We start from the raw sequence: 228,776 nt of genomic DNA on the forward strand, positions 1-228,776 counted from the left end.
GCCGCTGCTGGGATGGGAACTGCTGCCGGCACGGACGGCGAACACACCGCCGCGGGTGCCTCGGCCAAGGCGGTCGACGGGGATTACGCGGGCCCGCCGCCACCTGTGGGCGCAGTCCGGGTCCGCCTGGAGTCGCGCCATGGCTGGGCAGACCTTCGCGGCGCTACGGCCTGCGAGGCGCTGACGGAAGAAGAGGCGGCACGTATCCACGCACGCCTGGGCCCTGACCCGCTGCGTAACTCACGGGGTGATGCGGGGCAATTTGCCGCCAACCTGCAGAAGCGTAAGCCGTCCATAGCAGCCCTTCTGATGGACCAGAAAATCATTGCCGGTGTGGGGAACGTCTACCGGGCAGAAGTCCTTTTCAGGGAACGGCTCAACCCCTACCTCCCGGGCGGATCGCTGAGTGATCGCGACGCCCGCAAGGTGTGGCGCGACGTCGTGCGCGTCATGAACGACGGCGTGGTGGACGGCAAAATCATCACCACTCCGGCGAAATACTGGACGCGACGCAACGGGAAAACAGGACGCCTTCGCGCCGCGGACGGGACAGTGTCGCTGCCCAAAAAGACATCGACGATCCCCGTTCGGGCAGACGCCCACTACGTGTACAAGCGGGAAGGACTACCTTGCCGGGTCTGTGGCACAGTCATCCTGATGGCGGATCTGGTGGGGCGGAAACTCTACTGGTGCCCATCCTGCCAACAGGCTTAGTCGCTCGATCCCCTGATACCTGCACCGGAAGCACTGCCCTCCGCGGTGGGGTCCATGAACTCGCAGACGCACGAAAGGCCCCTCTGGTGAGGGGCCCTTCGGTGTTATGGAGGGGACGACGGGAATCGAACCCGCGTAATCAGTTTGGAAGACTGAGGCTTTACCATTAAGCTACGTCCCCGGGATCTCCACAATCGCTGCACTCATAGCTGCACCGCACGGTGGATTCTTTCCGGTCTGGCTGTTCAAGCCGGGTATAACTAAACCTAATGAATGCCCTGCATGTCAAATGTGCAAAGTGGAGCAAAAAACCCGTAGACTCGTCTGTGCACTAACGGGGTGTAGCTCAGCTTGGCTAGAGCACCTGCTTTGGGAGCAGGAAGTCGCAGGTTCAAATCCTGTCACCCCGACCCTCTCTGCCCGGTCCTTCGGGGCCGGGCAGAAATGTTTGTATCAACCAACACCAAGTTCAGGAGTACTTAGACTGTGAAGAGCGCTGTCGAGAACCTCACCCCCACACGGGTCAAGCTCAATGTTGAGGTCCCCTTTGAGGAATTGAAGCCCAGCATCGATGAGGCATACAAGACTGTTGCTTCGCAGATCCAGGTCCCGGGCTTCCGCAAGGGTAAAGTCCCCTCCCAGCTGATCGATCAGCGCGTAGGTCGTGGCTACGTCCTTGAGACTGCAATCAACGAAGGCCTCAATGGCTGGTACCAGTCGGCAGTCCAGGAAACTGGAATCCGTCCCCTGAGCCGTCCCGAGGTCGAGATCACCGAAGTTCCGGACGCCAAGACCAACGACGGCGAACTGAAGTTCCATGCCGAGGTTGACATCCGTCCCGAGGTTGAACTGCCGGATTACGCTGGTATCAAGGTTGAGGTTGCTGCTGTCGAGGCAGACGACGCCGACATCGAGAAGTCACTCGACGAACTCCGCGGCCGCTTCGGCACGCTGAAGTCCGAAGACCGCCCCGCGGCAAACGACGACTTCCTGACCATCGACATCACCGCCACCATTGACGGTGCCGAGGTTGACTCCGCAGCTGGCCTGTCTTATCAGGTTGGCACGGGCACCATGCTCGAAGGCCTCGACGAGGCCGTCACGGGCCTCTCTGCCGACGAAGAAGCAATCTTCGACACAACCCTGGTTGGCGGCGACCACGCTGGCGAGGCCGCCCAGGTCAAGGTCACCGTCAAGTCCGTGAAGGTCCGGGAACTCCCCGAAGCCAACGACGACTTTGCCCAGCTCGCCTCCGAGTTCGACACGATGGAAGAACTTCGTGCCGACCTCGCCAAGCAGGCATCGGATTCCAAGGTTGTCGAGCAGGGCGTCGACGCCCGGGACAAGGTCCTTGACAAGCTTGTTGAGATGATTCCCGTTCCCGTCCCCGATTCCGTTGTCGAAGAGCAGCTTGAGGCTCACTTCAAAGAAGGCAACGGACACGGCGACGGCGAACACGATACCGAGGAGCACCGTGAGGAAGTGCGCACCAATACGGCGCGGGCTTTCCAGAACGAAGTCATCCTCGATGCAATTGCCGAAAAGGAAGAAGTCAACGTCAGCCAGAACGAGCTGATTGACTACATCGTCACCACTGCCAGCCAGTACGGTATGGACCCGAACCAGTTCGCCCAGATCATCGATCAGAGCGGCCAGGTTCCCATGATGGTCTCCGAGGTTCGTCGTCGTAAGGCCCTGGCAGTCGTCCTGGGCCAGGCAGAGGTCACCGACTCCGAAGGCAAGGCCGTTGACCTCAGCGACTTTGTACGCCCCGGAGACGAAGAGGCAACTGCCCCCGAAGCCGCAGATGCGGATTCAGCTGAGGACGAGGTTGTCGAAGGCACAGTCGTCAAAGACAAGGCCTGAGGCCAATAGTTCGCTCGCTCCGCATCACTGAGTGATGCAACAGCAGCCCCCTGATCATCGGATCGGGGGGCTGTTGGCGTTAACCGCAAGGCCGGCCAAGTAATGCACGCCACTGCTGCGCGGCGTGCATCGTGCGCCGTCAGCGAACAGCCCAAGATGTGCGAACAAAACCCACCGTTAAACGGTTAGTGTCCAAGTAGTGAAGTTCAGTGATGACACCGTCACCAGCGAGAGGTTAGTACACATGTCACAGCACGCAGAGACACCACGGATGGCCACAGTAGATCCGGCCGCCCAGGACAGCTACATCTACAACCGGCTCCTGAAAGAGCGCATCATCTGGCTCGGCTCCGAGGTCCGCGATGACAACGCCAACGCCATTTGCTCACAGCTGCTCCTGCTCTCCGCTGAGAACCCGGAGAAGGACATCTTCCTGTACATCAACTCACCTGGCGGGTCAGTCACGGCTGGCATGGCAATCTACGACACCATGCAGTTCATCCCGAACGATGTTGTCACCGTCGCAACCGGACTGGCAGCATCCATGGGCCAGTTCCTTCTCTCCTCCGGGGCCAAGGGCAAGCGTTATGCAACCCCCAATGCGCGTGTCCTGATGCACCAGCCTTCCGGCGGAATCGGCGGAACCGCCTCGGACATCAAGATCCAGGCCGAACTGATCCTGCACATGAAAAAAGTCATGGCTGAGCTGACGGCGGAACAGACGGGCCAGACCGTCGAGACAATCCTTCGGGATAACGACCGTGACAAGTGGTTCACGGCCACGGAGGCCCTGGAATATGGGTTCTTTGACAAGATCGCCGCACAGGCCAATGCCGTTGCCGGTGGCGGCGGAACGTCCAACAGCACCTCGGACCAGGACGACTCCTAGCGCGCGGCGCAGGTTTCAGTCCCCTCCACACTTAGATCAGGAGCAATAACATGACTTACAACTTCGGATGGTCAGCTGGCAACCTGCCTACCAGCCGCTACGTCCTGCCCCAGTTCGAGGAGCGTACTCCCTACGGCTTCAAACGCCAGGATCCGTACACCAAGCTCTTCGAGGACCGGATCATCTTCCTCGGCGTTCAGGTGGACGATGCCTCTGCAGATGACGTTATGGCCCAGCTGCTCGTGCTCGAGTCCAGCGACCCGGACCGAGACATCACGCTGTACATCAACTCTCCGGGTGGTTCGTTCACCGCCATGACGGCGATTTACGACACCATGCAGTACATCCGTCCGGAAATCCAGACTGTCTGCTTGGGCCAGGCCGCGTCCGCTGCTGCGGTCCTCCTGGCCGCCGGTACGCCGGGCAAGCGCCTAGCCCTGCCGAATGCCCGTGTGTTGATCCACCAGCCCGCCCTCTCAGGCGGACAGGGCGGACAGGCCTCTGATCTGGAGATCCAGGCAGCAGAGGTCATGCGCATGCGTGAATGGCTTGAGAACACGCTGGCATTCCACTCCGGCCGCACCTCTGAGCAGGTCAACAATGACATTGAACGCGACAAGATCCTGACCGCTGCAGAGGCGCACGAATATGGCCTGATCGACCAGGTCCTGGAAACCCGCAAAATCAAGCCGCAGGCAATTACTCGCTGATGATCTCGGTAGCGTAACGAACGCCGGTATGGTCCGTTTCTCTTGGACCGTACCGGCGTTTGGCTTCCACGCAATGGCCACAGTGTGACCTAGAGTGGAGGTACTGGAGTAGGCCCTGTTGGCCTGGTACACCGGACTGGCAAGTAAATGAGGATGCGGCTCACTCTCCGCAGAACATAACTAAGGGGTTTGCACATGGCTCGGATAGGCGAGAGCACTGATCTGCTGAAGTGCTCTTTCTGCGGAAAGAGCCAGAAGCAGGTCCGCAAGCTCATAGCCGGTCCTGGCGTCTACATCTGTGACGAGTGCATTGAACTCTGCAACGAGATCATCGAGGAAGAGTTGGCGGAGGTAGCGGACCTCGGCAGCTTTGAACTCCCGAAACCCCGCGAGATTTTCGACTTCCTCCAGGAATATGTCATCGGTCAGGAACCTGCGAAAAGGTCACTTGCTGTTGCCGTATATAACCATTACAAACGGATTCAGGCAGGGCAGTCACCCAAGACCAGCACACTGGCTGACGGGGGCCATCATGACGACGTCGAAATCGCGAAGTCCAACATCCTCCTGATCGGTCCCACTGGATGTGGCAAGACCTATCTGGCACAGACACTGGCCCGTCGGTTGAATGTGCCTTTCGCAGTTGCCGACGCTACGGCACTGACGGAGGCAGGGTATGTGGGCGAGGATGTCGAAAACATCCTGCTCAAGCTGATCCAGGCCGCTGACTACGACGTCAAGAAGGCGGAACAGGGCATCATCTACATTGATGAGATCGACAAGATCTCCCGCAAGAGTGAGAACCCGTCAATTACGCGGGACGTTTCTGGTGAAGGTGTACAACAGGCCCTCCTGAAGATTCTCGAAGGGACAGTTGCTTCAGTACCCCCGCAGGGCGGCAGGAAGCACCCCCATCAGGAGTTCATCCAGATCGACACCACCAACGTCCTGTTCATCGTTGCTGGCGCCTTCGCTGGTCTTGAGGAGATCATCGGATCCCGTTCTGGCCGGAAGGGAATTGGCTTCGGTGCTCCGCTGAATGAAGCCAGCAACAGCACAGATACCTACGGCGAGGTCATGCCTGAAGACCTGTTGAAGTTCGGCCTGATCCCCGAATTTATTGGCCGGCTACCCGTCATCACCACTGTCTCCAACCTGGACCAGGATGCGTTGATGCAGATATTGTCCAAGCCGCGTAACGCCCTGGTCAAGCAGTATCAGAAGATGTTCTCCATTGATGGAGTCGACCTTGAGTTTGAGAAGGGCGCTCTTGAAGCCATCGCAGACCAGGCGCTGGAACGAGGAACAGGAGCCCGTGGCCTGCGAGCAATCCTCGAGGAGGTTCTGCTGCCCGTCATGTTTGATCTGCCCAGCCGGGAGGACATTGCATCAGTTGTTATCACAGCTGATGTTGTCCTCAACAAAGCGGAACCGACACTCGTTGCGCACGAATCTCCTGCCAAGCGCCGCAAATCAGCCTGACCGGTCAGCCGCTGTAGTCGGTTGGACCCTATTACTTTTCTGACGAAACCAACATAAGCGAAAAGGACTTTGCCATGACTGAAACAGCAGCCAACCGCGCCGACTTCTGGTTTGACCCCCTCTGCCCCTTCGCCTGGATCACTTCCCGCTGGATCGGTGAGGTGGAGAAGGTCCGCGACATTACCGTTGACTGGCACGTGATGAGCCTGGCAGTCCTCAACGAGGGTCGCGACCTTGATCCCGCCTACCAGGAGATGATGCAGAAAGCCTGGGGCCCCGTGCGGGTGGTTATTGCCGCAAGCCAGGCCCACGGCAACGATGTCATCAAGCCCCTCTACGATTCCATGGGGACCCAGATTCACGACGGCGGCGAGAAGGATTTTGGTGTTGTCATCGCCAAGGCGCTTGAGGAGGCAGGCCTTCCCGCCGAGCTTGCTGAGGCTGCTTCCACTGACAAGTACGACACTGCACTGCGTGCCAGCCACGAAGAAGGAATCTCCCTGGTGGGCGAGGACGTTGGAACGCCTGTCGTGGCCATCAATGGCACGGCATTTTTTGGTCCTGTCCTGACCCGCATTCCCCGCGGTGAGGATGCTGGCAAGATCTGGGACGGGTCGGTGGCCTTGGCGTCCTACCCGCACTTCTTCGAGCTCAAGCGCAGCCGGACCGAAAGCCCCGAATTCAGCTAATCCGGCGCTGGGACAAAAGGACCCCGGTGCGCTGCCTAGGCAGCGCACCGGGGTCCTTTTGCGTCCGGTGGGGGTGTGTGGCTAGCTGGCAGGAACCTGGTCAGCGGCAGCAAGCGATACGGCACTGACCACGAGATCGCCCTCACCAACCACCAGGGTAATTTCCCGGGCATTCGATGCAGCCTTGAGATCGACGATGCCTGCGTTGAGCTGAGCCGTGAGGAACTCTGACGCAGTGATTGTCGCCGAGAGCACTTCAGTGCGCTGTTTTACCTTCGCCTCAGACTTGGCTTTGCGGACGCCGCTGAGCGCTTGTCCCACTGTTGCCAACATGGTGGTGTCGCCGTCTGCGATGTCTACCGCCGTGGGCCATTCCACCTGGTGCACCGAGCCATGGCGCCACCATCCCCAGACCTCTTCGGTGGCAAAGGGCAGGAACGGGGCAAAGAGGCGCAACAGCGTGTCGAGGCTTGTGGCCAGGGCTGCAAGGACAGATGCCTGTTCCGTGTCCCCAGCAGCTCCGTAGGCACGATCCTTGATCAGCTCGACGTAATCATCGGTGAATTCCCAGAAGAAGGACTCCGTAATCTGCAGCGCCTTAGCATAATCGTAGGCCGCAAAGGCCGTGGTGGACTGGTCCACCACCTCGGACAGCTGGGCAAGGACGGCGCGGTCCAGAGCGTTGGTCAGTACCGACCTGTCGCTACCGACCACGTTGTCCTCCGTGGCACCAAGGTTGAGGACAAACTTGGAGGCATTCAGAAGCTTGATGGCCAAGCGGCGGCCAATCTTCATCTGGGCTATCTCGTAGGCGGTGTCTGCTCCGAGCTTGGCAGAGGCTGCCCAGTAGCGGACGGCATCCGAGCCGTATTCGTTAAGGACATCGGTGGGAACCACCACGTTGCCCTTCGACTTGGACATCTTCTTGCGGTCAGGATCCAGGATCCAGCCGGAGAGGGCTGCGTGCTTCCACGGTGCCACGTCCTGAAGGGCATCGGCCCGCACTGCGGAGGAGAAGAGCCAGGTGCGGATGATGTCGTGGCCCTGGGGACGCAGGTCAAAGGGAAAGACCTTCGCGAACAGCTCGGGTTTACGGCTCCAGCCGCCTACAATCTGTGGCGTGAGGGACGATGTCGCCCAGGTGTCCAGGACATCGGGATCGCCGGTAAAGCCACCAGGTACATCACGCTGTGACTCTGAGTATCCCGGGGCGGCGTCGGCTGCGGGATCCACAGGCAGCTGCTCATCGGCGGGCAGTACGGGTGCGTCGTAGTCAGGGTTACCATCGGTATCGAGGGGGTACCAGACGGGGATGGGCACGCCAAAGAAGCGCTGGCGGGATACCAGCCAGTCTCCGTTGAGTCCCGCGATCCAGTTTTCGTACCGTGAGCGCATGAAGGCGGGGTGGAACTCGATGTCCTTGCCCCGGCCGATCAGGCGTTCGCGGCGTTCTTCATCGCGCCCACCGTTGCGGATGTACCACTGCCGGCTGGTGACCACTTCAAGTGGCTTGTCGCCCTTTTCGAAGAAGTTCACGGGGTGCATGATCTTCTTTGGTTCCCCGTCGAGGAGGTCCTGTGCCGCCAGCAGCTCGACCACGGCTTCCTTGGCGCTGAAGACAGTTTTGCCGGACAGGGTCGCAAACGCTGCGCGGCCCTCGTCGCTGGTGATCCAGTCAGGGGTTTCCCCGATGATGCGGCCATCCCGGCCCACAATGGCGCGGGTGGGTAGCTGCAGTTCCCGCCACCACGTTACGTCGGTGAGGTCGCCGAAGGTACAGACCATGGCGGCACCCGAACCCTTGTCCGGCTTGGCCAGTGGATGTGCGTAGACCGTGACCTGCACACCGAACACGGGGGACGTGACGGTTTTTCCGAACAGCGGCTTGTAGCGTTCGTCGTCAGGGTTTGCCACCACGGCTGCGCAGGCAGCGAGAAGTTCGGGGCGGGTGGTCTCGATGTAGATTTTCTCGCCGTCTTCGGTAAAGAACGGGTAACGATAATAGGCGCCAGCCACTTCGCGATCTTCGAGTTCCGCCTGGGCAACTGCGGTACGGAACGTTACGTCCCAGAGCGTGGGTGCTTCTGCCATATAGGCGTCCCCGGCGGTGAGGTTGGCGAGGAAGGCACGCTGTGACACGGCGCGGGAGGTGTCGTCGATGGTGCGGTACGTCAGGCTCCAGTCAACGGAGAGGCCGAGGGTCTGGAAAAGGTTCTCAAAAACCTTTTCGTCCTCGACGGCAAGTTCCTCGCAGAGTTCAATGAAATTCCGCCGTGACACGACATCGAAGTCGCGCTGGTTCTTGGCGGGGGAGGCCGGCGGGCGGTAATCGGCGTTATACCGAACGGTGGGGTCGCAGCGGACGCCGTAGTAGTTCTGGACCCTGCGCTCGGTGGGCAACCCGTTGTCGTCCCAGCCCATGGGGTAGAAGACGTTCTTGCCGCTCATGCGCTGGTGACGTGCGAGGACGTCCGTCTGAGTGTAGGAGAACATGTGTCCTACGTGCAGGGAACCGGATGCGGTGGGCGGCGGGGTATCGATCGAGTAGACCTGCTCCCGGGTGGTGTCCGGGTTGAAGGCGTAGGTTCCTTCGGAGCTCCAACGCTCGGTGAGTTTTGCCTCCAGCCCTTCAAGGGCCGGCTTGTCCGGAACGTTGATCGGAGCGGGGTTGATAGGGGCGGTGGAGGGCGTGTCTGTACCCTGATGTGTTTCAGCCATAGAGCAATTCTTCCATGCTGGGCCGAAGTGCGGTTTTTCCGCGGAATTACCGGGGAGTTCCAGGCACTCACTGCACGGCATCGAGAAGTCCCGAGACAGCACACAGCTCCATGAGAGCGGCCTGAGAATGAGGTTTCTATCGGGTAACGCTCGCCATTTTTTGGGTTCCGTGGCTCGAAGGCACGCTCTGATGCGGGTAACCTTACCTGTGACTACCATCACCTTTGATCGGAGCCACACCCCATCATGAGTACTTACCTAGCATTGCCAGCCGAAGGCGCAGCCGAGAAAGTGGGCTGGTTGGCCGCTATCGAGAAGTCAATCGATTCGGTTTTCCAGCCCGTCACGGAGGTTTTCTCCAATATCGTTTTTGTTCCCATCACCATTGGGGACATCAGCTTCCCGGCGGTGGTGCTGTGGCTCATCGCAGCGGGCGTCATCTTCACCTTCTACTTTGGCTTCATCCAGGTCCGCGGCTTCAAAACCGGGCTTGACGTGATCCGCGGACGCTATTCCGCTAAATCTGATCCGGGCGAAGTGACGCACTTCCAGGCCCTCACCTCCGCACTCTCAGGCACAGTTGGCCTCGGTAACATTGCCGGTGTTGGTGCTGCCATGGCACTGGGTGGTCCTGGCGCGACGTTCTGGATGGTGCTGGCTGGACTGCTGGGCATGGCCACCAAGTTTGCCGAATGTACCCTTGGGGTCAAGTACCGCGAGGTGCACCCGGATGGTTCGGTCACCGGCGGACCCTTCAAGTACCTGCCGATCGCCTTCCGCAAGTTCGGCAAGATCCCGGCCAAGACATTGACCGGGATTTTTGCTGTCGCCATCCTGTTCTTCGGTATCGCCGGAGGCAACATGTTCCAGGCAAACCAGACCTTCGCGCAGATCCAGAACGTGACCGGCGGAGACGACGGCTTCCTGGGCAGCGCAGGCGCAGCACTGATCTTCGGAATTGTCCTTGCTGCCCTGGTTGCGGCAGTGATCCTCGGTGGTATCAAGTCCATCGGCGCCACCACCAGCAAGCTCGTTCCTTCCATGGGCCTCGTCTACGTCCTGGCCTGCCTGTTTGTGATTTTCGCCAACCTTGATCACGTCCCCGCAGCCTTCGGGTCCATCTTCACCGGCGCCTTCAACCCCCAGGGCATGGCGGGCGGCTTTGTGGGCGTCATGATCGTTGGTTTCCAACGTGCAGCATTCTCCAACGAGGCCGGTCTTGGCTCGTCGTCGATTGCGCACTCTGCCGTGAAGACCAGGCGCCCCGTCAGCGAGGGCTTTGTGGCAATGTTCGAGCCCCTCGTTGATACGGTCCTGATCTGCACCATGACTGCGCTGGCTATCATCATTGCTGGCGCACCCAGCTTCCAGGCCGGCATGGACCAGGTCCAGGCGGGGGACGGTGCACCCGACGGTGTCATCCTGACCTCTGATGCTTTCGCTACTGTCCTGCCATGGTTCCCCGTGGTCCTTGCCGTGGCAGTATCGCTCTTTGCCTTCTCCACCTTGATCACCTGGTCCTATTACGGACTCAAGGCCTGGGAGTATCTCTTTGGCCGGAGCAAGGCCTCCGAGATTTCCTACAAGTGCGTGTTCCTCTTCTTCACGGTTGTGGGTACCGTCCTGACCTTCACGCAGGTCCTGAACTTTGCCGACGCTGCACTGTTTGTCTGCGCCTTCGTGAACCTGTTGGGCGTCTATCTGCTGTTGCCGGTGATCAAGAAGGAAATGAAGAAGTACCTGGCGGACAGGAAGAGCGGCCAGCTGGAAATTCTCGGTCTCGAAGACGAAGAAATGGAATCCAGCACCCGCTCCTGATCCACTAGTGTGGTCCCATGACTGCGGATCACCACACGAATACAGCACTGGTTACCGGTGCCAGTACCGGTATTGGCGAGGCCACCGTGCACGCCTTGCGCACCGAAGGGTGGCAGGTGTACGCGGTGGCTCGCCGCGCTGACCGGCTGAAAGCGTTGGCGGAGGCGACAGGTGCCGTGGCGCTTCCTGCGGATATCACAGCTGACGACGACGTTGCCCGGGTTCTGGCCACTGTCACCTCCGGTGGCGGCATCACCACGCTGGTCAATATTGCTGGCGGTGCCCGCGGGGCTGACCGGATTGGCGAGGCAGACACCGATGACTGGGAGTGGATGTTCCAGGCAAATGTCATGGGCACCCTGAAACTGACCCGGGCGTTCCTGCCCATGCTGCGTGCCAGCGGAACGGGCACCGTCCTGAATCTGACCTCCACAGCAGGGATCACTGCCTATGAAGGTGGGGGCGGTTATAACGCGGCAAAATTTGCCCAGCACGCCATGACAGGTGCCCTCCGCCTCGAGGAAGCCGAACATAACGTACGCGTGATCGAGGTGGCACCAGGGCTGGTGCAGACAGAGGAATTTGCCCTCAACCGGCTTGGTGGGGATGCCGGTGCTGCGGCAAAGGTCTACCAGGGAGTCGAGAACCCCCTTACTGCCGCTGACGTTGCGGATGTTGTCCGATATGCCGTCAGCGTCCCGCACCATGTGAACCTGGACCAGATTGTGGTCCGCCCCGTTGCGCAGGCTGCCAACCACAAGCTGATCCGCAAGGCCTGATCACCCAGCGAGGGGGACCCGGGTTAGTTCATCCCAGGTGAAGTGGCCTTGCTCCGGATCCTGGTGGACTGCCAGAAGCACAAGTTCGCTGATGGCAAGGGCTGGCAACGGTTCTCCCGCCACAGCATCGACCGCCTGTTGCACTGCTTCTGTACTGCCATCCGCCAGGCCGTATCCCAGGCTGATATGCGGTCGTGCTGGAGCGTCCGGCAGGGGGACCCCTGCTGAAAGGCTTTCCTTAGCAGCTGTCCTCACACCCTCAAGCATGCGGGTCCACCCAGCAGTGCCGGCACAGCTGGATCCCAACGCGAAGTCCTCTGCTACCGGTTCGCCTAGCTGGACCGCGAACGGCGCTGTCCGTGCCGCGAGATCCTGAAGCTTGGCGACGAACCTGTCGAGCTGTTCGGACGCGACCTCATCCCGGGACAGGCCAAACTGCTGGACCGTGGCGTGCAAAAACTCCGGTGGCTGGGTTGAACAGTAGCCAACGCCATGTAGGGCAACCTGCCGTTCCATGAGCGCGGAGACCAGGGCCGGTTCGGGCAACACGTAAATGTGGAGCCTGTTGCGGAGGGAGGGCCAGAGAGTGTTCGTTTCGCCAAAAAACCTTTTCATGCGCCTAGGCTAGGCGCACGCGGTAAACACCGGATGAATCGCTCTTGACCGGCAGTGGTGGCTTGTGCCAGGTCGGGGAACGCTCCCTGAAACTGCTGCCTGCACGTCCGCGGAGTTACCCGGGAAGTGTCAGTTCGGCCACAACGCCCGCGTGGTCAGTGCCAGGGATGACCACGGTGCGGAATGCCGAAATGCCGATGGTTGGACTGACCAGGATGTGATCCAATGCCGCGAAGGCAGGAAGGGCGCTGTTGTGTGGCCAGGTGGGAGACAGCCCTTGCCCGGTAGCGGCGGCGGCATCCGTGAACCCGGCGGCCACCAGCGCGCGGAACTCTGGGTGGTCAAGGGTGGCGTTGAAGTCACCGAGCAGGATCGTGGCGGCAGCACTGCCTGTTTGGTCGGCAAGCTGGGCCAATTCGGTGCGCCAGAAAGGTGTATGTCCGGGACGGGGAGAATCGACGTGGACCGCAGTGACGGCCAGCGTCGGGCCTTGGTCTACGGAGAGCAGTGCCCGGCTCTGGTTGAAGACACTCCCCGGGACCTTGCCCTGTGCTTCCAGCGGAAACCGCGAGAATACTCCACTGCCCGTATCTGCCCAGTCCACGTCGGTGACGCTATAGGGAAGAAGATCGCTGAGTCCTCCTGCTTCAAGGGCTTCGAGGCTGAGCGGCCCTAGTTCCGGAAGGGCAAGAAGGTCCACGTTGTTGTCCGTAACGGCGGCCGTGATGGCCGGAACATCCCAGCCACCACTGCCCACGTTGAGTGCCATGACGCTCAGCGAACGCGGAGTGGGCGGCTCAGTGGCCCCATCATTTTTGCGCGGGTCGGCAATAATTCTGGGCGCAAGCAACAGCGACTGTGCCGCCAGGACCGCGATGGTGACCCCCAGGATGACTGTGCTGGCAACCGTGCTGCCGGCCCGGCGTCGCACTTTCCTGAAAGCCAGCACTGCGGCAACCAGGGCCAAGACGGTCAGGGGGAACGTGAGGGGGTAGCCCGAGAGTAGCTGCACCCAGGGCGTTCCGATGTTCCACGGACGGCTACTGAGGGCTGTCAGTCCGGCGGAAGGCAGGATAAGGACGACGGCGGCTACTGCCCACCAGCTGATCTGTAGCCGCCGGTTCTGCTTCTGGTGGACACCATGGGCACCGTCCCGCGGGTCACCGTGGGAGGCGGACGTCGGCTTACTGGCCTGGGGCGAAGACATGGTCCATTATCGGGCCAGGGTGGCCTTCTGCAGCTCACGGCACGTCACCGGATGCAGGGGTGCCGCCCGCGGTCCGCTGTCCAGCGCAGACCTACGCGCTGGACAGCGGCTCGCCGACGCTCCCGAATGGCGGAGCGCAGCTGCCCAGGCGTAGGATGGTCAAGGCGTTGACCCGGCTATCACCGGCGAGCTTCCGGAAGAACGCGTAACCAGCCACAGCGGCCGGTCATGTCACTAGAACCGGACGGGTAAGCCCGTCACAGCAGCAATGAGTGGCCTTCCTGGTTCACGTTTTCGTTCCGGCGGAATACGCGGGCAAGGTGGCAAGTGAGGTGGTACCGCGGTGCCGGCCCGTTGATTTTTACGGGGCACGCCGTCCTTACATCCTGATCGGAACGCGCGGCAGCACCAGCTGTCCCGTTCACCAGCTCAACCCAGGATGATGAGATGACCTCTTACCCCAAGGCCTCCACCGCTCCGTCCGGCGCACCCGCCGGCGTGTCCGCCTCCGTGAAGTTCCCGGAGATCGAAGAGCGGATCCTCAAATACTGGGACCAGGATGGCACGTTCCAGGCCAGCATCGACCAGCGCGATGCCGATCTGCCCGGCGGAACCCCCGGTAGCAACGAATTCGTCTTTTACGACGGCCCGCCATTCGCCAATGGGCTGCCACACTACGGCCACCTCCTGACCGGCTACGCCAAGGACCTGGTGGGCCGCTACCAGACACAGCGGGGCAAACGCGTGGAGCGCCGCTTCGGTTGGGACACCCACGGACTGCCCGCTGAACTCGAAGCCATGAAGCAGCTGGGCATGACGGACAAGACCCAGATCGAGGCGATGGGGATCGACAAGTTCAACGACGCCTGCCGTGCCTCCGTGATGAAGTACGCCGACGAGTGGCAGAGCTACGTCACCCGCCAGGCGCGCTGGGTGGACTTCGAGAATGACTACAAGACCCTGAACGTCGAGTACATGGAATCAGTGCTGTGGGCGTTCAAGCAGCTCCACACCAAGGGCCTCACCTACAACGGCTACCGTGTCCTGCCGTATTGCTGGAAAGACGAGACCCCGCTCTCCAACCACGAACTCCGCATGGATGACGACGTCTACAAGGACCGTCAGGACCAGACTGTCACCGTCACGTTCCCCATCACGGCAGGGGAGTCAGCACTCTCCAGGGAGCTCGCCGGAGTCCAAGCCCTCGCCTGGACCACCACGCCCTGGACGCTGCCTACCAACGCAGCGCTCGCCGTCGGGCCCTCGATCACCTACGTGGTGGTACCTGCCGGGCCGCACGGCATCAAGGCCGGTGCGCCGACGGCGCCTGTGGCGGGCAGTTTCCTGCTGGCTGCTGACCTGCTGGGCAACTACGCCAAGGACCTGGGGTACGACGACGCCGCTGCCGCGCAGGCCGCGATCACCGCCACACACGTGGGTGCCGACCTGGCCGGACTCGCGTACCAGCCGCTCTGGCACGATTTTGCCGATAATGAAAAATACGGCATGGAGAACGCCTGGCGTTTCCTGGTGGCCGACTACGTCACCACCACCGACGGAACAGGCATTGTCCACCAGGCGCCCGCCTACGGTGAGGATGACCAGAAAGTCTGTGAAGAAGCCGGGATCCCCGTGGTCCTCTCCGTGGATGAGGGCGCAAAGTTCCTGCCGCTCTTTGCCGGGGGAGACCTCAATGACATTGTGGGCCTGCAGGTTTTCGAAGCCAACAAGCCCATCACCCAGGTGTTGCGGGCCCAGGGTCGTCTGGTTCGCCAGGCTAGCTATGTGCACAGCTACCCGCACTGCTGGCGCTGCCGTAACCCGCTGATCTACCGGGCCGTCTCATCCTGGTATGTCCAGGTGACAGCCTTCAAGGACCGGATGCTGGAGCTGAACCAGGACATCAACTGGATCCCCGGCAACGTCAAGGACGGTCAGTTTGGCAAGTGGTTGGCCAATGCCCGTGACTGGTCCATCAGCCGGAACCGCTACTGGGGCAGCCCGATTCCCGTGTGGCAGTCCACAGACCCCGAGTATCCCCGGACAGATGTCTACGGCTCCCTGGCCGAGATTGAGGCGGATTTTGGCCGCCTGCCACTGAACAAGGAAGGCCAGGTTGACCTGCACCGGCCCTTTATTGATGAGCTGACACGGCCCAACCCGGACGATCCGCGCAGCCCTGAGGAAGGCCAGTCCCTCATGCGCCGCGTGGAGGACGTCCTTGATGTCTGGTTCGACTCTGGTTCCATGCCCTACGGCCAGGTGCACTACCCATTCGAGAATGAAGCCTGGTTCGATTCGCACAACCCAGCGGATTTCATCGTGGAGTACATCGGCCAGACCCGGGGCTGGTTCTACATGCTGCACATCCTCTCGACGGCCCTCTTTGACCGGCCAGCCTTCCGTAATGTCATCAGCCACGGTATTGTGCTCGGCTCCGACGGACAGAAGATGTCCAAGTCCCTGCGCAACTATCCGGATGTGTCCGAGGTCCTGGACCGTGATGGGTCCGACGCCATGCGCTGGTTCCTGATGTCCAGCCCCATCCTTCGTGGCGGCAACCTGGTGGTCACCGAACAGGGGATCCGCGACGGCGTCCGCCAGGTCATCCTGCCGCTGTGGAACGTCTACAGTTTCTTTACCCTCTACACCAACGCTGCCAACGGCGGTGCAGGGTACGACGCCAAGCTCCGCTACGACGGCTACACCGACACCATGGACCAGTACCTCCTGGCCAATACGGGTGACCTGGTCCGGGCCATGACCACCCACCTTGACGAGTACGACATCTCGGGCGCATGCGATGACCTGCGCAGCTACCTGGACATGCTTACCAACTGGTACGTCAGGCGCAGCCGCCAGCGCTTCTTCGACGAAAGCACCGACGCCTTCGACGCCCTTCATACGGCGCTTGAAACCGTCTGCAGGGTTTCTGCATCCCTGCTGCCGCTAATCTCCGAGGAAATCTGGCGTGGACTCACCGGTGGCCGCTCGGTACACCTGGCTGACTGGCCCGAAGCGTCGCTGTTCCCCGCCAACCCAGCACTTGTGGAGGCCATGGACAAAGTCCAGCAGATCTGTTCCACCGGGTCCTCACTGCGGAAGGCCGCCAACCTTCGGGTGCGCCTGCCGTTGAAGGAGCTCACTGTTGTGGCACCCGGTGCTGATTCGCTGTCCGGTTTTGCTGGTGTCGTCGCTGATGAACTGAACCTGCGTTCAGTGCGCCTGCTCGACGCTGCCACCGCCTCTCCAGAAGAATTTGGCATCACCCAAAAGCTCGTGGTCAACGCCCGTGCCGCTGGTCCGCGGCTGGGCAAGAATGTCCAGCAGGCCATCAGGGGCGCCAAGTCCGGTGACTGGTCAGTGGACGATGCCGGGGTGGTCACAGCAGGGTCCCTGGCATTGGAACCTGCTGAATACACCCTTGAGACAGTGGTGGCAGAGGCCGACGGCGAGGCCGCTGCACGGTCTGCCGTGGCGGTCCTTCCAGGTGGTGGTTTTGTGGTGCTGAACACGGAAGTCACTCCCGAACTGGAAGCCGAAGGATTGGCCCGGGACATGGTCCGTACCATCCAGCAGGCGCGCAAAGATGCCGGACTGAACGTCAGTGACCGGATCCGCACCTCGGTCACAGCAGCCCAGAACGTGGTGGATGCCCTGGCCGAAAACGCCCAGCTGGTCAAGACCGAGACATTAACCGCTGACCTGTCAGCGGTCCTCGGAGACGTCCCGGAACCTGTTGTCGTTGTCGAAAAATTGGAGTCCTGAAACGCCATGAGTGATGAATTCTCTGTCGAGAGCGTCTACGCCGAACTGCTGGGACGGGCTCCAGAAAACAAGATGGAACCGCGGCTTGCGCCCCTGTTCCGTGCCATGGATGTCTTGGGTGAACCCAACAGGGCGTTCCCGATCATCCACGTCACAGGGACCAATGGAAAAACGTCGACGGCCCGCATGATTGAAGCCGGGCTGCGTGCCCATGGCCTCAGTACGGGCAGGTACACGAGCCCACACCTGTCCAAGGTGACGGAGCGCATCAGCATCGATGGCGCGCCGGTCCCGGATGAGACGTTTGTCCGGATTTGGGATGAGATCCGGCCGTATCTGGCCATTGTGGATGGTGAACTGGAAGCCGATGGCGAACCGCGCCTGACGTACTTTGAATGCCTGACCATCCTTGCGTTCGCCGTTTTTGCCGACCAGCCGGTCAACGTTGCAGTCATCGAAGTGGGCCTGGGCGGGATCACCGATGCGACAAACGTCGGTGATGGCCTGGTCTCTGTCATTACGCCAATCTCCCTTGACCACACGGACCTCCTGGGCGAGACCACGGAGGAGATCGCCTACGAAAAGGCTGGCATCATCAAGCCGGGCGGATTCCTGGTTAGCGCAGCACAACCCACCGATGCGGCGCAGGTGCTCCTTGAGAAGGCCCGCGACGTTGACGTTCCTTTCCGTTTTGAAGGGGTCGAGTTTGGCGTCGAGTCCCGGACGGTTGCCGTGGGCGGCCAAGTCATCAGCATCCAGGGCCTGGCTGGCCGGTACCAGGACCTGATGGTTCCCCTGCATGGAGCCCACCAGGCGCAGAACGCCGCCGTGGCAATCGCTGCACTTGAAGCGTTTTTCGGGGGAGAGAAGGAACTTGACTTCGACCTCCTGCAGGAAGCTTTTGCAGCAGTGACGTCTCCGGGACGCCTTGAGGTTCTCCGGACAGCACCCACAGTGCTGGTAGACGCTGCACACAATCCGGAGGGAATCCGGGTGTCCGCCGAAGCCATTGATGAAGCCTTCAGTTTCAGCACCCTGGTTCCCGTGGTGGGAATCCTGCGGGAGAAGGATGCCGCGGAAATCCTGGTCCAGCTCCGGGACTCATTGGGTAAGCTGGCCAGCGAATTCTGCTTCACCCAGTCCACGTCCCCCCGGGCCATTCCGGCTGCAGAGCTTGCCGAACTGGCACTGGAGCTCGGTTTTGCGGAGGACAGTATCCACAGCACGGACAAACTTGACGACGCCCTGGAATGGGCCGTGGAACGGGCCGAGGCGAATAATGACCTTGCCGGCGGTGTCTTGGTGACGGGTTCCATCACCCTGGTGGCCGAAGCCCGTATCCTGCTGGGTAAGACGGAGGAGTAGACATGGCTCGTTTGACCAAGGCGCAGCGGGAATGGCGTCCAGGAATGCCGAAGAAGCGCCGTTCCACCAAAGTCATGTTCGCCTCCACCGTGCTGCTGCTGGAAGCGTTCGTGGCAATCTTCGCGACACTAGCCGTGTTTGGGTTGCGCAGGAACGACTTTCCGCCGGTCCTGATCTTTGGGATCGGCCTGCTGCTCGCGGCAGCCCTGGTTTTCAACTGCGCGGTTCTGACGAAACCGTGGGGCATCGCCATGGGCTGGATCATGCAGGTCCTCCTGATCCTGACCGGGATCCTGGAACCAACAATGTTCGGCGTCGGCATCCTATTTGCCCTCTCCTGGTGGTACGGCTTGCGGACAGGTATCCGCATTGACCGTGAAAGCAGGGAACGTGAACGCGAGCAGGCCCAGTGGGAAGCGGCCCACCCGGATGGCCCGGCCGCTGAATCACCGTAGACTTTTATCCGAACCCGCACCCTATGTATTGGAGCAACCGTGAGCACTGAGCGCACTCTTGTCTTGATCAAGCCCGACGGCGTTGCCCGTCACCTCACCGGCGCGATCGTGGCCCGTATCGAAGCCAAGGGATACACCCTGGTCGAGCTGAAGAAGGTTGAGGCCTCCCGCGAACTGCTGGAGCAGCACTACGAGGAACACGTAGGCAAACCCTTCTACGAACCACTTGTTGAGTTCATGCTCAGTGGCCCAGTCGTCGCAGCCATCTTTGAAGGCCACCGCGTCATTGAAGGCTTCCGCTCCCTGGCCGGAACCACTGATCCCACCACGGCGGCACCCGGCACCATCCGTGGTGACTTTGGCCGCGACTGGGGCCTGGCAGTCCAGCAGAACCTGGTCCACGGTTCGGACTCAGTCGAGTCCGCCGAGCGTGAGATCAACATCTGGTTCTGATACCACACCAAAAAGCAGCCCCCGTTCCACCGGAACGGGGGCTGCTTTTTTTGGTAGTGCCCGACCGCTGGTGGGCTCAGTAGGTGGAGCCGACAAACACATGCAGGAAGGCAAAGAAGATGGTGACGGCGACAGCCACGTAGAGCAGTGCCGTGATAATCCAGCCTGAATCACCAAGGATCCGGCGGAGCGTGGGTGGTGTAGGAATGACGCCGTGGACCACGTTGCGTAGGGTCAGCCACACAAACAGGGGAATCATTGCAGCCCAGACCACCATGCAGAGGGGGCACAGGATGTTGATGCTGTACAGCGCCTGTGACCACAGCCAGACGGCGAAGGCAAAACCAAGCGTGACGCCGGCCTGCAGCCCTACCCAGTACCAGCGGGCAAACTTTGCACCGGACAGCAGGGCCATGCCGGCTGTGATGATGATGGCAAAGGCCACAATTCCGATGAACATGTTGGGGAACCCAAACAGCGAGCTCTGCGGGGTCTTCATGACCTCACCGCAGGAGATCCAGGGGTTCACGTCGCAGATGGTGGTGTGGTTGGGGTCTTCAAGGACTGCAAGCTTCTCAATGACGAGGGTCCACGCGGCCAGCCACCCCACGGCGCCGGTAATGACCATCAGCCATCCCATGCCGCGCTGCCCGGTGATTGCGGGTGCGCCTTCGGGCCGGTCCTTGTGGTGTTCGACGGCGGAGGCGTTGTCTGTCCGCTCGTCGGGGAACGTCTTGCTCATGGAAATGGCGTCCTTCGTAGTCGGTGGCCAGGTGTCTGTGGCGGCAAAGCTTGTCCTGGCCTGATTCTAACTCTGCTGACTGGGTATATCGCCCAGACACTACTGCCAGCAACGCCTGTCCGGCTCTCGCAGTGTGCCGCAGGGGTTCAGGTATCCAGGCAATCACGGGGGAGGGGCGCCGTGATTGCAGCGTCAACGGTGAAAAATCGGCAGCCTCCCCGGCCGTGGTGCAACGGTGTGAGAGAATGATCCTGGCTGGAAGCCGCCCCACATGCGGCCTCCGGTCCGGTGACTAGTCGCAAAGACCGCCAATGATGTGCGAGGCAGGCCGTGGATTTCTTCCAGGCATCCCGCAAAGCCATTGGAAGGCACCTGGTTGTGACCGGCTGATGCCGGTGGAACAACGGGTTCCTGACATAGCCGCTGGCCCCCACGGGCTGCCGCACCCCACAGCCGGTGCGAACCTGGGGGTATTCATATGACTTCTGTCATCGCCTGCGGGTGATGGCAAATATTTGCCCTCACGGTGCCGGATGTGGCGGTACATCAGGGGCAGGAGTGTTGCCGCACATGGACAATGACCAGGTAGTAGCAGTTAACGACGGCGAATCTACGGATGCCGCCACGGAACCGCCCAAGAAGGCGCCCCGTACCCGCCGGAAGGCAGCGCCGAAGGTTCCCACGGCAGATGTCGACGGAGCCGCAGCCGCTGTGGCGTCCGATGCCGATGCGGCAGACCAGCCGGCCCTTCCGGTGGAGGACGCAGCCGCCAACGCGACGAAGAAGCCGGTCCGTCGGTCTCGCGCACGCGCCAAAAGTGAGGCCGCGGACCCGGCGGAAGCAACGCTCCCCGTTTTTGCTACCGATACTGATGCTGCCAGCCCGGCTCCCGGCGTTGCCGGGGAAATCACTGACCAGGCTCCGGCCGTCGATGCACCCGAGAAGCCCGTCCGGCGTCGGAGGGTTGCAACCCGCAAGGCGGCGGCTCCCGCAGTGACTGAGCCCGCGGAAGAAGCATCAGTGGACCTCTCAGTTGCCGGTGCCGACGTTAAGGTCACGCCGGATGCTTCCCTTCCCGCCGAGTCCGCTGCTTCTGAAATCGCTGCGGACAAGCCCACCAAGACGCGGACCCGCGCCCCTCGCGGGGCGGCCCGCAAGGGTTCCCCAAAAACTGCAGCGCCAGCGACAGTGATGGCAGGCGAGGACGAGCCGGCCGGGGCACACGCCGTGTCCGCGCCTACCGCCTCACCTACTGCGGCCCAGGCCGGGGATGTAGCCAGGCCTGCCACGGAAACTGAAGCCCCAGCCGTCGAAGATTCCAGCGCTATCGCCTCTCTCTTCATGGAGCCCAGCAGCAGTCCGTCGCTGCTCTTCCAGGCACCGGACCTGAGTACTGTCGTTCGCCCGGCTACCGCTGCCACCGCGCCCGCCACCGATTCCTCGCCCGAGGATGAGGACGATGATGACGAGGGGGACGACGCCAATCGTCGTCGTCGTCGCAGCCGAGGCCGCAGGAGCCGGACCCGCCAGGACCGCGAGCCGGCAACTGGCGACGTCACCGAGGCCACAGCCGCCGCGGATGCTGAGGATCAGGACGAAGATTCCAGCGAGGCCGCAGAGGATGGCGTGACGTCACGGCGTCGGCGTCGTCGTCGCCGCGGCGAGCAGGATCTCGAACTGACCGGTGGGGACGACGACGATCCGCCCAACACAGTTACTCGCGTCAGGGCCCCCCGCGCAGCGGCAGAGCCCGTGGTCAACAACCGCGTGACATCCCTCAAGGGCTCCACGCGACTGGAAGCCAAGAAGCAGCGCCGCCGTGAGTCCCGCGACACCGGCCGCCGCCGCACAGTCATTACCGAAGCCGAGTTCCTGGCCCGCCGCGAGTCTGTGGATCGCCAGATGATTGTCCGGCAGCGCGACGACAGAATTCAGATTGGAGTCCTGGAGGACGGCGTGCTGGCCGAGCACTTTGTCTCCAAGACCCAGCAGGACTCCTTGATTGGCAATGTCTACCTTGGCAAGGTCCAGAACGTGCTTCCCTCCATGGAAGCTGCATTTGTGGACATTGGACGTGGCCGTAATGCCGTGCTCTACGCCGGTGAAGTCAACTGGGAGTCGGTGAAGCTCGAGGGCAAGCAGCGTCGGATTGAAAATGCGCTCAAGTCCGGGGACACAGTCCTCGTCCAGGTCACCAAGGATCCAGTGGGCCACAAGGGTGCGCGCCTGACCAGCCAGATCTCCCTGCCGGGCCGGTACCTCGTGTACGTGCCTGGTGGTTCCATGACCGGCATCTCACGCAAGCTTCCCGACGTCGAACGTAACCGGCTCAAGCGGATCCTCAAGGACCGGCTGCCGGAAAACGCCGGCGTTATTGTTCGCACGGCGGCCGAGGGTGCCTCCGAGGAGGAACTCACCCACGACATCAACCGCTTGCGCGCCCAGTGGGAAGGGATTGAAAGCCAGTCCACTTCCACGAAGATCCTCTCCCCGGAACTGCTGTACGGCGAACCTGACCTCACCATCAAGGTGGTCCGTGACGTCTTCAACGAGGACTTCTCCAAACTGATCGTCTCTGGAGAAGAGGCTTGGGACACCATCGAGGCCTACGTTACCTACGTCGCTCCTGACCTAGTGGGCCGGCTTGAGAAGTGGACCAAAGACACTGACATCTTCGCGTCATGGCGCATTGATGAGCAGATTCACAAGGCTTTGGACCGCAAGGTCTACCTTCCTTCCGGCGGCTCGCTGGTGATTGACCGGACAGAAGCCATGACGGTGGTGGACGTCAACACGGGCAAGTTCACCGGTAGCGGCGGCAACCTCGAGGAAACCGTCACCAAGAACAACCTTGAAGCGGCAGAAGAAGTTGTCCGCCAGCTGCGCCTGCGCGACATCGGCGGCATTATTGTCATCGACTTCATTGACATGGTCCTGGAATCGAACCGTGACCTGGTGCTGCGCCGCATGGTGGAGTGCCTGGGCCGGGACCGGACCAAGCACCAGGTTGCCGAGGTCACCTCCCTTGGCCTGGTTCAGATGACCCGCAAACGGATGGGCACCGGGCTGCTGGAAGTCTTTGGCGAGCAGTGCGATGCCTGTGCAGGCCGCGGTGTTGTCACTCATGACGAGCCGGTGGAACACCGCCGTGCCAACACAGTTGCTGCCGACCACCATGTCCAGCGGGCCGACGCGCACCGCTCCGAACAACGGTCTGAAACGAATCGGTCTGAAGCGAATCGCGCGGACGTCCACCGTTCGGAAGTACCGCGGACCGAGACGCCGCGGAGCGACGCCCAGCAGTCGCCGCGCAATGACCGCAAGCGGCGTCGTGGACGTGGCAATACCCCGCAGGATGCTGGTAGCGGATCAGGCCAGGCGGAGTCCAACGTTCCTGTAACCAACGATGCCGAGCGTCACGCCAAGGCTGAGGCGACGCGTGCTGCGCTGGCCACGATTGCCGCCGCCGCCCAGGCGGCACACCTGCACGACGACGAGGTCCAGCACGCTGCAGCTGCCGTCATCGCTGGACTCCCGGAGGTGGCTGTTGAAGTCTCGGCGCCCGCCCCTGCGCAAGCAGAGCCTGCGGCAGCGTCACATGCGGCCGAGGTTCCGGCACCACCGACACCCACCGATGAAGCACCAGCGGAGAACCGAAGCCGGGAAAGCCGTTCACGGCGCGGCTCGCGCCGGGCCTCGGCACCGGTTTCCAGCCCTGAGGCTGACGCTGGCCGTGCAGGAGCGGTACTGACGTTTGGCGGAGAGCAGGTTGTCCTGCCCTTCGTGGAGCATGGTGGACTGGAAGAAGCTACACCGGCGCTGACCCTGGACAGCCTGGCCGAGGCTTTCTCCCACTTGGGTGGATCGGATTCAGAGGCAACGCCCGAAGTAGTTGTCCACGAAGCTGAGACCCCGGAGGATGCCATTTCCGAGACGGTCACTGTAGCAGAATCCGCCGAGGTTGCACCCTCGGGCCGGAGGCCGCGCAGGCACCGCAGCGCCAGCCGTGCACAGGGCGCCGCGAACGAGACACGCGTTGAGAAAAACACTGCTGGACAGGTTCAGGCCGGTGAGCACACGCACCAGGCCAAGGTTCCGACTGCGGCAGCGACAAAACCAGCAGCCTCCGCTCCGGTGATTCTCGGTGTTGGAGTTCCCGCCTCGGAACTCTAGCCACCCAGCGCCACCACGACTGATGCCCTGTCGCATGGATTTTTCCGTGCGGGAGGGCATCAGTCTTTGGTGCTGGAAGGTCTAGGCTGGTTCCAGACACGGGGTGCCGCGCAGAGAGCCGGCTGAGATCAACACCCGTTGAACCTGTCCGGTTAGCACCGGCGAAGGGATGTCCACGTGAACTTACCGTCAGTCGTGCCACAGTCGAGTACCCGCAAGGATCTGAACGCTACGGTTTCTGCCACCGCAGGAGGTTCCGCCTCGACAGCAGCGGAATCAACTGCCGTCCCATCTGGTGTGCTTCCCTCGCGGGCCGTGCCGCGGATCCTGGCCATTGCTGGCTCGGATCCATCCGGCGGTGCTGGAATCCAGGCCGACCTGAAGAGCATTGCAGCCCTTGGTGGCTACGGGATGGCCGCCATTACAGCGCTGACGGCGCAGAACACCATGGGAGTGAGCTCCATCCACATCCCGCCCGCTGAATTCCTGACCGCGCAGCTGGTTGCCATCAGCACTGACATCGTTATTGATGCTGTTAAGATCGGCATGCTGGGGGACCGGTCAGCCTTGTCCGCAGTTCGCGCCTGGCTCGAAGAGACCCGGCCCGGACTGGTGGTTCTCGATCCAGTCATGGTGGCTACCAGCGGCGACCGGCTCCTGCAGGAGTGCGCTGCCGAGGATCTTCGTGCACTCCTCCCCTTGGCGGACCTGGTCACGCCTAACCTGGCTGAGCTCGCGTTGCTGCTCGGGGAAGCGGAAACCCCGCGCTGGCCTGTTGCCCTTGACCAGGCGGTCAGACTGGCCGCTGTCTCAGGTACAACTGTGCTTGTTAAGGGCGGCCACCTGACCGGGCTGGAGTGCCCCGACGCGCTGGTAACCCCGGACGGTGAGGTCCTGGAGATCCAGGGCCGTCGCGTGGACACCCGCAACAGTCATGGCACCGGCTGCTCCCTTTCTTCAGCGATGGCCACAGTCCGTGCACAGGGCGGCAGCTGGGAGGATGCCCTGCGCAGGGTAAAGACCTGGTTGGCTGGTGCACTGGACAGTGCGGATTCCCTGGCTGTGGGTTCCGGAAATGGACCCATCAACCACTTCCACCATCAACAGCCTGCTGCTGCTGACGCTGCAACCATCGTTGCGGCCGCCCTCAGCAGCGATGTGCTCCCGTGGATTACCGCCATCCGCGAACTCGACTTCATCAAGTCACTGTCCGCAGGAACCCTGTCCGAACAACAGTTTGGCTATTACCTGGCTCAGGATGCCATCTACCTCAGCAGCTACGCACGGGTCCTGGCCAAGGCCAGCGCGCTGGCGCCATCCGAGGCCGAGCAGCTGTTCTGGGCCCGGGCTTCCCAGAACTGCCTCCAGGTGGAGTCGGAACTGCACCGCTGCTGGCTAGGCGCCAGATCAGGTGCGGATGTTCCGGGGCCTGTCACCAAATCCTATGTGGACCATTTACTGGCGGCATCAAGCCAGGGAACCTACGCAGTTCTGGTGGCCGCTGTGCTGCCGTGCTTTTGGCTCTATGCAGAAGTCGGTGCAGCACTGCATCGCGAATTTACCGACGCAGGATCGCCCTCCACCCACCCCTATGCAGGCTGGCTTCGCACGTATGCGGACGAGGCCTTTGCCGCTGACACCCGAACCGCAATTACGTACGCGACAGCCGCTGGAGCTGCAGGGTCAGATCTGGAACGTGCAGCCATGCGCAGTGCATTCCGGTACTCGTGCCAGTTCGAAGTTGAATTTTTCGACGCGCCGCGCGTGTTTGCCTGAAGAAGTCCTGGCCCATTACCGCTAGTATGGTGGGGCACGGTTCCGGCAGATGCGGTGGAAGCCCTTGTGGCTGCTATCACAGACACGCCCGTGGAACCAGCCTCATTTGCGGCCGAAGGCAAAATTAGCGTATTCTAGATCTTCGGTGCTTACGCCAACACTTGGGTCATGACTCTTGAAACCAGCCGTCAGGCGGGTGAACGGAGCGGCTCACGGAACCCCTCGGGGAGTCCACGGCGTTGAGGCACAGCGAGAACCGACCATTTCCGGATTCGGGTTCCGCACGCAAATTTAGTAATAAACGTCGAGAGAAGTGAGTTCCCAAGTGGTGTACGCGATTGTCCGCGCAGGCGGCCGCCAAGAGAAGGTTTCCGTTGGAGACTTCGTTACCATGAACCGCGTCACCGGTGGAGCCGGCAGCACAATTGAGCTGCCTGCACTCCTCCTGGTTGATGGTGAGAAGATCACCACCGCCGCTGCTGACCTGGCCAAGGTAACTGTTACGGCTGAGATCCTCGAAGACCTCCGTGGTCCGAAGATCGTCATCCAGAAGTTCAAGAACAAGACCGGTTACAAGAAGCGTCAGGGTCACCGTCAGGAATTGACCAAGGTCAAGATCACTGGCATCAAGTAACCTCGGTTACTGTTCAGGCTTTCAACAGATTCCCCAGAACTTAAAGGCAGGCATTTTCAATGGCACATAAAAAAGGCGCGAGTTCCACTCGCAACGGTCGTGACTCCAACGCCCAGTACCTCGGCGTGAAGCGCTTCGGTGGCCAGGTTGTCTCGGCAGGCGAAATCATCGTTCGCCAGCGTGGCACCCATTTCCACCCGGGTGCAGGCGTCGGTCGCGGTGGCGACGACACCCTGTTCGCACTGACCCCGGGAGCCGTTGAATTCGGTACCCGCCGCGGTCGCCGCGTTGTGAACATCGTTACTGCTGCAGCTGCAGAGTAACACCAAGATTTGAACCGGTGGAGCGGGCCAACTGGCCCGCTCCACTATTCTTTTAACCGCAACACCATAAGCCTGGCGCATACGCGCAATGGGCAACAGCACTGAGGAGATCCACGTGGCCAGCTTTATAGACCGGGTAGTACTGCACGTATCCGGCGGTACCGGCGGCCACGGTTGTGTTTCCGTTCACCGCGAGAAGTTCAAGCCCCTGGGCGGTCCTGACGGCGGTAACGGCGGCAACGGCGGGGATGTCATCCTCCGAGTAGATTCCCAGACCACCACGCTCCTGGACTACCACCACGCCCCGCACCGTCACGCCACCAACGGCGGACCCGGAATGGGCGACTGGCGTGGCGGCAAGAATGGCGAGACGTTGATCCTTCCCGTGCCGGAAGGAACAGTTGTCAAACTCAAGGACGGTACAGTCCTGGCTGACCTGGTGGGCGAGGGCACCGAGTACATTGCGGCAGCTGGGGGAATTGGTGGACTTGGTAACGCGTCCCTTTCTTCTCAGAAGCGCCGTGCCCCAGGATTTGCTCTCCTTGGCATCGAAGGGACGTCCAGCGACGTCGTCCTCGAGCTGAAGTCAATCGCTGACATTGCCCTGGTGGGATTCCCTTCAGCTGGCAAGTCCAGCCTTGTGGCAGCAATGTCTGCGGCCCGGCCCAAGATTGCGGACTACCCTTTCACCACCCTGATCCCCAACCTGGGAGTTGTTCAGGCAGGCGATGTCCGGTTCACTATTGCGGACGTTCCCGGACTGATCGAGGGGGCCAGCGAGGGCAAGGGACTGGGCCATAATTTCCTCCGCCACGTGGAGCGTTGTGCTGCACTGGTCCACGTTCTGGACTGCGGAACCCTCGAAGCAGACAGGGACCCCCTAGCGGACCTGGCCATCATTGAGGCCGAGTTGGAGAAATACTCGGTGGACATGAGCTACGCGGGTGCTGACGGCGAGGTTGTGCCGCTGAATCACCGACCGCGCCTGATCGCCCTGAACAAGGTTGATCTGCCTGACGGCAAAGACATGGCGAGCTTTGTCCGCCCGGACCTCGAAGCCCGCGGCTACCGTGTCTTTGAAGTCTCGGCCACGAGCCATGAGGGGCTACGCCAACTGGGGTTTGCCATGGGTGAGATTGTCCAGGCGGCACGGGACACACTCGCTGCCGCACCGCCCAAGGTCCAGCCTCCTGTCCTGCGCCCGCGTGCAGTCAACGAAAAGGGCTTTACCATCCGGCGTGAGGAAAAGAACCTGGAACCGCTGTTCCGGATCCTTGGCGAGAAGCCCGTGCGCTGGGTCAAGCAGACAGACTTCACCAACGAGGAAGCTATTGGCTACCTTGCAGACCGCCTCGCCAAGCTTGGTGTGGAGAATGAACTGTTCAAACAGGGTGCCACCCCCGGCGTCATGGTGGTCATCGGCGAGGATGACGGTGTCGTCTTCGACTGGGAACCGACCATGATGGCCGGCGCAGAGCTGCTTGCTGCGCCCCGCGGTACGGATGTGCGCTTTGCCGATATCGGTGACCGCCCCACTCGCGGGCAGAAGCGCGACGAGCAGCAGGAGCGCAAGGACGCCCGGGCTGCTGCCCGCGCCGAGCTCGAAGCAGAGCGAAAAGCTGGAATCTGGACCGAATCAGTCACAAGCCGGCGCGTCGCAAAACCTTTGAAGGAAAGCGCGCTGGATACCGAGAATGAGGAGTGAACCTGCGCATATGAGCGATAATTCCACAGTTGTCATTGAGGAACCCAACATCAACGACCGGACGAGGTTGGCCAGAGCGCGCCGGATCGTCGTCAAGGTAGGATCGTCGTCCCTCACCAGCATCAAAGGTGGAATATCCGAGGAAGCGCTGATTGAGCTTGCCAATACGCTGGCGGCAAAAAGCGCTACGGGTACGGAGATTATCCTCGTGTCCTCCGGGGCTATCTCAGCAGGTCTCTCGCCTCTGGGGTTGGACAAGCGACCCCGCGACCTCGCTACCCAGCAGGCAGCAGCCAGCGTAGGGCAGGGCCTGCTTATGGCGCGGTACACACATGCCTTCGGCGAGCACGGGATTACTGTGAGCCAAGTGTTGCTGACAGCCGATGACCTCATGCGTCGCAGCCACCACATGAATGCCTTCCGTGCCCTCAACCGGCTCCTGAATCTTGGTGTGATCCCCGTGGTCAACGAAAACGATACTGTTGCGACGCACAAGATCCGGTTTGGCGACAACGACAGGTTGTCCGCGCTCGTGGCGCACCTCGTCAGGGCCGACGCACTGTTGTTGCTCTCCGACGTCGACTCCATCTATGACGGTCCGCCCGCCAAGGGCGCCAAGCGCATTCCGCAGGTGGACGGTCCCGAGGACCTTGAAGGTGTCACAATTGGCTCGCCAGGCAAGGCGGGCGTGGGTACCGGTGGCATGCAGACAAAAGTTGAGGCTGCCACAATGGCTGCCGATTCCGGCATCCCAGCGCTGGTCACATCCACGGCGAACGCTGCCGCTGCACTGGCGGGAGAGAACGTGGGCACCTGGTTCACTGTCAACAGCGGGCGCAAGTCCGTCCGCATGATGTGGCTGGCGCATCTCGCCCACGTGGAGGGCAAGCTGATTCTTGATCCAGGTGCCGTAACGGCGGTCCGCGACAACCGCAACTCCCTGCTTCCCGCTGGGATCACAGCCGTTGAGGGTACCTTCGAATCGGGTGACGCAGTGGAGATGCTTGCCCCGGACGGCACTGTCATTGCCCGTGGCCTCGTGAACTACTCCTCCGACGAACTTCCGCAGATGCTGGGTCGTTCCACGGTGGAACTGGGGGAGTCGCTGGGCAGATCGTTCGCACGGGAAGTCATTCACATCGATGACCTGGTTCTGGTCTGAGAGGGCTGTTCCCCTAGACTGAAGTGATGACTGAGTCACTGATTTCCCCTTCCGCAGCGAACTCCATCAACTCAACCACGGCGCCAGCCACCGCTGCTCCTGCGTCTTTTTCGCCCGCTGAGGTGGAGGCGGCCGTCTACGCGATTGCCGACCGCTCCCGCGCAGCAGCCCGCCCCATGTCCCGTGCCAACCGTGCGCTGAAGGACAGTGGGCTGCGCGCGATCTCCACGGCGCTCGTGGACCAGGCAGACGCGATCCTTGCAGCCAACGCGCAGGATGTCAGCGCAGGCCAGGCGAACGGTACCTCCGCAGCGCTGCTGGACCGGCTCACACTTAGTACAGCACGCATCGAGGGCCTGGCCGCGGCGTTGGAGAACCTGGCGGGACTGCCCGACCCGGTTGGGACTGTGGTCCGCGGCCAGACGCTTCCCAACGGGCTGCGGCTGCGCCAGGTCAATGTCCCCATGGGCGTTATTGCTGCAATCTATGAGGCCCGCCCCAATGTGACTGTTGATATTGCAGGCCTTGCCCTCAAAAGCGGGAACGCAGTCATTCTCCGCGGCGGCAGCGCAGCTGCCCACACCAACGAAAAGCTGGTGGAGATCCTGCGCGCTGCACTTGAATCAGTGGGCCTGCCAGCAGATGCCGTGCAGAGCGTGGACCAGTACGGGCGAGCTGGCGCGAACGTCCTCATGCAGGCCCGCGGCAAAGTGGATGTCCTGATTCCACGAGGTGGCCGCGAGCTGATCCAGACAGTAGTCACCACCTCCAAGGTTCCTGTCATCGAGACCGGTGAGGGAAATGTCCATATTTTTGTTGATGAGTCAGCAGACGCGCAGATGGCGGTGGACATCCTCCTGAACGCCAAAACCCATCGCCCCAGCGTATGCAACACCGTCGAAACGCTTCTGGTGCACTCCGGCTCCACCGCCCTGCCCGCCATGGCAGCGGCGCTGCGGGCGGCTGGGGTGACCCTGCACGTGGATGATCGAATCCGCGCTGCCCTCCCATCCGAGGTCGTGAGCGTTCCAGCGACGGACACCGACTGGGAAACCGAATACATGGACCTTGACCTGGCAGTCGCCATGGTGGACTCCCTTGATGAGGCAGTGCAGCACATCCGCACCTGGACCACGGGCCATACCGAGGCAATCATCACCAACGACCTCGCAAATGCCGAAAAGTTCATTGCAGAGATCGATTCTGCCGCCGTTATTGTCAACGCCTCCACACGTTTCACTGACGGTGGAGAGTTGGGTCTCGGTGCTGAGGTGGGGATCTCCACCCAGAAGCTCCACGCCCGGGGCCCCATGGGGTTGACGGAACTCACCACTACCAAATGGATCGTCCAGGGTGAAGGCCAGATTCGGCCCTAGCAACGCTGTAACATGGAGTAGACGTCCGACTTCGGTGGAATAACCCGCCGTCACAATCCTTTGAGCTTTAGGGGAGAACATGCTGCTTGCGCAGATCGCCACAACCATTTCTGCAGCGGGGGAGGAACACGAAGAACTCGCACCGCTCTGGACAGAGCCGTGGGTCTTCGGTGTTGTCATGTTCGGTATCCTGATGGTCCTGCTGCTCATTACGTTCTCCTACAGCAACCTTGGAAACCGCCACACCGCTACCCAGGAGCACGCTGATCCCCACCGGCAGCACCCCAACAAGCACGACACCGGACACTGAACACGACAGCAGTGTTTCCCCCCGCCCGGCGAGAGGGGCGGTTACGCCTCGGCGTGATGGGTGGAACGTTTGACCCGATCCATCACGGCCACCTCGTAGCCGCCAGTGAAGTTGCTGCCAAGTTCGACCTGGATGAAGTTGTCTTTGTTCCTACCGGCGAACCGTGGCAAAAGTCCCACAAACATGTCAGTGAGGCGGAGCACCGCTATCTGATGACAGTGGTTGCTACCGCGTCCAACCCGCGGTTTACCGTCAGTCGGGTGGATGTGGACCGTCCTGGGCCTACGTATACCATTGATACCCTGCGGGACTTGAGGACACAGCGTCCGGATGCCGACCTGTTCTTTATTACGGGAGCGGACGCACTAGCGCAGATCCTCTCCTGGAAAGACATCGATGAACTCTGGTCCCTGGCACATTTTGTCGGTGTAACCCGGCCCGGGCACGTCCTTGACCGGATGGGGCGCACGGACGTCAGCCTGCTTGAGGTCCCGGCAATGTCCATTTCGTCAACGGACTGCCGGGCCAGGGTGGTCGCCGGGAATCCCGTCTGGTACCTCGTGCCCGACGGGGTGGTCCAGTACATCGCCAAATACGGGCTCTACGCCTCACCATCCGCGAAATTAGAACCAGCCAGCATCTAGTGAGAGATTAATGAGTCAGGATCCGTCACCGCTCCTCAGCCGCCGTGAACTGCGGCAGGCACGAGCCGCCGCTTCTGGCGAGCCCAATTTTGACGGTGTACCCCCTGAGCCGGTACTCACCGAACGTGGGGTACGCGATGGGTCGGCCCCCGTTTATCCCACGTCCGCACCTCCGGCGCCCGTTCCGACCGGGCCGCAGGCCAGCACCGAGGCAGAGGGCGCCGACACCCCCGTCCGGGCCGCTGCACCCCGTGCCCGCCGTGCAGCGGATGCCCCGGTGGACTCGCCAGTGATTGTGGAGCGCTCTTCCCAGGTTCGCGCCCGGAACCGGGCCGAACTGCGGGCCACCAAGGAACGCACGGCGCGGGACACCGTTGCCGACGACGCCAACCCGCCGACGCGACGCCAGTTGCGTTTGCGCCAACTCCAGGAACAGGGTGGCGCAGCAGGCGCGGCAGTGGCCCCAGAAGGTAAGGGCAACAACGAAGGCAAGGTCAGCGCCCAGCCGACACCAACTCCACGGCCGTCTACTCCAGGACCGACACCACCCGGTGAGTTGAGCGTCGAGCAGGCACTGGCCGCCCGCGCACAGATAGCCGACGATGCGCAGAAGCAGGTTGAGGCACTTGCAGGTAAGCAGGACGCCGATCCCACTGCCGTGGATCCTGAGATTCTTGCTCAGCAGGTAGCGTTGGCTGAACGAGCAGCCGTCCTCAACCGGCGTGCGCAGGCCAAGCAGAAACTTTCCGGCAAGCCCCTCCCGCCACGCCCCACACAGGATCCCTCGGCCGTCAGCAACCTGGCCATGGTGACCCCCCTTGAGTTCGAACAGGTTCCCGGGATCGACAGGCCGGTGATGAAGCGCCCCGCTACGTCCCATGTGCCAGTTGTTACCACGCCGGGTCCGCGCATCAAGCCCGTGACTGGCCGCTCCAGGGTCATCGCCAGGGCAGAGGCCGCGGCCCGTGCCGCGGGTGTCACGCCCGAGTCCAGGCTTGGCGCCACATCCACTTCAGCAGTCGAACCGGATCCCCAGGGTGTTGATAGTGCTGCGGGGCCCCAAGGCAGTGCCAGCGATTCCGCAGACCTTCCACCCGTTGCGGCGAGATCGGCCTACGGCCTTGATCCCCTTGACGTTGTGACAGCTGGCCTGGGCAGGGCGCGGCGCATGCGTGTCCTGCAGTTCACCGTACTGGGCGTTGGCGGACTTGCCATCCTCCTCGGCATCATTTTCATGACTGGCGCGTGACCAAAAGTCATAACCGCCAACACCCTGATTCACTCATTTTTCATCACCCACTAGGAGTCCCGTGACCGCCTCAGATTCATCCGTAACAACCGCCCGCCAAGCGGCAGCCGCCGCGGCGGACAAGCTTGCCCACGATATTGTGGGCCTGGACGTCAGCGAACGCATGGCTTTGGCCGATATCTTCCTGATCGCCTCCGCAGAGAGCGAACGCCAGGTCAATGCCATTGTGGACGGCATCGAAGCGGCGCTAGCCAGCCACGACCGACGGCCCGTTCGCCGTGAAGGCCGCTCCGGAGGGCGTTGGGTACTCCTTGACTACTCGGACATCATCATCCATGTCCAGCACGAGGAGGACCGCGTGTTTTACGCCCTAGAGCGCCTCTGGAAGGATTGCCCGGTGGTGGATCTTGAACTTGGCGATGACCCCTCAGCCAAAAAAGCCGTTCCTTCTGCCGGTACCGACGCTGAGAATGACGCGCAGCCCGCAGAACAGGCCTGAATCAACGCCTGATCGGAGGCCGCGCGTTCTTCCCCAAAGGCCTCCACGGTCCGATTTGGAGATTGCGAAAAACCTGTTCTAAGATATTCGAGTTGCTTCGAAGAAATCCGAAGTACCGGCCCGTTATTCCAGCCTACGGCAGGAATCCCGGGAGTATCCGGGGCTGTGGCGCAGCTGGTAGCGCACCTGCATGGCATGCAGGGGGTCAGGGGTTCGAGTCCCCTCAGCTCCACTGGATAGTCCGCTTGCATCAGAGGATGCAGGCGGATTTTTTCAGTTAATCCGGCAACTTGGGCAGGCCTCCCGGTGATTAGGTGGACAGTAGATTCTCTATTACGCTTATTACGTTCCTCATCACGGCGACATGCTGGCGGGTTGAACGGATTATGGGGCTGTGGCGCAGCTGGTAGCGCACCTGCATGGCATGCAGGGGGTCAGGGGTTCGAGTCCCCTCAGCTCCACCATAAAGAATGAAGGCCCCGACCTCAGGTCGGGGCCTTCATGTGTTAAACGGTCGATGGGGATTCAGGCCGAGAGGATGCGGTGCTTCTGAAGCTCAAACTCCGCGTCGGTGAGCACTCCGGCCGCCTTAAGCTCGCCGAGTTTGGTGAGCATCTCAAGGGTTGCCGAGAAGTCGGTAGGAGCAGCCGCGGGCTGAGCGGGTGCTGCTGCGGCCGGGGCGGCAGGCGCCTGAGCTACAGGGGGTGCGGGGGGCGCGGGCGTTTCCTGCGCAGCCCATTTGCTGCGTTGGCGGTTCTGAACCCGGCCATGAACTGAACTGGCCACTGCCACCCGTGCTGCTGTCTTAAAAAGTCCCATGAGTGTCCTTAGCTGGCGTTATCGGCGAGATTGATGGCTTCAAGGAGGTCCTCGGGGAGTATGGGGCCACCTGCCACCAAGGAAGCTCCGGAGTTTTCCCACGCGGCGATGACAGGAAGCAGTGTCAATTCCTCGTAGACCAAAATGGCAGCGACACTGTCGGCGCTGATGGACGACGCAACCTCAGTGATGTCCAACGAGGACACAATTCCTGAGGAGGCACCGTCGAACTCGGTCATGTCCACGGGACTGCCATCTCCGACGGTGACATCATGTGCCGGAATGACCCGCACGGAGCCGTCGGCTGCTTTGGCAACGAACTCCAGGTCCAGGACCTGGATGAAGTGGGCATCGGCCAAGGCAAGAAGGAGCTGGAATCCCTTGCCGGAGACAACGCCTCCTGGAAACTCCACAATCTAGTAATCAACGGGACCCAGGCGGTCAAAAGAAACGGGTGTTTCGGTCATCACTTCTCCTTTTTTAGACACCGTATCCCAGGGCGGGCACCTGCGGGAGTCCCGGAGCCGCTTGAGTCGAAGAAAGAACGGCCTATGACATCTCCCACAAAACGGCGGGCTTACTCAGGCCGCGCGCCGCCGTCGTGCCTGCCGCCAATGCCGCCAGGCTCCTGTGCCCCACAGGGCCCAGGCAACCAATACTGGCTGGAAGACGAGCCGGAGGGCGCGGCTCGAATCCGAATTCAGGCCGAATGAATCGGTTGCTGTGACGAGCTGGGAAATGTTGCCCGGAAAAACGGCCACGAAGAAGGCTGCCACAACCCAGCCCAGCAAAACCCGGTGCTTACGGACCAACAGCAGAGACAGGCCCAGGACGATCTCTACGATCCCTGACGCCACCACCACAAAGTCCTGGTCCAGTGGAATCCATTGCGGTACCTGCGCATAGAATGCTTCGCGGGCGAAGGTCAGGTGACCCAGGCCCGCAAATGCCAGGAAAAAGCCCAGGGCAAGCCGCCCGGCAGTGCGCAGGACTCGCATCCAGGCTGGCTGGTGGGGAAGGTCATGCTCGGGTGTTGCTGATAAAACCATGGGGCAGGGGCTCCTGTGCGGTTCTCGGATGGGACGTGCCTGATCTGGCAGCTTAGCAAGAGCCACGCGATGCCACCGGTACGATGGAGGCGTGAATCAGAGCCTTCCTCCCTGCCCGGCGTGCAGCAGCGAATACACCTATGAGTTGGGCGAGCTTCTGGTTTGTCCTGAGTGCGCCCATGAATGGGAACCCGCTGAAGCCGAGGTCGAAAGCGCGGAGCGCGTGATCAAGGATTCGGTCGGAAACGTGCTTTCTGATGGTGACACCGTCACGATCATCAAGGACCTCAAAATCAAAGGCAGTTCCGCAGTGATCAAGGTTGGCACAAAAGTCCGGGGCATCCGCCTGGCGGATGGTGTGGGTGACCACGATATTGAGGCGAAAGTTGATGGCGTGGGGCCCATGCAGCTGAAATCCTCAGTGGTCAGGAAGGCCTGACTGAGCCGCGCCGACGTCGCGGTGATTGGAGCCGGCCAAGCCGGGCTTGCCGCGGCATATCATCTGCAGCGACGTGGATTCAGCCCTGCCCGCGCGGAGACGGCCGCCGGACGGGACAGTGCTGTGGCATGCCGCGACAGCGTCCCCGGATCCCAAGTGGCACCTACGTGATGTTCGACGCCGGAACAGGTCCTGGCGGCGCCTGGCGGCACCGCTGGAAGTCGCTCACCATGGCCACTGTCAACGGCATCAGCGAACTTCCTGGTGCCGCTGTCCCCGCCAGCGATCCGGACGCGCCCAGTTCGGAGTTCCTCAGCGCGTATTTCGCTGACTACGAGAAAGCCCAGCGCCTCTCAGTCCAGCGACCCGTCAAGGTTCGCTCAGTACGCTTCACCGAGAATCATCCGCAAGGTCTCCTGTCTGTGGAAACGTCGGCCGGACCATGGCAGGTCAGGGCCATCATTAACGCCACGGGAACCTGGACACGTCCCTTCTGGCCTCTTTATCCTGGGCGGGAGGACTTTACGGGCCGGCAGTTGCATGTCGCAGACTACGTTTCGGCAGAGGAATTTCGGGGACAGCACGTAGCAGTAGTAGGCGGCGGGATCTCGGCCGTCGGCCTCCTCGCGGAAATTTCCCTACTGACTCGAACCAGCTGGTTCACCAGGCGGCCACCAGACTGGCGCGAGACTGCGTTCGACGCCAGCGCTGCCCACGAGGCCGTAGCCAAAGTTGAGGACCGGGTCCGGCGGGGGCTGCCGCCGCAGAGCGTTGTTTCTGCCACGGGCCTCATCAAAACACCTGTCCTGGCTGCTGCGGAGTCCCGAGGCGCCCTGGAGCGCCTTCCCATGTTCACCGAGATGCTGCCCACGGGCGTCCGGCTCGCAGACGGCGGCTTTCTTGGTGTGGACGTTATCCTGTGGGCCACTGGTTTCCGGGCGGAACTTGAGCACTTGGCGCCACTGCACCTGCGCGGGCCCGGCGGCGGAATCGCCATGGCGGGAACCCAGGTATCAGCAGATCCGCGGATCCACCTGGTGGGTTACGGGGCGTCGTCGTCCACGATCGGTGCCAACCGTGCGGGCCGTACCGCCGTCCGCGAGATCCTGACACTTCTTCAACCCACCCTTGGGAGCAGCGCGTGACCAGCACCACTCATGACAGCTTTTTTGGCGGGCTTCGACGCCACCCGGATGTAGAAGCGCCCAACCTGCAGGCCTGGGACGCCACGGACCGGCTGCTGCTGGACTGGTGGCAGCACGAAGGTGCCCCCGGAACCCGGCTGGTGGTGGTGGGGGACCGCTACGGCGCCTTGGCAGTAGGGGCGCGGCTGCTCGGTGCTGCGGATGTCCGGGTTCATCAGGACCTCATCACCGGTGAGAGGGCCCTGCGGAACAACGCCGCCGCAGCTGGTGTCTCCACGGGCATCACGCAGCTTCCGCTGGGTGCGCAGTTGCTGGCTGGAGCCGACGTCGTACTGCTCCAGCTGCCGAAAACGCTTGCGGAACTGGAGGAGATCGTTGATGCTGTGGCGCGCTACGCCGCAGAGGGCGCCATTCTCGTTGCCGGCGGCCGGATCAAGCACATGACGCTGGCCATGAACGGTATTCTGGGACAGTCCTTCGATACCGTTCAGCCGCAACGGGCGAGGCAGAAATCACGGCTCCTCGTGGCCCGGGGACTACAGCGTCCCACCGATGTGCCACCGTATCCGCGTGTGGAGCACCAGCGAGACCTTGACCTGGAGATTGCGGCGCACGGTGCGGTTTTTGCCGGCACCAAACTCGATATCGGCACCCGGTTCCTGCTGACGTTCATGGAGGAGATGCCACGGGTGGGGCATGCTGTCGACCTGGGCTGCGGTACCGGAATCCTGGCTGCCATGTACGCCAGAAGCAGTCCACGGTCCCTGGTGACGGCAAGCGACAGGTCAGCAGCGGCTGTGGCCTCGGCGGCCGCAACCGCCGCTGCCAACAGACTTGCGGACCAGATCCACTGCCTGCAGGACGATGCGCTGGAGTCGCTTGAGCCTGCCAGCGTGGACCTGGTGCTACTCAACCCGCCTTTTCATCTGGAGTCTTCCGTGCATGCTGGGGCCGGACTGAAGATGTTTGATGCGGCGGCCAGGATCCTGCGACCCGGCGGGCAGTTGTGGACCGTATATAACAGCCACCTCACCTACCTGCCGGCCCTGAACAAGGTGGTGGGGGCTACTAAAGTCAAGGGTCGCAACCCCAAGTTCACGGTGGCGCTCAGCGTGCGTCGAGACGATTCCTGAGATTGATCCGCGGCACCGATTGGACGCCACACCCGAGGGTGGCGCTGAGCCCCAACTCCCGCCCCACCGGGTAACGTACGAGTCAGACCAAAGTGGTTTTTCGCCGCTTGTTTCCATTGATGAACCAGCCCTAGGGGAGAACTTGTCCGAGACCCGCCAGGCCGCGCCGCGGCGCGGAACCAACCTTCCTAGGATGGGGGACTTCAACCTCACGGTGATCGTTGATGCCATCCGGCGTTCCAGCGGAGGTCTCAGCAGGGTGGAACTCTCAGGTATCGTCGGCCTGTCCCCACAAACGGTGTCAAATATCTCCCGTCGCCTGCTGGACCAGAAACTGATAGTTGAAGCGGGCAAGGAAGGGCACGGTCCAGGTAAGCCTCGGACCATCCTGAGGCTGAACCCCCAGGGAATGTACGCAGTAGGGGTGCACCTGGATCCGGCGCTGACAACGTTTGTGCTCCTCGACCTGGTGGGCGCAGTGGTTGCGCAGGCCAGGATCAGGACGCCGGGCGTCAACGATCCCGCCTCCGTCATGTCCACTATTGCTGAGCAGATCGAGAGCCTGATCGCAGGAGCCGGGGTGGACCGGAGCAGGATCGCAGGACTTGGGGTCGCTGCCCCGGGACCCATCGATCTGGCACGGGGCAGTGTCGTAGATCCGCCCCTGCTCGCCGGCTGGGACCGGGTAGAGCTCCGCGAAGCACTCTCTGCCGCCACCGGCTTCACTGTCCTGGTCGACAAGGACGTCACAAGTGCCGCTGTGGCCGAGACCTGGGCTGGTGGCCCCAGCGGAGCCGGCAGCTTCATCTTCATGTACATGGGAACGGGAATAGGCTGCGGCCTGGTACTGAACGACGAAGTGGTCCGTGGAACATCAGGGAATGCCGGCGAGATTGGGCACATCATGGTGGATCCAGACGGCCCCGCCTGCGACTGTGGACGCCGCGGGTGCGTCAAATCCTCCTGCATCCCGCAGGTCCTTGTTGCTGAAGCAGTGCGCGGCGGGATCCTGGACGCAGGCCCGGCTGGCAATCTCGCCGAACGCTTTGGCGCACTCTGCGACAAGGCCGACGACGGCGATGCTGCAGCGGCAGCCATCCTGGACCGCGCTGCGGTACTGGTAGCCCGGGCGGCTTCTGTCGTGGCCAACGGACTTGACGTTGAGCGGGTCGTTTTTGGCGGCCCCTTCTGGTCCAGGCTTTCCGAGCGATACCTGGCGGTAGTCCCGGACCTGATCAACCAGGACAGTGCAGCACGGCTGATTCATTCCATCGAAGTGGTCGGCACGGGAGTCGGCGAAGATGTGGGAGCCATCGGTGCTGCTTGCCTGGTCCTTGAACACATGCTGGCCCCACGCGCCCAGCGCCTCCTGCTCGACGCCTGAGGTCACCTGCCAGAGCCCTGCAATGGGGACTACTCCCCATTGCACGGCTAGCCCTGTCGCGATTGGATGGGGGATCGGGTCTTTGCCAGGCTAGCCTTTGTCGGGGCAGAATCCGTCAGGGTCACCCACAGGGGCAACACGTTTTTGAAGCCCGTCCGCAGTAGACGTGCGCCGGATCGGCAGCGGAGCCGCTGCTCAAACGAATATTCAGGAGAGCCACCAGGGTGCAGCAGGGACAGTGCGCAGGTATTGAGCCGGCCGAGCTCGCCAGGGCCACGCAGTTCATCCACAACGTGGGGCAGAGCTTTGATGCCAAGGTGGTGGGCCAGGCACGATTGCGCGAATCGCTCCTGATCGCCCTGCTCACCAGCGGCCATCTCCTGCTGGAGAGTGTCCCAGGGTTGGCAAAGACCACTGCTGCCCAAACGCTTGCCGAGTCCATCAGCGCCGACTTCCGGCGTATCCAGTGCACTCCTGACCTGCTGCCCAGCGACATTGTGGGAACGCAGATCTACGACGCCGCCAAAGGCACCTTCGAGACCCAGCTTGGACCCGTGCACGCGAACATTGTCCTGCTGGATGAGATCAACAGGTCCAGTGCTAAAACGCAAAGTGCCATGCTCGAGGCCATGCAGGAGCGCCAGACGTCCATTGGTGGCCAGGAATTCCGGCTTCCCTCGCCTTTCCTGGTCCTGGCAACACAGAACCCCATCGAGCAGGAGGGCACCTACCAGCTGCCTGAAGCGCAGATGGACCGCTTTATGCTCAAGGACGTGCTGGACTATCCGAGCCCCACAGAAGAGGCGGAAATCATCCGCCGGATCGACGCCGGTGTTTTTACGCGCGAACACAAACCACCGGCAGCTGCATCCCTTGACGCCGTCAGGGAAACCCAGCGCCTGGTCCAGCAGATCTACATCGACCCGGCCATCATCACCTACATTGTGGGCCTGGTCTATGTGACCCGGAACGCAGCCCAGTACATTGACCAGCGGCTGGCCGGTTTTATCGAGTTCGGCGCCAGCCCACGGGCAAGTATCGCGTTCAGCCAGGCAGCGAGGGCCCGGGCCCTGCTGCATGGCCGGGACCACGTCATTCCAGAAGACGTCAAGGAATTGGCTCACCGGGTGCTGCGTCACCGGTTGATCCTGGGTTTCGATGCCGTGGCGGAGCAGGTGCCTGTAGAAACGATCATTGACGCGATCCTGGCCGCCGTACAGACCCCCTGACATGGCCATGACGTCACTGGTGCACCACGTCCGGTCCAAAATGTTCATTCTCGCCCACCGCAGGGCGCGGGGCATGTTGGACGGCGAGTACGGATCTGTTTTTAAGGGACGAAGTCTCGACTTTGACGACCTTCGCGCGTACGTGCCCGGTGATGAGGTCCGTGACATCGACTGGAAGGCCTCCGCCCGCCATGGATCCCCCCTCATCCGCCGCTATATCGCCGTCCGCCAACACCACGTCCTCCTGGTCGCGGATACAGGGCGGAACATGGCAGCTGAGTCGCTCTCCGGTGAGCTCAAGAAGGATATTGCCGTCATGGCACTCGGTGTTATTGGTTCCCTGGCCCTGGGCCATGGTGATCCTGTGGGGCTTGTCCACGGCCATGCCGGTGGAACAGCTGCCCTTCCTGCCGCCTCGGGTGATGCCGCACTGGAGCGGCTCCTGCGGACGGTCGACGCCGTCGGAGCAGGGAGCGCCGCCAGCGCACCGGAGGAGCAGCTTGAGTATGTGGCCCGCACGTATCGCCGCAGAATGCTCCTTTTTGTTGTGGCGGACGAATCTGTGCCTACGGAGCGGACCGAGCGACTGCTTCGACGGCTCCGGGCCCAGCACGAAATCCTCTGGCTGACCATCCTGGACGCTGACCTCACCGAACTGGTACAGCGCGGCCGTCGTCGCCCGGATATCCAGCCACGTCCGCTGCGCGATATTGAACGGCACACCGCTGTGATCGGTCCGGTGGCGGCATCTGCGCGCGTGCTGGCAGCCTACGAACTGGCCCGCACCGAGCGTGATGCAGCACGGTCCGCCATGCTGCGCAGGGCAGGGATCACTGAGGGCAGGGTAGGTTCTGCCGACGGAGTGGTCTCGGCCATCTTTGCGCTACTGGAAAGGCACCGCCGTGGTGGATGAGCAAGGGTTTTATGGACCGCTGAGCTACAGCCCCTGGTGGTTGTGGGCTGGAATTCTTTTGACGGCGCTGGCAGGAGCCTGGCTGATCGGCGTCCTGGTTGCGACCAGAAAGAAACGTCCGGGCGGGAACACTCCAACACGGCCCCTGGTTGTGCCCACGGACTTGAAGGAGCAGTACCTTTCCCGGATCGCTTCCGTCCAGGACGCCGTCCACGCCGGGACTCTCGCCCAACGCACAGCGCATCAGGAACTGAGCTTGATTGTGCGGGGGTTCATCCGGGACGCCACCGGCCTGGACGCCACCCGGATGACGCTGGCGGAACTTCGGGCTGGGGCGCAGCCGGACGTGGCGGACGCCATCGGGCAGATATATCCCGGCGAGTTCGCGGCCGTGCCGCTGGTTTCGGTGGGTGTTTCCGCTGCAGCCGCCCGGACGGTAGTGCAGTCATGGAACTGATGCTGTGGTGGATCATTCCGTGTGGACTGGGTGGTGGAGCGCTGTTTATCTGGCGGGTCCTGCGCAACGAATCCAGGGTATCCGGGAGCCGATCCGTGGCTCACACGGACAGGCTGACGTCCCTCCCGGAGTACCGTTCTGCGCTTCGGCGGCACCTGCGCCTCCTGGTGGCCATGGTGGGGGCCTCGGTTGTGGTGGTCCTCGGGGCCCTGACGGCGGGTGCCAGGCCCGTGACGGCGGAAGTGGTCATTCCAGAACAGCACAGCCGGGACATCATGCTCTGCCTGGACACGTCTGCGTCGATGAGTAGTGCCGATGCGGCAGTCGTGGACGTCTTTGGCGAGTTGGTGACCCGTTTCGACGGCGAGCGCATTGGTTTGATGATGTTCGATTCATCAGCGGCCCAGGTATTTCCCCTGACGGATGACTACGTGTTGGTCCGCGAAGAATTGACACGTGCCAAGGGCATTTTCGACGGCAGCCTGGATGAGCAGGGATTCTTCGCCGGTACGGGCATCGCACCGGGATCTTCACTGATTGGCGACGGACTGGCATCCTGTACCCAGGGTTTTCCTGGCCCGGATGATGGCACGCGGTCCCGATCAGTTGTCCTGGCCACTGACAACTTTGTTTCGGGCGAGCCGCTGTTCACCCTGGCGGAAGCGGCATCGCTTGCGCGAGACAAGGGCGCAACCGTGTATGCGCTGAACCCGGGCGATTTTGACTATGGCGACGCCCCGGACCAGCCGGGCGCCACCCTCCGGGATGCAGCGGAGTCCACTGGCGGGGCCTATTATTCGGTGGACAGTACCGAGTCCGTAGCCGGAATCGTCCGCTCGGTCCAGGAAACGGAGGTGGCAGCCATGACGGGGGCTCCCCAGCGGATTGTCACTGACCAGGCAGCCTGGCCACTGGCGATTGCCCTTCTGGCCGTGCTGGTTCTCCTGGGTATCGCGTGGCGGGTGGAGAGATGACATTCCTTCCCGTGATTCCGTGGTGGATCATCCTGCCGCTTTGGGTGCTAGTAGCAGGTGCCATTGGCTGGCGGGTCCTGGGGCGACGCTCCGGAGAGCCAGGCAGGCGTGACTGGTTGTTCCGTGGACTCCTTGTTGCGCTGGTGTTCGTGGCAGCACTGCGCCCTGGCATCGATGCTGGTGGCTCCGCGACGGCACAGCCCGCCGACGTCGACGTTTTTCTTGCTGTTGATACCACCAGCAGCATGTCAGCTGAGGACTACGGCGATGGCGAACCTCGGTTGTTAGGTGTGCGCAGCGACATCTCATCCGTGACTGAACAACTTGCTGGTGCACGGTTTTCGCTGCTCACGTTCGCGGCGGAGGCGACAGTAAGGATTCCGCTGACCACCGATACCGGTGCCCTCGCCACGGCAGCGGAGGTCCTGTCACCCGAGATTACCGACTACGCCCGGGGGAGCAGTATCACGGCTGCCGGCCCACTGCTGGATCAGCGCCTCCGGGCAGCCAGGGATCAGCACCCCGAGAGGCTCCGGTTTGTGTTTTACCTTGGTGACGGAGAGCAGACCAGTGACGCGGTCGCTGGGTCTTTCCGTGTCGACAGGTCACTGGTGGACGGTGGTGCGGTGCTGGGGTACGGAACGGCCGACGGCGGCAGGATGCTGGAGTATGCGGGTGGGGCCCGCGATTCATTGGGTGGGGACTACATCCAGGACCGTCGTGGAGACGGTGCCACTGATGCGCTATCAAAGATCAACGAGGGTGCGCTGCGCGCCATTGCCGAAAATCTTGGTGTTCCCTACGTCCACAGGTCCGCCGGGGACTCCACTGACGCCTTGCTGCGGAATGCGCAGCCATCCGGCATGGCCACTGGTACTGCACGGCAAGCTGGTGGCGGCGGGGTTCCCGCGCGGACGGAACTTGCCTGGCTCTTCGCGCTTGCGGCCTTCGGTGTGGGGCTCAGGGAAGTTACCCTGTCCGCGCGTCGACTCCAGGACACAGTGCTACCCCCACTGGGCGGCCCACGATGAAAGCGCTGCCCACCCAACGCCGCCTCCGCTGGTCCAGGCGTCGGTTGCTGCTCCTCTCAGTCCTTCCGCTGGTGCTGATACTCCTGGTGGCAGCGAAATTCATAAGTGTCGGCATCCTCGCCGACGCCGCCGTCTCAGCGTTCGACCAGCGCGACTCAACAGGTGTTGCCGCTGCCGCCCTGGGCCTGCAGGTCGCAAACGGTGTGGAGCCGTACAAGGCGGTATTTGCCGAGGGCGATGCCCTGGTAGTGGCAGGTGATGCTGCCGCGGCACGTGGGCGGTTCGAGCACGCCCTGGATCTGGGTGCCGGTAATGATGAGTGCAAAGTCCGCGTCAACCTGGTTCTTACCATCGAACAGCTCGGCAGCGCGGCTGCCGAGCCCGCTGCTGGGCGGGCCCTCTTGGGGGAGGCGCTCGCCGTCGTCGGCCAGTCACCCCAGGATTGCTTTAGCAACCCCGGCAATGGATCCGGCCGCAACGATGCGGGCGAAGGAGGCCGCCTTCAGGAAGCCCGCGATCGGCTTACCAAGGCCCTCGGCGACCTGGACGAGACCGGACCCAGCGGAGGGGATGACCAGGAGATGCAGGGGGAGGAGCAGGCAGACCCCGCCCGTGACTCTGCGTTGGAACAACTCCAGCAGAACGCCCGGGATGCTGCTCGTGACCGGGTGGAGAGCGAGGCGCGGAACAACTACCTCGATGAGTCGGGTAGTGGTCCCGGAGTCGACCGTCCCTGGTAGAAGGGCCTGTTCCAGCGGTGGTGATGGCCTCAAGGGGCGACTAACGGCGTATGACAAAATTTCCGTGACAAGACTCGGGAGGCTCGCTAGATGGGGACGAGAACACCAATGACGCCAGGCGACAGCATCAAACGCGGACGCTGGGCAGTGTGGCTGACCCATCCGAGCGCACTCCTGCTGACAACTTGTTTTTTCGTCCACGGCCTGTTCCTGTACGACTCGCTGCCAGGGGTGCTTGCTACACACTGGGGAGCAGACGGTTCCCCCGATGGCTGGAGCGACAAGTCCTTTGGCTCTGTTTTCATGCTGCCTCTGGTATCCGCAGGATTAACGGTTTTCCTGGCCCTGATCAGTGCTTTGGTGGTGAAACCGATCCCCGTGAAGAAAACCGCCAGTGAGTGGGAGCTGTACCGCCGGGAGGGAATGCTCCGCGGAACAATTGCTGCGCTGGGTTTCTGCAGCCTTATCTTTTCGCTGCTGTTTGGTGGTATCAGTGCCCTATCCTGGACGCAGCCCGACGTACTGCCAGCATGGCCCATCCTGATTGGCGTCAGCGTAGTGCTTCTGGCCGTTGGTGTTGCCTACGCTGGGGGCCAGCGGTGGTCCCGGAAGGCTGCAGCCAGGGCGGAGGTGGCCCCCACTCCCGAAGAACGGGCCGAGGACCATTTATGGGTTGCCGGAATCCTCTACAACAACCCTCAGGATCCTCACATTATGGTGCCCAAACGGGAGGGAACCGGGTATGGGCTCACAGTCAATATCGGAAACCGAAAGGGTCGCTACGGGGCAATCCTTTTCTTGGCTCTGGTCCTCCTGGCGCCGGTGGGTCTCGCTGGGCTCGCTATCCTGCGAGGCTGAGGGTTCCCGCGCGGGTCTTGCGGTGGTCAGGGATAGTTGAATTGAGGTGGCCAGCTTCAAGGTACCCTCGCACAGGGCCAACGTACCTTTCGCGCCAACGTACCTTTGCGGCAATGCGTTTGCTGCAGCATGGTATGGGCAGGACGCACGTGGGACGGTAGTCCTGGATCTGGCCACAGGCCACAGGCCGGAACTCAAGCACCTTTTTGGGCAGGAGTCCGCCCGAGATGCCGGTGCGGGTACAGCACTGTGCCTATGGGCTGAAATACACGGGGCACAGTTAGGTTTCGACATGCTCTATCTTCGCGTTGGCATCGATATTCAAACGGCCCGGCGACGCGATGACATGCCGCGCGCTATAGCCGGGGGGAGCTCCCACTGTGCTCTCTCGCCACTGTGTTGGAGGCTCTGTCCGCAGACGTCTCAAGGGAGGTGCGCCGTCGTAATTTCGTCTGGCAGTCCAAGTAAGATTTCACCAGCACGCGCGCATTGTTCCAGGGCTGCGGCAGGGGCTATGAGCTACCCGCATTCCTCTAGGTCCGGGACTCGTGGTGAACTGGTTTCCGCCGTGCCGGGGCATCATCGGATCAAGATCGACGGCGAGATGCTGGTGGGTACCGAGATAGTCCACGACCCGTCCGTGTTCAAGAACCATCGTTGCATCGAAGCGGCGCGGACGGCGCCCGAGAGTGTACTGGCGCACAAACGTGATGGTTTCCCGTCCGAATGGATCTCGAGATTGTCGGCTCGAATCTATAGTCCGCCACGTGCAGGACGGCATGGGTCAGATTGACGAACCAGATATGGACTAGGCGTCCATATAATGCTTTAATGGACGCAGCGTTCACATTGGCGCTCTTCTTTGGAAGGACTGAACTAATGAGCATTGTTTCCAACACGGACCGTGTCGCATTGGTGACGGGCGGTTCGGGCGGCATCGGCGAGGCCGTGGTCACGCGTTTGGTCGCTGACGGCTTCGCGATCGGTGTGCACTACGCCGGTAATAAGGACAGGGCGGATGCCCTCGTGTCCATGATCGTCAATAATGGCGGGAAGGCGATCGCCGTAAACGGTGATGTCGCCGACGAGCACGCCATGGCGGTCGCGTTCGATGCTGTCGAGGCTGCGTTTGGCGGGATCGACGTGGTTGTGAACACCGCGGGCATGATGATCCTCTCCCCGATCGCAGCGCTGGACCTCGACGACCTGGATCGGATGCACCGCACCAACATCCGCGGCACCTTCGTCGTTGACCAGCAGGCGGCACGACGCGTCCGGTCCGGCGGCGCGATCATCAACTTCTCAACCACGGTCACCCGTACCTCTTTCCCGACGTACGGTGCTTATGTTGCGAGCAAGGCCGCCGTCGAAGGGCTCACGCTGATCCTCGCCAGAGAACTCCGCGGGAAAGACATCACGGTCAACGCCGTCGCCCCTGGCCCCACCGCGACGGCACTCTTCCTCAATGGTAAGGACGACGAGACGATCGCGACCCTGTCGAAAGGTGCCCCGTTGGAGCGGCTTGGTCAGCCCGATGACATTGCCGAGACGGTCGCCTTCCTCGCAGGGCCGGGCCGTTGGATCAATGGGCAGGTTATCTACGCCAACGGTGGCCTAGCCTAACCAGCATCCCAGCATCGTTACCTTGCGCTTTGAACGGAAGGAAGTAACACGATGAGCAGCATTGTCGTCATCACCGGTGCCTCGAGCGGGTTCGGGGCCCTCACCGCACGCGCCCCGGCGAAGACCGGTTACACCGTCTACGCCGGCATGCGAGAACCTTTTGGCCGTGACGCCACGAAGGTGCAGGCCGCAGCTGAGTTCTCCGCAGAACACGACGTCGATCCTCGCGCCATCGAGATGGACGTCAACGACCAGGACTCCAATGACACCGCGATCGCCAGCGTTGAAGCCGAGCGTGGACGTATCGACGTCCTAATCCACAACGCCGGCCACATGGCCGTCGGTCCCACCGATGCCTTCGCCCCGAAACAGTTCACGGCGCTCTACGACATCAATATCTTCTCCACCCAGCGACTTCACCGCATCGCCAGGGCCGCTTTGGACTCGAAGAGGTCTCTCGCGTTGCCGACCGCGTCCGAACGGAGTTCTTGGCCCGCACGGACCTCGCGGACCTTCGTGCTAACACCCGATGACCCTCACCCGGGAGGTGGTATCGTCGACGCGACGGCTCACCTTCCCGTCAGCCGCCTTTCCTGCCCCGACGATCCCCAAAAACACACCTCATGAGCATCTCCGACACCTCTCCCGCATCGACCACCGCTGAACGCATCGATACCGAAGGGCAACGCCGCGGCCGCGGCCGCCGGCCCGCTGAAGAAGTCCGTGCGGATGTTCTCCGGACCGTGGCCCGACTGCTCCTCACCGACGGCCTCACCGGATTCACAATCGAACGAGTGGCGCGGGAATCGAGCGTAAGTAAAACCACCATCTACAAGTGGTGGCCCTCCCGCGGTGCGCTTGCTCTGGACGGTTACTTCCACGCCGTCGAGCCAGCTCTCGCCTTTCATGACACCGCCGATATTCGCACTGACCTCACCTCGCAGCTCCGGGCTTTCGGGCACCTCATCGCCGACACCCCCGCCGGCCGAATCCTCGCCGAGCTGATTGGCGCGGCGCAAACCGACCCCGATCTCGCAGCGGCGTACCGGGCACTCTACTCCGCGGAACGCCGCAACCTCGCGGTCACCCGCTTGCGTCGCGCCCAAGCAGACGGACAACTCCGCCAAAACGTCGATCCGCAAGTAGTCGTCGACCAGCTCTGGGGCGCCGTCTACCACCGCCTCCTCGTCCCCGACGAACCCATCACACCTGCCTTCATCACCGCGCTCCTAGACAACCTCCTCATCGGCATCCTCACCCCCCAAACCGACGCCTAGACAACCTCCTCATCGGCATCCTCACCCCCCAAACCGACGCCTAGACAACCTCGCTTCAGAAGCCGCCAAACGTCATCAACGACAAGGACACTCCACCAGAACTGGTAGCCCAAGAGCGGTCAACCGCAACCGTAACCACGGGGAGAGGCTTTGGTGTTCACATGGTTCTTAGTCCATTTCCACACCCCTCACGTCCAGGCCCGCAGATATGGTGCTCCTTGGCTCCGGTCCTCCGAGAGGTCGAAATGGGCCAAAAAGCAGTCCGATAAACCGGCCATAAAGCGGTGCTACTCCCAAACCGGGATCGTCCTTATTGGCAGTGTCGTGACGATCGATCTGGTCTGTCAGAACTCGACGTTGAAATCAGAAAATATCAGAACCAGATCCGCAACGGTTTTGATTTGCGTCAGGGGAGTGGGTTGGGCCTCAGGTATCTGATGACGGTGATTGTGGTGCCTCGTACCCCTATGCGATGCAATACACCTACACCAGGTCGTATCGCACGCGGCCGACGTCACAGTGCGGCAAGGCGGGACCCATCCTGACTTGGCTGTCTGAGGAGTACGGCCTTGGACGCGGGCATGGCCATGGTTCATGTCATCAGAAAGGGCGACAGCACTGGTAGCAGACATGTCGGCAAAGACCGCACCCACAATGACCCGAAGGACCACCCCTGGCTTGATGGTGGAGCCATCAAGCCAGAGGGCTACCAAGTGGCCGCGGCTCAGGCCGGGCACATTAGGTCCAAGTGATTCGGGCAAGGAACACCTCGCGCCGGTGACGGCAGGACCAAGGCTGCATGAATCGTTCAACTGCAGCTTTTCAAGACACCACCGAACGTTCCTGGAGGCAGAGAAATCCGGGGTTGTGGTTACTCAAGAATCCATCTCACGACGAATAATTTCAGGTAGTTAGAGTTCAGGACTTTCTCAGGCGAATGGGCGTACAGCTGCTGGTTGAGCCCACGATGGTGATCGCATCCAACATCATCGCGAAATCGTGCCGGGCTTGGATGATGCAGTGGTCCCCTTGATGGGTAGGTTCCAGACGCATGGTGAGAGGGTAGGGCAGTCACAGCAACGAATAGCCAGACTTCACTCATGCTTCGCGCGGGGGCGACCACGATCGGTCACTTTGTAAGGTTTGCCGTCTTGGTCATATGTGGTCCAGTCTCCTACCGGCTCGCCTGCCTCGAAATGCCCGGACCGCTTCAGGGTCCCATCGATCCTGTACCACTCCCAGTAGCCGATCGGGTGCCCGTTCTCGATCCGCCCCTTCGACCACCGGGTAGTCCCGTTCGCGTGGTACTTGATGGTGTAATCGTCGATTATCTCGGACTTCTTCGCGTGTGCAGCCATGGACAAATTTTACGTCGCGGGTGATTTTTCAATATCTACGTTCCATCCGGCGCGGCATCAGTATCGGTCTGGCCAGTGCGAATCCGTGGCGCCCATCTTTGCTGAGACCGGCATCTGCCAGGGCTCTCTATATCGGTGGAAACACCAGGCTCTCGCGGATGCCGGCATCAGGGACGGGGCGCCTAACCCGGATGCCGGTGATCTCGTTTCGGGTACCAAGAGAATCTGTCAGCTTGAGGAAGAACTGGCGATGGTCAAGGCCGCCAGCGCATTGTTGGACCATACAACCGTGCCAGCCAAGTTGCCCACAACTATGTTCGCCCGTTCCGAAAACGACAATGCTCCGGGCCCCATCAGCAGCTCCTCTAGTCAACCAACGTGCTGCTTCGAGGGGATGACGTCGCCACCGTTCCTAATGCCAAACCGTGAGGTCCCGCCCCGATTCTCCCCAGACCCAGCAACCCGCTCACGTGAGCTCTCGGGACCTGCACCACTGGTTTGATTTCAGCTGCGGCCGGGATCGGATATGCTAGTCAGAGCGTAGGGGAGTATCCCGCAGCGCTGAATCCGTCAACACGTGGGGCAATGGAGCCCCGCCGGGTTCAGTGTACGGCTGTCAGTCAGCCGGTGGAGAGACTTGCGGCGATAGCCGCTACCCTCCTACCGAAAGACAGAACCATGACTGTTTTACCCCTGATTTGGGGCATTACCATTGTGGCCATTTTGGGCCTTTTGGCCTTTGACTACTTTTTCCACATCCGCAAGGCGCACATTCCCACGTTGAAGGAAGCGGCAATTTGGTCCTCCATCTATGTGGGCCTGGCCGTTGTCTTCGGCATTGTTGTCTGGGTCTTCGGCGACGCCACGATGGGCAAAGAGTACTTTGCAGGGTACGTCACTGAGAAGGCCCTGAGCGTTGACAACCTCTTCGTTTTCCTGGTCATTATGGCGAGCTTCAAGGTGCCGCGTGAGGACCAACAGAAAGTCCTCCTGTTTGGCATTGTCTTTGCCTTGATTGCCCGCACAGGCTTCATTTTTGCCGGGGCGGCGTTGATCAACACCTGGTCCTGGATGTTTTACATTTTCGGCATCATATTGCTCATCACGGCCGGGAACCTGCTCAAGGGCGAGGACGGCGGGGATGATGGTGCGGACAACTTCATCATCAAGCTGGCCAAGCGTTTTTTCAACACCTCGGAGCACTATGACGGCGACAAGCTGGTCACCAGGATTGATGGCAAGAAGGTCCTGACCCCGATGCTGCTGGTCATGGTGGCCATTGGCGGCACTGACTTGTTGTTCGCACTGGATTCCATTCCGGCGATCTTTGGCCTGACGCAGAATGTTTACATTGTCTTCACTGCCACCGCGTTCTCGTTGATGGGCCTGCGTCAGCTGTACTTCTTGCTCGATGGCCTGCTGGACCGGTTGATTTACCTGTCCTACGGCCTGGCAGCGATCTTGGCGTTCATTGGTGTGAAGCTTGTGCTGCACGCGCTGCATGAGAACAACCTTCCGTTCATCAACGGCGGCGAACACGTGCCCGTCTTTGAGATCTCCACGGAGATCTCTCTGACCGTCATCATCGGTGTCCTGGCAGTCACCGTCATTGCCTCTCTGGTGAGCAAGTCCGGCAAGGCGCAGACGGTGTTGAACAACGCGCGCCGCCACGCCGGCAGCTATCTGGAACTTGAGTACACGGCCGATCCGGCTGAGCGTGAGCGCGTCTACCACCTGCTCATGGAGGAGGAAAAGGCCGTCGCTGCCATGGAGACAAAGTACCGGGACAAGCACCCGGAGTCCGAGGAAATCCTGAAGCAGATCGCACAGGCGCACCAGGCTCACAAGGACCACCTCAGCGCATAGCGCCCAGCGGGTTCCCGTGCCAAACATGAGAATGGCCCTCCCAACTAGGAGAGGGCCATTCTTGTCCCTGGCTACGGTGCCAGAGGGCACGTCGCTCTGGTGCGCCAAGCTTGCTCTTGGACCCAGAACGGTCAGTGATCGCAACGTAGGGTTATGACACCTTTAGATGGCCCCGGTAGGACGGCTTTATCTGGCCCCACGTCATGACTCGCCGGGCTCGTTGTGACTCTTATGTGTGGCCCCACCGGCACCGTTGATCGCATCAGTTGATGAATGCGACCGAAGGCTGGTTCGGATGGAGTCAAGAGTGGAGCTTGTCGCGGTGATCCGCAGAGACCCCCGTGTTGAGGGCCTCTCAGGTCGCGCGCTGGCGGTCAGGCACGGGGTTCGCAGAAGAACTGTGCGGCAGGCTCTTGCCGTCGGAGCCGCCTGAACGTAAGTCCCGGCAGGGCGTGTCCCGGAGGCTCGAGTCATTCAAGCTGGCGATCGCCGCGATGCTCGTCGAGGACACGACGGCGCCGCGGCCACAAGGACCCGAGCGCCTCAGCATCACCGCGCCACCACAGCGAACCAACTCGAAAGTCTTCAAGGCGATCCTTCACCGATCAGGATCCGAGGCCGATCGGGTCGGCGAAGACCCTCCACCCCACGGAGCTCTTCTATTGAAACTATGCGCTATCGCGAGCCAATCCTCATGACGGTCTGTGACACGGTTGTTTGGACCCACCGGCGGGTTGAGCCTTAGGGTCGGAAGCAGAATCAAGAGTTCCGACGCAAAGCCCTGGCTCGTCGGACGGCAACCCCCGCGCTGTAGTGGGGTGCCCCAGATGAGGATTCGGCCCGGCGCCGACGGCGAGGGCAAGTACGGCGCTCCCTCATGGCAGTGCCCCGACCCGGAGGTTCTTCTATGTCCGCTTCCCCCCGACAGATCCGCTTCAACGCGTTCGACATGAACTGTGTGGGCCACCAGTCGCCCGGTCTGTGGCGCCACCCGGACGATCAGTCCTGGCGCTACAAGGACCTCCGCTACTGGGCCGACCTCGCGCAAACTCTGGAGAAGGGCCTGTTCGACGGCATCTTCATCGCTGACGTGCTCGGCACCTACGACGTCTACGGGGGCTCCAACGAAGCCACCCTCCGGCAGGGCACGCAGACCCCGGTGAATGATCCGTTCCTACTGGTGAGCGCCATGGCGCTGGTGACGAAGCACCTAGGGTTCGGTGTCACCGCCGGCACCGCCTACGAGCACCCGTATCCCTTCGCGCGTCGGCTCTCCACGCTGGACCACCTGACCGAGGGGCGGGTCGGCTGGAACGTGGTGACCGGCTACCTGCCCTCCGCCGCACGCAACATGGGTCAGGCGGATCAGCTCGAGCACGACGCGCGCTACGACCACGCGGATGAGTACCTCGAGGTCCTCTACAAGCTGCTCGAGGGTTCCTGGGAGGATGACGCCGTGGTCCGCGACCGCGAGACCGGCGTCTTCACCGACCCCGCGAAGGTCCACGCCATCGACCACGACGGTACGTACTTCAAGGTGCCGGGGATCCATCTCAGCGAACCATCACCGCAGCGGACACCGGTGATTTTCCAAGCCGGTGCGTCCTCCCGTGGGATCGCCTTCGCTGCCGGGAACGCGGAGGCGGTCTTCGTGGGAGCGCCCACGAAGGAGATCCTCAAGGACCTGGTGGGCAGGATCCGTGACGCGGTAGAAGCCGAGGGCCGGGACCGCTATTCGGTGCGGATCTACACGCTTCTCACAGTGATCACCGACGAGACCGAGGAGAAGGCGCACGCCAAGCACGCCGACTATCAGAAGTACGTCAGCTACGAGGGCGCCCTGGTGCTCGTCTCGGGGTGGCTCGGGGTGGATCTCTCCGTCTACGACCCAGACGAGCCGCTCGGCAACGTCAAGTCCAACGCCATCCAGTCGGCGGTCGCGAACTTCCAGAAGGTGAACGACGACGGGTCGCCGTGGACGGTGCGGGATATTGCCGAGTCCGCGGGGATCGGCGGGCTCGGTCCGCGCATCGTGGGGTCCGGTGCGCAGGTGGCCGATGAACTCCAGGCGTGGGTCGAGGAGACCGACGTGGACGGCTTCAATCTCGCGTACGCAATTACCCCGGGTTCGTTCGAGGACGTCATTGAATACGTGGTTCCCGAACTGCAGCGCCGCGGCGCCTACCCAACGGAGTACGTGGAGGGCACCCTCCGCAACAAGCTGTTTGGCAGGGGTGACCGCCTGCCTGAGGAGCACCGCGGCGCAAGCTTCCGCCTCCAGCACATCAGCCCCTGACCGGGGCGGGCGGATGACCCCGCCTGATTCGAATGAGCAGAGAACGACGACGGCGCCAGGGATGTCCCGGGCGCCGTCGTCGTTTGCTCCGATGCGCAGTTTTAGGCAGTATCAGACGCCGCCGGTCATGCTTGTTCCCGGCGCATCCCCTGCGCGCCACACGAACTGAGGTACCGTTCCATTGATCTCCCGGTCACCCACGACGCGCGCCTTGTAGATCACGGGATTGTGGGAGGATACGGTGCGGGCGTTGCGCCAGTGCCGGTCGAGTTGGAGGCCACTGCGGGTCGACGACGCCCCCAAGGCGTTGAAGAGCAGGGACGCTGCGCGCTGCACCTGCTCCGTCACTACGATCTGTGCCTGTGAGGAGGCGAACTCGACCGCTATCGCGGCCTCGTCCGCCTCCCCGGGTAGAAGCCCGAGGTGTGCCTCGTAAGCCTCCTGCAACAGCTCGGCTACCCTCAGCACTGCAGCCTCGGACGCGAAGGCAAGCGCCGAGACTTCCCCCACAACCTGCTGCACCTGGATGTCCTCGCTGGGTCTGGTGCCGTTGCCGTGGCTGAAGGTGCGGGTCCTGCCGCGCACCGCCGAGGCCACGTCCTGGACGGCTGCGCGGGCGATTCCGGCGAGGGTCGCCACATGGATCAGCTGGTACACCCCGGTGTCGTAGGGTGGGTGCTCGGTCTGCGTGATGACGTCGGTCCCGGGTACGTGGACGTCGCGAAACACGGTGGTGCCACTGGCGGTGAGTCGCTGCCCGAAGCCGTCCCAGTCGTCGATCACCTCGACGCCCGGGGCATCCCGCCGCACGATGGCGATCACGTCCCCGCCGTCATCGGTGCGCGCACCGGTCTGGATCCAGTCGGCGTAAAGGCTTCCCGTGGTGTAGAACTTGGTGCCGTTGACGCGGTAGCCGTCGCCGTCAGGAGTGATGGCGGTGCTCACCCCACCCACGGGCACCGGCCCCGTTTCGGTCCAGGCGTTGCCGAGCACGGCACCGTCGGCGACTCGCCGCAGCCACTCGGTGTCGTTGGCGTAGAGGCGGTCCTCCACGAAGGCGATATGGCTGCGCAGGGCCTGGGCGAGGTTGGATTCAGCTGCGGCGAGCTCGACGAGTAGGCGGAAGAAGTCCTGCGCCGAAACCCCGGAGCCCCCGAGTTCAGCGGGCACGCGCAGGCTGGTGAAGCCAGCGTCCGCGAGTTGCCGAACCTCGGAGTGCAGGAGGATGCGCTCGGTCTCGCGCTGCGCTGCACCGGCTGCGAACCGCTGGAACAGGGGGCGGAAGCGTGCGGCGAGCTGGGTGTAGGGGGTGGGCTCGGTGATGGTGTGGGCGGTCATTGGTGGACTCCTTCGAGCGGGAGGAAGGCGGTACTCACTGCGTGCCGCCGGTCAGGGCAGTGCTGGTTGCACGGGTGGGCAGGGACGGGACGGCGGCTAACAGGTTGCGCGTGTAGTCTGCCGTGGGCGCGGTGAAGAGGGATTGGGCGGTTCCGGATTCGACCACACGGCCGTCCTTGAGGACCAGAACGTCATCGCTCACGTGGTGGATCACGCCGAGGTCATGGCTGATGAATAGGTAGCTCAGCCCCAGCTGCTCCTGCAGGTCCGCGAGGAGATCCAGGACCTGCGCCTGGATGGACACATCGAGTGCGGAGACGGGTTCATCGAGGAGGAGGACCTTCGGGTGCAGTGCCAGCGCGCGGGCAATCGCCAAGCGCTGTCGCTGCCCGCCGGAGAGAGTGAGCGGCCGGCGCTCTATCAGGTCGAGGGGCAGGCCCACCTGACCGAGCAGCTCGGCGGCTCGTTCTTTGCGGTCAGCGGGCGTTCCCACGGATCCCGCATCCAGGGCATCGGTGATGACCCGTCCCACGCTGAAACGCGGATCGAAGGAGCTCAGAGGGTCCTGGTTGACGAGCTGGATGTCCGGGCGGTGCGGCCGGCGGATCTGCTCGGAGACAGTCCCGGTGCCGTCCGGTTGTCCCACCCAGGGCAGGCCGCCGAGAGTTACGGTGCCGGAATCGGGTTCCGTGAGCCCGAGGGCTATCCGGGCGGTGGTCGATTTCCCGGATCCCGATTCGCCGACGATACCCAGCGTCTTCCCCGCGGGCAGGGTGAAGGAGACGTTGTCCACGACGGTGCGTACGGTTCCGCCGGCGGACGGGTACGTCTTTACCAGGTTGCGTGCGTCGAGGGCGGGGGCTTCTGTCGAAACGGCCGAGATGCGGAGCGGCCGTGTTGGCACGATGACCCGCCGCCCAGCGGACAGGCGGGTACCCTTGCCCGTCGCAGAGGGGATGGCATCGATCAGCTGCCGCGTGTAGTCGTGACGCGGGTTGCTGAGTACCTCGGAGGCGCGGCCGGTTTCCACGATGCGTCCGTGCTGCATGACGGCGATCTCGTCGGCGAGATGGCTGACCACCGCGAGGTCGTGCGAGATGAAGATCAGGCCGCGTCCCTGCTCCTTGAGGCTGCCAAGCAGCTCCAGGATCTGTGCCTGCACCGTGGCGTCGAGTGCCGTGGTGGGCTCGTCGGCGATTACGAGCCGCGGGTTGAGTACCGTGGCCTGGGCTATGAGCGCACGCTGCCGGAGCCCGCCGGACAGTTCACCGGAGCGCTGTCCGGCGCGAACTTCGGGGTCCGGGATGCCGGCGTCGCGGAGAGCTGCATGGACCCGTTCCGTCCGCTCGGCCTTCCCCCGGACGCCGTGGGCGCGCAGTGCCTCGTCGATCTCTTGCCCCACGGTGCGTAGTGGATCCAGGGACACGAGGGCGTCCTGCAGTACGTAACCGATGTCCTTGCCGCGCAACCCCCTCCACTGCCGTTCGGACAGCCGGGTTGCGTCATGGCCGAGCACGTCCAGCTGGTCGGCGGTCACGTGTGCGTTGGAGGCGTTAAGCCCTACGAGAGTGCGGGCGGTGACGGTCTTGCCGGAGCCGGACTCACCTACGAGGGCAAGCGCCCTGCCCGGAACGAGGGCTAGGGACACGTCCTTCACCACGTCCATCGTGCCGCGCGGCGTGGTGAATGAAACGTTTAGTGTGTCGATGGATAGGAGCGGCTGCTGCTCAGTGATGCCCGCTCGTCGTGTCAGCTTTTCGCTCATGGTCAGACCTCTGCTTCGAGTCGGCGCTGCAGGTGGTGGCCCACCACGGTGGTGGTCAGTGCGGCGAGGGTGATGAAGATGCCAGGGAAGGCTGCGATCCACCAGGCCACCTGGAGGTAGTTGCGGCCGTCGGCGAGCATGGCGCCCCATTCGGCAGCGGGCGGCTGGGCACCGAGGCCGAGAAAGCTGAGTGAGGACGCCCATACAATCGCCTGCCCAATGCCCAGCGTGACGAGCACGAAGAGTGGCCGTGCCACGTTCGGGACGATCGTGTGCCACAGGATGTGCGATTTCGACCGGCCGAGGGAGAGTGCCGTTTCCACGTAGGGTGCGGCGATGACCTGTAGGGTCTGGGTACGGAGCATCCTCGCGTAACCCGGTGCCGAACCCACCCCGACGGCGATGGCCGCAGTGACGACGCCTGTCCCGGACACCGCGATGACGATCAGCGCGAGCAGCAGGCCGGGAAAGGCGAAGAGGATCTCCACGAAGCGGCAGATCGCGGAGTCCAGCCACTTGCCGGACACGCCGGCAGTGATGCCGAGCGCGCCGCCGAGCAACAGGCCGATTGCCGTGGCCGCGAGTCCGAGGAGCAGGGACTGGCCGGTGCCGGCGACCACCCGCGAGAAGACGTCCCGCCCGTTCTGGTCGGTGCCGAACAGGTGTACTCCGCTCGGGGACTCGAAGGCGTTCGCTGGGTCGATCTCGAAGGGATCCTGGCGCAGGAAGACGGAAGGGGCGACGGCGGCCAGCACCAGGAACGCGAGCAACGCAGCAGCGATCCAGACGCCGATCGGCGTGCCGCGAACGAATCGGAAGGTACGGGACTGCGGCTTGGCCGGTGTCGGAACGCCGGAGCGGTCCTCCTCCGCCGTCGTGGGGTCGAGGATGAGGCTCATGCTGCTGATCCCTTCGGATTGGTACGCGGATCGACGACGCGGTAGAGGACATCCACCACGAGGTTCACGAGGATGTAGACCGCGGCGATGATGAACACCACGGCGAGGGTGACGGGGAGGTCCCGGTTGGTAATCGCGTCCACGAGGCTCCGCCCGAGGCCCGGCCGGGCGAAGATGATCTCCGCGACCACGGCTGAACTCACCAGGGAGCCGACCGCCCAGGCCGAGAGCGTGAGACCCGGCAGAATTGCGTGCCGGAGGGCGTGCGTGATGCGGACCAAGGTGTCACTCAGACCGCGGGCCCGGGCGCTGAGGATGAAGGGCTGGGCGAGGACCTCCTCGAAGGACGAGCGCGTCACCTGCGCGATGAAGCCCGCCAGGGGGATCGCGAGGGATAGCGCCGGGAGGACGAGCGAGCGGAAACCGTCATTGCCGGCAACCGGGAACCAGCCGAGGGTGACGGCGAAGACGACGGCCAGCATGATGCCCACCCAGAACTGCGGGAGCGAGGCGAAGAACACTTCGATACCCCGGCCCACGCCGTCGAGCACACGCCCACGGCCAACCGTGAGGATCGTGAAGGCCAGCGCGATGATCCATGCGAAGACCAGGGCGAGTCCCGCGAGCTGGAGGGTTGGCAGGATCTGCGGACCAATGATCTCCAGGACCGGAACCTTGAAGATGTAGGACACCCCGAAGTCCCCGCGCAGGAGCCCGCCGAGGTAGCTGAGGTACTGGACGAGGACCGGCTGGTCCAGCCCGTACTCGGCCCGCACCGCGGCAACCGTCTCGGGTGACGGTGAGGAGCCCGCGCCGCCGAGAATCGCCGTGACCGGATCCCCGGGCGTCAGACGGAGGACAAAGAACGTGAGGGTAACGGCCGCCCAGAGGACGAAGATGCTGCCGGCGGTTCGCTGTGCGATAACCCTGCCGGCGGTGCCGGCCGTCGCGGTAGTGCGCGGTGCTGCGCTGAGGGAATCGAGTGACTTGGTACTCATGGAAGATCGACCACCGTGACGTCGTAGAGATAGGGAAGGGAGAGGCTCGGTTCGAGGGCGAGGTCCCCGTAGCGGTCGCTGCGGAGCGCCACTTGGCTGGCCTGGTTGTACAGCGGGAGCTGCAGGGCGTTGTCGCTGATGATCTGCTGCGCCTGGTAGTAGAGGTCCTCGCGCTCGGCGGGATCGTCCGTGGCGAGGGCGTCGTTGAGGATACTGTCGAGCTGCGGGTTCCGGAAGCCCGAACCGTTCGGTACGAAGCCAGCAGATTCCGTGTACTCGGAGGAGAAGACGATCCGTAGGACGTCCGCCGTGTTCGTGTTCCAGTAGTCGGCGCGGAGGTCGTATGCGAAGTTGTTCCCCAGCTCGCTGACCGTCGCGTAGTCACCGTTCTCGATCAGTACCTCGAACCCGGCCTTCTTCGCCGTGGCCTGGATCTGCGTGACCAGGGCCTGGTGAGCGGTTGGCCAGGACCCCGGTGTGTAGGGGAAGTGGACGGTGAGGCGCTGGCCATCCTTCACCCGGTAGCCCTCGCCGTCGCGTTCGGTCCAGCCGGCCTCGTCGAGGAGCCGTGCGGCCTCGTCGGGATCCGGATCGTAGACGTTCTCGAAATCGGGCGAGTAGAAGCCCGTTGTCGAACTCAGCGGTCCGCCAGCGCGTGTCACCGTGCCGAAGTAGACGCTGTCGATCCCGGCCTCGACGTAGGCTCTGTGCAAAAAGGCCTTGCGGACGGCGAGGTCATCAAACGGTGCGCGCGTCGAGTTCAGGATGAGGTTGGTGGGGTTGCCCGGCCGGTCCTGCAGGATGAGTTCCACATTCTGGTCGGCCTCGGCCTCCCCGAAGTGGACGGATGGCATCAGGTCCAGGGCGTCCACCTGGCCGGCACGGAGAAGCCCATAGCGTGTGGAATCCTCGGGGACTATCCGCCACTCGATCTTCTCGATGTGCGCCGGCCCCTGGTGCTTCGCGTAGGGAGGGGCGGAGTTGTAGTCCTCGTTGCGGACGAGGCTGACACGCGTCTGCGGGACGTAGTCCACGATCTTGAAGGGACCGGTACCCACGGGGGAGTTGCAGTTCTCCGCCTGCGGACGCTTCAGCGCCTCCGGCGATTCGATCCCAAGGAACGGCTGGGCGAGGACTTCCAGGAACGCCGCGTACGGCCGGTTGAGGGTGACGACAGCCGTGGTCTCGTCGACGATCTCGGTACCCACGTAGGGCTTGAGGTAGCCGCCTGCCGTGCCGGACTGCGTGTCCGGATCGACCATGTGGTCGAGGTTTGCCCTCACCGCCTCGGCAGTGAGCTTGGTGCCGTCCGTGAACCAGACATCGTCGCGCATGGTGAAGGTGTAGGTCAGGCCGTCCGACGAGACGGACCAATCCGTGGCCAACCAGGGCTGGATGCCTCCCTCACTGTCCTGTGACACGAGGGAGTCGAGGTAGTTCGCGGCAATAGACGCCTGCGGCATATCACCGTTCACGTGGGGGTCAAGGCAGGAGATCTCCTTCCCCGTCGCGAAGACGAAGGTGCCGTCCTCGCTGGCTGCGGCCGTTCCGCCACACCCCGAGAGGGTTGCTGCGAGGCCTGCTGCTCCGAGCAGGGCGAGAATGCGGGTGGTGCGGGCATGGTTTGTCGACACGCGGGGCTCCTGAATCATCGCCCGATGGAGGGCAAACAGGACAGCCAGCGATCACCACCGCACGTGCGGAAGCACGGCGAGGAAGACCAACGAAAGCGTGTAGCTTCTCCATCGGTCCTGGCGGTAGCACCGTTCCCCATAGCTACATAGGGAGGGTTGCTGCGGCGTCATCGATCCAGGTCTCTCGGCCGCTCGGGATGGTTATGAGATAAGTGAAGCGCAGCCAGCAGTGGAGTGCCAATGGTCCGCGTCATAATCGGACATGTGCTCCGCCGGCACGTTGCAGTCCGATGGGCGTGTATCCGGTGTGACCGTAGAGCTGCCTGGCACAGGCATCGGCTAAGCCTTTGGAGATGATCTGCTCACCGACCGCGACCTGGGTGGGGTCCCAGGTGATCCCTCCGGGTGCATATCAAAGGTTGTGGTTCAGTTCGTGAACTGCAGCGGCTTCGATCCGGTTGAGGTTCTCCTGTGTCGGCCACAGAGTCAGCGAGATATAGCCTGTGGCGCTGCCGTTGCCGCTGAATCCTCGGAGTACTCGTGGTTCGGGTTCCCGAGCATGATCAGGACTTTGATGTCCGGGATGTCGATGCCGGCCGTTGCGGCGAGTTGGTGCTTTGCCGCTGTTGAGAGTGCAGTTTCTACCCGTTCCCAGGCATCGGCGTTATGGAGAAGGTTTAGTCCCTGCTGTGTCTCTTCATGTGGTAGGTCTAGGGAGAACCCGAAACTCATCGAGTGCATCATCAGCAGGTCGATCTCGCCCGGGAAGTATCTGAACATTCCTTCCAAGGGAGTCAGTGCGCTGCGGAGAGTTTGAGTGCGTTCGGCTTCATGAGCCTTCGGTACGGCTTCGAGCCCATTCTTCGTGTCCACAATCGAAAGAGTCATGGAATGGACCGTAGAGCCTGACGTGACGTAAGGGTCAAGCCTTTGTTTGCAACCGTAAGCCAGCTCTTCACTGGCTGCTGGGCAGGCTCAATAGAGTGGAACGCATGGGTCTTGAATGGGAACAAGTTGTTTTTGATGCGGTACGGCCGGTCGAGCTCGGAGGCTGGTGGGCCAACGCTTTGGGTTGGGTTGTGGTCTTGGAATCTGATGATGAGTTCGAAATTCGTTCTGCACCGAGCCAGTTGCCTGGGTTGGTCTTCGTACCGGTGGCAGATTCAAAGGTAACGAAGAATCGTCTTCACCTCGATTTTCGTCCGGACGATCCTGTGGCCGAGGTCGAGCGGTTGCTCGCTCTAGGTTCCCGCAGGGTTGATGTTGGTCAGGGTGAGCAGCCCTGGACTGTACTTGCGGATCCGGAAGGAAACGAGTTCTGCATTCTTGGAGCCCGAAAGCAGATCACGTTCGATAGTTGAACGTTCGGACGGCTCCTAGTACGCGCCTACCACCGGAGAGTGCACGCAGGTTCGGAACCAGGTAATCCTGCAGGTCACACGCTTCCGCAAACCTGCCCGACGTAAAACCTGGTGAAGATACCTGCGCTGCAAGGGAAGATATTGCTCAAGCCTAAGAAAGTGAGACGCCGCACCGGGCTGTGGCGTCGGCTGCGTTCCGTACCATCTGCTGTAGATGTGTTGCATCGCATGAGCTTCGATGCACTTAGGTCATGCGACACTAGGCTTCTGTGGTCGGAGCGTTCATGTCCCCCATAGGGAGCGTAGACGGGCGGCGCAGTTGTCACTGACGTGTCAGGACTGAGACTCTGATGTACATGCGTCATTATCTGATCGTCATCATGAGCGTCCTTGCCGTACTCGCAGCCAACGTTGTCTTGGACGTTTGTACTGACGTCCCGATGCTCATTCGGTGGGCTTTTTCGATTGGGGTTGGGCTGTTCGTCACTGCGGTGTTGAATCGGTTTTCCCAACGTCGCCATGCGCGAAACAGGCCCAATGAAGTGAGTGGCCTGTAGGATTTTTCTCCACCGGTCGAGTGAACTGCTTTGGTAAATACAGGCAGCGAAATTCACCCGCGGGTCTAGTGAAGCAACTTTTGATGTCCTTTTGAGGCTGGTTTTTGTCGATAAGGAGGTCACTTGTGATTCTTTCGAAGGTTCGCGATCCCCGCTTTATTACACTCCGTCGGCCAGAGACCCTGACAGATTCTGATCACCGCATCCTTACTCTTTGGGCAGCCTTATGCGTAGGGCGTGTTCTTGATCTCTTCTAGTCCGCACGGCCAAGGGATCTACGACCGCGTCAGGCAGTGGAGGGTTCCCGCGCTTGGGTGTGGGTGGCGGGGTGAAAATGATGGAGACCCGTGCTTGGGGTGGCCGCGTATGCGATCAAGGCCGTGCGAGCTGCAGCCCCGAAGGCCAGGATGTTGCTGCCGGGCTACGGGAGTGTCAATGGCAGCGCGATCGGCTCCCGGAGGGTATTCGCGAGCTTGTCCTTGATGACCAGCGGTTACGCAATGACATTTGCTGGTCGGTTTTTAGCCTTGGCAAGTTTGCCGGTGAAACGCACACGTATTCCTTGTGAGAATTTCTCACTGAGTCAGATGACGTCAGCTACGGCTGGTCGAGTGGTTCACGAAATTCGCCCCAGCCGAAGTGGCTTTCAGCGATGAAGTCTTGCAGGTCGCTTTGTACGAAGCGGGTAAGGGTGCTCGTGCCGTTGTCGAGTGGGAGACTGCCGGATCCACCGGTTTCGCTGAGCACTTCCCACCTGATCCAGGCTTCATTCGATGCAATGAGAGCACCGTCCGGAATCTCGATTCCGTTAGGGTAATCAGCGACTTTCTCGATTCGCCATACCAAGGTTTGAAGCTCCATTTCAGTAAGTACTGCCTCAAATGCGGGTTTGAGAAGAAGTTTCATGTCTCTGACATACATCAGCCCGGCCATGTGTTCACAATAGTGGAGCCCTGCCAGGCGTGGATCGGCCGAACCCTCGTCGGACACTGAGCACCGCAGATTAGTCGACAGTGTCGGCGTCTTTTGGTTGTCGTGTTTGCCAGGGTAGCCAGTGCCCATCTGTGGGCAGCATCGTGTGCGCCAATCTCACGCGTTCATTGGGTAGGTCCTTCGTCCGGCTGCGACCAGATATCATCCCGACTCCCGGTTCATCGAGTTTGTACTCTATCCAGTCCCGTGGCCAGGGATCGAATCGCTCGACATAGCCTCCTGATACAACGGTGCGCACTGCCCATTCAAGTTCGCTGGCCAAGTTGGTGGGATCGTCATCACAGGCATCGCAGCCGCACACGGGAAAATGGAAGTCGTGGAGTAAACCGGCGTGAAGGTACACGCCAGGGAACTCGGTCAGAACAAATGTCAGCGGTGCCGTCGCCGGGTCATGAGGAACGACCCGTACGGCTCGAACAACATCATCTGGCACATGGAGGAGATCATCAGCGACCACCGTGTCCTGCTCAACGCTCACCTTGAAGGTGTCCTGCAGCCATTCGATGAGGGCATCGGCGACCGTGTGCAGGGGTTTGAAACGCTGCAGATTGCTCACTCGGGAATACGCGGAGCTGGGCGCTGGCTCCTCGTTCCATCTATTGCCGTAGTCGATACCTTGGCCTTGTTCATCGCGGTAGACCTCAGTCGGGAGAGTGGGGCGCCTATAGTCGTTCATGCCTCCACGGTAGCGCCCAGCGTTCTGGTCATCGAGAGTCTACGGAGAGTGCAAGGGTCCCGCAGAGGAATTGCCAAGATGCCCCACTTCAACGCACGGTCTGGCCCATATCCTTCGGAAAGCGAACCGCCATCCCGTGCTGTAGTGCCTGTTGCAAGTGCCTGTTGCATGCGGTCCAACGAGGTCTAGCTGTATTGCACCGCCTGGGATTCAAGTCATGGGGGTTCTGCGACACTCTTCTTCCGCGATCACAGCGTTCATGTGTCCGAGGGCCATTCGCTAGGGGGCGCGACTGCGTCTTGTCTCGCAGCGGGTGCTGTGAAGGAGCGACTCAAGAAGTTCTCGTTTCAGCCGTTTTATGAGTGCCTTTTCTAGGCGGGAAGAAGGGATGACGGTAGTGGGGGGGGGGGGGGGGGCAAAGGATGGGTGAAGCGGTAGTTTTCGCTGTTGTGGGAGCGGTTTGGCTGATTTTAGGAGAGCTATTGCTCGTCGGCAGGCACAGATTACTAGGGACCTTACTGGAGGCGGGGAGGTTCCCGATGGTCGGGTGAAGGGATTGGAGCAGTTGGGACTAGCATTCTGCGTCCTTTTGCTTGCGGCGGCAGGAACCATATTTTTTTGTTGCTCTGCCGGCCAGGTTGCCACTTCCACAATCCTCTTTCGACTCGTGCGTTAGGTCGCGCATTTTGACTGTCATGATGTCCGCTCCTCGCATGGACTCACCAAGGTTTGCTGCCCTACACGGTGTCAAATATCATCTCGATCTCTAGGAAAGCGAGACTCGCTGCCGTGCCGTGACGCCGGTTCCGCGCGATACGACTAGCTGTAGCCGTGGTGCATCGCATGTGTTTCGAGGGGCTTAGGTTACGAGACATCCAACCAAAACCCGGGGCAGACCCGGTTAGGATCGGTCATATGTCTAAGCGGTCTAAGTCTCAACTAGCTCGACGCAATCAGCGTCGCGCGTCACCCTCGGTGGCATCTACCAAAGCTGTGAAGCGTGAGCCGTTGCGTTTGCGCACGAAGGTTTTCTGGATTATTTCCGCAGCCATTTACGTGGCATCAATACTGGTGCCTGCAATTTTGGGTTTCGGGACGTGGATGGTGGTGGACATCATTTTGGTGCCGATCCTGGCTCTCATTGCTTTCGCCGTGATACTGGGGGATCAGACACCTGACGGCAGTGTTCTCAGCGGAGGGGTTGACTCTTACAGCGGCGGAGGAGACTACTGACCAGTTGGACACCACCGTTGCGTGCAGGATCCGGCCGTTGGCACGACATGCAACAAGTGTGGCTCCGTCTCTTAGTCTGCATCTGATAGACGATCTGTGAACGTGCGCTCTGGGGTTCGATCCACTGGTGGTTGGCGTCGGCTGCATGAGAGACCTATGTGCCCAAGATGAGTGTGGTGAGCGACTTTGGTTGGCTGATGAAGGGTGAATGGCCCGAGTTCACACTGACCGCGTTAGTGCATCTGCGGGCCATACGCTCCTGAAGGACAGGGCTAAGCGCTTTGTCCTGTTTACAGTGAACGTAGGTGCTCTCGATGGTTTCCCAAGCAGTGCGGGTGGGTACCCCGCGGCCATGACCAGGTTGTTGAGACACGAGGAGGGATGTAGCCCATGCGCTGTCGGCGTCAGAGCAATCGTCGTATAAAACCTTACGGGCCCGTGCCGGATAAATACTCGTCGACCCATCCTCGTTATGCCGGACGGCGTCGTTGACCAGTGCCGATGGCCCGCCCAACGTCGCGCCGCTCTCACCGCCTGCCGGTACGAATGCCGCAACATATAAGAGGTGTCTGACCCGTTCCAGCCCTGTGATGACTGATCCGCCGTACGAATGGCCAAGGACAACTGGCGCGACCTGACAGTTATCGACGATCTCCTGTACGACTGCAGTGTCCGCAGCTAACGAGCCTCTGTGCAGAAGAGGAACATGGACACTGACGCCTTGGCGGCGTAGATCGTCCGCTAATCGGTCGAAGTGGGCCGGCTGATGCCATAATCCATGAACGAGTACGACGTCGGTCGGTTGATTCATTCTGCCAGCATACGTTTGGAGATGCAGCTTTCGGTGAGCATGAGAACCCAAAGGTTGGTCACTGACCCGTACTTACAGGCAGCAATGTTGCGCCTGTAAGTCGGTGGCCGAGTGCGCAGCCAGGCTAGAGTCCTCCCTGGGCGTCGCCGCTAGCCCCTCTACTCAGGGTTACGCCGCACGATGATATGTGCGGTGAAGCTGCCCTAACCGTTGCAGTCCAGGTTGTCTCGAAACCCTAGAAAAGTGAGATGCCGTGCCGTGTTGCGATGCAAGGTGTGTGCTAGACAACGAGACGTATCTGTATTGCTTCGCATGCATTTTGAGCCACTTGGGTTATGAGACGCCTTCTGTTTGCTACCGGAGCGTTTATGAACCCTGGTGGGACCATGCTGTGGCACTCACTGTTGTGAATTCACGTTGGTTTGTCGTGGTCAGAGTTAGTGTTGCCGGGGTGTCCACCCTGTTGGCAGCATGCCTGTGATTTTTCCGCGTTCGGAATCGACCTCTGCGGACCAGCCTTGGGCGGAGAGTGGATCGCCGAAGGCTCCCCGCGCCAATCGCAGTCCGAGATCTGGGTGGGTGATCCCGGGTCCGCCGCCACGACGCGTGGATGCTCGCACGCTCCAGTGTTTGTCAGCGAATCCTCCTCCGCGGAAGGCACGGTAATCTCCGTAGCGGGCCGGATCGAGTAGATCCCAGCACCATTCCCAGACATTCCCAAGAGTGTCGTGGAGTCCGAAGTCGTTGGCTTGTTTTAGGCCTACTTCTTTTGTGGTCTCTAACTTGTCATTCGCTGTCCAGGCAATGGCATCGAGGGCGCCGTAGTGCGGTCCAGCCGTGCCAGCACGGCATGCATATTCCCACTCAGCCTCGGTCGCCAAACGGTACCCAGGGGCGCCTGTCCGCCAGGTTACTTCACCCTCTTCGAAAGTGTACGTAGGGGCAAGACCCTCGGCTATTGATGCTGCGTTGCAAAAATTGATGGCTTGAACCCAACTAATTTCCGCTAGCGGTAGTTGGGAACCAGGTCTGTCACTGCCCATCACCTGCGCGTACTGGGCCGTAGTGACCGGGACTGCCCCAATTTCGAATGGTTCCAGATCAACGGTCCAACGGCGCTGACGCCGCGCATCGTGCAATTCCACGTGCCCGGCCGGTAGCAGACGAAGGTCAAAAAGAGACACCCCAAAATCATCCCACGCAGTCCCGCAAGCGGTTGCTTTGCCGGGCACAAGACCACGGAACTGCTGCTTGTACATCAATCGCCGCGCGGCCTACTTTGAACTGAGCACCGCGGGATCGGGGTAGCCTTCTGGCTATGCGGCTACTCGAGACCACTTGCATCAGGCGGCCGTCTTATTGGGGGATGACGTCCTCGCGCAAAATGGAATAGAGCATGGAGTCCCGACGGACGCCCCGTTCCAGTCGATGGGAGCGAAGCCGTCCCTCCAGGGAGAAGCCGCTCTTCTCCAGGACGCGAATTGAGCCAATGTTGCCCGGGTGGCAGGTGGCGCTGATGCGCTCGAGGTGGAGCGTGTTGAAACCAAATTCAAGTAGCTGATTGACGGCTTCTGTGGCGTACCCGTTTCCCCAGTAGGCGCGGTGGAGCGTATACCCAAGTTCTCCGTTGCGGTCGTGGGAATCGGTGGTCCACACGGCCACCGATCCAATGAGCCTTCCATCCAAGACGGCGGCGAGTGAGTATGCTGACCGATCCGCGTCCAAGTGTGCTCGGGCGGCATTATCGATGAATGCCGTCGTCTGTTCCAGAGTGTTTGGGCCCCAGGTCGACCAGCGGGTGACTTCGGGATCTGAGGTGTAGTCGTGGACGTCTGCGATGTCTGCTGTTTTGAAGTCTCGGAAGCTTAGCCGAGGCCCGCGTGGATAGGACGTTGAAAGACTCACGATTCACCTTTTCAGTCGGTTGCCAAGCTACAAGCCTAATGACTTAGTAGGTTGCCATTGATGCATGACAGATGGCGCGACGCCGTTATACGGACTGTTCCCCCTCCAATCCGTTGGAGCGTTCCGTAAGACGGACCCTCAATGTACGTGGGTGGAGAACGGCTGGTGCGGCCGCCCCATTCCTAGTTCTGCACGTACGTATATCCCGTACGGTGACATGCTCGGTGGTGGTGCCTTATCAGGGATGGTCAAAAACGACCGTTAGCGACTTTCGCGCGGTGCAAAATTCCTCGCGGATGAGTTTCGACCTACTTTCGGTCGAAATCGAGACACTAGCCGTGATGTCATTTTTCGAAGTCGTCTGCACGGGACGCTGAATGGAACGGGTTTTAACCACACAGCAAATCCCCCGTACACGAGCAGGCTGAGAACCATGCGTTCGCATACGATCGTGTGATGGCTATCCTTATCGCTCCGAACACGACATATCACTCTTCCTGGTTGGAGGGATCTGTCGAATTTGATGGAGCCCACAGGGACGGTGGGGGAGGTGAAGGCTGGTCGCTTCAGGACCTCAGGGATGTTGGCTCGTTTCGGCGCTTCGTGGACGCACTCGTCAGCGATGCGTTGCCAGAGACCCCGCGGAAGACCGGATATGTGCCGTGCACGTATTTGTGGATTGTGGACGGGGACACGTTCCTTGGCTCTCTGGCCATTCGACATGAGCTGAACGATTTCCTCCTCAACGAAGGTGGACACATCGGATACAGTGTGCGGCCGTCTGCGCGTCGGCGCGGTCACGCCGTCAAGGCGTTGAGTGATGCTCTGCCAATGGCCCGCGAGCTGGGAATCTCGCGAGTGTTGGTTACGTGCAACGAAGATAACGCGGGCTCGCGGGCGACGATCGAAAAGAACGGCGGAATGTACGAGGACAGTCGAGGCGGAAAACGCCGCTACTGGTTCGACGCCCTCTAACCTTTGTGGGTCCTTGTCCAGGGAAAGGTTCCACGCCGGCGAGTGTCGACATTCTCGAGTGTCGTCGCCAAGTGAACCCTAAAACAGCATCCTTCACCGGATGTGCGCCGAGGTGGAGGCATCCAACTTCACTCGAACGCCATTGTCAGTTCCGCCAGGGATTCAATGCGCATGTCAGCCAGTTCGACCTCCGGGCGCTGTGCATGGAGATATCCCCACGGGCCACGACGAACAAAGGCAGTCCGCATGCCGGCCTTGCGGGCAGGCAGGACATCGTTATCGATGCGATCGCCGACATACAGGATCTGCCCGGGATCAAGCTGCGCGGTGTCGATGATTCGGGAAAAGAACTCTGCAGAAGGCTTCGCCGCACCCCACGCAGCAGAGGAAGCGATGAAGTCTGCATTGAAACCGGCCTCGCGTAACTGGGCCTCGACACCAGCTGGCTGGTTCCCGGCTATACCAACCGACAGTCCCGCGTGCCGAGCAGCGCGCAGACAAGCAAGCGCATCGGGGTAGAGGTCCGCTCGCTCGATGAGTGGAGGCACGACCGGAGGCTCGACCCCCAGCAGATCCCATACACGTCGGTGGTCCTCGTCGCGGCCGATGAGTGCACCGAGAAGCGCCATCAACGTGAACGGCGTTACTCCCGCGCGCTCTGCCTGGGCTTTCCACGCGCGGGTTTCATCGACCAAAGTTTCTCCGACATCGAACACCACAGCGCGGACTCCAGCTGGCATACGGGTTGTCGTCATGGCGTAATTCTTTCACTACTCCAGAGCCGTCCGATGGCCGGTCCTCCAGCGACGGCAACGGGTCTACACACACACTTCAGTCTTCCAGGAGCGCGGGCTTACAGGCCTGTGGATTCCCGTAAGACCCACCCGTAAAACTGCCCGGTGAAGGTGCGGCGGTTTCTGCCGGTCGACGCAATAGATGCCTGCCCTATGCGCAATGGTCAAAAACGACCGTTTGATACGTAGCCGGGATCGTCTTCAGCGGCAGTGTTGTGGAGGTCTACACGGTCTGTCAGAACTCGACGTCGAAATCAGAAAAGGTCAGAACCAGATCGGCACCGTTTTTGACTGGCGTCGGGGGAGCAGGTTGGGCCGTGATTATCTGATGGTGCCTCGTATCCTATTAGTTTCGAGGTACTTAGGTTATGCGACATCTGACCACCCAGGGAGTGCTAGATACGTGCCCGTTAGCCGATCCTTCGTCTGATGCTCGCGATATTCTGCTTACTCGCTGGCTACTAGCTCGATCTCGAAGCCGTCTGAGTTGAAGAGGTAAGCGGCATAGTGATCAGGGCCACCAGCGTGCGGGTACCTGTCCTGGAACAGCGGCATCCATCCGTAACGAGCGCTTTCCACGACAAGCACATCTACCTCTTTTTGGCTTCCGGCGTGGAACGCCAGGTGGTTGAGGCCTGGTGCTGTGCGCTCGTGTTGCCGGCCGCTCAAAGCCGGTGACTGTTCAGCCACTATGTAAGTCTGGTCAAGTCGCCAGCTGATTCCTGAATCCCAGCTTTGGTAGGTGGAGTATCCCAACCGGGGAAGAATCCAACCCCATTCCTGCTTGGCACGGTCTATGTCAGGGACCCACACCTCGATGTGGTGCAGGGATCCGGTGGGAGGGGTTTTCATAGTGGGAGTCTTCCATGCTCTACGACGACTCTCGGGTGACCGATCCCTTAGCTGATCAGTGACATAGACGTGGATCGGACGCGATCCAAACGCGCGCCGAAACCTGTCGGTACATTAGCTGGCAATTCATTGATGGGAAACCAGCGGACATCTTCGCTCTCATCACTCACTTCGATCTCGACGTCCGGGGTGATGACCGCAGTGAATCCCACATCCCAATGGGCCTCGCAGGAGAATCCGGCATGCAGATCGTGTCGATCAAGATCCACGATCGCGGTTGAAAGTAGAACAAGCTCGCCGATTCCCGACTCCTCACGAGCTTCCCTCTGCGCTGCTTCCGCTACTGACGCGTCCGTCGCCTCGATGTGACCGCCGAACTGAACCCAGAACTGCCCCTTGCGATGAAAGCACAGCAGGACGCGATCGAATTCAGGGGAAAAGACGAAGCACGAACCTGTGACATGCTCCGGGCCGCCATCTCGACGCAATGCCGCGTCCCCGGCAAAATTCACGAACCGCAGATACGCGTCTCGCTGTTCTGATTCGGGAAGTTCTCCCAGGGCAGTAAGCAGATTATCAAGAGGCATCTTGCCATCTTGCCGCACGCAACGAACAACTCAACGAATCGACAGAAGGGGGCTGTGTCCGCCGTCTGTTCGCACCCGTAAGCCCGTGTCCGAGTGCGCAGCCAGGCAAGCTTCCTCCCTCGGCGCCGTTAATAGCCCCCGTACGCACGTATACCCCGCACGATCATACGTAGGTGAAGGTTCCCTAACCGACGCCGTCCAGCCCACCTCGAAACCCTAGGAAAGCGAGGTGTCTCGCCGTTTAAGGCCCGGCGTGCGAACCAGCCTGATCGGTTGTAGCTGTGTTTTATCGTATGTGTTTCGAGGCGCTTAGGTTATGAAACATCGTGATTCCGTGGTCGGGGCGTTCATCTACTCGGTTGGGAACGTCCTGCGGGACTCTGCGGGAGCGCCTGGGCTGCACAAATGTCAATACTTGTTTGTACAAGCCCGGTGCGTCTGCATGTGGAACTCTCACCGGAGAGTTGAAACCATGTCGGGACGGATGGTTCTCGGTGAGGTGAAATCTGAGTTGTCCACGACGATCGTGGCACGTTCCCAAGGTCTTGCAGCATCTAAGTAGAGGCGCTGTCCTCCGATGTACCGGTGCATCGTTGGGTGTTCCGGGTCGGGGTTGCTGCCGTTTCGTACTGCCATTCGTGCAGCGGTTACGGTGAAAGGAACGTGCAGGAATACCGATGCATCCCAGTAGGCGGTGACTTCATCGCGGTGCAGGAACATACCTTCTACAACGACCAGCGCATCTGATGGGGCGCGAACGACTTCGGCTTGGTTCATTTGGTCGGTTACTGAGTCATAGGATGCCGGCGAGTACCAGCCGTCCCCTTGTGGGCCGAGTGGAGCGAGCACCTGATCGTTTAGGGCCGCGTAGTTGTAGGTGTTCTCCCAGAATCCTTTGGGTGAATTGCGTCCCTTGGCATGCCTGACGGGGGAGGGATTGAGGAAGTCGTCGGCGTGGATGAGGATCACGGGTCGATTCTGGATCTCGGATGCCAGGTTTTCGGCGAAGGATGTCTTGCCACTTCCGTCCACGCCGTCGACTGCTACTAACCGGCGCCCTGGACCGACGGTGCTGAGAATTTCAGTGGCAAGTAATCGCATGAACTGCTTCATATCCCCATTTTCCTGTAAGTAGTCCCTATCCAGCGTCCTCAAGCGAATCCTTCACCGGGCGCACTCGTCAGGCGACGCGCCGTTCAAGGCGTGAGTCGGAAATCAAGAGGTCCAAACCATGATGGCCCACACTGGAACAGAGGAATGCCAAATAGTTGGGGGCGAAGACAAATTGACGACCGTTGATGCCGACCAGAGGGGCGCTAGCAATTGGGCCGGCGTGGCGCACCCCTACTCAGAGAGTTTCGCGCACCTGTGCGCTGCGGCGATTGTGCCGTTGCTCGACGCGGCAGAGGCGGTATTGGGGGAGTTCGCGGGTTGTCGTGTGGCGGATGTTGGATGTGGACCTGGGAACCTGACGGGCCTAGCCTCAAGTCGGGGGGCAGAGGCAACGGGCATCGACCCTGACGCCGAGATGCTCGCCTTAGCCCGTACAACGGCTCCTCAGGCACAGCTGCTCTTAGGCGGGTTGCCGAACTTACCACTCGCCCCAGATGCTTTTGATGCAGTGCTGGCAAACTTCGTCGTCAATCACGTCGGCGACCCTCGTGCCGCTGTTGCTGACCTCAAACGGGTCTGTCGGCCGGGCGGGGTCGTCGCTGTGACGATATGGCCCTCTGAACTCTCTGCCATAAATAGGCTCTGGTCAGAGGTAGCGCAAGCCAGCGGGGTCGCAGCCCCAAGCCAGCAAAGACTGCCAGCAGATAAAGACTTCGACCGTACCGAGCAGGGATTGAATGAACTGCTGGTGGGTGCAGGTCTGAACGAGGTGCAAACGAAGACTCTCTCCTGGGATTTCGCTATCGAGGCTGAAGACTTGTGGGCTGGACCGGCCGGCGGCGTGGGAGAAATCGGCAAAATCGTAACCAGCCAGTTGCCGATGATGCAGTCCACAATGCGGCACGAATACTTGCGCCTTGTCGCGCCCCTAACTAGCGGTGGAAAAGTGGTTTTACCGGCCGTTGCTCTGCTCGGGATTGGGCAGGCACCCTGCAATTAGCCACCTCGTGGCGTCCCGCAAAGGATCGGCTTACGGACACGGTCCTGAAGCTCTGACAAACTGGCCGCATGACCACGATCTTCACGCACAAGCCGACAATCGAGGGCCAGCGCGTCAAACTTCGACCGATTTAGGCTCAGGATGCACCTACGGTGCATCGGATGCTCCAGGACGCCGAAGCTGCAATTCTGACTGGATCAGTGCACTCCAGCAGCCAGACAACGCTGCCTTGGACTGTTGATGACCTCCGCGAGACGTACGAACGCTGGAGCTCCGCTGATGACCGTCTAGTCCTCGCCGTGATCGATAAGGCGACGAACGCGATGGTTGGAGAAGTCGTGCTCAACGACTGGAACGAGTTGAACCGCTCCTGCGGCTTCCGCACTTTCCTTGGCGCCGAAGGCCGCGGCCGAGGACTTGGCAGCGAGGCTACCGAGCTGATTGTCCGGCACGGCCTACACAAGCTGGGTCTTCACCGAATAGCTCTTGAGGTTTACGCCTTCAACCCACGCGCCCGTCATGTCTATGAAAAAGTAGGATTTCGCTACGAAGGAACGGGCCGGGACGCACTGTGGTTCGACGAGCAATGGATTGACGTCCACTACATGTCGATCCTCGAAACCGACGCACCACTGAGTCAGTAGAGTATCCCTCACCGGGCATCTCCGCGGATGGCGAGAATTGCTCCGTGGGGTCGCTGCCCGGTGGTTGTCCTTGCGTGAGTCTCGAGGATATCGAAGCCCGCGGCTACCAGCTCGTCGCAGAGATCACTTACCGGCCATCGATATGCCGGGACGACCGCATGATCAAACTTCTCGATGGCGTGATTCTCGAAGAAGCCAATCAGCAGGGCGCCGCCAGGGCTGAGGACTCGATGGAACTCCAAGAGAGGAGTGTGGATCGTGTCTGGCTCATGGTGGATCAGTGAGTACCAGGCGAGCACTCCACCAATTGTCCCGGTGTCGACGTCGAGATTGTCGAGGCTGCTTGTCCGGAACGGAATACCGGGATAAGTATCGCGGGCGTGCGCAATGAACTCCGGAACCAGATCCACTCCGAGGGCAGGGACTCCGGCTTCATTGAGGAAGTTCGTCCATTGACCTGGACCGCAGCCGGCGTCGATGACCGCACCATCAATGCCGTTCGCCCAGGTCGCCACCAGGTGACGATCTGAAGGGTGCACCGCACCGAATGAAGCGAAGCGTTCGACGTATTCGACCGCTCTGCGCGAATACGCATCGCTGACAGCGTTGATCATGCGTTCGAGTCTAGGCAAGGTACGGACAGGTGCCTGGTTGCGGATTCTCGAGCTGGCGGTCTCCGACGTTTTTATAGTTGCATGCTGAGTACTGTCCGGACGGGAATGTTCCCGCCTCGATCATCAGCGACGTGGTGCATTCCGATTTTCTCAGCTACCCGTTCAGAAGCCCGGTTTTCCGGATGGATGATGGCTATCAGCTCGGCGACGTCAACGTGTTCTCGGGCGTAGTCGCGACAAGCAGCGGCTGCTTCTGTCGCAAACCCTTGGCCCTGCAGGTCGGAGCGCACATGGTACCCAACCTCAAGCTTCGGCGTCCCGTTTACCTGCTGCCAAGTCAGACCGCAGTCACCAACGAACTTTGCTTCCCGTGTCTCGACAACCCACAGGCCGTACCCGTGTTCCGCGTAATTCTCCAGGTTCCACTGAATCCACCTTGCGGCCTCCTCCCGGGACTTGGGGGCAGGGTAGAAACGCATTACCTCTGGGTCTCCAAGCAGCGCCGTCATGTTTAGGACATCAGCTTCGGTCATTTCACGGAACTGCAATCGATCGGTCGGTTGTGGCGTTGGCATCCGGTTACTTTACTTCGAGTACGCAGCTAAGGCCCGCAAGCCGATCGGTCTGCGGGCAGGAGTGGTCGAGTATGGAAAACTCCCAATGTGACCACGCCTCCCACGGGATCCCTGCACCACATCGAGGTGTGGGTCCCTGACATAGACCGTGCCAAGCAGGAATGGGGTTGGATTCTTCCCCGGTTGGGATACTCCACCTACCAAAGCTGGGATTCAGGAATCAGCTGGCGACTTGACCAGACGTACATAGTGGCTGAAAAGTCACCGGCTTTGAGCGGCCGGCAACACGAGCGCACAGCACCAGGCCTCAACCACCTGGCGTTCCACGCCGGAAGCCCCAAAGACGTCGATACGCTTCTCGCGGAAAGCGCTCCTCACGGATGGATGCCGCTGTTCCAGGACAAATACCCGCACGCTGGTGGCCCTGATCACTATGCCGCCTACCTCTTCAACTCAGACGGCTTCGAGATCGAGCTAGTAGTCAGCGAGTAAGCAGAATATCGCGAGCGTCAGACGAAGGATCGGCTAACGTAGCCACTCCAATGACTCAGCTGCGTGTTTGGATGAAGGATGACCACCATCAAAGTAGTGAGGGCCGAAGACCTGCCACTCAATGAAGTCCTTGAGTTGTACCGTGCAGTGGAATGGCTTGCCTACACGAAGGATCCTGACAATCTAGGACGAGCATTGGAAGGTTCTTCCACCCTCGTGGCCGCTAACGAAAGCCAGACGTTGGTTGGGCTAGCACGGGTCATTTCCGATGGTGCTTCAATTTGCTACCTCCAGGACATCCTCGTTCGACCGTCCCATCAAGGACGAGGTATTGGACGAGCCCTCGCTGAACGGGCGCTCAAACAATACCCGCATGTGCGTCAGAAAGTCCTAATCACCGACAACGAACCGAAGCAGAAAGCGTTCTATGAATCGCTCGGCTACTCCCAGACAGAGGAGTTCCAAGGAGGATCCGTCAGAGCTTTCATCCGATTCGACTGAGGACCTACGTCCGCTAAAGGAAGGGCTACCGGGCATGTTTGTGAGCCCGCGTTGATGGCAGACGGGTAACTACCTGCAGTTAACTTCCCCGATACAAAGAACAGCTACCTTGTCCCTTATGACGCTGATCATTCAACTTGCAGACTTCGAGGATCCCGCACTGAGGACCTTCCTGGAAGAGCACCTTGTCGATATGGCACCATGCTCACCTTTGGAGTCTCAGCACGCGTTGGACCTCACTGCACTGCAGCAGCCCACCGTTCGACTCTGGGTAGCTTGGAAGGAACAACGGATAGCGGGTACCTGCGCATTGGCGGCACTGACGCCTGACCATGAAGAGCTCAAAAGCATGCGGACCGACCCGGACTTCCGTGGTCAGGGGGTCGCTTCGGAGTTACTGCGTCATGTGCTGGCCAACGCCAAAATTCGCAAGGTAGCGCGCATATCCCTTGAGACCGGATCCATGGAGTTCTTTGCACCCGCACGGGCACTGTACAAGAGAAATGGGTTCGGTCAATGTCAGCCCTTCGGGTCCTACATTCAGGATCCTTACAGCATCTACATGACTCGTACCCTTCAACTGAGCTAACTCTAGGATGGGTCGCAATGTTACCGATTGAAGATAACGGCGCCCATCATGACAGGAGCCTCCGAAAGGGACGTCCCGTATGAAGGTCTTCCGCTGGCCTTCGTTAGGTCCTTTGACGCGTCGTCCTGATTCCGGCCGTTGGGCATAGCGTCGATTCCCGTTTGATCTGCTCTAAAAACAGACTGGCGAAGGCACCCTAGGCTCCACACGCCGAGTTGTCTCGTATCCCTAGGAAAGCGAGATGGCTCGCTGTGACTGTTAGCCCGGAATGGCGGTTGGGTCGCAGCTTGAAATGGCGGTTTTGCCGTTCCGAATTGGGAACCCTGACTGGGGCGGAAAATGGCTGACCGTCCCTCCTAGTGGGAACAGGGTAGCCAATGGCACGAGGTGGCTATCATCGGTGACATGTATGAACCTTGGAGCAAGGGAACCGTGAAGACCTGGAACAGCGAAGAAGGGTGGGGATCCATCCAAATTGAAGGTGTGGCCGCAGAATGCTTCGCCCATTTTTCTTGAGTCGTCCAGAGGACGAATGAGTTTTTTGAGCTTGTCCCAGGCGAAGCCGTAAAGCTCACCTGGCACGAGGCGCAGCAGGATGAATTTTTCATCGTTGCAGTCCGTGTCGAGCGTTCTTAGCCGAAGCCTCGGCGGCACGATCCGTAGGGGATCCCCTAACGAACCATGTGGACGCCGTCAGTGCTCGTAAGTCCCTTGGTCGTGGTCTTCGTGTACCGTCATGGAATCGATAGCGTAGGGGCAGCGACATGACATGTTTTCCATTTCCGATTGTTACCGCCGTGGTCGGCGCAGCACTGCTGCTGGGCGGCTGCTCCGGCTAAGCCGGGCCAAAAGCCTTGGACCGTGCCGCGAGGCCGGAAGACAAGCTGCCGCCAGGCATCACCTTCCAACAGGATGTGAATGCGGCAGTTAAGGGCACGCCGTCTTCGATATGCCGACGCAGGATCTACCAGCGCACCAACGCTGTCTGGTCAGGCATGGAGGCAGTGTTACCGGTGAGGGTTGCAGACGAGTGTGGACATTCTGTGCAGATGGCTCCGGAAAACTGCATGTGGCGGTCCGGACCTCGTGTCGAAAATGACCGTTTGATACGTAGCCGGGATCGTCTTCAGTGGCAGTGGAGGTCTACACGGTCTGTCAGAACTCGACGTCGAAATCAGAAAACGTCAGAACCAGATCGGCACCGTTTTTGACTGGCGTCGGGGGAGCAGGTTGGGCCGTGATTATCTGATGGTGCCTCGTATCCTATGGGATACGAGACAACCTGGACTGCAACGGTTGAGGCGCCTTCACCGCACATGTCATCGTTCGGGGTAACCGCGCATAGAAGGACTAGCAACGGCACCGAAGTAAAAAGCTCGCCTGGCTGCGCACTCGGCTACCGGTTTACAGGCGCTGTTGAAGTGCGCGATCGTTTTCAGTTACGAACCACGAAGCGTTATCGGAAGAAGCTCCAAAAATGCAGCCCCCTGCACGCGCTGAGTGCGTGACGCTTGAGAATTCAGATCGGTGCACCATGCGGGATAGACACGGAGACCGCGCTTGCCGGGATGCAGGTCGGAGCTGACGTATCCGAGCAAGATCAGGTCCGCCGTGGGGAATTGGAAGACCCCGAAACGTTCGTGTTCTTCGACGAAGACGAGCAGTCCAGACATCGACTCGTCAGCTGTGAAGGGCCTGGTCGATCCGTCTTCGCCGCGCTTCCAGACCGTGACGAAGGCGCCGGGCTTCGTCGGTGTGATCCGGGCGGTGCGGATCCGCCACTCCTCCGTTCCGATGCGTGCTACCCCAGATTCGTAGTCGCTGTTCTGTTCTTCAACATGAATAACATGCTGTGCATCAACAGGCGCAGGCGCAAGGTCGATGAAACGCTTGAATGCGTGGAAATTCACTCTCAAACTGTATTCGCTCAAGAGTGCTCATACCCAGCAGTCTGCAATTACAACGGCCGTCCCGGTGGGGGTCCTTTACCGGGTCCTTGAACGGGACATCCCCAATCAGCACGTCAGGTCGTTGGCCGGGCGGCAGTGAAGGAGAATCAGTGCATGATCAGCACAGCAAAGGATGAGGGTTTCGTGGTTCGAGCGGGGGGTCATTCACGAATTCAGATCCTCCGGTTGTTGCGCAGTGCGGACGTAATGCTCAATGTCCATGCCGAGACGCTGCTCGCTCACCCCGTTTTCGACAACCCAGAGCGTCAAAACTTACGAATCGTAGAGCGAACGGTAGAAGAGCTCGGCTTCGAGCACGGCGCGGTTCAGTCCCGGGTCTTCAGCGCTGCACGGAACCGGGGCCTCGCCCTCTGTCCATTGGTGGCTGGCCCTTACCTCCGAATGGCGATGATAGACCAGTCGAACGCGCCGGACTCCGTTTTGTCGGCAGGTCGCGCGCCTACCGGAGCCATCCATGTCGCTTCCGAGCCGCTAAGCGAGGACGTCGAGTACCCCAAGGGTTTCTACCTCCGGGTCGTGGACGGGCAGGCATGGCTGAGGGGATACCGGTGCGATGACACGCATGTGTGGGCGCCGGACCATCGGCTCGCATTCCTATCGCCAGGTCGCTAATGAGACGCGCGCTCATTATCTGACTTTTTGAGTTGGAGACAGTCAAGCCCAGCTTGCTCCACGTTCTTCCGCCGTGAGCTCTCCTTGGCCCGTACGATCGTGGAATGAGTCGAGTCGTTTTCATGTGCGGCCCAGCCGGCGCAGGTAAGTCCACGTTCGCTCGGCAGCTGGAGGCTGATGGAATGACTCGGCTCTCTGTCGACAAGGCTGCTTGGCAGATGGGACTGCGCACAATGCCCCTCGGGTTGGAAGATCAACGCCAAATTGATGCAGAACTCCGGGTACGCCTGCTCGCCCTTGTCGAGTCAGGTGAAGATGTGGTCCTCGACTTCTCGTTCTGGTCGCTAAGCATGCGTGAGGAGTACTGTCGTATGCTCAGACCACTAGGAGTCGAGCCAGAGCCCATCTATTTGGCTACGCCTCGAGACGAAGTCTTGGCCCGCGTTCGTGCCCGGAGGGCGCACCATCCGGACGACTTCAGCTTGAGCGAGGAACTGGCCGCCGAGTACTTCGACCACTTAGAGGTTCCGACTACGGACGAAGGCCCACTGAGGGTCATCGCCGGCCCGTAGAGGGTTAATGGCAACCTGCTAAGTCATAGGCTTGAAGCTTGGCAACCGGCTGAAAGGTGAATAGTGAGTATTCCACCGAGCTATCCACGCGGCCCTCGACTGAGCTTCCGAGACTTCACCACCGCGGACATCGCAGACGTCCACGACTACACCTCAGATCCCGAAGTCACCCGCTGGTCGACCTGGGGCCCGAACACACTGGAACAGACGACGGCGTTCATCGACGCTGCCGCCCGGGCGCACTTGGAAGCAGATCGGTCCGCGTACTCGCTCGCTGCGGTCCTGAAAGGAAAGGCCATCGGCTCGGTGGCCGTGTGGACCACCGATCCTCACGACCGCAACGGAGAACTTGGGTACACGTTCCACCGCGCCTACTGGGGAAACGGGTACGCCACAGAAGCCGTTAGTCAGCTACTCGAATTTGGTTTCAAAACACTCCAGCTCGAACGCATCAGCGCCACCTGCCATCCGGGCAACATTGGCTCAATTCGTGTCCTGGAGAAGAGCGGCTTCTCCCTGGAGGGACGGCTTCGTTCCCACCGGCTGGTACATGGAGTCCGCCGGGACTCCCTGCTGTATTCCATTTTGCGCGAAAAACATCCTGGCGCGGTGCCGCCCCGTTGACACGGTGGCCCCCGTTAGCATGCGGGACGGTTTGCTATCTTTGAGCGATGGTCACCGTGCATTACCCCAAGCCGCTTCAGAGTGGGGATCGAATTGAGATCCCCGCCCCATCCATGGGTGTCCCCGACTCCCTTCACGAACGGTTGCACGCCGGCACCAACGCGCTGAAGCGCCAGGGCTTCGACCCCCATCTGCGTCCCCATGCCACTATCGGCGGCCTTATGCCTGCTACCGCACAGGAGCGCGCGGAAGACCTGGAAGCAGCTTTCGCAGGAGCTGGTGCGGTGCTGCCGCCTTGGGGTGGAAAATTCGCAATCGAGCTCATCGAATACCTCGACTGGGATGCCATCGCTGAGGCGGAAACGTGGTTTGTCGGCTGGTCGGACATCTCAACCCTGCTGATGCCGCTCACCGTTCTCACCGGAGTAGCCACGCTTCAGGGGGCGAACTTGATGGATGAGCCCTGGGAGCTGCCAACACAGTTCCAACGCTGGACACAGGTCGCCGGCCTGACGGAGGGCGATTCGTTCACGCAGCATTCGGCTCCCCAACGTCGCTCACGCCCCTGGGTCGACTGGAACGACGAACCTCTTGACCGAGAGTCCGCCTACGAAACCCCAACACAGTGGCGATCGCTTGATGGTCGGCCTGTCAGTATGCGGGGCCGACTGATCGGTGGCTGCCTGGAAACTGTCTCCCTCTTGGCTGGCTCACGGTTTGGGGACGTTCCCGGGTTCGCTCGGCGCCACGCACCAGAGGGTGTGATCGTTTACCTCGAGTCGGCCGGCTCTGATGCACCGTCCGTGCTCCGAATGCTTTGGTCCTTGCGGCTGGCAGGCTGGTTCCAGCACGCCTCCGGCGTCCTCATCGGTCGCAGCAGCGCAGCCCAGACCAGCGGGGTGAGCCAGGCAGAAACCGTGGACCGCGCCCTCGGAGACCTCGGCATACCAGTCATTTATGACTTCGACATCGGACACCAACCCCCACAGATGCCGCTGGTTAATGGCGCCCTCGCGGACATCAAACTCAACGACGGCCACGGCACGATCATCCAGCACCTTTCAAGCTAACGACGTCCCGGAAGTCGATCGGACTCCCGGCGGCAGGGGTGACATTCAGCGCTGCGAGAATGCCGCCATTTATCGCTGCGATTCACACGAGATCGCCTCGGTTTCGACCGAAAGTAGGTCAAAACTCAACCGCGAGACGTTTTACGCAGCAAGAAAGTCGATAACGGTCATTCTTGACTGATTCCAATAACCACGTTCAACAGTGCAGGTGGCGCGACTTCTCCTACGCCGTTCGCTAAGGTGTCGAATATGGGTCCGGCAGCCGTGCGAATTGTGAAGGCAGTAGCGTTGCCTCTCCTGGTCCGGGCTGTTTTCAATGGTGCCCTGCTGGGCGCGTGTATCAGCGCGGGCATCTCAGCATTTTCGACCGTTCAGGCAGCTTTGTATCCGGAGCAGTTTGGGCTCTGGGGCATGAGCGGTGGCCAGATATTCTTCATGGCCGTCCTTGGGCTCGTTATCGGAGCCGTTGCCGGGCTGGCAACGGGTTCCGGTTCGGTAGCGGCGCTGTGGATTGACGCCAGTACCTCCTTATCAGTCGTGCTGCCAGGCGCCCTCACCGCTGGATTGGGAGCAGCCGCGGTGACGGCCGTTTACACCGTCGTCGCCTTCCATGCCCTGGGAGAAACCGCCTTGGCGCTGGCAGGATTCGGAGCCGGCCTCGCCACAGTCTCCGGGCTGCTCGCGGCATTTCATACTCGACGGCTTATCCGCCGCTACCATTCCACCGGCCAAAAGCAGGCCAACTGAACGTTCCCAACCGGGCAGATGAACTTTCTCACCGCGAAAGGACGGTGTCGCAAAACCTACATGCCTCAAAAACATACGAAACAACACAGCCGCAGCCGGTTTGTGAGGCGTTAAGAATAGGAGACAGCTAGTTAGGTTTTCGACCTTCGGTCGTGGTAGATATTTGATCGAAAAATCTGCCACTGCTGTGGCTGGTGAGTAGCCCAGTTGCGCCTCGACTCAGTCGACGGAAGTTGGGCTCCGATGACGTCACGCGCCTGGTCGACGGTGGCCAGCTCCGCACTGCCAAATTGCGTCTCAAGGTCTGGGCTTTGACGATATGCAGCCCACAGCGCGGGCGCGTCTTCAAGCGTCCAAGGGCGAAGTCCGACGGTCATGGCTCTTATCGTGCCCGAGTAAGGGCTGGCGCCACGAATTGGCCCCACCGCAGACCGGCGGAATCAAGCTGTTACTGCAACAGAATTCCTTGGATCAATTCGATCGGTTTTTTGACTCTAGTCTCTTGCGTAGCCGGTCGTTAAGTTCATGGGCTCCCCAGGCCAGATTCGTCGCGCTATGAATACTTAGGTCGGTTCCTTTAGGGAAGTACTGGCGCAGCCGTGGTTCACTGCGTGCGGTCTGGTCCAGAGCCCGTCTGTGCGTCAGGGGATTGAGGCGTTTACCAGAGCCTGGCTATGTTGGTGTCTGGGCGAGGTGAAGATGTCTCGTGTTTCCGCTACCTCGTATTGCTCATCACACATGGTTCATGTCCCCGGCGCATACACCGGGTATGCGCGGTGCTCAGAGCATTGTGGCTGAAAAATTCGGTGTCCGGCAGCTGCGGTCTGTCAGCTTCCCCGTGCCCGGCCCACCTCTCTAACCTATGGGGTACGGGCGAGGCGTGCGGAGTCAAGGATGGATCGTGCGCGGTCGTCAGATACATGGTCCGCGACATTGAGCCAGACCGTGATGGGTGGTGCCCCGATCAGGGGCACGAACACGATACCGGGGTGAATTCCCCTTGTGCGTGCGATGTCCGGGACGACCCCAACCCCCCGGTCGGAGGCTACGGTTTCGATCCATTCGTCGTAGCTCTGTGTCTCCACGATCTCAGGTGTGATGTCGGGCCAGAGGCCCGGTGTCGTCGTCCCGTTGATGATGTTGATTACCAGGGGTCGCCGCGGCACGTCCTCCCAAAGTACGGGATTGCCGACCGCCAAAGGCGATCGATGCGAACACACCAGCACACGGGGCTCTTGAAAGAGCTTGATGGTTCGTGGTTTGTCGAGGAGTTCCCGCGGCACCGGGGACCTCAACACGGCGGCATCGACGTCTCCGCGCACTAGGGGCTGCACTGGTGCGTCCACCCGACTGAAGGAAACCCCGAGGCCGGCGTTCTCCTGCAGATACCGGGCCATCTCCTGCGCCCAGGGGGTAGGGAGGAGCCAGCTAAAGCCCAGAGTGACGGTGGTATTTCCTCGCGCTGCAGCGACGCCTCGGTCGAGGCTGGCCAGCGTCGACTTGGCGTGGTCCAGGAACAGGGTTCCCGGTTCGGTGAGCTCGAAGCTTTTTGACGTCCGACGGATCAGCTGGACCCCCAGGATGGACTCGAGTTGCTGCACTGTCCGGGACAGGGCCGGCTGGGTGATCAGCAGTCTCAGCGCCGCGTAGGTGAAGGACTCTTCCTCTGCCACAGCCACGAAGGCCCTTAGGTGCCGCACTTCCACGTCCATGCTTCCCAAGCATAGACACTCGCTGATCGGTATTTTTCCGTACCGATAGCCGCAGCTGCGGTGGATAAGCAGGCCCGGCGCGGACGGGTGCCCAGCCGAGCCATGGAAAGAAAGCGCCAGGACGTGAGTGCTGCCGGTGTTGGTGTGCCGCGGATCGCAGGGATGGCTGCGGCCGGTTTTGCAGTAGCCATGGGACTTGGCCGGTTCTCTTTTACCCCGATCCTGCCCCTGATGATCGGACAGGCAGGCTTGTCCTCAGATGCGGGGGCGCTTCTGGCGACCGCGAACTATCTTGGCTATTTGGTCGGGCCGGTCCTGGCCTTGATTTTTCCCCGGCTGGTCTCTTCCTGGGTCCTCCACCGCTGGAGTTTGGTGCTCGTCGTGGTTTCCTTGCTCGGAATGAGCTTCACCATAGACGAACTCATCCGGCTGGGCCTGCGGTTCTTGGCGGGCGCTGCCAGCGCCCTGCTGTTCGTGGTGATTGCTAGTAGCGCCGCCATGAAAACAAGCCCTTTGCCACAGACCCTTTCAGCTATGCGTGTCACGCATAGCTGATACCCGAGGAGTATTTTTTTGGTGCACCTGCTGCCGCCTAGCATTGATGCAATCCCTAGGCCGAGGCTCGATCCAGGTTCTTGAGCCTAAACGTCAACCTCCCTCCGGGATTCCACTAGCGTAAATTAGTCAAGCAAAGGGCGAGGCGCACATGACTGACCACAACGCATCCGCTGAACATTCGGGCGCCAGCAGCTCCAGCACGTTGGAAGCATCCGGCCTTCTGGCCAGCCTTGGGGCTGTCATTCCGCTGGTCGCCGCGCCTATGGCAGGAGGCCCCAGCACCCCGGCTCTCGTCCTAGCAGCCGCCGAAACAGGAGGACTAGGTCTGCTCGCCGGCGGATACAAAACGCCCGAACAACTCGCCCAACAGATAGCCGAGGTGCGCGCCAGGATCTCCACTTTCGGGGTCAACCTGTTCGGTGTGAACATCTTCGCGCCCAACTCCGTGCCAATCGATAAGGACGCCTTCATCGAATACACCGAATCGCTCCGCGAATTAGCGGCCACATACGACCTGTCCCTAGAAGAAGTAGATGCCCTGGAGGACGACGACGAGTGGGAGGCCAAGATGGACATGCTGGTCAATGATCCCGTACCCGTGGTCAGCTTCACCTTCGGTCTTCCCCCCGCCGAGGCTGTCCACCGGCTGCGGAAGGCCGGGTCGCTGGTGTTCCAAACAGTGACCAACCCGAACGAGGCGCAACAGGCTGCGGCGCTTGGCGTCGACGGCTTGGTGGTCCAGTCGTACAAGGCCGGCGGGCACTCCGGTACCTTGACCCCGGCCACACCGGTCGAGCAGATACCCCTGGCCGAGTTGCTCGACCGTGTCCGATCATCGGTCCGACTGCCGCTCTGGGCCGCAGGCGGCATTTCTACACCGACAGCCGTCAGGGACGCACTGGCCCACGGCGCCGAGGCCGCCGTCATCGGAAGCGTGCTCCTGCGCAGCCCCGAGAGCGGAGCCTCAAAAACCTATAAAGAAGCGCTGGCAGACACTAACCGCACCGAAACCGTTGTCACCACGGCGTTTTCAGGCCGTCCCGCGAGGGCGCTGCGCAACGCCTTCGTGGACCGGTTCCACGGTCTCGCGCCAAGTGGGTACCCGGCCATCCACCACTTGACTAGCCCTATCCGTAAAGCCGCTGCAGCAGCCAACGATCCGGAGAGCATCAATATTTGGGCCGGCGCAGGCTACCGCGATGCCACCGAAGAACCAGCGGCCGATATTCTGCGCCGCCTCGCGGGACCCTGCTAACCGGAGAGCAACTACTCGCAAAAGGATTAAGTGCCTCTAAAAGCATGGGTTTCGAGGCACTGAGATTATGAGAGGCCTTGTTTCTGCCGTCGGAGCGTCTGTGGGTTCGGTGGAGCCAGTCGCATCACTTGATGGCGTGTTTTTCCAAGAAGTTCACGCCCTCGGGGTGGGTCGGTTGCTAGGCGGGGTGCCCCAGAACATGCCTTGGTGGCTGATCCTCTAAAACAGAGAGTTTTGGCGTGGTCAGTGGTAGAGGCTAGAGAGGAGGGTGATGATGTCCTGTAATTGTGTGGGTGGGTCAGTTTTGATCCATGCGGCGTAAACGGGTACTGGTGTTGTGTCGCGGACGGCTCGGTAGGTCAGGCCCTGTCGGCGGTATTGGTGTGCTGTTGATTCTGCGGTGATTCCACGGGCTTTGCCGCTGCTGATAACGGTGAGCCAGTCATCGACGTCGTCTGTAGGGATTGTCTGGTGTGGTTGGCCGCCGTCGGGCCAGAGGTTGAGTTGGGTGCTACCGGTGCGGTGGTCGATTGCAAGGGGAGACGTCGCTATTTGGGAGAGGCTTACCGTGCGTTTGGTGGCAAGCGGGTCATCGACGGACATTGCGCAGTAGCGTTTCTCTACACCGATCAAAACAAGTTCAAGGCTGGTCGCTTCCGGTATGCGGCGTAGGATCGCGAGGTCACTTTTGCCTTCGACCAATCCTGCCGTGGGTGTGTTCGTCCGGGTCAAGTGCAGTTCGTGGTCGGGGAGGCCCGCAGTCCACCGGCGTTGGAATTCTGGGGTGTGCTTACCCAGGGCAGACCACGCGTACCCTATTCGAATTGTGCTTACGCCGGCCAATGCTTCGTGGCGAAGATCGGCAACGATGGCGAGTGCGCGGCGGGCGTGCCGGATCACCCGCTCACCTGCCGGGGTCAGCTCCACACGGCGAGTTGTCCGGTGCAGGAGTCGCTTCCCAAGGACGGACTCCAGTGTGGCTATGTTGCGCGAGACAGTGGTCTGGGTGATACCCAGTTCGATACCGGCATCGGTAAAAGTACCCGTATCAATGACACTGACGAGGGATCGTAGGTGACGCAGTTCGATATCCACCCCCTCAGGATACTCATGCGTGTGAAGTATCAATAGAGTCACTCATGCATTATGCGCAGGTAGTTGTTAGCTTGCAGACTTCCACCATGATGAAGATGAATAAGGTAGTTAGTGGAAGAACTGCCGGAATAGCGACCGCATTGGGTGGGGCATTCTCAAATCAGCTGGGAGCTGCCAGCGGGTCATTGGCCTTCCCAGTCATCGGTCCAGTAGGTGTAGTCGCGGTTCGCCAGATAGTCGCCGCACTGATCCTGCTACCAGTGGTGAGGCCCCGTATCTGGAGCCTAACCCGCGCTCAGTGGTGGCCGGTCTTACTCTTGGCCCTGGTTTTCGGGACCATGAATCTCACCCTGTACCTAGCCATCGAACGCATTGGTCTTGGATTGGCTGTGACCTTGGAGTTCTGCGGACCACTAGCGATCGCTCTGCTGAGTTTCAGGAGCAGGACCAGTGTGTTCTGCGCGCTCATTGCAGGGGTCGGCGTGGTCACTATCACCCGGCCTCAACCCACGACTGATTATCTGGGTGTTGCGCTCGGTCTCATCGCTGCTTGTAGCTGGGCCGCGTACATCTTGCTCAACAGAACCATAGGCTCTCGCATCCCCGGAGTTCAGGGAACCGCAACCGCCACGGGAGTCTCAGCAGTCCTCTTTCTACCCATAGGTGCGTGGATACTCATCACCACGCGCCCGGATGCTTTTACCATTCTTTACGCTGTCAGTGCCGGCGTCTTGGCCTCTGCTATTCCGTTCGTTGTGGACCTGATTTCCCTGCGGCGGATTCCCACAAATCTCTTCGGTATCCTCATGAGTGTTAATCCTGTGTTGGCAGCTCTCGTCGGAGCAGTGTTGCTTGAGGAAGACCTTGGCACCATCGAATGGGTTGGTATAGCACTTATCGTCACGGCGAACGTGGCCGCGCTGCTTCTACCAATCCGCAGATCACGAGCGACAACGGCCGGAACGGAAAAGTGGTTCTGGAAACCAGGGCAGTAACCTGCCCCCTCCCGTAGTGGTACCAGCAAGAGAACGGTTCGCTAAGTCCAGGTCTTGACCTCCAAGAAGCCGCCGCTCCAATCCGTTGGGTTCCGAGGGCGCCAGCCGCTTCGCATAGTCGGTCTCGTATTGCATGGGTTTCGAGGCGATTAGGTTATGAGACTTCCTGGTTCCATGGTCGGGGAGTCTTTGAATGTGATTCGGCAACTGTGTGAGGTCCTGGCGTGCTTGCTTTGCTTGAGGCGTGGAATTGTTTTTCTGTTTTCGGGCGGGCTTAGGTGAACTTGCCGAAGGGTCCGGCTTGGTCGGAGGGGATCTGCTCCCGTCTGGTTGTGATTGAGATGGCCAGAAATACGATTCCGGTCATCAGTACGAGAAGAGCAATCCCAAGGAGCCCTTGATCGCCTCCGGTCGGTGGGCAGCCGGCAGGGCTGTCGTCGATTCCGGGGCAGGTCCTCCACGGTTGAAGAACCAGCACGAACCCGCCTGCTAATCCCACGAGTGTGAGGATGGTTCCTAACACGGCATAAAAGCTCTTTTTGGACGGACTCATGGTTCATCCAAACACGGGGACATTGTCGTCTACATCCGCCCGTGGGTTGAGTGTTCAGGTGGAGGTCTGGTTCTCATCGCGTCGAAGGCGTTGTTCTTCGAGTAGGGCAAGGGATTTTTCGCGCGCGTTACGGATCCGTTGTAAGGCTCCAACCATGCTGATGCTTGCGAACAGGACAATGAGGGTCAGGGCAAGGAGTCACCAGGTGATATCCATGGGTTTACTCTGTCAGATGTCGCAATGCGCCTTCTTCTCCGAGATGGCGCGATCTCTTTGGTAGGGGGCGGCGAGGTAGGTTCTTAGGCCTTGGTCACCACTGCCGAAGGCCGTGATCGACGAGTGCGCTTGGACCCAGCAAGGGTTCTAGCCGATAACGGCAAGACCTTTACTGGTGGTTATTTTTTGACCGCGTACCAACGCTTGGGTAGCGATTGAAGGCCCCGGTATGCAAGAACGCTCGCGAGGGATAGGAAGATGACGCCAGAAACGTAGTCAAACCACTCTGAGGCACCTCCCAAGGTGAGGATTGAAAACATTAGTACGATGGTGGCCCCACACAGGAGCAGGCCACCGGTTACCTTTGGGGGTACTTCGGTCCCAGCATGATCAGAATGTGTCATGTTCCAAACCTAATACCCGCACTGCTCAGAGAGTCCCCAAACTGCCGACGTTACTTGTCGAGGCAACGAATCCGTCTGTCTCGTATCTTGGATTTAAGAAGGATTGCCGGTAAGGATCACTCTTCTTCGGGAAAGAAATATGTCTACTATCCGCTTCTCGAAGACTACGGCGATGTTGACGGCCACAGGCGCGGGAGGCTGATGAAGACCATTGTTGCTCCTGGCCCTTGATATCCGCGATATCAGGTTCAGAATCGGGGTTGGGGGACCTTTGGAACGAAGAGATGGCACTTCGCCTGGAAAGATTCACGAGCGTTGGGCGCCCACAGGTTTGGTGTTACTGAGTCGCCACCTAAACCATTATTCGTCCCGATTGCCGGCTATGTGCTCAATTTAGGTCCTCGCAAAGAGGGCTAGGACTGCAAAGTATCAACAGTCTCGTATCCCTAAGAGAGCGAGACGTATCCCATGCAAGGCCCAGCGCGCGAACCAGCCTGATCGGTTGTAGCTGTGTTTTATCCTATGCGATGCAACACAGCTACTGCAACCGATCAGGCTGGTTCGCGCGCCGGGCCGTACACGGCGAAACACTTCGCTTTCCTAGAGATACGAGACGGCTTGGTGTGTAGCGTTTGGGGCGCCTTCATTTGGCATTAAGTCGGGCGGGGCATACGGGAATGTGTTGTCTGCGGAACCATGCCGTTTCGCAAATTTTCGATTTCGTCACCGCACACTTCGGTGGAGGACCGGCTTACGGGCAGATTCATAGCGGCCCTACATTGTCGGGCACGATAGGAACTATGACCGTAGAACTTCGCCCCTGGACGCTTGAGGACGCACCTGCGCTGTGGGATGCATATCGGCATAACCCGGACCTGAAGACGCAATTTGGCAGTGCGGACCTAGCCACGGTCGACCAGGCACGTGACTACATCGGCGCTCAACTTCCGTTGAAAGAGTCAAGGCGTAACTGGGCTATCACGATCGATGGTGCCGCCGTAGGCAATGTAGGGCTATCAGCCATTGACCGGCGCCACGGAACTGCTTGGACGTACTACTGGCTCACCTCTGCGGCCCGTGGCCGCGGCTATGCAGTGCGAGCCTTATCAACGATCGCCGCAGCAGCATTCGAAGATGGACTTTTCCGCCTCGAGCTAGGGCACCGAGTCAACAATCTAGCTTCGTGCAAGGTCGCCACCAATGCCGGATTCATCCCCGAAGGTATCGAGCGCCAGAAGCTGCTGTACGGTGCTGAACGCTTCGACGTCGAGACCCACGCGCGGCTGCGTACGGATTCAAACCCAGATCTCTCGATGCTCCCGTTATCCCGGTAAAGAATCCTTCAACGGATGTTCCATGAGCGAATGGATCAGAGGCTCAGCGCGGACAGCACTCTGGTGCGAAGCAGTTGGTATTCGCTGACGTACGCTCGTGGTCCTTCTGCTGATCGGACGACGACGCGGGGCTCCCCAATGATGCGGTGACTTTTGAATTGCTCTCGGGTGAGGTCGATCTCGAAGCCACCGGAGAACCGGTTCCAGTACTGGACTTCGTCCCCCTCGTTGCCGCCGCTGACTTCTGCGATGAGGAGATCACCACCGAGCAGGTCTTGAACGATGAGAGCTGTGGGTCCACACTGGCCGTGTGCCGCATTGTCGGGGTGCCACTTCGTGAGGCTCTTGGCGTCGAGACAAGTCGTATCTGCACTCCAAGACAGGCGGAATGCTCGCTCGAGCTCAAGCAATGTGTGAGTCATGGCGACAGCGTAGCAAGGGACCTACTGAACGGTGACGGATCCCTTGGCGGACACTCTTTTGGGGTTTTGGCTGCCAGGTAGAGTCTGACCAAGACGTCTGTCCGCTCACTGGGGGAAACATGAAGATCGGTGTCCTTGCAATAGCTGCGTGGATTGTCACCGGGCTGATCGTGCTACTTGGAGTCAGCGCCGGCGCGACCATCTGGTTCTATATGGAGCCCGTCGTTGATTCGGTGCCTGATCCGGCAAGCTACGGTATGGCCGTAGGCGCCGGCTTTTTGGCTTTGTTCCTTAGTTTGGCCGTTAGCCTGAGCCTGACTGTATACGCAGCTCGGTGCCGGACCACTGGGCGGGCCACCTGATCTGAAATCGAGCACTGTCCGGTAAAGGATCCACCTACGGACGGGCAAAAAGTCTTCGCCACCTTATTCCACTGCTGAAAGCGTTGCCCAAGCGACATCGATGACGCATAGCTCATCACCAGTCTCACGGAAGAAGAGATCGCCCGGGAAAGTGGTGCCCGACGATGCACCCTCGGGTAAGCCCTCCAGGTTGATGCTCCACTGCGGATTAAGCGCTGCTTGGTCCTTCCAATACTTGCCGGAAAACTTCTCCGGCTCACCAGCAGACAGCGAAGACCAGTCGCTAGGGTTGCCAAAATCTGCAGTGGAATCAGCGCAAACAAGGTCCGACGTTTCGCCCGCAGCCAAGTCGGCAATGAGCTTCTCCGTTGCTTCAATTACTTTGGCGCCGTTACTTCCCCATATCAATGAGTCGACAGAGCAACCGGCTAATAGCGCAGCCAAAGCTCCCCCAGATAATCCGCAAACCACTTTTTGCCTCAGTGCCATCTCCCAAACCTAGGGCACGCATGAGCAAAAGACGACCCCGCTATGTGCTGCTCCTGGCCGGGCGAGGCAAGGGCTGGGTCTACGAGAAGCGGCAAAGCAGACAAACAATTGCGCGCCCGGTACAGGATCCCCTATCGAACACCTAGGCGTCCGCCGAACCGCCAGCTACCGGGCGGGTAGGACGTGGTGCTACGTTTGACCGCAGTGACATTCTTACTTTCTCTGTGACCCAGAGTCGATGCAGCGGTTCCCGTTCGCTTCCCTTGGAAGCGGTGATCCCGTGTGCCCTCCAGGGGGACTCCCTCGCGAGTCCCCCTGGCACCCGGCCCCTCACCGAACTCATCCAGAGAAGATCACATGCCCTTCATTTCGAGCGACTCCGCCGCGCCCTCCACACCTGCCCTTGACCGAGAATCACTGCGCCCTGATTGCGCCAACTGCTTCGCGCTCTGCTGCACCGCACTCGGCTTTTCCCGCACCACGGACTTCGCCATCGACAAGCCAGCAGGAAGTCCCTGCCAGAACCTTGCCTCCGACTTCTCCTGCACCATCCACGACAGCCTGCGCCCGCGAGGCTTCCGAGGATGCACTGTCTTCGACTGCTTCGGAGCCGGCCAAAACGTCTCACAGAACCTCTTCCAAGGAATAAGCTGGAAAGCGGATCCAGTAACAGCGAAAGACATGTTCTCGTCTTTCAAGGTCGTCCGGCAACTCCACGAAATGCTCTGGTACCTGGCAGAAGCTACCAGCAGGACCTTCGACCCGGACACCTCGCACCAGGTCAACGAGCTCAGAATGACAATCGAAAATACGATAGCCGAAACGCAGCAGGTCCTCTCCCTGAACCTCGGCGACATGCACGCTCGGGTTCGGTCCGTACTAATGGACGTCAGCGAAGAAGTGAGGTCCTCATACCTTGCAACTGGTGATGATCACCTAGATGCTGCGCTTGTCCCTGGAGCAGACCTCATGGGCAAGAATATGAAGTCCAGGTCGCTGTGTGGGGCAGACCTTCGAGGTGCCTATCTCATCGCCGCGGACCTGCGAGACTGCGACCTCTCAGGCGCAGACCTCCTCGGCGCTGACCTCAGAGATACCCGTCTCGAAGGAGCCGATCTTTCCAGAACTCTCTATCTGACACAGGCGCAACTCAACGCCGCCCAGGGCGACGCCCACACGTACCTACCCCCGGATCTCAGCAGTCCTACTCATTGGCCCAACAACAGCTGAAGACGACACAACGGTGCCCGCTGGCCGGCAACTACACATCAGTTGCCCGCCAGTCGGCACCTAAAACCTCCGGCGGAAAGTGTCCGGTAGCCGATCAGCTAAACGGCACCTATCTCGCACCCCCGGGTGGTTAGGTGTCTCGTAACCTAAGTGCCTCGAAACACATGGGTTTCGAGGCACTTAGGTTTGAGACACCACGCTTTCGCGGTCGGAACTTTTGTGGCACTGATCGAGGTGGCTGTTTCAATGATCGATTTTGTTGAATATGGCGGTAACCGCTTCGGCTATGTCCCTTGGCCGGGGGCAGACATCAACACCGCCGTTGTCCAGATAGTGTGCAGCGCGGTCTTTTTGATGCCCGCAGCAATCATCACAGTCAAGAGGCTGATCTATCACAACGCCCGCCAAGCCTAAAAGGCTTCTATCTGTCCCCATGGCGCTGGTGTTAGCTGGGATGTCGTTGCCCGGTGCCTTGCGAGCGGTCTTTTGGTGAGAACTGCGGCCGCTGCCGAGAAACGGATGGCGATGACCTGGGGTAGGGAAGTCTCGCCCTCGACAACAATGATTCCAAAGGATCTTTTCCCGGCCGCTGGGTCGTCCAGCGGCCGGTAACTGCAGGGCTTAGCAACTTCGGCCATGCTTTAGGCATGCGTTCTATTGAGTTGGTGGAAGCGGTCTGGTGGCCATTTCCTACTTCAGGGCTGAAGACTCTCGCGTCTCATAGCTGAGGCTGTTGAGCTCCTCGTCCAACTCGTTCACCTGGATAAGGTATCCATCAGGATCTTTGACGGTGAAATATCGGCCGAAGGTTTCGTCCATGATCTCTGATGGCGTGTAGCCCGCCTCTTCGAGCCGCTTAGTAGTGAGTTCCAGTTTTTCGTCGCTGGTAAATTGCAGCGCCACGGCTCCAGCGTCTGCGTGAGTTGTGGCCGTTTCGGCGATGTGCAGTCCTAACTGGCTCCCGCCCCCACGCATGTCGGCCCAGGTGCCGCTTGTAGCTGCAGCATTTTCCAGCAGTCCGAGTGCGGAATAAAACCTATTCGCGAGCTCGATGTCCCGCACGAAACGGATTGGTGTGACTTTCATTTGCTTGATTCTTCCTTGTTTAGAGACGCAGTCAGCGCTTCTTCTACGAACGATGACAGCGACAATCCGCGCTCGATAGCGGCGTGCTTCACCTGTCTGACCAGCTGTGGGGGCAAATAGATGTTGAATTGGGTTTTATCGGCCATAGCTAGAATGCTAGCAAGCTAGCTATTAAGAAACAAGGGTTTTATCGATGAAAGCGAGCATTGGGAGGTCCGGATGAGGGTGCGCATGGAGCTGTTTGCCAAGATCCGCAGAGACGCCCGCGTTGAGGGTTTGTCCATCCGTGGGCTGGCAAAGCGGTCTCAGATCGCCAGGGAAACAGTCCGGCAGGCATTGTCGGATCCTCTCCCGCCGGCACCGACTCCTACCGCCTCGCCCACACCATTGCCCAACAAAATGCAGGCCTAGCCGAGTGACACAGCCCAAATGCGGCCCCGAATGGCTGTCCGCAGTCTTTATGGATTCCCGAAGAAAGTCACTGCGGCGGACGTTGCAGGCGTATTCGCCATCAGGAAAGCCAGCACAATACCGAGAAGCACAAAGGCCATGGTCGCTATCAGCAGTGGCCTGTGTTTTGGATCGTCCAGGTATTCACCAGGCTTCCGGCGCACAAGGGCCCACACCGCTAATCCCATACCGATCGCTAGGCAAACATAGAAACCAATCTCGTATACGTTGCGCATGGTGTCCTCATTCGGTGCCTGTGTTAGGGCGCGAGCCAACTAGTGCCTTTGACTGAAGATACCCCGAACAGGGCCGACGTCTAACGGCGAAGCCGCTTGAAGTTAGGTGGTCCCGGTTCAAACCGTCTTAGTGGTCCTGAGTCCGGTTGACATAGTCATTCAAGAGATAAGCCCAGGAATGGGGCGGCATACAGTGAACTGGTCCCTGAAAGTTAGAGCTGATTTATCAGCCCAACTTGGGAGACCAGTTCACTGTATGTGTCAGCCATGCCGCACTACGTCAGGAGTGTGACGTGGCCGGGATCGTGAACCGCCGCTCGTCGGTTAGGCCGCGGCCCCGTCCTCCGAATTTCCATCCTCCGCAAACGCCCCGTCCACAAGCGCGGTGCACGCAGCGATGACGTACTCCGGGACAGCGTCGAAGTCTCTTGGATTGAGCTGCATCACATACTCGTTTTCGATGTGATAGGTCTCGTTGACGAACTTCGTGAAGACTTTGTCCCCTTTCAGTGCGATGGGGTTTAGCTCGGACATGACTCTAAAGAGTTGCACTTTTTCATAGCCCACGTCCGTAGCGTCGAACTTGGCCTTCAGGGCTACGGCGTCCTTGAGTTCTGAGAGTATCCGCGCGTAGTCAAAGCTGGAGATGTGTTCTTTGACGGCTTCGGTAGCTTCGAGGATGTTCGTGTCTGTGAGTGGCGTCTGCTGAGTCCCCGTCTTTTGTGTCGGGACCTCCCGCAGATGAAGCAGGCTCGACAGGAGGTCGTACTCACGGCCGCGGGAACCATGCACCTCGAACCGGCGTCGCAGGTAGATGCATTTGATGGCATCATCGCTGGCTGACGAAATATTGGAGTCGCATACCTGGGAGAACGTATTGATATCGTTTGCCTCGATGGGCTTCTCGGTCACCAGCCTTGCCCGGCCGCTAAGGAAGTGCACAGCAGGATCTGCCGCCGTGAACTGGCCCGATGTTCCGGTCAGCACGATGTCCACGGCCGGTTCGATGTCGTGAGTAAGAAGAAGCGATGTTACGTTGCGGAGGCTGTTCTTACCGTGGAACAGCTGGTGGAGGATTGCGAACTTCTTCGTCTTATCGAAGCTGGAGATCGGATCGTCCAGTACAACTAGGTCTGGTTGCTCCCGATTTACATGATGCATGAACAGCACCAGCGCAAAAGCGTTTTTCTCGCCATAGCTTAAATGACTTGATGCAGACTCGAGGTGTCCAGGAGCGTCCTTGTGTTCCAGGAGCATGCGATATGAATCCCCGGTGGCCTCAATCCGGACTGAGTATTGATAGCCCGCGGAATTGAGAAACTCATTTATTGATGTCTGGTTGATCTGAATTAGTTTCGCAACCCTCCTCTTCTGTTCTGAAATGTTGCGTCGAACATCGATGATCTGGATCGCAACTTCGTCAAGCTTCGCGTTGATCAGATCCACTACCACCGTAGTTGCGTCCGAATTGAGTGCATGTAGTAGGGACAGATCGACCTTGAGTTCTTTTAGGAGGGTCCCCACATCTTTTTCGTCTCGCAGGGCATGGAACGACAGTTTTTGTAGCGCGGAAAGCTTTAGGAGGAGCGTCTCCACCTGTCCTCGCAAAGTGGCAAGGAAGAGGCCCTCCTCCGGTGTGATTTCAGTGAGGGATGTCGTCAAGGCTTCTAGCTGCGTTAGGTAACCGGGTTCAAAGTAGCGGCCGAGCTTATCTATGGCGTTCCGCAGCGCACTCATATTCTTGACCGCGGCGGACTCGTATTCCGCAGATACCTGGGTTGCAGTGGCTTTGTCCACACTTTGGACCGAGCAGAACGGGCAGTTTTCGGAGAGGTCGAGGAACGCCTTTCCCTTCGATTGCCAAGTGATCCAACCCGCTGGATCACTGCTTTGCAGAAAACCTGTGTAGCCCTGTAGCGGCATTGGAATATTCTTGAGCTTGCCGCCAACTCCCAGGGCTTTGAATCCTCGGCTGGTCTTTGCAACGGCACCTGTTTTTGTAACGTTGAAAGCATCACGCAGCTCAGTGAAGCTGAGTAGAGCTTCGTTGAACTCTGTCTGCTGCGCAAACGTCTCTTTCAGAGACTGGAACATGGACTCGATCTTTTCGAGTCCCTGCTTGTAGTCGTCCGTGTTGATAAAAATCTCGAAGCTATTTTTGAGTACCTCGTCGGGCTGGAACACAAACTGCGATACGTAGGCATCGTTGAAGGTCAGTACGCTGTTGATCTCTTCAGCGCCTTCTACGGTTGGTTGTGGGCCGTCGGATGTTGCCCGGTACTTGAAAGGGGTCAATTCATCCAGGGTTCCCCCCTCGGTACGTAGAGTGAGCGCTCGAGCGATTGTGCTCTTGCCGAGGCCGTTGGGCCCGTACTTGATGTTTAGAGATGACCGGCGAAGGGAGATATTCACCTCGCCAATACTGTTGCAGTCCTTGATTTTGATTTGGTAACCAGCCGGCGCGTTTCGTTCCACTTTCACAGTGTCAATCTCGGGCTCAGTCATGGCCCACCCCCTGTATATTTCATGACGATCTGTTTTGATCTGCCATTTCGGCTCGTGGTTCAAAGTTCGACGCTTTGCGCCGCACTTGAACTTTCTATGAAACATACCGGGTTTTACGAATGTGGCATCTGGCCGCGCCGGGATGAAATCACTGTTCACACAATCCGGGTCTTGCTGTGCGTCCCACCATGCATGTAGATCTTAATGCCCGGTGAAGGTCCCTCAACCGCAACAGCCCCGACGCCTCGTATCCCTAGGGTTAAGAGGCGTCTCACGGACCCAGAAATCAGAAGCGGGGGAGTGGCTCGCGTTCCCCGGGTTTCTGCGGTTTCGGCCTCAGCCGAAATTTCTCGTATCTATGTGTTGTAAGTTACTGGTTGAATTGATGCACACACTGTTAGTTATGAGACATGTTGGAGGTTGTTGTGGGGAAGTTGATTGGTTATGCGCGGGTGTCGACGCGGCAGCAGTCTACTGATCGGCAGGAGCAAGATCTTCTTGCGGCCGGTGTACGCCGTGATGATCTGTACGTGGATCACGGGGTCTCTGGTGCGAGGGCGTCGAGGCCTGAGTTTGATCGGGCCTTGGAGGCGTTGGTTGAGGGGGACACTCTGGTGATTACGACACTTGATCGTTTGGGACGCTCGACGCAGAACATGTTGGCGTTTGCTAATGAGTTACGTGATCGGGGTGCTGGGTTGCGTGTGTTGAATCTTGGGGGAGGGGATGTGGATACAACGACCCCGATGGGGTCGATGTTGTTCACGATCATGGCTGCCCTGGCTCAGATGGAACATGAGATCAAAAGCGAACGCGTCACTGATTCCATCAGCAAACGCAGGGCAGCAGGGAAGAACCTGGGCGGCCGGCCTGTACGGGTAACCGATAGTCAGATCCGTACCGCCATGCGCCTAGTTGATGGCGGGGAACCTGCTGCCCAGGTCGCGCGGGATCTTGGAATGTCCCGGGCAACGTTCTACAGACGCTCACGGGGCCTTGTCGGCTAGGTCAGAGGGTCAATCAAGTCGAAGCTTTCACAACAATAGAAATTCCCGTATGACAGCGCAAAGGCTGATCAATTTCACTTAGAAAGAATCCCCAATAATGCCGGTTATCCATTGCATCACCACGACGGCAAAATCAAGATTTTCAGTACGCCCCGGGCAGCGCAACCCCACGACCCAAGAGAAATCGACGAAATTCTAAAGTTTTCAGCCAGGGAAGGACAATTTTCGACGGAGGAATCTTCCATGGAAACGTCCCAACCGGTATTTTGGGTATACATATCAACAATTGCGGATACTGCGGAAGAGAATCCATGTTGAAGGGTGCTGTAGGCAAAATCCTGTGCGCGCTGACCCCGCGACCGTCAGATGAGGGCCCCGCCATGATGATTCCGCTCTGGGACTACACCCTTCCGAATCACTACCAGAGTGAAGAAACTCACCCACACAGCAGCTCGACGTCCTTCGACCCACTGAGCATGGCGTATCGAGTATGGAACGCGAACGAAGAACGAATTCAGCGCTGCCACCCAGCTCACGAGGCTCGCCTCCTAGGACTGTCCGCAGATAACTGGTACGAAATATTTATAGAGCTTCATGAAAGTGGTGGAGTCGAATGGGACGCACTGAGAAAATTCCACTATTTTGTCGAAGTCGGCCTTGAAGAAGCGGCACTCCGAGCCATGTAAGAAGGATCAAAAATGAATATCCATGACTCTCAACCATGGTGTGGTGCCCCAGTACTAGCCTTGGAACGATGACCTGGGATAGGACAGTGCCTTTGGAATCAAGAATTTTGCCTCGTTCGGAGGCCAGAACAGAATTGTAGGAGCGGGTATTGGCAGCCTTCGCCGCAGCCCATTTCTAAGGCGAGGCTTCAGACCTAAACATAGGTTGGCTGATCGTTTTTGTATGCGCTGTTATCAGCGCGAGTACGCTCCTGCATAGCCGCAATCGAGGCGAGGACGGCCCCGGTGCTCTGATGGTACCGACGATGGACCTTCTTGGAAGCTAGCCGTGCAACATGTTGATTTTTGCTAATGAGTTGCGTGGGCGGGGTGCGGGGTTGCGTGTGTTGAATCTTGGGGGAGGGGATGTGGATACAACGACGCCGATGGGGTCGGTGGTGTTCACGATCATGGCTGCCTTGGCGCAGATGGAACATGAGATCAAAAGCGAACGCCTCACCGATTGCATCAGCAAACGCAGGGAAGCGGGTAAGGATCTGGGTGGCCGACCTGTACGTGTTATGGATAGTCAGATCCGAACAGCCATGCGCCTGGTCGATGCTGGGGAACTTGCCGCTTAGGTTGCGTGGGATCTTGGGATGTCCGGGGTCTACGTTTTATAGACAATCACGGAAACTTTTCGGCTAGGTTGAAGAGTCAAAAAATGGAGGCAGCCCCGGCAGTCCAAAGTGTCAATCAAACCTTCAGGAGCCCCTTTCACTCGCAAAGATTGTCCCCACGGGTTAAGAAGTCAATCAAACTCTCAGCAGTTCCGTGCGTGTTGGTTACGGGATTACCCCGTAGCGGTTCATGAGCCAGTTGAGGTTATTTTCTAGGCCGGGTCGCCAGGCTTGCCAGCTGTGTGATCCTGGGAGGACTTGTAGGGTTACGTCCATTCCTGCTGCCTGAGCTGCGGCGTAGATTTGTTCGCCTTGAGGTTTGTAGAAGCTGTCGTCGGCTCCGACTGTGATGAGGCCAGCTGTTGTGGGGAAGTGACCATTTTTAATGACGTCTAAGGGGTTTTGTTGAGAGAACGCTGTTGTGTTGCCGGAAAAGTAGGAGGTAATGAGTGCTCGGGTGCCTGCGGGGACCGTGGGCATGTTTTCTCCGGAGATATCGATAAAGCTGGGATAGATCTGGGGAAAGTTCACGGCAAGTTGGAGCGCACATGTTCCGCCGTAGGAGAAGCCAGCTACAGCCCAATTCGTGGCCGGACCTTGCCCGGCGTGGAGGACGGTCTTGACCCAGTTAGGAACGTCGACGGCGAGGTAGGTTGCGGCTTTGCCGTGGCTGGTGTCCATGCATAAAGAGGGTTCGGTGACGCTGCCTTGATTTGCATCTGGCATGACGACTATGGGTGCTAGGCCCTTGTGAGCTGAAGCGTATGTGTCCATGAAGTCCGCGAGTTGCCCGCCGGTGAGCCAGTCCTTGGGTCCACCGGGGACGCCGTGGAAGAGTACGAGAACGGGCACTGATGCTTGGGGAGTGGCTAGATATGCTGGCGGTAACCAGACGTAGCCTTTGCCTGCTGTGACTCCGGATGTGGGGCCGGGGATGGTGACTTCGGAAACGAAGCCTTTTGTGGGCATGGTTTGAGGCGGTACCCAGGTAGCTTCACGCGTCAGAGGAACTGAAGTTGAGCCAGTGCCAGTTCCGGGAGGTGTTGTTGGAAGGGTTTCAAGCTTTACGTTGGTTCCGACCAGGGACCCGATTGTGGGGTAGGTGCCGTAGTGGGAGTTGATCGTGGTGGTGGAGGCTACGAGCACAAATGCGATTGAGGAGGCGGTGATGATTTTGTTGTGGATGCGGGCTCGGCGGAATAATTGTTGTGCTCCGAGTACGAGGGCAAGGAACGCCATCCCGATTGGGATGTAGAGCTCTGGGGGCTGGGGCGCTCCCCAAATATTCCAGATGCGTTCGGTGACGAACCACAATCCGACGCTCAGGATGAAGGCCACTGCTGTGGACAGGATTGTCCGGCGTAGGTCTTTTCTTAACGAAAGCACGACGAGCCAGAGTAGGCCGGCGGCACCAAGAACGCCCGTGAGGATGGGTACTACTCCGTTAGTGAGGTTCACGTTGGAAATGTTCATTGGCGTAGTGAGCCAGCACGGGTGTTACATGCTTTTGGTGCTGGGCGTAGGCAGTTCCCTGTCGGGGGGATCGATTGCAGCTCTGAGTTAGGGACGTTCATTTTCGGCCTGATTTCAGTTCGCGGGTCCATCGGGTCCTCTCCGTGGGTGGGGAATCTAGTCCTAGCCATTGTGAGATTTTAGGTCGTTGATTCTGGTCCAGCTGACTAGTCGGCTGTGATTGCCCTCGAGCGGCTGTTCGGGAATGCACGTGCGCGGTGCGTGTGTGGCGTTCGTGGGCTTCAGTGTTGCGTGTTTGTGTATTGGTGGGGGGCAAAAGTTTCTGTTTCCCACACTTTTTGCAGTTCATATCTGCGTGGTCCAGAGAGTATCACTTCGGAGGTGGGTCCCCTCATGGATTGATCTTTCCTTCTGGTTTCGTTGATCGTTCCGGCGGTGGTGATGGCAGAAGTTACTGGGGTGGCCGTGTACGACGGACTTCGGGGCTACTCAGGGTTTCTTCAGGTAGGTGCAAGCACACTGGTTCGGTGAAGAGTATGTGGCGAGGACCCCAGGGTGACCTTATGAGCGAACGTTCGCTGAGAGGAACGTTGCCGTTGTATGCCCGCGTGCGGTCCTGGATTTTGCTGCCGGTTGGTGTTGCCTTGTTGATCCTGACTCTTACTTTGGGTCTAGTGGCTAAGTCTTTTGGTTCCTCTGGTCCTGACATCGGTGTTGATGTGGGACTCAGCGAGATACGCAATCCTTTGTTGAATGCTCTCGCGGTGGGCGTTCACGTGGGTCTTGGACCAGTGGGTGCAGTCATTATTCTTGGTGTGATTTGTGTGTGGTTGCTTTTCGTTCGTCGGGCTCCCCTTCAGTCTTTTGCCTTTGGTTCGATTACAGCTGTGGGTTGGCTTAGCTCAGAAATTGGCAAGTTCACTGTTGGAAGATTGCGTCCGCCTGCTGTCTTGGTTCACCCGTTGGTTATCGAATCCGGGCGTGATAGTTTCCCCAGTGGACACACAGCCTTCGCGGCATCTTTGTCCTTGGCGATTATTTTGGTGTTAACCCGTCCAGGGATGTGGCGCCGATGGATCATTTTCGCCGGTGTGATATTCACGGTCCTTGTTGCCCTGTCCAGGCTGTATTTGGGCGTGCACTACGTCTCGGACGTTGTCGGCTCGGTCCTGATCAGCGGCGCGGGAGTGCTGATGTGGTTGGTTTTATGGAACGCCTTCATTGAACCTCGACTGGATAACTCCCGGCTTTTGGCGAGGTTCACTTCGACTACTTCGCTCACCTGAGGAAGGGCACATACGATCATGAGTGCCATGATTGATAACGTTCTTGGCCTCGGGATCTCTGCTGCAAGCATTTTATTCTGTAGCACTTGTCTTTGCAGAGGACGCTTTTTCTTGAGTTCATCGTGCCAGAAGTAGAAGGGTGTTGGCTCTGAGGACCATTTCTACACTCGGCCGATTTGAGGTAAAGCCATCCCGGAGGTGGGTGAACTCAACCAGCGTTGTGGTGACCTCCGCGCTCCTAGCCGCGGCTCTTTCTCATTGTTCTTCGGCTCAGGACAATTCCCCGGCCAGCGCTCACAGCATTGTAATTGTCGGAGATTCACTGAGTACCGGGTACGGAACATCAGCTGCTGATGCATGGCCTCAATTGGTGAACAATGACGCAGCGTTCGTTCGAGGTCACCCTGTTTTGAGGAACACTGCCCAAAACGGGAGCGGGTATGTGAGCGTAGGCGAGGAAGAGTCGACGTTCGCTACTGAGGTCGCTGAGGCAGTTAGCCCCACAACACGTCTGGTGGTTTTCTTCGGTTCCGAGAACGATATTGGATTTCCGTTATCCGATGTTGGCGCTGCCGCGTCGGAGGCTTATGCCAACGTCAAGTCCCTTGCGCCTTCGGCTCGCCTTCTTGTTATCGGGCCTGTATCCACCACACCCGACATTGATCCGGAGTTGGTTGCCGTCCGGGACCAAGCCCGGGAAGCAGCTTTACACGCAGGCGCCTTCTTCGTTGATCCGATCGCGGAGGGCTGGATCATGGATAACTCAGCGGAGCTGATTGGGCCAGATGGAGATCATCCCACGGTCGCCGGACAAATTTTTCTCAAAGATCAGATGGAAAGACTCATCTCAGAGCATTCGTCTTCGTAGCCTCGCTGTCATCTGGGAACGTCGTGGATTTCCTGATTGATCGAGATGGGTTCCTTGCGGCTGGGCTCGTCGTGCAGAATTTGGTTCACGATATATCCCAGATGTGCGGGGCTGGTGGGTATCGATCTTCCTTGGCATGTTTCCGAGGGGAAGTTTTTCCCGGAGCTTGCCGATACTGATTTGGTGTGGAGATCTTTGGATTTCGTAACCGAAGAGAATTCGGAGCGCCTTAGCCGGTATCGACGGGTGGGCGTATAGATCTTCGGGACCAGGCGCTTGGTCCTTCCCGGACGTTGGCTCTCATCCGTGGCAGGGTTTTATTGCAAAGAGGGTGGGGTGATGGATCGGGGTAGGGCTTTGAGCCCGAGGATGATCCACCGCATGATTCCAGGTACCCAGATGATGCTTCTGCCTCTTTTGAGGGCTTTGGCTGTTTGGTGTCCAATATCCCAGCTTGTGGTGGCGAACGGGGGTGGGGTTAGGTGCGATGTCATGGTCGTGGAAACGAATCCAGGTCTGATGAGGAGTGTTTTGACTCCTTGGGCTTTGAGTGAACGCGCTGTGGTTCGTACGAGGGTGTCGATTCCTTGTTTGGCCATTGCGTAGAACAAGATGTCGTTGCGGGGTCGTATTGCGGCGGCGGATGACAAGACGATGAGCGTGCCCGAACTTTGACTGGTGAGTATCCATTGGCTGGCGAGGATGAGAAGTGTAGGACCGGTGAGGTTCGTCGTTAGTGTCACTTCCGGGGTACCTGTTTCTCCCATGGTTCCGATGGCCATGATGACAGCGCTGACGGGAATCTGTGGGTCACCAAGGCTATTTTTTGCTTGGAGAAGAACCTCTTGTGTTTGGGAAAAAGTCATTGTCGTCTCGTACGGGACTTCAGTGACGGTGTGTCCTCTGCCGCGTAGACGATCCGCTGCGGCGCTTTGTCTTGGACTGGGCCTGCCTACTAACGAGATCGCGGCTCCCGTGGCGCAGGTGTGTTCTAGGATAGCGAGCCCAATTTCAGAGCTCCCACCGAGCAGGATGATCCGGCTTAGGCCTTCTTGCGGTTTTTTCATGAGTGCATGCCGGAAAGGTTTAGGCGCTGGTTCAGGAGTGAGTCCATTTTTTGTTCGGGGTCCATTTCGGATCTTATGGTTTGCCAGTGCTGCAGGTGGGGGTACATCAGCGGGAGCATGTGGGCCGAAAGTCGGTTGTCTTTGGCGAGGTAGATCCGGCCTCCGGCTGCCGCGATGACCTTATCAAGGGCCGTAAGGGCCGTAAGGGTCGTTTTCAGGGAAGGAGTCGCTGCGGGAAAATCGAGCGCCAGCGTCCATCCTGGCTGCGGAAATGACAAGAGTCCTTTGCTTGATTCTCCGAAGTATTTCAGAACTGCAAGGGCTGGAACTGTTCTGATACTTTGCAGCCAATGAAAAATACTGGGAATGTTTTTCTCGCTGACGGTAGGTAGAGCGAATTGGTATTGGATGAGTCCTTGTCTGCCGAAGGCTGCAGGCCAGAGATCGGTTTTGTCCAAGGGAGTGAGTGCTTGGGTGAAGTGAACGATCCTGGCATGGGGGTTGGTTTGGTAGTGCCAACGGAGCGTGTTTGCGGCTTTTGTGCTGGCTTGGTTGATGATTCCGTTCCCGGGTAGGGACCTAAAGGTGTGCATTTTTGTTGCCCGCGGCGCGAGTTTGCCGCCGGGGAGGTTCCCCGGAAGTGCGTGTAGTGGTGCCGGGGTGCTGATTTCCACCAGTCCGCGTAGCTGGGAATGCGCGGCGTCGATCCATCCCACCGAATAAGACGACGTTTGTGTTGAGGCTTTGATGAGGTCCATGGACTCTTCGATGGATCTTGTTCTCGTTTGAGTGCTCCTGAGGTAGGAGGTCTCGATGCGGTGCAGCTGAATTTTGGCGGAACTGATGATTCCTGTCAGGCCCATCCCCGATACCGTGGCCCAAAATTGATCCGGATGAGTCTGTGGGCTCATGGTGAGGATCTGACCGGTGGGGAGTATGAGTTCAAGGCTTAGGACGTGCTGGCCGAATGTTCCTTGGTGTACATGGTTTTTTCCGTGTACATCAGAGGCAATAGCTCCGCCAACGCTGATGTGAGATGTTCCTGGGAGCACGGGAAGCATCCACCCGGCTGGGATAGATACGTGGTGCAGGTCCTGAAGTGTCGTTCCGGATTCGGCATCGATGATTCCAGTGTCCGAATCAAAAGACCGGATTTTTGTGTGGAGTGTTGTTTCGATGCATGAACGCCCAATCGCGGCGTCCGCATAGCTACGCCCGGCCCCCCGAACGGTGACCGGGATCGTTGAGGAGCTCAGTAGCTGCTGTAGCTGGTGCGTTGTGGTGGGTTGTCTGAGCTGAACGCGTGTGGGGTTGGTGCGTCCCCAACCGTTGATGATCGCTTCTTGTGTGGACTTGGTGGTGGATTGAAATCCTTCATGGGTTGTTCTAGGTGTTATGGGGTGAGACTTCATGGCGCCATCCTTGAGGCCGGGGTCCATAGTGGGTTCAAAGAATTTCATCCTGAGATGCTCAGGTAGATTCCTGCGGTGACGGGCCCGAGCCAAGTGATCGCGGCCGCTGCAAGGAATCCATCGCTGAATATGAGGTGTTCAGGTCGTTGGCCATCCCCGCGAGAACAGAGATAGCCGTAGCGAAGCAGCGTGGCAACGAAGGCAAAGATAGAGGCTTGAATTAGCACGGATCCAAGGGCACTTCCGGGATATTGAACGGCCCAGAGCGAGTAACAGATGATCGCGCTTGTCAGTGCCAGTGTCAGAGTCCGTTCCAACCAGCCCTCGGTGTACAGGGACAAGCTCACCCGCGACTGTGGTCTTGGCATCGTTGGTGTGCCCATATTTTCCATGGGTGGGGTGTAGGCCTGAAGTTCAGCGGCCCGTTTGGCGGTGACGATGTATAAAGCGCCAAAGAAAGTTACGAGAACAAACCATGAGGTCAGGGCCACGCCCGTGGCAAGTGCACCTGATATTGCGCGCACGACGAATCCTAGGGCTACTGCGAGAATATCGACCACGGGGAAGCGTTTGAGGTACAGCGAATACGCGGTGGTCAGCACCAGGTAGGCACTGAGTCCAGCAACTGTCATCCATCCCACTGTCATGGCAGTGCAGAGGGCAGCGCCAGTTAGGAGAAAAGCAACAACGTATCCGGTGCTGACGCTGATCTGTCCCGCGGCGAAGGGCCGAAATTTTTTGGTCGGGTGGTTCTGGTCAGCGCTCATGTCGCGCAGATCGTTCAGGAAATACGTTGCGGCTGAGCCGAGGGTGAATGCCATTGCTGCCAGGAGAGCGTGGAGACCAACGCTGGGTTCGGTGAGAACTCCTGCAGCGGCGGGGGCCGCGAAAAGGAGCAGGTTTTTGGGCCACTGGGTTGGTCGGGCTGCAGTGACCAGGCTAAAGAAGAATCGGTTGCGGCGGCTAGAGCCGGTTTTTTTGAAGTGTGGTTCTGATGCTTCTGGGGTGGTGTGCGGCAGGTGCGCGATGAGCTCGGCCATGATCTCTCCTGGTAGGTGTGGCTATTTCACGGTGAGATAGAAGAAATCTCGCTGGTCTGGGCTCAGGTAGCGGTCTGGAGATGTAGTCATGTTGGGTAGCAGTTCTGTGGGTGTTGAGGTTGTTGCGTTTGATGCCCAAGAAGAGAAGTTCACCTGTCCGTTGTGGATGTCGAGTTCCATGGCGGTCGTTGCTCCTGCACGCACGAGTGAGGTTGCGAGCGTTTCGAGGGTGAGGCCGTTTCCGGCAACGTAGATCAGGTTCCCGTGTGCATCTGTTCCAAGTCCGGATCGCCAGGTGTATTGGAGCTGATTTCTTGAACTCCCCCAGGTCCCGCCTGCGTTGATGCTGAGATCTGGTACTTGGGTGCCCTTGGAGACAATCAAGTGGAGGTTTTGTCGAACCGCAGTGACTTCTGGGCTCATCTGTACGCCCGCGTTCCAGGCGCCAATGCTGATTCGCCCGTCTGCGGTGATCACTGCTGATGCTTGGCCATCGATGAGGTCGCGGGAGTATTGGCCGTTGAGGTAGAAACCGCCGGTAATGTCTTTGGATTTGAATCCGGAGTTGAACGTTGCCAACAGATGAGCGACGTCATCGGCGGGAACCCGGGCCTGCCCTGGCCAGGGACCGGTGTCTGGTTGACGGGTCCCGGCCACCAGATGCGCGGTGGTTTGCGATTGGCGTATCAGGGCGATACCGGCAATGACGCTGGGGTAATTGGTATCAGGTTGGACAAATGAGGTGTAGAGCGCGGGTTGAGCGTTGGAACTGGCCGGGCCTGGAATCCATTGCCCCTCGTTGGGCAGTGTCGGGGTGGGCGCGGTGTTCGCTCTCAGGTTTGGGAGGGTTGGATCGATGACGATGGGAGCGGCGCCGGCTTTAGGAATTGCATCAGGTGGTGGTGCTTGTGCCGATGGGGCGTGGTGGGTGTAGTACCAATTTTCGATGGTGTTGACGACTCCACTGGCACCGTTGTCTCTTAACCAACCCACTGTCCGGTCGGCGAAGCTTGCGTTTCCCGGGTAGGTAAGTGCTTGGGCGTAGGAGCTAAGGGGAACAAGGGAGAGGGAGAGCGAAACGATCAGAATGATCCTGCGGACACGGTGAGTCTTTCGCGGACGTGATGTCTTCTCTTTCACCGCATAGGGGCTTTTCTCGGGTGTATTAGTGGGCGGGGCAGGTATCGGCTGATCATGCGGTGGAAATGATCGAGATTTCATGGGACGTCCTTTATCGGCACGTTTGCACTCTTTAGTTAGGGATGACTATGCCCTTGCCTAGCAAAGAGGACGCTGAGAATTGGTTGCGTTCTCAGCGTCCGCTCAGGGATCGGGCGCGAGAGTTCACTTGGGGCCCGGCCACCAGGGTTGCTGTGATGGTTGGCTGTTCTTTGCGTGTAGTAGGTTTGATCAGCGATTTCCCGCAAGGTCTCAGTAGGTTCGGGCTGGGCAATAAATTAGGACAACGAGGTGTACGGGGTGGTCGCGAAGATTCAGGGCGAGGTTCCGAATCGGGGACGTATGGATCGCCTACGAAGGGTTGATTTCTTTAGTGGGCTCCTGGGACAGTGGCGTCATTACCCTGGAACGTTGTCTTTTCTGGGTCTTTTGTGGCTGGTGGGTGCTCTCAGCTCAAGTATTCGTAGCGGACCTACAGAGGCGTTGCGGGATGTTATTGGGCTCAGGCTCCATTCATTACCGGATCATCCTGCGTCGTTGGTGACGTCGGCTTTTTGGGCTGACGCAGTAGCTTCGTATGTCCTTTTCACGGTGCTGGTTCTGGTTCTTGGTGCCGCTTTTGAACGCCGTCTGGGGTCGTTGACTTTCATTCTTGTGGCTCTCGGTACTCAGGTGGGTGCGGCGCTTCTTAGCCTTGGTATCGCCCACGGAGTAACACTTGTGGGTGGAAACTGGTCTGATGTGTTGACCTCGGCGCATTCGTTGGGGCCAGCAGCGATAGTCTTTGGTGTGGCGGCAACCGGGGCGGCGACCCTGGAGACTCTCTGGCGACGGAGGCTGCGCCTGGGACTCTTTGCATTCGCGGGTCTCCTGGCGCTTTACGGCGGATCTTTTCAAGACCTGATCAACCTCATGGCCGTCATCATTGGATCACTTCTTGGGCCTTTAGTGACCAAAAAAGCGTTGCGTACCTCACGGGTTGTCGTGAGCGCCCGTGAGGCACGAGTACTCGTGGCGCTCATCGTTGCTGTGGGGGCTTTAGGCCCTGTCATTGCAGCGTTAAACACTCACGCTGTGGGCCCGTTGGCCGTGCTGAAATATTTGTATACCGAAGTTCAGCCCCTTGACGTCCCAACGGTCCAAGGGCTTTGCGCAGATCCTGCCCAAGCGCAGGACTGTTCCGCCGCTACCTTGCAGCTACGCGCAGGATTCGGGTCAATTTTCATGGCCGTCCTTCCCTCATTCATGCTGTTGGTCCTTGCAGATGGATTGCGTCGTGGCCGCCGTTTCGCGTGGTGGGCTGCTGTGAGTGTGCAGGTGAGCTCGACGGTTTTTGCCATTCTTGATGCCTTGCCCGTGATCATCGGAACACCCTCTGTCGGAGGGGCGAATCCGTACGAATCAGGGTATCTTCACGGGGCTTTGGGGCTCTTACTTCCCATGGCTGTCCCTGTGGCGATTATCGTTCTCTTGCTCCTGACCCGGGGCCGCTTCAGCGCACGTGCCCCCTCGGGAACCTACCCGAGAATTTTTGGTGCAACCGGGGTCCTCTTCATCGGTTTGTCCATCACCTATTGCGTTCTCGGGTCAGTCTTTACCTCAGGTTTTTCACCAACCCCGAGTTTCTTGGATTTCGTCCTCGATTCACCGGATCGTTTCTTAGCACTACGTCAACTGTTGGAAGTACCGCCTGGTTTCACCCCACAGGGTCCGGGTGCAGTGATTCTCTACGAAAGTATCGGCGTTCTTTTCTGGATCATCGTGGCTATTTATCTCCTTAAGTCCTTTGTTTGCCCCGCCCACAGCAGAGCAGATCACGACGAGGACGACGCGAAAAAAATCCTTCAACGCCATGGCGGAGGGACGATGGGTTGGATGACTACCTGGCCGGGGAACACGTACTGGTTTTCCGCCGATAGGGAATCGTTCGTAGCGTTCCGCGTCATTTCTGGAATAGCGCTGACACTCGGGCCCCCGGCTGGACCAGCCCACGGGCTTTGCTCAGCTATCAGCGGATTCGCCGATCACTGCGCAACCAATGGTTGGATACCGTGTTTCTATTCCGTCGCGGAACCCACCAGAACCCACACAGCACAGCTTGGCTGGGGAAGTGTCCAAGTTGCCGAGGAAACGCTCCTTCCCCTTGGGAACATAGCTTTCACAGGGAAAAAGTTTCAGGATATTCGGACCGCGCTGAACCGGGCAGCCAAGGAGGGCATCAGCGCTGAGTGGGTTAGATACGGCACGGCGCCTCTATCTGTAGTGGGCCAGATCAACGCGATTTCGGAGGAATGGGTTGCGGATAAAGACTTACCCGAAATGGGATTCACCCTTGGCTCCATCGATCAGGTTGATGATCCAGAAGTCCGGTGTCTGATCGCCATCGATGATCACCATGTTGTTCATGCCGTGACATCCTGGCTCCCTATCTACGAAAATGGTGAGATCACGGGGTGGACGCTGGACTTTATGCGCCGGCGAACAGAAGGGTTTCGGGCCTCAACTGAGTTCTTGATTGCCTCTGCGGCACTTAGTTTGGAGCGTGAAGGCTACCAACTCATCAGCCTCTCTGGCGCACCTCTGGCACGGTTGGAAAAATCTGGTATTGACGTCCCGGCAGGACACGTGAATCAAGACAATATGTGGACAACAGCGATCCTTGACCGTTTGCTTCATGGCTTGGGAGCATCACTGGAACCGGTTTACGGATTTAGATCCCTTTTGGCGTTCAAGGCCAAATTTCAGCCAAACTACGTCCCATTGTTTATGACGTTCCCTGATGCTGCAGCCCTACCTTCCATTGGTAACGCCCTCAGCAGGGCCTACCTCCCTACGGTGACCTTCAACCAGGGATTTGCACTTCTTCAAAGTATCCTCAGACGCGGAAAATAGAATCCCTACTGCGCTCAAACCCCAGATCCTCAACCTCACTCAGGCTCTCCTCAGCGAGCCGCTGTCATAGTTGGTACAGCGGCTCCGGCACTGGAGCTGACCAGTCCACCGAGACCATCAAACGTGGTGGGAGGCGGGGACTGAAACATCACATGAGAGGCATGACAGTGAAGAGAAGTCCACGCAAAAATGCTATCGCCGGTTCAGTTCTTGCCCTGGTATTGGTCGCCGGAACCTCTGCAGGAGGGATTGCGATCGCCAATGCAGCAAGCACCCAGCAGGGCACATCGAACTCCACTGATCTACCTGAAGCGAACGACACCCCGGATGTTCAAGGAGCAGCGGACACCCCGGAGGCCAACGACACTGCGGATGGTGCCAGTTCGACGGAAGGAAACGATCAGTCTGTCAAGGGTTCGATAACGGTTCCCGAATCATCAACGGAGCTTTCCGCCGCTGATGAGAGCGCGCAGCTGGCAAAGCTTGCAACCATCGATCAGGCCGCTGCCTCGGCGGCTGCATTCAGTGCGGTTCCGGGGTCCGTCGTGGACTCAACAGTCCTGGGAGAAGAAGACGGGTCCTTGATCTACGAAGTTCTCCTCACCGACGGCGCTGGAAGTAAAACCGAAGTAAAAATCGATGCCGGCACAGCGATAGCGCTTTCGGTTGGTCCAGCCGAAGCGAACGCCGGAGAACAGACCGAGACACAAGACAACGGCTGAATCTTCGCACTACAACAGGTGCGGGTGGACACCCGAAGCCGACAGGCAACGGCGACTACCTGCACCTGCAGTACCAAAGAAACAACCCACGTGAAGGCAGGCTCTCAGGAAACCTTCAGGTAGCGGCTGGAAGTGTAGGGGGAGAGCTTGCACTGGGCTTTCGATCAACCTCATCATGACCAAAGGATTTTCTTGCATGATCACGTATTTGAGTCTCCCGTTAGGGATCAGCATCATAGATCTTGGAAATCCGGCGGCGTTGCTGACCAGTGCCGGGCCGTGGATACTGGGCGTTGTAGCCGCGATAATCTTCATTGAATCAGGCGTGCTGTTCCCATTCCTCCCTGGCGACTCCATGGTCTTCACCGCAGGGGTGTTGCACGTGCAATTGGGAATTCCTCTGGTGGTGATGATTGCTGTGATTGTGGCAGCGGCCATCATGGGCGATCAGGTGGGGTACTGGATCGGGCACCGATTCGGTTCGAAACTGTTCACCGCGGACGCGAAAATTCTGAAACTGTCCTACCTGCACCACGCTGAAGAGTTTTTTCAAAAGTATGGTGGCCGTTCCCTGGTACTGGCCCGCTTTGTGCCCTTCGCCCGAACCTTTGTCCCCGTAGTTGCTGGCGCGGCGAATTATCACTACGGCACTTTCTTTCGATGGAACGTTCTTGGCGGAGTTTTGTGGGGGACACTCTTGTGCGTTGCGGGTGCGTTTTTGGGCGAGATTCCGTTTGTTGCAGAACACGTCGATGTGATCGTGGTGTCGATAGTGGTGATCTCAGTGATTCCCACAGCCTTCGAAATTTTCAGGCAGATCAGACGACACCGCTCAAATACGCCGGCCAAGACTTCCTAAAACGTGGCCGGCAGTTATGGAACTGATCTCTTGCTGAAGTGCTTTGTGAGATCAATAGTTAGTCTGAAGATGATCATCTCGGGACTACAGAAAGAACATGTGCCAGCGAATGCGGTTACTTCTTGTCGAAGATGAGGTGGACCTTGCTGATGCCCTGCGTAGAGGGTTGATCAACGAAGGCTTTGTCGTTGATGTGGCCCATGAGGGTGTTACAGGTGCGTGGATGGCAGTACAGAATCCTTATGACGTCGTGGTCCTGGACATCATGCTCCCGGGAAAACATGGATACCAGATCCTCAAAGAGATCCGTGCAGCGGCAATCTGGACTCCTGTCTTGATGCTTACGGCCAAAGACGGTGAGTACGACCAGACGGATGCGTTTGACCTAGGAGCCGATGACTACCTCACAAAACCCTTCAGTTTTATTGTGCTGGTGGCACGGCTGAGGGCCCTGATCCGACGCGGAGCACCGGTTCGACCCGTGAACATCACGGTTGGTTTGCTGACCCTTGATCCAACAAGGAAGAGCGTTTCCCGTGGTGAGACCGGGATCTCCCTCACTCCCAAGGAGTATGCGATCCTCCATTTTTTGATGCGTAACCATGATCGAGTCGTCTCGAAAGCAGAAATCCTCGACAACGCCTGGGACGCCGCATACCAAGGCAGCGACAACGTCGTGGAGGTGTATATGGGTTACCTACGAAAAAAGATAGATGTTCCCTTTGGAAGTCTCACCCTGACTACAGTGCGAGGCATGGGGTACTGCCTGAGCTCTGATGGTAGCTAGGGCAATGTCCCGGAAGAGGTCGCTTCAACCGAAGCTCTGGGGTGTGCGGACAACAGCAGTCTTTGCCGCCACCACTGCCATGGCCCTGGTGCTGATCCTTGCAGGAACCGGTCTTTTGCTGGTGTTGCGGTCCTCTCTTCTGGACAATGCACAGTCGTTGGCCTTGACCCAGATGAATTCCGTTGTCCGTCAGATCCAGGAAGACGACTCCCGGGCAGTGCCCTCAAATATTGGTGGTTCTTCCACGCAGATCACCCAGGTGATCTCCGCTGCCGGCGTCGTTCTTGTCTCCTCGGATCCTTCTCTCCCGTCCTTGTACGAGGGGCCACCCCTAAAGGTCGGTGAAAGCTATCTCTCAGAGAGTCGCGGCATCACTTCCCTCGTCGACTTTGACGACTACACGGTTGCAGCGCAGGCGGTGCAAGGTCGTGCCGAGACGCTGACCGTCGTCGTGAGTGTCCCGACAACCCTCGAAAAGGGTGCTGTCCTGACGGTGGGATGGTCGCTGCTGATCGGCATTCCACTCATCCTCGGGCTGACAGCGCTTCTAATCTGGGTATTAGTGGGGAGGGCATTACGCCCGGTGGAGGCAATCCGCACCACAGTTGCCGGAATAACGCATCACCAACTCGACCAGCGCGTGGACGTGGTACCCACCCATGACGAGGTCGAACGCCTAGCACTGACCATGAACGAGATGCTCCAGCGCCTCCAAACAGGCGACGAAGTTCAACGTCGCTTTGTTGCCGACGCCAGCCATGAGCTGCGAAGCCCCCTTGCAACACTGCGGACAGGACTGGAAGTGGCCATCGCTGACCCGAGCGGACAAGCCTGGGCCCAATCGGCTCAAATGCTCGCCAAACAGACCCAAAGAATGAGTTATCTGGTTGAGGATCTCATGACGCTGGCAAAGATCGACGACGCCGGACTCCGCTTCACCATGGAAGATGTTGACCTCGACGACGTGCTGGCGGAAGAGGTGGCCCGCCTGAAAACCGTGTCCAACCACCGCGTTTCCCTAGCCCTTGAACCACTGCGCATTTCCGGCGATGCGAACAGACTTGCCCAAGTCTTCCGGAACGTCCTGAACAACGCAGACCGGCACGCCGCAACATACGTAAGCATTACCGCGGAAATGACCACTGCGACGGCAACCGTCATCATAGAAAACGACGGCGACACCATCCCAGAAGATGACCGCGAGCGAATTTTCGAGCGCTTCATCCGGCTGGATGAGAGCCGCAGCCGCGAAACCGGAGGCAGCGGACTGGGCCTGGCAATATCCAGAGACATCCTCAAAAGTCACTCCGGCACTATCACCACAGGTCGAAGCCAGCACGGAAACACCATCTTCACCATCAACATCCCCCAACAAATACCACCGACAAATCCCTTCGACCCATCAGCGGCCACAGGGTGAGAAAGGGAGAACACTTGCCAAAAAATAGCAGAATCCGAAATTACTCGCCGTGGAACTGAATTGATACGACCACAGTGGTTGAGGGGAGAAATAGAGCGAACCCGCATACACCCTCATCCGGGTATCCGTCCGAGGGTGTCACTAGACCTCTTGTTGCCATATGCGCTGTTATCAGTACCAGCAGGAACTCGAATAGCCTCAATTAGGCCTGGGCAGACCCGAAGCTTTGATCATGACGACACTGGAGCCTCTGGGACGCTCTACGCAGTGAACCGTACCGAAAACATGTTCCGCGCAGAGTTTTGCTACGGGTGTTTTGGAATAGATTTTGGGACGGTCATATGACGCGGAATCTAGCGGTTTTTCCAGCGGGGGAGTGGTGCAGCTAGGAGTGTTCCAGTTTTAAGGAATTGGAACACTCCTGTCCGGGTCTACGGAGCGAGTTAGGTAGGGCCTTGTGGCCCTACCTAACTCTTTGGGGACGCGTTACTTTTCCTTCGTAGTGCCTATCTTGGTAGCCAAGTACCTTGACAGAGAAAGGTATCCGGCGTCGTTCACGTCATCTGAGACCGTGACGTATACCCACAACGTGCGCCGGGTACCGCTACACGTAAAAACCTGCACCGGTGTCCGGGTGACAGGAGACCCCTTGGCTGGGTGTGAATCACGCAAGTGATCAAAGAATGAGGACCCGAACGGGCGTCAAATTGGTAAAGGGGCGGGCAAGGAGAGCAAAAAACGCTCTCTACCTGCCCGCCCCGCGATACCGGTGGTGCGCTGGTCTTCTCAAGCTGTCGAATGACCAGGTACTACTTGGTGGTGCTGTGTTGCTCGGTAATGCTGTGTTACTGGGTGGTGCGCTGGCCATCTCAAGCTGTCCGATGACCAGATATTACTGGATTGTGCGTTTTACTTGATGGTGCTGTGTCCGTCTCCTCGTGCTTGACGGCCTGGTATTGCTGGTACTGCTTTGGTCATCTGTTGTGCTCTGATGGCCGGTTGTCGTGCAACGGTTCTTCCCCCTCTGGACAGGCAACTGCGGGTGTTTCTTGCGGGGGAACATCCGTTCTCTTTTTCTTACGAGAAAAAATATAGTGACTCTCTGAATTCTCGTCAAGTCGCTTCTGGGGCGTGCCTGGAAACGGTTTTTTGGGCGGTTTACAGGCGATCGTGCACAGCCTCAGAAGGACAAGGTCGGGGCGAAGTTTAGCGGATGCCTTGACAGCTGAACAGCCGGCCTTTTTCTCACACGGCGTCGTTGATTCTGGTCAGCACCCAGCTAGGGGAGTGTGGGCGGCGGCGTATTTCCATGGTCCGCAGCGGGGAGGCTGTGTTGATGCGTACTTGTACGCGCCAGACTTTGACGTTCACGACGTCGACGCCGATAGGTGCCCGGGTCTGTGTGTCCCACCATGGTTCGCGTTCGAACCAGCGCAAAGGGTCTGCTGCCACGGCCCAGATGTGTCCGTCGTGGCGGATGGCCAAGGGGGTGCCGTCGAGGGTGAACCGAACGGGACTGCCCTGGCTTTTGTTGACTCGAGGTCTTAGGCCGCTGTGAACGCGGCCCGATTGATTGTTTCATATTCGATGGGCGTGAGTTTTCCCAGCCGTCTTTGCCGTCGCCGGCGGTGGTAGGTCCGCTCGATCCAGGTCATGATGGCCAGCCGGAGTTCCTGTCTGGTGAACCACCGCTGACGGTCCAGGACGTTCTTTTGCAGCAGCGAGAAGAACGATTCCATCGCGGCGTTGTCCGCGCACGCACCCACCCTGCCCATCGATCCGGTGAGCCCGTGGTGCCGGAGCGATTCGACGAAGCGGCGGGACCGGAACTGGGCGTATTCAACCGGTCGAAGCAACGGTTGCTGTTGGGCCTGAGTTTAGCTGGTCCGCGAAGGCTTCCGCTGGGGTGCGCCATCCTAGGACGCCGCGCGGCCGGTTGTTGATGATGTCGGCAACAGCTTGGATCTCTGGGGTGCTTCCAATGGCAGGTTGATCAATATTTGGTACTCTTCGATTTTGGTGCCCGATGGCGTGGGCATCGGTGGTATCTGCGGTGTCCTGAGGATCTTGGACTTGTCGTTACCACCAGCGTCTCCCGCTATTTTGATAGGACGTGGTGTTTATGAGTCGTAGCGTTCCTTATATGGGTCCGTCTGGTTTTCGCGGGCTTGGGGGTGTGGGTGCTGATGAGGTGGTGGCCCGACTTCACGCTTTCGAACTCCTTGGTGACTGCGATGAGGAAGCCAGTGCGGCAGAGCTGACCGCGCAGCTGTTTTATCTCTCGGCCCCGTTGGCTCTTCTTAGCCGATGCAGGGACAGCAGTGAAAAAGCTGAGCGGGAGCTTGTTTCAGCAGTCCGGCTTTCCCGCCATCAGGGGGCGAGCTGGCAGGACATAGGCTCAACACTGGGTTTGAGCGCAGAGGGCGCACGCGCGAGATTCGACACCGCTTAGGGATGTTCCGCGACATACGGGTCCTTGGAGCCTCTAGTTATTCTGATGTAGCCGGGAGTGGGTTCGCGATAGGGCTAGGGGGTGTTGCATTGCACTTGTTGGGCCGTCTGGGTCGAACCAGACTGAAAGTGCGCCGCTTGTTGTGATGGGGTGAAGCACCGCAAAAAGGGCTATGACACCGGCAACGATCCACCAGAAAGTCCGATGTGATTTCACGTCGCTTGGCATGCGTTGACTTTCTAAGAGTCCGTGACAGGGATCCGACTACGATATGCACTTGTTTTCTCACTTTTTGTACGGTTCGGTTTGTTACCGGGTTCAGACTGCTGCAGGGCGCTTTTTGATTATGGAGGAGAATTCCCGCACACCATCCTGGTAGCTGCGGCGGTAGCATGGAATGCAGGTTCTGTCTTGGGCGGCAGGAAGCCCCTACCAAGCCGCTTGCAGTCCCATTCTTGGTCGCCGGAAAATGGTGCGGCTACTACACTTTCCTTGGGGAACGATAGACACATAGGTGATTTTTGGGAGATAGACGTAGCGCGAGAATCAGGGATCCACTGCGCCTTACGGCGCAGGTAGTAGGTGAGTTACTTCTCACTGTTGGCGCCATAGCACTTCTGTTTGTTGTGTGGCAGGTGGGCTGGAGCACCTTAGTTTCAGCTCAATCCCAGCGTGCTGCAGTGGATTCGTTTTCCCAACGATTCCCAGGTCCGTTCATTACTAGCGCCCAGGATTCCAAGAGTTTTGGCGACCCGGTAGTCGCGCCCGCCCCTACACAAGATGGCACCGTCTTTGGTGTGGTGTATATCCCTCGGTTCGGACCTGACTATGAGCCAAGGCCGGTCGTGCAGGGAACGGGTCAGCAGGAACTCGATACCCTGGGCCTAGGTCACTATGTGTCGGGGGCAATGCCAGGGGAGGTAGGCAATTTTTCTTTGGCCGGCCACCGGCAAACTCACGGGGCTACGCTAGATGCGATTCATACTCTGGTACCTGGGGACAAAATTTATGTTCAAACTGCCACCGGATACTTCACCTATATTTACCGTAACAACGCCATCGTGCTTCCCACTCAGTCCAATGTTTTGGCCCCCGTACCCATGGAACCCCATTTACAAGCAGATGAGCGATATCTAACCCTTACTTCATGCAATCCTCGGTTCGGACAAAGTGAGCGCTTCATTGCCTTCGCCGTCATGGACTCATGGCGGCCTATCAGCGCCGGGCCACCCAAAGAGATTGCAGAGCAAGTCCAAACAGCCATGGGAGGGGGGAAATAAATGTACGGTTGGATTTTTCGGACGCTCCCAGGGCCGACGTGGGTTCGTGTCATCGAAGCCTTGATCCTTATTGTGGTGACGATCGCGGCTCTGTTTACGTGGGTTTTTCCATGGCTCTCGACATATCTTGAGCTGAACACCCCATCGATTGGCTTACTTTTAGTGTCCCTACCTCATCCGGTTCTATCTCCTTTGATGATGATCACGGTATGATTTTTTTGACCGCTTTCTGTGCGGGCCGGTCGACGCACGAATTGCTCCGTTCCCCATTGATTATCACCAACTGCATCATCACGATCACTGTGCTCACTTCCTGTGCTGTCCTTCCGGGATCCTCTGAGGATCCAGTAGAACGTTCGGAAGTATCCGATCGGACAGTAAGTAGTATTTCTCCGGAAAGCCCATCCACAACAAACCGCGCCAGCGATATCCGGGCCAAGATGGAAACGACGCTCTCTTTGCTGGCACCGGATATTCACGCCTTGGACAGAACTACTTTTCGCGATGTAATAGCCCGCCTGGATCCAGCGATAGCTAACTCCGTGGAAGTGTCAATATTCAAGACCCCAACGGGACTCGACGTAGACGCCGTCCAGGGCGCCGTTCAGATCGATGGAACATGCGTATTCGGGGAGCTCAGAAATACAAAGGTCACTACAACCCTGCTCCCAGTCCTTCCGAACGGTCGCTGCTTCATCGGCGATCAACGTTAACAGTCTTTTGGACTCGAGCCCAATGGAGTGAACGTGGTCCTTGAACGGGCTCTCAAGCTTGGACGGGCTTATAGGTTGCTACCGCGGACGCTTTCATCATTTTTTCGATCTTCTCGCCTAGAGTCGGAACGTTATCTAGAAGTGGGCCCGCTTTGTGGTGGAATCGCAGTTGATTTTTGCCTCACCAGGGATTGGTTGTTAGGGCTCTGTTCGTTGGTTTTTGCTGTGGGCGGGGCGGTCAGCGCAGTCGGTGGAAATGAATGTAGCGACGTGCGGTATTTGCTTGCTAGAGCACCGGCGGAGTTTTAGCCCGCGGTGGCCGTCCGGAGAAACCTACGTAGGTCCCTGATGCCAGGACCACGCCACCGGCGATGAACATCCACCAGGGGAACCCGGGCACGTCGGGGGATTTGCCCGCTTCGTCGATGTCGGATTGAGGGGTGGGTATCACACGCTCGCCAGTGACTAGGATTCGGTGGCTATTGATTCCTAAGGGCGTACAGGTCACGAGGGTCATCAGGTCACTGCCGGGCTGAATGAGCAGGCTTTGTGTGTCTTCAGGCTCTACGATAACGGTCTCAGTGACGCGATAGGTGAGTAATTCTCCGAAGACTTCGATGGTGAAAGAGTCGTTGACTGAGACTTTGTCGAGGTTGGTGAAGAGATCGGAGGTTGCCAGGCCCCGATGTCCTGTCACGACAGAATGAGTCGACTGTCCGCCTACGGGGAGTGCGGTGCCCTCAAGGTGGCCGATTCCGTGTTCGAGGACGGCGTTGCTAGTACCGTGATAGATCGGTAAATCGACGTTGATAGACGGGATCCGAATACGTGCCATTAGCCCTTCGGAGTCACCTCGGAGCATGTCGAGATACTTGCGTCCGGTCTTGGGTTGGGGTTCGTTGGCTAGTGGAAGTCGTTCGTTCGCGGCGATGTCAGCGCCGCCGCCACTGAGTCGCTGGTTGTAGTCCCTGGCTTCTGCAAGCCTTGTTTTTAGAGTTTCAGCGCCGAGGTCTTTGATGTCTTGTGTGAGTTTGTCGATTTCGCGGGACTGCTCTACTGAACTGAACCATGCTGCTGCGGCTGGGTAGAGGAGAAGTGCGCTCCCGATGGTTAACGCGATGGCTACTAGTAACGGCAGCAGTGGTAAACGCCAACGAGGTTTGCGGCTTCGTGCGTGCCTGAACGGAAGAGAAGGCGGGGCATCAAACTGATGCCCCGCCTTCGTATTCACAGTGCTACGTTACGCGACCGCGGGTGCCCGGGTGGCACGGCGGCTGGCGATCACTAGGGCGGTACCAAGGGCGAGAGCGATGAGCCCGATACCTCCGACGATGAACCATAGGGCACCATCACCACCGGTAAGGGGTAGCGCGAACGCGGGAACCTGGTCGTGTTCAAACTCGACGTAGTTCTGCACCGGTGCTGTGGTCGAGCTGGGCCCGGCAACAACCTGCGTCAGAACCTGGTTCGGGGTAGGCAGCTGAAAGCCGGCTGGCGGGGTGATTTCACGAACGTAGTAGTTCCCGGGCGTGATGATCGGGATCTCTACGATGCCGTTCGCACCTGTGGTCCAGTTCTGGATGCCGTCAATGAAGACAGCGTTCTGACCGAGATTGGCATCATTCTGGTTCAGGAACACCTGGTAGACGGCGCCAGCGAGCGGGTTTCGCACCCCGTTTTCGCTCTGGAACGCGAAGACGGTGAGCTGACCGATCGGCGTGCTGCCGGTGACTGTTTCGCTGCTGCCGTTCACGACGGCGGTCGCGGTGTTGGTGATAATGCCATTTGCCGGGATGGTGACCGCGCGACTCAGTACGGTCAGTGTCACGTTTCCTCCTGGCAGTGCCGCGAGGCGGTTAAGACCAGCGGGGGTGAAAGTGGTGGTGACGTTGCGTGTGGCGTCGTCATAAGCGAGCGTGTAATCGGTGCCGCTGACAAAGTTCTGCGAGACCCCAGCGGCGTTTGCGACACTTACGCTTGTCGGAGCGACGCCCGTGGGGCCGGCGACTAGGTATTCGAGCTCCACGGGCAGGGTATCGGTGAGCGTGTAGGTGTCAAGGGTGTCGCCACCGGCGAGTGTTGGAACATCGGATTTGATAGCCCAGCGAATCAGATCTGGGTTACGGGCCTCGACCGAGTTCGCCGGGGCCGGAACGCGGGTCTTGGTCAGATCTGTGACTGCGTTTTTGGGGTAGGCGTGAACGTCGTAGATCCACTGGTTCGCGGGTGCACCACCGGGGCCTGTGGGGAATGGCAGCGTGACCAGAAAGGGTGCTGCGGGGTTGGTCGCCTCTGCGGGCAGTTCGGTTTCGGTGACGAGGTAAAGGCCGATCGGGAGGGTATCACCGCCATTGAATACTGCGACGCCGTTGGTGCCGGTGGTGGCTGTGTAGGTATTGGCAAGGGTGACACGGCTGGCAGCGGTAGCTGGGGTGAGGTTGGCAACTTGGTCCCAGCCGCCTGGTGTTGTGAGGTCCACGCCCTCCACGAGGGCGGCGGTGAAAGTCGCGCCGGAGAGCGGAGTACCGGGAACGGTGACTTCCTGGCCGGTACCGATCTGCTGGCCGTTGTTCGGGCCAAGGGCGGACTTGTGGATGGTCAGGGTACGGGCAATTGTTGGGTCTATATTGCCCGGTTGGGTCACGGCTGCCGCGGGCGCGACGCTGGCAAATGCCGCTGCTGCACTTAGCGCCAGCACGCCTGCAGCGGCGGTAAGTCGCCGAAGGATGGATATGGACATCTGCTGTCTCCTAATGAGTGAGGTGAGGGTGAGGCCGAAAGGAAAGGGTCGAAAAGGTGGGGATGATGGATGGGTAGGGCGAGTACGGATCATCGGAAGGCGCCCCGCGTTCGTCGACGTCTGTGCCACACCAACAGGGCTAGTGCCAAAATGAGCAATGATCCCCCTGCGATGTAGTACACGTCAGCGCTCGTGCCACCGGTCAGCGGCAGCCTGGTGGGCTCCACGGGGGCGTTGACGAAGCGGTAGACCGCTGTCTGCCCTGCCGCGGGAGCGAGAATGGTTCTTGAGGCCACTACAGTCCATGTTGACCCGGTCAGTCGTTCGAGGCGAAGTTCCTGGTATGCAATGCGCCGTCCCGGGTCGGTAGCTGCTTCCGAGAGCGTGTAGCTGTGCCCTGGACGGACGTCAAAGGTATTTGCCGGGTTGCCCGCTGCCACATACTCGGCGCCGAGCCTTGTTTCCGTTGGTAACGCCCCGCCGGTCAGTGCCGCTGGGGCCGCGGTGACTTTCCAGTCCGGGGCCTGGAATCCTGTGCGGGGGTTCTGTACTTGGTTGAGAAGTGTGATGGATGCTGTGGAGTTCCGTACAGTGCAAGTGATTATCGCGCTGGTCGGGGTGAGATCTCCGGAGGCAGTGACGTCGAGGGTTTCGCCGGTCGTCGTGCGGCATTGCCATGTGCCGGTTTGGACGTAGGTGCTCGGTCCTCCGGTTTCGGCCAAGCGGTAGGCAACACCGGGTGTGATGGGAACATTCGATGCGGCGGCACTGCCGGTAGCTCCGGAAGGACCGCGAAGTGCCCCGGCAGGGCCGGTAGCGCTCAGGGTCCAATCGGTGGGTAACGCAGCCCCGAAGGGAACCTCTTTCACGAGCGTGAGAGATGCTGTGGGTCGGTTTATGAGCGTGCACTCGACCGCGGAGGCTGGGGCTATGGCCGTGAGGGTGGCGCTGATGGTTGTACCTGTCTGGGTAAAGGTCGCCCCTCGGGTGGCGCCGTTCACGGTGCAGGATCCACTGACGAAGGCAAAACCTGCTTGCTGGATTTCGGAGACCACTACCGAAGCCCGCGACGTCGTTGTCCCGAACAATACTGTCCAGCTTGCCTGGCCCGCAGTATCTGTTGACTGGCGTTCAGAACCGACTGGCAGTGCTGTTGCGGTCCCTGTTGTTGCCGTCACCGCCGTTCCAACGCTCCAGTCAACGCCGGGGCGGGTCAATCCAGAGAATTCCCTGATGGTTTTGGTGATACGCACCGTTGAAGCCGGAGACGGGGTATTAAAGTACGTGCAGGTGACGTTCACACCGAGCCTGTTGGGGATGGTGGCCGTCCCAGTGGTAGTGGTGCCTGAACTGAGCTTCACCCCGTCCGCGTAGCACTCGTAGATGGTGGAGGCATAGGCGCCGATGGTGGAGGCCGAACCAGAGGCCATCGCCTCAGAGATCGTCACGGTGGTACCGATAGTGACGGGGAAAGGCCCGATCTGGGCGGCTTGTCTGCCGGTTGTTGTGCCGGTGGTCGTGGCGGTAGCGAACCCTGTCGGCGGTGTTCCCGTGGATGCCGTCAGCGTGAACTGATCACTCGGGGCCTGCCGGCCTATAACATTTTTTTGGACCGTGATGGTGGACGGTGTTGAACATCCGCCAAGGTCCACTGAGTTAACTGGAACCCGTGCAGTGCCGGGCACACGGCTCCATGTTGTGGCGTCGAACTCGTAAGCGTTTCCTGCGTTGGATAGATAGACGGTACCGCGGGGCGAAAAGGCAATGCCGTTGATGTTGGCGAACGCCGTGTCGGTCCCCGTCGATGGCTTGGTCGCGGAGCTGCTCACCGCGAGAGTCCCGCCGTTGGCCGTTGCGAGGTTTTCGGCTGTGACCGTGAAGATCGTTGCGGTGTTGAGTGTGTTGACGACGGCGGCGCCTACAACGTAAAGGTTTCCCCGGGCGTCGAATGCCATGTCACCGTTTCCGTTCGGCGCTGAACCAGTGGGAAATGAACCTACGAAAGCGTACTGGGTGGCTGTGGGGTTCGTTTCGGTGAAACTCCAGATGTAGAACTGTGAGTTGGCGAAAATCCCGAAAAGGTACTTTCCGGTTCTCAGGTCAATGGCGCCGGCCACGATGCTCCCGGTGATGGGGGAGCCCCCGGCCACTGTTGTGTAAGCGGTATTGGCCAGTTTTTCGAAGCCGGCTCCGGGTGTCCATTTCAGGATCGAGGAAACATCGCTGGCATCAGTGGTCCGGTCGAGGGCGTATGCCAAATTTCCATTCGCTCCAACACCAAGGGCGTTGACTGCATTCACGCCCGTCCAGCTACCAACGGAAGTAACGCCGCCGGAGACAATGTCGCCCTGTTCGAGAATCCCGGCAGCGGTGACTGAGTAAAACCGGCTCGCGTCGCAGAAGAGACGCGCCGTCTGCGTGGTGTTGGTAAAAGTGCATAGCACTTCGGCGCCCACCTCGTCTGGGATGGTGATGGTTCCTGATCCTCCCGTACCGGATGCGATCACGGTCCCAGCACGGGTGCACTCGTAGGCGCTGGCGTATCCGAGGCCTGCGCCGGCCGTCGGGGTCTCATGGATAGTGTAGATAGAGCCTGGCTGTACCACTGAGCGGCTGATCTGCGCGGATTGGATTCCAGTGGCGGTGCCGGTGGTGGTGGCGGACGCTAGGACGCTGGTACCTGATCGAAGCGAGAGCGTGAACTGGTCGGCAGCTGCTGCGCGTACCGGCAGATTTTTACGGATGGTAATTGTTGTCGCGGGCGAAACTGTGAGGCTACTGGGCGGTGAGGTAATGAGACCCGAGGGTGTAACTGTGCCGCTGGTATAGGTCCCGGCGGTTGCGGCTATGACGGCCACCGTGATGGTGCACGAGGTCCTGCCTGCGGCGAGGTCACCGCCAACGGCCGAGATGCTTCCTGATCCTGCTGCAGCTGTAACGGCAAAGGCCGTACCAGCAGCGTTGACGCACGTGCCTGAGATGGTGGGGGACGGTGCCACGATGAGTCCTGAGGGAAGCGCCGCGGCGAATCCCCAATCAGTTTTTGCGTACAGGTCCGAGGTGTTGGTGATGGTGTAGGTAAGGGTAGTAGGCACCGTCGCTGTTGCTCCCGAAGCATCGAAGGCCGCGTCCAAGGCAGGCGTCACCTCAAGGACCCGGATGTTATCGACGCCGAACCCGCTCCCGGCACCAGTTGTAGTGTTGATGATTTGAACTCTCCCTGCAGAGAGCTGTGCTGGCGTGAGGAGCGCTGTATTAGTGCCGTCGTAGCTACCTGCACGTACTGAGGCCGACCATGCCGGGTCAGAGACTCCCGCAACGGGGTTCAGGGGCGACAGCGTCGGGGAGGTGTAGTAAACAGTGCCGGTACTGGTGCAGGGGACGACCGGGGATGTAAATCCAGCCAGCAGCGTTGTGGTCCCGGAGACAAGATTTAGCGAAAGGGACGCGTTGTTCGTGCCGCACTGGGCCCCGACGGCGTTCATACCCAATGCGTAATAGCGTGAATCAGGGGCGGTAAGGCCCAAATCGTTCTTGGACTGCAGTACCGTCGTGCCGCCCGAAACGGTTGTGTAGGGACGGGCGACCAAAGCATGGTTTAGCTGTGTACCGTTGACGGTTGAACCATTGGCAGGTGAGCTCGCGGAGGAAGATCCGCTCGATCCTGCCGCTACTTGTCCAAGGACGTCAGCCATGCGGCGGGCATCGCGTGCAGCAAGGGAAGACTGCCCCTGACCCAACTGTTGGGTGGGGCAAAAGGACGGATTGGGGTACGGCGCTCGGTAATTCACCAAAACGCCCGTGCAGTTAGTTCCGCTAAGCCAGCCCGTAGACCCGGTATACAGACCGCCGGAGTAAACGGAAAGACCGCTGGCGGAATTAGTTAGACCCTGTTCAAAAAACTCGTTCCACACTTGGCGGGGTGCATCGGCAACGCCTGCGGCAAGAAGACTAGGGCTCTGTGCGATGCGGGCGTTCGCTGGTGGTGCCCGGTCAGATTCGGACGGAGATGCAGCGCTCGGTGAGCTCATCTCTGGTGTTGCCAAAACCGCGGGCGGCTCACTGGGGCCCTTCCCGGCATCTACCTCGGCCAGGGAAGGCTCCGGCTCCTCCGGAGTTGGCTTCTGATTACCTGATGGTTCTGCTGTGGGCTGTTCTAGTGCCGGCGAAGAAGAAGGGGTAGAACCAGAAGACTTGGTGCCCTCCGGAGCTGGCTCCTGAGTACTCGATGGTTCTGCTGTGGGCTCTTCCAGTGCCGGTGAAGAAGGGGGAGGACCAGAAGGCTTGGCCCCTTCCGTTGGATCGTTGGTTTTGGGTAGCACGGCAGGTGCGGTACTTGGACTCGCGTGGGCAGGTACCGCCGCTGCGGCTGAACCCCACCCGCCCACTAACACCACACAAGCAATCGCGGCAGCGACAACCTTGGTGATGCGTCGTGCCCGCCATCGGGCACAGTGTCGCCTGGAAACGTGTGATTTATTCACGTGGACAGTGCTCCCCTCGGCGGCATGATCATTTGTGAGACATCCGTACCAGAGAAGACGCAGGAATTGTCAGGTCCAAGAAGAGCCCCCACTTTCTGGAATCAGCACGCACTCGATGCGTGGTGACAGCACTAATATAGCAAAAGATCGTATGCTTTCTAATCTCTGGTCGCCGTAGCTGAGTAATGCTCAAAAGTCCGTGATATCAAGCGAAAATCGACCTGGGTTTGATAGAGAATCCTGACTTTTTGAGCGAGAAAAAAGTCACCGTGGAATCGAGCACTTGTGCGCGCTAGCGCCTCCGGGTACCTACTATGCCGCGAGGAACCGTGCACCATCAGTGCGAGCTCTCAGCGACGCGGTACTTGCGCCCGGATCTGATCAGATTCGAGCCAGCCCGGAAGCGGCACCCGGACATGGTGAAGCGTGAGTTGACAGCGGTGAGCGGAACCGGGCTAGTGCGAGGTGTTTGTGCTTCATCATTGTCGTGTTCAGTCGTCTGAGCGCGCTGGCGGCGTTTGCGGTGGTAGCTGCGTTCGATCCAGGTCGTGATGGTCTTGCTGCAATAGAGGTGGCGCGGTGAGGTTGCGGCGCTGACCATGGTGACCTGCGCTGTCATAGCGGCGAGGGCAGTCAAACTGATGTCCATTTGCTCCGGTGAAGGTCTCACTGATACTGGTGCATCATCCTCGATCGAGACCGGGGGCGACAGCTACGAAAGCACGCTGGCCGAGATCGTGGATGGCTATTACAAGACCTAACTTCTCCATGGCCCCGCCCTTTCCGCCCCTTGGAGAACGGTTGAGGACCTTGAGCTAGCAATTTTTCGGGTAGGTTCGCTGGCACAACACCAAAGGGGTTCACGGGTACCTCGGTGAGATTATGCCCGCAGAATTCGAGCACGTCTTCCATGCCGGCAAATCCTGCAACGCTCGCATGTCAGACATCAAATAGTGCGAGCTTTTATCAAACCCAGAGCGGTTCAGTCGTGGTGGGTGTGGGTTATTTGGTTGGTGAGCCAGTCGATGAGGGGCTGGCTGGAGCCTGGGGCGTTTTCGGGTTGTTGGTGGTGGTGTGCGTGCCAGGTTTGCACGTCGTTGGATTCGTTGGTGTTGGTGTTGGTGATGAAGCCCGTTAGTGGGCAGCTCGCAAGTTTTAGGGGGTGTGGTGCGGCTAGGCGGGTGAAGTGCAGGTGGTAGGCGAGTGCGCCTAGTGGCGTTCGTATGGGGGAGAGGTGTGTGGTGAGGTTGAAAGATTTGGCCCAGGGTAAGCAGTCTTCTGGATCCATGGGTTTTGCCAGGTAGTAGCCCTGGCCAAAGGCCGCACCGAGGATCGCGGTGGCTTCGGTGAGGGTTTCATCTTCAAGGCCTTCGACAACGACGTTCATTCCGAGGTCTTGTCCTAGTTGGATGAGTGTGGCGATGACGCTGAGGCATTGAAGGGGTTTGAGTGTGATGGTGTTGAAGAGTCCACGGTCGATTTTGATGGCGTTGAACGGGAAGGAGGAGAGTCTTTGGAGGCTGCTGTATCCGGATCCAAGATCGTCCATGGCAAGGCCTACGCCCACGTCCACGAGCTCGCGTAGTGTTGTGCGTTGTTCCTCGAGTCGTATTTCTTCTGATTCTAGGAGTTCGAGTCCGAGTCGGTTGGCGTCGATGGCGTGAGTTGAGAGCAGTCCTTGGATCAGTGACGTTGTGGATCCATCTGCAAGGATTCCAGGGGGTAGATTCACTGATATGTCGTGGCGGATGTCTTTTTTGTCCCATGTGGCGAGGATTCCGAGGGCTTGGTCAAGGACACTGGTAAATAGAAGACGTAATTCCTCAGGACCGAAATGAGGCAAAAATTCGTTGGGGTACGCGAGGCGTCCTGACGGGAGTTTTAGTCGTGCAAGGGTTTCGAAAAGGTGCACTGTCCCGTTCCGTAAGTCCACCACGGGCTGGAAATGAATCACAGTGTTGTTGTTTTTTAGTGCTTCTATGTACTTTTCGGGATCGATCTGTTTTTCCAGGCTGTGACTTTCCCTGGTGGTGCCGTTCACGTCTGGTTCGGGGGAGTCAAAAACGGTGTCTTGGGCGCATTGCCACCACGACTGACCTCGCTGTTTGTGTTTCTTTGCTCTGTACAGTGCTTCATCGGCGCTGCGGAGCAGGTATCGGCTGTCGGCGCCGTCGGCTGGGACCACCGCGATACCTAAGCTCATATCGACGCTAATGTGTTGAGCGTTGATGATGAAGGGCGCTTCGAAGGCCTTGTGGATACTTCCAAGAATTTTAGGTACGTCTTCATGTGCAGTTTTATGGGTGAGGTTCTTGATGATGAGAAGAAATTCGTCTCCCCCCATGCGGGCCAGGACATCGCCCTCACGCAGACACGAGAGCATCCGTGTGGCCCATTGTCGCAGTACGTCATCTCCGAAAGCATGTCCCCACGTGTTGTTTACTAGACGGAAGTCATCAAGATCAATCAAGCCCACTGCAGCAGTCAGGCCCTGACCGGGCGGATGTTTAACTGCGTTCTCTATGGCCTGCTCAGCGGCTATGCGATTTGGTAGCCCCGTCACGGAATCGCGAAGCGCCTGATATTGCAGTTGCCTAAACGAAGCGACCCGGTTGCTGATATCGCGTTGGACACTCACATAGTGGGTTACGCCGGTACCGCGACCGAGTCGCATCGGGATGATCTTTAACGCTGTCCAGAACGGCGAACCGTTTTTTCGGTAGTTGAGAACTTCTCCTTCAAATACTTCTTCCGAAGCAAGGACCTCCCGCATGGTGTCCTTCGTACCAGCATCAGTACCTGGACCCTGCATGAAACGGCAGTTCTTACCGACCAATTCTTCCTGCCCATACCCTGTCATGGCGGTGAAAGCTGGCGAAACATAGACGATGGCCTGAGTTGCGTCGGTTATCAAAGCTACATCAGCCGTCGCTTTCTGACCGGCGGCAATTACTGCCGCAATATCCAGGTACGGATCAGACTCTTTGCGTACGCTCAAAGTTTGACTCTCCCCCGTGAGATCACAGCCGCTAAGAAATTATTGTCACGATTGTAGTAGCGCAAGAGGCAACACCGCATCACAGGGGTCACTAACCGCTGCACTATGACCAAGGACTCATGAAGATCGGGTTCACGTCCTGGGCAGCAGAAAGCCCCGACACCTGTGGGGGAGGACGGGGCCTTCTGTGTACTCGTCTGGGGGTGATTTGTACAAAATAAGTCTATAGATTTCCGCATGTCGTCTCTAACCCCTAGTGGCGTGTTAAAACGGGCGTCGTAGTACCTAGGTTTTTAAGAACTGGATCAAATTTGGCCGGTCCCAGTGTGCCTTGCTAACGCTGCGGGGCGTGAAGCGGCGCGCCGGATGAGGAACTGCGCCAACGCCAACGGGTACAAAGTCAGTTCCCGCGGACGGAGCAGTGCGACATTAAGCAGGCGTTCGCCGCAGCCCACATCTAGGGCGAAGCGTCAGACCTAAATAGCAGTTGTCCGGTCGTTGTCATATGCGCTGATATCAGCGCCAGTAGCACCTTGAACAGCAGCAACTACGCGCTTGGCAGATCCGAAGCGGTCGATACAGAACATGTTGGCGTTTGCTCATGAGCTGCGTGGGCGGGGTGCTGGGTTGCGTGTGTTGAATCTTGAGGGAGGGGATGTGGATACAACGACGCCGATGGGGTCGATGTTGTTCACGATCATGGCTGCCCTGGCTCAGATGGAACACGAGATCAAAAGCGAACGCGTCACCGACTCCATCAGCAAACGCAGGGCAGCAGGGAAGAACCTGGGTGGCAGGCCTGTGCGGGTTACGGATAGTCAGATCAGAACGGCTATGCGCCTGGTTGATGGTGGAGAGCCTGCTGCCCAGGTTGCGCGGGATCTTGGCATGTCCCGGGCCACGTTCTACAGACGCTCACGAGGACTTGTTGCCTAGGTCAAGGAGGCCGGGGAAATCCTAAAGAATTTATTCTTGATCTGGTCTTGTCAGGTATTTCACCCAAGGCCACACCATGAAACCCACTGCGATTGTCATGGGAGTAAAAACAAATACGCTGCCAGTTTCTGTGAGGAAACGAGAGAGGATAAATGTTGCCCCGAGACCACCCAGAAAGAGAAATACAGTCATAAGCCATAATTTGCTACGCGATGAATTAGTTTTCATTTGCCGTCTATTCTCGCAACAATTAACTCAAGGTTTGTTGCTTGTTGCCTGTTTCTCTTATCCAGATAGCACTCTGGAGTAAATGAGTTTTTTGTTTATCAAAATTCAAGATCTATCAAGGGAAAGTAAATTTTTCGGCTATTTTATTTGAGCTCTATCCTCTTTTTTTGAAAGCGTATATAATTCCAATTATTCCCGAGAGAATCAAAAGTACTACTACAATCTCCAAAGTGCTCTCCCTTTTATGCGTTGTTATGAAGGTTTTCTAATTTCCTATTGAAATTTTATCTCCATTAAAAATTCCAGTCAAAAAAAGAATAAATCCCGCGATAATAAAAATAGATGCGAAAGACCTTGCGTATATTTTTTGAAAACTTTTATGTTTTCGTTGATCGTCATTGGGATTACGTGCAGTAGTTTGCTTGCTGAGAAAGGATACAAGTGGTTTTGATAAGATAAGTGCTATAGTTCCCATTACGAGAATGAAGAGCCCCGCAGTAAGCATTAGACATCTGTCCTAAAGCCAAGTAATTGGTAAACATCAATGAGCAGCCACCGCCCACTCCTGCTGCAAGTCCACCGTACAGATCAAACGATGGGGCGCCTACTCCTACTGTGCAGCCGGGTCCACCTTTAAGGCCGCACTCTACTGATGTTTGAGTTGCACGCCAGTGAAGGAATCACCCGGACCAGCGACCCCGGCACCTGAAGTACCTGCGCAGGAAGACGCTAACCCGAATGCGTTCATGAGCTTCGAGCCACAAGCTCCAATTATCACGCCGGAGCAGGCAATTGATGTGATGAAAAAGGCCATGGACTACAACCCTGACCTCGTCTACGACGCTTCCCCTAATAAATACGGGAACTTTGACGTCAAGATCAGGTCGCAGTCCCTAATGAACCAGGGCGGCTCCGGCACGGCCGGTATCTGGGAAGTGACACCTGACGGGAGTCATGCTGAGAAATCAACGATCATCCGGTAAGCAGCTCAACCACGGCACTTATCAAGTCCCAAAGTTCTTCCCAACACGTCAGCATGACAACCTGATAATCCACGCTGCCGGAGTCGAGGCACAGAGCCGTTCTCCGCACTCATGACCCGCTGGTTGCCGGATGTCCCTGGAATTCACAACGCTCAAGGCTTAAGCCTCCGGACCTTACGAGCCGGAATCCGCCCAGGTGCAGCCTGATCTGTGCGTTCGCTTCACCCAGGGGGCCTCGTTGGCGCGGTCCGGTCGTCACTGAAGTGAACGGTCGCCTGGTCGACGCGTTATTAGACGCTGTGCTCTTTATTTCCCTACGCCGCCCACTATGATTTCGTCTATGACGCTCCAGGGATAGCGAGTTGGGGTCTGACCTCATTTGCCAGAACCGATCCCCTCGTATGCCAGAACGGCTACGGGGCTATTTGCTATCCCTAGGACATACTTGTGACCGACACGATCACCTATCGATCGATACTGCGCCGCGACGGAGTATTTATCGCATTCTTTGCGGCCACCATTGGGCGGCTGTCTTACGCGATGATTTCGCTGGCACTTCTGCTCACAATTCAGGGCGCGACACACTCATATGCTGCTGCCGGGGCCTCGCTCGGCGGCTACGCTCTCATCAGCTTTCTCATGCCGCTCAAATCAAGGTTGATCGACCGCTTAGGCACTAAAGCAGTCCTACCCTGGTTGTCCCTCGGGTTCACTCTGTGCGTCTTCGCCATCTCTGGGCTGGCATTTGAGAACGTCGGTGCTGCACTCCCTTACATCGCGCTTTCCGTCGGAGCCGGTCTCTTTGCTCCGCCTCTCGGTCCGTCGATGCGCGCCATTTGGGCTGGCGTCACTCCCGAGTCGGCAGCACGACGCCGCGCATATAGCCTCGATGGAGTTGTTGAGGAGGTGCTTTACGCTGTGGGGCCACTCGTTGTAGGCGGCATCCTCCTCATCGCGCCCAGCTCACTGGTCGTGGCGATTACCGGCGTGATGAACTTGATGGGAACCATTCTTTTGGTGTTGTCGCCAGCATCACGACACAACAGTAGGAAGTCCAGGGGCGCCACGATCAGCGCGTCGAGTGGCTGGGCGGGACCGTTCAAGCGACGAGGTTTTGTTTTCTTGCTTCTAGTTCTTCTTGGCATTGGCCTAAGCGGAGGTCCCCTCGAAGTATCTTTGGTTGCGAGATCTGAGTCGGTAGGGGAAGGTTCGAGCGTCGGGTATTTGTTCGCTGCTCTTTCCATCGGTAGTGCCGTTGGCGGTCTTCTCTGGGGGCGTTTCATTCGTGAAGACCGCCCGCGTTTGCATCTGGCCGCACTCATCGCGGTATCGGCAGCGTTCGGTCTGATGCTCGTCCCTACGACTAATTTGATTGCCACCGCTTGTGTCCTGTTCTGCGCCGGTTTGGCTAGCGCGCCGCTGCTCATTACCGCTTACGTCTGTTCCGATGGGTTGGTGCCTGCGGGGGAACAACGAGAGGCGTCGACCTGGGTGAATACCTTGAACAACATCGGCGTTGCTCTGGGAGCAGCAACCGCCGGAATTTTGATCGACCGCGGTGGACCCGGGCTCGCTTTCGCTGCCGGTGCTGGAATGTACGTGCTTACTCTGATCTTCTTAGTGATCTTCGGGCAACTACTCAGCCCGCGGCCGGTCGAGCAGATCCCGGCTTCGCGGGACGGCGTCGGCAATGAAGATCTTGTGGATGGATAACCAGCGCCGGCGTGTTCAGGTTCAGAGGATGGTTCGCCAGGGCCCACCCAGGAAGAAGGGCGTCCCGCTGGCGCGGTACAACTCTTCGGTGGTGACGACGGTCCGTCGCAGAGCTCCGGAACGGCCCCATTTGTGTTTTGCGTCTTCAACGATCGGGCGTGGGCCAGGTAGGCAGACAAAACGGTAATGGGACTCGTCGCATCAGGTTCCTATGAGGTCATGTCCGCCTCGCTCAACACCCCGGTTAGCGGACCTTGAGCCGGCGGACAGATTGTCGGGAAGACAACGCCGCCTGGTACGTCAATTTTTGGCTGCTGTCCTCAGGATTCTATGCGTCCGCTCCACCCTGCCAAACCAATATCCGTTCCCGCACCGTCCCTAAAACATGTTCCACGCGGAGTTTTGCGACGAGCGTTTTGGAATAGATTTTGGGATGGTCATATGACGCGGAACCCGGCGTGATAGCCACCAGGACAGTCGCCGTGAACAGCACCGTCCCGGTTCCAAGGGACTGGGGCGGTGCAGTGTAGTGTGTCGTTGCGGTTTAGGCTGTGATTGCTCGCAGTCAAGAGAGCCCGTGTGGAGAGCTAGCTGGTGGCGTTAAACGGACAGAGAGGTTCCACGTTGAGCACGGAGTTCATAGTTGTCATCGTTTTGATGGTAGCCGTCGCGATACCCGCGGTTGGTTACTTCATGATCAGGGATTTCTTGGGGAAGAAGTAGTCATGACCTATGTGATATTTGGTTGTGTAGTCGTTGTGATTGGTGTTCTTGGTGCGGTGTTCCGTAAGCCGCTGGCAGCAATGGCGGCAAAGATGTCCGGTGCAAGTGGTATCAAGGTCGATCAGGACCGGATGCCACTGCTGGAGCGCGGTTACGGCCTTGGAGGGATTGCCATGGCGGTTCTGGGCGTCGTGACCGTTATCTACGGGTTGATAGCTGGGCAATAAAAGGCCCCCTCAGTTGGAAAAGTCCTAGCGCAGGTGCTGATTACCCGAGAGACCTGCGCTGCCAGGAGTGTTCCAGTTCCCGGGAACTGAGACAGTTCGCAGCTGAATCCGACTCTCGACCGTTCGTAGCCGGTACTTCATTAGTAGCGAAGCATTTGGTGTGGATTCTTATGTAGATGTGTTGAGATAGGCAGATGGAACTATCGAAGGCAGCAGATGGTGCCAGGCCGAACTCTCGATCGGCGCCACTGGGGCTTGTGCTGTTAATCCTCGCAATGTTAGTCACCGGTCCGGCTATGGTCGCCATAGGTAGCGTTCTAGTTGCCGCTGACAACAATTTGCTTGAGACGGGTTCTCGGACGACAGGGACTGTCATTGACGTCAATGACGGCCCCGAGGCCTCTGACCATCGATTTGCGGCCGAATACTCTCCCTCAGACGCATCACGACACATGGTCTGGGCAGACTGGGCCCCCGATGCCAAGCCCGAAGTGGGCAATACCGTAACAGTCGTCTATCGCAGCGACGATCCTGATTCTGCAGTTATTGAAGGACACGGCGCACCAGGGCAATCCGTTCTGGGATTGGGTGTTGTCTTCACTGTCGTCCTTGGCGGAACGGGCCTCATGATGGCTTTCGCCTTCCGCCGTGGGAACAAACGGCGGAGACTCACATCGAGGTGACCACCGGTCTTCGTTGCGGGTCCCAGTGAGAAGGATTGGAGCGTTCTCCGCAGCCCGCAGCTAGGGTGAGGCGTCAGACCTAAGAACCGGTCGGTTGATCGCTGTCATATGCGCTGTTGTAAGCGCCAGTAGGGCTTGACCTAACAGCAATGAGGCCTGGGTAGACTCATGTGTCTTTTAGTGTTGGCCCTTGGTTTCGGTACGACAGATACATTAGCTCTCGGGTGTGGGCGCGCTGTTCGTGACGGAGGTCTCTACTGCAGTCCACATGGTTGGTGTGTTGGGTGGAATTTCCCCATATCCTTCGATGCTGACCACTCGTTCTCCGATGAACTCTCCGTTTGCCGGATCGATGAGGATGTCGTGACGGATGTTGGTGTTCTTGTCTACGCGTCCAAGAGCTGTGCCCACACGACCGTCGAGGTTGGCTTGACGATCAACGACAGTCATCCCGGGGATCATAGCGGCAGTTTTGTATAGGGCTGCCCTTAGATCAGAGGCTAGGACACCAGATCGCAGTCGGTCTGAAATCCAGACGATCGCGCGAGTATCTGCATCATCACCTGATCCGCCTGTTTGGGAGTAGATCGTATTTAGGAGTTGCTTGGGTTCTCGTGGGAACTTAGCCAGTTCTGTATCTGACCATGGTGCTTCTGTCCTTTGAACTCCACCGCGTTCATTTCGTCCCTGGGGTGTGCGTTCTTTCACCTCTAATACGATGGCTTCGGTTGTGTTTCCGAAGTACGAGACAGGTACAGCCGGCTCGAAGTTAATGATCCAATCGTTGCTCCGGTCTGACGGTACGTACATTTGGCGGTCTTGGGATTGGAGCCAATATATCGTTCCATTGCCGCTGGATGCTTCATCAGTTATCACTGCTGTTGTGTCGACTCTGAGGTACTGGCCCGGACCAATAACGCGGTCCGCCACACGGGCAGTTTGGTGAGCCGCAGCGTTGAGGAATTGCGCTGCTTCTGCGGTCGGGGGAGTGTGGCCTAAGAAACTTACTGCATCCGTAGCTACCAAAGCCCCTGTCACGGCTGCTGCTACTGCCGCCCAAAGAGCTGTTCGTCGGACAATTGGCTTGACTTGAGACGAGTTTTCGGGGTTTTTCACGAATGTTTCGTGCAGTTCGGTATGCCGAATCATCATGGCAAGTGAATTTTCTCGGCTATTGGCCAAGTCCGTTTCGGTGATCCGCGCTGCGGGGTCAATGGCGTCGAATACGTTTTTGAGCGGATCGTTCAATGGCTGCGTTTTCATGCTTCTGCACCTTCGACTAGGTGGTTTGACCCTAGGAGATTGCCCAGGGTCTTGCGGGCGCGGTGGAGCCTCATTCTCACGGCAGTTGCACTCGTACCGAGGACACCAGAGATTTCCTTGGAAGATAGCCCGTCCCAGTACGTCAGGTGCAAAATCTCCTGGTCATCTATGGGTAAATGTTCCAAGGCTTCAAGAAGTGGGGAATGCCCTGAGGTTTCGTGGCTTTGATGTTCGGAGCGCAGGGCGGTGATCAGGTCTGTTGAGCGCGTGGTAGCGCGGTGGTGATTCCGCAGAACGTTCTTCGCCATACCAAAGAGGAACATGACGGAAAGATCATCTCGGTCTAAGGTCTTTTCCCATGCGATTCTGAACACTTCCGCACACAGTTCCTCGGCCGTAGCTGGGCTATAGGTTCGACGTCGAAAGTAACGGTAGATGCGGTCGTGGCCAGCCGCGTGCGCAGCCAGGAATCGCTTCTGCCGCAGAACTTCCCGGTGGTCCTTGAATAATTCTTCCAAGCTCATACCCCGTTAATGTCTACCCAACGCCAAAGTGTAACGAGGTCCAAGAAGTTTTTTAGGAACACCGCCCCAATGATGTCCAGGGAGTATTTCACTTCCAAGAAACTGGAACAGTTCCAACGGTGTTGGATTCTTCACGAGGGTTCACCTTAGTCTCGTTGACCTAATCTGGATGAATGAGCATCGAACTACGATTTATGTCCCATGACCTCCTTGGACTCTGGATTCAAAGGGTGAGCCGGGAATATGAGCAATCCCGACTAAAGGCTGGCGATCCAACTGATGTGGCTAGAGACAAAGCGCGGGCGTCGATGGAGACATCATTTCCCAATGGCGTGCCAGCACCTGGACACCTTGTCTACGACGTCATCACGAACGAACCAGACAAGTCAGCCAAGGTCGTGGGATACCTATGGATTGCTCCTACGAGGGAATCATCCACCGACTGGTGGGTTTTCGATATAGAGATTGATGAACCTCACCGAAGTAACGGTTTTGGTCGTGCGGCCATGCAACTCGCAGAGAAAGCAGCAGCCGACCACGGGGCAGCAACCATCGGACTCAACGTTTTCGGCTACAACACCACCGCACGCAAACTCTATGAATCTCTCGGATACCAAACCACTTCCGTCCAGATGCGTAAAAGTGTTCAAGTCACCTCAACTGCCTAAATGAACCAAATCTAGTTATGGCTCGCAGCGCATCACGATCCTCACGCGTTAAACCAGCGGTTCTGGGAGTGTTCCAGTTATATGAAATTGAGGTGCCCGGAATAATTTGTTAGGTCACCACCACGCTGGGGGGACCTCACTGGGACATGAACCGAGTCAGTCAGCGGCGCGGTCATTTCTTGGCCGACGATCATAGCTATGAGGTCATGTAGAGTTCCGCGGCACTTCTCCACCTTAGGTAGGTGGTAGAACGTGCTGGTGGTCTCAAGGTTGTTGATAACTTCGTCCTGCTAGTGCAGGATTATCCTTCTGCCGTGAGCGATCGCGATGCCAAGCTCAACATGCGTACCCTTCCCTCCTGGAAGCAGGATCACGACGACGTCGGCATCTTTCACTGCATCTTTCTCGTGTTGCCCGATAGAGCGCAGATCACTGAGGGTAATTGCACCCGCACCGCCCACCGACGCGTTCTGGGTCCAGTCGTACGTGTTGACGTAGCCCTTGCTTTCCAGAGCTTGCGCGACGTACCTGACGGTGGCGATATTCCTGAAGCTCGACGCAACATAGAACCTCTTCAAAGCATCCACCTCCTGATTGGAACTGCGACCATTGTGTCCCATTGAACTGGACTGGTGGGCACGTATGTTCCGGAGCCACCCTCCAACGGCATAATCACAGTCCAGGCGACTTCTGAAAATGACAAATCCTGCAGATTCAAGAGCTGGAAATAATTCGCTCGGTTTCCACCGCGCTGAATAACCATCCTACGGACGAACAGTCGTTTCTGTGTCTCGTGGGAACGTCATTGAGTGATCGACGACACATCGCTTGAACTGCCTCGCCTCTACGAGTCTCTGACTTGGCTTACTCCGCTCGCCAAGGAACGCGCCGCGCACCTTGTGGCGTTCTTGTCCGACCCGGCGCGAGCTGAGGTTCTGGACATGGGGTGTGGATGGGGTGAACTAGTCCTTCTGGTTTTAACGTCGTCCCCACAGGCGCGCGGACGTGGAGTGAATGTGTCTTCCGCGTTCATCGACAGGGCTAGGCAACAGGCGGTGACTCGTGGGCTGCTCGACAGGGTGAGCTTTTCTTCGATGCTTGGGGTAGAAGCCCAGGATTCCCTTGCTGAGGCTGTCATCTGTATCGGCGCGAGCCAGATGTGGGGGCCTCCAGTAGAGGACGCGATACCGCTCGACGACGCCGCGGCCCTGCGCGGCCTTTAAGCACTAGTGCTTCCCGGAGGCCGACTCGTTTACGGCGAAGCGACCTGGTCAGCAACACGCGGTGACGCTGATGCTCAAGGTGTCACTGAAACGAACAGCGCGTTTTTTAGGCGTCCTTTGGGCCATGATCCAGGTTGGTCAACCAGCGGTAATTCACTTATGATAAGCATACGTATCAATCGCTGATGGAGTCTTTGATGCCGAGACGCCACATTCCCTGATGCCGCGCGAAACGATCTCTCGCTTGAAACGGAGAGAAAGGGCCCGTCGTGCGAATCGGATGTGATGTTGCGCTGGTTGTTATCGGAGTTGTCTTGCCTTTTGTGGTTAATGTCGACGCGAGCGGTGTCGTGACCCTAGTTTTATCGGTTACATATTTATTAGTGCTGGCGCGGTCGTATGTCTTGTCAGCATTGTCTTGGGTTTGCGCCGTCGGCAGTCGGTGTCTGCCACTCGATCGGCGGTTGCCCCGGTGAACGGCGAATGATTGACCCGGCGTACGACGGACAATGCCGACCAACTCGTCTGAAACGGCTGGACCATATGACTGAACTGATCCCCAAATCCGCTCATAGCGCTGGGCGCCTCCTTAATGGCCGATACAGGCTTGAGGAGCGCATCGGACAGGGCGCAATGGCAGTTGTCTACCGGGCTCGCGATGAACCGTTGGGTCGGACGGTCGCCGTCAAGTTATTCCGCGGAACCTCTGCGGATACGGCCTCTATGGCCCGGAATGCAGCGGAGACCCGTCTCTTGGCTGCCCTAAATCATCATTCTTTGGTGACGCTATTCGATGCCAGCATGGATTCGGACAATGATTCATATTTGGTGATGGAGTATGTCGAAGGTCCGACGCTAGCAGGACGTATCGCACTCGGTCCGATTGATCCTACTCTGGTCGCGGTCATGGTGCGTGACCTCGCCGAAGCCTTGCACGTCGTTCACCAGGCTGGTGTTGTCCACCGCGATATCAAGCCTTCTAATGTTTTATTGCGCCTTTCTCACACTCCTGGCGAAGGGTATCGAGCAACTCTGGCGGACTTTGGAATTGCATATCTCATGGACTCCACGAGGGTCACTACCCCAGGCACTCTCATTGGTACAGCCGCTTATCTCAGCCCGGAGCAAGTGCGAGGGGAGGCTCCGGCGCCCTCTTCGGATATCTATTCTCTCGGATTAGTTCTTATCGAATCGCTTACCGGAGAACGTGTATTTCTTCAGACTGGAACGCACGAAGTTGCCTTGGCGAGGCTTAGCAACAACCCCCGTGTTCCATCAGAATTCGGCTACGCCTGGAAGTCACTGCTAGCAGCGATGACTGCACGTACCGCGGACCAACGGCCTACCGCCTTAGAAGTAATGATGGCCGTGCGCGGCTTTGTTCCTGGCGACACAGACCCAACGATCACCGGGGTCATCGCGGATCCGACTTCAGACTTCACTGCCCCTGCCGCCGCACCGGGTACAACCGAGAATATTCTGGCAACCACGCCGACCGAGTCCGAATTCAACCAGCGACCGCACCTGCCCGATCCGAACGCAATCGAAAATGCCCCCGGGACGAGGCCCGTCCCCGATCCGGCTGTGGCTAACACTAAGAGAAGGTCTACATGGCGCGTTGTGGCTGCCTTGGGTGCGGTAGTCATTGCTGGCCTCGTGGTCGCAGCACTGATTTGGATCACTGGAACGCCACCGGCCAACGAACCCACCCCCGCTCCAACTCTTCCGTCCCTCACCGAGCCGCTAAACACCCACATGAACCAGCTGTTAGAAGCCGTGAAACCATGACGACACGCACACGGGCACTACTTGTCGGAATAGCACTAGCCGGTTTTCTGGTCGGGTGCACCCCGAACCCGGAAGAGCTGAACGTCTCAGCCAGCCAAAACATGCAAATTAGCGTCACCGCCGCAGCCAACCAAGCCGCCACTGGTGACACAGATGGAGCCCTTCGCAGCCTCCAGCGCCTGCAAGACCAGTTGACGAAAGCGATCGAATCCCAACAGGTCACTGCCAAGCGCGGTGCGAAAATTCAGCAGTCCCTAGACCTTGTGCAAGCCGACCTGCAATCCACCAAAGTCGCACCGGAAACTGTTAGCGACATACCATCCCCCCTCCAGACACCCGGCCCTGTCGATAGTCCGGTGGGTGGTGTGGTGCCTGGCATGGCCGATAGTCCGGTGGGTGGTGTGGTGCCTGGCATGGCCGATAGTCCGGTGGGTGGTGGGGTGCCTGGCGTAGCCGATAGCCCAAAGACCTCGCAAGATAAAACCGCCAACAACGGGAAACAAGGCGATAAGGTCAACGGCGGTAATGGGAACAACGGTAATAATGGGAATGGGAAGAATAAGGAGAAGTAGCAGCGCATCGATCACGCCTGGGCTCGTATTCGATGAGCGGGAGAATGCCGTGTCGGTCTGTTATGTGATTGTCTGAGGCGCCCGCAATATAGAAGCAAGGAAGTCGATCGCGGATCCACCGATGCAATCCTTGTCGAGCCACTTGCCTTGTCGAACCACTCGGGGAGGGGCGCCGGTCCGGCAATTTTTGCAAGCAAGACAATGAGTCCTTCCACGTCCACCACCATGCATCAGAACGCCGTGGTTGAATCGCGATGTACGGATGCCTGTTCATCAGCGGAGCACCGCGCAGCCTGACGAGGCCTATCCCGTTGGTCCGCTAGCGCGAACCCCACAGAATGGGATTTCTTCTATGACCAGCGCCGTCTTTTTAGCTGGCGCCACAGGTGACTTGGGTCAGCGCATGGTCGGTGAGCTCTTGCTGGCATACCACTGGCGCCACTTTTGGTCTCTAGGGTGCCTAACGATTCATCAGGCGCAGGCCATCGTGGCTAGTGACCCGCCCTTACCGGGGTGGATATGTCGCCATGATTCTCAGGATCGAAAAGAGCGCGCTCCTTGGACCATGTCCGAGTCATCGGTCAAAGCGGAGCACGGGCCTATGCCCGAGGTGCGTCCATCTGGAACCCGCACGCGCACCTGAGCACGTCATCGAAAGGCTGAAGGGGAGTCTCGGTTGATACTGCAACGCGGACATCCGGCACCCGGAGGTATTCCATAGGTTCACCGCAATGGATGAAGTGCCCTCCGCTAGAGAGGACGGAAATACCAGCAGATCCGGAAATCAGAGTTGTAGGACCATGGTGTTCCGCGAGGGGCACGTCGATGCTCATAACAAAGTTCCCCATGAGGTGGTGAGGTAGTCCAAAGCTGCCGGGCCCTTCATTCGAAGACCGTTGTTGGATCCCGCAGGGATGCGTGTCTTCATCGCTGACCAGAAGGTTCTTTCGCTCCCTGGCACCTGACCGTAGAGAGAGCACCAGCTCAAGTAAAGGCCGTAGAGCGGTTCGCGTTTGAGAGTGGCCTGATCACGTGCACCTGGTGCAGTGGCTTCACTCAGGAATGAATCGAAATGTGTAGCGTTCACAGCGGTTCGCCTTTGAATCTTCACGGAGAAAACTGCCGCTGTGCTACAGCAGTGGATGGAACACGCTCCGTGTCCCTAGCGCTGAACTACCCCACTAGAAGGGGAATCCGAGGCGGGGCGCGTGTGCACCATAGAGAATATCTCTACACTGTAGACATTACGCGTAGAGTCGAGGTATGGCAACAAAAGGGTACGTTGCATGGGAGCACCAACAACCGAAAGGACTTCAGGCATGGCGACAACTAGCCAAGGTCCAGGCAGAGAGACCCTTAAAGGCGCTGGGGCGCGAAAAGGTCGGTTGAACCGCACCATGGTGCTCGAAGCTGCGCTTGCCCTCATTGATTCCGGGGGCCTTGATGGGTTCACCATGCGTGGGCTCGGGCAAGCCTTGGGCCGTGATCCTATGGCCCCTTACCGGTATGCGGCGAACCGATCCGAGTTACTCGACGGTGTCACCGAAATCGTTTTGGACCGGGTGCACGTCGACGCAGCGGATCCAGACTGGCAAGGACAACTCCGTCATATCGCCCATAGTCTTCGGTCGCTGGCCTTGGCGCACCCGAACACTGTTCCGTTGTTAGTGAGCCGGCCGTTGTCGGTGCCACTGAGCCTTCGACCCCTGGGGACTATCCGTCCTTTAGAGAGGATCCTGGACCTGCTGATCACTGCAGGCTTTGAACCCACCAGCGCGCTCCACATATACCGCGCCTACTACGGGTTCCTGTACGGGCATATCCTCAACGAACTTCAGGAATACGTTGTCGATCCCGATGAACATGAAATGGTCCTTCGGCTAGGCCTGCACCGACTCCCTCCTAAAGAATTCCCTCGGCTCCGGGCCCTAGCTGCTGAACTCTCGAACTATGACGGAGAAGCTGAACTCAACCAAGGACTCGGCATCCTTCTCACCGGCCTCGCAGCCAGGCTTGCTCCCCTCCCAAACTGAACCCAATCACAAGGACACATTTCACCGCATCATCACTATTGCTTCTTGGGGAACGACGGCGAGATTCTCATGGGTAGGGGGGTACTCTTTGGTCAACATTGAGAAAAGTAGTAGCCCTTCACGGGTGATCTTTTTGTCTCGCCAGCCCCTCCCGAAAACCGCTAGCCGGGACAATGACCTTAATAATTGTTTGGAAGGATTTTCCCGTCATTACATCCGGATTGACGAATGTGATTGGCAGGGCTGAATGCAACGGAGAAAACAAACGACTGAGCGGTCGAAACCTCAGCGAGTTCGGCCGCTCAGGGATTGACAAAAGCTCAGCTATTTGACGTTGCTTTTATTGCGTCCGGTGGTAGCCCAGTAAAGTTCGGCAACAACTAGGCCACCGATTATGGACAGTCGCCAAGGTCCTGGGCCCCAGAACGACATCTGGTCCTTCTGAAGAGCCTGTCACCGATCCATCCACCGGCAATGGCATCAACGACACCAAGGATGACGCTCGTGACCCAATCGCCGCGTACCCGTCCTGGCATGACTGTCTTCACAATGACGAAGCTCATCCGCGACCCGGACATACCCCAGGGCCGGGGCAGTCCCACCCCTATCGGTAATTTTGTGCACAAGGTTCAAGGTCTCCCGCATAGTCCGGCCCAAGCGGTCTAACGGAAGGACAACCGGCACGTCTCCGGCCCGAATCTGCATTAGGGCCTCTATAAGTCATGACCGGGCGCGTGTTCCCCCTGATGTCTTTTCTGCGTGCTAGTAGTTCAGGTGCTGTGCCCGCAGTGGCTATGTCGTCCGGCTCCCGGGTTAAATCCAGTTTTGCTGTCGAGAGGCGAGCGGAGCCAATATCTGTTGCTGCATCGTACCGAAAACATGTTCCACGTGGAGTTTTGCGACGGGGTTTGGAATAGATGTGGGACTATCACTCGACCCGGAATCTAGCGGTTTGGCCAGCGGGGGAGTGGTTCGGTCAGGAGTGTTCTAGTTTCAAGGAACTGGAACACTACATGCTGGACCTCAGTTGTTCTGTCCAAAAAGGCGGGCGGAAACTACGTTGACAAAGCATGGAGTACGCCCAGATACGAGATTACGGCCAGCACACCAACCCCGTAGCCAAGGACTAGGGGTGCAATCGCTTGCCATCGTTCGCGCTGACTGTTCGATGAGATCTGCTGGAGTGCAACATGACCAGCTCCCACCGCAAAAATGGCCAGCATTACGAATCCGGCAAACCACATCCCGCCGACTGCTAGAACAGCCAAGACGATGGCAGCAAGAGACGGTTTGTTCAATCGACCTGTGGACGTATTGGCGGATACTTGGTTCGCGCTCATTCTGGTTCCCCTAACCTCGTAAGTACCAATGAGCGGACCGGCCGCGGTGAGTGACAGGAGATCATGCACAATCTCACAGAAGTAGTGCCGACGAGACCACTAACGCACGGACCTTCTGTCGAGCCGCGCTCCATAAAATGAAGAGGGACACACCTAACGGTGTGGCCCTCTTTCGTCTGCTGTCATCGCTCCTGAAGAGTCTTGAGTCGTTCTTCGGCTGCGGTGTGTCTTGGATACTTCTAAAACTGTTCGGGTCGTCGTCCGGGTCCCGGTGATGGTGTTCCACCCGGTGTTGTGAAGGTTTATCAAATGGAGGCAGCCTCTTAGTCAATCCGGGTCCTTTGGCCCTAGTGCAGGGCCTCTGGATACCTTAGATTCAGCAGCGGATATCAAATTACACTCGACCCCTGTTGCTTTTTTTGGGGGTGGATACTCCGGTGCCAGCTGCCGGCTCGGGTCTTTAGCACTGAATGGGGGATAATTGTCAGTTTCGATTAGTACATCGGCCAACAAACGATCAAGGAACCGAAAGGCCAAGGCCATTCTGGCTGGGGGTCTCGTTCTGGGTATAGGTGCGTCCATTGTCCTTGCCGCTTGGAATGACTCGGAGTTTGTAACGGGCACCTTCAGTGCCGGCCATTTTGCCGTCCAGGGCAGCACCGACGGTACAGCCTTTGCCGATCATGCCGCTGCTGCGGATGCCGCCACATTGACCTTCTCAACGGGGTTCGACAAGATGAGCCCAAGCCAGACGGTGGCGGCTCCTTACGCGCTTCACTTAGACAAGGACACCGTCAACGATGCCACAGTCTCGGTTGCTACAGCTTCCGGTACCGGGACCGCCTCAAGCCTACTCACGTACGGAATTATTGCCGTTGACTCCGTCGCGGCCTGCACATCTACGGCTACAGGCACCGCAACGATTGTCCCGACGGGCACGGCGCTGACAGCCGTTGCGGGCGCTGCCCCCTTTGGGCTGACGAAGCCCATTACGCCAGGCACGATTCCGGGCGCCAATGCCTTCTTGTGCTTGCAAGTCACCTCGAGTGCGTTACTCGTTCAAGGGACTTCGGCTGTGGTCACGTGGGAGTTCCGCGCAGAATCGCTTCCGTAGCAGCAGTGGCCAAGCATATTGCACGGTTCCGGTACCAGCGCTTCACCCGTGGGAGGGCGATCCTTGCAGGAGCCCTCGTCCTTGGACTCGGCGCGACGATGGTTCTTGCCGCCTGGACTGATTCGGAGAACGTGAAAGGTGCCTTCAGCGCGAGCACATTCAACACCGAATCGAGCACCGTCTCCGGGGTGTGGGCGAGCAACACCACATCGCCGGGTGCTGGACTCGCGTTTAACGCGACGTCAATGTCGCCGACCGTATCCCTCTACGCCTGGGTGAATGTTCGTACGACAGCTGCTTCCTCTGTGGGCGGCTCTATCGCTCTTGCAAGTGCGTCAACATCCGGACCACTGGTTCCCGTGCTGGAATACCGGGCCGTGGGGACGAAGGCAGTTGGAACCATATGTGACGGGAGCGCATTTACCGGCACACCAGCTTTTATAGCAGGATCCTCTTCAACCTATTTGGCGGTGACCACAGTTGCGGTACCATCGGTCGCCTCTCCCATCACTGCGCCTGGCGGTGAACTCCGGTACTGCTTCGAGGTCAGGGTGCAGTCTGGGGCAGCCAATTCCTACCAGGGCCAGGCGGGAACCGTTAATTGGCTCTTCACCGGAATATCCAACTAGGTGCAATCGATGAAGGCAGAATCAATTAAGCGTGGTGGTTTCAGCATCCGGGTCGGCGATGCGTTGCTAACCCTGGCCGCGATCGGCGGACTGGCCTGCATTGTGCTCGTCCTCTTGGCCCTGTTTTTTCACATCACGCTGATCATGTTCGAAACTGGTTCCATGGGTCCCACAATTCCTGCCGGGTCGCTGGCGATCGTGCGGGAGATTCCCGCTTCCGAGATCAGGGTTGGCGACGTCGTCACAGTCGACCGACCCCAGGCCCTACCGATAACGCACCGCGTCGTCTCTATCGCACAGGATTCCGGCAGCGATATGAGTATCACGCTGCGCGGGGACGCAAACCCTGCTGATGACGCGCAGCCCTATGTTGTAGGCACTGTTCGGATCGTGCTCTTCTCCATCCCGCATCTCGCCTGCGCGGTGATGGCTGTTTCGAACCCGCTGGTCCTCGGCGCGATAACCCTAGGTGCCGCAGCCCTTGTCACGTGGGCGTTTTGGCCCGCTAGCGAGCCAGCTCCACGGCAACGAAAAGAGACACCACGGCACCTGGCCAGCGGTGGGCCCCTTGCCGTGGCCCTAGTCCTGACCGGCGCCAACGCCCTCCCCATGCAGACTCCCGTGCTAGCTGCTACTACTGAAGAGGTGGTCGCAGGCCCGGTGTTAACGCTCATCTCGGTCTTGGACCATTCCGACATGGAACGCATGACACCAGGAACAACCGTTCCTTGGCAGATTGGGGTCTCTTCCCACACCAACGACTCCGGAACCGTGCGGATCACGCTGGCCTCTCAGAGGCCTCTCTCCTCCGGCCCGAAGGAGCTCGAACTAACAATCCGCATGTGCAAAGTTCGTTGGGTAGCCGAATCCTGCCCCGGTGGTGGTGTCCTGCTCGGGGCGCCCTCAGTATCCACCCCCATTGCCGGTGAGCTGGCGTCCATTCCCACTAACGAACAACGCTGGATTCTCATTGAGGCTAGCCTGCCTGCCGTGCCATCTTTTGGCTCGGCAACACTCATTCTCACCGCAACCGGAGCTGGCCATGAACTATCCACCGGCAACAGCATGGGCCAGCTGCCCGCCACAGGTGCTGACCTACTTTGGCCCACATTAGTGGCGGTTGCCGCTGTGGCCGCCGGCGGCAGGTGGGGACGAACCAAGAGGTCTCCAAGAACCCCGAGTCAGTGATGAAGCACCGGTACCGCGTCATTCTTGCCCTGACGTTGGCAGGAGCTGCAGGTGTGCTGCATCCGCAGCAGACCCTTGCCTCCTGGTCAACACCCCAGTATGTCTCTAGCTCGCTGACAGCGGGCACTGTCGCAAAACCAACAGCCCTTCAATGCTCAGCCGGGCTGCTCACCAAACTCTCCTTCAGCTGGACCGCCCCGGTGGGTGGCTTGCCACGCAGCGGCTACAGCTGGACCGTGGTGCCGAATGGCCTGGGGCCTTCAGGCTCAGGATCAGCATTGTCGTCAGCTAGCTCTGTCACGGTACCGTCCAACATCCTTGCCATTGGCACAGGGACCTTTTCGATAACCGCAAGCGGGCCAGGCGGATGGAACTCAATACCAGTCACCGGGACCGTCACCGTGATCGGCGCCTTAGGTGTTCCAATAAGCACCAGCTGCACCGTGCGTTAGCCAAGGCATTGGCGATCCGGATAAGCCTCTTCAATGAGCCATCCCAATGTTCAGGGACGGCCCTAGCTGTATCCGGGAACGAAGCAACTAGCCGACCAAGGATTCCTCGCCGAGCCATTACTAGTTGAGTGTGATGACAGGGACCGGCGCTCATTCATTCGGCGGGTCAAAACGCCGAACTTTCCTCGCGAGAAATGGTTGGGTGACTTTGACCACGAGGCGAATCCGAAGATCAACCAGGCCACGATCAAAACACCTGCCACCCGGGACGGAATCCGCAACGGCCTTCTTTTGTGTTTCGTCGGGGGTTGAATAACCATGAAATCTCAGCTCCGCAACGGGGCCGCTGCGGCGGCGTGAATCATTGGTCCGGCTCGGCCCACTGAAGTCTTATTTCCCGCTTTTGATCGTCGGATGTCGTGAACTTTACAACAACTTCTACATAGTGGTCGGTTGGTTTGAGTACACCCAGGGTCACCTGTTTTGACTGGCCGATCCGTGCAAAGTATCGAACATTCTTTGTGGTTGAGTCCCAGTGGATCGCTGTTATGCGAGCATTGTATGCCGTCGATTTTCCAGTGTTCGTGAGGATGAGGAGTCGCTTCGGAGCAGGATGGGTAACGGTTAGAGGCACGTGAGATCTGATAAAAGAGACTACCGGCAGTGCTGGATTCTCGATCGAGCGTTCAAGCTTGAGTATTGGCCCGTGCTCCAACCCTTTTTCTTGGTTGTTGTGTTTTTTGTTGCTCAGGAAAAACCAGATTCCGCTGAGGAGCAGTAACGCACTGAGCAGTAGCTCGGACACACTGAAAAATGAACTACCTTGGCTGGACTGCGCGGCGGTGAACATGAGCGCAGCTATTCTGGGTGCCTCCACCAGATGACCCTATCGCTGGCAACGGTTAAGACCAATGATCTTCGTGGTCTTGGCATGGTGCTGGTACTTCTCGGTGATGGAGTCCATAGCGCAGATAGCTGATGCGTCCCAGAGGTGGGAGACATGCGTATCGATGATGATGAGTAAGGGATCCAGTGCCTAGTTGAACTGGGCCCATGGCGACCATAAATGTGGGGTCATCTGGCCCTATGGTTCGTGATTTTTGAAGGGCATTGTGGGACGCGGGTGGAGCAGCATGGCCTGAGTAGAGCGTGGCAGCTGTTTTTTGTATGATTTTCGGCGGAAGCTTCGCCCAGAGGTGTTGCGTGCTTGAGCAGACAGGCATCCAGAACGTTCTTACCGGAGGGTTTGTCATGGCTCATCGTCATATCCGTATTTTTCTCAGTGAGGCTGTATCGGCTGATCCGGGCAGTGAAGAAGGCCTTAATCGTGAACAGCTCTTCGGGCTTTATACGAGCTGGTGCGTACTCAATGACCATGAGCCGCTCGGAGCACACACGTTGTGGATGGAATTACGCGCACATCATGTTGACCCGGACAAGAACTCACTAGCAATGACGGGGGAGGCCGCGACGGATTACATCGTCTCCAGCGCTCCCGATCTTGTCTAACCAAGGCTTTAGTGCGCTGGTACGTGTGGAAGTGCCTCGCTTGGATTAGGAGTTTGGACTGCACTTTTGGTCGACGTTCCCTGCCGTGGCTAGGCGTCGGAGCTCCTGCAGGATTTCTAGTTGCTGGTGGTTGATCGACATGAGGAGCTCGATTTCTTCTTTTGCTTTGACATTGGTGTCGTAGTCGTGTTGCGCCATCGCCGCGGCAATACCATCTTGGCGCTTGGCTGCAATAAGCAGGATCGCGCCCTGGAGGCCAGCGAGCATGGAAAGCAGAAGGTTCAAGAGGATGTACGGATAAGGGTCCCACGCATTGTTGACGAGCGCCCACGTATTGATCGCAGCCCACATGAGCATGAACGCAATGAAGCTTCCCACGAACGGCCAACTGCCCATCCCGTTCCGCATGACATCGGCCGCCCGCTGGCCTGCCGACAGGGATGCTTTGTGTTTTTCATGCCAAGTTACTCCACGATGATTCATGCCTCAGCCTAGTCCCGGTACCGCAGGACCCTTCCATGCGGCTCCGCTGCTTGGAGGAAGATTCTGCCCTTGAGGATCACACCGGAGCATTGCCGCGTGGTGATTTCTGCCGGTGTGGCAAAGCCGTTGTCTGTTGTGTGGATGATGGCCTGAACGTGGAACGTCGGTCCTCCTATGGCAAACCCGCCTACGAGAACCCCTACGAACCCACCCAATGACCGCTCTCGTCCTGGACATCAGCAAGCTACTCCCGGGCACCGGCAAAAGGCAGTTTTCGCGTTGAGCTCACAAAAAAGCCATGTCCATCCCCTTCTTCGAGCATTAATCCAGCGCCTCCTCCCGGAGCCGGAATGTTGCCCGCGATAATTCAGAAATCCTCAGCAGAACGTCCGGGCATTAGGGTCAGGAAACCTCCTTGCGTCATGGGCCGGATGCAGCATCTGTGGTTGGCGCCGAGGTGCTGATCGCTTAGTGCTGTCGATGCTGCCCATACATGGCAGAAGGCGGCATTCCCTGGAGGAAATGCCGCCTTCTGATTGCCTATTAGTGTGCCCTATTTATTGAAGGCGTCCTTGACGTTCTCGCCGGCTTTCTTCGCTGAAGCGCCTGCCTGATCCGCTTTGCCTTCGGCCTCGAGCTTCTCGTTGTCCGTGACCTTGCCTGCGGCTTCCTTGATCTTGCCGCCAGCGCTCTCCGCTGCGTTGTGAATCTTGTCTCCAATGCCCATGATGTATCACTTTCGATAGCTCCAGAATCTGACAAACCCAGCCTAGGTACCGACGCTGGGAATCACCAGGGAACGTACTTTATGTTCCCTGGTGAGGTCTCTAGGGTGCGGTTGTTGCCGAAGGATCCTCACCTCAGAGGTCGCCCTCGTAGTCGAGGAGGTCCAGGCCAAGCCACTGCACGCAGCGCTGCATGAGGGGCGGCCGACCATGACCGCGATGTTTTCCGTGTTCTTCGGAACGGTGCGGGTGACCGGTGAGGCCTGCGGCTATGGTGCGCCGTGGAGCCTGTGGGCCGCTTCCCGGCAAATCCACAGCCGGGAAAATCTGGCGGGGAGAGTCGCGTTCCGTGATCCACTGCTGCTTGTCCGTCTGGGCGGGTGGAACCCTTGAGGCCTTCACCGCTGACCCGTTCCCGTGGGCTGGCATGGGGGCGCGTGCGGGGCTTTTGATATTCCAGGGGCTGGCGCTCCCGGGGCCAGCGTGGCCGAGTCTGCCTTCAATGATTCCCCAGGCCTTGCAGTGCAGGCCCAGTGCTCTCCAGTCCTTCACGTCAGGGCCGGCCTTGCCTGCGGGCGGTGAGTTCCGAGTTTTCACTGATGGGTTATTTTCTGCAGCGCCCTCAGTTGCCGGGGGAAATTCATTGATCGAGCTCATGGCTGAGACGCTACGCCCGGCTGCTATGAAAACGCTGGGAGATTCCTGAAGGAAGCGGTGAAAAATGAGGATAAAACGAAGAATATTTCCTAGCTCGAGCCTATGAACCGTACATTCGAGTCTTAATTCGGCAAAGAGCTTGAAATTCACCGCGCATGGTCCGTACAGTCTTCAGTAAGTTACTCCGGTAACGTGTCAGCGATCCTCCAGTTGCGAGGGTGTGGGTGCCCCCATGTGGGCCTGACATTTGCTCACGGTCATCTTCTGACTATGGCGTACCAGCCGCGGCTGCGCCTCCCACAGAAGCCCTCTTCCGTGTTCCCAAACTCTCACTCACCGGCCAGCCCACCCCTGCAGGTGGACCTCCGCCGGTGGCTCACAGCCAAGGACGCAAATGTCTCCACCAACATTAATTGACACCCATCCAGATCTCAGCGGGACAGCCCCCCTGGCCCTGTCCTACGAACTCTTTCCACCCCGGTCGCCAGCCGCAGCCGAGACCCTGTGGCACACCATCCGTGAACTCGAAGCAACTCGCCCCGACTATGTTTCCGTCACCTACGGTGCCAATGGCTCCACCCGGGATACCGCCGTCGAACTTGTCAATCGGCTCCTGACGGAGACCTCGCTGCGGCCCCTGGCACACCTGACCTGTGTGGGCAACACCCCGCAGGAGTTGGCGGACATTATTGGAGAGCTCCTGGACGTCGGAGTCCGTGGCATCCTTGCCTTGCGCGGGGACCATTCCAAGGACGCCATCGCAGCGGTTCCGGGCGCCCTCCGCTACGCCCAGGACCTCGTTGACCTGATCCGGCGCGTGGAGCAGCGCCGTTCGGCCCTGCTCTGTGCCGGGAAGGTTGCGATCGGGGTGGCCGCCTATCCCACCCGGCACCCCGAGTCGCCCACAGAGGAGCATGACATCGAGGTGCTCCTGGCCAAGCAGCGTTCTGGCGCCGACTTCGCCATCACCCAGGTCTTTTTCCACACCGAACAGTACGCAGACCTGGTGATCCGTGCCCGCCGTGCCGGGGTGACCATCCCGATCATTCCGGGCGTGATGCCACTGACCAGCCACCGCCGTGTCACTCGGCTCGGTGAGCTGACGGGTGTTGAACCGGCGCCCAAGCTGCTCTCCAGCCTTGCCGGTGCGGAGACTGCTGCGGAACGCCTGGAAATCGGTGTCAGGGCCACCGTGGACCTGGCCAACGCGGCATTGGACGCAGGCGCACCCGGACTGCACCTCTACACCTTCAATGAACACCAGAGTGCGCTGGACGTTCTTGACCGGCTCGACCTGCCCCGCCACGCGCGCAGATCACGCAGCATCCGGCCCGCAGCAATCAGGCACGCAGCATCCGGCCGGCAGCAGACAGACCAGGACCTGATAGTCCAGCAGTAAACGTCCGAACAGCAAACAGCTCGACAGCGAGCCGACGCCTCGCTGGTTGACGCGGACGTTCAGCAGAACTTTTCTCCCATTCCCTTACTGAAACCTAAGGAAGATCCCATGACTGACCAGAACGCACGCACTCCTTTCCCGACCGCCTCCCTGCTGGGCTACCCACGCATTGGCCGCCGCCGTGAACTGAAAAAGGCCGTTGAGGCTTACTGGGCGGGCACCCTTGACTCAGCCGCCCTCCACCAGGTGGCAACGGACATCCAGCTCGGCACAGCCCGCCGCCTCCGCGATCTCGGGTTGGACGAACCCGCTGCCATCCCCGGTACCTTCTCGTTGTACGATCAGGTCCTGGATGCCACCGCGCACCTGGGCGCCATTCCGTCACGTTTTGGGCAACTGCTCACCGAGGACGGCCAGCTGGACATTGATGGCTATTTCACACTGGCCCGGGGTACCGCCGAGCAGCAACCGCTGGAAATGACCAAGTGGTTTGACACCAATTACCATTACCTGGTGCCTGAAATCGGCCCGGAGACTACTTTTTCCCTCGCCTCTACCCGGATTGTTGACGAGTTTTCCCTGGCCCTGGCGGATGGCATAGAGACCCGCCCGTACATTGTGGGGCCGGTAACCTACCTGCTGTTGTCCAAGGGATCGGACGACGCCGGCACCGACTTTGCGCCGCTGTCCCGCCTTGCGGACATCCTCCCTGTTTATGTCCAGCTTCTTCAGAAGCTCGCCGCCGCCGGCGCCAGTTGGGTCCAGCTCGATGAACCTGCGCTTGTGGTTGACCAGGACACCCCTGCAGCCAGGATTGCCGCTGCCGTCACCCAGGCCTACCAGGTCCTCACATCCGCGGCTGCCCGGCCGCAGATCCTGGTCTCAAGCCCCTACGGGGCGCTCGGTGATCAGCTTGATGCCCTGGCTGCCAGCGCTATTGATGCCCTTCACCTGGATGTGTTCAAGGGTGCCGTTCCCTCGGCTGCTGCCCTTGGTTCCCTGGGTGGCAAAACAGTGGTGGCCGGCGTCGTGGACGGCCACAACATCTGGCGCAACGACCTCGCCGCGTCCGCTGCCGTCCTCGACCAGCTCAGGGCCGCTGGTGGCAGCCTCGCCGTCAGTACCTCCACCTCCACCCAGCACGTCCCGCACGATGTAACCGAGGAAAGCCAGCTCTCGGAACAACTGCGCAGCTGGCTGGCCTTCGCGGACCAGAAAGCCGTGGAAGTCCGCGCGCTCGCGGACTACCTCGCCAACCCTGCTTCAGCCAGAGCAGCCATTGATGAGGCAACACGAGTCATTGCCAACCGCGCCGGAGCCCGCGGAGTACGCCGCGAGGACGTCCGGGCCCGCCTGGCAGCGCTGACGGAGACTGACTTCACGCGCTCGGCCTACAGTGTCCGTGAGGCTGCCCAGGCGGCAGCGCTGAACCTCCCGCTTTTGCCCACCACCACTATTGGTTCCTTCCCGCAGACCGCCGAAATCCGGTCCGCACGCGCCCGTAATACCAGGGGCCAGCTGAACGATGCGCAGTACCGGCAGCTCATGCGGGACGAGATCACACGTGTTGTGGCATTGCAGGAAGAGCTTGGCTATGACGTCCTGGTGCACGGCGAGCCCGAACGCAATGACATGGTTCAGTACTTTGCCGAGAACCTGGAGGGCTTCGACGTCACAGTCCACGGCTGGGTGCAGTCCTACGGTTCACGCTGCACGCGCCCCTCGATCCTCTGGGGTGATGTAACCCGCAGCGCGCCCATCACAGTGGCCTGGGCAGAGTACGCACAGTCCCTGACAAGCAAGCCGATGAAAGGCATGCTCACAGGACCGGTGACCATCCTTGCGTGGTCCTTTGTCCGCGACGACCAACCACTGGGGGACACCGCCAACCAGGTGGGCCTGGCACTGCGCGATGAGATCGACGACCTCCAGGCCGCCGGCATCAAGGTCATCCAGGTGGACGAGCCGGCCCTCCGTGAGCTCCTCCCACTGCGTAGGGCCGACCAGCCCGCCTACCTGAAATGGTCAGTGGATTCCTTCCGGCTGGCCACCTCGGGAGCAGCTGATGCAACCCAGATCCACACCCACCTCTGCTACTCCGAGTTCGGTGTGGTGATCGACGCCATCGATGGTCTCGATGCGGACGTCACGTCCCTGGAGGCTGCGCGGTCCCGGATGGAAGTGGTCCATGACCTTGAATCACATGGTTTCGGTCGCGGAGTGGGCCCTGGCGTCTACGACATCCATTCGCCGCGGATCCCGGGAGAGGCTGAGGTGACAGAACTCCTCACCAAGGCCGTGCAGCATGTGCCCGCCCGCCAGCTCTGGGTCAACCCGGACTGCGGCCTGAAGACCCGGGGTTACGCCGAAACGGAAGAGTCGTTGCGCAACGTGGTGAAAGCCACCCAGGCCGTGCGCGCAACGCTGCTCGAAGCTGCACAGTAGGTCGGCTTCCGGGCCACGCAGTACCCATACGGCGGCCGGTCACCTTGGGGAGGTGACCGGCCGCCGTCGGACTTTTTTGAAGCGGTCAAGCAGGGGTGGCAGCGACGGAAAACGCGATCCTATGGTTCCCAGAGAATCTCGTCGTCCACCACGCCGTCCTGGTCGGCGGAAGCCACCAGGAGTTCATCCGTGAAGTTGGTTCCCAACGTGAACTCCAGGACAAAATAGCGTTCGGGTTGGCCGGGGTAGATGCCCAGGCGCGCCAGGCGCAGCGCTTTGAGGAAAACCTGGTTGGTCAGTTCCGCGCGGGTTTCGACACCGAAAACGGATTTGAGATGTTCTTCCTTGAGGGCGTTGCAGTGGAAGCGCAGGTACTCCTGGGGGCTGGTGCCGTCCTGCCCGAGTTCCTCGGCAATCATGTCCCTGACCTGTTCCACCAGTTCCGGCAGGAACCGCAGCCGGAAATCGACCTTGTGCATGGCGGCTTCATCAAAAGTGTCATGCGGGGTAATAATCAGATCAAGCGTCAGCGGCTGCCCAGCTAGCTCATGAACGGCAGCGACGCGGTGCTCCTCTCCGGGGGAAAGGTGAATCTCGCCAAAGTGCCTGCTCGCTACCTTGTTCATCTGTTCAACATAGACCCGGCCGGGGCGCCGTGCCAGTGGTTAGGCTAATTTCCTGCGGTGCCCAGCGTCCCAAACGTCTCGGTCAACAAGTCCAGGAACAGCTGGACCCGTGCAGTTTTCTTCTCGTTGATGATCAGGGCGAACACGTTGCGGGCCAGCCGGATTTCCGGGACGTCAAGGATCACGACGCCGGACGGCCTGTTGCGCAGGGCGAGCTCGGGTACCAGTGCAGCTCCCAGGCCCGCTGCCGCCATCTCAATGGTGGCGTTGAAGTCATCACTGTGGGCCACCACCAGGGGGTGCAGGTTGCAGCCGGCGAAAAGGCGTTCGATCACTGTGGCATCGCTGGTTCCCGGGTGGTGCATGATCCAGGGCATCCCGGAGAGATGGTCCGCGGCCACCTTGGCCTCCGGACGGAAACCCCACCCCGCTGGCAGGACCACCCGGTAGTTGTCGTCCCCAATCCACTGCCTGTTGATGGTGTGCGGCCAGGCCAAGCCTGCCTGGCCCACCTGGAAGACCAGTGCAACATCAAGTCCAGCCTGCAGCCCGGCAATGGTCTGGCCAGGTTCTCCCACAGAAAGCCGCAGGTCAATCCCCAGGTCCTTCCAGACCGGATTCTGCAGAATCTTGGGCATCACGAAAGTGGCCAGGCTGGGGAAGATCCCTACCCGCAGTTCTTCCCGGCCGGATTCCTGGCTCCGTGCCGCTGCAGCCAGGAGCGCCTCAATGTCGGTCAGAACTTTGGCCGCATGGCGAATCATCACTGTTGCGGCGGGGGTGGGGATGGCGCTGCGTGCGGTGCGCTGGAACAGTTCCACCCCGGCGTCGCGCTCCAAGGCCGCCATCTGCTGGGAGACGGCGGAGGCCGTATACCCCAGAGCCGCGGCAGCAGCGGCGAATGAACCGTGCTGGCCCACCTCGATCAGTGTCCTAAGATGAACCGGGTTGATCATCAGCTTCCTTAGGGTCTCGGGTCTGGGGTGGGGTTGTGCCTGTGTGCCGAACACAGGCACCGTAGGGCCGGGGCATGCCCCGGAATCCGAAAACGGGTGCGCTGCAGAGTAAGGGATGAACATGCCCATCCGCGGCCCGGATTCATTCTGGCATGCGTGGGCGTTATTGTGGGCGTCAAGGGCGGGACAGGGGCGCTGTGCCAACCCATCCAGCAGACATGCTGCTCCGAATGAGTGATGAGATCAACGCACCAACTATCGTTTCCAGGTGTCAGCCCGGAAACCTATCTTCAGGAGACGTTTCGTGACAGACGCAGCAGGCATGGCAGCGGGTCGGCGTATTGCCGTTATTGGCAGTGGCGTGGCAGGCCTCACCGCGGCCCACGTGCTGAACCGTCGCGACACCGTCACGGTCTTCGAAGCCGACAGCCGGCTGGGCGGACACGCCCACACCCACGACGTCCCCCAGGCGGACGGCTCAACACTGGGCGTTGACACAGGCTTCATTGTGCACAACGAACGGACCTACCCCACACTTCTGCGGCTTTTTGCCGAACTTGGCGTGGAAACCCAGGACTCGGAGATGTCCATGTCCATCCGCTGTGATGGCTGCGGCCTCGAATATGCCGGCGCACGTGATGGTGTGCGGGGACTCATCCCTACCCCACGTACCCTGCTCCGCGGCCGCTATCTCCGGATGCTCCTGGAGGTCCTCAAGTTCTACCGCAAGGCGCAGGCACTGCTGGCCGCCGAGGAATCAACAGCGCCAGGTGGCGAGGCAGACATGACACTGGGGGAGTTCCTGGAACGGGAAAAGTTCAGCCCCTACTTCATTTCCCACTTCATGACACCCATTGTCAGTGCCGTCTGGTCCAGCGACCCCACCACATCACTGGCGTATCCCGCCCGCTACCTCTTCACCTTCCTCGGCCACCACGGACTGCTGGGCGTCAAGGGATCGCCGCAGTGGCGCACCGTCTCCGGGGGCTCCCGCTCCTATGTGGACAAGCTGGCAGCACGCCTGGATGACATCCGCCTCGACTCCCCGGTGAGCGGGCTCCGCCGCACGGCAGACGGCGTCGAGATCACCACAGCAGCGGGCATCGAACACTTCGACGCCGTGGTGATTGCCACCCACCCGGGCCAGGCGCTCGGCTTCCTCAGTGACGCAGACGACGCTGAAAGGACAGCACTGAGGGGGATGCCCTACTCGGTCAACCACACAGTTTTCCACCAGGACAGGGCAGTCATGCCTGCCGCACAGAATGCCCGGGCCTCCTGGAACTACCGCCTGCCCGGTTGCGATGCCCGCCCAGACCGCGTCCTGGTCAGTTACGACCTCACACGCCTGCAGCGGCTCAGCCCCGCAGATGGCAGCTCCTACCTGGTGAGCCTCGGCGAATCAGACCTGATTGGCGAGTCCACCGTGCTGGACCGGATGGTCTACGAGCACCCGCAGTACACCCCGGAGTCACTCAGGGCCCAGAAGCTCATTGCGGCTCTGGGGGACAACCGCTTTGTGTTTGCTGGCGCCTATCTCGGATGGGGATTCCATGAAGATGGCGCACTCTCCGGACTCAAGGCTGCCCAGAAGCTGGGCCGGGATTGGGAAGCGCCAGCCACGGCGTCTGAGTTGGCCCAGGCCACGGAGGGCCGATGAGCACATCCGCAGCCATCTACCGGACCTCTATTGCCCACGTCCGCACCTCACCACTGAGAAATGCCTTTACGTACCGGAGCTACAGCTGGTTTGTCGACGTCGACCATCTCCCGCAGTTGCCCGCGTTCCTCCGGCCGCTGGCCGGATTCCGGGTCTCCGACCATCTGGGTGATCCGCAGGGGAGCTTCCGCGGCAACGTCGAGACGTTCCTCCGGGCCCGGGGGTTCGACGTCGACGGCGGCCGGATCACCATGCTCACCAGCGCAAGGGTGCTGGGCCACGTGTTCAATCCGCTGACGCTGTTCTGGTGCCACAGGCCCGGTGGTGAGCTCCAGTGCGTGATAGCCGAGGTGCATAACACCTACGGTGAGCGCCACTGCTACGTTCTGGAAACCGACGAGCGCGGCCGGGCCAGTGTCCCCAAGGAGTTTTACGTTTCGCCTTTCAACGATGTGTCGGGGCAGTACCGGATGAAACTGCCGGAACCGACAGATCGTCTGGCCGTGGCGATCGTCCTGGAACGCGAGGGGCAGAAACCCTTCGTGGCCACCATGGACGGATCCCGCAGCCCGGCAACCACAACCAACGTCCTCCGCGCCGCGGCGGCCGTCCCACTGGCACCGCTTCGGGCGGTTGTCCAGATCCATTGGCAGGGAATCCGGCTGTGGGCTCGCCGGCTTCCCATCATCAAAAGACCACACCACCCTTCCCAGGAGGCAGTTCAGTGACTATGACCGAAGCAAACGGATCCGCGGCCGGACGGCCTGCGGACAGGGCCGCCTCCGCCGCCCACGCCATAGAGGAGAACCAGAAGACTCCCGCCGTCGCACCCCCCACCCCGCAGGGCGGGGTCCCATACACGGTTCCGCAGCCGCCTGCCGTGATCGATGCTGAGATCTGGCCGGGCATCGCCACTGTTCCCGGAGGCTTCAAGGCCGGTGTTGCCGCCCGCATTGCCCAGGGAATCTTCCGCACGGCTATCCGCGGCCTGCCCCTTGAGGTGCGATACCCCGACGGGAAGGTCCTGGGAACAGCACCCGCCGGTGCTCCAGTGATGACCATCAACCGGCCCGATGACTTCGCCCGGCGCATGGGCCACGGCGGCCTGATTGGCCTCGGTGAGGCGTACATGGCTGGCGACTGGGATGCCGAGGACCTCACGGCAGTCATGGAGGTTTTCGCCTCCCGCGCCGGGACGTTGATTCCGGAACCACTGCAGAAGATGCGCGCCCTCTTCCTTCCGCGACAGCCCCGCAAGGAGCGCAACACGGAGGAGAACACCCGCTCCAACATCTCGCGGCACTACGACCTCTCCAACGAGCTTTTTGCCACGTTCCTTGACGACACCATGTCCTACTCCAGTGCGCTGTTCCCCGCTTCGGGAAGCGCCGTGAAGGACATGGCCTGGGACGGCTTCGCTGCCGCCCAGCAGGCAAAGATTGACAGGCTGCTGGACAAGGCCGCCGTCGGTCCCGGAACCCGCGTACTGGAGATCGGGACCGGCTGGGGTGAGCTGGCACTGCGTGCGGCTGCCCGCGGCGCCACCGTCTACTCGGTGACCCTCTCCAGCGAGCAGCAGGAACTGGCCCGTAAGCGGGTGGCAGATGCCGGCTACGCGGATGCTGTCACGATTGACCTCAAGGACTACCGCGCAGTGGAAGGTGAATACGACGCCATTGTGTCGGTTGAAATGATCGAGGCTGTGGGGTACCAGTACTGGGCCACCTACTTCCAGACGATCGAGCGGGTCCTGGCTCCGGGCGGCAAGGTGGCCATCCAGGCCATCACCATTGCCCACGATCGCCTCCTGGCTACCCGCACCGGATACACCTGGGTGCACAAGTACATTTTCCCGGGCGGCGTCATCCCCTCGGTCCGTGCCATCGAGGAAATCACGGAGAAGCAGACCGGACTCCAGGTCCGCGAACGCACGGCCTTTGGTGAGCACTATGCCGAAACGCTCCGGCTGTGGGAAGAACGCTTTATGGGCCGGCAGGACGAAGTCCGCGAACTCGGCTTCGACGCAATCTTCCAGCGCATGTGGCTGTTCTACCTCTGCTACTCCCGGGCAGGTTTTGCCTCGGGTTATCTGAATGTGCAGCAAATTGTGCTGGACAGCCGGAAGCCGGTGCCTTCACTCGGAGCCAGCGCATGAGCCCGGCGCTAGCAGGGACCATTGCCGAGGTCCTGCGCCCCATGGTGGGCGGGGATCTTCCGGTCCGCCTGAAAGTCTGGGACGGCTCCGAGGCAGGCCCGGTCAACGCTCCGGTGGTCCGGCTCAACAGCCCCAACGCCATCCGGCGCCTGCTCTGGGCACCGGGTGAGCTCGGTGCCGCGCAGGCCTACGTGACCGGCGAGCTTGACATTGACGGCGACCTGAACTCGACGCTGGAACAGCTGTGGGAGGTTATCCGGCGGCGGAAGCTTTCCGGCATCCGGCCCACCCCCGCTGTCCTTGCTGGCGTTGCGAAGATTGCCCGTGCCGCTGGTGCGCTGGGCACTCCACCCGCGCCGCCCGTGACGCAGGCCAAGGTCAAAGGCCGGCTGCACAGCCTCCTGCGGGATCGAGCTGCCATCAGCCACCACTATGACCTCAGCAACGATTTTTATGAACTCATCCTTGATCCGCAGATGGCCTACTCCAGCGGCTACTGGACGGACCGCGGTGACGACGTGAACTTTGCCGGACTGGCGGAACGTGCTTCCGGCTCCGCTGGCGAGGCAGGAGCGTCCTACGGCGTGGAGGATGCCCAGCGAGACAAGCTGGATCTGGTGTGCCGCAAGATTGGCCTGCAGCCAGGGATGCGCATGCTTGACGTTGGTTGTGGCTGGGGCTCCCTGAGCCTGCACGCCGCACGCTACTACGGTGCCACGGTGGTTGGCGTAACCCTGTCCGTGGAGCAGAAGGCCTTCATCGACGCCCGGATCAAGGAATATGGCCTGGCGGATCGGGTGGAGATCCGGGTCCAGGATTACCGGGAGATTCCGGATGGCCCCTTCGACGCCGTTGCCTCCCTTGAAATGGGCGAGCACGTGGGCCAGAAGAACTACCCTGTGTACGCGAACGCACTGTTCAAGAACCTGGTCCCCGGCGGCAAGGTACTGGTGCAGCAAATGTCCCGTCGCGGCAAACATCCCGGTGGCGGACCCTTCATCGAATCGTTCATCGCCCCGGACATGCACATGCGGCCGGTGGGGGAGACCCTGTCCTTCCTAGAGGATGCTGGCCTGGAGGTTGAAGGTGTGCAGGGGATGCGCAGGCACTACGTCCGCACCCTCGAAGCCTGGTACGCCACCTTTGAGGAAAACCAGGACAGGGCCGAGGCCATGATGGGCGCCGAAGTGGTGCGCGTCTGGCGGCTCTACCTGGTGGGTGCCCTTCGCAGCTTCGCGGAAGGCCGCATGGGGGTTGAACAGATCCTCTGCCGGAAGCCGGAAGCCCTCTAGGACATCCGGTGGGCTGGCCAAGCGGTCCGCCTGCCAGTCGGCCTTTCCTGCCCGCACGCTGCCCCGCACATGCTTTGCTGGTCCGCCCAGCAAAGGATGTGCGGGGCAGTGTGCTTTAAGTCCCCGAAGACGCCCTGGCGGGGCACCCGACGCGCGCCGGGCGCCGTCGGGACCGCATCCAAGCGTGGCCTGACTCACGATCCACACCCCATGGCGCGACACGCCGCCGGGCGCGACACGCAGGCGGCAAAAATGTGGGGAACTCCTCCACAGGGTGTGGATGAACACACCTTAAACTGCGGAAATCCGGTGCTTTAAGGACCCAGGACCTGTGGATTAAAAGTGCACAGAATGACATACTTGTAATACATCATCTAGGGGTCGCCACGGTCACCCTGCACTAGATGTAGTATCAACTTACGGATTAGGCACGAGAAAGAAGCCGTCCGTTCAAGTGCATATATCGTCCCAGGACGCAACCGGCAGAACGTGCCGGGCGAACCGGGCAACAGCTGGAGCAGGGCGTGAAAACCCGGGACCTCCAGCTACAGAAAAAGACTTACTAAAGGGGTTTGGGATCATGACCGTCACGGTTTACACAAAGCCGGCATGCGTTCAGTGCAACGCGACGTACCGCGCGCTGGATAAAAAGGGCATCGCCTACCAGAGCGTTGATATTTCCCAGGATGCAGAGGCCCTCGAGCGCCTGAAGAGCCTGGGCTACATGCAGGCACCCGTTGTGGTGACGGACCAGGATCACTGGTCCGGATTCCGCCCGGACAAGATCGCGGAACTCGCCGAGTCCGCGGTCTCCTCCGTAGCCTGAGTACCGCCACATACTTCACAGCAACACGCTCCACCCAGAACCACCCCAGCACTGAACCGAGGTAGATACCGTGGCACCACTGACGGTCCATGCCGAGATCACGGACAGCTCGCTGATCTGTTTTTCCTCATCATCAGAGAACACCCTCAAGTTTGTCCGGAAGCTGGGCATAGATTTTGCCCGGCTTCCGTTGTACGCCAGGGATGCTCCCTTGATCGCTACGGAGCCCTTTGTCCTGGTTCTTCCCACATACGGGGGAACTGGGGGCGAGGGATCAGTGCCCAAGCAGGTCATCCGGTTCCTCAATGAACCACGGAACCGGGAACTGATCCGCGGTGTGATCGGGGCGGGCAACACAAACTTCGGGGACAACTACTGCATGGCCGCGGACATCATTGCCGCGAAATGCAAAGTCCCCCACCTTTATAGATTTGAACTCATGGGAACGCCCGAGGATGTCACTCGGGTGATTCACGGATTGGAGACGTTTTGGACACGACAGTCGCAGACTCAGACCTAGCCACCGGGGGAGTCGACTCACTCCCGGCAGCCGCCGCAGACAAAGCTGGGATGCCTGCTGCCTACAAGGGCCTGGGCTACCACGAGCTGAACGCGATGCTGAATCTGTACGGTCCTAACGGTGAGATCCAGTTCGACGCTGACCGCGAGGCGGCACACCAGTACTTCCTGCAGCACGTGAACAACAACACCGTGTTCTTCCATGACCTGGAAGAGAAGCTCGAATACCTGGTGAAGAACGAGTACTACGAGCGCGAGACGCTTGACCAGTACACAATGAACTTTGTCCGCGAGCTCTACAAGCGCGCCTACAGCAAGAAGTTCCGTTTTGAAACCTTCCTGGGCGCTTTCAAGTTCTATACCTCCTACACGCTGAAGACCTTTGACGGCAAGCGTTTCCTGGAGCGCTACGAGGACCGTGTGTGCATGGTTGCCCTGCACCTGGCCCGTGGCGATGAGCAGCTTGCCCTGCAGATGGTCGATGAGATCATCGAGGGCCGTTTCCAGCCTGCAACCCCCACGTTCCTCAACGCTGGCAAGCGTCAGCGTGGTGAGCTGGTCTCCTGCTTCCTGCTGCGTATTGAAGACAACATGGAGTCGATTGGCCGGTCCATCAACTCTGCGCTCCAGCTCTCCAAGCGTGGCGGCGGTGTGGCGTTCGCGCTGACCAACATCCGCGAGGTTGGTGCCCCGATCAAGCAGATCGAGAACCAGTCCTCCGGTGTTATCCCCGTGATGAAACTCCTCGAGGACAGCTTCTCCTACGCGAACCAGCTCGGTGCCCGCCAGGGCGCCGGTGCCGTGTACCTGCACGCCCACCACCCGGACATCTACCGGTTCCTGGACACCAAGCGGGAAAATGCGGACGAGAAGATCCGCATCAAGACCCTCTCGCTCGGCGTCGTGGTTCCGGACATCACCTTTGAGCTGGCCAAGCGGGACGAGGACATGTACCTGTTCTCTCCGTACGACGTCGAGAAGGTCTACGGCATGCCGTTCTCCGACGTCTCGGTCACAGAGAAGTACTACGAGATGGTCGATGACTCGCGGATCAAGAAGACCAAGATCAAGGCGCGTGAGTTCTTCCAGACGCTCGCCGAGATCCAGTTCGAGTCCGGCTACCCGTACATCATGTTCGAGGACACCGTAAACCGGGAAAACCCGATTGACGGCAAGATCATCATGTCCAACCTGTGCTCGGAGATCCTCCAGGTCTCGGCGCCCACCAAGTACAACGATGACCTCTCCTACGCGGAGACCGGCAAGGACATCTCCTGCAACCTGGGCTCGCTGAACATTGCGAAGACCATGGATTCGCCGGACTTTGGCCTGACCATCGAGACAGCCATCCGGTCCCTCTCGGCAGTGTCGGACATGTCCAACATCACCTCGGTGCCCTCGATTGCGCGAGGCAACGACCAGAGCCACGCCATTGGCCTGGGCCAGATGAACCTGCACGGGTACCTGGCGCGGGAACGCGTCCACTATGGCTCCGAAGAGGGCCTGGATTTCACCAACATCTACTTCTACTCAGTGGTGTTCCACGCGATCCGCGCTTCCAACCGGTTGGCCATCAAGACGGGCCAGACGTTTGGCGGCTTTGAGCGCTCCAAGTACGCCTCGGGTGAATTCTTCGACAAGTACACCAACCAGGAATGGGTTCCCCAGACTGCCAAGGTTGCGGAGATGTTCGAGGGCATCCACATTCCTACCCAGGATGACTGGCGTGAACTGAAGGCGTCCGTCATGGAGCATGGTATCTATAACCAGAACCTCCAGGCTGTGCCGCCCACGGGCTCGATTTCCTACATCAACAACTCCACGTCCTCGATCCACCCGGTGGCGTCCAAGATCGAGATCCGCAAGGAAGGCAAGCTGGGCCGCGTGTACTACCCGGCTCCGTACCTCACCAACGACAACCTGGAGTACTACCAGGATGCGTACGAGATCGGCTTCGAGAAGGTCATCGATACCTACGCCGCTGCAACGCAGCACGTGGACCAGGGCCTGTCCCTGACGCTGTTCTTCAAGGACACCGCCACCACGCGTGATATCAACAAAGCCCAGATCTACGCTTGGAAAAAGGGCATCAAGACCATCTACTACATCCGTCTCCGCCAGCTCGCGCTGGAGGGCACGGAGGTCGATGGCTGCGTCAGCTGCATGCTTTAATATTCAACTAAATTTAGGGTACGACGGCGGGCGCCCGCCCGCCGTCGTACGCTCCACTTTATAAAGACCCAACCCAACGCATAGGGGATGACATGACCGAGAAGGTCAAGCTTCTGACACACGTGGAAGCCATCAACTGGAACCGCATCCAGGATGACAAGGACGTTGACGTCTGGAACCGACTGGTCAACAACTTCTGGCTGCCCGAGAAGGTGCCGCTGTCCAACGACATCCAGTCGTGGGCCACGCTGACACCTCAGGAACAGCAGCTCACCATGCGCGTGTTCGCCGGACTGACCCTGCTGGACACCATCCAGGGAACCGTCGGCGCTGTCTCGCTCATCCCCGATGCGATTACCCCGCACGAAGAAGCGGTCTACACGAACATCGCGTTCATGGAGTCCGTGCACGCCAAGAGCTATTCGTCGATCTTCTCCACGCTGGCTTCCACCAAGGAAATCGACGAAGCCTTCCGCTGGTCCACCGAGAACGTGAACCTTCAGAAGAAGGCGCAGATCGTGATGGATTATTACCAGGGTGACGATCCCCTCAAGCGCAAGGTTGCCTCCACCCTGCTGGAAAGCTTCCTGTTCTACTCGGGCTTCTACCTGCCCATGTACTGGTCCTCACGGGCCAAGCTGACAAACACCGCTGACCTGATCCGCCTGATCATCCGCGACGAGGCAGTGCACGGCTACTACATCGGCTACAAGTTCCAGAAGGGCCTGGAGAAGGTTTCCGAGGAACGCCGGCAGGAAATCAAGGACTACACATTCGAGCTGCTCTTCGAGCTGTACGAGAACGAAGTCCAGTACACGCACGATCTCTACGACTCCGTTGGCCTGGCCGAGGACGTCAAGAAGTTCCTGCACTACAACGCCAACAAGGCGCTGATGAACCTGGGCTACGAGGCCATGTTCCCGGCCTCGGTCACCGACGTGAACCCGGCGATCCTGTCGGCCCTGTCGCCGAACGCTGACGAGAACCACGACTTCTTCTCCGGGTCGGGTTCCTCGTACGTGATTGGCAAAGCTGTTAACACCGAGGATGACGACTGGGACTTCTAGCCTTCTGTGAGACTCCGACCTAACTGAGCAATTTTGCAGCATCTGAGCAAAAACAGCCTCGTATCTGAGCATTTGTGAGTTGACGACTTTGTTGGCACAACTGACGAGATAGTTGGCGCCGTGACACAGAGATTGGCACGGTGCCAACTATCTTGGCCGACAGAGGTCGCTTGGCCACTTTGGCCTTTGGCGCATGAGTCCACGGAGTGCTGTGGCCTTCATCAGTGGCGCCGCGTTAGGCGTGAGTGGGGTGTGAGGTTCCGTTCCGGTAGAGCTCGTCCATACGACGCAACAGGGGTGAGATTCGGAGCTAGCGGAACTAATTCTGTTCAACTTGACCCTTCGCTCCAACTTCCTCCGAATACCGCCGAGTGATGCAGGCATTGTTGGAGGAACCGCGCTATGAGCGCCAGCGACAAGCGCTTCATTCAAGCCTGGCCAAATTGCTCCAGCTTCCGTCCTCTATTCCTCGGTAAATGTTTGAGCCCGACACTGGGTTGATCGCATCGGAATTTGGAGCGATTCAAGGAAATTCCGCGTAGCCACGCGCGGTGGGCCGGAACTGTCAACAGGAAGCCACTCGCGCACCAACCACTTACTAAAAAGTAACCTCGTCGATGGAGAGATACCTTGCAGCTAGCCGGCCATTTCAACGTTCTCTTGAAAGACACTGTCAATCTGGGACAGGTGAAGTTGGACCTCCTCGATCAACGGGTCAATGCGATCTACAAGGCCCTCAAGAACGACGCTTTAGTCGGCTCTCTTGTGACCGGAAAGTCCCCTCAGGGCTCTTGGGCTCATCGCACGATCATTGAACCGGTGGGAACTAACGAGTTCGATGCCGATTTCATGCTCAACATGAAGGAAAACCCTGATTGGGCTGGCAACCCCAGCACATATGTTGATCAGGTTTATGCCGCAATCCACCGCCACAGCATTTACGGAAACATGCCTCACACACGGAAATGCCGCTGCGTCCGGGTTGGGTACGCGAACTCTATGCACGTCGATATAGTCCCGCATCTGAAGTTGACCGACGGTCGGGAAGTCATTGTGAACCGTGACGCAAACAATTGGGAGCAAACTGATCCGCAGGGCTTCACAGATTGGATGCGGTCTAAGGACGCCATCGCCAACGGCAACCTCCGAAAAGTCATCCGCCTGATGAAGTATCTCCGCGATCACAAGAATTCGTTTACTGGGACGCGCTCCATCCTGCTGACCACGTTGCTTGGCTCCCAAGTTTCGGAGGTCAGTGAATTGTTGGATCCTGGCTACTACGCTGACGTTCCGACTACCCTACTTCATGTCCTCGGCGATCTTGACGTGTGGCTTCAGGCGCGCCCAGCCAAACCGAGCATTGCCGATCCGTCGGGGTCGGGGGTTACCTTCGATCACCGATGGACACAGTCGACATACAGCTACTTCAGGGACCGCGTCCATGCGCACGCAGCGGAAGTTAAAACGGCTTATCTGGAAGTTGACAAGGACAAGAGCGTCAAACTCTGGCAGGGGATCTTCGGTGACGGCTTCAAAGCGCCCCTAGCTGCCGCTAACAGCGCAAAGTTTCCCACCACGACAGTGACCGCGGCGTCCTCCGTCGCCCGGTCAGGCCGTGCTGGATGACAAAGCGCCGCCGACCGATCTTCTCCCAATGGCAGCGGCAGCTCCTAGCTGAACTCAAGGAACTCAGTAGGATGCAGCCGGGTGAAATTCGCGTTGCAGGACAACCAAGACTCGAAGCAGGGGGCGACGCGGTCGTAACCATCGGTTTAAACACCGGCGGGTTGCTGCAGGAGCCAAACGGATTGCAACTACGCAGTGACGAGGAATTCGTCATACGCATAGGCAGTTCCGCTCTGTCGCCACCCAATGTCGACGTCAAACATCTTCGCTTTATCGGTTTTCCGCACGTCCTTCAGGGGCGCCGCCTATGCCTTTTCCTAGACCCGTCTCGCGAATGGCATCCATCACTCGGCATGGCTGGGTTGCTTAACCGTCTCTGGGGCTGGCTCGAAGAAGCGGCAGGAGGCCGATTTGATCCGAAAACGTCCATGTACCACGCTGTCGGTGGCATTCTGCACCAGTCTGTCGGGACGCCGACAATAGTGTTCCGGGAAGGCGGTCCTCTTGAAACCCACCAGGTGGCACGCCTCGTCGAGCGGTCTTCCCACCGTTTGGATCTGACGTTTTCGACCCACGAGGTGGGCCTGAGAACGCCGGTATTCAGGCTGGATTCGGCACTGCCTCTAGGAGCCTCCTCGTCCCTCGTTGACCTGCTTTCTCTGATTGACAATCCGTACCTCAAATGGGGCGACCGGAACGGTTCAGTCGGTGGAAAGAAGTCGGATGCGTTCGTTAGTACCCTCGCCGCGTGTGCACTGAGGAACCCAGAAGGATCTGCGCAGTACTTTGTCTTCTGCGTCCCTCACCCAGGCGGGGGAGCGCCCCATTTGCTAGGTGGGCGCTTGCCCTCAGCTGCCGCCGAAGCGTTGAGGGACGTCGCCCGAATTCAAGGCACAGCCATCACCTTAGATACCACGAAGCTTAGGAACAGGATCGACGTCGAATGGTGCAGGATGTCTGACGAACGGCACGAAGTCACCACCCGCCGCGACCAGAGTCGACCCGTCAGTGGCTTTCTGGGTAAGTCTGTCCATGTATGGGGATGCGGCGGGCTCGGATCATGGATAGCGGAGTTCGTCGCGCGCGCTGGGGTAGCGCGCATAACGCTCTGCGACCCCGGCGTCATCAGCGGAGGCCTCTTGGTCAGGCAAAACTACGCTGAGGGAGACGTCGGTCATACTAAGGCAGAAGCGCTAGCTGTCCGGGTCCAAGATATTCGGGACGATCTATCAGTCGAAGTGGCTGGTGGGGCCATCCCGGAAAGCTTCACAGACTGTTTGGCGGCAGACATCATCATCGATGCCACCGTGAGCAACGCAATCACACAGGTTCTCGATGTCCTAGCGGCACAATCTGAACGCAAAGCGATTATCGCGCAGGTCGCGACCGATGCCGCTACCGGAACTTTGGGACTCCTCAACGTCTGTACACCAGGCTCGTCGCTGCCCCCATCGACTTTAGATGACATGGCGGGGCTAGCGATCAAGGCGGATGCGGACCTAGAGGCCTTCCACAAGCTGTGGCAGGAGCCTGAGGATGGAGCCGAACTCATCCCGACAAGGGGATGTTCTGTCCCGACGTTCCATGGTTCTGCGGCCGACCTCGCTGCAGTGGCAGCCGTACTCACTAGTTTGTTGGGAAAGCACATGCAATCTGCAACGACACCGTCGGGGACGCACGTCATATCCTTGCCCCATGCCGCCAACAGCCGACCACACGTCTTTTTGCCTCTTGGCGCCGCCTAGGAACGACCCAGGGTTCCTGCGACCAAACCCTGTCCTGACTTGAGCACGCCAAGTTGCTGGCCGATGGAGCCACTTATCGGGGGTTAGTGGCTTGGGACTCCCTACCGCTAGCCCTGGATTTCCGGTGTGGCTGAATATGTGCCGGTGTCCGTCCGTTGGTACACAATGAAACCGGGGTGAACGTCTCTCATACGGTGCTGGCCCATGCGAATTGCGGCGCTAGCGGGAACGGCGGCGATTACATGGAGTCGTGTTGCCCGCGGCCAATGCGCTTCGACTTCGGCGAGCAGTTGCCGCCATGCTTGGGAGAACGCATCAAGGGTGTCCTCGCTACCTATGAGCCCCGGGGCGGGACTTCCTGTCATCGGGGACAGCGTAATTAGTGGCATTGATGAAAGATCCCCGGGGAGGTCTCCATGCGAGATTGATCCTGATACGGACACTGCCGCCACGACTTCCGTTTCCGAGCCGGGGGAACTCTGCTTCAGCACTTGAAAGGTTGGGGATGCCCCGGGCTGCTTGGGCCAACACCATACGTTCCGCTGACCCCCACGGTGGCGGTCGAACAGACTTACGGACAGCTTGTCATCTAGCCTGGACCCCAAGTACACCAATAACGGAATCGGTGCGAGTGGGAACAGCGATACGTGATCTACTTTGCCGTCCTCGCCGGTATGTTTAAGTTCTTCGAGGGCGTCCCGGATCTGCTTCATACCCCGATCCCATACCCAGGGGTCCTGCTCATCGTCATCGAACTTAATGACGATGTGGACGGGCCGGCCATCGTTGACGTGAACAACCAGCCCAGCATCCACCATGGCTTCGGCGACCTCCCTTTCGGAGATCGCGGTGTTTGTTCCCCGGATCCGGCTTCTGGTCGTGACCACCATGGTTCTGCGTAGAATTTCAAAGTTCGTCGCCTTGGCCACACGCATTTCATGTTCGGATTTCTTAGCCTCCAGCAGTTCCTGAGTGTAAAGGCCTTCGTTGACCTTATCGTCGATCATCCTGTGACAGTCTGGACAGAGCAGCAGCAGATTGCCCTCCAGGCTCCTGTCCTTCAAGGACAAGTCTGAGGAGCTTCTTGGGGACCCGTCGGTAGCTGTTGCACCTACGTTGTGGGCCATCTGGCCCGTCAACACTGTGTGAAAAAAGGAACGACTGTCTAAGACCGACCGGGCGCACAGTGTGCACCGCCCTGCGGCGCGGGCCCAGACTTTCACCTGTGTTGTGCTCGACACTTGCTCACGAGCGATGAATGTCGTCGGCTTCCCGTTTTTAGTCACTTGGACATGCTAGTTCCCACGCCGATTTCCGCCGAACGCCCAGGTCGCGATTTATCCTCTGCCACTGGGCAAACGACTCCTGCCCTCAGCCGAGCTCTTCTTGGCGATGATGCCGACGTCGGAAGGTTCTACGGAGGGATGCTGTTCTGCGTTGATAGACAGACTGCCGGGTTGACCGACGTTCCGCCCACAGCCCACTAAACTCGAACGGTGATAACAGGCGAAATCAAATCTCAGGTAGACAAGGTCTGGAACGCGTTCTGGACCGGCGGCATCTCCAATCCTCTGGAAGTGATCGAACAGATCACGTACCTGCTCTTCCTGAAGCGCTTGGACGAGAACCAGACCCGAGCGGAGAACAAGGCCAACCGCACCGGCAGGCCGGTCCAAAACCCGGTCTTTCCCGTGGGCCTGGATGAGAAGGGTCGCTCGTACCAGGACTTCCGCTGGAGCAGGTTCAAGAACTTTTCTCGCGACGAGATGTTCACCGTCTTCGCCGAGCACATCTTCCCGTTCCTGCGCACCGGTTTGGTCCAGTTGGCCAACGGCGAGGAATCCTCCTACGCCCAGCACATGAAGGACGCCCGCTTCACCATCCCCAACGCCGGGCTGCTAGAAAAAGTCGTGGACATCATCGATGAGATCCCCATGGACGAGCGAGACACGAAGGGCGACCTCTACGAATACATGCTCGGCAAGATCGCCTCGGCCGGAACGAATGGACAGTTCCGGACGCCCCGCCACATCATCGATCTCATGGTGAAGATGACAGCGCCACAGCCGCTGGAGGCCATCTGCGACCCGGCCGCCGGCACCGCTGGGTTCCTCGTCCAGGCCGGCGAATACCTCCGGCAGAACAACCCAAACCTGCTCACCAACGCCGACCAGAGCCGTTTCTTCCACCACAGTCAGTTTCACGGCTACGACTTCGATAGCACCATGCTCCGCATCGGCTCCATGAATATGCTCCTCCACGGGGTAGAAAACTCGGACATCACCTACCGGGATTCACTGGCCGACCTGCATGGGACCGAGGAGGAAAAATATGATGTCGTCCTCGCCAACCCTCCCTTCGCCGGCAGCCTGGACTACGAGAACGTCGCCAAGGACCTGCTCTCACTTGTCAAGACCAAAAAGACCGAGCTGCTCTTCCTGGCCCTGTTCCTGAGGCTGCTCAAGCCCGGCGGCCGGGCGGCGGTCATTGTGCCCGACGGCGTGATGTTCGGCTCGTCCACTGCGCACAAGGCACTGCGAAAAATGCTCGTCGAGGACCACAAGCTCGACGGCGTGGTCAAACTCCCCTCCGGCGTGTTTAAACCGTATGCCGGGGTCTCCACGGCGATCCTGTTCTTCACCAAGACCAACTCCGGTGGCACCGACAACGTCTGGTTCTACGACGTGAGCTCGGACGGTTTCAGTCTCGACGACAAGCGCACTCCGGTGGAAAACTCCGACCTCGACGATGTCCTATCCCGCTGGCAGCAGCGGACGACTACGGAGGCCGACCGGGCGCGGACGGAGCAGTCCTTCCTCGTCTCCAAGTCCGAGATCGCCGACAACGGCTATGACCTTTCCCTCAACAGATACAAAGAAGTTGAGCACGCAGACATCGACCACAAGGAACCGGCTGGGATCATTGCCGACCTGGAATCCCTTGAATCCGCGATCGCTCAGGGTCTGGAAGAACTGAAAGAACTCCTGAAGTGACAACGCTTAGCGAAGCTTTTCGATCTGTGGCCTCAGGCGAGGTAGAGCATGTGCTGCTCAGTTCGGTGGCGCGCATCGTTTCCGGAGGCACGCCGAAAACTGGGGAATCCAGTTTCTGGAATGGAGACGTCCCGTGGGCGACCCCCAAGGACCTCAGCGGCCTTGATTCAGTGGAAATTCATACCACTCCCCGTTTGATCACGGAAGCCGGATTACGCAACAGTAGCGCTGAGCTACTCCCTGCGAACTCAGTTCTGTTTAGCTCACGGGCGCCAATTGGTCTTCTTGCTATCAACACAACCCCCATGGCCACCAACCAGGGTTTTAAGAGCTTCGTCCCGGACCCGGAGCGACTGGACAGTCGATACCTCTTCCGGTGGCTCGAAGCGAACCGTGCAAAGCTTCAAAATATGGGCGTCGGGGCGACATTCAAGGAAGTTTCGAAGGCAATCGTCGCACGTCTGGTAATTCCACTACCGTCTCTCGATGAGCAGCGGCGGATTGCGGCCATCTTGGACAAAGCCGACGAGCTCCGCACCAACCGGCGTCAAGCCCTTGCCCACCTTGATGCTCTCACCCAATCCATCTTTAATGCCAACGCCCAAGAGCTGTCAGAGAAGCAGGCGGTGCCGTTAGCAGAACTGTGCGAATCAATTCAAACTGGCCCCTTTGGGTCCTTGCTCCACCGGGAGGACTACATCCAGAATGGGGTGCCTTTGATCAACCCGATGCACATTGTCTCTGGACAAATTCAGGCGAGTCCAGATTATTCGGTGGCGCCGATGAAGTTCGACGAACTTCGTTCCTACCACCTTCAAGCAGATGACATCGTGCTTGCGAGGCGGGGTGAGATGGGGCGATGCGCGTTGGTCTCCGCAGCCCAATTGCCACTGCTTTGTGGAACTGGTTCTATGATCGTCCGTCCTGATTCACAAGCGGTTTCGCCGCGTTATCTGCAGCAAGTTCTTTCGTCACCTTCGGTACGTCGCCGACTTGAGGATGCTTCGCAAGGAGTGACCATGTCGAATCTCAACGGCAAGATCCTGTCAAGTCTTAAAGTCCGGATGCCGAAGCTTGCCAGTCAGCGTGAATTTGCGACTAGGTACGAGGCCATTGAGCGGCTCAGGACAAGCCACCGTGGCCAGCTGAATGAACTGAACGTCTTATTCGCTTCGCTCCAGGATCGTTCCTTCAAGGCGGGGCTCCGATGAGCGAGACGGTTTCCGCCACAACGGACTCTGAAGTGCCGATTTGGCCGTTCTTTGTGACTCATGTGCTTCGGGTGTTGTCCACCGGCGATACGCTGCACCGCCGAGACATCGTAAGCCGAGCCATTGATTCTGCGGGGCTGTCGGAGGCTGCGCGTTCGGAGACGCTGAACACCGGTGGACTTCGATCCGAGCAGCGGCTCGGCTGGGCCATCAGCAACCTTCTCAAAGCCGGATGGATCGAGCGGCCGGTCCGGGCCAATTACCGCATCACCGTTGGGGGGCGGGAGTGGTTGTCCAGTAACCCAGAAGGGATCAGGGACTTTTCCACGGCACGGATGCTGTTTGCGCCTTTCTGGCCGCAGTCGGATGCCCGGAAACCGCTGCCGTCCGTCGTCGACGAAATTCTCGTCGAAGATATTGACCCGATCGAGCAGATCGAATCAGGGATCAATCGGATCCACTCGGATGTCGGTGACGCACTGTTGACACGTCTCCGGGAGAGTCACCCCGATTTCTTCGAGCAAGCGGTTGTCGATCTGCTGCTCAGGATGGGGTACGGCGGAGCCGAGCAGCGAGGGAAGCGCATCGGTGGCAGCAATGACGGCGGCGTCGACGGGGTCATCGACCAGGACGCGCTGGGCTTGGACCGCATCTATGTGCAGGCCAAGCGGTATGCCGATGGCAATACGGTGGGCCGTGAGGCCATTCAGGCCTTCGTCGGCGCACTCCACGGTGTCGGAGCCTCGCGCGGTGTTTTCATTACCACCAGCGCTTTCACTTCCGGCGCCGGGATTACGTGAAGGCGGTTCCGTCGCGGGTCATTCTGATCGACGGTGCTCGGCTTGTGGGGCTGATGATCAAGTACCGGGTGGGAGTCCAAGTGAAGCAGAGTTACGACATTGTCGAGCTCGACGAGGACTTCTTTGAGTAGCGACGGCCTCGGAACAGAAATTCGCATTGCCGCGGTTTGAGTTGAAAGCGGTGTTGCCCGGTCAAATGCCGGGCAACACCATCTAGGCTCCAGAGAAAAGATCAACAGAGGAGTGGCATTGGGGGATGTGAACAGCAACTTCGCTGTACTGCAGGCGGAGTGGCCGAGTATAGCGAAGGAAGCGCGGCTGGCCGAGCTGTATGCGCGGCGGGATCCTCGGTCTTCGCTGCTTTACGCGCGGCGGTCTGTCGAAACGCTGCTGGCGTGGCTGTACGACGCTGACGACTCGCTCGCGTTGCCCTACAAAAACGACCTCATCGCCCTGATGTCGGAACCGACATTCAAGCGGCTCGCGGGCGAGACCATCGTGAGCAAGTTCCACCTCATCCGGAGAATCGCCAACAGCGCCATCCATACCAACGCTGCCGTCACCATCCAGCACTCCGAGGAGATCGTCAAGGAACTCTTCCACGTCTGCATCTGGCTGGCGCTTCGCTACACTCGCGATTCTGCCAACCGCCCGGCCTCAACGGTCGCGTTCAACGGAGACTTCCTTAGCCCGACCCCGAGGCCCGGTGTTCCTGCACCGGCACAGAAGCCCCGCACGGCAGACCAAACGGCGAAACTCGCCCAAGAACTGGCCGCCAAGGATGCGTCGCTGGCAGCGCAGAAGCAGGACAACGAGCAACTTCAGGCTCAGCTTGAGGCCCTGCGTGCGGAGATTGCCCGGGCGAAGGAAGAGAACAAGAAGCTCCCGGACAGCCACAACTACTCCGAGGCGGAAACCCGGGTCTACATCGATCTGTACCTGGGCGAAGCAGGATGGGCACTGAACGAAGTCGAGGACCGGGAATTCGAAGTCCATCACATGCCCACCCACTCTGGCCCTACCACCGGAACCGGGTTCGTGGACTACGTCCTGTGGGGATCCGACGGCAAACCACTCGCCGTCGTCGAAGCCAAGCGGACAGCCAAGTCACCCTACGAGGGGCAGCAGCAGGCCAAGCTGTACGCCGATGCTCTGGAGACGGAGAAGGGCCAGCGCCCGGTGATTTACTACAGCAACGGCTACGAGCACTGGATCTGGGACGACGCCTCCGGCTATCCGCCCCGGCCGGTCCAGGGTTTCCACACCCGGGACCAGCTCCAGCTCATGGTGGACCGCCGAAGCACACGGAAACCCTTGGCCACGGCAGCCATCAACACCGAGATCGCAGGCCGAAGCTATCAACAGTCGGCCATCCGGGCCGTCACTGACGCCCTTGAGAAGGACAAGGAACGTAAGGCGTTGCTGGTGATGGCGACCGGCTCCGGCAAGACGCGCACCGTCGTCGCGCTCTCCAGCCTGTTGATGCAGGCGAACTGGGCCAAACGCGTGCTGTTCCTGGCGGACCGCGTAGCACTGGTGGACCAGGCCGCACGCGCCTTCAAAACCAATCTGCCCGGATCGTCCCCGGTGGTGCTGGGCCGCGATGTGGAGGCGGACAGCCGCATCCACATCGCCACCTATCCGACGATGATGAACCTGATCAACGAACGTACAGACGACGGCACGGTCCTGAAGCAACGCTTCGGGATCGGACACTACGACCTGATCATCATCGACGAGGCCCACCGCTCCGTGTACCAGAAGTACCGGGCCATCTTCGACTACTTCGATGCGTATCTGGTGGGCCTGACCGCCACACCGCAGTCCGAAGTGGACCGCAACACTTACTCCCTGTTCGACATCGAGGACCACGTCCCCACTTTCGCCTACGAGCTGACGCAGGCCATCTCCGACGGCTACCTCGTACCGCCCCGGACCGTATCCATTCCGCTGAAGTTCCCGGTCGAAGGAATCCGCTACGAAGAACTCTCGGAGGAGGAAAAGGAGGAGTGGGACTCCGCCGAATGGGATGAGGACGGGGAGATCCCCGACGCCGTGGATCCGGCCATCCTGAACACCTGGCTGTTCAACGCCAACACCGTGGACAAGGCACTGGAGGTGCTGATGACCCGCGGGCACAAGGTCGCCGGGGGAGACCGGCTCGGGAAGACGATCATCTTCGCCAAGAACCAGAAACACGCCGAATTCATCGCTGAACGGTTCAACACCAACTACCCCCAGTACGGGGGCACCTTCGCGAAGATCATCACGCACAACGTCAACTACGTCTCCACCCTGATCGACGCCTTCGCCCGCACCGAGGACAGTCCACACATTGCCGTGTCCGTGGACATGCTGGACACCGGGATCGACGTGCCCGAAGTGGTCAACCTGCTCTTCTTCAAGGTGGTGCGCTCCAAGACAAAGTTCTGGCAGATGGTCGGCCGGGGCACCCGGCTCAGACCGGAACTGTACGGACCTGGTGAGGACAAAAAGGACTTCTTCATCTTCGACGTCTGCCAAAACGTTGAATACTTCAACGCCGAGCTGCCCGGTTCCGAAGGGTCCCTGGGACAGTCTCTGGCGCACCGCAGCTTCGCCGTCCGGACACAGCTGCTGGCCGAAGCCCGCACTGCCGGGCTCGACGGCGACTTCGTGCCGGCACTTCAAGCCGGGCTGATCGGTCAGGTGGCGGGGATGCCCCGGGAGAACTTCCTGGTGCGCCCGCAGTTGGAGTGGGTGGAGAGGTTCTCGAAGCCCGCTTCCTGGGGCTCCCTTGGCACGCAGGACCTGACGGACCTACAGACCAAGCTCGCCCCCTTGGCGACGCTGGCTTCCGCCGCCGATACCGAGGAAGCCAAACGCTTCGACCTGCTGATGTACCAGGCGCAGCTGGCGTCGCTGACCTCTGCGGCCGCCGTCGAGCCGTACCGAAAGAAGATCGTCGAGATTGCGTCCGCCCTGCAGGACCAGCCGAACATCCCCGCCATCGCGGCCCAGATTCTCCTGATCCAGTCGATTCTGGAGGGAGGGGAGTGGGGCCAGGTCTCGCCGCAGTGGCTGGAACTGATCCGGGTCCGGCTCCGGGGGCTGGTCCACTTGATCGAGAAGAAGCGCCGCAAGGTGGTCTACACGAACTTCGAAGACACCCTCGGCGAGCTCGTCGAAGGTGAGCTGAAGGGGACCGTCACTGGATCGGTAGATCTGGCCCGGTACCGCGAGAAGGCCCGGATGTACCTCCAAGGCTTCCTGGACCACATGGCAATCCACCGCCTACGCCGGGGCCTGCCCCTGACTGAGACGGATCTTGCAGAACTTCAGCGCATGCTGATTGAGAGCGGCGCGGGTTCACCGGAGGAACTTGAAGCCGCCACCGCACAGGCTGAGGGTCTTGGGCTGTTTGTCAGGTCTTTGGTGGGCATGGACCGGCAGGCGGCCTTGGATTCCTTGTCGGAGTTCGTGGGGGACAGGACCCTCAATGCGAACCAGCTGCACTTCGTTGACATGATCGTCCAGCAGCTCACGGAGAACGGCGTCATGGATGTCGGCGCGCTGTACGAGTCTCCCTACAGCGACGCTGCGCCTGCGGGGCCGGAAAGCTTGTTCCCGGAGGCGGATGTGGATCTGCTGGCTGAGGCGCTGAATCGAGTACGCGTTTCGGCGATGGTGGGGTAAGCCGGCGGTCACGGTCAGGTCTGCAATAGACGAGTTGGAAAGGAATCTGTGTGGAATCCGTGCCGGGTATTGCCATGTCGATGGTCGGAAAGCTGCTTGAGGAAGTCTCGTGGGAACACGCGACCAGTTACCGTCAGGGCGGCCGGGGCCGGGAGAACGTGCTGAGCGCAGAAGTCATGATGGCGCTCGATTTCCTTCCCCGCGACCGCTTCCTCGGTGCGGCAATTCGTGCCGCCAAGGGCGCAGACCACGCCAGGAATGTCCTGGCCAAAGAGATCGAAGAAGCCGAACTTCGATTCCTGCCAGGGGATATGGCGCTCGCCCCGAACCGGTCAGGAACTAACCAGCTCGTGGTGCAGCCAGACGCTCTCATCACTTCTCCGGGCTCGTTTGTCCTCGTTGAGGCCAAGCGCGTTCGATCGAGTTCATTCCAGCCACAGCAGCTGGCAAAGGAATACCTGGCAACGATGGCACATGCAGCTACGCGCACCCCTCTGATCATGTTGCTGGGCGCGGCCCCTCCGGTTCTGGTCCGAGGCCGTGGCCGAATGAGCCTCGAAGACGCCATCTCCGCCGAACTTGAGTCCGTACTACTACGCGCTAACAACGAGGAGCTGGCGTTGGAAGGGCTGGTTGAACGGATCCACGATGTCTTCTGCTGGATTACCTGGACGGAATTATCGGATGCAATGCGCACTCAGGCCGCCGGCTTCGCCTCGGAGGACCCGTCCGTCGATGCGTCTGTCCGACGCCTCGCAAATTCAATATGCTCGTCAATTGCCTGGCACACGTAGCCGAACTCAGGCATTCTCGTCTTTCGCATCGCGGCCGGAAACTGGGAGGGTAGGGCCGCGGGACGAACTAGGTGCCGCGGATGACGAGCGGTTCGATGCGAAGTGGAGTTTGACTAGGCCATACGAGCAGCGCGTTGCCCTCGCGGGAGTATTTCTTGTCGAGCACGTCGACGCGCGATACACGTCCGTCAGGGTGAATCAATTCCTGAATCCTTCGCTGATGCCAAGGACCGCAGAAGACATGTGGATGGCGAAGACATCGACCACATCGCGGTGTAGTGCGCAGGTATGGTCTGCTCGGGAGACGACGTCCGGCGGAAAATTGAACTGATAAAGCCAAAGTGGCGTTCGTTCGAGGGATCAATTTAGGGCAGACAACGTTGCGCTGCGCGTTGCCCGTGAGACCTGATTTGGAGACACCGTTTCGCCACCCTAAGCTCTCGTAGAGCGCTCGATGTCCGGGCCGAGGGGAGCGGCAACATGACGACAGCAACAGGTGTGAAGTACGAGACTAAGTCCGTCAAGGCGGTTCGCGGCTTGGAAGCCAGGACTAGAGCCAAGTTAGAGAAAGAGGGCTGGGAGTTCGTCGCTCAGGAACAAGGGACAGTGATGTCGGAGCTGACCTTCCGGCGGCCACGACCAGAGATTCCTTGGAAATTGATCGGGGCAGGTGGCGGCTTGCTCGCACTCCTCATCGTCGGATCGCTCATCATCAGTGCGGTCGGGGGAGGGGATAGTTCAAACAACAGCGCCGAGGCGCTCCCGTCGCCGGCCCCATCCCAGATCGTCGAAACTGAAGCACGGACCTTACCTGCTGAGGCAACGGCGCCCTCTATCGAGTCCCCGCCTGCTGCACCTGTGGTCGTGGCTATCACCGTTGATGAACTGCTGGACAAGCTCAACTCCGCTCAAATGGGTGGAATCAAAAACGGTGATCAGTTTGGGCTGACCGGCGAGCTGTTCATGTCCAAACTGTGGATGACCGGCGCGGCTGGCGAATTTACCGTCATGCTAAAGGCCAAGGGGGGAGCCCAAGACCTGTCCGTGTTTGTCGAACAGTCGGATGCTGCCGGTTGGCGGGACGGTACAAAAGTTCAGATGGTCCTGGAAGCCGAAGAGGCAACGATCAACGGTGAGACTACAGGGGGTTGGTTAAGGGCTGTGTCCGTGGACACGATCCCGTAGCCAATAGCCGTCCCCGGCCTGATCGTTGATGGTCTTCTCCATGGTGAGCGTGGCTGAATGCACCGCATGACCGAATTTCGGGGAGCTGCAAGATTCTTTGTTGAGAGTTCCTGACAGCGCACGAGATGGTCCATAAACGGCCGTGTTGCTGCAGTTCGCCGTGGTGGATCACCCGGAGGCTGAAAAGCAAAACTAGATTCATCGCGATGGCTGAGGGAATCCTTGAAAAACCGTGCGAACTTATCGCAATTGTTGGCATCATCGTTGTACTCGCGTCCTGCTCGTTGCAACCAGGCACACTCAAAGCACAGGGCAGCGTTACTTCCTCAAACCCCGTCAGCCTGGCCCACATTGTGGGAAACAAGCGCAGCGGCATGGGAAATGATTCGATGCAGAAATATAGGGAATACAAGATCACCGAAGGTGGCAAGACCCTGGCCGTTGGGAAACTGCATGACGGGGTCGGGGTGAGCGGCGGTGCCAAAGAAGTCAAATGCGAATTCAAGTTCAGCCGGAAACTTAAGGCCGGACTGAAGTTCTACACCCTGGATATGGGGGGAGTTCCAGGCGCACAAGGATTTCAGCGAGGCTGAAATTTCGAAGGGCATCGCGATCGATCGCATTGATCTGGACGGACGCAAATAGCGATAGGCGATCTTCCGGCTTCAGCACGGGTATTTCGGCCCATTCCTTTGCGGATCTCAGCGTCAAGGATCCGCGCTTCTTCATTACGATATGGATGTCATGGCAACTGGTTCGACACCAACCGGGTGATGAAGCTGGGCGGGGTGGTCGGTAAGAACTGGACACGCTCCGGTACCGATCCGAGTCCAGACCACGCCAAGCTCGGCGGATAACGTCTGCCGCAGGAATGGCCATCGGCCGACCTGCCTGGCTCGAATCACTTACCGACAACGAATGGCTGTAGGTCAGAATACGGAACCGGGCACGCACCAGCAATTGGCCAGGATGACGGCCTCGCGGGCGTTGCCGTCCAAGGAGGGGTCCGAGAGTCTTTGGCTGCTCATGATGACGGGGCGGCGGGATACTGTCCGCCGGTGGGGATGATTTCAGGCTGGCGTAGTCACGTTATAAGCGACAGGATTCGGCTTCGGCGGGTACTGCGCGGATATGATTCAATCGAGATGTTTTGCACGAACCATTGGGGGAAACCATGTCTGAAACTGGTCGGAAGCGCCGCGGCTGGATTTATCTCGTCGTCATAGGCCTTGTCACGTCGACAGTCGGTATCGTCGTCGGGTCCATGAAAACCGGAGGCATGTGCGGCAGCGTTTTCAGCCCGAGGAGCAACGTCGCCGCGCTTTACGACACCTTGCAGGGTTCTTTCGGGGGTGCAGCGGCTGACTGCAAGGAGAGCATTGCGGCGGCTGTCGTCCCGACGTGGATCCTGATCGTATTGGGCATTGTTCTGGTCCTGGCGGGCATCATCGTGCGATCCATAGGCAACAACGGACCCACCTTCGCCGCAGTTGCCTCACCGTCCGTCGCCACCCAGATTGAAGACGTGTCACGGCTCAAGGAGCAGGGGCTTGTCAGTGATGAGGAGTTCGAAGCGAAGCGGGCAGAATTGTTGGGCCGATTCTGATCTCACACGCAGACATTGAAGGATCTTGGCGGGCTTGCTGGATTCCTCCGTTGTCGAGGGCTCGGGTGGTGCCGAAAACCATCGTGTCAGGGTTCGTGCGTGGACCCGACTAGCCGTCCGGTAGGGCACAGCCGGTATTACAATCGACAGAATCGATTTAGACGAGCGCAAGTAGTCCTTGCTTGGGACAGTCAGCCAGGAAAATTTGACGGACTCCCGTTGAGGGCCGTTAGCGAGTGAAGGATGACTGACGCCCGCTTGTAGGACGTCGTTCGGGAAGTTGCAGGCGTGCTTCGCGTCGATTACGAGATACCGCACTTAGTGTCGCGAGAAAAGAACGTGGCGTTGATGACGCTCATCTGCAATTTTCAGGGATTGAAAGTAGTTTGTCCCCCAAATCATCGTGAAGGTCGTGAAGTCGTCCGGCGCTACGGTTTCGCTATAAATAGCAATGGTCCCGTGCATCGAGCTATCAAATGAGATGCTTCAGAGCTGTCATGGGTGCTTAGGCTCCTGCCCAGTCAAGTGCCATCCATTTCCATGAGCAGCGCTTTGCGCAGGTGCCTCAAGAATTCGAACAACGGTGAATTCTTGTTCCTCAGACCCAGCGTCAGGAGACCTTCTTCCAGCCTCGTGACGTTTAACATCGCCGTAAATGGCAGCATAGCCTCGTAGAGGCCCCAAGCCTTGTGCCGTTGTTCTCTCGTGCTTTTTAGAGCCAGCAATATATATTCGCTGTGCTGGCTGGTGTTCCGTCAACTCTTTTTACTACCAATGGGGTTGTGGTTAGTTCGGGAGTATTCTCATTTATTATGAGTTTCATAAAACCTGCAGGATGGAGGGGTGCCATCACCACTAGCTGGATTCCGAAGAATGATTCTTTATCATTCTCAGCACGAGCCGCAAGCTCGGCGTCTGCCGCGGCGCATTGGGCTGAGGTCAATAGATAATCCTAGGCTCACGCATACAACGACGCTTCCGGGAAGCAGCCCAAACAGGCCAGCAAAACGTTGTAAGCACAACCACCCCTGTTGTGAACTATGTGCGGTCAGAGCTGCGCCGACCGCAATGTCTTCCGAACCGCTCTTGACGCACGGCCAAGAGCAGCCTCGTGATGGTCCGAAGGTCCCCTCCTTTTTCGAAGCTATCGGGCGGGCTCTGCACCAACAAAACTGATCGCTCAGGTGGCCCATAACTTCGCTACGGGGCGCCGGGATTCTTGTGGTGTGGGTAGTTACCTGACCATGTCCTGCCCTGCATTGGTGGACTGACACTCCTTATCCACTAAACTTCTGAGGTGGTCACGAAGATGTGTATAGGGTGATCCTTCACATGGCCGAACAATTTCGCCAACTGGGTCAGTCAGCCGACATGGGCAACAGTCCACCAATTCCGCGGAATCATGGTGGTTCGCATCTGGCGCTTTTCGCCAAGTGCCCTCACGCCTCACACTGAAGGTCATAAGCCCCAGCCGAAATGCCTGGCACGAGGCCCGGATTTGCGAAACCTCGCAGTTCCGGGCCTTTTTCATGCCCTCCGTTTTTCAACGTGGACCCCGCTATCCATGGAATGAGGCCGACGGTGGGACCCTGCGTATCGAGCGGGTCGAAGTGTCACGGTGGTGCGCCGAAGCTCGTCCTAACCTATAGGAGGGCACGTTGGGCCTGAGTGGCAGGGTGGGTGCGGTCTTCAAGAGCAAGGCGACAGTTTTCGAAAAAAGTTCCGTTGACTCCACCCACCTCCTGACGCGCCGTCGTTGTTATTCCGCGCGAGGCGTGCAGTGATTCTCTGACACCACCCACAGAGGTTACCGTCGCAGGTCAACTGCCCGTAGGGTGTGATGGAGAACGCTCGCCGCGACGCTGGGGCCGGAACCGCAACCATAAAAGCGGTGTCGGGTTCACGTTGGGACGGCGGGGTTTCAGCACCGGCGATGATCGTAGCGATCCGCCACTCACAAAGGGGAACAATGGTTATCGGGGGAACACTGCTATTGCTGCTGATTGTCGGCGGCGCAGTTCTGGTCCTGCTCATCGCAGGTTTTATTTTCTACACCTCAAGCATCAGGTTCGCCAAGCCCAATGAGGCAATGCTCATCACGGGCAAAAGCGATCCAAACACCACTGACGAAACCTCTGATGACCAGTCACGCGTCATCATCAACAACCGGGCATTCGTCAACCCGATCACGGAGCGCGCCAGCCACATCTCGCTGTCCTCGCGCCAGGTGGAGGTCACCATTGAGGCCATCTCCAACAACGGTATCCAGCTCAAGCTCACCGGTGTTGCCCAGGTCAAGGTGGGCGGGGACAAGATCTCCGTCCGCAAGGCCGCCCAGCGCTTCCTCGATCAGCAGGATGCCATTGACCACTACACCCAGGAAACCCTCTCCGGTTCGCTGCGTTCCATTGTGGGTACCCTGAGCGTTGACGCGATCATCAAGGACCGGGCCCAGTTTGCGGCTTCCGTCAAGGAAGAAGCCGAGCACTCGATGACCAACCAGGGCCTGGTCATCGACACCTTCCAGATCAAGTCCGTTGATGACATGGGCGGCTACCTGAAGAACCTTGGCCGGCCCGAGGCTGCTCTGGTGGCACGGAACGCCAGTATCGCAGAGGCAAATTCCCAGCGCGAAGCTGCGGAAGCCAAGGCGCTTGCGGATCAGAAGACGGCTGAGGCTGAGCAGAAGCTGGCCCTGCGCCGTGCAGAGCTCAAGCAGGAAACCGACGCCCGCCAGGCTGAAGCCGACGCTGCTGGCCCCCTGGCCCAGGCTGATCAGCAGCAGGCGATCATCCTCAAGAACCAGCAGGTTGTGGCCCGGCAGGCAGAGCTGCGCGAAAAGGAACTCGATATTGAGGTCCGCAAGCCCGCAGATGCTGCCAAGTACAAGGTGGAGACTGAAGCATCAGCTGATTTCGAACGCCGCAGCCGGATCTCGGAAGCCACCAAGATCGAGGCCGCCGCTGAACTGGAAACGCGGAAGCTCAAGGCAACCGGTAACGAAGTGGAAGCGAGGGCCCTGGCCGCAGCCAACACTGCCAAGGGTAACGCCGAGACTGAGATCAACAAGATCCGCGGACTCGCTGAAGCCGAGGTGACAAAAACCAAGGGTATTGCCGACGCGGATGTCATCGGTCTGCGCGGTACGGCCGAAGCAGAAGCCATCGAGGCACAGGCGAAGGCCTACAGCCAGTTCAACGAAGCAGCAATCCTGAACAAGCTGCTAGAAGTACTGCCCTCCATCGCCCGGGAAATTGCTGCTCCCATGAGTGCCATCAGCAACATGACAGTCATCTCAAACGACGGTGCCGGCCAGGTGAGCAAAAATGTTTCCGCCGGTGTTCAGGAGACAGCCCAGCTCCTCAAGGACACCACGGGCTTTGACGTCATTGAAATGTTGAAGGGCTTCGGTCAACAGACTCCGACGCCGCCGGTTCGAAGCACTGAGAACGGTGTGGCGAAAGAGCACTCCGCATCCGAGTGATATCAACCTCGTGAGGTGAGCATGTTCAACCTCCAATAATACGAGCCAACAATGCCGCGGACCCTCGAGGTGCGCGGCATTGTTGCGTAAAGCGAGCGGACAACGCGGGAAGTTAGCGCCGGCGAACTGATGGGTGGCCAGCAGGTGTCAGGCCACCAGTTTTTTCCAGCGATATTTCAGCTTGGCTGCCCGGCCAGGGTCGTCCCCGAGGCTTTCAGTTTTGGAGATGTAATCCGCACCAAAGGTATGGATCAGGAAATCATCGGCCACCCGAACATGGCCAGCGGGGAACTTGTAGTCCATCCGCTCTGTGACGTAGGTCCAGTCCGCACCGGTGAAAAGCTGGACGGCGTCATCGACGGTGCTGATTTCCATGGCACCCAGCAGATCAACGAGCCAGTCGTACTGCTCTTTGCGGCTGCGCGGGTGGTCTGGGAGTTCAGCCGCCAAAAGGTCGCCCAGGGAGTCTGAATTGAGCGCGACACCTTCAAATGCGTCGGATTCCAGCGCCGGGACGGTATCGACCTTAGCCACGGCCTCGTGGATTTTGATGAATTCGTTGTCAGCCAATTCAATCAGTCCAGAAGCCAGGGTAAAGGCCCGGTTAATTGCCGGTGGCACCTTGCCCGCAGTCTTGTAGCGAATATCGTGCTCGAATTCCGCCCAGGCATGCTGGAGCACTGTCTTGACCTGCACCTCGAACTTTTCACCCACGCAGTTTGCGCAACCACTGGGCGTCCGATCGGGGCTGACCTGCAGGATCAGGTGGTGGGCGGCATAACCGAGCATGCCCTGGTCCATGAGCTGTGCCGTCTTATCGGTATTCTCCAGGACATGGAACTGCCCTGTCAGGGCCGCCACCACATTTTTGACGTCCGGTTGAATGTAGGTGATGACCCGGACCCCCAGAACATCGTCCAACCCGGCGAGTCCGCTCGCATACTTTGGATCGCCGTCGCTGTTGATCTTTCCCAATTTCACCCGCACGGAGTCCGCCGTCTTCACCCTGCCCTTGACCAGGTGGTAGTTCAGGCCATCGTCCCGCAGCCGGGTTTCGATGGCATTCTGGATCGCCAGAAGTGATCCTTCAAGGTGGTACCGGCGGGCGTTGAGGACATTAACATCAGCTTCAACCGATTCCTGATGCGCAGACAGCGCATGGTCCGGACTCACTGCAACTCCCCAACGGAACCGGCCATAAACCGTTCCAAATGTTCCATGCCTCACTGTATAGCGGGCGGGAGCCAGGTCAAGGCCCCGAGTGGCCTTTCGCTCCCCATGGCCTCCGTGAAAGCATTGGCATAGTGGTCAAGGCACGGAATATCGCAGTGAAAGGACTCCATGAAAGCCACCAACGTCATGCTGGACTCGTTTGACCGGGTGCACGAAATTGTGACAGACATTCTGGAAGGAATTGACGACGGCGCCCTCACCGCCAGGCCCGCCTGCGGTACCTCCGGGAAGCCCGGCAATTCCATTGCGTGGCTGATCTGGCACCTCGCCCGCGTGGAGGACGCCCAAATCGCTGACGCATTCGCCGCCGAACAAGTCTGGACGGCGGACGATTTTGTCACCCGGTTCAACCTCGATCTCCCGAAAGACGACACCGGTTACGGTCATGGCAGCGACGCGGTAGATAAAGTCCGAGCTTCTGCCAAAAATCTTTCCGACTACTACGACGCTGTGCATGTCCAGACGGTGAAGCTTCTCACCCCTTTGGCCGACGGCGACTTTGACAGGATTATCGATGACTCCTGGGATCCCGCTGTAACGCGTGGCGCCCGGTTGATCAGCACCATCTCGGATTGCCTGCAGCATGCTGGACAGGCCGCCTACGCCAAGGGTCTTGTGGGCTGACGGGTGCCATCCGGCTGCACCCTTGCTGATTTTTGCTTGCACACAAAAAAGCCCCCGCCGTTCCCGGATATTCCCGGGATGGCGGGGGCATTTTTACTGCCACACTGAGCAGGCCAGTGGCCTACTTTATTGGTGTCACTGCTAGGTGTTAGACGCGGACGAAGACCGGGCCGGAACCAACGTTGACGCTGAACTCGACAGTGGTGAAGCCGTTCCATCCGCCGTGGACTGCCATGCCGTTACCGGCGTAGACAGCAATGTGGGCTGCGCCCGCTCCGCCATTGGCGTAGTACACGAGGTCTCCGGGCTGTGCCTGAGCAGCACTGACCTGGGTACCGAGGCCCAAGTAGCCTGCAGGCCAGTCGTGGAAGTTGATGCCCACGGCTGCGAGGGAGTTGGTAACAAGCGCGGTGCAATCCTGTGCTGCGCCGAGCTGAGCGCGAGCGGCACCCAGGATGGCCGCACCCTTACCGCTGCCAATTGCAGTGGGGGTGACTGAGCTGGCCGTGTTGATGCCCGTGTTGGCAGGAGCTGCCGGTGCTGCGGGGGCCGGAGCTACGTAAGCAGGAGCCTCGTACACCGGGGCGGCAGGAGCCGGAGCGACGTATGCCGGTGCCGGAGCTGCGGCGGGTGCAACATACCCGGCAGCCGGAATGGTGATCTGGTTGCCCGGGTAGATGACCGAGGAGAGGCCCAGTCCGTTGGCGGACAGGACGTCGTTCAGGCTGACGCCGTACTTCGATGCGATGGCGCCGAGGGTGTCACCAGAAACCACTGAGTGCGTGTTCCCTGCTGCCGGTGCTGCAGCGGCGGGAGCCGCCGGTGCTGCAGCAGCTGAGCCTGATCCGGGAATGCTGATCTGATCACCGGGGTAGATGATGGAGCTGAGGCCAAGCGAGTTGGCGGACAGGACATCGTTCAGGTTGGCGCCGTAATTGGCGGAGATCGCGCCGAGGGTGTCTCCGGAGACGACGTTGTGGACTGCTGCGTCACCGGGAGCGGCCTGAGCCGGCATTCCAACGGTCAGCACCAAGCCGGATGCTGCAGCAACTGCCAGCGCGGGACGGCCAAGGTTCTTGGCCTGGTTACGGGCTGAGAGGGAAAGGCCCTCAAGCGCGATTGAGTGGGTGGGATTCGCACGGTGGCGTGCGGCAGTTGAATTCTTAGACACTTTGAGTCGCCTCTCCAACGCCTGCGGGGTGAGCTGTCGGGTTCGAATAGGAGATATTCGGCCGGAGTTGTCCCAGATAAAAGGGAACCCTCCGTCTTAACCCCAAGGCTTCCTTTCGGAATGCCGTGGAAACGTGGTTCCCCCGTCCCTGCCAACTGAAAAAGTGTTGGGATCCCGTGTCAGTGGCAGGGCTCGGCGTGCTGACGGGAGTGTCCTGGCTGAAACCAGGGCACTCGTAGACCATAGCGTTATCTCTGCGAGATGTCACGTTCGGATAACAACACACTGTGCACTCTCAGTAGTGTGATTGCGGCCAGGCCGCGAGCGCCGATAACGGTCTACCCGTGGCCCGAACAATGTTTTGGCCTGTCAGCGCCTCGCAGGCGGAATCCGGCCGTCTTCTGGAGACCGCCGTGCACATCAGGATTGAGTGAAACAAAAAAATTCCTTGTGGCTGAAGATTCGGGCGCGCACACTGATGCTGTCGAGCGACCTGCAACCCCTGGTACGCCCACCAGACGGCCAGCCGGTCCCCTCTGAAAGGGATGTGTCATGGGAAGTGGAGCGGACGAATCCGGCGACGATTTTGTGGTCGGACGCACCAATGTGAGCGAGGACAGGACCCTGTTGCTGGCAAGCAATGGTGACGAGGCCCCTAATGGTTATGAGGACGATTTTGTCCTGAATGTGTCGACCAAGAACGATAAGGTCCTGGTGGTACATCCCGAGGGTGTGGACGCAATTCACGCCAAGGGAACGATCTCCTACGCCACCGGTGGCAGCATGGGCACCATTCCTGCGGGAAACGGCATTGTTGCCCAGGGCCTCAACGGTGCCGTCGGGTATGTCCACGGTGTTCCGCGGGACAGGCCGCTGGAAAAGTCCGTTGGTGCAGGGCTCTTGGGCCTGGGGAACCCTTCTTCGCCAGGAATTTTCGGGACCGGTACGAGCGGCGTTGTTGGATATGACAGCGTTACATCGCGTGACACCGCCTTTGAAGGAACGCACGCTTCAGGTGTTGTTGGTGTAGGTGAGAGAGGCGTCAGCGGCAACGGAACCAATGGCCCCGGAGTCCTGGGCCACGGCGTTCCTGGTGTCCACGGTGTTTCAGAGGGCGGCGCAGGTGTTCTGGGACATGGCGCCCTGGGAGTTATCGCCCACGGGCTTGATGGACCGGGCGTTCTTGGCGTCTCGGTAACCGAACAGGGTGGGGTGCTCCAGTCAGCCGAAACCGCCCAGCTCCTGCTGGTTCCCCTTCCGATGGATAACCCTTTGCAGCTAAAACGTTCAACTGCGGGGGAGTTGCTGGTGACCATTCGGCGGGACGAAGAGCAACGGGGCAAGGAAATCGCCACCCTATGGTTCTGCAGGGTGGGAGGTGACCCCACCGAGGCGAACTGGGTCAAACTTGCCTAGTGGGGACTTCCTGGCGGTCGGACAACGATGGCTCTGCGAGGGCTGCTGAGTTGCCAGTGGATAACAATATGGCCGCTGGCCAGCACTTCCACTGAGGGCCACCGGTAGGCTGGCTGACTATGTCCTGCTTTCCTTCTACACTGCACCGTCCGGTCCTGGCCTCCCTTGTGGCGCTGGCGCTGACCGGTGCCATGGCCCTGGCTCCCGCAGTGGCGGACGAAGACGTTGCGCCCAGCGGATACCCGTCCTGGCAGGACGTGCAGAAGGCACAGCAGGACGAGGCAGGAACTGCTTCCGAGATCCAGAACATCAATGGGCTGCTTGACTCCCTGGAAACCCAGGCCCAGAGCCTTGGGGACGCTGCGGTGGCATCCGCTGCGTCCTACGCGGAAGCTGAAGCCGTCCTCCGGGATGCCAGCACCAGGTTGGACGTCCTGACTGCCCAGTCCGCCCGGGCCGCCGAGGAACTCTCCGAGTCCAAAAAGGAACTTGGGGCCCTCGCTGCCCGGGCCTACCGCACGGGTGGAACTAACAAAAGCTTCTTCGTTGCACTGGATGCACTGCAGAAAAACAACATCCAGGGCCTGAACATCGTTGAACTGGTGGGTGGCAAAACAGCCTCGCTCGTTAGCAGGTCTGCCGTAGCAGAAAAGACCGCTTCAGCGCTTGCCGGCCAAGAGGCCCTTGCCAAGGCTGAGCGTGAGGCGCTGACCCTTGCGGCACGGACACACCTGGAAACCGCCGAGACGGCGCAGTCCGCCGTGGCCAGTCAGGTGCAGGAGCAGCAGAGCCATGGTGATGAGCTCATTGCGCAGCTCGCGACCCTCAAGGGGACTACGGCTGCGGTGGAGGAAGAGTTCAGGCAGGGGCAAGCGGCGCAGGCCGCCTATGATTCCGCGCAGGCCGCTAAGCGCGCCGCAGCTGAAGAAGCCGCAGCTGAAGAACAGGCCCGCCAGGCAGCTGCCGCCCAGCAGGCCCGGTTCGCCGCAGATTCAGCAGCCCGAGAATCTGCTGCACAGGCGGCCCAGCAGGCAGCGGCTGCTGCCGCGCAAGCAGCCGCGCAAGCAGCAAACAAGCCGCCAGCGGCCCAACAACCGGCCCCGCAGCAACCAGCCCGACCGCCCGCCAACCAGCCGGCACCGGTACCCGCCCCGGCTCCCGTTGCACCGGCGCCACCGCCCGCCGTCGTGCCTGCTGTCCCCGGCGGCGCCGTTAATGACCCCAGGGGCGCGCAGGCGTATGCATCGGGTCAATTGTCTTCCCATGGCTGGGGCCAGGATCAGATGTCCTGCCTGGTGAACCTTTGGTCCAAGGAATCAGGGTGGCGGACAAACGCCACAAACCCCTCTTCCGGGGCCTACGGCATTGCGCAGTCCTTACCGGCCAGCAAATACGGTAGCGCTGGCAGCGATTGGCTGACCAACTACCGAACGCAGGTCAACTGGGGCCTCGGCTACATTGCCGACCGGTACGGCTCACCCTGCGGCGCCTGGGCACATTCGATGGCCGTCAACTGGTACTAAGGTTCCTGCAGTGCCGCTGAACGATGAGATAGTGACCGCTGCAGCCGCTTTTATTGACAGCACGCTGCAGAACGAGGGCTCCTGGTACCGGGCCACGGACGTCCACGATCGCTTTGCAGGTGCATTGGGATCCTATGGCTCGTCAGTGGGGGCCATTCGCGGAACAGTTCGCGATGCCGGACGAAAGTTCAAGAACCTGGACCACGACCAGGTGACGGCCCTTGCCTCGAAACTCTGGGGTATGCCGTCCGCCACCGAGCCCGCCGTATACGAGCGCCGGCTCGCAGCCATTGTGCTGCTCCAGTCCAGGGTGATGATGCTCCTGCATTCGGACCTCACCCGGTTGGAGGGTTTCCTGCGCTCCGCACGGACGGCGGAGCTGGCAGGGCCGCTCACCGAGGACGTGGTGGTGCCCCTCATTGGGGGACTGTCCGGGCGTCACCGGCAGCGCGCCGACGTCGTCCTGGAGCGGTGGGCGCACGACGCCGACACGTTTGTCCGCAATGCAGCCCGCGCAGCTGCCGCACAAGACTGAAGGGCCCACACCCTGGTGGGTGCAGGCCCTTCGCGAAGCATCCTGTGGGCAGGATTCCGATGACCGCCTACGGGCTGGTGATGCCGCCGTTGACGTTCAGGGTTTCGCCCACAACGTAGCTGGACTCGGCAGAGGCCAGGAAAACGTATGCTGGCGCCAATTCTGCTGGCTGGCCTGCGCGGCCCAGGGGAGTGGCGTGGCCAAATTCCGGCAGTTCTTCCGTGGGCTGCCCGTCACTTGCCTGCAGCGGCGTCCAGATGGGACCGGGAGCTACAGCATTGACCCGGATCCCCTGGGGAGCGAGCTGCGCGGCGAGGCCCTTGGTGAAGTTGTTGATGGCCGCCTTGGTGCTGGCATAGTCCACCAGGGTGGCAGAGGGTGCATATGCCTGGATCGAGGTGGAATTGATGATGGTTGAGCCGGCAGGAAGATGCGGCAGGGCAGCTTTGGTCAACCAGAACATCGCATAAACGTTTGTCTTGTAGGTGTGGTCAAACTGTTCGTCGGTGATGTCGGCAAAATCCTTCTGCGCCACCTGCTTCCCAGCATTGTTGACCAGGATGTCAATTCCACCCAACTCCGAGAGGGCCTTGTCGACGAGGTCCCGGCACGCCTTCTTGTCCTTCAGGTCAGCCGGCACCCGGATGGCTTTACGGCCTGCCGCTTCGATGATGCCAGCAATTCTTGCAGCATCTTTTTCTTCCTCCGGAAGGTAGGAGAGGACAACGTCTGCGCCTTCACGGGCAAAAGCGATGGCTGTGGCTGCGCCAATCCCGGAGTCCGCGCCGGTCACGATTGCCTTGCGCCCCTCCAGGCGCCCGGTGCCCCGGTAGGTATCTTCACCGAGGTCGGCCAACGGCGTCAGCTCGGAGTCCAGTCCCGGCTCCTCCTGGTGCTGCTTGGGTGGCGAAACCTTTTCATACGCTGTCACCGGGTTGCGGAAGGTGTACTGGTCGGTCATGGTTCCTCCTGAAGATCGCTTATGTAAGCATGCTTACCATTCCAGCCTAGGTCCTCGTGCCTGATGGCGCAAAAGTGCAGGCGCGTTGGTCTGTGTTACGTGTCCGCTGCGCCAGGCCGCTGCACCTGTCAGACTGGGAGGATGGACCACATTGCTGCTGCCACTGCCTCACAAGCACCAGTCCGCACGGGACCCCGGGACCCAGGAGATGCCTGGGTTGAGGGGGACAAGGGGAAGTTCTGGGGGCGTTTCGGTGCCGCGGGTGTCCTGGTCTATGACCCCACGAAGGGTGTGTTGTTGCAGCATCGGGCTATCTGGAGCCACAACGGCGGGACGTGGGGGCTGCCAGGTGGCGCCCTGCACCAGCACGAAGATGCAGTGACGGGGGCGCTGAGGGAAGCGCATGAAGAAGCTTCGGTTCCGGCGGACAACGTCGAGGTACTGTTTACCTCCCTCCTGGACTTCGGCTACTGGTCCTACACCACGGTGGTCCTGCTGGCCGTGACAGCTTTCGAGCCAGTCATCAACGACCCCGAGAGTATCGCGCTGCGCTGGGTCCCCGTGGCAGACGTTGACCTCCTGGAACTGCACCCGGGATTCGGCAGGTCCTGGGAGAACCTCAGGCCCCGCCTGCTGGAAGCAACAGACGGAGCCTGAGTCGGACGTGGCCTGCGGTGTGCCATGGTGCCGTGGGTCGGACTAGGTGTCCTTGCCGTAGTCGGCGCTGACCAAGATGGGCAGGTGATCGGACTTTCCCCGGGGCAGGGTCTCAACACTGGCTATGTTGAGTCCCAGTGAGGTGGCGAAGTCGAAGTGCCCCTTGAAAACCTTGTACCTGGTGTACGTCCGCCGATCGCTGAGCGTGAGGGCGTACCCAGAATTCTTCATGTGGGCATCGAGTTTCTTGGTGAAGAAGGGGTAGTTGAAGTCTCCCACCATCAGGGTCATGAGACCGCTTCCCATACTGAGGAGTTCGGCGTGCGCGGCATGGATCTGCTTGCGGCGCAGTGAATTCGACGCCGTCAATGGCGCAGCATGGAAAGACCCGATGACAAGCTCATGGGCCGTCTCGTTGTCCACCACGCGGGTTCCGATCAGCCGCTCATGGGCTGGGGCCAGGACCATGTCATGCATGGACTTCTTCAGGGCAAAGGACTGGGTACTCACCGGCGTGAAACGATCCTCTCGGTAATAAATTGCCAGTCCAAGGCGATTGCCCTTGGTGCTGTCCGCTAGCCTCAGGCCGCCAAGGGTTTCCGGCAGGTCCGTATGGTCGACTTCCTGCAGGCAGAGCGCATCCACATTGAAGTCATTCGCCAGGTGCAGAAGCTCGCTGCTGGCATGGTGTTTCCGCAGGTTATAGCTGATGACGCGCATGATGGGACATCCTCTTTCCGAGGTTGCTGGGCTGGCCAGTGACTGATTCTATCCGCAAGAGCGTAGCGGTGGCTGGAACATGAACCGCCACGTCATGGGGATAGTGTGAGTGGGCAATTGCGTCGCGTAAAGGATGCGACAGTGAAGGAAAGGAAACAGGCTGTTGAGTTCCACCGCACAGGACCTGGCCACAGGCGACTTCTACTATGAGGACCTGGGTGCTGGCCGTTACCGGTCCACCCTTCACGCCCAGGGGGCCTGGAACGAGCACGAACAGCACATGGCGCCAGCCTCCGGTCTGCTGGCACACTGCCTGGAAGGACATGATCCCCGGCCGGAACTGCGGATGGCGAGGCTTAGCTACGAGATCCTGGGCTTGATCCCCGGCGGCGAATTCCACATCGAAACAACCACCCTCCGGCCCGGCAAAACCATCGAACTGGTCCAGGCGGAACTCATTGCCAACGGCCGGACGGCCATCAGGGCCACAGCGTGGCGCATGATCACCAGCGACACAGCTGACGTTGCCGCTGTGGAAGATGCAGTCATTGACCCGCCGGCGGACTGTTCGCCCTTTGACGCCTCGAATGTCTGGCCTGGCGGTTTTATCCGCTCCATTGACTTCAAGGTCGCGGACTCCAGCCGGCCTGGAGCAGGAACCGTGTGGCTGAGCACGCATCACCCACTGATCAATACAGGCAGCGTGAGCGCCATGGCTCGCCTGGTTGGCATGGTGGATACCTCCAACGGCATTGCCACGCGAGTCACCCCGGGTGCCGGCGGTTTCGCCTTCCCCAACCTCGACCTGCAGATCCACATGTACCGTGCACCCATTGGGGAATGGCTTGGCCTGGACAACTCCGTGACGTTTGGCGGGGACGGAATTGGACTGACGTCCACTGTCCTGCACGACGAACGAGGCCCCTTTGGCCGTTCGGAACAGATTCTCACCTTGCGCAGGACCTAGGGGCCGACGTCGGGCGGGGAACCTCAGTGGAACACCAGCCAAGCACCCAGTGTGGAAACTCCGGTCAAGAAGGTGCCCCAGATGATGTCCACCACCACCAGCTTCAACGGCCACAGCTTTAGCGTCGCTGCGTTGGTGAGGTCATACGTGGCGTATGCGAATGCTCCCAGCCCGGCACCGTAGCCCAGGGCAACCCACCAGTTCTCGCTGGCCAGTGCCGGCTGCAGCGCAAAAAACACCACGCCGGCAATGTACAGGACATAAAAAACCACCGCGTAGCCTAGATTCGGTTTGTTGGCCATCAGTGGTTCGATCTGCCGGCGGTAGAACGGGTTCATGCTCTTGAGCCAGACGGCGTCGACAACAGCGAACACAGCCGCGACAACCAGGAATTGCAAAATGATCATAAGGGAGCTTAGCAAGATGGCACAGGCGCAGAAGCACGCGAAGCCGCTCACTGTGGTGCGGCAGGACGTGTCCCTGGGCGCAGCCGGAGACCTTGATTTCGCCATCGACCTGCTGGGGCGGGCACGAGGCGGAAGCATCGGGCCCATGCTGCGCCTCTACCGTCCGCAGCGGACGGTGGCCTTTGGCCAGCGCGATGCCAAACTCCCCGGATTTTCCATGGCTGCCCAGGCCTGCCGGAACCTTGGATTCGAACCACTGGTGCGGAAGGCAGGCGGCCGTGCTGCGGCGTACCATCCGGGCTCTCTTGTAGTGGATCACCTTGAGCCGGATATGGACGCCATTGTCGGTTCCAAGGAACGGTTCGCGGTTTTTGGCGAACTCCTGGCAGAGGCGCTGCGCAGGGTGGGAGTGGATGCCCACGTGGGCGAAATTCCGGGAGAGTACTGTCCCGGGGAATTCACTGTCCATGGCGTTCCGGCGGAGCCTGGGCTCCCGCGGATCAAGCTGGTGGGAACAGCGCAGCGGGTGGTGGCCGGGGCCTGGCTGTTCAGCTCAGCCATTGTGGTGGAGGATTCAGCCCCCATCCGGGATGTCCTGGTGGACAGCTACCGGGAGCTTGGCCTCGAGTGGGATCCGGCCACAGCTGGTGCGGCCAACGATCTGGTGCCTGGCGTGACGGTGGCGGACCTGGAACGGACAGTGCTTGAATGTTATGCGGAGCGTGGACCCCTGGTGTCAGCATCATTCGCCTCGCTGCGCCACTGATTCCATCCTCCATCGCCTCACAGCCAATCCCCTGGAATCAACAATGCAGCGTGCCGGTTCCCACCGGGGAATCGGCACGCTGCATTGTTAGACGGCGTAGGCCTCAGTGACCGCGCGCAATCCAGTCTTCGAGGTGCGGGGCTTCGGCTCCGATGGTGGTGGAATCACCGTGTCCGGTCCGCACCACGGTCTGTCCCGGAAGGGTCAGCAGCCGCGTGCGGATTGATTCAACAATGGTGGGGAAGTCGCTGTATGACCTTCCCGTTGCTCCCGGTCCGCCATTAAACAGCGTGTCTCCGGTAAAAACCGTGTCCTCGGCACCGAGCACAAATGACACGGAACCAGGGGAGTGCCCTGGGGTGTGCAGTGCCTGGAGGGTCGAGCCGCCGATGCTGAATTCTTCTCCGTCGGTGATGTCGGCGTCGGGCTCCGCCTCGGGGTAGACGTCGTTCCAGAGCATCCAGTCATCCCGGTGCAGGTGCACCGGGGCGCCACTGAGCTCGCGGAATTCCGCAACCGAGCGGATGTGATCGTCATGGCCGTGCGTGAGCAGGATGGCAGTGACGGCGCGGTCACCCACGGCGTCGGCCACGGCCTGGGCGTTGTGCGCAGGATCGATCACTATGCACTCAGTGTCCGTGCCGATAATCCAGACGTTGTTGTCCACATCCCACGTTCCGTCGTCCAGGGAAAAGGCCCCGGACGTGACAAGGTTATCAATGCGCAGGGAGCCCGCTTCGGCCCCTGTCACAGTTCCACCACGGAGCGCAGAACCGTTCCGGCATGCATCTTCTCGAACGCTTCTTCCACCTGGTCGATGGTGATGCGTTCAGTGACAAACGCATCGAGGTCCAGTTTTCCCTTCTGGTAGAGATCAACCAGCATGGGGAAATCGCGGGACGGCAGGCAGTCGCCGTACCACGAGGATTTCAGGGATCCGCCGCGGCCAAAAACGTCCAGGAGAGGCAGTTCTAGGGTCATCTCCGGTGTGGGGACGCCCACCAGAACCACTGTTCCGGCGAGGTCGCGGGCGTAGAAGGCCTGCTTGTAGGTCTCCGGACGTCCGACGGCGTCAATCACCACGTCTGCTCCGAAACCACCCGTGAGTTCGCGGATGGCCTCGACGGGGTCGGTTGTGGAGGAATCAATGGTGTGGCTTGCCCCGAGGTGCTTGGCGCGTTCGAGCTTCTTGGTATCGATGTCGACCGCGATAATGGTTGTTGCGCCAGCAAGGGCTGCACCAGCAACAGCTGAAACGCCCACGCCGCCACAACCAATGACGGCCACGGAATCGCCGCGCTTGATGTTTCCGGTGTTGATTGCGGCGCCCAGCCCTGCCATGACACCGCAGCCCAGCAGGCCGACAGCGGCGGCATCGGCATCAGGGTCCACCTTGGTGCACTGACCCGCTGCTACGAGGGTTTTCTCGATGAAAGCTCCGATCCCCAGGGCCGCCGTGAGCTCGGTGCCGTCTTCCAGCGTCATTTTCTGGGTGGCGTTGTGGGTATTGAAGCAATATTGCGGCTGGCCTTTTGCACAGGCACGGCACTCGCCACAGACGGCACGCCAGTTCAGGACCACACGGTCACCGGGAACTACGTTGGTGACGTCGGGGCCAACTGCGCTTACCACCCCCGTTGCTTCATGCCCAAGCAGGAAGGGGAAATCATCGCTGATGCCACCCTGCTTGTAGTGCAGGTCCGTATGGCAGACGCCGCTGGTGATGATGTCCACCAGTGCCTCGCCCGGACCGGGCTCCGGAACCAGGATGGTCTCCAGCGTGACGGGTGCGTTTTTGGAAAGGACAACGGCACCTTTGACTTTATGGACCACGAACAGCTCCTTGGATAGCGGTGATGACGGATTGCGGTGATGACGAAAAAAGTTCAGGACTGGTCTGGGCCAGTCCTGAACTGTCTATCATATGGACCCTTGTGGGCGTAGGCGGTGCTAGGCCGCGAGGCGGGTCTTGACCTCGGCTGCGGAAGGATTCGTGGCCGATGACCCGTCAGGGAACAACACCGTGGGAACCGTCTGGTTGCCGCCGTTGATTTTTTCGACCAGGGCAGCGGTTCCCTCCACCTCTTCGATGTTGATCTCGGTGTACCCGATGCCCTGGGCATCCAGCTGCTTCTTCAGCCGTTTGCAGTAGCCGCACCACGATGTGGAGAACATGGTGATGGTGCCGGATTCGGGGGTGAAGTCCACGAGGATCTCCTTGATTGGATCGATTGCTTTCGTTGATGTCAACGGACCCTATGGCGGCACTATTCCCGATGCCCGGCAAACCCATGGCCCGGGCCTGTGTGCGTGCCCGACTGCCGGGCAGGAAGTCCTGCTGACCCGGATAGGCTGGGAGCAGCGAGAACGCCGCACCCGAGGAAAGGCAACATCATGACGCTCAAGGAGCGCCTGAAGGACGACGTCGTCACCCACATGAAGGCCGGCAACAAAACAGCACTGACTACCGTGCGCAATGTGCTGGGAGAAATTACCACCCGGGAGAAGTCCGGCAAGGCGCCCGTGGACCTGGACGAGGCACAGGTGACGGCACTTTTGCAGAAAGAGGCAGCAAAGCGCCGGGACACGGCGAAAATCTATACGGAGGCCGCGGAGCCAGACCGTGCAGCTGCCGAAATCGCCGAGGCGGAAATTATCGAGGCGTACTTGCCCAAGGCCCTGAACCGGGATGAGGTAGAAGCGATTGTCGACGCAGAGATTGCGGCGCTGACAGGCGCCGGCCAGGTATTGTCCATCCGTTCCATGGGTGGTGTGATGAAGCCGGTCACCGCCAAGGTAGCTGGCCGCTTTGATGGCAAGACCGTCAGCGAGATTGTCCGCAGCCGCCTCTCCTAGGGACTGGGTAACTGCCGCTGCGCCCGCCGCGCCTCGGGCTACGAAGCATGACAGGTGGTTCGGGGGGTGCCATGCTGGAGCCATGTGTGGACGCTATGTGATGGCACGGGCCGTGGGTGACCTTCTGGCCGACTTTGACGCTGCCCTCGACGAGCAGGTGATGGACGACGTCGAACTGCCGCCGTCGTGGAACGTGGCACCCACCGACGACGTTCCGATTGTCCTGGAACGGTTGATTGACGGCGCTGCCGTGCGTCAGCTCCACGTGGCGCGATGGGGCCTGGTGCCGTCCTGGGCGAAGGACCCCGGCATTGGTTCGCGGATGATCAATGCCCGCAGCGAAAGCGTCCTGGAGAAGCCCGCATTCCGCAAGGCAATCCTGTCCCGTCGTTGCGCTGTTCCCGCTGATGGTTACTACGAGTGGAAGAAAGGGCCGGGCAAAGCCCGCCAGCCCTACTATGTGCACCCGCAGCACGGCGACTCGTTGGCGTTCGCGGGGCTTTATGAATGGTGGAAAAACCCGGCTGTGGCAGAAGGTGAACCTGGCCGATGGCTGCTCTCTACTGCGATCCTCACGGCAGACACCCCGCCGCCTGGTGCGGAGTCCTCCGTTTTTGCCAAGCTCACCGAACTCCACGACAGGGTTCCGCTGCCTATGACCCAGGCGACCATGGCGGCCTGGTTGGATCCAAGGGCAGACGATCCTGGCGCCCTGGTGGATCTTGTGACGTCGGGAGTGCAGGAAGCGGCAGCACACTGGCACGTTGAATCAGTGGGGACAGCTGTCGGCAATGTCCGCAACAACGGCCCAGCCCTGATTGAACCCGTGCAGGCACTGTTCTGAGCCGTCCCGTTCCTTCACTGCTGCAGCGCCATGGACCGCGGCCCTAGAAACGGATGGCATCGATGACTTTGACGCGCACCGCCACCAGTGCCGGAATGGCGCCTGCGAGCGCTCCCACCACAAGTGACGCGCCGAGTCCCAGCAGGGCTGCTTCGATTGGGAACGCGGGGTAGGTGGTGAGCCCTGGTGCGATCTTCGATTCCACCCATGGATTTTTCACCACAGCCACCGCCACCATGACGCCAAGGATCCCTGCGACAGCCGTTGCCACCACGGACTCCATCATGACGCCCAGGAAAATACGGTGTGAGCTGGCTCCGAAGCTTCGGCGGATTCCTATCTCCCGGACCCTGTAGCGCACCGTGACCATGGAGATGTTGAGCATGCCCACGGCTCCCAGAAGGAGCACCAGGCCCGCAATCCCAGCGACCGCAACCTGGATGACGGCAAAAGGATCGCCCTGGCTGGCGTAGTCCATCCGGTCAACCTGGACCTGCATCCCGGGAAACTGCGCCTGGAGGTCAGCGGCAATGGCTGCCTTCAGGGGATCCGCCTGCGCTTCGCCCACCCAGAACTTGAACTGTTCGTACCCGCTTCCCGTGACGTTCGCCGCAGCTGCTGCTCCACTCAACATGAAGGCAGACGGGGGAACCTGTTCCCAGTCATCAGGTACCACTCCAATAATGACAGCGGTGGTGGTGCTAGTCCCAGAGAGTTTGACTGTTGGATTTGTGGTCAGGTTGGGGCGTCCGGCGAGGTTGTAAAACGCCTCATTGACCACCACTGCCGGTGCCAGGCGGGTCTCGTCCTCGGCCGCAAACCAGCCCCCTTTGGTGATGGTGAGCCGGTGAATCATGCCATAGCCGGGATCGACCACTGTCAGGTTTACTGGCTGGACGCCGGCAGGAAACTGGAATCCGTGCTGGGTCTGGTCCGCGTGGGTGAAATACTCAATGTCATAACGGGCAATGACACCTTGATACGCGGCTTCCAGCTTTGCGGGGTCGGCGGCTGTTTCGCCGTAGATGCTGATGCCTAGGGTTGCGGCGCGGCCGCCGGTGCGCTCGGAGGATGCCTTGATGCCCTCCCTGGCCAGGTTGCCCACCCCCACAATTGAGGTCAGCGCCGCGACGGAAAGCGCCACTCCCACCAGTGCCAGCAGGATCCGGGTTTTGTTGATGAGCAGTTCCTGCCAGGCTTCCACCAGCGCAGAGGCAATCCCGGTCATGCGTGCACCACGGAGGGAACGGCAGTGGGGGACAGGACGCCTTGGTCGAGTCGAAAGCAGGACCTCGCCAGCGCAGCAACATTGACGTCGTGGGTGATGGTTACCAACGCTGCTCCGGACTCGGTGGCCACGGTATCCAGGAGTGTCATCACGGCCTGGCCAGTGTCGACGTCAAGCGCTCCGGTAGGTTCATCGGCGAGGATCAGGCGCGGCTTGCGGACCAGAGCGCGGGCGATCGCCACGCGCTGCTGCTCGCCACCGGAAAGCATGGTGGGGCGCGTCTGGGCGCGGTGTGAAAGCCCCACCCTGTCCAGCATGTCCATGGCCAGGTCCCTGCGCTTCCAGAAATCACGGCCTTTGGCATAGAGGAGGGGAGTGATGACGTTATCCAGCGCGCTGCGTCCAGGCAGCAGGTTGAACTGCTGGAAAACAAATCCTACGGCGCTGCCCCTCAGTGTTGCCCGGGCGTTGCTGCGCAGCTTTTTCACTGGTTCGCCCTGGAACGTCAGTTCCCCCGTGGTGGGCAGATCCAAGAGCCCCAGGAGGTTCAAAAGGGTTGATTTACCGCACCCGGATCTACCGATGATGGCGGTATGATCTCCGCTGTGGACGCGGAGGTTGATCCCGCGCAGGATATGTAGCTCCTGATCGTCGGGGAGTACCACGGTGCGGGTCACGCCAACCAGGGCTACGAGCTCTTCTGTGCTGCGCTCATCCTGCACGGTCAGCCGCCCATCGGGTATGCGCCGGGATTATTGATGTCAGGCTGCCCAGGTGCCCCGGGGATGAACTCCAGGACGTAGTCGCCTTCATCGAGGCCCGAGACGATCTCCACCACGGTGCCGTCATTGAGGCCCAACTGAACCGTGCGCTTTTCCGGGTCCGCTGCTCCGGGAGGGTTTCCCTCGCTGCCACCTGCACCGTTGGGCGCAGAGGGATCAGGCGCTGGATCGCTGGCCAGGAAGACAATTCCTTCGGTCACTGTGCCCTGGACAGCTGTCAGTGGCAGGGTAATGACGTTCGCGGACTCGCCGGCAGTCACCGTCATGCTGGCACCCAGCCCGGCAAAAACGCTGACGTCGGCAGGAACCGGGCAACTCAGTTTGCCTGTCGCTGGACCGCCCCCGCCGGCAGACCCACCGCCAGGTGCTGGCACCATCGCCGCCGGCACTGATCTCCCGACTCCACCGCCGCCAACGGATGCTCCGGCGCTGCCCGATTCCTCGGTGCTGGTGGCGCTGGTCAGGACAGGTTCTGAACAGGTGAACGGTCCTGGTCCGCCCGTGACGTTGATTTCCGCGGACCCAGGTTTCGCCAGCAGCCGGTACTGCTGTGCTGCATCGACTGTGCCGCTGACGGTAAAAGTTCCTGGATCGACGCTGCCTGAGACTTCTCCTACGCTGATCTGCTGGTCAAGGAGGACCGTCAGTGTCTTCAGGGTTCCCGAAGATTCCGCCAGGACGTTTGTGTAGGTATACGTGGGTTGGGGGACGGCGGGGGTGCGGCTTTCCTGCCCCGCACCTTCCGGGGCATCCCCGGTCGGCGCGTTCGACGTCGTGGTCCCCGACTCGGGCTGAATTTCTGTCTTGACCTGGAACAACGGGTCGCCGTTGCGGACCGCCGCGCCAGGCTGCAGGAAAAGGTAATTGACGGTGCCGGCAACTGTGCTGCGGATCTGCTCGTCGGCGTCGCCCTGGACGGTGGCGTCAATTTCCACCCGGTTCGTCACTGTCGCCCGGGTTGCCTGGATGGCTGGTGTGCTGACACTGGCGGCTGGACCAGCGAGTGCAGGTTCGGAGTCCAGCCCGTCGACGAAGGCAATTTTGACCAGGGCTACAGCTATCACTGCAAAAACCCCCAGCCAGGCCACGGGCATGATGACGCGACGGAATATTCTCATTGGTTCCCCCCAAAGTGTTGATCACATCCAGCAGAAGCAATCTGCTGGAAATGCATACCGAGAATATACCCGTCGGAGTGCCTGATGGCTTGTCATCTTCATTCCGCGGGGGAGTCGCACCGGGCCCCGTGCCTGGTGTGTGGAACACACTTCTACAGCGTGGTCATCGATGGACTGCTGATGACATGAAGTCGACGCGGGCCGTCCGCTTCGATACTGTCAGGCTATGGCTACAATTCAGGGAAAAGACCGGGACGCAGCTGCTGACAGAGGACAGCTGGCTGCAGTGCGCATTGCTGTTGACGAAGTGGATGAGCAGATTGTTGCCCTGATTGCCCGCCGCGAACGCCTGATCCGCATTGCCGGAACCCTCAAGGGAGACGATGCGGAGGTTCGCGCGCCTGGCCGTGTTGAGCGAGTCATAGAGCACGTCCGGTCTGTAGCGGTCAAGAAAGACGTTGACCCGGATATTGTCGAGTCGACCTACCGTTCCATGATCTCCGGCTTCATTGAACTGGAGATGAAAGTCCACCACGAAAACGGCTAGGCCCGCTGTTCGGCTGCCTACAAAGCCTCTTCGACAGCAACTCCGGACTGGAATTCCCGTCCATCGGCCTCGCTGAACGCCGTCATGACGTGCCCTTTCCCCAGGCCATGAACTGCCGCCATGGGGAAGTTGCCGGTAATGGTGCTTCCGGAATGGGTCACCCCTGCGAGGTCATAGTTCTCTTCCGTGCCCTGTTCGTGGCTGAAGGCGAAAAAGGCAATCGCCTCGCCATTCATGAATTCGATGCCGAGCCTGCGCTGCGACGAGTAGTCCGGACTTGCCGCCACCAGCCCCACCACATATGCGCCCTGGCCGGGAATGTTCCCATCAATGTCGAAGGTAGCCACCAGCGAGGACTCTTCCGCTGAGATACTGACGTGCTTTAGGAGTGCGTCATGGGTAGTCATGTTCTCCATCCTGCTCCCTGAGTGGACCGGCGTCCACCCTTGGTTCACAGCATCTGGGATTTGTCCGAGCCTCGCCGTACACTGAATGTATTCGAACATATATTCGAATACATACCTGGTGGCGAGAAGCCGCCGTCAGTTAATTCATCGTGGCAAGGCGTACCACTCGCGTATTCCAACGGGACGATGGGCTTGTTCGGGAGGGATCATGGGCATATTCAGCGAGGGCCTAGACGTTGCGTGCACTCCCGACGGCCAGCCGGTTCGCCTGGAGTGGAGGGACGTGGCGTACGTGGTTTGTGCAGAGCCGGTGCGGTGGTTTGAACGCCGCCAATGGTGGGCAGAGGATGCCAGGGCCCCGTTAGGGCAGGGGCAGGGAATTGTGGACCACGAAATCTGGCGCCTCCAGGTCTTGCCGGAACAGGCCGCCCCAGCCAAGAACCCTGCGGCAGCCAGCCATCGCAGCAGAGGCCACAGTCTGGAATACGCTGGCCTGGATGCCAACGACAGCGATGCCCCCGATCATGGCGAGCCCGGCTTTGGGGACATGGAAGACGGGTACCCAGACCACGACGACAGCCCCGCCCACGGAGACAGCGCTGCGCTGGACATCCTCACGTTTGATCTGAGTCGACATGCCGGGAGCGGCAGATGGCGGATGGTGCGGATCCATGATGCGCTCAGGGTCCAGGGCTCATGAGCTTCACGCATCTCCATGTCGCCACGGCCTTCAGCGCCCACTACGGAGTCTCGTGGCCAGAAGAACTGGCACAGGCAGCCAGCGCGCAGGGTGCTACTGCGCTCGCATGCACTGACAGGGATGGGCTCTACGGCACCATCAAACACCTTCGGGCGTGCATGAAAGAAGGCCTTGACCCCATCGTTGGCGTCGACTTGGCTGTCTTCGATGCTGACGGTGACCTCCGCACACAGGTTGCGGGCCGCGTCGTCGTACTGGCCCACGGCCATAACAGCGGCGCTGGTTACCGTGCGCTCTGCAGGCTTATATCTGACGCCCACGCACGCACATCAGGCAAGGCCGGAGGAGCGGTACCCATTGCCGTGACCCGGGCAGAGCTGGCATCCAGGGTCCTGGACCCTGAAACTCTCAATCCTGTCCTGACAGTTTTACTGGGTCCGGAATCTGACGTTGGCCAGGCAATGGGGGCGCGGCGGTACCTGCATCCGCGCACCCTGTATAAAGCATGGCTTGATGCGATGCCGCCCCGCACCCTCGTTACCGAAGTGGTGACCCAGCTCAGTGCGCCCGGCCGGCTCTTCAGCACGTCCCATGCAGTGCGGATGCTCAAACTAGCAGCAGAACACGCCGTGCCGGCCATCCTGACCAATGCCGTCAGGTACGCGTCCGAAGATGGTGCACCCACCGCAGATGTCCTGGAATCGGCACGGACCCTGACGTCCATGCCGGAACTGCTGTCCAGCAACCGCTCCGTGACACCCAACGGCCAGGCATGGCTCAAGGACCCGGCTGCCATGACCAGGCTTGGCCAGGAGGTCATTGCGGCCGCAGGATTTGGTGCAGCTGACCTCACCCAGCTCCTGGCGCAAACCGAGGCGCTCGCGGACCGCTGTCGCCAGGATCCGGTGACAGACATGGGCTGGAAGCAGCCGGTGGTTCCGGAAACCGCCATCCTGGGAATCACCCAGCACCCACAGCGGGAACTGGAGCAGCGGTGCGAGGCGGGGATCACCAGGCGTTTCCCGGGTATAGCCGGGCAGGATCAGGAGTCCATGCGGCGCACGCTGAATCATGAGCTGAAGATCATCGAAGACCTGGGTTTTTCCTCCTACTTCCTGACGGTGGCAGAAGTGTCCCGCATGATCCAGGACATGAACGTCCGTGCTGCTGCACGTGGGTCGGGTGCATCCAGCCTGGTCAATTACCTGATTGGGGTCAGCCAGGTGAATCCACTGGAACACAACCTCATCTTTGAACGCTTCCTTTCCAGGGACAGAGCCACACTGCCGGATATCGACATTGATGTTGAAAGCGCCGAGCGGCACAACGTCTACCGGAAAATTTTCGACAGGTTTGGTTCTGCGCGGGTGAGCCTGATGAGCATGCAGAACGGGTACCGGGCTAGGGGTGCGGTTCGGGATGCGGGGATGGCGCTGGGGATGGACGACGGCGACGTTGGCCTGATTGCCAAGCAGCTCTGGCGCTTTTCGGCCAGGAACTTCCGCGAAGCACTAGTGGAGAAGCCGGAACTGCGCGATTTTGCCAGCCGGGTGGAAAATCGGGATCTCAGTGAGAACCAGCAGCTGGACCTTTTGGTGGATCTCACTGAACGGCTGGACCGGTTGCCGCGCCACATCTCCATGCATCCCTGCGGGGTCATCCTAGGAGACGCAACGCTCCTGGACAGGACACCAGTGCAGCCCAGCGGAATGGGGCTGCCCATGAGTCAGTTTGATAAACACGACATGGATCCCATGGGCATGCTCAAACTCGATGTCCTGGGCGTGCGGATGCAAAGCGCCATGGCTTTTGCTGTGCGGGAAGTTATTCGGCTGCACCCCTCCAAAGCAGAAGTAGTGGCAGCGGGAAAGCACCAGCCTGGCCCGGACGGAACGGGGCCTGACTACATTGCGGAGAACGGGTTGATCGACCTCAACGCGGTGCCGCTTGATGATCCGGCAACGTTTGATCTCATCAGGACCACCCATACGCTTGGCTGTTTCCAGATCGAATCCCCTGGGCAGCGGGAACTGATTGGGAAGCTTGCGCCACGGGACTTCAACGATCTCATCATTGACATCTCCCTCTTCCGCCCTGGGCCCATGAAATCGGACATGGTGCGCCCCTTCCTGGAACACCGGCACGGCTTCGCGCCGGAGAAATATCCACATCCGCTTCTTCGGCCCTATCTTGAGGAGACCCACGGGGTCACTGTCTTCCATGAGCAGATCCTGAATACTCTGAACACCATGACAGGGTGTGGGCTGGCCACAGCGGACGAGTACCGGCGACTCTTGGGAAGCGAAACAGGGGAACCCTTTGTGGAACAGAAATTCCGTGAGGGCTCATCTATCAACGGCTTCTCGCAGGACGTCATCAACAGTGTCTGGGGAACGTTGAAGGCTTTTGGCAGCTTTGGCTTTTGCAAGGCCCATGGTGCTGCCTTCGCTGTGCCCACCTATCAGTCCGCCTGGCTCAAGACCCACCATCCTGAGGCGTTCCTGGCCGGGATCTGGGAACACGACCCCGGAATGTATCCAAAGCGGCTTCTGGTGGCAGAAGCTCGGCGAATGGGAATCCCCATCCTGCCGCTCGACATCAACAGCAGCGCAGCCGAATACCGGGTGGAGCGCATCCCGGACGGGCCCTATCGTAGCAGATTGGGCATCCGGCTGAGCCTCAAGGGAATCTATGGCCTGTCCGGGGCGGAAGTGACACGGATTGCGGCAGGGCAGCCCTACGACTCCCTAGCAGATCTGCGGACCAGATCGCGACTGAGCAAACCAAGTATTAGGCGGCTTGCGCAACTGGGTGCCTTTGACTCCTTGCACAGGGGGTCCGGGGGAGCTGCGAACCGGGCCGACCTGGTCCAGCACCTGCAGGCGTTGCAGACCGCAGGCAGCAGCAAAAAAGGAATCCAGGTTATTGATGGACAGCTTGCGTTCGCTTTGGGAGACGTTGAACTTGCCAACATCAAAGCTGTCCTGCCGCCACCGACCCAGGTGGAAAATGTTCGTACTGAACTTGACCTCATGGCCATGGATGTCAGTGCACACCTCATGGACAGCCATCGCCCGTTGCTGGACAGGATAGGAGTTGTGACGGCAGACAAGCTGCTGGGCCTGCGCAATGGAACCGACGTCATGGTGGCCGGCGTCCGGGTTGCAACCCAGACCCCGCCCATGCGCGGTGGACGTCGCGTGGTGTTCATCAGCCTCGATGATGGCACGGGATGTGTGGACACTGTCTTTTTCCATGAAGCGCAGGAGCAAGCGGGTCCGATGCTTTTTAATACCCGGTTGCTCCTGGTGCGTGGGACCACGCGACGGACCGGGCCCCGGGGCATCAGCCTCAGCGCAAGCATGGCCTGGGATCTCGGCGCCACGGATACGCTTCCGCTAGAACAGGTGCTCCCCGAACTTGTGCCTTCGCGGCAAGGGCTTGATGCAGATGCCGGAGCCCGGGCCTGAGGGTTAGGCTCGTAGCATGCCCAATCGTGACCGGTTCCGCCGGCTACTGGAAGTCGAACGCAGCGAAAAAATGAGTCTTATCACGGCTCTTCGCGCAGATATCGCCGCAGCATATTCGGCCCGGCGTGACTCCAACGTGGATGACGAACATGATCCCGAAGGCTCCACCATAGCTTTTGAGCTATCCCAGGCCTCGTCCCTGGTTGACCAGAGCCAGGCGAAACTTGTCCAGGTGGAAGCCGCTTTGGGGCGTCTTGCCGACGGCACCTTCGGCCTGTGCCTGAGCTGCGGCAGGATGATTGCCGAAGGCCGGCTTGAAGCCAGGCCGTGGACCCCATACTGCATCGACCATGCTGCCCTGAAGCACTGATCGATCGCGGGGGAGGGCAGCCCTGGCAGGGCAAGCTTTGCAGCCTTGTTGTGGAACGCCAGAAGTCACCCGGGCGCAACGACGATGCCCTTCCCCCAATCGCTCGTTGACACGGCCACTCCTTTCATGAAGGGAAATGCCACTGCCTGCGGGGGTTGCTGCACCGACCCCTGCTGCCGTGCAGATACTTCTCTCGGCCCACGCCGGGTCCTTGCGTCCGTGCGTCGTCCCGTATTGGATCTGGCTACCTACCGAAGAGCTTTGCAAAGAAACCCTTATCGGTTGACTTTTCCTGTTCGTGTCCACGGCAGCGCTGGGAAGCTGGAACGCCGCGCATGACCTGGTCCACGTGCTGTCCGCAGCCCGCCCATGTCGTTTTCTGGCACTTTTTGCATGTCACTGCCTGGCACATCTGTTTGCTCCCTTGTTCATTGAGGTGATTATTCGATTATACCCCTGGGGGTATCAAATCTATACGTCCAACCATGGGCCGCTGTTTCAGGGGAGGTGTTGGGGCCCCTCACCGTCGTCGGACGTTCACTAAAAACAGATAGCATTGACGGTGGCTGGCTGTGGTCCCCGTATGCCACAAGCTATGAAGCCCCACCTGAATACCTAGGAGACACCCGTGTCAGATGCCCAGCAGATCACCCTTATCGTTGACGGCGACGAGACCTCGGTGACTGAGGGAACCACCGGAGCGGAACTGTTCTTCGAACGTCGTGACGTTGTTGTGGCCCGTGTCAACGGTGAGCTCAAGGACCTCGATCAAATCCTTCCCGCCGGGGCCACCGTCGAAGGTGTCACTGTGGAGTCCCCGGATGGACTTGATGTCCTGCGCCACTCCACCGCCCACGTCATGGCACAGGCCGTGCAGCAGCTGCGACCGGACGCCAAATTGGGAATTGGCCCCTACATCACTGATGGTTTCTACTTCGATTTTGAGGTCTCCGAGCCTTTCACCCCAGAGGACCTCAAGACCCTCGAGAAGATGATGCTGAAGATCGTCAACCAGAACCAGAAGTTTGTTCGTCGCGTTGTGACCGAGGACGAGGCCCGGGCGGCCATGGCCAATGAGCCCTACAAGCTTGAGCTGCTGGGCAAAAAGAATGACAGCAACGATTCAGCCGAGGGTGTGAATGTTGAGGTGGGCGCTGGCGACATCACCATCTACGACAACGTTGACCGCAAAAGTGGGGACACCATCTGGTGCGACCTGTGCCGTGGCCCGCACCTGCCCAATACCAAACTGATCTCCAACGCCTTTGCCCTGACCCGGTCCTCGGCCGCCTACTGGCTCGGCGACCAGAAGAACCAGCAGCTCCAGCGCATCTACGGCACAGCATGGCCCACCAAGGACGCGTTGAAAGCGTACCAGAAACGGATCGCTGAAGCCGAGCGTCGCGACCACCGCAAGCTCGGCGTCGAACTTGATCTTTTCTCTTTCCCTGACGAACTCGGCTCTGGCCTACCCGTGTTCCACCCCAAGGGCGGCATCATCCGCAAAGCCATGGAGGATTACTCCCGGCAGCGGCACGTGGACGCAGGCTACGAGTTCGTCTACACACCGCATATCACCAAGGGCCACCTGTATGAAGTCTCGGGCCACCTTGACTGGTACAAGGACGGCATGTTCCCGGCCATGCACGTAGACGCGGAGCTCAACGAGGACGGCACCGTGCGCAAGCCCGGGCAGGACTATTACCTGAAGCCAATGAATTGCCCCATGCACAACCTGATCTTCCGTTCCCGTGGCCGTTCCTACCGCGAGCTGCCCCTGCGGCTCTTCGAATTCGGCTCCGTGTACCGCTATGAGAAGTCCGGCGTCGTGCACGGCCTGACCCGCGTGCGTGGCATGACCCAGGATGACGCCCACATCTACTGCACCCGCGAGCAGATGAAAGGCGAACTGACAGAGACCCTGAACTTTGTCCTGGGACTGCTCAAGGATTACGGACTGGATGATTTCTACCTGGAACTCTCCACCAAGAACCCGGAAAAGTACGTTGGCGACGACGCCACCTGGGATGAGGCCACCGCAACCCTGGCCGAGGTCGCAGCAGATTCGGGCCTGGAGCTGGTTCCGGATCCAGGTGGAGCCGCGTTCTACGGCCCCAAGATCTCCGTCCAGGCCAAGGACGCACTGGGCCGGACCTGGCAGATGTCCACCATCCAGTTGGACTTCAACCTGCCGGAGCGGTTTGAACTCGAATACCAGGCAGCAGACGGTTCGCGCCAGCGCCCGGTCATGATCCACCGCGCCCTCTTTGGTTCGGTGGAACGCTTCATGGGTGTGCTGACCGAGCACTATGCCGGGGCGTTCCCCGCCTGGCTTTCACCCGTTCAGGTGGTGGCGGTGCCGGTAGCGGAAGCATTCAATGACTACATGTTCGACGTCGTCGCCCAGCTCAAAAAGGCTGGCATCCGTGCCGAAGTGGACATCTCCTCCGACAGGTTCCCGAAGAAGATCCGCACCGCCAGCAAGGACAAGATCCCCTTTGTGCTGATCGCCGGTGGCGAGGATGCCGAGGCTGGTGCCGTGTCCTTCCGTTTCCGGGACGGCAGCCAGGACAACGGCGTGCCCGTGGCCGAGGCTGTCCGCAGGATCACCGAAGCAGTCCGTAACCGTACCGCCTGAGAAAGTAGCTAACGCGTGCAGGAAACCACAGGACCCGGCTACCCAGACGATGCCTCGGTCACGGATGACTTCACTCTGGCCGGGGTCCCAGACGCCTTCCAGCGTCTGTGGACTCCGCATCGGATGGCCTATATCAAGGGCGGACAGGACCAGTTCAAAGGCAAGGATGACTGTCCCTTCTGCGTAGGGCCCGCACGCAGTGATGAGGAATCACTGATTGTGCACCGGGGGACACACTGCTACGTGGTGCTGAATCTCTTCCCGTACAACCCAGGCCACCTGCTCGTCTGCCCGTACCGTCACGTCCCCGACTACACGGACCTGACGGTGGAGGAAACGGCCGAGTTCGCAGACCTTGCCCAGACAGCCATGCGAGCTTTGCGGGCGGTTGCCAATCCTGGCGGATTCAACCTGGGCATGAACCAGGGTGCAGTGGGCGGGGCCGGAATCGCTGCGCATCTGCACCAGCACGTGGTTCCTCGGTGGGGTGGCGATGGAAACTTCTTTCCCATCATTGCCCAGACCAAGGCCATCACCCAGACCCTGGACGAGGTACGCCAGCAACTCGCCGAAGCATGGCCAGGAGCAGCACGTGCTTAATCGCCACGCCCGGGGCTTCTTCACCGCCCTGTTCAGTCCCTTGGCCCGCTGGCTCCTGAAAATGGGAGTGTCACCGGATGCCGTCACACTGGTCGGAACTGCTGGTGTTGTTGTTGGGGCGCTTGTTTTTTATCCGCTGGGCCAGCTGTTCTGGGGCACGCTGTTCATTACGGCATTCATCTTCTCGGATGTCATCGACGGCATCATGGCGCGCATGGGTAACAGCACCGGGCGTTGGGGCAGCTTCCTTGATTCGACGCTGGACCGGGTAGCAGACGGGGCACTTTTTGCCGGCGTCGCCATCTGGTTCTTCACCGGGGGAGACAACCAGCCAATCGCCATTGCCGCGATGCTCTGCTTGGTCCTGGGGATGGTGGTCTCCTATGCGCGGGCGAAAGCCGAGTCGCTCGGTTTCCAGGCGAACGTGGGGATCGCCGAACGCGCGGAACGCCTCGTTTCGGTGTTGGTAGTCACAGGATTTACAGGCCTTGGGCTGCCCCCGATCGTCCTGCTGGTGACCCTCATTCTGCTGGCATTGGCCAGCACTATCACAGTCATCCAGCGGGCCAGGGCTGTCCGAAAGCAGTCGCTGGAGGATACCAAGCCCGCGTAACCAATCCCGATTAAGGCGGGCCGTTGGCGTGGGTTTACTATTAGGACAGCCCGGTCAACCAACCCGGCTATCCGGGGTGTTCAGCAGGCTTTTCCTGGTGTCTACCCACGGTTGAAGATCAGCTCTCTACCCATAGGGGTTTTTGTGTCTACACCTGATGTAAGCAACGGATCCGCCGCCAGCGTCACTGGTAGCAACCGCGTCAAGCGAGGCATGGCGGAGATGCTCAAGGGCGGCGTCATCATGGACGTTGTCAATGTGGAACAGGCCAAGATTGCAGAGGATGCAGGCGCCGTCGCCGTCATGGCCCTGGAACGCGTCCCTGCCGATATCCGCGCCCAGGGTGGTGTGTCCCGCATGTCTGACCCGGACATGATCGACAAGATCATCGAAGCCGTGTCAGTTCCGGTGATGGCCAAGGCGCGGATCGGGCACTTTGTCGAGGCGCAGGTCCTGCAATCCCTCGGCGTTGACTACATTGATGAGTCTGAGGTCCTGACCCCGGCGGATTACATCAATCACATCGACAAGTGGAAATTCACTGTTCCTTTTGTGTGTGGTGCCACGAACCTCGGCGAAGCGCTGCGGCGCATCAATGAGGGTGCAGCCATGATCCGTTCCAAGGGCGAGGCCGGCACCGGAGATGTTTCCAACGCCACCGGACACATGCGGAAGATCCGCTCCGAGATCGCCAAGCTTGCGGCGCTCCCGGAAGACGAGCTGTATGTTGCAGCCAAGGAACTTCAGGCACCGTACGAACTTGTCAAGGAAGTCGCCGCATCCGGCAAGCTTCCCGTCGTCCTGTTCACGGCTGGTGGGATCGCGACTCCGGCGGACGCTGCCATGATGATGCAGCTTGGCGCCGACGGCGTATTTGTTGGATCCGGTATCTTCAAGTCCGGCAACCCGGCCCAGCGCGCCGCCGCAGTGGTCAAGGCCACCACGTTCTTTGATGATCCCGATGTCATCGCCTCAGCCTCCCGCGGTCTGGGCGAAGCCATGGTGGGCATCAACGTTGACGAAATCCCGCAGCCGCACCGCCTGGCGGAGCGCGGCTGGTAACCAGCACTCCCGCGAACACACGACGGCGGGTGGCCACCTTTCTGAAGGTGGCCACCCGCCGTCGTTCTCGAAGAAAGTGGATCCGAACGGGACGGGCTCAGTCCAGGCCGCGCCGCTTCAACAGGGGTTCTAGCTTTGCTTCCCGCCCGCGCAGGCTCCGGAAGGATTCCAGTGGGTCCCGGCTGTTGCCCCGCGACAGGAGCTCAGACCTGAACCGGCCGCCGTTGTCACGGGTGAGCCCTCCGTTTTCGGTGAACCAGTCCACGGTTTCGGCGTCGAGGACCTCGCTCCAGATATAGGAATAGTAGCCTGCCGAATAGCCGGATCCAGCGAAGATGTGCTGGAAGTAGCCTGTCCTATAGCGTGGCGCTATGAGCGGGTGGTCCAACCCTGCATCGGACAGGGCCTTGATTTCGAAAGCCTGTGCATCGTCGGGGATGGATGCCTGACCCACCATATGCCATGCCAGGTCAAGGAGCGCTGCTCCCAGGTACTCAGTGGTTCCGAAACCCTCGCCCCACTGCTGGGCTGCGAGGAGTTTGTCAGCAACTTCCTGCGGAAGCTGGGCACCTGTGGCGTGGTGGCGTGCGTAGTTGGCCAGTACCTCCGGCCACAGGATCCACATCTCATTGACCTGTGAGGGGTATTCCACGAAGTCTCGCGGTACTGACGTCCCGGAAAAGCGCGGGTACGTCACGTTGGAGAACAACCCATGCAGGGCGTGTCCAAACTCATGGAAAGTGGTCCGCAACTGATCGAGGGTCAGCAGGGTGGGTTCGCCGGCTGCCGGCTTGGAAATATTGAGGTTGTTGATCACCACGGGCTTTGTACCGAGCAGGTCCGACTGCTGGACCAGGGAATTCATCCACGCCCCGCCCCGCTTTGTCGGCCGTGCGTAGTAGTCGCCCAGGAAGAGCCCCAGTTCGCTGCCATCCTCATTGCGGACCTCCCAGACCCGGACATCCGGATGGTAGCCAACAAGGTCCTTCCGTTCATGGAATGTAATGCCGAACAGGTTTGTCGCGGCAAAAAAAACACCATCCTTCAGGACGCGGTCTAGCTCGAAGTATGGGCGCAGGGCTGCCTCGTCCACAGCATATTTTTCACGGCGCACCATGGCCGAGTAATAGGCCCAGTCCCAGGCTTCCAACGGATGTCCGGCAATCTCCGCCAGCGCGGTGGCTTCAGAAGTGGCGTTGCGGACTGCAGCCGGTGCCATGCGTGCCAGCATGGATGCCACAGCTGCAAAATCCGGTGCAGTCTGTTGGTCAACCACAAGCTCCGCGTAGTTGGCGAAGCCGAGCAACTCAGCCTTTTCCGCACGGAGGGTGGCGAGCGAGCGGGCCAGGTCCAGGACATCCAGATCGCCGCCGCCGCTGCCCCGGCTTACCGACGCTTCATAGAGGCGACGCCGCACCGTGCGGTCACGCAGCGTGGCCAACGGCGGCTGATTGGTTGGTTGGATCAGCGTCAGGAGGTACTTCCCCTGCTGGCCGGCAGCGGTTGCTGCTTCGGCAGCCGAGCTGATGTCATCCGCAGCCATCCCATCGAGTTCCTCAACCGTGTCGACCAGCAGGGCACCCGCTTTCATTCCGTCTTTAACCCGTTGGCCGTACTCCGTGCCAAGCCGAGACAACTCTGCATTGATGCTACGGAGCCGTTCCTGCCCATGTGCATCAAGGGCAATGCCTGCCTGCCGGAATTCTTTGCGGTAGTCCTCGACCAGACGGACCGATTCAGGATCCAGGTCCGCCATGTCAATGGCATGGAATCGTGCAAAGAGGTCGCTGTTGAGGAATATCTCATCGTCGTGGGCGGAGAACAGGGGAGAGAGCTTCGTCTCCAGGGCTGCAATATCAGGTGTGGAGTGAGCTGATACCAGAGTAAAAAACGATGCCGATGCTCGTTGCAGGAGCTGCCCGGCGCGCTCCATTGCAACGGCCGTATTGCTGAACGTTGGCGCCTCCACGGTGTTGACAATGGCCGCGATCTCGGAGGCATGCTCTTTCAGTCCGGCCAGGACCGCCTCTTCGTAGTGCTGTATTTCGATGGTGGAGAACGGGGGCAATCCGTAGGGGAGTGAGCTGGCTACCAGCAGCGGGTTCGTCATGAAACAAATCTTTCACATCATGCCCAGGTTCTCAACGGTGCCCGACACGCAAGTACCCCAAGGTTCTTTGGACCGACTAGGTCTACGATCGGCTCCATGGGGAACATTCGGACCAGATTTTTCCGGCGACGGGCGGCATCAAGTGAGCTAACTGACAATACGCCTGTCCCAAACGGGGCCATCCGGGGCGGTGCAGCACCGCTCCGTGTTCACAGTTTCCAAAGGACGCGACCTGCACCGCCTGTCAGGTCCGCCGTCGTGCTCGCTGCTGTGGTGGTTTTAGCAGCATCGGGATGCGGGCTGGTGGCGGAGGACAACGCCCGCAATGGTGGAGTATCAAACTCTGCACCAGGCCCTGGCTCGGCCAGCATTGGCCTCCTCACTAACCAGCCGCCTTCGAGCACCCCAACGCCCGTGGCCACTCCTGGTAAAGGCGCTGACTGTCCCACGCTGAGATGCGCATCAGTGCTGTTGACCGGGGACATGCTGGTGCATGCCCAACTCTGGCAGCAAGCGGCGGAAGATGCTGCTGCGGCCGGATCACCAGGACTGGATTTCAGAGCACTGCTCGAGGGACAGCGGCGCTATATTGCCTCGAGTGATCTGGCTATCTGCCATCAAGAGACCCCTGTAGCTGGCCCCGAGGGTCCGTTTTCCGCGTATCCGTCCTTCAACGTACCGCCGCAGATCATCACGGCGTCGAAGGCTGTTGGCTACCAGGCCTGCACCACGGCCAGCAACCACACCATTGACCGGGGTACCGAAGGGCTCGAGCGGACACTTGACGCACTGGACGCGGCAAAACTGAAGCACACTGGCTCATACCGGACCGAGGCAGCGGCGCAGCAGCTGCTGATCTTACCCACGCCAGCGGCCAAGATTGCCGTGATCCAGGGAACGTATGGCCTGAATGGACAGGTCCCGGATTTTCCGTGGCAAGTGGACATGCTCGATGCGAACACAATGATCGCCAAGGCCCGGCAGGCGCGAGCACAAGGTGCTGACATTGTTCTCGGTGCCATGCATGCAGGGGAGGAATACGCCAAAGTCCCCAATGCCGAGCAGGAAGAGGTCGCTCACGCCTTGGCGGACAGCGGGGAATTCACCATGATTTACGGTCACCATACCCATTCGGTGCTGCCGATCGAGAAGTACATGGGCACCTGGATTGTGTATGGTCTGGGTAACGGTGTCACGGAGCTCTCGCCCACATACCAGGCAAACAACGAGGGTCTTCTGGTGCGAGCCCAGTTCAGCCAGGACGGTGCCGGTCGATGGAAGGCCTCGGATCTTGCCTGGGCTGGATCGCTGATGGTCCGCGATCCCTACCGTTGGTGTTCGGTTGCCGCCGACGCTCCCCAAGGTGTCTGCTCAGGTCCACAGACCGATGCCGAGTCAAGGATGCGGACCAAGACCATTGTGGAGTCGATGGGGGCCGCCGACGCCGGTGCGCACGAACTGCTGATTAGCGCACCATGAGCTGCGGGTTGGGTGCGCAGCGGCCTTCCCGGATGATAGGGCGGGTCCGTGCGCGCCGGGCAGCTAGCCGCGGTCTGAGCTGACGCCTCCTGTGCCAACGGTCTACGGCGTGGGCAAAGCCAGGACGTCAAGGTGCCCGATCGTGGCCCGTTCAGTGGTGTCCCGCGCGTCGAACCAGGCCTGGGCCTCCCCAGGGGTCACGGCTCCGGCCTCGGCAGCAGCCTCGGCAATGCCACGTGCCAGTTCAACGGCAAGGGCCCCGGACTCCAATTCCCAGGGTGAGGAACCTGTGGTGACGGTGAAGCCGGCAGCCTGAAGCCGTTGGGCCAGGCCTTCTGCCGCGCGCGGCCCCGCCGCGCGTCCAAAACCCTTGTCTGTCTGCTGATGCGCATTAAAGCCGGACAGGATGGCAGCGTCCCCTTCATGCGACGGGACCCACTCCTGGAGACCGTCGTAGGTCAGGACGGTGTACAGCGGAATACCGGCATCCCGGAGTGCGGCGGTGAAGGTATCCAGCCAGCCCTCCGATACAAGATCAAAAAGTGCTGCAGCGCTCACCAAATCCGGCGTGGGATCGGCTGTCAGGACGGAGTCCAGATCCACTGTCAGGTCGGCTTGCCGGAAGCTGATAGCCAGGAGTTTGCCGTCTTTCCTGACCAGGAGGGACTCACCGTCATCGCGGGCTTCATCTGCCCAGTTGGCGAGTACATCGCGGGCAGCGCTCAGGAGGGCTGGATCGTAGTCCACCAGCGTCCATCTTTGCCTGTCAGGCAGGAGGTGGAAGGTCCCCCGAAGGTTAGAACCGGCACCACAGCCCAGATCTACCACCCGAATGCTCCGGTGGCTGGCAAAGTGTTCACGCAGGGCTGTGGCAACCGGCAGCGAACGGGCAGCGTGGTCCGCAGGCTCGCGCAGGGCCAGCCAGTCAGCGCTGAAGCCGCTCATGCTGCCCGCCCCATCGCTGCCGCGTGCAGGACACCTGCAACTGTGGAAGCCGTGTCGTTCCACCGTGGCAGATGTTCTCCAGCAGCCCACGAGCGTTCTGCCGTGGCTGCCCGGAGGGACGGGTCCGCCAGCATGGCCCGTAGTGCACCTTCCAGGGCCGGTGCATCATAAGGGGCCACTTTAAGGGCTGCACCATCGGGGACTGTTTCTGCCGCAGCACCGCCCGTTGTGGATACGATCGGCAGCCCATGGGCCATTGCTTCAGTTAGTACCATTCCAAATCCTTCATAGAGAGACGGCATCACAAACACGTCACTGGAGCAATACGCGGCGTCGAGCGCTGCCGTCTCTAGGATCCCCGCGAAGTGGATTCGGTTTCCCAGCCCGGTGCGTTCGAGTGCTTCCCGTACCGCGGCCACTTCCCTGGGTGAGCGGCTGGTGTCACCGACAATCCGGAGGTTCCAGTCGAGGTCCTGTAGTCGAGCCAGCGCCTCGACCAGGACTGTGTACCCCTTGCGTGGTGTGACAGTCCCCACGCAAAGCAGGCTCAACGGACCTGGCATCCCATTCCTGGATGCGGCGTCCGGGCGCGAGCCCGTGGCACGGCGCGCTGCAAAGGTGCCGGGAACTGCAACGGTGATGCGTTCAGCGGAGACGCCGTAGGTGTCAGCCAGAAGGTGGGCGGTGTTTGCGCTGGTGACAATAACGTGGCGGGCGTGCGCCAGCGCATTCCGCTCGGAGTGCTCCAGCCGGTGGCGTTCTGCCGCCGAAATTCCAGTTTCCAGCGCAAGGGGGTGGTGAACCAGGGGGACCATCGTCTGAGTGATGTCGGCAAGGACTTTGACCGGAAGAGCCCCATAGGCCAGACCGTCCACCAGCACGACGGCGGTTTCCGGCAGCCCGGCGAGCGCGCGTTGGGTGCCCACAATGTCAGCCCCTGTGGGCTTGGGGAAGGATCCCGGCAGCACCACGTGATGCAGGGTGAGGCCGGTTGCCGGAATAGCGGCCATGAGTTCCCTGGCGTATCCGTACCCTCCGGTCAGTGTGGCGAGGTCCCCGGGAACCGCAAAATGAAAGCTGATGTCCGCATCGCTTCCCTCGCCACGGTAGTTCACCGTGGCCGACGCGCCGCTAGTTCGCGTGCTTTGGCAACATACCTGTCATCCAGGCTGCCGGGGCTGTAGGAGCCAAACTTCCTGGTGGCCGCTGTCTTGATCAGGAAGTCGGCAACGGCAGGATTCTTTGGCAGCAGCGATCCGTGGAGATAGCTTGCCACAACATTGCGGTAGCGGACTCCCTCATGGCCGTCTGTGCTGTTGTTCCCCATACCCTTCGTGGTGGTGCCCAACGGGGCGACACCGCTGCCCAGTGTGGTCTGACCGCTGTGGTTCTCGTAGCCAAGGACGTCGCCAAACTCGTCTGTGGCAACGACCACATTTCCAATCAGGCGTTCGTCGGTGCCGTGCGTCTCCACATCCAGAACGCCGATTCCCTTGATTTCGGACCCGGTCCGGGTCACAAAACGATGCCCGAAGAGCTGGTACAGCCCACAAATCACCAGCATGGGCGTGCCGCCGTCGGCCAGTGTCTTGAGTTCCTGCGCCCGTTCCAGGAGGTCCGCCTGGATGACCAGCTGGCCACTGTCCTGGCCTCCACCGCCCACAATAATGTCAACGTCGGCCGGGAAAGGGTCGCCCACGTTGTACTCGAGGAGCTCTGGGGTGTAACCGTGCCACGAAATACGGCGCTGCATCACCAGGGCATTGCCCCAGTCACCGTAGATGTTCATGTCCCGAGGGTAGAGCTGCAGAACGCGCAGGGTTCCCTTGCTGGTGGACTCGCGAACAGCGCTCTGGTCTGTCATGAGACAACCTCCACTGTGGTGATTTTCGACAGCTCGCGACGGATGGCGAGCATGGCCGTGTAGGTGCAGAAGATCCGCTTGGGCTTTCCCTGTGCTGATCTGATGAAACTGGCCAGGGCCGGAGCGATTTCCGGGTCGACGGCGCCAATCCTGACGTCGTCGTATTGCAGCCGCAGGGCCATGTCGTAAGCACGCGCGCCAGTGAGTTGGTCTACCCCGCCGTCGCGCAGCGAATCGAATTCCACGTCCCACAGCCATGACATGTCGCGGCCGTCGGCGTAGTTGTCATTGATGGCCACCATGGTGGCGTAACCGCCAGCGGGGAAGGACTTCAGGCCGAGACGGAATCCGCTGGGGTTTTTGACAAGCACGAGATCCAGGGGTTGTCCTTCTACGGTCAGGCTCTCGCCTCGACCGAATGCCGGTTCCACCTGGGAGAGCGCTGTCAGCAGGGTGTCCTGGTTGGCTTTTGCCGCCCCTGCCACACAAATGCGCCGGGCCAGCGTCAGGGCTGCTGCTGCGTTGAAGATGTTGTAGACCCCACGCAGTTTCATCTGTGTTGTCACAGTGGCACCGTCGTACTCGAACGTCGCCGAATCCGCGCCCACCCCGCGGAGGACGACGTCGGCATCCGGTGTGCTGGGTAGCCCGGCGGGGACGGCGCCGCCTGGAGCCGTGCGTAAATCATCGTCGTTGGGAAACGTGCTCAGGAGGGAATCGTCGAGGCCAAACCAGGCGACATCCTGTCCGGTGAGCTGCTCCGCGATCCGGGCAACCCTGGGATCCTCGCGGTTCAAGACCACTGTGTCGGTGGTCTTCGCTGCAATCAGGGCCAGAAGGTCGGCTGTCTTGTCGATTTCGCCAAAGCGGTCGAGCTGGTCACGCAGTACGTTCAGTAGCAGGCAGTAGCGCGGGGGCACCCGATTGACGAAGTGGACTGCGTGGGCTTCGTCGAGTTCCAGGATGGCAATGTCCGCATCCAGGCGTCCACGCCAGTCCACATCCCCCAGGAGCGCCGCAGCTACGCCGCGGGTGAAGTTGCTGCCGGTGCGGTTGGTAAAGACCTTCAGGCCCTGGCTTTCCAGCAGTTCGACCACCATTTTTGTGGTGGTTGTTTTCCCGTTTGTGCCACTGACCACTGCCACACCGTGCGGAAGAGTGGACAGCGTTCGCTGCATGAATCCGGGATCGATTTTCTCTACCACCAGGCCAGGAAGTGCCGAGCCGCCGCCGCGGAGCCTCGAGACCTTACGGACCAGCTTGCCAAGCGGAACACTGAAGTAAAACATGCTCTGTAATATATCCCAGTGCAGGCATAAACCCCGTGGGACGTTTCACCGGGCCGGAATCGGCGCGGGCCGGGCCACTATGCTTGATGGATGACAAATTCCGCCGCAGAGCATGCTGGCACTCCCGCTGCCACCCTGGCCGCAGCCTCCCTGCTGGGATCCCCGCGCGGTGGTGGACCGCACGCTGGTGCCCAGGGCAGATCAACAAAAGTGCCTGCCGGCTCAGGACTGCGCATTGGGGTCCTGGCGTTGCAGGGCGACTTCCGTGAACACCTCCGTACAGTCATCGATTTGGGTGCCGAGGGAATCCCGGTCCGCCGCCCGGCTGAACTGGCTCATCTTGACGGGCTCATCATTCCCGGCGGTGAATCAACAACCATTGACAAACTCGCGCGGGCATTCGGCGTAACGGATCCGCTTCGGGAGAGCATTCGTGCCGGTCTTCCGGTCTACGGCTCCTGTGCGGGGATGATCCTGCTGGCGGACCGGATTGCCGATCCCGCCACGGACCTCGCGGGCAACCCGCAGCAGACCTTCGGCGGACTGGACATCACGGTTCGCAGGAACGCTTTCGGTCGCCAGCGCGAGTCTTTTGAAACGGACCTGCTCTTTGAGTCACTTGATTTCAGTGCAACAGAGGACGGAGTTGCACCCGTTCATGCCGTCTTTATCCGGGGCCCCTGGGTGGAACAGGCCGGGCCGGAGGTCCAGGTACTGGCACGTATTGAACCGTCACCCGAGTCTCATCCGGCGGAGAGCGCACCAGGGGCGGCTAGAATTGTGGCAGTGCGGTCCGGCCCCCTGCTGGCCACCTCCTTCCACCCGGAAGTGACAGGTGAAAAACGCATTCACGAACTTTTTATCCACATGATCAGAGGAGAAGCGTAAAGCATGTCAGGCCACTCCAAATGGGCAACAACCAAGCACAAAAAAGCCATCCTTGACAGCCGACGCGCTAAATCATTTGCCAAGCTGATCAAGAACATCGAGGTCGCCGCCCGCATGGGTGGTCCCGACCTTTCCGGAAACCCGGGGCTCGAGCTTGCTGTCACCAAGGCAAAAAAGACGTCAGTTCCGGCAGACAACATTGACCGTGCCATCAAGCGCGGCGCGGGCCTCACCGGCGAAGTGGTGGACTACACCGAGATCATGTACGAGGCACGCGGCCCGCAGGGATCGGCTCTCCTGGTGGAGTGCCTTACCGACAACAAGAACCGAGCAGCGTCAGAAGTCCGGCTGGCCATCTCCCGCAATGGTGGAACCATCGCCGATCCTGGGTCGGTCAGCTACCTTTTCACCCGCAAGGGCGTTGTGAACCTTCCCAAGAATGGACTCAGCGAGGACGACGTCCTGATGGCCGTCCTGGATGCAGGGGCCGAGGAAGTCAAGGACAACGGCGAGACGTTCGAGATCCATTCCGAACCCACCGACCTGCAGGCTATCCGCGATGCCCTCACGGAAGCTGGTATCGACTATGACACCGACGAGGCGGAGTTCATCCCCTCGATGCAGGTGGAGCTCGACGTCGACGGCGCACGCAAGTTCCTCAAGCTCGCCGACGCCCTTGAAGAGCTCGACGATGTGCAGAACGTCTACAGCAACGCGGACCTCAGCAGCGAAGTGCAGGCCGCGCTGGAAGCTGAATGATCTACGTCATCCTGCATGGTGGGGCCCGGACATGACGCTCAGGGTATTGGGCGTTGATCCGGGCCTGACGCGGTGCGGCATTGGCGTGGTGGATGTTGAACGCAACCGCCGCGCCACGCTTGTCGCGGTGGGTGTCGTGGGGACCTCTCCCGAGCAAAGCCTTGACCAGCGGCTCCTGGTGATCGCGCTTGCCATCGACGAGTGGCTGGACCGTCACGAACCGCACGTGGTGGCTGTGGAGCGCGTTTTTTCACAGCTCAATGTCAGTACCGTCATGGGGGTAGCGCAAGCGTCCGGCGTCGTCATTGCGGCCGCCGCTCGCCGTGGAATCCCGGTGGCCATGCACACCCCCTCCGAAGTGAAGGCCGCCGTCACCGGCAGCGGTACCTCCAACAAGGACGCGGTAACCAAACTTGTCACAAAGATCCTGAGGTTGGAGGCGCCGCCGCGTCCGGCCGATGCCGCCGATGCCCTGGCCCTGGCCATCACGCACGCCTGGCGGGCAGGAACCGGGGCATCCATCGCCACCACGGGGCCGGGCAGCCAGTCCCTGACACCCGCGCAGCGCGCCTGGGCCGAAGCCGAGGCAAAGGCGCGCCGCGGACGCTGAACACGAGAGTGACTTGCTAGGCTATTCGTAGATATGTTCGGATGTCCGGCGCAGGCCGGCAGTACAGCAGGAGCCCAGGCCTTGATCAGTTTTCTCCGCGGAACCGTGGCACACGTAGGCCTGTCCACGGCCGTGATCGACCTCAATGGAGTCGGCATGAGCGTGCAGGCCACTCCGCAGACCCTGAGTACTTTGTCCCTCGGAGAAGAAGGCACTGTCCACACCTCGCTTATTGTGCGTGAGGATTCATTGACGCTTTTTGGCTTCTCGTCGGAGGATGAGCGTGAAGTTTTTGACATCCTGCTCAGCGTCAGCGGCATTGGGCCACGGCTTGCACTTGCGGTCCTGGCAGTTCACGAACCTGAAACCATCCGGGTTGCGGCACATTCGAGCGATTCCAAGACATTTACCAAAGTTCCCGGCATCGGTCCCAAGGTGGCTGGCCGGATTGTCCTAGAGCTTGCGGGCAAGCTGGTGCCTCACGGTACAGCCGGCAGCCCTGCCACGGTCAGTGCTGCCGATGCTGCCTGGAAGCCAAAGGTGATTGCGGCCATGACCAGCCTTGGCTGGTCAGAGAAGGACGCCGCGATCAACATTGACAAGGCCCTGGCTGACGATCCGGAAGTTGTGTTCCGGGGGAACGTGGCCGAGATCCTGCGGACCACGCTGCGCTGGTTGGGCCAAGACATTTCACGCACCAACGCCAGGGCTGGCACCCGTGGCTGAACCCTCTGTGGTGGCAGGGGTCGAAGAACCCGAGGAGCGTGCCATCGAGGCCGCGCTTCGCCCGCGGAACCTCGACGATTTTGTGGGTCAACATCGCGTCCGCAAACAACTTTCCCTTGTCTTGCAGGCCTCACGGATGCGTGGCAGGAGTGCTGACCATGTACTTTTTTCGGGTCCGCCCGGGTTGGGAAAAACAACCCTGGCCATGATTGTTGCCGCCGAGATGAATGCGCCGCTGCGCATTAGCAGTGGCCCGGCCATCCAACATGCCGGGGACCTCGCGGCGATTCTTTCCTCCCTGTCCGAGGGCGAAGTCCTGTTCCTCGATGAAATTCACCGCATGTCCCGGCCTGCCGAGGAAATGCTCTATATGGCCATGGAAGACTTCCGGGTTGACATTGTGGTTGGCAAAGGTGCTGGCGCAACAGCAATCCCGTTGGACCTTCCACCGTTCACGCTGGTAGGTGCCACCACGCGGGCAGGCCTCCTGCCAGGTCCTCTTCGGGACAGGTTCGGATTCACCGGGCACCTAGAGTTTTACTCCGTTGCAGAACTCGAACTGGTGCTTCGCCGGTCCGCGGGACTTCTGGACCTGAAGGTGAACTCCGCCGGTTTCAGCGAGATCGCGGGCCGCAGCAGGGGGACACCACGGATAGCCAACCGACTCCTGCGCAGGGTCCGGGACTGGGCTCTGGTGCATGGGATTGACCAGATTGATGCACGTGCAGCATCAGCGGCGCTGGACATGTACGAGGTGGACAAGCGCGGTCTCGACAGGCTGGACCGGGCAGTTCTTGAAGCCCTGATCGTAAAATTTGGTGGCGGTCCCGTGGGCCTTTCCACCCTGGCCATTGCGGTAGGGGAGGAACCAGAGACCGTGGAGACAGTAGCTGAACCCTTCCTGGTGCGCGAAGGGCTGCTCGGGCGGACGCCTCGGGGTCGGATCGCCATGGCCCCGGCGTGGACACACCTGGGGTATGTGGCCCCAGCCGGCGCCTTTGGACAGGACATCCTTGACGTTTTTGAACAGTCAGATGCAGAGGTGTCGGGTGACGGCACGTGGGGTGACCCCGCGCAATAGCAGCGTGCTGTCAGCTTTTCCCTTTAGACTGATATGACGCCCGGCACGTTCGGGCCTTGTTACCTGTTGTGGCGCCATGCGTTGCGGTTGGTCGGCAGCCCTCGGTGTTGCCCCGATTAAAGGTGCGAATCGAACGTCGCTGTCCATCAGTCAAGCAAGTACAGAACGGAACCCACCTGTGTTCGGACATCTTTCTGCCCAGACCACCACAGCCCCTGCCTCCGGCGGCATCGACATCATGACAATCCTGCTTTTTGTCATGCTTGGTCTCTTCATCTTCATGATGTTCCGCCGCAACAAGAAGGCCAAGAGCCAGCAGGCTACGTTGCAGTCCCAGTTCGCACCGGGCGTTGAAGTCATGACCAGCTTCGGCCTCTTCGGCCGGATCATCTCCATGAATGATGAAGAGAACAAGGTGGAGCTTGAGCTCTCACCGGGCAACATCGCCACCGTGCACCGCCAGGCAGTCACCAAGATTGTTGAGCCAGTGGCTGTCGAAACAGCCCAGGTTCCTGATGATGCATCCTCGATCACCTCTGCAGATACGTCCGCTGGCCGTCCAGAAACCGCTGACGAGACGCTTCGGCGCCTCGAAGGCGAAGGCAAAAAAGACAACCAGTAATCTTCACGGCACGTGAGTGCCGGACCGCAGCGGCAATATCGCCTGCTCGCGACCGCCAGCGCAGTCCCCTGGGGCTGCGCTGGCGGCTGCTTACTTAAGAGAAAGATCTTCCATGGCACGAACTGGCCCCAAATCAACAGCTGTAAGGGTGCTGGTCTGGCTCGGCGTTATCATCGCCGTCCTGACAGCAGTCCTGGCCGGCGGCAACCTCGCAGGACAGGCCAGCTGGGCCCCCAAGCTTGCCCTCGACCTAGAGGGCGGAACGCAGATGATCCTTGCGCCGCGGGTCGAGGGGGATTCCGCCATCAGCGAGGACCAGCTGAACCAGGCTGTCTCGATCATCCGCCAGCGTGTTGATGGATCGGGTGTCTCGGAGGCAGAAATCAGCACGCAGTCCGGACGCAACGTTGTGGTCAGTCTGCCTGGTACGCCTTCTCCGGAAACCCGCCAGCTGATCCAGGCGTCGGCTGACATGAACTTCCGCCCCGTGATCCTTGCAGGTGATGGTGCGCCAGTTCCGGAAGCGTCGCGCACCCCCGAGGACCAATTGCCGGTCCCTACGGCTGAACCCACCAATGGCAGCGATACCAATTGGGTCACGGCGGACATCTACAAGGAGTTCGAGGCCCTGGACTGCGCCAATCCGGCACAGGACCAGCGCGAGTCCTCAGATCCCACCAAGCCGTTGGTAACCTGTGAGCCGGCTACTGAGACAACGCCTGCCATCAAGTACATCCTCGGGCCCGTTGAAGTTGAGGGTGGCAGTATCGTCACATCCAACTTCCAGCTCAGCCAGGGTGCCCAGGGAGCCGTAACCAATGACTGGGCTGTCACCATCCAGTTCAACGACGAAGGTACCCAGAAGTTCAAGACGGTAACGGAACGTCTGAACCAGTTCTACGTTGCCGCCGGTGGCGAGACCGGATCCGACCCCAAGTCCCAGTTCGCTATTGTTCTTGATGACCAGGTCATCTCAGCTCCGCGCGCCCAGGCCTCGATTACCGATGGCCGTCCGCAGATCACGGGCAGCTTCACCGAACAGTCGGCTAAGGCACTCTCTGATCAGCTTCGATTCGGCGCCCTTCCCATCAGTTTCGAAATCCAGAGCGACCAACAGATTTCAGCAACCCTCGGTGGCGAGCAGCTGAGGATGGGACTGCTGGCAGGAATCATCGGCCTGCTCCTGGTGGTGGTCTACTCCCTGTTCCAGTACCGGATGCTGGGACTGGTAACCATTGCGTCGCTTGTTGTGGCCGGAGTCCTGACCTACCTAGCAATCGCAATCCTGGGCTGGACGGAAAACTATAGGCTCTCCCTCGCCGGCGTTGCCGGCCTCATTGTGGCGATCGGGCAGACGGCAGATTCATTTATTGTCTACTTCGAACGGATCCGTGATGAGCTGCGCGAAGGCAGGGGACTGGTCTCCGCCGTCGAGAACGGCTGGAAGCGGGCCAAACGGACCGTGTTGGCGTCCAAGGCCGTGAACCTGCTGGCCGCCCTGGTGCTGTATTTCGTGGCGGTAGGAAACGTGCGTGGCTTCGCTTTCACGCTGGGGCTGACGGCGCTTGCTGACCTGATTGTGGTCTTCATGTTCACGCATCCCACACTGCAGCTTTTGGCACGCACCAAATTCTTCGGTGAAGGCCACCGTTTCTCCGGCCTGGACCCGGCGCGTCTCGGTGCCGTGCCGCTCTATCGTGGAGCGGGACGTATCCGCACTCCGGACGTCAAGCCTGACGTGGTGAGGCCCAAGAACACTGGCGCAGCAGCGGAAGCTGGACGTCGCATGACGATTGCTGAACGACGTCTGGCGGAAGCACAGGACAAGGGATCTTCATCGGCTGCCGGTCAAGCGCAGTCATCTGGCACAGCGAAGTCCACCGGCGCAGCCAAGGAAGGCAAGTAATGCCCAGTTTCGCCACATTTGGCAACGAACTCTATAGCGGAAAGCGCTCCTACAACTTTGTGGGAGGCAAAAAGCTCTGGTTCCTCATTGCGGCCATCGCGGTGGCCCTCTCCATCCTTATTCCGGTGGCCAAGGGTGGTTTCAATCTTGGCATCGAATTCAGGGGTGGGTCCGAATTCACTGTCTCCAATGCAGCCAACACCGATCCGAGCATCGGTGAAACGGTTGTTCAGGACGTAGTCAGTG

The 228,776-nt window shown here is 59.7% G+C and carries 211 protein-coding genes, 4 tRNA genes, 6 pseudogenes and 4 riboswitches (2 of these 225 only partly in view); of the genes and pseudogenes, 140 read left to right on the forward strand and 81 right to left on the reverse strand.

Annotated elements, in window-relative coordinates:
• Positions 1–714, forward strand: the 3' portion of a protein-coding gene (locus QMG79_RS04665) for an Fpg/Nei family DNA glycosylase (RefSeq protein ID WP_283537435.1). The gene continues 312 nt to the left of window position 1, outside the view; only the last 714 of its 1,026 coding nucleotides appear in the window; its start codon lies beyond the left edge, outside the window; the stop codon is at positions 712–714.
• 107 nt (positions 715–821) lie between these two features.
• Here the strand turns inward: QMG79_RS04665 and QMG79_RS04670 are convergent.
• Positions 822–895: transfer RNA gene (locus QMG79_RS04670), tRNA-Gly, on the reverse strand.
• 154 nt (positions 896–1,049) lie between these two features.
• Here QMG79_RS04670 and QMG79_RS04675 point away from each other — a divergent pair.
• From QMG79_RS04675 to QMG79_RS04700, 6 genes are all read left to right on the forward strand, one after another.
• Positions 1,050–1,124, forward strand: a tRNA-Pro gene (locus QMG79_RS04675).
• Between the two features lie 76 nt (positions 1,125–1,200).
• On the forward strand, positions 1,201–2,580 hold the full coding sequence (gene tig, locus QMG79_RS04680) for a trigger factor (RefSeq protein ID WP_283537436.1): 1,380 nt from the start codon (positions 1,201–1,203) through the stop codon (positions 2,578–2,580).
• 271 nt (positions 2,581–2,851) lie between these two features.
• Positions 2,852–3,469 carry an ATP-dependent Clp protease proteolytic subunit gene (locus QMG79_RS04685; protein ID WP_283537999.1) on the forward strand — a complete coding sequence of 206 codons (618 nt, stop codon included), beginning with the start codon at positions 2,852–2,854 and terminating at the stop codon, positions 3,467–3,469.
• A 50-nt stretch (positions 3,470–3,519) separates the two neighbouring features.
• Positions 3,520–4,179 (forward strand): ATP-dependent Clp protease proteolytic subunit, encoded by a 660-nt coding sequence (locus QMG79_RS04690; protein WP_283537437.1) that lies wholly within the window; start codon positions 3,520–3,522, stop codon positions 4,177–4,179.
• Positions 4,180–4,374: 195 nt separating this feature from the next.
• Positions 4,375–5,661 (forward strand): ATP-dependent Clp protease ATP-binding subunit ClpX, encoded by a 1,287-nt coding sequence (gene clpX, locus QMG79_RS04695; RefSeq protein ID WP_283537438.1) that lies wholly within the window; start codon positions 4,375–4,377, stop codon positions 5,659–5,661.
• Positions 5,662–5,735: 74 nt separating this feature from the next.
• Complete coding sequence (locus QMG79_RS04700) at positions 5,736–6,350, forward strand: mycothiol-dependent nitroreductase Rv2466c family protein (RefSeq protein ID WP_283537439.1); 615 nt, start codon at positions 5,736–5,738, stop codon at positions 6,348–6,350.
• Positions 6,351–6,431: 81 nt separating this feature from the next.
• Here the strand turns inward: QMG79_RS04700 and valS are convergent, their stop codons facing one another.
• Entirely contained in the window at positions 6,432–9,068 is a 2,637-nt protein-coding gene (gene valS / locus QMG79_RS04705; protein WP_283537440.1) for a valine--tRNA ligase, read from the reverse strand.
• Between the two features lie 246 nt (positions 9,069–9,314).
• Between valS and QMG79_RS04710 the strand changes: the two genes are divergently transcribed.
• Together QMG79_RS04710 and QMG79_RS04715 are read left to right on the forward strand one after the other, a co-directional pair.
• Positions 9,315–10,886 carry an alanine/glycine:cation symporter family protein gene (locus QMG79_RS04710; protein ID WP_283537441.1) on the forward strand — a complete coding sequence of 524 codons (1,572 nt, stop codon included), beginning with the start codon at positions 9,315–9,317 and terminating at the stop codon, positions 10,884–10,886.
• Positions 10,887–10,903: 17 nt separating this feature from the next.
• Positions 10,904–11,665, forward strand: coding sequence for an SDR family oxidoreductase (locus tag QMG79_RS04715; protein WP_283537442.1), 762 nt, complete (start codon positions 10,904–10,906; stop codon positions 11,663–11,665).
• Here QMG79_RS04715 and QMG79_RS04720 read toward each other — a convergent pair whose 3' ends face one another.
• On the reverse strand, positions 11,666–12,280 hold the full coding sequence (locus tag QMG79_RS04720; protein ID WP_283537443.1) for a 2'-5' RNA ligase family protein: 615 nt from the start codon (positions 12,278–12,280) through the stop codon (positions 11,666–11,668).
• Positions 12,281–12,395: 115 nt separating this feature from the next.
• The gene (locus tag QMG79_RS04725) at positions 12,396–13,487 is read right to left on the reverse strand and encodes an endonuclease/exonuclease/phosphatase family protein (protein ID WP_283537444.1); all 1,092 of its coding nucleotides are present in this window, start codon (positions 13,485–13,487) and stop codon (positions 12,396–12,398) included.
• A gap of 447 nt (positions 13,488–13,934) precedes the next feature.
• Here QMG79_RS04725 and ileS point away from each other — a divergent pair, with 447 nt between their 5' ends.
• Genes ileS through ndk form a run of 4 tightly spaced genes read left to right on the forward strand, consistent with a single transcriptional unit; the run spans position 13,935 to position 19,528 of the window.
• Positions 13,935–17,255 (forward strand): isoleucine--tRNA ligase, encoded by a 3,321-nt coding sequence (ileS, locus tag QMG79_RS04730; RefSeq protein WP_283537445.1) that lies wholly within the window; start codon positions 13,935–13,937, stop codon positions 17,253–17,255.
• Positions 17,256–17,261: 6 nt separating this feature from the next.
• Entirely contained in the window at positions 17,262–18,620 is a 1,359-nt protein-coding gene (locus QMG79_RS04735) for a bifunctional folylpolyglutamate synthase/dihydrofolate synthase (RefSeq protein ID WP_283537446.1), read from the forward strand.
• A gap of 2 nt (positions 18,621–18,622) precedes the next feature.
• Entirely contained in the window at positions 18,623–19,075 is a 453-nt protein-coding gene (locus tag QMG79_RS04740) for a DUF4233 domain-containing protein (protein ID WP_283537447.1), read from the forward strand.
• A gap of 39 nt (positions 19,076–19,114) precedes the next feature.
• Entirely contained in the window at positions 19,115–19,528 is a 414-nt protein-coding gene (gene ndk / locus QMG79_RS04745) for a nucleoside-diphosphate kinase (protein ID WP_283537448.1), read from the forward strand.
• 76 nt (positions 19,529–19,604) lie between these two features.
• On the opposite strand, the gene QMG79_RS04750 is transcribed toward ndk, so the two are convergent.
• Positions 19,605–20,270, reverse strand: coding sequence for a vitamin K epoxide reductase family protein (locus QMG79_RS04750; protein WP_283537449.1), 666 nt, complete (start codon positions 20,268–20,270; stop codon positions 19,605–19,607).
• Positions 20,271–20,840: 570 nt separating this feature from the next.
• Between QMG79_RS04750 and QMG79_RS04755 the strand changes: the two genes are divergently transcribed.
• The 13 genes from QMG79_RS04755 to QMG79_RS04815 all read left to right on the forward strand — a co-directional run bounded on the left by QMG79_RS04755 (position 20,841) and on the right by QMG79_RS04815 (position 34,585).
• Entirely contained in the window at positions 20,841–24,443 is a 3,603-nt protein-coding gene (locus QMG79_RS04755) for an Rne/Rng family ribonuclease (RefSeq protein WP_283537450.1), read from the forward strand.
• 89 nt (positions 24,444–24,532) lie between these two features.
• A riboswitch (TPP riboswitch) is annotated at positions 24,533–24,630 on the forward strand.
• A 110-nt stretch (positions 24,631–24,740) separates the two neighbouring features.
• Positions 24,741–26,219 carry a bifunctional hydroxymethylpyrimidine kinase/phosphomethylpyrimidine kinase gene (gene thiD / locus QMG79_RS04760; protein WP_283538000.1) on the forward strand — a complete coding sequence of 493 codons (1,479 nt, stop codon included), beginning with the start codon at positions 24,741–24,743 and terminating at the stop codon, positions 26,217–26,219.
• 325 nt (positions 26,220–26,544) lie between these two features.
• A complete protein-coding gene (gene rplU, locus QMG79_RS04765) occupies positions 26,545–26,853 on the forward strand; it encodes a 50S ribosomal protein L21 (protein WP_283538001.1) in 309 nt (102 codons plus the stop codon).
• Between the two features lie 59 nt (positions 26,854–26,912).
• Positions 26,913–27,176, forward strand: coding sequence for a 50S ribosomal protein L27 (rpmA, locus tag QMG79_RS04770; RefSeq protein WP_120949928.1), 264 nt, complete (start codon positions 26,913–26,915; stop codon positions 27,174–27,176).
• 115 nt (positions 27,177–27,291) lie between these two features.
• The gene (gene obgE, locus QMG79_RS04775; protein WP_283537451.1) at positions 27,292–28,881 is read left to right on the forward strand and encodes a GTPase ObgE; all 1,590 of its coding nucleotides are present in this window, start codon (positions 27,292–27,294) and stop codon (positions 28,879–28,881) included.
• 10 nt (positions 28,882–28,891) lie between these two features.
• A complete protein-coding gene (proB, locus tag QMG79_RS04780) occupies positions 28,892–30,043 on the forward strand; it encodes a glutamate 5-kinase (RefSeq protein WP_283537452.1) in 1,152 nt (383 codons plus the stop codon).
• 26 nt (positions 30,044–30,069) lie between these two features.
• The gene (locus QMG79_RS04785; protein WP_283537453.1) at positions 30,070–31,419 is read left to right on the forward strand and encodes a glutamate-5-semialdehyde dehydrogenase; all 1,350 of its coding nucleotides are present in this window, start codon (positions 30,070–30,072) and stop codon (positions 31,417–31,419) included.
• A gap of 79 nt (positions 31,420–31,498) precedes the next feature.
• A complete protein-coding gene (locus tag QMG79_RS04790; RefSeq protein WP_283537454.1) occupies positions 31,499–31,729 on the forward strand; it encodes a hypothetical protein in 231 nt (76 codons plus the stop codon).
• 11 nt (positions 31,730–31,740) lie between these two features.
• Positions 31,741–32,373, forward strand: a complete 633-nt coding sequence (gene nadD, locus QMG79_RS04795; protein WP_283537455.1) for a nicotinate-nucleotide adenylyltransferase — start codon at positions 31,741–31,743, stop codon at positions 32,371–32,373.
• A 10-nt stretch (positions 32,374–32,383) separates the two neighbouring features.
• Positions 32,384–33,622: a hypothetical protein gene (locus tag QMG79_RS04800; protein WP_283537456.1), complete on the forward strand. Its 1,239-nt coding sequence runs from the start codon at positions 32,384–32,386 to the stop codon at positions 33,620–33,622.
• Positions 33,623–33,683: 61 nt separating this feature from the next.
• Complete coding sequence (rsfS, locus tag QMG79_RS04805; protein WP_283537457.1) at positions 33,684–34,121, forward strand: ribosome silencing factor; 438 nt, start codon at positions 33,684–33,686, stop codon at positions 34,119–34,121.
• A gap of 159 nt (positions 34,122–34,280) precedes the next feature.
• A tRNA-Ala gene (locus tag QMG79_RS04810) sits at positions 34,281–34,353 on the forward strand.
• A gap of 156 nt (positions 34,354–34,509) precedes the next feature.
• Positions 34,510–34,585, forward strand: a tRNA-Ala gene (locus QMG79_RS04815).
• 61 nt (positions 34,586–34,646) lie between these two features.
• On the opposite strand, the gene QMG79_RS04820 is transcribed toward QMG79_RS04815, so the two are convergent.
• The 3 genes from QMG79_RS04820 to QMG79_RS04830 all read right to left on the reverse strand — a co-directional run bounded on the left by QMG79_RS04820 (position 34,647) and on the right by QMG79_RS04830 (position 35,938).
• Positions 34,647–34,940, reverse strand: coding sequence for an SHOCT domain-containing protein (locus QMG79_RS04820; RefSeq protein ID WP_283537458.1), 294 nt, complete (start codon positions 34,938–34,940; stop codon positions 34,647–34,649).
• Positions 34,941–34,948: 8 nt separating this feature from the next.
• Complete coding sequence (locus QMG79_RS04825; protein WP_283537459.1) at positions 34,949–35,353, reverse strand: DUF6325 family protein; 405 nt, start codon at positions 35,351–35,353, stop codon at positions 34,949–34,951.
• Positions 35,354–35,521: 168 nt separating this feature from the next.
• Positions 35,522–35,938, reverse strand: a complete 417-nt coding sequence (locus tag QMG79_RS04830) for a DoxX family protein (protein WP_283538002.1) — start codon at positions 35,936–35,938, stop codon at positions 35,522–35,524.
• 142 nt (positions 35,939–36,080) lie between these two features.
• Between QMG79_RS04830 and QMG79_RS04835 the strand changes: the two genes are divergently transcribed.
• The 11 genes and pseudogenes from QMG79_RS04835 (at position 36,081) to QMG79_RS04885 (ending at position 46,292) form a co-directional block, all read left to right on the forward strand.
• Positions 36,081–36,428 carry a zinc ribbon domain-containing protein YjdM gene (locus QMG79_RS04835; protein ID WP_283537460.1) on the forward strand — a complete coding sequence of 116 codons (348 nt, stop codon included), beginning with the start codon at positions 36,081–36,083 and terminating at the stop codon, positions 36,426–36,428.
• Positions 36,429–37,573, forward strand: a pseudogene (locus QMG79_RS04840) (NAD(P)-binding domain-containing protein).
• On the forward strand, positions 37,570–38,706 hold the full coding sequence (locus QMG79_RS04845; protein WP_283537461.1) for a class I SAM-dependent methyltransferase: 1,137 nt from the start codon (positions 37,570–37,572) through the stop codon (positions 38,704–38,706). Before QMG79_RS04840 ends, QMG79_RS04845 begins: the two are co-directional and overlap by 4 nt.
• Positions 38,707–38,899: 193 nt before the next feature.
• The gene (locus QMG79_RS04850; protein WP_502934712.1) at positions 38,900–40,090 is read left to right on the forward strand and encodes an ROK family protein; all 1,191 of its coding nucleotides are present in this window, start codon (positions 38,900–38,902) and stop codon (positions 40,088–40,090) included.
• Positions 40,091–40,314: 224 nt separating this feature from the next.
• Entirely contained in the window at positions 40,315–41,319 is a 1,005-nt protein-coding gene (locus tag QMG79_RS04855; protein ID WP_283537463.1) for an AAA family ATPase, read from the forward strand.
• Positions 41,320–41,326: 7 nt separating this feature from the next.
• Positions 41,327–42,232: a DUF58 domain-containing protein gene (locus QMG79_RS04860; RefSeq protein ID WP_283538003.1), complete on the forward strand. Its 906-nt coding sequence runs from the start codon at positions 41,327–41,329 to the stop codon at positions 42,230–42,232.
• A complete protein-coding gene (locus tag QMG79_RS04865; protein ID WP_283537464.1) occupies positions 42,222–42,689 on the forward strand; it encodes a hypothetical protein in 468 nt (155 codons plus the stop codon). Before QMG79_RS04860 ends, QMG79_RS04865 begins: the two co-directional genes overlap by 11 nt.
• Complete coding sequence (locus QMG79_RS04870; RefSeq protein ID WP_283537465.1) at positions 42,680–43,663, forward strand: vWA domain-containing protein; 984 nt, start codon at positions 42,680–42,682, stop codon at positions 43,661–43,663. Before QMG79_RS04865 ends, QMG79_RS04870 begins: the two co-directional genes overlap by 10 nt.
• Positions 43,660–44,694, forward strand: coding sequence for a VWA domain-containing protein (locus tag QMG79_RS04875; protein WP_283537466.1), 1,035 nt, complete (start codon positions 43,660–43,662; stop codon positions 44,692–44,694). Before QMG79_RS04870 ends, QMG79_RS04875 begins: the two co-directional genes overlap by 4 nt.
• Positions 44,691–45,434 (forward strand): hypothetical protein, encoded by a 744-nt coding sequence (locus QMG79_RS04880; RefSeq protein ID WP_283537467.1) that lies wholly within the window; start codon positions 44,691–44,693, stop codon positions 45,432–45,434. The genes QMG79_RS04875 and QMG79_RS04880 overlap by 4 nt, the downstream gene beginning before the upstream one ends.
• 90 nt (positions 45,435–45,524) lie before the next feature.
• Positions 45,525–46,292: a DUF1648 domain-containing protein gene (locus tag QMG79_RS04885; RefSeq protein ID WP_283537468.1), complete on the forward strand. Its 768-nt coding sequence runs from the start codon at positions 45,525–45,527 to the stop codon at positions 46,290–46,292.
• 472 nt (positions 46,293–46,764) lie between these two features.
• Here QMG79_RS04885 and QMG79_RS04890 read toward each other — a convergent pair whose 3' ends face one another.
• On the reverse strand, positions 46,765–47,073 hold the full coding sequence (locus tag QMG79_RS04890; RefSeq protein WP_283537469.1) for a DUF4166 domain-containing protein: 309 nt from the start codon (positions 47,071–47,073) through the stop codon (positions 46,765–46,767).
• A 50-nt stretch (positions 47,074–47,123) separates the two neighbouring features.
• Between QMG79_RS04890 and QMG79_RS04895 the strand changes: the two genes are divergently transcribed.
• Genes QMG79_RS04895 through QMG79_RS04905 form a run of 3 tightly spaced genes read left to right on the forward strand, consistent with a single transcriptional unit; the run spans position 47,124 to position 49,192 of the window.
• The gene (locus QMG79_RS04895) at positions 47,124–47,915 is read left to right on the forward strand and encodes an SDR family oxidoreductase (protein ID WP_283537470.1); all 792 of its coding nucleotides are present in this window, start codon (positions 47,124–47,126) and stop codon (positions 47,913–47,915) included.
• 51 nt (positions 47,916–47,966) lie between these two features.
• A complete protein-coding gene (locus QMG79_RS04900) occupies positions 47,967–48,542 on the forward strand; it encodes an SDR family NAD(P)-dependent oxidoreductase (protein WP_283537471.1) in 576 nt (191 codons plus the stop codon).
• The gene (locus QMG79_RS04905; RefSeq protein WP_283537472.1) at positions 48,539–49,192 is read left to right on the forward strand and encodes a TetR/AcrR family transcriptional regulator; all 654 of its coding nucleotides are present in this window, start codon (positions 48,539–48,541) and stop codon (positions 49,190–49,192) included. The genes QMG79_RS04900 and QMG79_RS04905 overlap by 4 nt, the downstream gene beginning before the upstream one ends.
• A gap of 1,094 nt (positions 49,193–50,286) precedes the next feature.
• Here the strand turns inward: QMG79_RS04905 and QMG79_RS04915 are convergent.
• Entirely contained in the window at positions 50,287–50,550 is a 264-nt protein-coding gene (locus QMG79_RS04915) for a toxin-antitoxin system YwqK family antitoxin (protein WP_283537473.1), read from the reverse strand.
• A 678-nt stretch (positions 50,551–51,228) separates the two neighbouring features.
• Here QMG79_RS04915 and QMG79_RS04920 point away from each other — a divergent pair.
• Together QMG79_RS04920 and QMG79_RS04925 are read left to right on the forward strand one after the other, a co-directional pair.
• Positions 51,229–52,416, forward strand: coding sequence for a TerC family protein (locus QMG79_RS04920; RefSeq protein WP_283537474.1), 1,188 nt, complete (start codon positions 51,229–51,231; stop codon positions 52,414–52,416).
• Positions 52,417–53,173: 757 nt separating this feature from the next.
• Positions 53,174–53,287, forward strand: a riboswitch (SAM riboswitch).
• A gap of 36 nt (positions 53,288–53,323) precedes the next feature.
• The gene (locus tag QMG79_RS04925) at positions 53,324–54,712 is read left to right on the forward strand and encodes an LLM class flavin-dependent oxidoreductase (protein WP_283537475.1); all 1,389 of its coding nucleotides are present in this window, start codon (positions 53,324–53,326) and stop codon (positions 54,710–54,712) included.
• A gap of 111 nt (positions 54,713–54,823) precedes the next feature.
• Here the strand turns inward: QMG79_RS04925 and QMG79_RS04930 are convergent, their stop codons facing one another.
• The 7 genes from QMG79_RS04930 to QMG79_RS04955 all read right to left on the reverse strand — a co-directional run bounded on the left by QMG79_RS04930 (position 54,824) and on the right by QMG79_RS04955 (position 62,234).
• Positions 54,824–56,050, reverse strand: a complete 1,227-nt coding sequence (locus QMG79_RS04930) for an acyl-CoA dehydrogenase family protein (RefSeq protein ID WP_283537476.1) — start codon at positions 56,048–56,050, stop codon at positions 54,824–54,826.
• A gap of 34 nt (positions 56,051–56,084) precedes the next feature.
• Positions 56,085–57,815, reverse strand: a complete 1,731-nt coding sequence (locus QMG79_RS04935) for a dipeptide ABC transporter ATP-binding protein (protein WP_283537477.1) — start codon at positions 57,813–57,815, stop codon at positions 56,085–56,087.
• Positions 57,816–57,817: 2 nt separating this feature from the next.
• Complete coding sequence (locus tag QMG79_RS04940; protein ID WP_283537478.1) at positions 57,818–58,714, reverse strand: ABC transporter permease; 897 nt, start codon at positions 58,712–58,714, stop codon at positions 57,818–57,820.
• The gene (locus QMG79_RS04945; RefSeq protein WP_283537479.1) at positions 58,711–59,712 is read right to left on the reverse strand and encodes an ABC transporter permease; all 1,002 of its coding nucleotides are present in this window, start codon (positions 59,710–59,712) and stop codon (positions 58,711–58,713) included. The genes QMG79_RS04940 and QMG79_RS04945 overlap by 4 nt, the downstream gene beginning before the upstream one ends.
• A complete protein-coding gene (locus QMG79_RS04950; RefSeq protein WP_283537480.1) occupies positions 59,709–61,346 on the reverse strand; it encodes an ABC transporter substrate-binding protein in 1,638 nt (545 codons plus the stop codon). Before QMG79_RS04950 ends, QMG79_RS04945 begins: the two co-directional genes overlap by 4 nt.
• Positions 61,347–61,451: 105 nt before the next feature.
• A riboswitch (SAM riboswitch) is annotated at positions 61,452–61,550 on the reverse strand.
• Positions 61,551–61,758: 208 nt separating this feature from the next.
• Positions 61,759–61,842: a hypothetical protein gene (locus QMG79_RS16610; protein ID WP_502934713.1), complete on the reverse strand. Its 84-nt coding sequence runs from the start codon at positions 61,840–61,842 to the stop codon at positions 61,759–61,761.
• Positions 61,833–62,234, reverse strand: coding sequence for a DUF2268 domain-containing putative Zn-dependent protease (locus QMG79_RS04955; protein WP_283537481.1), 402 nt, complete (start codon positions 62,232–62,234; stop codon positions 61,833–61,835). The genes QMG79_RS16610 and QMG79_RS04955 overlap by 10 nt, the downstream gene beginning before the upstream one ends.
• Positions 62,235–62,338: 104 nt before the next feature.
• Here QMG79_RS04955 and QMG79_RS04960 point away from each other — a divergent pair, with 104 nt between their 5' ends.
• A complete protein-coding gene (locus QMG79_RS04960) occupies positions 62,339–62,707 on the forward strand; it encodes a VOC family protein (RefSeq protein WP_283537482.1) in 369 nt (122 codons plus the stop codon).
• A gap of 356 nt (positions 62,708–63,063) precedes the next feature.
• Positions 63,064–63,264 (forward strand): hypothetical protein, encoded by a 201-nt coding sequence (locus QMG79_RS04965; RefSeq protein WP_283537483.1) that lies wholly within the window; start codon positions 63,064–63,066, stop codon positions 63,262–63,264.
• Between the two features lie 597 nt (positions 63,265–63,861).
• Here the strand turns inward: QMG79_RS04965 and QMG79_RS04975 are convergent.
• Both QMG79_RS04975 and QMG79_RS04980 read right to left on the reverse strand, forming a co-directional pair.
• Positions 63,862–64,197 carry a hypothetical protein gene (locus QMG79_RS04975; protein WP_283537484.1) on the reverse strand — a complete coding sequence of 112 codons (336 nt, stop codon included), beginning with the start codon at positions 64,195–64,197 and terminating at the stop codon, positions 63,862–63,864.
• A 70-nt stretch (positions 64,198–64,267) separates the two neighbouring features.
• A complete protein-coding gene (locus tag QMG79_RS04980; protein ID WP_283537485.1) occupies positions 64,268–64,933 on the reverse strand; it encodes a DUF6226 family protein in 666 nt (221 codons plus the stop codon).
• 915 nt (positions 64,934–65,848) lie between these two features.
• Between QMG79_RS04980 and QMG79_RS04985 the strand changes: the two genes are divergently transcribed.
• Complete coding sequence (locus tag QMG79_RS04985) at positions 65,849–66,166, forward strand: hypothetical protein (protein WP_283537486.1); 318 nt, start codon at positions 65,849–65,851, stop codon at positions 66,164–66,166.
• Positions 66,167–66,320: 154 nt separating this feature from the next.
• On the opposite strand, the gene QMG79_RS16615 is transcribed toward QMG79_RS04985, so the two are convergent.
• The 3 genes from QMG79_RS16615 to QMG79_RS04995 form a co-directional block, all read right to left on the reverse strand.
• Positions 66,321–66,977: an alpha/beta hydrolase gene (locus QMG79_RS16615; protein WP_502934699.1), complete on the reverse strand. Its 657-nt coding sequence runs from the start codon at positions 66,975–66,977 to the stop codon at positions 66,321–66,323.
• A 437-nt stretch (positions 66,978–67,414) separates the two neighbouring features.
• Entirely contained in the window at positions 67,415–68,161 is a 747-nt protein-coding gene (locus tag QMG79_RS04990; protein WP_283537487.1) for a formylglycine-generating enzyme family protein, read from the reverse strand.
• A gap of 172 nt (positions 68,162–68,333) precedes the next feature.
• Positions 68,334–68,882, reverse strand: a complete 549-nt coding sequence (locus QMG79_RS04995) for a GNAT family N-acetyltransferase (RefSeq protein ID WP_283537488.1) — start codon at positions 68,880–68,882, stop codon at positions 68,334–68,336.
• Between the two features lie 456 nt (positions 68,883–69,338).
• On the opposite strand from QMG79_RS04995, the gene QMG79_RS05000 reads away from it, so the two are divergent.
• A complete protein-coding gene (locus tag QMG79_RS05000) occupies positions 69,339–69,857 on the forward strand; it encodes a GNAT family N-acetyltransferase (protein WP_283537489.1) in 519 nt (172 codons plus the stop codon).
• Positions 69,858–69,985: 128 nt separating this feature from the next.
• Here the strand turns inward: QMG79_RS05000 and QMG79_RS05005 are convergent, their stop codons facing one another.
• The 4 genes from QMG79_RS05005 to QMG79_RS05020 form a co-directional block, all read right to left on the reverse strand.
• On the reverse strand, positions 69,986–70,612 hold the full coding sequence (locus tag QMG79_RS05005; protein WP_283537490.1) for an HAD family hydrolase: 627 nt from the start codon (positions 70,610–70,612) through the stop codon (positions 69,986–69,988).
• A 486-nt stretch (positions 70,613–71,098) separates the two neighbouring features.
• A complete protein-coding gene (locus QMG79_RS05010; RefSeq protein WP_283537491.1) occupies positions 71,099–71,503 on the reverse strand; it encodes a VOC family protein in 405 nt (134 codons plus the stop codon).
• Between the two features lie 47 nt (positions 71,504–71,550).
• Complete coding sequence (locus tag QMG79_RS05015) at positions 71,551–72,090, reverse strand: NUDIX hydrolase (protein WP_283537492.1); 540 nt, start codon at positions 72,088–72,090, stop codon at positions 71,551–71,553.
• 453 nt (positions 72,091–72,543) lie between these two features.
• Positions 72,544–73,203: a nucleoside/nucleotide kinase family protein gene (locus QMG79_RS05020; RefSeq protein ID WP_283537493.1), complete on the reverse strand. Its 660-nt coding sequence runs from the start codon at positions 73,201–73,203 to the stop codon at positions 72,544–72,546.
• Positions 73,204–73,321: 118 nt separating this feature from the next.
• On the opposite strand from QMG79_RS05020, the gene QMG79_RS05025 reads away from it, so the two are divergent.
• Positions 73,322–74,203 (forward strand): class I SAM-dependent methyltransferase, encoded by an 882-nt coding sequence (locus tag QMG79_RS05025; protein ID WP_283537494.1) that lies wholly within the window; start codon positions 73,322–73,324, stop codon positions 74,201–74,203.
• 149 nt (positions 74,204–74,352) lie between these two features.
• A pseudogene (locus tag QMG79_RS05030) lies at positions 74,353–74,847 on the forward strand (GNAT family N-acetyltransferase); the annotation flags it as partial.
• Between the two features lie 8 nt (positions 74,848–74,855).
• Here QMG79_RS05030 and QMG79_RS05035 read toward each other — a convergent pair.
• Positions 74,856–75,461: a class I SAM-dependent methyltransferase gene (locus tag QMG79_RS05035; protein WP_283537496.1), complete on the reverse strand. Its 606-nt coding sequence runs from the start codon at positions 75,459–75,461 to the stop codon at positions 74,856–74,858.
• Between the two features lie 71 nt (positions 75,462–75,532).
• Positions 75,533–76,036: a GNAT family N-acetyltransferase gene (locus tag QMG79_RS05040; protein WP_283537497.1), complete on the reverse strand. Its 504-nt coding sequence runs from the start codon at positions 76,034–76,036 to the stop codon at positions 75,533–75,535.
• Positions 76,037–76,123: 87 nt separating this feature from the next.
• On the opposite strand from QMG79_RS05040, the gene QMG79_RS05045 reads away from it, so the two are divergent.
• The 3 genes from QMG79_RS05045 to QMG79_RS05055 all read left to right on the forward strand — a co-directional run bounded on the left by QMG79_RS05045 (position 76,124) and on the right by QMG79_RS05055 (position 77,618).
• Positions 76,124–76,528: a VOC family protein gene (locus QMG79_RS05045; RefSeq protein ID WP_283537498.1), complete on the forward strand. Its 405-nt coding sequence runs from the start codon at positions 76,124–76,126 to the stop codon at positions 76,526–76,528.
• Between the two features lie 78 nt (positions 76,529–76,606).
• Entirely contained in the window at positions 76,607–77,029 is a 423-nt protein-coding gene (locus QMG79_RS05050; RefSeq protein WP_283537499.1) for a GNAT family N-acetyltransferase, read from the forward strand.
• 118 nt (positions 77,030–77,147) lie between these two features.
• Positions 77,148–77,618, forward strand: coding sequence for a GNAT family N-acetyltransferase (locus QMG79_RS05055; protein WP_283537500.1), 471 nt, complete (start codon positions 77,148–77,150; stop codon positions 77,616–77,618).
• Positions 77,619–79,057: 1,439 nt separating this feature from the next.
• Here QMG79_RS05055 and QMG79_RS05060 read toward each other — a convergent pair.
• Complete coding sequence (locus QMG79_RS05060; protein WP_283537501.1) at positions 79,058–79,528, reverse strand: MepB family protein; 471 nt, start codon at positions 79,526–79,528, stop codon at positions 79,058–79,060.
• A gap of 153 nt (positions 79,529–79,681) precedes the next feature.
• Between QMG79_RS05060 and QMG79_RS05065 the strand changes: the two genes are divergently transcribed.
• The 5 genes from QMG79_RS05065 to QMG79_RS05085 all read left to right on the forward strand — a co-directional run bounded on the left by QMG79_RS05065 (position 79,682) and on the right by QMG79_RS05085 (position 83,213).
• The gene (locus QMG79_RS05065; protein WP_283537502.1) at positions 79,682–80,200 is read left to right on the forward strand and encodes a hypothetical protein; all 519 of its coding nucleotides are present in this window, start codon (positions 79,682–79,684) and stop codon (positions 80,198–80,200) included.
• Between the two features lie 104 nt (positions 80,201–80,304).
• On the forward strand, positions 80,305–80,772 hold the full coding sequence (locus tag QMG79_RS05070) for a P-loop nucleotide/nucleoside kinase family protein (protein WP_283537503.1): 468 nt from the start codon (positions 80,305–80,307) through the stop codon (positions 80,770–80,772).
• Between the two features lie 63 nt (positions 80,773–80,835).
• Complete coding sequence (locus QMG79_RS05075) at positions 80,836–81,396, forward strand: GNAT family N-acetyltransferase (protein WP_283537504.1); 561 nt, start codon at positions 80,836–80,838, stop codon at positions 81,394–81,396.
• A 47-nt stretch (positions 81,397–81,443) separates the two neighbouring features.
• A complete protein-coding gene (locus QMG79_RS05080; protein ID WP_283537505.1) occupies positions 81,444–82,466 on the forward strand; it encodes a S66 family peptidase in 1,023 nt (340 codons plus the stop codon).
• Between the two features lie 249 nt (positions 82,467–82,715).
• On the forward strand, positions 82,716–83,213 hold the full coding sequence (locus tag QMG79_RS05085; protein ID WP_283537506.1) for a hypothetical protein: 498 nt from the start codon (positions 82,716–82,718) through the stop codon (positions 83,211–83,213).
• Positions 83,214–83,684: 471 nt separating this feature from the next.
• On the opposite strand, the pseudogene QMG79_RS05090 reads toward QMG79_RS05085, so the two are convergent.
• Positions 83,685–83,810 (reverse strand): annotated as a pseudogene (locus tag QMG79_RS05090) (IS30 family transposase); the annotation flags it as partial.
• A gap of 263 nt (positions 83,811–84,073) precedes the next feature.
• On the reverse strand, positions 84,074–84,925 hold the full coding sequence (locus QMG79_RS05095; protein WP_283537507.1) for a LysR family transcriptional regulator: 852 nt from the start codon (positions 84,923–84,925) through the stop codon (positions 84,074–84,076).
• A gap of 102 nt (positions 84,926–85,027) precedes the next feature.
• Between QMG79_RS05095 and QMG79_RS05100 the strand changes: the two genes are divergently transcribed.
• Together QMG79_RS05100 and QMG79_RS05105 are read left to right on the forward strand one after the other, a co-directional pair.
• A complete protein-coding gene (locus tag QMG79_RS05100; RefSeq protein WP_283537508.1) occupies positions 85,028–85,480 on the forward strand; it encodes a YbfB/YjiJ family MFS transporter in 453 nt (150 codons plus the stop codon).
• Positions 85,481–85,631: 151 nt separating this feature from the next.
• The gene (locus QMG79_RS05105) at positions 85,632–86,738 is read left to right on the forward strand and encodes an NAD(P)H-dependent flavin oxidoreductase (protein ID WP_283537509.1); all 1,107 of its coding nucleotides are present in this window, start codon (positions 85,632–85,634) and stop codon (positions 86,736–86,738) included.
• Positions 86,739–86,981: 243 nt separating this feature from the next.
• Here QMG79_RS05105 and QMG79_RS05110 read toward each other — a convergent pair whose 3' ends face one another.
• The gene (locus QMG79_RS05110) at positions 86,982–87,833 is read right to left on the reverse strand and encodes a LysR family transcriptional regulator (protein WP_283537510.1); all 852 of its coding nucleotides are present in this window, start codon (positions 87,831–87,833) and stop codon (positions 86,982–86,984) included.
• Between the two features lie 86 nt (positions 87,834–87,919).
• On the opposite strand from QMG79_RS05110, the gene QMG79_RS05115 reads away from it, so the two are divergent.
• Together QMG79_RS05115 and QMG79_RS05120 are read left to right on the forward strand one after the other, a co-directional pair.
• On the forward strand, positions 87,920–88,828 hold the full coding sequence (locus tag QMG79_RS05115; RefSeq protein WP_283537511.1) for an EamA family transporter: 909 nt from the start codon (positions 87,920–87,922) through the stop codon (positions 88,826–88,828).
• A gap of 1,973 nt (positions 88,829–90,801) precedes the next feature.
• Positions 90,802–91,335: a GNAT family N-acetyltransferase gene (locus QMG79_RS05120; protein WP_283537512.1), complete on the forward strand. Its 534-nt coding sequence runs from the start codon at positions 90,802–90,804 to the stop codon at positions 91,333–91,335.
• A gap of 35 nt (positions 91,336–91,370) precedes the next feature.
• On the opposite strand, the gene QMG79_RS05125 is transcribed toward QMG79_RS05120, so the two are convergent.
• Positions 91,371–91,757 carry a YunG family protein gene (locus QMG79_RS05125; RefSeq protein WP_283537513.1) on the reverse strand — a complete coding sequence of 129 codons (387 nt, stop codon included), beginning with the start codon at positions 91,755–91,757 and terminating at the stop codon, positions 91,371–91,373.
• A 119-nt stretch (positions 91,758–91,876) separates the two neighbouring features.
• Between QMG79_RS05125 and QMG79_RS05130 the strand changes: the two genes are divergently transcribed.
• Positions 91,877–92,119, forward strand: a complete 243-nt coding sequence (locus QMG79_RS05130; protein ID WP_283537514.1) for a hypothetical protein — start codon at positions 91,877–91,879, stop codon at positions 92,117–92,119.
• Positions 92,120–92,182: 63 nt separating this feature from the next.
• Here QMG79_RS05130 and QMG79_RS05135 read toward each other — a convergent pair whose 3' ends face one another.
• Complete coding sequence (locus QMG79_RS05135) at positions 92,183–92,608, reverse strand: hypothetical protein (RefSeq protein ID WP_283537515.1); 426 nt, start codon at positions 92,606–92,608, stop codon at positions 92,183–92,185.
• A gap of 357 nt (positions 92,609–92,965) precedes the next feature.
• On the opposite strand from QMG79_RS05135, the gene QMG79_RS05140 reads away from it, so the two are divergent.
• Positions 92,966–93,838 carry a pentapeptide repeat-containing protein gene (locus QMG79_RS05140; RefSeq protein WP_283537516.1) on the forward strand — a complete coding sequence of 291 codons (873 nt, stop codon included), beginning with the start codon at positions 92,966–92,968 and terminating at the stop codon, positions 93,836–93,838.
• Between the two features lie 186 nt (positions 93,839–94,024).
• Positions 94,025–94,252, forward strand: coding sequence for a hypothetical protein (locus QMG79_RS05145; RefSeq protein WP_283537517.1), 228 nt, complete (start codon positions 94,025–94,027; stop codon positions 94,250–94,252).
• Here the strand turns inward: QMG79_RS05145 and QMG79_RS05150 are convergent.
• The 5 genes from QMG79_RS05150 to QMG79_RS05170 all read right to left on the reverse strand — a co-directional run bounded on the left by QMG79_RS05150 (position 94,249) and on the right by QMG79_RS05170 (position 98,115).
• Positions 94,249–94,476: a hypothetical protein gene (locus QMG79_RS05150; RefSeq protein ID WP_283537518.1), complete on the reverse strand. Its 228-nt coding sequence runs from the start codon at positions 94,474–94,476 to the stop codon at positions 94,249–94,251. The genes QMG79_RS05145 and QMG79_RS05150 overlap by 4 nt on opposite strands.
• A gap of 52 nt (positions 94,477–94,528) precedes the next feature.
• A complete protein-coding gene (locus QMG79_RS05155; protein ID WP_283537519.1) occupies positions 94,529–94,924 on the reverse strand; it encodes a VOC family protein in 396 nt (131 codons plus the stop codon).
• Positions 94,921–95,070, reverse strand: a complete 150-nt coding sequence (locus tag QMG79_RS05160) for a ribbon-helix-helix domain-containing protein (protein ID WP_283537520.1) — start codon at positions 95,068–95,070, stop codon at positions 94,921–94,923. Before QMG79_RS05160 ends, QMG79_RS05155 begins: the two co-directional genes overlap by 4 nt.
• Before the next feature lie 312 nt (positions 95,071–95,382).
• Positions 95,383–95,610: a hypothetical protein gene (locus tag QMG79_RS05165; RefSeq protein WP_283537521.1), complete on the reverse strand. Its 228-nt coding sequence runs from the start codon at positions 95,608–95,610 to the stop codon at positions 95,383–95,385.
• Positions 95,611–95,934: 324 nt separating this feature from the next.
• Positions 95,935–98,115 (reverse strand): AAA family ATPase, encoded by a 2,181-nt coding sequence (locus QMG79_RS05170; protein ID WP_283537522.1) that lies wholly within the window; start codon positions 98,113–98,115, stop codon positions 95,935–95,937.
• Between the two features lie 425 nt (positions 98,116–98,540).
• Between QMG79_RS05170 and QMG79_RS05175 the strand changes: the two genes are divergently transcribed.
• From QMG79_RS05175 to QMG79_RS05185, 3 genes and pseudogenes are all read left to right on the forward strand, one after another.
• Positions 98,541–99,122 (forward strand): recombinase family protein, encoded by a 582-nt coding sequence (locus QMG79_RS05175; RefSeq protein ID WP_283538004.1) that lies wholly within the window; start codon positions 98,541–98,543, stop codon positions 99,120–99,122.
• A gap of 311 nt (positions 99,123–99,433) precedes the next feature.
• Positions 99,434–99,808, forward strand: coding sequence for a hypothetical protein (locus QMG79_RS05180; protein WP_283537523.1), 375 nt, complete (start codon positions 99,434–99,436; stop codon positions 99,806–99,808).
• 332 nt (positions 99,809–100,140) lie between these two features.
• A pseudogene (locus QMG79_RS05185) lies at positions 100,141–100,495 on the forward strand (recombinase family protein); the annotation flags it as partial.
• 137 nt (positions 100,496–100,632) lie between these two features.
• On the opposite strand, the gene QMG79_RS05190 reads toward QMG79_RS05185, so the two are convergent.
• Complete coding sequence (locus QMG79_RS05190; RefSeq protein WP_283537524.1) at positions 100,633–101,940, reverse strand: alpha/beta hydrolase; 1,308 nt, start codon at positions 101,938–101,940, stop codon at positions 100,633–100,635.
• A gap of 563 nt (positions 101,941–102,503) precedes the next feature.
• Between QMG79_RS05190 and QMG79_RS05195 the strand changes: the two genes are divergently transcribed.
• Together QMG79_RS05195 and QMG79_RS05200 are read left to right on the forward strand one after the other, a co-directional pair.
• Positions 102,504–103,226 carry a phosphatase PAP2 family protein gene (locus QMG79_RS05195; protein WP_283537525.1) on the forward strand — a complete coding sequence of 241 codons (723 nt, stop codon included), beginning with the start codon at positions 102,504–102,506 and terminating at the stop codon, positions 103,224–103,226.
• 223 nt (positions 103,227–103,449) lie between these two features.
• Positions 103,450–104,094, forward strand: coding sequence for an SGNH/GDSL hydrolase family protein (locus tag QMG79_RS05200; RefSeq protein WP_283538005.1), 645 nt, complete (start codon positions 103,450–103,452; stop codon positions 104,092–104,094).
• Positions 104,095–104,411: 317 nt separating this feature from the next.
• On the opposite strand, the gene QMG79_RS16620 is transcribed toward QMG79_RS05200, so the two are convergent.
• From QMG79_RS16620 to QMG79_RS05215, 4 genes are read right to left on the reverse strand one after another with little or no spacing between them, the layout of a single operon-like run.
• Positions 104,412–105,161, reverse strand: a complete 750-nt coding sequence (locus QMG79_RS16620; RefSeq protein WP_502934700.1) for an SDR family NAD(P)-dependent oxidoreductase — start codon at positions 105,159–105,161, stop codon at positions 104,412–104,414.
• A complete protein-coding gene (locus QMG79_RS05205) occupies positions 105,158–106,573 on the reverse strand; it encodes an FAD-binding oxidoreductase (protein WP_283537526.1) in 1,416 nt (471 codons plus the stop codon). The genes QMG79_RS16620 and QMG79_RS05205 overlap by 4 nt, the downstream gene beginning before the upstream one ends.
• A 44-nt stretch (positions 106,574–106,617) precedes the next feature.
• On the reverse strand, positions 106,618–107,613 hold the full coding sequence (locus tag QMG79_RS05210; protein WP_283537527.1) for a decaprenyl-phosphate phosphoribosyltransferase: 996 nt from the start codon (positions 107,611–107,613) through the stop codon (positions 106,618–106,620).
• 21 nt (positions 107,614–107,634) lie between these two features.
• Positions 107,635–108,753: a phosphodiester glycosidase family protein gene (locus QMG79_RS05215; RefSeq protein WP_283537528.1), complete on the reverse strand. Its 1,119-nt coding sequence runs from the start codon at positions 108,751–108,753 to the stop codon at positions 107,635–107,637.
• A gap of 381 nt (positions 108,754–109,134) precedes the next feature.
• On the opposite strand from QMG79_RS05215, the gene QMG79_RS05220 reads away from it, so the two are divergent.
• The 5 genes from QMG79_RS05220 (at position 109,135) to QMG79_RS05240 (ending at position 115,472) form a co-directional block, all read left to right on the forward strand.
• A complete protein-coding gene (locus QMG79_RS05220) occupies positions 109,135–111,684 on the forward strand; it encodes a bifunctional lysylphosphatidylglycerol flippase/synthetase MprF (RefSeq protein ID WP_349357254.1) in 2,550 nt (849 codons plus the stop codon).
• Between the two features lie 161 nt (positions 111,685–111,845).
• Positions 111,846–112,406, forward strand: coding sequence for a PepSY domain-containing protein (locus QMG79_RS05225; protein WP_283537530.1), 561 nt, complete (start codon positions 111,846–111,848; stop codon positions 112,404–112,406).
• A gap of 175 nt (positions 112,407–112,581) precedes the next feature.
• Entirely contained in the window at positions 112,582–113,265 is a 684-nt protein-coding gene (locus tag QMG79_RS05230; RefSeq protein WP_283537531.1) for a DedA family protein, read from the forward strand.
• Between the two features lie 109 nt (positions 113,266–113,374).
• On the forward strand, positions 113,375–114,052 hold the full coding sequence (locus QMG79_RS05235) for a response regulator transcription factor (RefSeq protein WP_283537532.1): 678 nt from the start codon (positions 113,375–113,377) through the stop codon (positions 114,050–114,052).
• Between the two features lie 43 nt (positions 114,053–114,095).
• Complete coding sequence (locus tag QMG79_RS05240; RefSeq protein ID WP_283537533.1) at positions 114,096–115,472, forward strand: sensor histidine kinase; 1,377 nt, start codon at positions 114,096–114,098, stop codon at positions 115,470–115,472.
• Positions 115,473–116,717: 1,245 nt separating this feature from the next.
• On the opposite strand, the gene QMG79_RS05245 is transcribed toward QMG79_RS05240, so the two are convergent.
• Complete coding sequence (locus tag QMG79_RS05245) at positions 116,718–116,957, reverse strand: hypothetical protein (protein ID WP_283537534.1); 240 nt, start codon at positions 116,955–116,957, stop codon at positions 116,718–116,720.
• A 59-nt stretch (positions 116,958–117,016) separates the two neighbouring features.
• Positions 117,017–117,307: pseudogene (locus QMG79_RS05250) on the reverse strand (integrase core domain-containing protein); the annotation flags it as partial.
• A 287-nt stretch (positions 117,308–117,594) separates the two neighbouring features.
• On the opposite strand from QMG79_RS05250, the gene QMG79_RS05260 reads away from it, so the two are divergent.
• The 3 genes from QMG79_RS05260 to QMG79_RS16625 all read left to right on the forward strand — a co-directional run bounded on the left by QMG79_RS05260 (position 117,595) and on the right by QMG79_RS16625 (position 119,917).
• Positions 117,595–117,924: a hypothetical protein gene (locus QMG79_RS05260; RefSeq protein WP_283537535.1), complete on the forward strand. Its 330-nt coding sequence runs from the start codon at positions 117,595–117,597 to the stop codon at positions 117,922–117,924.
• A gap of 521 nt (positions 117,925–118,445) precedes the next feature.
• Positions 118,446–119,204: a class E sortase gene (locus QMG79_RS05265; RefSeq protein WP_283537536.1), complete on the forward strand. Its 759-nt coding sequence runs from the start codon at positions 118,446–118,448 to the stop codon at positions 119,202–119,204.
• Positions 119,205–119,644: 440 nt separating this feature from the next.
• A complete protein-coding gene (locus QMG79_RS16625) occupies positions 119,645–119,917 on the forward strand; it encodes a DUF6993 domain-containing protein (RefSeq protein WP_502934714.1) in 273 nt (90 codons plus the stop codon).
• 286 nt (positions 119,918–120,203) lie between these two features.
• On the opposite strand, the gene QMG79_RS05270 is transcribed toward QMG79_RS16625, so the two are convergent.
• The 3 genes from QMG79_RS05270 to QMG79_RS05280 all read right to left on the reverse strand — a co-directional run bounded on the left by QMG79_RS05270 (position 120,204) and on the right by QMG79_RS05280 (position 126,352).
• Complete coding sequence (locus QMG79_RS05270; RefSeq protein ID WP_283537537.1) at positions 120,204–121,148, reverse strand: class C sortase; 945 nt, start codon at positions 121,146–121,148, stop codon at positions 120,204–120,206.
• Positions 121,149–121,157: 9 nt separating this feature from the next.
• The gene (locus tag QMG79_RS05275) at positions 121,158–122,657 is read right to left on the reverse strand and encodes a SpaH/EbpB family LPXTG-anchored major pilin (protein ID WP_283537538.1); all 1,500 of its coding nucleotides are present in this window, start codon (positions 122,655–122,657) and stop codon (positions 121,158–121,160) included.
• A gap of 89 nt (positions 122,658–122,746) precedes the next feature.
• Positions 122,747–126,352 (reverse strand): DUF7933 domain-containing protein, encoded by a 3,606-nt coding sequence (locus QMG79_RS05280; protein ID WP_283537539.1) that lies wholly within the window; start codon positions 126,350–126,352, stop codon positions 122,747–122,749.
• Between the two features lie 271 nt (positions 126,353–126,623).
• Here QMG79_RS05280 and QMG79_RS05285 point away from each other — a divergent pair, with 271 nt between their 5' ends.
• On the forward strand, positions 126,624–126,785 hold the full coding sequence (locus QMG79_RS05285; protein WP_283537540.1) for a hypothetical protein: 162 nt from the start codon (positions 126,624–126,626) through the stop codon (positions 126,783–126,785).
• Between the two features lie 693 nt (positions 126,786–127,478).
• Here the strand turns inward: QMG79_RS05285 and QMG79_RS05290 are convergent.
• A complete protein-coding gene (locus QMG79_RS05290; protein ID WP_283537541.1) occupies positions 127,479–127,790 on the reverse strand; it encodes a hypothetical protein in 312 nt (103 codons plus the stop codon).
• A gap of 333 nt (positions 127,791–128,123) precedes the next feature.
• Entirely contained in the window at positions 128,124–130,139 is a 2,016-nt protein-coding gene (locus tag QMG79_RS05295) for a putative bifunctional diguanylate cyclase/phosphodiesterase (protein WP_283537542.1), read from the reverse strand.
• A 570-nt stretch (positions 130,140–130,709) separates the two neighbouring features.
• On the opposite strand from QMG79_RS05295, the pseudogene QMG79_RS05300 reads away from it, so the two are divergent.
• The 5 genes and pseudogenes from QMG79_RS05300 to QMG79_RS05320 all read left to right on the forward strand — a co-directional run.
• Positions 130,710–131,075 (forward strand): annotated as a pseudogene (locus tag QMG79_RS05300) (recombinase family protein); the annotation flags it as partial.
• Positions 131,076–132,049: 974 nt separating this feature from the next.
• Positions 132,050–132,286 (forward strand): hypothetical protein, encoded by a 237-nt coding sequence (locus QMG79_RS05305; protein WP_283537543.1) that lies wholly within the window; start codon positions 132,050–132,052, stop codon positions 132,284–132,286.
• A gap of 447 nt (positions 132,287–132,733) precedes the next feature.
• Positions 132,734–133,999, forward strand: coding sequence for an MFS transporter (locus tag QMG79_RS05310; RefSeq protein WP_283537544.1), 1,266 nt, complete (start codon positions 132,734–132,736; stop codon positions 133,997–133,999).
• A 725-nt stretch (positions 134,000–134,724) separates the two neighbouring features.
• Entirely contained in the window at positions 134,725–134,949 is a 225-nt protein-coding gene (locus QMG79_RS05315; protein ID WP_283537546.1) for a hypothetical protein, read from the forward strand.
• Between the two features lie 296 nt (positions 134,950–135,245).
• Entirely contained in the window at positions 135,246–135,632 is a 387-nt protein-coding gene (locus QMG79_RS05320) for a DUF3592 domain-containing protein (protein ID WP_502934701.1), read from the forward strand.
• 213 nt (positions 135,633–135,845) lie between these two features.
• Here the strand turns inward: QMG79_RS05320 and QMG79_RS05325 are convergent, their stop codons facing one another.
• The gene (locus QMG79_RS05325; protein ID WP_283537548.1) at positions 135,846–136,895 is read right to left on the reverse strand and encodes a CU044_5270 family protein; all 1,050 of its coding nucleotides are present in this window, start codon (positions 136,893–136,895) and stop codon (positions 135,846–135,848) included.
• On the reverse strand, positions 136,892–137,419 hold the full coding sequence (locus QMG79_RS05330) for an RNA polymerase sigma factor (RefSeq protein WP_283537549.1): 528 nt from the start codon (positions 137,417–137,419) through the stop codon (positions 136,892–136,894). Before QMG79_RS05330 ends, QMG79_RS05325 begins: the two co-directional genes overlap by 4 nt.
• 173 nt (positions 137,420–137,592) lie before the next feature.
• Here QMG79_RS05330 and QMG79_RS05335 point away from each other — a divergent pair, with 173 nt between their 5' ends.
• On the forward strand, positions 137,593–138,087 hold the full coding sequence (locus QMG79_RS05335; RefSeq protein ID WP_283537550.1) for a GNAT family N-acetyltransferase: 495 nt from the start codon (positions 137,593–137,595) through the stop codon (positions 138,085–138,087).
• 290 nt (positions 138,088–138,377) lie between these two features.
• On the opposite strand, the gene QMG79_RS05340 is transcribed toward QMG79_RS05335, so the two are convergent.
• Positions 138,378–138,674: a TIR domain-containing protein gene (locus QMG79_RS05340; protein ID WP_283537551.1), complete on the reverse strand. Its 297-nt coding sequence runs from the start codon at positions 138,672–138,674 to the stop codon at positions 138,378–138,380.
• Positions 138,675–138,896: 222 nt separating this feature from the next.
• On the opposite strand from QMG79_RS05340, the gene QMG79_RS05345 reads away from it, so the two are divergent.
• From QMG79_RS05345 to QMG79_RS05360, 4 genes are all read left to right on the forward strand, one after another.
• Positions 138,897–139,310: an SAM-dependent methyltransferase gene (locus QMG79_RS05345; RefSeq protein ID WP_283537552.1), complete on the forward strand. Its 414-nt coding sequence runs from the start codon at positions 138,897–138,899 to the stop codon at positions 139,308–139,310.
• A gap of 543 nt (positions 139,311–139,853) precedes the next feature.
• Positions 139,854–141,098: a serine/threonine-protein kinase gene (locus tag QMG79_RS05350; protein ID WP_283537553.1), complete on the forward strand. Its 1,245-nt coding sequence runs from the start codon at positions 139,854–139,856 to the stop codon at positions 141,096–141,098.
• Positions 141,095–141,670, forward strand: coding sequence for a hypothetical protein (locus tag QMG79_RS05355; protein ID WP_283537554.1), 576 nt, complete (start codon positions 141,095–141,097; stop codon positions 141,668–141,670). The genes QMG79_RS05350 and QMG79_RS05355 overlap by 4 nt, the downstream gene beginning before the upstream one ends.
• A gap of 1,397 nt (positions 141,671–143,067) precedes the next feature.
• A complete protein-coding gene (locus QMG79_RS05360) occupies positions 143,068–143,703 on the forward strand; it encodes a TetR/AcrR family transcriptional regulator C-terminal domain-containing protein (protein WP_283537555.1) in 636 nt (211 codons plus the stop codon).
• Between the two features lie 1,055 nt (positions 143,704–144,758).
• On the opposite strand, the gene QMG79_RS05365 is transcribed toward QMG79_RS05360, so the two are convergent.
• Entirely contained in the window at positions 144,759–145,043 is a 285-nt protein-coding gene (locus QMG79_RS05365; RefSeq protein WP_283537556.1) for a hypothetical protein, read from the reverse strand.
• 481 nt (positions 145,044–145,524) lie between these two features.
• Between QMG79_RS05365 and QMG79_RS05370 the strand changes: the two genes are divergently transcribed.
• Genes QMG79_RS05370 through QMG79_RS05380 form a run of 3 tightly spaced genes read left to right on the forward strand, consistent with a single transcriptional unit; the run spans position 145,525 to position 147,974 of the window.
• Positions 145,525–146,157 (forward strand): SipW-dependent-type signal peptide-containing protein, encoded by a 633-nt coding sequence (locus QMG79_RS05370; protein WP_283537557.1) that lies wholly within the window; start codon positions 145,525–145,527, stop codon positions 146,155–146,157.
• A gap of 5 nt (positions 146,158–146,162) precedes the next feature.
• Positions 146,163–146,786 carry a SipW-dependent-type signal peptide-containing protein gene (locus QMG79_RS05375; RefSeq protein WP_283537558.1) on the forward strand — a complete coding sequence of 208 codons (624 nt, stop codon included), beginning with the start codon at positions 146,163–146,165 and terminating at the stop codon, positions 146,784–146,786.
• Between the two features lie 9 nt (positions 146,787–146,795).
• Positions 146,796–147,974 carry a signal peptidase I gene (locus QMG79_RS05380; RefSeq protein WP_283537559.1) on the forward strand — a complete coding sequence of 393 codons (1,179 nt, stop codon included), beginning with the start codon at positions 146,796–146,798 and terminating at the stop codon, positions 147,972–147,974.
• A gap of 813 nt (positions 147,975–148,787) precedes the next feature.
• Here the strand turns inward: QMG79_RS05380 and QMG79_RS05385 are convergent.
• Positions 148,788–149,303 (reverse strand): hypothetical protein, encoded by a 516-nt coding sequence (locus QMG79_RS05385; protein ID WP_283537560.1) that lies wholly within the window; start codon positions 149,301–149,303, stop codon positions 148,788–148,790.
• 326 nt (positions 149,304–149,629) lie between these two features.
• On the opposite strand from QMG79_RS05385, the gene QMG79_RS05390 reads away from it, so the two are divergent.
• Positions 149,630–149,935 (forward strand): hypothetical protein, encoded by a 306-nt coding sequence (locus QMG79_RS05390; RefSeq protein ID WP_283537561.1) that lies wholly within the window; start codon positions 149,630–149,632, stop codon positions 149,933–149,935.
• 45 nt (positions 149,936–149,980) lie between these two features.
• Here the strand turns inward: QMG79_RS05390 and QMG79_RS05395 are convergent, their stop codons facing one another.
• On the reverse strand, positions 149,981–150,418 hold the full coding sequence (locus QMG79_RS05395; RefSeq protein ID WP_283537562.1) for a DUF1003 domain-containing protein: 438 nt from the start codon (positions 150,416–150,418) through the stop codon (positions 149,981–149,983).
• Between the two features lie 35 nt (positions 150,419–150,453).
• Between QMG79_RS05395 and QMG79_RS05400 the strand changes: the two genes are divergently transcribed.
• Positions 150,454–150,636, forward strand: a complete 183-nt coding sequence (locus tag QMG79_RS05400; RefSeq protein WP_283537563.1) for a hypothetical protein — start codon at positions 150,454–150,456, stop codon at positions 150,634–150,636.
• A gap of 335 nt (positions 150,637–150,971) precedes the next feature.
• Here QMG79_RS05400 and QMG79_RS05405 read toward each other — a convergent pair whose 3' ends face one another.
• Both QMG79_RS05405 and QMG79_RS05410 read right to left on the reverse strand, forming a co-directional pair.
• Entirely contained in the window at positions 150,972–151,145 is a 174-nt protein-coding gene (locus QMG79_RS05405) for a CsbD family protein (RefSeq protein WP_283537564.1), read from the reverse strand.
• A 133-nt stretch (positions 151,146–151,278) separates the two neighbouring features.
• The gene (locus QMG79_RS05410) at positions 151,279–151,800 is read right to left on the reverse strand and encodes a hypothetical protein (protein WP_283537565.1); all 522 of its coding nucleotides are present in this window, start codon (positions 151,798–151,800) and stop codon (positions 151,279–151,281) included.
• Positions 151,801–152,194: 394 nt separating this feature from the next.
• Between QMG79_RS05410 and QMG79_RS05415 the strand changes: the two genes are divergently transcribed.
• Positions 152,195–153,199 (forward strand): methylenetetrahydrofolate reductase, encoded by a 1,005-nt coding sequence (locus QMG79_RS05415; protein WP_283537566.1) that lies wholly within the window; start codon positions 152,195–152,197, stop codon positions 153,197–153,199.
• A 108-nt stretch (positions 153,200–153,307) separates the two neighbouring features.
• Positions 153,308–155,644, forward strand: coding sequence for a 5-methyltetrahydropteroyltriglutamate--homocysteine S-methyltransferase (metE, locus tag QMG79_RS05420; protein WP_283537567.1), 2,337 nt, complete (start codon positions 153,308–153,310; stop codon positions 155,642–155,644).
• Positions 155,645–155,763: 119 nt separating this feature from the next.
• Here the strand turns inward: metE and QMG79_RS05425 are convergent, their stop codons facing one another.
• Positions 155,764–156,270, reverse strand: a complete 507-nt coding sequence (locus QMG79_RS05425) for a DUF2004 domain-containing protein (RefSeq protein WP_283537568.1) — start codon at positions 156,268–156,270, stop codon at positions 155,764–155,766.
• 44 nt (positions 156,271–156,314) lie between these two features.
• The gene (locus QMG79_RS05430) at positions 156,315–157,226 is read right to left on the reverse strand and encodes a LysR family transcriptional regulator (RefSeq protein WP_283537569.1); all 912 of its coding nucleotides are present in this window, start codon (positions 157,224–157,226) and stop codon (positions 156,315–156,317) included.
• A gap of 322 nt (positions 157,227–157,548) precedes the next feature.
• Between QMG79_RS05430 and QMG79_RS05435 the strand changes: the two genes are divergently transcribed.
• From QMG79_RS05435 to QMG79_RS16630, 10 genes are all read left to right on the forward strand, one after another.
• Positions 157,549–158,886, forward strand: a complete 1,338-nt coding sequence (locus QMG79_RS05435) for an NAD(P)/FAD-dependent oxidoreductase (protein ID WP_502934715.1) — start codon at positions 157,549–157,551, stop codon at positions 158,884–158,886.
• Positions 158,883–159,614 carry a DUF1365 domain-containing protein gene (locus QMG79_RS05440; protein ID WP_283537571.1) on the forward strand — a complete coding sequence of 244 codons (732 nt, stop codon included), beginning with the start codon at positions 158,883–158,885 and terminating at the stop codon, positions 159,612–159,614. The genes QMG79_RS05435 and QMG79_RS05440 overlap by 4 nt, the downstream gene beginning before the upstream one ends.
• On the forward strand, positions 159,611–161,041 hold the full coding sequence (locus tag QMG79_RS05445) for an SAM-dependent methyltransferase (RefSeq protein WP_283537572.1): 1,431 nt from the start codon (positions 159,611–159,613) through the stop codon (positions 161,039–161,041). Before QMG79_RS05440 ends, QMG79_RS05445 begins: the two co-directional genes overlap by 4 nt.
• A complete protein-coding gene (locus QMG79_RS05450; RefSeq protein ID WP_283537573.1) occupies positions 161,038–162,333 on the forward strand; it encodes an SAM-dependent methyltransferase in 1,296 nt (431 codons plus the stop codon). Before QMG79_RS05445 ends, QMG79_RS05450 begins: the two co-directional genes overlap by 4 nt.
• 580 nt (positions 162,334–162,913) lie before the next feature.
• Positions 162,914–163,159, forward strand: a complete 246-nt coding sequence (gene nrdH, locus QMG79_RS05455; RefSeq protein WP_283537574.1) for a glutaredoxin-like protein NrdH — start codon at positions 162,914–162,916, stop codon at positions 163,157–163,159.
• A 70-nt stretch (positions 163,160–163,229) separates the two neighbouring features.
• Positions 163,230–163,679, forward strand: a complete 450-nt coding sequence (nrdI, locus tag QMG79_RS05460) for a class Ib ribonucleoside-diphosphate reductase assembly flavoprotein NrdI (RefSeq protein WP_283537575.1) — start codon at positions 163,230–163,232, stop codon at positions 163,677–163,679.
• Positions 163,680–163,729: 50 nt separating this feature from the next.
• Positions 163,730–165,850 (forward strand): class 1b ribonucleoside-diphosphate reductase subunit alpha, encoded by a 2,121-nt coding sequence (gene nrdE, locus QMG79_RS05465; RefSeq protein WP_283538006.1) that lies wholly within the window; start codon positions 163,730–163,732, stop codon positions 165,848–165,850.
• 92 nt (positions 165,851–165,942) lie between these two features.
• A complete protein-coding gene (nrdF, locus tag QMG79_RS05470; RefSeq protein WP_283537576.1) occupies positions 165,943–166,917 on the forward strand; it encodes a class 1b ribonucleoside-diphosphate reductase subunit beta in 975 nt (324 codons plus the stop codon).
• Positions 166,918–167,547: 630 nt separating this feature from the next.
• On the forward strand, positions 167,548–168,543 hold the full coding sequence (locus QMG79_RS05475; protein WP_283537577.1) for an SMODS domain-containing nucleotidyltransferase: 996 nt from the start codon (positions 167,548–167,550) through the stop codon (positions 168,541–168,543).
• Positions 168,544–168,614: 71 nt separating this feature from the next.
• Positions 168,615–170,288 (forward strand): ThiF family adenylyltransferase, encoded by a 1,674-nt coding sequence (locus QMG79_RS16630; RefSeq protein ID WP_502934716.1) that lies wholly within the window; start codon positions 168,615–168,617, stop codon positions 170,286–170,288.
• 107 nt (positions 170,289–170,395) lie between these two features.
• Here QMG79_RS16630 and QMG79_RS05490 read toward each other — a convergent pair whose 3' ends face one another.
• Complete coding sequence (locus tag QMG79_RS05490) at positions 170,396–171,295, reverse strand: SAVED domain-containing protein (RefSeq protein ID WP_283537578.1); 900 nt, start codon at positions 171,293–171,295, stop codon at positions 170,396–170,398.
• Between the two features lie 489 nt (positions 171,296–171,784).
• Here QMG79_RS05490 and QMG79_RS05495 point away from each other — a divergent pair, with 489 nt between their 5' ends.
• From QMG79_RS05495 to QMG79_RS05540, 10 genes are all read left to right on the forward strand, one after another.
• Positions 171,785–173,281 carry a type I restriction-modification system subunit M gene (locus tag QMG79_RS05495; RefSeq protein WP_283537579.1) on the forward strand — a complete coding sequence of 499 codons (1,497 nt, stop codon included), beginning with the start codon at positions 171,785–171,787 and terminating at the stop codon, positions 173,279–173,281.
• A gap of 50 nt (positions 173,282–173,331) precedes the next feature.
• Positions 173,332–174,492: a restriction endonuclease subunit S gene (locus QMG79_RS05500; protein ID WP_283538008.1), complete on the forward strand. Its 1,161-nt coding sequence runs from the start codon at positions 173,332–173,334 to the stop codon at positions 174,490–174,492.
• Complete coding sequence (locus QMG79_RS05505; RefSeq protein ID WP_283537580.1) at positions 174,489–175,292, forward strand: restriction endonuclease; 804 nt, start codon at positions 174,489–174,491, stop codon at positions 175,290–175,292. The genes QMG79_RS05500 and QMG79_RS05505 overlap by 4 nt, the downstream gene beginning before the upstream one ends.
• Entirely contained in the window at positions 175,289–175,423 is a 135-nt protein-coding gene (locus QMG79_RS05510; protein WP_283537581.1) for a hypothetical protein, read from the forward strand. The genes QMG79_RS05505 and QMG79_RS05510 overlap by 4 nt, the downstream gene beginning before the upstream one ends.
• A gap of 127 nt (positions 175,424–175,550) precedes the next feature.
• Positions 175,551–178,967 carry a DEAD/DEAH box helicase family protein gene (locus QMG79_RS05515; RefSeq protein ID WP_283537582.1) on the forward strand — a complete coding sequence of 1,139 codons (3,417 nt, stop codon included), beginning with the start codon at positions 175,551–175,553 and terminating at the stop codon, positions 178,965–178,967.
• A 50-nt stretch (positions 178,968–179,017) separates the two neighbouring features.
• On the forward strand, positions 179,018–179,761 hold the full coding sequence (locus QMG79_RS05520; RefSeq protein WP_283537583.1) for a hypothetical protein: 744 nt from the start codon (positions 179,018–179,020) through the stop codon (positions 179,759–179,761).
• A 480-nt stretch (positions 179,762–180,241) separates the two neighbouring features.
• Positions 180,242–180,946 (forward strand): hypothetical protein, encoded by a 705-nt coding sequence (locus QMG79_RS05525; protein WP_283537584.1) that lies wholly within the window; start codon positions 180,242–180,244, stop codon positions 180,944–180,946.
• Positions 180,947–181,152: 206 nt separating this feature from the next.
• Positions 181,153–181,539, forward strand: coding sequence for a hypothetical protein (locus QMG79_RS05530; RefSeq protein WP_283537585.1), 387 nt, complete (start codon positions 181,153–181,155; stop codon positions 181,537–181,539).
• A gap of 581 nt (positions 181,540–182,120) precedes the next feature.
• The gene (locus QMG79_RS05535) at positions 182,121–182,552 is read left to right on the forward strand and encodes an SHOCT domain-containing protein (protein WP_283537586.1); all 432 of its coding nucleotides are present in this window, start codon (positions 182,121–182,123) and stop codon (positions 182,550–182,552) included.
• Between the two features lie 1,969 nt (positions 182,553–184,521).
• The gene (locus QMG79_RS05540; RefSeq protein ID WP_283537587.1) at positions 184,522–186,036 is read left to right on the forward strand and encodes a flotillin family protein; all 1,515 of its coding nucleotides are present in this window, start codon (positions 184,522–184,524) and stop codon (positions 186,034–186,036) included.
• 147 nt (positions 186,037–186,183) lie between these two features.
• Here the strand turns inward: QMG79_RS05540 and QMG79_RS05545 are convergent, their stop codons facing one another.
• Complete coding sequence (locus tag QMG79_RS05545; protein ID WP_283537588.1) at positions 186,184–187,209, reverse strand: GTP pyrophosphokinase; 1,026 nt, start codon at positions 187,207–187,209, stop codon at positions 186,184–186,186.
• 168 nt (positions 187,210–187,377) lie between these two features.
• Between QMG79_RS05545 and QMG79_RS05550 the strand changes: the two genes are divergently transcribed.
• A complete protein-coding gene (locus tag QMG79_RS05550) occupies positions 187,378–187,893 on the forward strand; it encodes a mycothiol transferase (protein WP_283537589.1) in 516 nt (171 codons plus the stop codon).
• A gap of 148 nt (positions 187,894–188,041) precedes the next feature.
• Here the strand turns inward: QMG79_RS05550 and QMG79_RS05555 are convergent, their stop codons facing one another.
• Positions 188,042–189,064 carry a LysM peptidoglycan-binding domain-containing protein gene (locus tag QMG79_RS05555; RefSeq protein ID WP_283537590.1) on the reverse strand — a complete coding sequence of 341 codons (1,023 nt, stop codon included), beginning with the start codon at positions 189,062–189,064 and terminating at the stop codon, positions 188,042–188,044.
• Between the two features lie 3 nt (positions 189,065–189,067).
• Positions 189,068–189,240: riboswitch (cyclic di-AMP (ydaO/yuaA leader) on the reverse strand.
• 376 nt (positions 189,241–189,616) lie between these two features.
• Here QMG79_RS05555 and QMG79_RS05560 point away from each other — a divergent pair.
• From QMG79_RS05560 to QMG79_RS05570, 3 genes are all read left to right on the forward strand, one after another.
• Positions 189,617–190,480, forward strand: a complete 864-nt coding sequence (locus QMG79_RS05560; protein ID WP_283537591.1) for a hypothetical protein — start codon at positions 189,617–189,619, stop codon at positions 190,478–190,480.
• A gap of 119 nt (positions 190,481–190,599) precedes the next feature.
• Positions 190,600–192,003 carry an aggregation-promoting factor C-terminal-like domain-containing protein gene (locus QMG79_RS05565; RefSeq protein WP_283537592.1) on the forward strand — a complete coding sequence of 468 codons (1,404 nt, stop codon included), beginning with the start codon at positions 190,600–190,602 and terminating at the stop codon, positions 192,001–192,003.
• Positions 192,004–192,013: 10 nt separating this feature from the next.
• Positions 192,014–192,538, forward strand: coding sequence for a DNA alkylation repair protein (locus tag QMG79_RS05570; RefSeq protein WP_283537593.1), 525 nt, complete (start codon positions 192,014–192,016; stop codon positions 192,536–192,538).
• A gap of 67 nt (positions 192,539–192,605) precedes the next feature.
• Here the strand turns inward: QMG79_RS05570 and QMG79_RS05575 are convergent, their stop codons facing one another.
• Positions 192,606–193,499 (reverse strand): glucose 1-dehydrogenase, encoded by an 894-nt coding sequence (locus QMG79_RS05575; protein WP_283537594.1) that lies wholly within the window; start codon positions 193,497–193,499, stop codon positions 192,606–192,608.
• A 141-nt stretch (positions 193,500–193,640) separates the two neighbouring features.
• Between QMG79_RS05575 and QMG79_RS05580 the strand changes: the two genes are divergently transcribed.
• Complete coding sequence (locus QMG79_RS05580) at positions 193,641–194,156, forward strand: NUDIX domain-containing protein (protein ID WP_283537595.1); 516 nt, start codon at positions 193,641–193,643, stop codon at positions 194,154–194,156.
• Positions 194,157–194,198: 42 nt separating this feature from the next.
• On the opposite strand, the gene QMG79_RS05585 is transcribed toward QMG79_RS05580, so the two are convergent.
• On the reverse strand, positions 194,199–194,876 hold the full coding sequence (locus QMG79_RS05585; RefSeq protein WP_283537596.1) for an endonuclease/exonuclease/phosphatase family protein: 678 nt from the start codon (positions 194,874–194,876) through the stop codon (positions 194,199–194,201).
• Positions 194,877–195,039: 163 nt separating this feature from the next.
• On the opposite strand from QMG79_RS05585, the gene QMG79_RS05590 reads away from it, so the two are divergent.
• Positions 195,040–195,843, forward strand: coding sequence for a thioesterase family protein (locus QMG79_RS05590; RefSeq protein ID WP_283537597.1), 804 nt, complete (start codon positions 195,040–195,042; stop codon positions 195,841–195,843).
• A gap of 23 nt (positions 195,844–195,866) precedes the next feature.
• Here the strand turns inward: QMG79_RS05590 and QMG79_RS05595 are convergent, their stop codons facing one another.
• Entirely contained in the window at positions 195,867–196,250 is a 384-nt protein-coding gene (locus QMG79_RS05595) for a DUF2177 family protein (protein WP_283537598.1), read from the reverse strand.
• A gap of 16 nt (positions 196,251–196,266) precedes the next feature.
• On the opposite strand from QMG79_RS05595, the gene QMG79_RS05600 reads away from it, so the two are divergent.
• On the forward strand, positions 196,267–197,016 hold the full coding sequence (locus QMG79_RS05600) for a lipoate--protein ligase family protein (protein ID WP_283537599.1): 750 nt from the start codon (positions 196,267–196,269) through the stop codon (positions 197,014–197,016).
• 103 nt (positions 197,017–197,119) lie between these two features.
• On the opposite strand, the gene QMG79_RS05605 is transcribed toward QMG79_RS05600, so the two are convergent.
• From QMG79_RS05605 to QMG79_RS05615, 3 genes are all read right to left on the reverse strand, one after another.
• Positions 197,120–197,767 carry an MBL fold metallo-hydrolase gene (locus tag QMG79_RS05605; RefSeq protein ID WP_283537600.1) on the reverse strand — a complete coding sequence of 216 codons (648 nt, stop codon included), beginning with the start codon at positions 197,765–197,767 and terminating at the stop codon, positions 197,120–197,122.
• Positions 197,764–198,849, reverse strand: coding sequence for an S-(hydroxymethyl)mycothiol dehydrogenase (locus tag QMG79_RS05610; RefSeq protein WP_283537601.1), 1,086 nt, complete (start codon positions 198,847–198,849; stop codon positions 197,764–197,766). Before QMG79_RS05610 ends, QMG79_RS05605 begins: the two co-directional genes overlap by 4 nt.
• 117 nt (positions 198,850–198,966) lie before the next feature.
• Positions 198,967–199,224, reverse strand: coding sequence for a mycoredoxin (locus tag QMG79_RS05615; RefSeq protein ID WP_283537602.1), 258 nt, complete (start codon positions 199,222–199,224; stop codon positions 198,967–198,969).
• A gap of 10 nt (positions 199,225–199,234) precedes the next feature.
• On the opposite strand from QMG79_RS05615, the gene QMG79_RS05620 reads away from it, so the two are divergent.
• The 3 genes from QMG79_RS05620 (at position 199,235) to QMG79_RS05630 (ending at position 200,716) form a co-directional block, all read left to right on the forward strand.
• Positions 199,235–199,414, forward strand: a complete 180-nt coding sequence (locus tag QMG79_RS05620; RefSeq protein WP_283537604.1) for a hypothetical protein — start codon at positions 199,235–199,237, stop codon at positions 199,412–199,414.
• Positions 199,411–199,872, forward strand: coding sequence for a GatB/YqeY domain-containing protein (locus QMG79_RS05625; RefSeq protein WP_283537605.1), 462 nt, complete (start codon positions 199,411–199,413; stop codon positions 199,870–199,872). Before QMG79_RS05620 ends, QMG79_RS05625 begins: the two co-directional genes overlap by 4 nt.
• Positions 199,873–199,954: 82 nt before the next feature.
• On the forward strand, positions 199,955–200,716 hold the full coding sequence (locus QMG79_RS05630; protein WP_283537606.1) for an SOS response-associated peptidase: 762 nt from the start codon (positions 199,955–199,957) through the stop codon (positions 200,714–200,716).
• A gap of 43 nt (positions 200,717–200,759) precedes the next feature.
• Here the strand turns inward: QMG79_RS05630 and QMG79_RS05635 are convergent, their stop codons facing one another.
• From QMG79_RS05635 to QMG79_RS05645, 3 genes are read right to left on the reverse strand one after another with little or no spacing between them, the layout of a single operon-like run.
• On the reverse strand, positions 200,760–201,944 hold the full coding sequence (locus tag QMG79_RS05635) for an ABC transporter permease (RefSeq protein WP_283537607.1): 1,185 nt from the start codon (positions 201,942–201,944) through the stop codon (positions 200,760–200,762).
• The gene (locus tag QMG79_RS05640; protein ID WP_283537608.1) at positions 201,941–202,666 is read right to left on the reverse strand and encodes an ABC transporter ATP-binding protein; all 726 of its coding nucleotides are present in this window, start codon (positions 202,664–202,666) and stop codon (positions 201,941–201,943) included. Before QMG79_RS05640 ends, QMG79_RS05635 begins: the two co-directional genes overlap by 4 nt.
• Positions 202,667–202,668: 2 nt before the next feature.
• A complete protein-coding gene (locus QMG79_RS05645) occupies positions 202,669–203,844 on the reverse strand; it encodes an efflux RND transporter periplasmic adaptor subunit (RefSeq protein WP_283537609.1) in 1,176 nt (391 codons plus the stop codon).
• 226 nt (positions 203,845–204,070) lie between these two features.
• Between QMG79_RS05645 and QMG79_RS05650 the strand changes: the two genes are divergently transcribed.
• Positions 204,071–204,391: a chorismate mutase gene (locus tag QMG79_RS05650; RefSeq protein WP_283537610.1), complete on the forward strand. Its 321-nt coding sequence runs from the start codon at positions 204,071–204,073 to the stop codon at positions 204,389–204,391.
• A gap of 17 nt (positions 204,392–204,408) precedes the next feature.
• Here QMG79_RS05650 and QMG79_RS05655 read toward each other — a convergent pair whose 3' ends face one another.
• Together QMG79_RS05655 and QMG79_RS05665 are read right to left on the reverse strand one after the other, a co-directional pair.
• Positions 204,409–204,798, reverse strand: a complete 390-nt coding sequence (locus tag QMG79_RS05655) for a hypothetical protein (protein ID WP_283537611.1) — start codon at positions 204,796–204,798, stop codon at positions 204,409–204,411.
• 361 nt (positions 204,799–205,159) lie between these two features.
• On the reverse strand, positions 205,160–205,435 hold the full coding sequence (locus QMG79_RS05665; protein WP_283538049.1) for a hypothetical protein: 276 nt from the start codon (positions 205,433–205,435) through the stop codon (positions 205,160–205,162).
• A 59-nt stretch (positions 205,436–205,494) separates the two neighbouring features.
• Here QMG79_RS05665 and QMG79_RS05670 point away from each other — a divergent pair, with 59 nt between their 5' ends.
• On the forward strand, positions 205,495–208,968 hold the full coding sequence (locus QMG79_RS05670) for a DNA polymerase III subunit alpha (RefSeq protein ID WP_283537612.1): 3,474 nt from the start codon (positions 205,495–205,497) through the stop codon (positions 208,966–208,968).
• 16 nt (positions 208,969–208,984) lie between these two features.
• Complete coding sequence (locus QMG79_RS05675; RefSeq protein ID WP_283537613.1) at positions 208,985–209,338, forward strand: TraR/DksA family transcriptional regulator; 354 nt, start codon at positions 208,985–208,987, stop codon at positions 209,336–209,338.
• A 244-nt stretch (positions 209,339–209,582) separates the two neighbouring features.
• On the opposite strand, the gene QMG79_RS16635 is transcribed toward QMG79_RS05675, so the two are convergent.
• Entirely contained in the window at positions 209,583–209,750 is a 168-nt protein-coding gene (locus QMG79_RS16635; protein ID WP_502934702.1) for a DUF8730 family Cys-rich protein, read from the reverse strand.
• A gap of 216 nt (positions 209,751–209,966) precedes the next feature.
• Here QMG79_RS16635 and thrS point away from each other — a divergent pair, with 216 nt between their 5' ends.
• The 4 genes from thrS to pdxS all read left to right on the forward strand — a co-directional run bounded on the left by thrS (position 209,967) and on the right by pdxS (position 214,251).
• Entirely contained in the window at positions 209,967–211,976 is a 2,010-nt protein-coding gene (thrS, locus tag QMG79_RS05680) for a threonine--tRNA ligase (protein ID WP_283537614.1), read from the forward strand.
• A 15-nt stretch (positions 211,977–211,991) separates the two neighbouring features.
• Positions 211,992–212,576, forward strand: coding sequence for an HIT family protein (locus QMG79_RS05685; RefSeq protein ID WP_283537615.1), 585 nt, complete (start codon positions 211,992–211,994; stop codon positions 212,574–212,576).
• Positions 212,569–213,189, forward strand: a complete 621-nt coding sequence (gene pgsA / locus QMG79_RS05690; RefSeq protein WP_283537616.1) for a phosphatidylinositol phosphate synthase — start codon at positions 212,569–212,571, stop codon at positions 213,187–213,189. The genes QMG79_RS05685 and pgsA overlap by 8 nt, the downstream gene beginning before the upstream one ends.
• Before the next feature lie 144 nt (positions 213,190–213,333).
• On the forward strand, positions 213,334–214,251 hold the full coding sequence (pdxS, locus tag QMG79_RS05695) for a pyridoxal 5'-phosphate synthase lyase subunit PdxS (RefSeq protein WP_283537617.1): 918 nt from the start codon (positions 213,334–213,336) through the stop codon (positions 214,249–214,251).
• 97 nt (positions 214,252–214,348) lie between these two features.
• Here the strand turns inward: pdxS and QMG79_RS05700 are convergent, their stop codons facing one another.
• Entirely contained in the window at positions 214,349–216,361 is a 2,013-nt protein-coding gene (locus tag QMG79_RS05700; RefSeq protein WP_283537618.1) for a M3 family metallopeptidase, read from the reverse strand.
• 273 nt (positions 216,362–216,634) lie between these two features.
• On the opposite strand from QMG79_RS05700, the gene QMG79_RS05705 reads away from it, so the two are divergent.
• On the forward strand, positions 216,635–217,840 hold the full coding sequence (locus QMG79_RS05705) for a CapA family protein (protein ID WP_283537619.1): 1,206 nt from the start codon (positions 216,635–216,637) through the stop codon (positions 217,838–217,840).
• 102 nt (positions 217,841–217,942) lie between these two features.
• On the opposite strand, the gene QMG79_RS05710 is transcribed toward QMG79_RS05705, so the two are convergent.
• Genes QMG79_RS05710 through QMG79_RS05725 form a run of 4 tightly spaced genes read right to left on the reverse strand, consistent with a single transcriptional unit; the run spans position 217,943 to position 221,938 of the window.
• Entirely contained in the window at positions 217,943–218,785 is an 843-nt protein-coding gene (locus QMG79_RS05710; protein ID WP_283537620.1) for a class I SAM-dependent methyltransferase, read from the reverse strand.
• Entirely contained in the window at positions 218,782–219,900 is a 1,119-nt protein-coding gene (locus QMG79_RS05715) for a glycosyltransferase (RefSeq protein WP_283537621.1), read from the reverse strand. Before QMG79_RS05715 ends, QMG79_RS05710 begins: the two co-directional genes overlap by 4 nt.
• Entirely contained in the window at positions 219,897–220,649 is a 753-nt protein-coding gene (locus QMG79_RS05720) for a type 1 glutamine amidotransferase (RefSeq protein WP_283537622.1), read from the reverse strand. Before QMG79_RS05720 ends, QMG79_RS05715 begins: the two co-directional genes overlap by 4 nt.
• Complete coding sequence (locus QMG79_RS05725) at positions 220,646–221,938, reverse strand: Mur ligase family protein (protein ID WP_283537623.1); 1,293 nt, start codon at positions 221,936–221,938, stop codon at positions 220,646–220,648. The genes QMG79_RS05720 and QMG79_RS05725 overlap by 4 nt, the downstream gene beginning before the upstream one ends.
• 90 nt (positions 221,939–222,028) lie before the next feature.
• On the opposite strand from QMG79_RS05725, the gene pdxT reads away from it, so the two are divergent.
• The 8 genes from pdxT to secF all read left to right on the forward strand — a co-directional run.
• Positions 222,029–222,826: a pyridoxal 5'-phosphate synthase glutaminase subunit PdxT gene (gene pdxT, locus QMG79_RS05730; protein ID WP_283537624.1), complete on the forward strand. Its 798-nt coding sequence runs from the start codon at positions 222,029–222,031 to the stop codon at positions 222,824–222,826.
• A 3-nt stretch (positions 222,827–222,829) separates the two neighbouring features.
• A complete protein-coding gene (locus QMG79_RS05735) occupies positions 222,830–223,585 on the forward strand; it encodes a YebC/PmpR family DNA-binding transcriptional regulator (protein ID WP_283537625.1) in 756 nt (251 codons plus the stop codon).
• 31 nt (positions 223,586–223,616) lie between these two features.
• Entirely contained in the window at positions 223,617–224,195 is a 579-nt protein-coding gene (gene ruvC / locus QMG79_RS05740; protein ID WP_283537626.1) for a crossover junction endodeoxyribonuclease RuvC, read from the forward strand.
• Between the two features lie 81 nt (positions 224,196–224,276).
• Complete coding sequence (ruvA, locus tag QMG79_RS05745; protein WP_283537627.1) at positions 224,277–224,921, forward strand: Holliday junction branch migration protein RuvA; 645 nt, start codon at positions 224,277–224,279, stop codon at positions 224,919–224,921.
• Positions 224,914–226,002 (forward strand): Holliday junction branch migration DNA helicase RuvB, encoded by a 1,089-nt coding sequence (gene ruvB, locus QMG79_RS05750; RefSeq protein WP_283537628.1) that lies wholly within the window; start codon positions 224,914–224,916, stop codon positions 226,000–226,002. Before ruvA ends, ruvB begins: the two co-directional genes overlap by 8 nt.
• A gap of 238 nt (positions 226,003–226,240) precedes the next feature.
• Positions 226,241–226,624 carry a preprotein translocase subunit YajC gene (gene yajC / locus QMG79_RS05755; RefSeq protein ID WP_283538009.1) on the forward strand — a complete coding sequence of 128 codons (384 nt, stop codon included), beginning with the start codon at positions 226,241–226,243 and terminating at the stop codon, positions 226,622–226,624.
• A 112-nt stretch (positions 226,625–226,736) separates the two neighbouring features.
• The gene (gene secD / locus QMG79_RS05760) at positions 226,737–228,530 is read left to right on the forward strand and encodes a protein translocase subunit SecD (RefSeq protein WP_283537629.1); all 1,794 of its coding nucleotides are present in this window, start codon (positions 226,737–226,739) and stop codon (positions 228,528–228,530) included.
• Positions 228,530–228,776 carry the start of a protein translocase subunit SecF gene (secF, locus tag QMG79_RS05765; protein ID WP_283537630.1) on the forward strand. It continues 764 nt past the right edge of the window, so only the first 247 of its 1,011 coding nucleotides appear in the window; it begins with the start codon at positions 228,530–228,532; its stop codon lies off the right edge, out of view. The genes secD and secF overlap by 1 nt, the downstream gene beginning before the upstream one ends.

The sequence above is a fragment of the Pseudarthrobacter sp. PS3-L1 genome (assembly GCF_030063285.1).
Classification (GTDB): Bacteria; Actinomycetota; Actinomycetes; order Actinomycetales; family Micrococcaceae; genus Arthrobacter.

What these genes read in the sequence shown, in the direction of transcription:
- QMG79_RS04685 (WP_283537999.1), top strand. Translation starts at nt 2,852, where the DNA reads ATGGCCACAGTAGATCCGGCCGCCCAGGACAGCTACATCTACAACCGG.
- QMG79_RS04690 (WP_283537437.1), top strand. Translation starts at nt 3,520, where the DNA reads ATGACTTACAACTTCGGATGGTCAGCTGGCAACCTGCCTACCAGCCGC.
- clpX (WP_283537438.1), top strand. Translation starts at nt 4,375, where the DNA reads ATGGCTCGGATAGGCGAGAGCACTGATCTGCTGAAGTGCTCTTTCTGC.
- QMG79_RS04700 (WP_283537439.1), top strand. Translation starts at nt 5,736, where the DNA reads ATGACTGAAACAGCAGCCAACCGCGCCGACTTCTGGTTTGACCCCCTC.
- valS (WP_283537440.1), bottom strand. Translation starts at nt 9,068, where the DNA reads ATGGCTGAAACACATCAGGGTACAGACACGCCCTCCACCGCCCCTATC.
- QMG79_RS04710 (WP_283537441.1), top strand. Translation starts at nt 9,315, where the DNA reads ATGAGTACTTACCTAGCATTGCCAGCCGAAGGCGCAGCCGAGAAAGTG.
- QMG79_RS04715 (WP_283537442.1), top strand. Translation starts at nt 10,904, where the DNA reads ATGACTGCGGATCACCACACGAATACAGCACTGGTTACCGGTGCCAGT.
- QMG79_RS04720 (WP_283537443.1), bottom strand. Translation starts at nt 12,280, where the DNA reads ATGAAAAGGTTTTTTGGCGAAACGAACACTCTCTGGCCCTCCCTCCGC.
- QMG79_RS04725 (WP_283537444.1), bottom strand. Translation starts at nt 13,487, where the DNA reads ATGTCTTCGCCCCAGGCCAGTAAGCCGACGTCCGCCTCCCACGGTGAC.
- ileS (WP_283537445.1), top strand. Translation starts at nt 13,935, where the DNA reads ATGACCTCTTACCCCAAGGCCTCCACCGCTCCGTCCGGCGCACCCGCC.
- QMG79_RS04735 (WP_283537446.1), top strand. Translation starts at nt 17,262, where the DNA reads ATGAGTGATGAATTCTCTGTCGAGAGCGTCTACGCCGAACTGCTGGGA.
- QMG79_RS04740 (WP_283537447.1), top strand. Translation starts at nt 18,623, where the DNA reads ATGGCTCGTTTGACCAAGGCGCAGCGGGAATGGCGTCCAGGAATGCCG.
- QMG79_RS04750 (WP_283537449.1), bottom strand. Translation starts at nt 20,270, where the DNA reads ATGAGCAAGACGTTCCCCGACGAGCGGACAGACAACGCCTCCGCCGTC.
- QMG79_RS04755 (WP_283537450.1), top strand. Translation starts at nt 20,841, where the DNA reads ATGGACAATGACCAGGTAGTAGCAGTTAACGACGGCGAATCTACGGAT.
- rpmA (WP_120949928.1), top strand. Translation starts at nt 26,913, where the DNA reads ATGGCACATAAAAAAGGCGCGAGTTCCACTCGCAACGGTCGTGACTCC.
- proB (WP_283537452.1), top strand. Translation starts at nt 28,892, where the DNA reads ATGAGCGATAATTCCACAGTTGTCATTGAGGAACCCAACATCAACGAC.
- QMG79_RS04785 (WP_283537453.1), top strand. Translation starts at nt 30,070, where the DNA reads ATGACTGAGTCACTGATTTCCCCTTCCGCAGCGAACTCCATCAACTCA.
- QMG79_RS04790 (WP_283537454.1), top strand. Translation starts at nt 31,499, where the DNA reads ATGCTGCTTGCGCAGATCGCCACAACCATTTCTGCAGCGGGGGAGGAA.
- QMG79_RS04800 (WP_283537456.1), top strand. Translation starts at nt 32,384, where the DNA reads ATGAGTCAGGATCCGTCACCGCTCCTCAGCCGCCGTGAACTGCGGCAG.
- QMG79_RS04820 (WP_283537458.1), bottom strand. Translation starts at nt 34,940, where the DNA reads ATGGGACTTTTTAAGACAGCAGCACGGGTGGCAGTGGCCAGTTCAGTT.
- QMG79_RS04830 (WP_283538002.1), bottom strand. Translation starts at nt 35,938, where the DNA reads ATGCGAGTCCTGCGCACTGCCGGGCGGCTTGCCCTGGGCTTTTTCCTG.
- QMG79_RS04850 (WP_502934712.1), top strand. Translation starts at nt 38,900, where the DNA reads ATGGGGGACTTCAACCTCACGGTGATCGTTGATGCCATCCGGCGTTCC.
- QMG79_RS04860 (WP_283538003.1), top strand. Translation starts at nt 41,327, where the DNA reads ATGACGTCACTGGTGCACCACGTCCGGTCCAAAATGTTCATTCTCGCC.
- QMG79_RS04870 (WP_283537465.1), top strand. Translation starts at nt 42,680, where the DNA reads ATGGAACTGATGCTGTGGTGGATCATTCCGTGTGGACTGGGTGGTGGA.
- QMG79_RS04875 (WP_283537466.1), top strand. Translation starts at nt 43,660, where the DNA reads ATGACATTCCTTCCCGTGATTCCGTGGTGGATCATCCTGCCGCTTTGG.
- QMG79_RS04880 (WP_283537467.1), top strand. Translation starts at nt 44,691, where the DNA reads ATGAAAGCGCTGCCCACCCAACGCCGCCTCCGCTGGTCCAGGCGTCGG.
- QMG79_RS04885 (WP_283537468.1), top strand. Translation starts at nt 45,525, where the DNA reads ATGGGGACGAGAACACCAATGACGCCAGGCGACAGCATCAAACGCGGA.
- QMG79_RS04890 (WP_283537469.1), bottom strand. Translation starts at nt 47,073, where the DNA reads ATGCCGTCCTGCACGTGGCGGACTATAGATTCGAGCCGACAATCTCGA.
- QMG79_RS04895 (WP_283537470.1), top strand. Translation starts at nt 47,124, where the DNA reads ATGGACGCAGCGTTCACATTGGCGCTCTTCTTTGGAAGGACTGAACTA.
- QMG79_RS04900 (WP_283537471.1), top strand. Translation starts at nt 47,967, where the DNA reads ATGAGCAGCATTGTCGTCATCACCGGTGCCTCGAGCGGGTTCGGGGCC.
- QMG79_RS04905 (WP_283537472.1), top strand. Translation starts at nt 48,539, where the DNA reads ATGAGCATCTCCGACACCTCTCCCGCATCGACCACCGCTGAACGCATC.
- QMG79_RS04915 (WP_283537473.1), bottom strand. Translation starts at nt 50,550, where the DNA reads ATGGCTGCACACGCGAAGAAGTCCGAGATAATCGACGATTACACCATC.
- QMG79_RS04920 (WP_283537474.1), top strand. Translation starts at nt 51,229, where the DNA reads ATGACTGTTTTACCCCTGATTTGGGGCATTACCATTGTGGCCATTTTG.
- QMG79_RS04925 (WP_283537475.1), top strand. Translation starts at nt 53,324, where the DNA reads ATGTCCGCTTCCCCCCGACAGATCCGCTTCAACGCGTTCGACATGAAC.
- QMG79_RS04930 (WP_283537476.1), bottom strand. Translation starts at nt 56,050, where the DNA reads ATGACCGCCCACACCATCACCGAGCCCACCCCCTACACCCAGCTCGCC.
- QMG79_RS04935 (WP_283537477.1), bottom strand. Translation starts at nt 57,815, where the DNA reads ATGAGCGAAAAGCTGACACGACGAGCGGGCATCACTGAGCAGCAGCCG.
- QMG79_RS04940 (WP_283537478.1), bottom strand. Translation starts at nt 58,714, where the DNA reads ATGAGCCTCATCCTCGACCCCACGACGGCGGAGGAGGACCGCTCCGGC.
- QMG79_RS04945 (WP_283537479.1), bottom strand. Translation starts at nt 59,712, where the DNA reads ATGAGTACCAAGTCACTCGATTCCCTCAGCGCAGCACCGCGCACTACC.
- QMG79_RS04955 (WP_283537481.1), bottom strand. Translation starts at nt 62,234, where the DNA reads ATGACTCTTTCGATTGTGGACACGAAGAATGGGCTCGAAGCCGTACCG.
- QMG79_RS04960 (WP_283537482.1), top strand. Translation starts at nt 62,339, where the DNA reads ATGGGTCTTGAATGGGAACAAGTTGTTTTTGATGCGGTACGGCCGGTC.
- QMG79_RS04965 (WP_283537483.1), top strand. Translation starts at nt 63,064, where the DNA reads ATGCGTCATTATCTGATCGTCATCATGAGCGTCCTTGCCGTACTCGCA.
- QMG79_RS04975 (WP_283537484.1), bottom strand. Translation starts at nt 64,197, where the DNA reads ATGGCCGGGCTGATGTATGTCAGAGACATGAAACTTCTTCTCAAACCC.
- QMG79_RS04980 (WP_283537485.1), bottom strand. Translation starts at nt 64,933, where the DNA reads ATGAACGACTATAGGCGCCCCACTCTCCCGACTGAGGTCTACCGCGAT.
- QMG79_RS04985 (WP_283537486.1), top strand. Translation starts at nt 65,849, where the DNA reads ATGTCTAAGCGGTCTAAGTCTCAACTAGCTCGACGCAATCAGCGTCGC.
- QMG79_RS16615 (WP_502934699.1), bottom strand. Translation starts at nt 66,977, where the DNA reads ATGAATCAACCGACCGACGTCGTACTCGTTCATGGATTATGGCATCAG.
- QMG79_RS05000 (WP_283537489.1), top strand. Translation starts at nt 69,339, where the DNA reads ATGGCTATCCTTATCGCTCCGAACACGACATATCACTCTTCCTGGTTG.
- QMG79_RS05005 (WP_283537490.1), bottom strand. Translation starts at nt 70,612, where the DNA reads ATGACGACAACCCGTATGCCAGCTGGAGTCCGCGCTGTGGTGTTCGAT.
- QMG79_RS05010 (WP_283537491.1), bottom strand. Translation starts at nt 71,503, where the DNA reads ATGAAAACCCCTCCCACCGGATCCCTGCACCACATCGAGGTGTGGGTC.
- QMG79_RS05015 (WP_283537492.1), bottom strand. Translation starts at nt 72,090, where the DNA reads ATGCCTCTTGATAATCTGCTTACTGCCCTGGGAGAACTTCCCGAATCA.
- QMG79_RS05020 (WP_283537493.1), bottom strand. Translation starts at nt 73,203, where the DNA reads ATGAAGCAGTTCATGCGATTACTTGCCACTGAAATTCTCAGCACCGTC.
- QMG79_RS05025 (WP_283537494.1), top strand. Translation starts at nt 73,322, where the DNA reads ATGATGGCCCACACTGGAACAGAGGAATGCCAAATAGTTGGGGGCGAA.
- QMG79_RS05035 (WP_283537496.1), bottom strand. Translation starts at nt 75,461, where the DNA reads ATGATCAACGCTGTCAGCGATGCGTATTCGCGCAGAGCGGTCGAATAC.
- QMG79_RS05040 (WP_283537497.1), bottom strand. Translation starts at nt 76,036, where the DNA reads ATGCCAACGCCACAACCGACCGATCGATTGCAGTTCCGTGAAATGACC.
- QMG79_RS05050 (WP_283537499.1), top strand. Translation starts at nt 76,607, where the DNA reads ATGACCACCATCAAAGTAGTGAGGGCCGAAGACCTGCCACTCAATGAA.
- QMG79_RS05055 (WP_283537500.1), top strand. Translation starts at nt 77,148, where the DNA reads ATGACGCTGATCATTCAACTTGCAGACTTCGAGGATCCCGCACTGAGG.
- QMG79_RS05065 (WP_283537502.1), top strand. Translation starts at nt 79,682, where the DNA reads ATGATCAGCACAGCAAAGGATGAGGGTTTCGTGGTTCGAGCGGGGGGT.
- QMG79_RS05070 (WP_283537503.1), top strand. Translation starts at nt 80,305, where the DNA reads ATGAGTCGAGTCGTTTTCATGTGCGGCCCAGCCGGCGCAGGTAAGTCC.
- QMG79_RS05080 (WP_283537505.1), top strand. Translation starts at nt 81,444, where the DNA reads ATGGTCACCGTGCATTACCCCAAGCCGCTTCAGAGTGGGGATCGAATT.
- QMG79_RS05085 (WP_283537506.1), top strand. Translation starts at nt 82,716, where the DNA reads ATGGGTCCGGCAGCCGTGCGAATTGTGAAGGCAGTAGCGTTGCCTCTC.
- QMG79_RS05095 (WP_283537507.1), bottom strand. Translation starts at nt 84,925, where the DNA reads ATGGACGTGGAAGTGCGGCACCTAAGGGCCTTCGTGGCTGTGGCAGAG.
- QMG79_RS05100 (WP_283537508.1), top strand. Translation starts at nt 85,028, where the DNA reads ATGGAAAGAAAGCGCCAGGACGTGAGTGCTGCCGGTGTTGGTGTGCCG.
- QMG79_RS05105 (WP_283537509.1), top strand. Translation starts at nt 85,632, where the DNA reads ATGACTGACCACAACGCATCCGCTGAACATTCGGGCGCCAGCAGCTCC.
- QMG79_RS05115 (WP_283537511.1), top strand. Translation starts at nt 87,920, where the DNA reads ATGATGAAGATGAATAAGGTAGTTAGTGGAAGAACTGCCGGAATAGCG.
- QMG79_RS05120 (WP_283537512.1), top strand. Translation starts at nt 90,802, where the DNA reads ATGACCGTAGAACTTCGCCCCTGGACGCTTGAGGACGCACCTGCGCTG.
- QMG79_RS05125 (WP_283537513.1), bottom strand. Translation starts at nt 91,757, where the DNA reads ATGACTCACACATTGCTTGAGCTCGAGCGAGCATTCCGCCTGTCTTGG.
- QMG79_RS05130 (WP_283537514.1), top strand. Translation starts at nt 91,877, where the DNA reads ATGAAGATCGGTGTCCTTGCAATAGCTGCGTGGATTGTCACCGGGCTG.
- QMG79_RS05135 (WP_283537515.1), bottom strand. Translation starts at nt 92,608, where the DNA reads ATGGCACTGAGGCAAAAAGTGGTTTGCGGATTATCTGGGGGAGCTTTG.
- QMG79_RS05140 (WP_283537516.1), top strand. Translation starts at nt 92,966, where the DNA reads ATGCCCTTCATTTCGAGCGACTCCGCCGCGCCCTCCACACCTGCCCTT.
- QMG79_RS05150 (WP_283537518.1), bottom strand. Translation starts at nt 94,476, where the DNA reads ATGGCCGAAGTTGCTAAGCCCTGCAGTTACCGGCCGCTGGACGACCCA.
- QMG79_RS05155 (WP_283537519.1), bottom strand. Translation starts at nt 94,924, where the DNA reads ATGAAAGTCACACCAATCCGTTTCGTGCGGGACATCGAGCTCGCGAAT.
- QMG79_RS05160 (WP_283537520.1), bottom strand. Translation starts at nt 95,070, where the DNA reads ATGGCCGATAAAACCCAATTCAACATCTATTTGCCCCCACAGCTGGTC.
- QMG79_RS05165 (WP_283537521.1), bottom strand. Translation starts at nt 95,610, where the DNA reads ATGCGCAACGTATACGAGATTGGTTTCTATGTTTGCCTAGCGATCGGT.
- QMG79_RS05170 (WP_283537522.1), bottom strand. Translation starts at nt 98,115, where the DNA reads ATGACTGAGCCCGAGATTGACACTGTGAAAGTGGAACGAAACGCGCCG.
- QMG79_RS05180 (WP_283537523.1), top strand. Translation starts at nt 99,434, where the DNA reads ATGTTGAAGGGTGCTGTAGGCAAAATCCTGTGCGCGCTGACCCCGCGA.
- QMG79_RS05190 (WP_283537524.1), bottom strand. Translation starts at nt 101,940, where the DNA reads ATGAACATTTCCAACGTGAACCTCACTAACGGAGTAGTACCCATCCTC.
- QMG79_RS05195 (WP_283537525.1), top strand. Translation starts at nt 102,504, where the DNA reads ATGAGCGAACGTTCGCTGAGAGGAACGTTGCCGTTGTATGCCCGCGTG.
- QMG79_RS16620 (WP_502934700.1), bottom strand. Translation starts at nt 105,161, where the DNA reads ATGAAAAAACCGCAAGAAGGCCTAAGCCGGATCATCCTGCTCGGTGGG.
- QMG79_RS05205 (WP_283537526.1), bottom strand. Translation starts at nt 106,573, where the DNA reads ATGAAGTCTCACCCCATAACACCTAGAACAACCCATGAAGGATTTCAA.
- QMG79_RS05210 (WP_283537527.1), bottom strand. Translation starts at nt 107,613, where the DNA reads ATGGCCGAGCTCATCGCGCACCTGCCGCACACCACCCCAGAAGCATCA.
- QMG79_RS05220 (WP_349357254.1), top strand. Translation starts at nt 109,135, where the DNA reads ATGGATCGCCTACGAAGGGTTGATTTCTTTAGTGGGCTCCTGGGACAG.
- QMG79_RS05225 (WP_283537530.1), top strand. Translation starts at nt 111,846, where the DNA reads ATGACAGTGAAGAGAAGTCCACGCAAAAATGCTATCGCCGGTTCAGTT.
- QMG79_RS05230 (WP_283537531.1), top strand. Translation starts at nt 112,582, where the DNA reads ATGACCAAAGGATTTTCTTGCATGATCACGTATTTGAGTCTCCCGTTA.
- QMG79_RS05235 (WP_283537532.1), top strand. Translation starts at nt 113,375, where the DNA reads ATGCGGTTACTTCTTGTCGAAGATGAGGTGGACCTTGCTGATGCCCTG.
- QMG79_RS05260 (WP_283537535.1), top strand. Translation starts at nt 117,595, where the DNA reads ATGAGTCGTAGCGTTCCTTATATGGGTCCGTCTGGTTTTCGCGGGCTT.
- QMG79_RS16625 (WP_502934714.1), top strand. Translation starts at nt 119,645, where the DNA reads ATGGAAACGACGCTCTCTTTGCTGGCACCGGATATTCACGCCTTGGAC.
- QMG79_RS05275 (WP_283537538.1), bottom strand. Translation starts at nt 122,657, where the DNA reads ATGTCCATATCCATCCTTCGGCGACTTACCGCCGCTGCAGGCGTGCTG.
- QMG79_RS05280 (WP_283537539.1), bottom strand. Translation starts at nt 126,352, where the DNA reads ATGGCTGACGTCCTTGGACAAGTAGCGGCAGGATCGAGCGGATCTTCC.
- QMG79_RS05285 (WP_283537540.1), top strand. Translation starts at nt 126,624, where the DNA reads ATGCGGGCGTTCGCTGGTGGTGCCCGGTCAGATTCGGACGGAGATGCA.
- QMG79_RS05290 (WP_283537541.1), bottom strand. Translation starts at nt 127,790, where the DNA reads ATGGACATCAGTTTGACTGCCCTCGCCGCTATGACAGCGCAGGTCACC.
- QMG79_RS05305 (WP_283537543.1), top strand. Translation starts at nt 132,050, where the DNA reads ATGAGCTTCGAGCCACAAGCTCCAATTATCACGCCGGAGCAGGCAATT.
- QMG79_RS05315 (WP_283537546.1), top strand. Translation starts at nt 134,725, where the DNA reads ATGACCTATGTGATATTTGGTTGTGTAGTCGTTGTGATTGGTGTTCTT.
- QMG79_RS05320 (WP_502934701.1), top strand. Translation starts at nt 135,246, where the DNA reads ATGGTCGCCATAGGTAGCGTTCTAGTTGCCGCTGACAACAATTTGCTT.
- QMG79_RS05325 (WP_283537548.1), bottom strand. Translation starts at nt 136,895, where the DNA reads ATGAAAACGCAGCCATTGAACGATCCGCTCAAAAACGTATTCGACGCC.
- QMG79_RS05330 (WP_283537549.1), bottom strand. Translation starts at nt 137,419, where the DNA reads ATGAGCTTGGAAGAATTATTCAAGGACCACCGGGAAGTTCTGCGGCAG.
- QMG79_RS05335 (WP_283537550.1), top strand. Translation starts at nt 137,593, where the DNA reads ATGAGCATCGAACTACGATTTATGTCCCATGACCTCCTTGGACTCTGG.
- QMG79_RS05350 (WP_283537553.1), top strand. Translation starts at nt 139,854, where the DNA reads ATGACTGAACTGATCCCCAAATCCGCTCATAGCGCTGGGCGCCTCCTT.
- QMG79_RS05355 (WP_283537554.1), top strand. Translation starts at nt 141,095, where the DNA reads ATGACGACACGCACACGGGCACTACTTGTCGGAATAGCACTAGCCGGT.
- QMG79_RS05360 (WP_283537555.1), top strand. Translation starts at nt 143,068, where the DNA reads ATGGTGCTCGAAGCTGCGCTTGCCCTCATTGATTCCGGGGGCCTTGAT.
- QMG79_RS05365 (WP_283537556.1), bottom strand. Translation starts at nt 145,043, where the DNA reads ATGAGCGCGAACCAAGTATCCGCCAATACGTCCACAGGTCGATTGAAC.
- QMG79_RS05380 (WP_283537559.1), top strand. Translation starts at nt 146,796, where the DNA reads ATGAAGGCAGAATCAATTAAGCGTGGTGGTTTCAGCATCCGGGTCGGC.
- QMG79_RS05395 (WP_283537562.1), bottom strand. Translation starts at nt 150,418, where the DNA reads ATGAATCATCGTGGAGTAACTTGGCATGAAAAACACAAAGCATCCCTG.
- QMG79_RS05400 (WP_283537563.1), top strand. Translation starts at nt 150,454, where the DNA reads ATGCGGCTCCGCTGCTTGGAGGAAGATTCTGCCCTTGAGGATCACACC.
- QMG79_RS05405 (WP_283537564.1), bottom strand. Translation starts at nt 151,145, where the DNA reads ATGGGCATTGGAGACAAGATTCACAACGCAGCGGAGAGCGCTGGCGGC.
- QMG79_RS05410 (WP_283537565.1), bottom strand. Translation starts at nt 151,800, where the DNA reads ATGAGCTCGATCAATGAATTTCCCCCGGCAACTGAGGGCGCTGCAGAA.
- QMG79_RS05415 (WP_283537566.1), top strand. Translation starts at nt 152,195, where the DNA reads ATGTCTCCACCAACATTAATTGACACCCATCCAGATCTCAGCGGGACA.
- metE (WP_283537567.1), top strand. Translation starts at nt 153,308, where the DNA reads ATGACTGACCAGAACGCACGCACTCCTTTCCCGACCGCCTCCCTGCTG.
- QMG79_RS05425 (WP_283537568.1), bottom strand. Translation starts at nt 156,270, where the DNA reads ATGAACAAGGTAGCGAGCAGGCACTTTGGCGAGATTCACCTTTCCCCC.
- QMG79_RS05430 (WP_283537569.1), bottom strand. Translation starts at nt 157,226, where the DNA reads ATGATCAACCCGGTTCATCTTAGGACACTGATCGAGGTGGGCCAGCAC.
- QMG79_RS05435 (WP_502934715.1), top strand. Translation starts at nt 157,549, where the DNA reads ATGGCAGCGGGTCGGCGTATTGCCGTTATTGGCAGTGGCGTGGCAGGC.
- QMG79_RS05440 (WP_283537571.1), top strand. Translation starts at nt 158,883, where the DNA reads ATGAGCACATCCGCAGCCATCTACCGGACCTCTATTGCCCACGTCCGC.
- QMG79_RS05450 (WP_283537573.1), top strand. Translation starts at nt 161,038, where the DNA reads ATGAGCCCGGCGCTAGCAGGGACCATTGCCGAGGTCCTGCGCCCCATG.
- nrdH (WP_283537574.1), top strand. Translation starts at nt 162,914, where the DNA reads ATGACCGTCACGGTTTACACAAAGCCGGCATGCGTTCAGTGCAACGCG.
- nrdE (WP_283538006.1), top strand. Translation starts at nt 163,730, where the DNA reads ATGCCTGCTGCCTACAAGGGCCTGGGCTACCACGAGCTGAACGCGATG.
- nrdF (WP_283537576.1), top strand. Translation starts at nt 165,943, where the DNA reads ATGACCGAGAAGGTCAAGCTTCTGACACACGTGGAAGCCATCAACTGG.
- QMG79_RS16630 (WP_502934716.1), top strand. Translation starts at nt 168,615, where the DNA reads ATGCAGCCGGGTGAAATTCGCGTTGCAGGACAACCAAGACTCGAAGCA.
- QMG79_RS05490 (WP_283537578.1), bottom strand. Translation starts at nt 171,295, where the DNA reads ATGATCGACGATAAGGTCAACGAAGGCCTTTACACTCAGGAACTGCTG.
- QMG79_RS05505 (WP_283537580.1), top strand. Translation starts at nt 174,489, where the DNA reads ATGAGCGAGACGGTTTCCGCCACAACGGACTCTGAAGTGCCGATTTGG.
- QMG79_RS05525 (WP_283537584.1), top strand. Translation starts at nt 180,242, where the DNA reads ATGACGACAGCAACAGGTGTGAAGTACGAGACTAAGTCCGTCAAGGCG.
- QMG79_RS05530 (WP_283537585.1), top strand. Translation starts at nt 181,153, where the DNA reads ATGGCTGAGGGAATCCTTGAAAAACCGTGCGAACTTATCGCAATTGTT.
- QMG79_RS05535 (WP_283537586.1), top strand. Translation starts at nt 182,121, where the DNA reads ATGTCTGAAACTGGTCGGAAGCGCCGCGGCTGGATTTATCTCGTCGTC.
- QMG79_RS05540 (WP_283537587.1), top strand. Translation starts at nt 184,522, where the DNA reads ATGGTTATCGGGGGAACACTGCTATTGCTGCTGATTGTCGGCGGCGCA.
- QMG79_RS05550 (WP_283537589.1), top strand. Translation starts at nt 187,378, where the DNA reads ATGAAAGCCACCAACGTCATGCTGGACTCGTTTGACCGGGTGCACGAA.
- QMG79_RS05560 (WP_283537591.1), top strand. Translation starts at nt 189,617, where the DNA reads ATGGGAAGTGGAGCGGACGAATCCGGCGACGATTTTGTGGTCGGACGC.
- QMG79_RS05565 (WP_283537592.1), top strand. Translation starts at nt 190,600, where the DNA reads ATGTCCTGCTTTCCTTCTACACTGCACCGTCCGGTCCTGGCCTCCCTT.
- QMG79_RS05575 (WP_283537594.1), bottom strand. Translation starts at nt 193,499, where the DNA reads ATGACCGACCAGTACACCTTCCGCAACCCGGTGACAGCGTATGAAAAG.
- QMG79_RS05580 (WP_283537595.1), top strand. Translation starts at nt 193,641, where the DNA reads ATGGACCACATTGCTGCTGCCACTGCCTCACAAGCACCAGTCCGCACG.
- QMG79_RS05585 (WP_283537596.1), bottom strand. Translation starts at nt 194,876, where the DNA reads ATGCGCGTCATCAGCTATAACCTGCGGAAACACCATGCCAGCAGCGAG.
- QMG79_RS05595 (WP_283537598.1), bottom strand. Translation starts at nt 196,250, where the DNA reads ATGATCATTTTGCAATTCCTGGTTGTCGCGGCTGTGTTCGCTGTTGTC.
- QMG79_RS05600 (WP_283537599.1), top strand. Translation starts at nt 196,267, where the DNA reads ATGGCACAGGCGCAGAAGCACGCGAAGCCGCTCACTGTGGTGCGGCAG.
- QMG79_RS05625 (WP_283537605.1), top strand. Translation starts at nt 199,411, where the DNA reads ATGACGCTCAAGGAGCGCCTGAAGGACGACGTCGTCACCCACATGAAG.
- QMG79_RS05630 (WP_283537606.1), top strand. Translation starts at nt 199,955, where the DNA reads ATGTGTGGACGCTATGTGATGGCACGGGCCGTGGGTGACCTTCTGGCC.
- QMG79_RS05635 (WP_283537607.1), bottom strand. Translation starts at nt 201,944, where the DNA reads ATGACCGGGATTGCCTCTGCGCTGGTGGAAGCCTGGCAGGAACTGCTC.
- QMG79_RS05645 (WP_283537609.1), bottom strand. Translation starts at nt 203,844, where the DNA reads ATGAGAATATTCCGTCGCGTCATCATGCCCGTGGCCTGGCTGGGGGTT.
- QMG79_RS05650 (WP_283537610.1), top strand. Translation starts at nt 204,071, where the DNA reads ATGGCTACAATTCAGGGAAAAGACCGGGACGCAGCTGCTGACAGAGGA.
- QMG79_RS05655 (WP_283537611.1), bottom strand. Translation starts at nt 204,798, where the DNA reads ATGACTACCCATGACGCACTCCTAAAGCACGTCAGTATCTCAGCGGAA.
- QMG79_RS05665 (WP_283538049.1), bottom strand. Translation starts at nt 205,435, where the DNA reads ATGTCGACTCAGATCAAACGTGAGGATGTCCAGCGCAGCGCTGTCTCC.
- QMG79_RS05670 (WP_283537612.1), top strand. Translation starts at nt 205,495, where the DNA reads ATGAGCTTCACGCATCTCCATGTCGCCACGGCCTTCAGCGCCCACTAC.
- QMG79_RS05675 (WP_283537613.1), top strand. Translation starts at nt 208,985, where the DNA reads ATGCCCAATCGTGACCGGTTCCGCCGGCTACTGGAAGTCGAACGCAGC.
- QMG79_RS16635 (WP_502934702.1), bottom strand. Translation starts at nt 209,750, where the DNA reads ATGTGCCAGGCAGTGACATGCAAAAAGTGCCAGAAAACGACATGGGCG.
- QMG79_RS05700 (WP_283537618.1), bottom strand. Translation starts at nt 216,361, where the DNA reads ATGACGAACCCGCTGCTGGTAGCCAGCTCACTCCCCTACGGATTGCCC.
- QMG79_RS05710 (WP_283537620.1), bottom strand. Translation starts at nt 218,785, where the DNA reads ATGAGCGGCTTCAGCGCTGACTGGCTGGCCCTGCGCGAGCCTGCGGAC.
- QMG79_RS05720 (WP_283537622.1), bottom strand. Translation starts at nt 220,649, where the DNA reads ATGACAGACCAGAGCGCTGTTCGCGAGTCCACCAGCAAGGGAACCCTG.
- QMG79_RS05725 (WP_283537623.1), bottom strand. Translation starts at nt 221,938, where the DNA reads ATGTTTTACTTCAGTGTTCCGCTTGGCAAGCTGGTCCGTAAGGTCTCG.
- pdxT (WP_283537624.1), top strand. Translation starts at nt 222,029, where the DNA reads ATGACAAATTCCGCCGCAGAGCATGCTGGCACTCCCGCTGCCACCCTG.
- QMG79_RS05735 (WP_283537625.1), top strand. Translation starts at nt 222,830, where the DNA reads ATGTCAGGCCACTCCAAATGGGCAACAACCAAGCACAAAAAAGCCATC.
- ruvC (WP_283537626.1), top strand. Translation starts at nt 223,617, where the DNA reads ATGACGCTCAGGGTATTGGGCGTTGATCCGGGCCTGACGCGGTGCGGC.
- yajC (WP_283538009.1), top strand. Translation starts at nt 226,241, where the DNA reads ATGACAATCCTGCTTTTTGTCATGCTTGGTCTCTTCATCTTCATGATG.
- secD (WP_283537629.1), top strand. Translation starts at nt 226,737, where the DNA reads ATGGCACGAACTGGCCCCAAATCAACAGCTGTAAGGGTGCTGGTCTGG.